The sequence below is a fragment of the Fictibacillus sp. 5RED26 genome, from assembly GCF_015903895.1.
Taxonomy (GTDB): Bacteria; Bacillota; Bacilli; order Bacillales; family Fictibacillaceae; genus Fictibacillus; species Fictibacillus phosphorivorans.
In genome coordinates this window covers 172,163-402,848 of the sequence record NZ_JACZDU010000002.1, presented here as the reverse complement: position 1 = coordinate 402,848, position 230,686 = coordinate 172,163, and the positions used below count along the sequence as shown (strand labels likewise).

At 39.3% G+C, this 230,686-nt stretch carries 230 protein-coding genes, 1 pseudogene and 2 riboswitches (2 of these 233 cut by a window edge); of the genes and pseudogenes, 48 read left to right on the top strand and 183 right to left on the bottom strand.

From position 1 onward, the window contains the following. Positions 1–1,284, bottom strand: the 5' portion of a protein-coding gene (locus tag IHV10_RS10300; RefSeq protein ID WP_197128783.1) for an ABC transporter ATP-binding protein. Its footprint begins 492 nt before the window's first position; the window shows 1,284 of its 1,776 coding nt (coding positions 1–1,284); it begins with the start codon at positions 1,282–1,284; its stop codon lies beyond the left edge, outside the window. A 257-nt stretch (positions 1,285–1,541) separates the two neighbouring features. Then, on the bottom strand, positions 1,542–2,054 hold the full coding sequence (locus IHV10_RS10295) for a hypothetical protein (protein WP_197128782.1): 513 nt from the start codon (positions 2,052–2,054) through the stop codon (positions 1,542–1,544). A gap of 153 nt (positions 2,055–2,207) precedes the next feature. On the opposite strand from IHV10_RS10295, the gene IHV10_RS10290 reads away from it, so the two are divergent. Then, positions 2,208–3,593 (top strand): DUF2225 domain-containing protein, encoded by a 1,386-nt coding sequence (locus tag IHV10_RS10290; RefSeq protein ID WP_197128781.1) that lies wholly within the window; start codon positions 2,208–2,210, stop codon positions 3,591–3,593. Between the two features lie 47 nt (positions 3,594–3,640). On the opposite strand, the gene IHV10_RS10285 is transcribed toward IHV10_RS10290, so the two are convergent. Beyond that, positions 3,641–4,165, bottom strand: coding sequence for a type 1 glutamine amidotransferase domain-containing protein (locus IHV10_RS10285; protein WP_197128780.1), 525 nt, complete (start codon positions 4,163–4,165; stop codon positions 3,641–3,643). 131 nt (positions 4,166–4,296) lie between these two features. Between IHV10_RS10285 and IHV10_RS10280 the strand changes: the two genes are divergently transcribed. Then, positions 4,297–4,524: a group-specific protein gene (locus tag IHV10_RS10280; RefSeq protein ID WP_197128779.1), complete on the top strand. Its 228-nt coding sequence runs from the start codon at positions 4,297–4,299 to the stop codon at positions 4,522–4,524. A 57-nt stretch (positions 4,525–4,581) separates the two neighbouring features. Here the strand turns inward: IHV10_RS10280 and IHV10_RS10275 are convergent, their stop codons facing one another. Beyond that, on the bottom strand, positions 4,582–5,574 hold the full coding sequence (locus IHV10_RS10275) for a DUF4179 domain-containing protein (RefSeq protein ID WP_197128778.1): 993 nt from the start codon (positions 5,572–5,574) through the stop codon (positions 4,582–4,584). An 11-nt stretch (positions 5,575–5,585) separates the two neighbouring features. Next, complete coding sequence (locus IHV10_RS10270) at positions 5,586–6,125, bottom strand: sigma-70 family RNA polymerase sigma factor (RefSeq protein WP_197128777.1); 540 nt, start codon at positions 6,123–6,125, stop codon at positions 5,586–5,588. A 315-nt stretch (positions 6,126–6,440) separates the two neighbouring features. Here IHV10_RS10270 and bglX point away from each other — a divergent pair, with 315 nt between their 5' ends. Then, positions 6,441–8,612 carry a beta-glucosidase BglX gene (gene bglX, locus IHV10_RS10265; protein ID WP_197128775.1) on the top strand — a complete coding sequence of 724 codons (2,172 nt, stop codon included), beginning with the start codon at positions 6,441–6,443 and terminating at the stop codon, positions 8,610–8,612. A gap of 259 nt (positions 8,613–8,871) precedes the next feature. On the opposite strand, the gene IHV10_RS10260 is transcribed toward bglX, so the two are convergent. The 11 genes from IHV10_RS10260 to IHV10_RS10210 all read right to left on the bottom strand — a co-directional run bounded on the left by IHV10_RS10260 (position 8,872) and on the right by IHV10_RS10210 (position 27,621). Continuing rightward, positions 8,872–11,283: a beta-galactosidase gene (locus tag IHV10_RS10260; protein ID WP_197128774.1), complete on the bottom strand. Its 2,412-nt coding sequence runs from the start codon at positions 11,281–11,283 to the stop codon at positions 8,872–8,874. Beyond that, positions 11,280–12,500 (bottom strand): glucoamylase family protein, encoded by a 1,221-nt coding sequence (locus tag IHV10_RS10255; protein ID WP_197128773.1) that lies wholly within the window; start codon positions 12,498–12,500, stop codon positions 11,280–11,282. The genes IHV10_RS10260 and IHV10_RS10255 overlap by 4 nt, the downstream gene beginning before the upstream one ends. A gap of 225 nt (positions 12,501–12,725) precedes the next feature. Continuing rightward, the gene (locus IHV10_RS10250; RefSeq protein ID WP_312035304.1) at positions 12,726–13,676 is read right to left on the bottom strand and encodes a carbohydrate ABC transporter permease; all 951 of its coding nucleotides are present in this window, start codon (positions 13,674–13,676) and stop codon (positions 12,726–12,728) included. A gap of 15 nt (positions 13,677–13,691) precedes the next feature. Next, positions 13,692–14,552, bottom strand: coding sequence for a carbohydrate ABC transporter permease (locus IHV10_RS10245; protein WP_197128772.1), 861 nt, complete (start codon positions 14,550–14,552; stop codon positions 13,692–13,694). Continuing rightward, positions 14,533–16,818: a DUF5696 domain-containing protein gene (locus IHV10_RS10240; protein ID WP_197128771.1), complete on the bottom strand. Its 2,286-nt coding sequence runs from the start codon at positions 16,816–16,818 to the stop codon at positions 14,533–14,535. Before IHV10_RS10240 ends, IHV10_RS10245 begins: the two co-directional genes overlap by 20 nt. Next, positions 16,811–18,826, bottom strand: coding sequence for a YIP1 family protein (locus IHV10_RS10235; protein WP_197128770.1), 2,016 nt, complete (start codon positions 18,824–18,826; stop codon positions 16,811–16,813). The genes IHV10_RS10240 and IHV10_RS10235 overlap by 8 nt, the downstream gene beginning before the upstream one ends. A gap of 20 nt (positions 18,827–18,846) precedes the next feature. Then, positions 18,847–19,725 carry a carbohydrate ABC transporter permease gene (locus tag IHV10_RS10230; RefSeq protein ID WP_197128769.1) on the bottom strand — a complete coding sequence of 293 codons (879 nt, stop codon included), beginning with the start codon at positions 19,723–19,725 and terminating at the stop codon, positions 18,847–18,849. A gap of 19 nt (positions 19,726–19,744) precedes the next feature. Beyond that, positions 19,745–20,641: a carbohydrate ABC transporter permease gene (locus tag IHV10_RS10225; protein ID WP_231618237.1), complete on the bottom strand. Its 897-nt coding sequence runs from the start codon at positions 20,639–20,641 to the stop codon at positions 19,745–19,747. Further along, positions 20,622–23,582: an extracellular solute-binding protein gene (locus tag IHV10_RS10220; protein WP_197128767.1), complete on the bottom strand. Its 2,961-nt coding sequence runs from the start codon at positions 23,580–23,582 to the stop codon at positions 20,622–20,624. Before IHV10_RS10220 ends, IHV10_RS10225 begins: the two co-directional genes overlap by 20 nt. A gap of 31 nt (positions 23,583–23,613) precedes the next feature. After that, positions 23,614–24,978 carry an ABC transporter substrate-binding protein gene (locus tag IHV10_RS10215; RefSeq protein WP_197128765.1) on the bottom strand — a complete coding sequence of 455 codons (1,365 nt, stop codon included), beginning with the start codon at positions 24,976–24,978 and terminating at the stop codon, positions 23,614–23,616. 252 nt (positions 24,979–25,230) lie between these two features. Beyond that, a complete protein-coding gene (locus IHV10_RS10210; protein WP_197128763.1) occupies positions 25,231–27,621 on the bottom strand; it encodes a beta-galactosidase in 2,391 nt (796 codons plus the stop codon). A 492-nt stretch (positions 27,622–28,113) separates the two neighbouring features. Here IHV10_RS10210 and IHV10_RS10205 point away from each other — a divergent pair, with 492 nt between their 5' ends. Together IHV10_RS10205 and IHV10_RS10200 are read left to right on the top strand one after the other, a co-directional pair. Then, entirely contained in the window at positions 28,114–28,491 is a 378-nt protein-coding gene (locus IHV10_RS10205; protein ID WP_197128761.1) for a hypothetical protein, read from the top strand. 81 nt (positions 28,492–28,572) lie between these two features. Next, positions 28,573–29,631 (top strand): hypothetical protein, encoded by a 1,059-nt coding sequence (locus tag IHV10_RS10200; RefSeq protein WP_197128759.1) that lies wholly within the window; start codon positions 28,573–28,575, stop codon positions 29,629–29,631. Between the two features lie 35 nt (positions 29,632–29,666). On the opposite strand, the gene IHV10_RS10195 is transcribed toward IHV10_RS10200, so the two are convergent. The 6 genes from IHV10_RS10195 to IHV10_RS10170 are packed head-to-tail and all read right to left on the bottom strand — an operon-like array spanning position 29,667 to position 35,626. After that, the gene (locus IHV10_RS10195; protein ID WP_197128757.1) at positions 29,667–30,554 is read right to left on the bottom strand and encodes an ROK family protein; all 888 of its coding nucleotides are present in this window, start codon (positions 30,552–30,554) and stop codon (positions 29,667–29,669) included. A gap of 56 nt (positions 30,555–30,610) precedes the next feature. After that, the gene (locus tag IHV10_RS10190; protein WP_197128755.1) at positions 30,611–31,672 is read right to left on the bottom strand and encodes a BtaManbiosPhlase; all 1,062 of its coding nucleotides are present in this window, start codon (positions 31,670–31,672) and stop codon (positions 30,611–30,613) included. A 13-nt stretch (positions 31,673–31,685) separates the two neighbouring features. Next, complete coding sequence (locus IHV10_RS10185; protein ID WP_197128753.1) at positions 31,686–32,609, bottom strand: MTP-1 family protein; 924 nt, start codon at positions 32,607–32,609, stop codon at positions 31,686–31,688. A 17-nt stretch (positions 32,610–32,626) separates the two neighbouring features. Further along, positions 32,627–33,454, bottom strand: a complete 828-nt coding sequence (locus tag IHV10_RS10180; protein WP_197128751.1) for a carbohydrate ABC transporter permease — start codon at positions 33,452–33,454, stop codon at positions 32,627–32,629. Continuing rightward, positions 33,441–34,313 (bottom strand): carbohydrate ABC transporter permease, encoded by an 873-nt coding sequence (locus IHV10_RS10175; protein ID WP_197128749.1) that lies wholly within the window; start codon positions 34,311–34,313, stop codon positions 33,441–33,443. Before IHV10_RS10175 ends, IHV10_RS10180 begins: the two co-directional genes overlap by 14 nt. Next, on the bottom strand, positions 34,310–35,626 hold the full coding sequence (locus IHV10_RS10170; RefSeq protein WP_197128747.1) for an ABC transporter substrate-binding protein: 1,317 nt from the start codon (positions 35,624–35,626) through the stop codon (positions 34,310–34,312). Before IHV10_RS10170 ends, IHV10_RS10175 begins: the two co-directional genes overlap by 4 nt. Before the next feature lie 308 nt (positions 35,627–35,934). Here IHV10_RS10170 and IHV10_RS10165 point away from each other — a divergent pair, with 308 nt between their 5' ends. Beyond that, a complete protein-coding gene (locus tag IHV10_RS10165) occupies positions 35,935–36,948 on the top strand; it encodes a LacI family DNA-binding transcriptional regulator (protein ID WP_197128746.1) in 1,014 nt (337 codons plus the stop codon). 264 nt (positions 36,949–37,212) lie between these two features. Here the strand turns inward: IHV10_RS10165 and manA are convergent, their stop codons facing one another. Further along, positions 37,213–38,172 carry a mannose-6-phosphate isomerase, class I gene (gene manA, locus IHV10_RS10160; protein ID WP_197129916.1) on the bottom strand — a complete coding sequence of 320 codons (960 nt, stop codon included), beginning with the start codon at positions 38,170–38,172 and terminating at the stop codon, positions 37,213–37,215. 217 nt (positions 38,173–38,389) lie between these two features. On the opposite strand from manA, the gene pxpB reads away from it, so the two are divergent. From pxpB to IHV10_RS10140, 4 genes are read left to right on the top strand one after another with little or no spacing between them, the layout of a single operon-like run. Then, positions 38,390–39,091 carry a 5-oxoprolinase subunit PxpB gene (gene pxpB / locus IHV10_RS10155; RefSeq protein ID WP_305069418.1) on the top strand — a complete coding sequence of 234 codons (702 nt, stop codon included), beginning with the start codon at positions 38,390–38,392 and terminating at the stop codon, positions 39,089–39,091. Continuing rightward, positions 39,088–40,101, top strand: coding sequence for a biotin-dependent carboxyltransferase family protein (locus IHV10_RS10150; RefSeq protein ID WP_197128744.1), 1,014 nt, complete (start codon positions 39,088–39,090; stop codon positions 40,099–40,101). Before pxpB ends, IHV10_RS10150 begins: the two co-directional genes overlap by 4 nt. Positions 40,102–40,116: 15 nt before the next feature. Beyond that, positions 40,117–41,307 carry an NRAMP family divalent metal transporter gene (locus IHV10_RS10145; RefSeq protein WP_197128741.1) on the top strand — a complete coding sequence of 397 codons (1,191 nt, stop codon included), beginning with the start codon at positions 40,117–40,119 and terminating at the stop codon, positions 41,305–41,307. Between the two features lie 27 nt (positions 41,308–41,334). Further along, entirely contained in the window at positions 41,335–42,126 is a 792-nt protein-coding gene (locus IHV10_RS10140; protein ID WP_197128739.1) for a putative hydro-lyase, read from the top strand. Between the two features lie 346 nt (positions 42,127–42,472). Here IHV10_RS10140 and IHV10_RS10135 read toward each other — a convergent pair whose 3' ends face one another. From IHV10_RS10135 to IHV10_RS10125, 3 genes are all read right to left on the bottom strand, one after another. Then, on the bottom strand, positions 42,473–43,282 hold the full coding sequence (locus tag IHV10_RS10135; RefSeq protein WP_197128737.1) for a YihY/virulence factor BrkB family protein: 810 nt from the start codon (positions 43,280–43,282) through the stop codon (positions 42,473–42,475). A gap of 425 nt (positions 43,283–43,707) precedes the next feature. Continuing rightward, a complete protein-coding gene (locus tag IHV10_RS10130) occupies positions 43,708–45,000 on the bottom strand; it encodes a hypothetical protein (RefSeq protein ID WP_197128736.1) in 1,293 nt (430 codons plus the stop codon). A 126-nt stretch (positions 45,001–45,126) separates the two neighbouring features. Further along, positions 45,127–45,318, bottom strand: coding sequence for a hypothetical protein (locus IHV10_RS10125; RefSeq protein WP_197128734.1), 192 nt, complete (start codon positions 45,316–45,318; stop codon positions 45,127–45,129). A 134-nt stretch (positions 45,319–45,452) separates the two neighbouring features. Here IHV10_RS10125 and IHV10_RS10120 point away from each other — a divergent pair, with 134 nt between their 5' ends. The 3 genes from IHV10_RS10120 (at position 45,453) to IHV10_RS10110 (ending at position 49,451) form a co-directional block, all read left to right on the top strand. Beyond that, positions 45,453–46,856: a DHA2 family efflux MFS transporter permease subunit gene (locus tag IHV10_RS10120; RefSeq protein ID WP_197128732.1), complete on the top strand. Its 1,404-nt coding sequence runs from the start codon at positions 45,453–45,455 to the stop codon at positions 46,854–46,856. A 144-nt stretch (positions 46,857–47,000) separates the two neighbouring features. Further along, on the top strand, positions 47,001–47,453 hold the full coding sequence (locus tag IHV10_RS10115) for a hypothetical protein (protein ID WP_197128730.1): 453 nt from the start codon (positions 47,001–47,003) through the stop codon (positions 47,451–47,453). Between the two features lie 456 nt (positions 47,454–47,909). Continuing rightward, entirely contained in the window at positions 47,910–49,451 is a 1,542-nt protein-coding gene (locus tag IHV10_RS10110) for a PAS domain-containing sensor histidine kinase (protein ID WP_197128728.1), read from the top strand. Between the two features lie 193 nt (positions 49,452–49,644). Here IHV10_RS10110 and IHV10_RS10105 read toward each other — a convergent pair whose 3' ends face one another. From IHV10_RS10105 to IHV10_RS10090, 4 genes are all read right to left on the bottom strand, one after another. Then, the gene (locus IHV10_RS10105; RefSeq protein WP_197128726.1) at positions 49,645–51,018 is read right to left on the bottom strand and encodes a GntP family permease; all 1,374 of its coding nucleotides are present in this window, start codon (positions 51,016–51,018) and stop codon (positions 49,645–49,647) included. 86 nt (positions 51,019–51,104) lie between these two features. Beyond that, the gene (pdxA, locus tag IHV10_RS10100; protein WP_197128724.1) at positions 51,105–52,139 is read right to left on the bottom strand and encodes a 4-hydroxythreonine-4-phosphate dehydrogenase PdxA; all 1,035 of its coding nucleotides are present in this window, start codon (positions 52,137–52,139) and stop codon (positions 51,105–51,107) included. A gap of 30 nt (positions 52,140–52,169) precedes the next feature. After that, positions 52,170–53,477, bottom strand: coding sequence for a four-carbon acid sugar kinase family protein (locus IHV10_RS10095; protein WP_197128722.1), 1,308 nt, complete (start codon positions 53,475–53,477; stop codon positions 52,170–52,172). Continuing rightward, positions 53,474–54,244 carry a DeoR/GlpR family DNA-binding transcription regulator gene (locus IHV10_RS10090; protein WP_197128721.1) on the bottom strand — a complete coding sequence of 257 codons (771 nt, stop codon included), beginning with the start codon at positions 54,242–54,244 and terminating at the stop codon, positions 53,474–53,476. Before IHV10_RS10090 ends, IHV10_RS10095 begins: the two co-directional genes overlap by 4 nt. Before the next feature lie 497 nt (positions 54,245–54,741). On the opposite strand from IHV10_RS10090, the gene IHV10_RS10085 reads away from it, so the two are divergent. Then, positions 54,742–55,872, top strand: a complete 1,131-nt coding sequence (locus IHV10_RS10085; RefSeq protein ID WP_197128720.1) for a fused response regulator/phosphatase — start codon at positions 54,742–54,744, stop codon at positions 55,870–55,872. 46 nt (positions 55,873–55,918) lie between these two features. Here IHV10_RS10085 and IHV10_RS10080 read toward each other — a convergent pair whose 3' ends face one another. The 4 genes from IHV10_RS10080 to IHV10_RS10065 all read right to left on the bottom strand — a co-directional run bounded on the left by IHV10_RS10080 (position 55,919) and on the right by IHV10_RS10065 (position 61,336). Continuing rightward, positions 55,919–56,773: a CheR family methyltransferase gene (locus IHV10_RS10080; RefSeq protein ID WP_197128719.1), complete on the bottom strand. Its 855-nt coding sequence runs from the start codon at positions 56,771–56,773 to the stop codon at positions 55,919–55,921. A gap of 13 nt (positions 56,774–56,786) precedes the next feature. Continuing rightward, positions 56,787–59,543, bottom strand: a complete 2,757-nt coding sequence (locus IHV10_RS10075; protein ID WP_197128718.1) for a CHASE3 domain-containing protein — start codon at positions 59,541–59,543, stop codon at positions 56,787–56,789. Between the two features lie 147 nt (positions 59,544–59,690). After that, complete coding sequence (locus tag IHV10_RS10070; RefSeq protein WP_197128717.1) at positions 59,691–60,293, bottom strand: hypothetical protein; 603 nt, start codon at positions 60,291–60,293, stop codon at positions 59,691–59,693. 275 nt (positions 60,294–60,568) lie between these two features. Beyond that, a complete protein-coding gene (locus IHV10_RS10065; RefSeq protein WP_197128716.1) occupies positions 60,569–61,336 on the bottom strand; it encodes a LamB/YcsF family protein in 768 nt (255 codons plus the stop codon). Between the two features lie 106 nt (positions 61,337–61,442). Between IHV10_RS10065 and IHV10_RS10060 the strand changes: the two genes are divergently transcribed. After that, complete coding sequence (locus IHV10_RS10060) at positions 61,443–61,781, top strand: hypothetical protein (RefSeq protein ID WP_197128715.1); 339 nt, start codon at positions 61,443–61,445, stop codon at positions 61,779–61,781. Positions 61,782–61,891: 110 nt separating this feature from the next. Here IHV10_RS10060 and IHV10_RS10055 read toward each other — a convergent pair whose 3' ends face one another. The 4 genes from IHV10_RS10055 to IHV10_RS10040 form a co-directional block, all read right to left on the bottom strand. Continuing rightward, positions 61,892–63,034, bottom strand: coding sequence for a glycerate kinase (locus IHV10_RS10055; RefSeq protein WP_197128713.1), 1,143 nt, complete (start codon positions 63,032–63,034; stop codon positions 61,892–61,894). 15 nt (positions 63,035–63,049) lie between these two features. Continuing rightward, entirely contained in the window at positions 63,050–64,723 is a 1,674-nt protein-coding gene (locus tag IHV10_RS10050; RefSeq protein ID WP_197128711.1) for an alpha-amylase family glycosyl hydrolase, read from the bottom strand. Next, complete coding sequence (locus IHV10_RS10045) at positions 64,723–67,389, bottom strand: glycoside hydrolase family 38 C-terminal domain-containing protein (protein WP_197128709.1); 2,667 nt, start codon at positions 67,387–67,389, stop codon at positions 64,723–64,725. The genes IHV10_RS10050 and IHV10_RS10045 overlap by 1 nt, the downstream gene beginning before the upstream one ends. 268 nt (positions 67,390–67,657) lie before the next feature. Continuing rightward, positions 67,658–69,619, bottom strand: coding sequence for a fructose-specific PTS transporter subunit EIIC (locus IHV10_RS10040; protein WP_197128707.1), 1,962 nt, complete (start codon positions 69,617–69,619; stop codon positions 67,658–67,660). Positions 69,620–69,784: 165 nt separating this feature from the next. Between IHV10_RS10040 and IHV10_RS10035 the strand changes: the two genes are divergently transcribed. From IHV10_RS10035 to IHV10_RS10015, 5 genes are all read left to right on the top strand, one after another. Then, positions 69,785–70,531: a MurR/RpiR family transcriptional regulator gene (locus tag IHV10_RS10035; RefSeq protein ID WP_197128705.1), complete on the top strand. Its 747-nt coding sequence runs from the start codon at positions 69,785–69,787 to the stop codon at positions 70,529–70,531. A 397-nt stretch (positions 70,532–70,928) separates the two neighbouring features. Next, positions 70,929–71,654: a CDP-diacylglycerol--serine O-phosphatidyltransferase gene (gene pssA / locus IHV10_RS10030; RefSeq protein WP_137790872.1), complete on the top strand. Its 726-nt coding sequence runs from the start codon at positions 70,929–70,931 to the stop codon at positions 71,652–71,654. A gap of 143 nt (positions 71,655–71,797) precedes the next feature. Further along, positions 71,798–72,154 (top strand): hypothetical protein, encoded by a 357-nt coding sequence (locus IHV10_RS10025; protein WP_197128703.1) that lies wholly within the window; start codon positions 71,798–71,800, stop codon positions 72,152–72,154. A gap of 199 nt (positions 72,155–72,353) precedes the next feature. Next, entirely contained in the window at positions 72,354–72,821 is a 468-nt protein-coding gene (locus IHV10_RS10020) for an NUDIX hydrolase (RefSeq protein ID WP_197129907.1), read from the top strand. Positions 72,822–72,857: 36 nt separating this feature from the next. Further along, complete coding sequence (locus IHV10_RS10015; protein WP_197128701.1) at positions 72,858–73,628, top strand: DUF2628 domain-containing protein; 771 nt, start codon at positions 72,858–72,860, stop codon at positions 73,626–73,628. Between the two features lie 38 nt (positions 73,629–73,666). Here IHV10_RS10015 and IHV10_RS10010 read toward each other — a convergent pair whose 3' ends face one another. Next, entirely contained in the window at positions 73,667–74,614 is a 948-nt protein-coding gene (locus IHV10_RS10010; RefSeq protein ID WP_197128700.1) for a hypothetical protein, read from the bottom strand. A 584-nt stretch (positions 74,615–75,198) separates the two neighbouring features. On the opposite strand from IHV10_RS10010, the gene IHV10_RS10005 reads away from it, so the two are divergent. Further along, complete coding sequence (locus IHV10_RS10005) at positions 75,199–75,693, top strand: hypothetical protein (RefSeq protein ID WP_197128698.1); 495 nt, start codon at positions 75,199–75,201, stop codon at positions 75,691–75,693. A 114-nt stretch (positions 75,694–75,807) separates the two neighbouring features. On the opposite strand, the gene IHV10_RS10000 is transcribed toward IHV10_RS10005, so the two are convergent. Beyond that, the gene (locus tag IHV10_RS10000; RefSeq protein ID WP_197128696.1) at positions 75,808–77,550 is read right to left on the bottom strand and encodes an ABC transporter ATP-binding protein; all 1,743 of its coding nucleotides are present in this window, start codon (positions 77,548–77,550) and stop codon (positions 75,808–75,810) included. Between the two features lie 257 nt (positions 77,551–77,807). Continuing rightward, entirely contained in the window at positions 77,808–77,966 is a 159-nt protein-coding gene (locus tag IHV10_RS09995; RefSeq protein WP_197128694.1) for a hypothetical protein, read from the bottom strand. Positions 77,967–78,189: 223 nt separating this feature from the next. On the opposite strand from IHV10_RS09995, the gene IHV10_RS09990 reads away from it, so the two are divergent. Then, on the top strand, positions 78,190–79,470 hold the full coding sequence (locus tag IHV10_RS09990; protein ID WP_197128692.1) for a helix-turn-helix transcriptional regulator: 1,281 nt from the start codon (positions 78,190–78,192) through the stop codon (positions 79,468–79,470). A 52-nt stretch (positions 79,471–79,522) separates the two neighbouring features. Here the strand turns inward: IHV10_RS09990 and IHV10_RS09985 are convergent, their stop codons facing one another. Then, positions 79,523–81,958, bottom strand: a complete 2,436-nt coding sequence (locus tag IHV10_RS09985; protein WP_197128690.1) for a bifunctional diguanylate cyclase/phosphodiesterase — start codon at positions 81,956–81,958, stop codon at positions 79,523–79,525. A gap of 373 nt (positions 81,959–82,331) precedes the next feature. On the opposite strand from IHV10_RS09985, the gene IHV10_RS09980 reads away from it, so the two are divergent. Beyond that, on the top strand, positions 82,332–82,595 hold the full coding sequence (locus IHV10_RS09980; RefSeq protein WP_197128688.1) for a hypothetical protein: 264 nt from the start codon (positions 82,332–82,334) through the stop codon (positions 82,593–82,595). 28 nt (positions 82,596–82,623) lie between these two features. Further along, positions 82,624–82,911: a YesK family protein gene (locus tag IHV10_RS09975; protein WP_197128687.1), complete on the top strand. Its 288-nt coding sequence runs from the start codon at positions 82,624–82,626 to the stop codon at positions 82,909–82,911. 42 nt (positions 82,912–82,953) lie between these two features. On the opposite strand, the gene IHV10_RS09970 is transcribed toward IHV10_RS09975, so the two are convergent. The 8 genes from IHV10_RS09970 to IHV10_RS09935 all read right to left on the bottom strand — a co-directional run bounded on the left by IHV10_RS09970 (position 82,954) and on the right by IHV10_RS09935 (position 90,084). Continuing rightward, the gene (locus IHV10_RS09970) at positions 82,954–83,247 is read right to left on the bottom strand and encodes a ferredoxin family protein (RefSeq protein WP_197128686.1); all 294 of its coding nucleotides are present in this window, start codon (positions 83,245–83,247) and stop codon (positions 82,954–82,956) included. Further along, a complete protein-coding gene (locus tag IHV10_RS09965; protein ID WP_197128685.1) occupies positions 83,248–84,543 on the bottom strand; it encodes an FAD-dependent oxidoreductase in 1,296 nt (431 codons plus the stop codon). It abuts the gene before it with no gap. After that, entirely contained in the window at positions 84,536–85,561 is a 1,026-nt protein-coding gene (locus IHV10_RS09960) for an electron transfer flavoprotein subunit alpha/FixB family protein (RefSeq protein ID WP_197128684.1), read from the bottom strand. Before IHV10_RS09960 ends, IHV10_RS09965 begins: the two co-directional genes overlap by 8 nt. Further along, on the bottom strand, positions 85,551–86,390 hold the full coding sequence (locus IHV10_RS09955) for an electron transfer flavoprotein subunit beta/FixA family protein (protein ID WP_197128683.1): 840 nt from the start codon (positions 86,388–86,390) through the stop codon (positions 85,551–85,553). Before IHV10_RS09955 ends, IHV10_RS09960 begins: the two co-directional genes overlap by 11 nt. Before the next feature lie 145 nt (positions 86,391–86,535). Further along, entirely contained in the window at positions 86,536–87,462 is a 927-nt protein-coding gene (locus IHV10_RS09950; protein ID WP_197128682.1) for a tetratricopeptide repeat protein, read from the bottom strand. An 18-nt stretch (positions 87,463–87,480) separates the two neighbouring features. Continuing rightward, complete coding sequence (locus tag IHV10_RS09945; protein WP_197128680.1) at positions 87,481–87,828, bottom strand: hypothetical protein; 348 nt, start codon at positions 87,826–87,828, stop codon at positions 87,481–87,483. A gap of 265 nt (positions 87,829–88,093) precedes the next feature. Beyond that, positions 88,094–88,570: a hypothetical protein gene (locus IHV10_RS09940; RefSeq protein ID WP_197128678.1), complete on the bottom strand. Its 477-nt coding sequence runs from the start codon at positions 88,568–88,570 to the stop codon at positions 88,094–88,096. Between the two features lie 26 nt (positions 88,571–88,596). Then, positions 88,597–90,084, bottom strand: a complete 1,488-nt coding sequence (locus IHV10_RS09935) for a ribonuclease YeeF family protein (RefSeq protein ID WP_197128676.1) — start codon at positions 90,082–90,084, stop codon at positions 88,597–88,599. A 187-nt stretch (positions 90,085–90,271) separates the two neighbouring features. On the opposite strand from IHV10_RS09935, the gene IHV10_RS09930 reads away from it, so the two are divergent. After that, on the top strand, positions 90,272–91,444 hold the full coding sequence (locus IHV10_RS09930) for an MFS transporter (protein ID WP_197128674.1): 1,173 nt from the start codon (positions 90,272–90,274) through the stop codon (positions 91,442–91,444). Between the two features lie 103 nt (positions 91,445–91,547). Then, positions 91,548–92,258 (top strand): purine-nucleoside phosphorylase, encoded by a 711-nt coding sequence (deoD, locus tag IHV10_RS09925; protein ID WP_066398387.1) that lies wholly within the window; start codon positions 91,548–91,550, stop codon positions 92,256–92,258. Positions 92,259–92,309: 51 nt separating this feature from the next. On the opposite strand, the gene IHV10_RS09920 is transcribed toward deoD, so the two are convergent. From IHV10_RS09920 to IHV10_RS09910, 3 genes are all read right to left on the bottom strand, one after another. Beyond that, complete coding sequence (locus IHV10_RS09920) at positions 92,310–92,555, bottom strand: hypothetical protein (RefSeq protein WP_197128672.1); 246 nt, start codon at positions 92,553–92,555, stop codon at positions 92,310–92,312. Between the two features lie 44 nt (positions 92,556–92,599). Beyond that, the gene (locus IHV10_RS09915; RefSeq protein WP_197128670.1) at positions 92,600–93,247 is read right to left on the bottom strand and encodes a hypothetical protein; all 648 of its coding nucleotides are present in this window, start codon (positions 93,245–93,247) and stop codon (positions 92,600–92,602) included. 132 nt (positions 93,248–93,379) lie between these two features. Further along, on the bottom strand, positions 93,380–94,138 hold the full coding sequence (locus IHV10_RS09910) for a TrmB family transcriptional regulator (protein ID WP_197128668.1): 759 nt from the start codon (positions 94,136–94,138) through the stop codon (positions 93,380–93,382). A 408-nt stretch (positions 94,139–94,546) separates the two neighbouring features. Here IHV10_RS09910 and IHV10_RS09905 point away from each other — a divergent pair, with 408 nt between their 5' ends. Both IHV10_RS09905 and IHV10_RS09900 read left to right on the top strand, forming a co-directional pair. Then, positions 94,547–95,449, top strand: coding sequence for a DUF1672 family protein (locus tag IHV10_RS09905; RefSeq protein WP_197128666.1), 903 nt, complete (start codon positions 94,547–94,549; stop codon positions 95,447–95,449). Between the two features lie 197 nt (positions 95,450–95,646). Further along, positions 95,647–96,477, top strand: a complete 831-nt coding sequence (locus IHV10_RS09900; protein WP_197128664.1) for a DUF1672 family protein — start codon at positions 95,647–95,649, stop codon at positions 96,475–96,477. A 233-nt stretch (positions 96,478–96,710) separates the two neighbouring features. Here IHV10_RS09900 and IHV10_RS09895 read toward each other — a convergent pair whose 3' ends face one another. The 15 genes from IHV10_RS09895 to IHV10_RS09825 all read right to left on the bottom strand — a co-directional run bounded on the left by IHV10_RS09895 (position 96,711) and on the right by IHV10_RS09825 (position 106,802). After that, positions 96,711–97,205 (bottom strand): Imm6 family immunity protein, encoded by a 495-nt coding sequence (locus tag IHV10_RS09895; RefSeq protein WP_197128662.1) that lies wholly within the window; start codon positions 97,203–97,205, stop codon positions 96,711–96,713. 23 nt (positions 97,206–97,228) lie between these two features. Beyond that, positions 97,229–97,732, bottom strand: coding sequence for an immunity protein YezG family protein (locus tag IHV10_RS09890; protein WP_231619497.1), 504 nt, complete (start codon positions 97,730–97,732; stop codon positions 97,229–97,231). A gap of 49 nt (positions 97,733–97,781) precedes the next feature. Then, positions 97,782–98,291, bottom strand: a complete 510-nt coding sequence (locus IHV10_RS09885; RefSeq protein ID WP_197128660.1) for an ankyrin repeat domain-containing protein — start codon at positions 98,289–98,291, stop codon at positions 97,782–97,784. A gap of 41 nt (positions 98,292–98,332) precedes the next feature. Continuing rightward, a complete protein-coding gene (locus IHV10_RS09880) occupies positions 98,333–98,752 on the bottom strand; it encodes an SMI1/KNR4 family protein (protein WP_197128658.1) in 420 nt (139 codons plus the stop codon). A 33-nt stretch (positions 98,753–98,785) separates the two neighbouring features. Further along, a complete protein-coding gene (locus IHV10_RS09875) occupies positions 98,786–99,295 on the bottom strand; it encodes an ankyrin repeat domain-containing protein (protein WP_197128656.1) in 510 nt (169 codons plus the stop codon). A 161-nt stretch (positions 99,296–99,456) separates the two neighbouring features. Further along, positions 99,457–99,939, bottom strand: a complete 483-nt coding sequence (locus tag IHV10_RS09870) for an SMI1/KNR4 family protein (protein ID WP_197128654.1) — start codon at positions 99,937–99,939, stop codon at positions 99,457–99,459. A 35-nt stretch (positions 99,940–99,974) separates the two neighbouring features. Continuing rightward, positions 99,975–100,400 (bottom strand): immunity protein YezG family protein, encoded by a 426-nt coding sequence (locus IHV10_RS09865; protein ID WP_197128652.1) that lies wholly within the window; start codon positions 100,398–100,400, stop codon positions 99,975–99,977. A 259-nt stretch (positions 100,401–100,659) separates the two neighbouring features. After that, a complete protein-coding gene (locus tag IHV10_RS09860) occupies positions 100,660–101,127 on the bottom strand; it encodes a DUF6985 domain-containing protein (protein WP_197128650.1) in 468 nt (155 codons plus the stop codon). Positions 101,128–101,350: 223 nt separating this feature from the next. Beyond that, the gene (locus IHV10_RS09855; RefSeq protein ID WP_197128648.1) at positions 101,351–101,806 is read right to left on the bottom strand and encodes an immunity protein YezG family protein; all 456 of its coding nucleotides are present in this window, start codon (positions 101,804–101,806) and stop codon (positions 101,351–101,353) included. A gap of 199 nt (positions 101,807–102,005) precedes the next feature. After that, a complete protein-coding gene (locus tag IHV10_RS09850) occupies positions 102,006–102,491 on the bottom strand; it encodes an antitoxin YezG family protein (RefSeq protein ID WP_197128646.1) in 486 nt (161 codons plus the stop codon). A 163-nt stretch (positions 102,492–102,654) separates the two neighbouring features. Further along, positions 102,655–103,209, bottom strand: coding sequence for a T6SS immunity protein Tdi1 domain-containing protein (locus IHV10_RS09845; protein ID WP_197128644.1), 555 nt, complete (start codon positions 103,207–103,209; stop codon positions 102,655–102,657). A gap of 74 nt (positions 103,210–103,283) precedes the next feature. Further along, positions 103,284–103,742, bottom strand: a complete 459-nt coding sequence (locus IHV10_RS09840) for an immunity protein YezG family protein (protein ID WP_197128642.1) — start codon at positions 103,740–103,742, stop codon at positions 103,284–103,286. Between the two features lie 47 nt (positions 103,743–103,789). Continuing rightward, complete coding sequence (locus tag IHV10_RS09835; RefSeq protein WP_197128640.1) at positions 103,790–104,239, bottom strand: SMI1/KNR4 family protein; 450 nt, start codon at positions 104,237–104,239, stop codon at positions 103,790–103,792. A 195-nt stretch (positions 104,240–104,434) separates the two neighbouring features. Next, on the bottom strand, positions 104,435–104,953 hold the full coding sequence (locus IHV10_RS09830; protein ID WP_197128638.1) for an SMI1/KNR4 family protein: 519 nt from the start codon (positions 104,951–104,953) through the stop codon (positions 104,435–104,437). Then, complete coding sequence (locus tag IHV10_RS09825) at positions 104,946–106,802, bottom strand: ribonuclease YeeF family protein (protein ID WP_197128636.1); 1,857 nt, start codon at positions 106,800–106,802, stop codon at positions 104,946–104,948. The genes IHV10_RS09830 and IHV10_RS09825 overlap by 8 nt, the downstream gene beginning before the upstream one ends. A gap of 337 nt (positions 106,803–107,139) precedes the next feature. Between IHV10_RS09825 and IHV10_RS09820 the strand changes: the two genes are divergently transcribed. After that, positions 107,140–107,655, top strand: a complete 516-nt coding sequence (locus IHV10_RS09820; RefSeq protein WP_197128635.1) for a hypothetical protein — start codon at positions 107,140–107,142, stop codon at positions 107,653–107,655. 57 nt (positions 107,656–107,712) lie between these two features. On the opposite strand, the gene IHV10_RS09815 is transcribed toward IHV10_RS09820, so the two are convergent. From IHV10_RS09815 to IHV10_RS09695, 25 genes and pseudogenes are all read right to left on the bottom strand, one after another. Then, complete coding sequence (locus IHV10_RS09815) at positions 107,713–108,243, bottom strand: hypothetical protein (protein ID WP_197128634.1); 531 nt, start codon at positions 108,241–108,243, stop codon at positions 107,713–107,715. A gap of 582 nt (positions 108,244–108,825) precedes the next feature. After that, positions 108,826–110,088 (bottom strand): O-antigen ligase family protein, encoded by a 1,263-nt coding sequence (locus IHV10_RS09810; RefSeq protein WP_197128633.1) that lies wholly within the window; start codon positions 110,086–110,088, stop codon positions 108,826–108,828. A 196-nt stretch (positions 110,089–110,284) separates the two neighbouring features. Beyond that, a complete protein-coding gene (galE, locus tag IHV10_RS09805) occupies positions 110,285–111,298 on the bottom strand; it encodes a UDP-glucose 4-epimerase GalE (RefSeq protein ID WP_197128632.1) in 1,014 nt (337 codons plus the stop codon). Positions 111,299–111,475: 177 nt separating this feature from the next. Next, positions 111,476–111,604 (bottom strand): annotated as a pseudogene (locus tag IHV10_RS09800) (excalibur calcium-binding domain-containing protein); the annotation flags it as partial. Between the two features lie 294 nt (positions 111,605–111,898). After that, on the bottom strand, positions 111,899–112,066 hold the full coding sequence (locus IHV10_RS23110) for a contact-dependent growth inhibition system immunity protein (RefSeq protein WP_370629662.1): 168 nt from the start codon (positions 112,064–112,066) through the stop codon (positions 111,899–111,901). 140 nt (positions 112,067–112,206) lie between these two features. Next, positions 112,207–112,674: a DUF2004 domain-containing protein gene (locus tag IHV10_RS09790; RefSeq protein ID WP_197128630.1), complete on the bottom strand. Its 468-nt coding sequence runs from the start codon at positions 112,672–112,674 to the stop codon at positions 112,207–112,209. A 139-nt stretch (positions 112,675–112,813) separates the two neighbouring features. Next, positions 112,814–113,164, bottom strand: coding sequence for a transposase (locus IHV10_RS09785; protein WP_197128628.1), 351 nt, complete (start codon positions 113,162–113,164; stop codon positions 112,814–112,816). 215 nt (positions 113,165–113,379) lie between these two features. Continuing rightward, positions 113,380–113,805 (bottom strand): SMI1/KNR4 family protein, encoded by a 426-nt coding sequence (locus IHV10_RS09780; RefSeq protein ID WP_197128626.1) that lies wholly within the window; start codon positions 113,803–113,805, stop codon positions 113,380–113,382. A gap of 292 nt (positions 113,806–114,097) precedes the next feature. Then, positions 114,098–114,436, bottom strand: coding sequence for a hypothetical protein (locus IHV10_RS09775; protein ID WP_197128624.1), 339 nt, complete (start codon positions 114,434–114,436; stop codon positions 114,098–114,100). Positions 114,437–114,531: 95 nt separating this feature from the next. Next, the gene (locus tag IHV10_RS09770) at positions 114,532–114,705 is read right to left on the bottom strand and encodes an SMI1/KNR4 family protein (RefSeq protein WP_231619529.1); all 174 of its coding nucleotides are present in this window, start codon (positions 114,703–114,705) and stop codon (positions 114,532–114,534) included. A gap of 13 nt (positions 114,706–114,718) precedes the next feature. Further along, positions 114,719–114,949 (bottom strand): hypothetical protein, encoded by a 231-nt coding sequence (locus tag IHV10_RS09765; protein WP_197130057.1) that lies wholly within the window; start codon positions 114,947–114,949, stop codon positions 114,719–114,721. Between the two features lie 163 nt (positions 114,950–115,112). Further along, complete coding sequence (locus IHV10_RS09760; RefSeq protein ID WP_197128622.1) at positions 115,113–115,583, bottom strand: immunity protein YezG family protein; 471 nt, start codon at positions 115,581–115,583, stop codon at positions 115,113–115,115. Positions 115,584–115,755: 172 nt separating this feature from the next. Continuing rightward, a complete protein-coding gene (locus IHV10_RS09755) occupies positions 115,756–116,112 on the bottom strand; it encodes a hypothetical protein (RefSeq protein WP_197128620.1) in 357 nt (118 codons plus the stop codon). A 120-nt stretch (positions 116,113–116,232) separates the two neighbouring features. Beyond that, a complete protein-coding gene (locus tag IHV10_RS09750; protein ID WP_197129903.1) occupies positions 116,233–116,628 on the bottom strand; it encodes an immunity 22 family protein in 396 nt (131 codons plus the stop codon). An 18-nt stretch (positions 116,629–116,646) separates the two neighbouring features. Then, positions 116,647–116,847 (bottom strand): hypothetical protein, encoded by a 201-nt coding sequence (locus IHV10_RS09745; protein WP_197128618.1) that lies wholly within the window; start codon positions 116,845–116,847, stop codon positions 116,647–116,649. 1,000 nt (positions 116,848–117,847) lie between these two features. Next, a complete protein-coding gene (locus IHV10_RS09740) occupies positions 117,848–118,237 on the bottom strand; it encodes an immunity 22 family protein (protein WP_197128616.1) in 390 nt (129 codons plus the stop codon). A 4-nt stretch (positions 118,238–118,241) separates the two neighbouring features. Further along, positions 118,242–118,514 carry a hypothetical protein gene (locus IHV10_RS09735; protein ID WP_197128614.1) on the bottom strand — a complete coding sequence of 91 codons (273 nt, stop codon included), beginning with the start codon at positions 118,512–118,514 and terminating at the stop codon, positions 118,242–118,244. 29 nt (positions 118,515–118,543) lie between these two features. Further along, positions 118,544–119,206: a hypothetical protein gene (locus IHV10_RS09730; RefSeq protein WP_197128612.1), complete on the bottom strand. Its 663-nt coding sequence runs from the start codon at positions 119,204–119,206 to the stop codon at positions 118,544–118,546. A gap of 242 nt (positions 119,207–119,448) precedes the next feature. Next, the gene (locus IHV10_RS09725) at positions 119,449–119,892 is read right to left on the bottom strand and encodes an SMI1/KNR4 family protein (RefSeq protein ID WP_197128610.1); all 444 of its coding nucleotides are present in this window, start codon (positions 119,890–119,892) and stop codon (positions 119,449–119,451) included. Between the two features lie 18 nt (positions 119,893–119,910). Next, positions 119,911–120,096 carry an immunity 22 family protein gene (locus tag IHV10_RS09720; protein WP_370629667.1) on the bottom strand — a complete coding sequence of 62 codons (186 nt, stop codon included), beginning with the start codon at positions 120,094–120,096 and terminating at the stop codon, positions 119,911–119,913. 272 nt (positions 120,097–120,368) lie between these two features. Continuing rightward, positions 120,369–120,884, bottom strand: coding sequence for an SMI1/KNR4 family protein (locus IHV10_RS09715; protein ID WP_197128608.1), 516 nt, complete (start codon positions 120,882–120,884; stop codon positions 120,369–120,371). Between the two features lie 9 nt (positions 120,885–120,893). Beyond that, positions 120,894–121,706, bottom strand: coding sequence for an Imm47 family immunity protein (gene imm47 / locus IHV10_RS09710; RefSeq protein WP_231619494.1), 813 nt, complete (start codon positions 121,704–121,706; stop codon positions 120,894–120,896). A gap of 4 nt (positions 121,707–121,710) precedes the next feature. Continuing rightward, the gene (locus IHV10_RS09705; protein ID WP_197130053.1) at positions 121,711–121,914 is read right to left on the bottom strand and encodes a hypothetical protein; all 204 of its coding nucleotides are present in this window, start codon (positions 121,912–121,914) and stop codon (positions 121,711–121,713) included. A gap of 511 nt (positions 121,915–122,425) precedes the next feature. After that, complete coding sequence (locus IHV10_RS09700; RefSeq protein ID WP_197128606.1) at positions 122,426–122,914, bottom strand: hypothetical protein; 489 nt, start codon at positions 122,912–122,914, stop codon at positions 122,426–122,428. Further along, positions 122,914–124,767 carry a T7SS effector LXG polymorphic toxin gene (locus IHV10_RS09695; protein ID WP_231619528.1) on the bottom strand — a complete coding sequence of 618 codons (1,854 nt, stop codon included), beginning with the start codon at positions 124,765–124,767 and terminating at the stop codon, positions 122,914–122,916. The genes IHV10_RS09700 and IHV10_RS09695 overlap by 1 nt, the downstream gene beginning before the upstream one ends. Positions 124,768–125,044: 277 nt before the next feature. Beyond that, positions 125,045–125,130: riboswitch (cyclic di-GMP riboswitch) on the top strand. An 82-nt stretch (positions 125,131–125,212) separates the two neighbouring features. Here IHV10_RS09695 and IHV10_RS09690 point away from each other — a divergent pair. Further along, the gene (locus IHV10_RS09690; protein ID WP_197128602.1) at positions 125,213–126,511 is read left to right on the top strand and encodes a S1C family serine protease; all 1,299 of its coding nucleotides are present in this window, start codon (positions 125,213–125,215) and stop codon (positions 126,509–126,511) included. A 56-nt stretch (positions 126,512–126,567) separates the two neighbouring features. On the opposite strand, the gene IHV10_RS09685 is transcribed toward IHV10_RS09690, so the two are convergent. From IHV10_RS09685 to IHV10_RS09505, 37 genes are all read right to left on the bottom strand, one after another. After that, positions 126,568–127,287 (bottom strand): GntR family transcriptional regulator, encoded by a 720-nt coding sequence (locus tag IHV10_RS09685; RefSeq protein ID WP_197128600.1) that lies wholly within the window; start codon positions 127,285–127,287, stop codon positions 126,568–126,570. A gap of 65 nt (positions 127,288–127,352) precedes the next feature. Further along, positions 127,353–128,690 (bottom strand): glycoside hydrolase family 30 protein, encoded by a 1,338-nt coding sequence (locus tag IHV10_RS09680; protein ID WP_197128598.1) that lies wholly within the window; start codon positions 128,688–128,690, stop codon positions 127,353–127,355. Positions 128,691–128,715: 25 nt separating this feature from the next. Beyond that, positions 128,716–130,059 carry a glycoside hydrolase family 30 protein gene (locus IHV10_RS09675; protein WP_197128596.1) on the bottom strand — a complete coding sequence of 448 codons (1,344 nt, stop codon included), beginning with the start codon at positions 130,057–130,059 and terminating at the stop codon, positions 128,716–128,718. Then, the gene (locus tag IHV10_RS09670) at positions 130,056–130,682 is read right to left on the bottom strand and encodes a YesL family protein (protein WP_197128594.1); all 627 of its coding nucleotides are present in this window, start codon (positions 130,680–130,682) and stop codon (positions 130,056–130,058) included. Before IHV10_RS09670 ends, IHV10_RS09675 begins: the two co-directional genes overlap by 4 nt. A 256-nt stretch (positions 130,683–130,938) precedes the next feature. Continuing rightward, complete coding sequence (locus IHV10_RS09665) at positions 130,939–132,543, bottom strand: sugar ABC transporter substrate-binding protein (RefSeq protein WP_197128592.1); 1,605 nt, start codon at positions 132,541–132,543, stop codon at positions 130,939–130,941. 77 nt (positions 132,544–132,620) lie between these two features. After that, positions 132,621–133,508, bottom strand: coding sequence for a carbohydrate ABC transporter permease (locus IHV10_RS09660; RefSeq protein WP_197128590.1), 888 nt, complete (start codon positions 133,506–133,508; stop codon positions 132,621–132,623). A 14-nt stretch (positions 133,509–133,522) separates the two neighbouring features. Next, the gene (locus IHV10_RS09655; RefSeq protein ID WP_197129899.1) at positions 133,523–134,485 is read right to left on the bottom strand and encodes an ABC transporter permease; all 963 of its coding nucleotides are present in this window, start codon (positions 134,483–134,485) and stop codon (positions 133,523–133,525) included. A 277-nt stretch (positions 134,486–134,762) separates the two neighbouring features. Further along, positions 134,763–135,782: a LacI family DNA-binding transcriptional regulator gene (locus IHV10_RS09650; RefSeq protein WP_197128588.1), complete on the bottom strand. Its 1,020-nt coding sequence runs from the start codon at positions 135,780–135,782 to the stop codon at positions 134,763–134,765. A gap of 279 nt (positions 135,783–136,061) precedes the next feature. Beyond that, complete coding sequence (locus IHV10_RS09645) at positions 136,062–136,835, bottom strand: endonuclease/exonuclease/phosphatase family protein (protein WP_197128586.1); 774 nt, start codon at positions 136,833–136,835, stop codon at positions 136,062–136,064. After that, a complete protein-coding gene (locus tag IHV10_RS09640) occupies positions 136,835–138,985 on the bottom strand; it encodes a glycoside hydrolase family 3 N-terminal domain-containing protein (protein WP_197128584.1) in 2,151 nt (716 codons plus the stop codon). The genes IHV10_RS09645 and IHV10_RS09640 overlap by 1 nt, the downstream gene beginning before the upstream one ends. Next, complete coding sequence (locus IHV10_RS09635) at positions 138,982–140,385, bottom strand: alpha-galactosidase (protein WP_197128582.1); 1,404 nt, start codon at positions 140,383–140,385, stop codon at positions 138,982–138,984. Before IHV10_RS09635 ends, IHV10_RS09640 begins: the two co-directional genes overlap by 4 nt. Before the next feature lie 5 nt (positions 140,386–140,390). After that, on the bottom strand, positions 140,391–141,128 hold the full coding sequence (locus tag IHV10_RS09630) for a 6-phosphogluconolactonase (protein ID WP_197128580.1): 738 nt from the start codon (positions 141,126–141,128) through the stop codon (positions 140,391–140,393). 722 nt (positions 141,129–141,850) lie between these two features. Beyond that, positions 141,851–142,489 carry a DUF4304 domain-containing protein gene (locus tag IHV10_RS09625; RefSeq protein WP_197128578.1) on the bottom strand — a complete coding sequence of 213 codons (639 nt, stop codon included), beginning with the start codon at positions 142,487–142,489 and terminating at the stop codon, positions 141,851–141,853. Positions 142,490–143,214: 725 nt separating this feature from the next. Beyond that, the gene (locus IHV10_RS09620) at positions 143,215–143,478 is read right to left on the bottom strand and encodes a hypothetical protein (RefSeq protein ID WP_197128576.1); all 264 of its coding nucleotides are present in this window, start codon (positions 143,476–143,478) and stop codon (positions 143,215–143,217) included. A 19-nt stretch (positions 143,479–143,497) separates the two neighbouring features. Beyond that, positions 143,498–143,731, bottom strand: a complete 234-nt coding sequence (locus IHV10_RS09615) for a hypothetical protein (RefSeq protein ID WP_153237203.1) — start codon at positions 143,729–143,731, stop codon at positions 143,498–143,500. A gap of 52 nt (positions 143,732–143,783) precedes the next feature. Beyond that, on the bottom strand, positions 143,784–145,865 hold the full coding sequence (locus tag IHV10_RS09610; RefSeq protein ID WP_197128574.1) for an SA1320 family protein: 2,082 nt from the start codon (positions 145,863–145,865) through the stop codon (positions 143,784–143,786). 15 nt (positions 145,866–145,880) lie between these two features. Next, positions 145,881–146,783, bottom strand: a complete 903-nt coding sequence (locus IHV10_RS09605; protein ID WP_197128572.1) for a DUF1672 family protein — start codon at positions 146,781–146,783, stop codon at positions 145,881–145,883. Between the two features lie 488 nt (positions 146,784–147,271). After that, positions 147,272–148,150, bottom strand: a complete 879-nt coding sequence (locus IHV10_RS09600; RefSeq protein WP_197128570.1) for a DUF1672 family protein — start codon at positions 148,148–148,150, stop codon at positions 147,272–147,274. A gap of 41 nt (positions 148,151–148,191) precedes the next feature. After that, on the bottom strand, positions 148,192–149,082 hold the full coding sequence (locus IHV10_RS09595; protein WP_197128568.1) for a DUF1672 family protein: 891 nt from the start codon (positions 149,080–149,082) through the stop codon (positions 148,192–148,194). 41 nt (positions 149,083–149,123) lie between these two features. After that, entirely contained in the window at positions 149,124–150,014 is an 891-nt protein-coding gene (locus IHV10_RS09590) for a DUF1672 family protein (RefSeq protein ID WP_197128566.1), read from the bottom strand. Between the two features lie 169 nt (positions 150,015–150,183). Continuing rightward, a complete protein-coding gene (locus IHV10_RS09585; RefSeq protein ID WP_197128564.1) occupies positions 150,184–150,492 on the bottom strand; it encodes a hypothetical protein in 309 nt (102 codons plus the stop codon). Between the two features lie 71 nt (positions 150,493–150,563). After that, positions 150,564–151,511, bottom strand: a complete 948-nt coding sequence (locus IHV10_RS09580) for a hypothetical protein (protein ID WP_197128562.1) — start codon at positions 151,509–151,511, stop codon at positions 150,564–150,566. A gap of 93 nt (positions 151,512–151,604) precedes the next feature. Beyond that, positions 151,605–152,990, bottom strand: a complete 1,386-nt coding sequence (locus IHV10_RS09575; protein ID WP_197128560.1) for a sugar phosphate nucleotidyltransferase — start codon at positions 152,988–152,990, stop codon at positions 151,605–151,607. A 448-nt stretch (positions 152,991–153,438) separates the two neighbouring features. Then, positions 153,439–153,588: a hypothetical protein gene (locus IHV10_RS09570; RefSeq protein ID WP_197128558.1), complete on the bottom strand. Its 150-nt coding sequence runs from the start codon at positions 153,586–153,588 to the stop codon at positions 153,439–153,441. A 20-nt stretch (positions 153,589–153,608) separates the two neighbouring features. After that, the gene (locus tag IHV10_RS09565) at positions 153,609–154,850 is read right to left on the bottom strand and encodes a glycosyltransferase family 4 protein (RefSeq protein WP_231619493.1); all 1,242 of its coding nucleotides are present in this window, start codon (positions 154,848–154,850) and stop codon (positions 153,609–153,611) included. A gap of 31 nt (positions 154,851–154,881) precedes the next feature. Beyond that, on the bottom strand, positions 154,882–156,006 hold the full coding sequence (locus IHV10_RS09560; protein WP_197128557.1) for a glycosyltransferase family 4 protein: 1,125 nt from the start codon (positions 156,004–156,006) through the stop codon (positions 154,882–154,884). A gap of 30 nt (positions 156,007–156,036) precedes the next feature. Continuing rightward, positions 156,037–156,918, bottom strand: coding sequence for a glycosyltransferase family 2 protein (locus IHV10_RS09555; protein ID WP_197128555.1), 882 nt, complete (start codon positions 156,916–156,918; stop codon positions 156,037–156,039). A 25-nt stretch (positions 156,919–156,943) separates the two neighbouring features. Further along, complete coding sequence (locus IHV10_RS09550) at positions 156,944–158,056, bottom strand: glycosyltransferase (protein WP_197128553.1); 1,113 nt, start codon at positions 158,054–158,056, stop codon at positions 156,944–156,946. Between the two features lie 124 nt (positions 158,057–158,180). Beyond that, complete coding sequence (locus tag IHV10_RS09545; protein ID WP_197128550.1) at positions 158,181–159,383, bottom strand: O-antigen ligase family protein; 1,203 nt, start codon at positions 159,381–159,383, stop codon at positions 158,181–158,183. A gap of 28 nt (positions 159,384–159,411) precedes the next feature. Then, entirely contained in the window at positions 159,412–160,743 is a 1,332-nt protein-coding gene (locus tag IHV10_RS09540; protein WP_197128548.1) for a flippase, read from the bottom strand. A gap of 48 nt (positions 160,744–160,791) precedes the next feature. Continuing rightward, on the bottom strand, positions 160,792–161,871 hold the full coding sequence (gene gmd / locus IHV10_RS09535; RefSeq protein WP_197128546.1) for a GDP-mannose 4,6-dehydratase: 1,080 nt from the start codon (positions 161,869–161,871) through the stop codon (positions 160,792–160,794). Between the two features lie 15 nt (positions 161,872–161,886). Next, positions 161,887–162,840, bottom strand: a complete 954-nt coding sequence (gene fcl / locus IHV10_RS09530) for a GDP-L-fucose synthase (RefSeq protein ID WP_197128544.1) — start codon at positions 162,838–162,840, stop codon at positions 161,887–161,889. A gap of 10 nt (positions 162,841–162,850) precedes the next feature. Next, positions 162,851–163,507 (bottom strand): sugar transferase, encoded by a 657-nt coding sequence (locus IHV10_RS09525; protein ID WP_370629666.1) that lies wholly within the window; start codon positions 163,505–163,507, stop codon positions 162,851–162,853. Positions 163,508–163,754: 247 nt separating this feature from the next. After that, positions 163,755–164,639, bottom strand: coding sequence for a UTP--glucose-1-phosphate uridylyltransferase GalU (gene galU / locus IHV10_RS09520; protein ID WP_197128540.1), 885 nt, complete (start codon positions 164,637–164,639; stop codon positions 163,755–163,757). A gap of 25 nt (positions 164,640–164,664) precedes the next feature. Beyond that, positions 164,665–165,432 carry a tyrosine-protein phosphatase gene (locus IHV10_RS09515; protein ID WP_197128538.1) on the bottom strand — a complete coding sequence of 256 codons (768 nt, stop codon included), beginning with the start codon at positions 165,430–165,432 and terminating at the stop codon, positions 164,665–164,667. A gap of 156 nt (positions 165,433–165,588) precedes the next feature. Beyond that, a complete protein-coding gene (locus IHV10_RS09510) occupies positions 165,589–166,230 on the bottom strand; it encodes a CpsD/CapB family tyrosine-protein kinase (protein ID WP_197129896.1) in 642 nt (213 codons plus the stop codon). Between the two features lie 49 nt (positions 166,231–166,279). Next, positions 166,280–167,026, bottom strand: coding sequence for a YveK family protein (locus IHV10_RS09505; protein ID WP_197128536.1), 747 nt, complete (start codon positions 167,024–167,026; stop codon positions 166,280–166,282). A 238-nt stretch (positions 167,027–167,264) separates the two neighbouring features. Between IHV10_RS09505 and IHV10_RS09500 the strand changes: the two genes are divergently transcribed. The 3 genes from IHV10_RS09500 to IHV10_RS09490 all read left to right on the top strand — a co-directional run bounded on the left by IHV10_RS09500 (position 167,265) and on the right by IHV10_RS09490 (position 170,584). After that, positions 167,265–168,164: an LCP family protein gene (locus tag IHV10_RS09500; protein ID WP_231619492.1), complete on the top strand. Its 900-nt coding sequence runs from the start codon at positions 167,265–167,267 to the stop codon at positions 168,162–168,164. 251 nt (positions 168,165–168,415) lie between these two features. Continuing rightward, positions 168,416–168,718 (top strand): DUF3846 domain-containing protein, encoded by a 303-nt coding sequence (locus IHV10_RS09495; protein ID WP_197128532.1) that lies wholly within the window; start codon positions 168,416–168,418, stop codon positions 168,716–168,718. Positions 168,719–168,910: 192 nt separating this feature from the next. Next, positions 168,911–170,584 (top strand): bifunctional metallophosphatase/5'-nucleotidase, encoded by a 1,674-nt coding sequence (locus IHV10_RS09490; protein ID WP_231619491.1) that lies wholly within the window; start codon positions 168,911–168,913, stop codon positions 170,582–170,584. A 453-nt stretch (positions 170,585–171,037) separates the two neighbouring features. Here IHV10_RS09490 and IHV10_RS09485 read toward each other — a convergent pair whose 3' ends face one another. Beyond that, positions 171,038–172,903 (bottom strand): SpoIID/LytB domain-containing protein, encoded by a 1,866-nt coding sequence (locus IHV10_RS09485; RefSeq protein WP_197128530.1) that lies wholly within the window; start codon positions 172,901–172,903, stop codon positions 171,038–171,040. Positions 172,904–172,964: 61 nt separating this feature from the next. After that, on the bottom strand, positions 172,965–173,858 hold the full coding sequence (locus tag IHV10_RS09480) for a hypothetical protein (protein WP_197128528.1): 894 nt from the start codon (positions 173,856–173,858) through the stop codon (positions 172,965–172,967). A gap of 164 nt (positions 173,859–174,022) precedes the next feature. Between IHV10_RS09480 and IHV10_RS09475 the strand changes: the two genes are divergently transcribed. Further along, positions 174,023–174,889 (top strand): SDR family oxidoreductase, encoded by an 867-nt coding sequence (locus tag IHV10_RS09475; protein ID WP_370629661.1) that lies wholly within the window; start codon positions 174,023–174,025, stop codon positions 174,887–174,889. Between the two features lie 155 nt (positions 174,890–175,044). On the opposite strand, the gene IHV10_RS09470 is transcribed toward IHV10_RS09475, so the two are convergent. From IHV10_RS09470 to IHV10_RS09440, 7 genes are all read right to left on the bottom strand, one after another. After that, a complete protein-coding gene (locus IHV10_RS09470; RefSeq protein WP_066398552.1) occupies positions 175,045–175,278 on the bottom strand; it encodes a hypothetical protein in 234 nt (77 codons plus the stop codon). Position 175,279: 1 nt separating this feature from the next. Beyond that, complete coding sequence (locus tag IHV10_RS09465) at positions 175,280–175,609, bottom strand: helix-turn-helix domain-containing protein (protein ID WP_197128524.1); 330 nt, start codon at positions 175,607–175,609, stop codon at positions 175,280–175,282. A gap of 18 nt (positions 175,610–175,627) precedes the next feature. Beyond that, positions 175,628–176,245 (bottom strand): class D sortase, encoded by a 618-nt coding sequence (locus tag IHV10_RS09460; protein WP_197128522.1) that lies wholly within the window; start codon positions 176,243–176,245, stop codon positions 175,628–175,630. Between the two features lie 3 nt (positions 176,246–176,248). Continuing rightward, on the bottom strand, positions 176,249–177,187 hold the full coding sequence (locus IHV10_RS09455) for an LPXTG cell wall anchor domain-containing protein (protein ID WP_197128520.1): 939 nt from the start codon (positions 177,185–177,187) through the stop codon (positions 176,249–176,251). A 45-nt stretch (positions 177,188–177,232) separates the two neighbouring features. Continuing rightward, positions 177,233–177,955, bottom strand: a complete 723-nt coding sequence (locus IHV10_RS09450) for a hypothetical protein (RefSeq protein ID WP_197128518.1) — start codon at positions 177,953–177,955, stop codon at positions 177,233–177,235. 81 nt (positions 177,956–178,036) lie between these two features. Beyond that, positions 178,037–178,759 carry a TasA family protein gene (locus IHV10_RS09445; protein WP_197128517.1) on the bottom strand — a complete coding sequence of 241 codons (723 nt, stop codon included), beginning with the start codon at positions 178,757–178,759 and terminating at the stop codon, positions 178,037–178,039. 106 nt (positions 178,760–178,865) lie between these two features. Next, positions 178,866–179,399: a signal peptidase I gene (locus tag IHV10_RS09440; protein ID WP_197128515.1), complete on the bottom strand. Its 534-nt coding sequence runs from the start codon at positions 179,397–179,399 to the stop codon at positions 178,866–178,868. A gap of 401 nt (positions 179,400–179,800) precedes the next feature. Here IHV10_RS09440 and IHV10_RS09435 point away from each other — a divergent pair, with 401 nt between their 5' ends. Continuing rightward, a complete protein-coding gene (locus IHV10_RS09435) occupies positions 179,801–182,224 on the top strand; it encodes an immune inhibitor A domain-containing protein (protein WP_197128513.1) in 2,424 nt (807 codons plus the stop codon). A gap of 174 nt (positions 182,225–182,398) precedes the next feature. Here IHV10_RS09435 and IHV10_RS09430 read toward each other — a convergent pair whose 3' ends face one another. From IHV10_RS09430 to IHV10_RS09410, 5 genes are all read right to left on the bottom strand, one after another. Then, complete coding sequence (locus IHV10_RS09430; protein ID WP_197128511.1) at positions 182,399–183,103, bottom strand: LPXTG cell wall anchor domain-containing protein; 705 nt, start codon at positions 183,101–183,103, stop codon at positions 182,399–182,401. A 90-nt stretch (positions 183,104–183,193) separates the two neighbouring features. Continuing rightward, a complete protein-coding gene (locus IHV10_RS09425) occupies positions 183,194–183,790 on the bottom strand; it encodes a CalY family protein (RefSeq protein ID WP_197128509.1) in 597 nt (198 codons plus the stop codon). Between the two features lie 92 nt (positions 183,791–183,882). Continuing rightward, positions 183,883–184,446 carry a signal peptidase I SipW gene (gene sipW, locus IHV10_RS09420; protein ID WP_370629665.1) on the bottom strand — a complete coding sequence of 188 codons (564 nt, stop codon included), beginning with the start codon at positions 184,444–184,446 and terminating at the stop codon, positions 183,883–183,885. 2 nt (positions 184,447–184,448) lie between these two features. After that, positions 184,449–185,231: an amyloid fiber anchoring/assembly protein TapA gene (gene tapA, locus IHV10_RS09415; protein ID WP_370629664.1), complete on the bottom strand. Its 783-nt coding sequence runs from the start codon at positions 185,229–185,231 to the stop codon at positions 184,449–184,451. 360 nt (positions 185,232–185,591) lie between these two features. After that, a complete protein-coding gene (locus IHV10_RS09410) occupies positions 185,592–187,907 on the bottom strand; it encodes a glycerophosphodiester phosphodiesterase family protein (protein ID WP_197128506.1) in 2,316 nt (771 codons plus the stop codon). A 178-nt stretch (positions 187,908–188,085) separates the two neighbouring features. Here IHV10_RS09410 and IHV10_RS09405 point away from each other — a divergent pair, with 178 nt between their 5' ends. Next, the gene (locus IHV10_RS09405; protein WP_066398579.1) at positions 188,086–188,649 is read left to right on the top strand and encodes a glycerol-3-phosphate responsive antiterminator; all 564 of its coding nucleotides are present in this window, start codon (positions 188,086–188,088) and stop codon (positions 188,647–188,649) included. Here IHV10_RS09405 and IHV10_RS09400 read toward each other — a convergent pair. The 20 genes from IHV10_RS09400 to IHV10_RS09305 all read right to left on the bottom strand — a co-directional run bounded on the left by IHV10_RS09400 (position 188,644) and on the right by IHV10_RS09305 (position 206,916). Continuing rightward, positions 188,644–189,420, bottom strand: a complete 777-nt coding sequence (locus IHV10_RS09400) for an HAD-IIA family hydrolase (protein WP_197128504.1) — start codon at positions 189,418–189,420, stop codon at positions 188,644–188,646. The two genes, IHV10_RS09405 and IHV10_RS09400, sit on opposite strands and share 6 nt — an antisense overlap. Before the next feature lie 22 nt (positions 189,421–189,442). Beyond that, complete coding sequence (locus IHV10_RS09395; RefSeq protein WP_197128502.1) at positions 189,443–191,143, bottom strand: ABC transporter permease; 1,701 nt, start codon at positions 191,141–191,143, stop codon at positions 189,443–189,445. After that, positions 191,140–192,270 (bottom strand): ABC transporter ATP-binding protein, encoded by a 1,131-nt coding sequence (locus IHV10_RS09390; RefSeq protein ID WP_197128500.1) that lies wholly within the window; start codon positions 192,268–192,270, stop codon positions 191,140–191,142. The genes IHV10_RS09395 and IHV10_RS09390 overlap by 4 nt, the downstream gene beginning before the upstream one ends. Before the next feature lie 22 nt (positions 192,271–192,292). Next, complete coding sequence (locus tag IHV10_RS09385) at positions 192,293–193,330, bottom strand: ABC transporter substrate-binding protein (RefSeq protein WP_370629660.1); 1,038 nt, start codon at positions 193,328–193,330, stop codon at positions 192,293–192,295. Positions 193,331–193,593: 263 nt separating this feature from the next. Further along, the gene (locus tag IHV10_RS09380; RefSeq protein WP_197128498.1) at positions 193,594–194,145 is read right to left on the bottom strand and encodes a hypothetical protein; all 552 of its coding nucleotides are present in this window, start codon (positions 194,143–194,145) and stop codon (positions 193,594–193,596) included. A 35-nt stretch (positions 194,146–194,180) separates the two neighbouring features. Further along, a complete protein-coding gene (locus IHV10_RS09375; protein ID WP_197128497.1) occupies positions 194,181–194,555 on the bottom strand; it encodes a DUF2750 domain-containing protein in 375 nt (124 codons plus the stop codon). 19 nt (positions 194,556–194,574) lie between these two features. Then, positions 194,575–195,108, bottom strand: coding sequence for a hypothetical protein (locus IHV10_RS09370; protein ID WP_197128495.1), 534 nt, complete (start codon positions 195,106–195,108; stop codon positions 194,575–194,577). A 4-nt stretch (positions 195,109–195,112) separates the two neighbouring features. Beyond that, positions 195,113–195,568 carry a hypothetical protein gene (locus IHV10_RS09365; RefSeq protein WP_197128493.1) on the bottom strand — a complete coding sequence of 152 codons (456 nt, stop codon included), beginning with the start codon at positions 195,566–195,568 and terminating at the stop codon, positions 195,113–195,115. Between the two features lie 20 nt (positions 195,569–195,588). After that, positions 195,589–196,044, bottom strand: coding sequence for a hypothetical protein (locus IHV10_RS09360; RefSeq protein ID WP_197128491.1), 456 nt, complete (start codon positions 196,042–196,044; stop codon positions 195,589–195,591). A gap of 137 nt (positions 196,045–196,181) precedes the next feature. Further along, entirely contained in the window at positions 196,182–196,613 is a 432-nt protein-coding gene (locus IHV10_RS09355) for a hypothetical protein (RefSeq protein WP_066398601.1), read from the bottom strand. Positions 196,614–196,746: 133 nt separating this feature from the next. Continuing rightward, on the bottom strand, positions 196,747–197,052 hold the full coding sequence (locus IHV10_RS23105; RefSeq protein ID WP_370629663.1) for a helix-turn-helix domain-containing protein: 306 nt from the start codon (positions 197,050–197,052) through the stop codon (positions 196,747–196,749). 113 nt (positions 197,053–197,165) lie between these two features. Continuing rightward, the gene (locus IHV10_RS09345) at positions 197,166–198,224 is read right to left on the bottom strand and encodes a glycosyltransferase family 4 protein (protein WP_197128487.1); all 1,059 of its coding nucleotides are present in this window, start codon (positions 198,222–198,224) and stop codon (positions 197,166–197,168) included. Further along, positions 198,221–199,471, bottom strand: a complete 1,251-nt coding sequence (locus tag IHV10_RS09340) for an O-antigen ligase family protein (RefSeq protein ID WP_197128485.1) — start codon at positions 199,469–199,471, stop codon at positions 198,221–198,223. Before IHV10_RS09340 ends, IHV10_RS09345 begins: the two co-directional genes overlap by 4 nt. Continuing rightward, complete coding sequence (locus IHV10_RS09335) at positions 199,455–200,918, bottom strand: oligosaccharide flippase family protein (RefSeq protein WP_197128483.1); 1,464 nt, start codon at positions 200,916–200,918, stop codon at positions 199,455–199,457. Before IHV10_RS09335 ends, IHV10_RS09340 begins: the two co-directional genes overlap by 17 nt. Positions 200,919–200,932: 14 nt before the next feature. Then, complete coding sequence (locus IHV10_RS09330; RefSeq protein ID WP_144697318.1) at positions 200,933–201,556, bottom strand: CpsD/CapB family tyrosine-protein kinase; 624 nt, start codon at positions 201,554–201,556, stop codon at positions 200,933–200,935. Next, positions 201,543–202,265, bottom strand: a complete 723-nt coding sequence (locus IHV10_RS09325; RefSeq protein WP_197128481.1) for a YveK family protein — start codon at positions 202,263–202,265, stop codon at positions 201,543–201,545. Before IHV10_RS09325 ends, IHV10_RS09330 begins: the two co-directional genes overlap by 14 nt. A 100-nt stretch (positions 202,266–202,365) precedes the next feature. Next, entirely contained in the window at positions 202,366–203,295 is a 930-nt protein-coding gene (locus IHV10_RS09320; RefSeq protein WP_197128479.1) for a hypothetical protein, read from the bottom strand. 47 nt (positions 203,296–203,342) lie between these two features. Continuing rightward, positions 203,343–204,191: a hypothetical protein gene (locus tag IHV10_RS09315; protein ID WP_197128478.1), complete on the bottom strand. Its 849-nt coding sequence runs from the start codon at positions 204,189–204,191 to the stop codon at positions 203,343–203,345. A 92-nt stretch (positions 204,192–204,283) separates the two neighbouring features. Next, positions 204,284–205,687: a sugar phosphate nucleotidyltransferase gene (locus IHV10_RS09310; protein WP_197128476.1), complete on the bottom strand. Its 1,404-nt coding sequence runs from the start codon at positions 205,685–205,687 to the stop codon at positions 204,284–204,286. Beyond that, a complete protein-coding gene (locus IHV10_RS09305; protein WP_197128473.1) occupies positions 205,684–206,916 on the bottom strand; it encodes a glycosyltransferase in 1,233 nt (410 codons plus the stop codon). Before IHV10_RS09305 ends, IHV10_RS09310 begins: the two co-directional genes overlap by 4 nt. 356 nt (positions 206,917–207,272) lie before the next feature. On the opposite strand from IHV10_RS09305, the gene IHV10_RS09300 reads away from it, so the two are divergent. Both IHV10_RS09300 and IHV10_RS09295 read left to right on the top strand, forming a co-directional pair. Next, a complete protein-coding gene (locus IHV10_RS09300; protein WP_197128471.1) occupies positions 207,273–207,392 on the top strand; it encodes an anti-repressor SinI family protein in 120 nt (39 codons plus the stop codon). 226 nt (positions 207,393–207,618) lie between these two features. After that, positions 207,619–208,125 (top strand): DUF2628 domain-containing protein, encoded by a 507-nt coding sequence (locus IHV10_RS09295; protein WP_197128469.1) that lies wholly within the window; start codon positions 207,619–207,621, stop codon positions 208,123–208,125. A gap of 71 nt (positions 208,126–208,196) precedes the next feature. Here IHV10_RS09295 and IHV10_RS09290 read toward each other — a convergent pair whose 3' ends face one another. Both IHV10_RS09290 and IHV10_RS09285 read right to left on the bottom strand, forming a co-directional pair. Next, positions 208,197–208,514: a hypothetical protein gene (locus IHV10_RS09290; protein ID WP_197128467.1), complete on the bottom strand. Its 318-nt coding sequence runs from the start codon at positions 208,512–208,514 to the stop codon at positions 208,197–208,199. Positions 208,515–208,631: 117 nt separating this feature from the next. Beyond that, the gene (locus tag IHV10_RS09285) at positions 208,632–209,003 is read right to left on the bottom strand and encodes a hypothetical protein (protein ID WP_197128465.1); all 372 of its coding nucleotides are present in this window, start codon (positions 209,001–209,003) and stop codon (positions 208,632–208,634) included. A gap of 344 nt (positions 209,004–209,347) precedes the next feature. On the opposite strand from IHV10_RS09285, the gene IHV10_RS09280 reads away from it, so the two are divergent. Then, positions 209,348–209,905: a sigma-70 family RNA polymerase sigma factor gene (locus IHV10_RS09280; protein WP_197128463.1), complete on the top strand. Its 558-nt coding sequence runs from the start codon at positions 209,348–209,350 to the stop codon at positions 209,903–209,905. Then, a complete protein-coding gene (locus IHV10_RS09275; RefSeq protein WP_197128461.1) occupies positions 209,905–211,173 on the top strand; it encodes a hypothetical protein in 1,269 nt (422 codons plus the stop codon). Before IHV10_RS09280 ends, IHV10_RS09275 begins: the two co-directional genes overlap by 1 nt. Before the next feature lie 77 nt (positions 211,174–211,250). Here IHV10_RS09275 and IHV10_RS09270 read toward each other — a convergent pair whose 3' ends face one another. After that, positions 211,251–212,225, bottom strand: coding sequence for an NAD(P)H-dependent flavin oxidoreductase (locus tag IHV10_RS09270; protein ID WP_313957512.1), 975 nt, complete (start codon positions 212,223–212,225; stop codon positions 211,251–211,253). A gap of 210 nt (positions 212,226–212,435) precedes the next feature. After that, positions 212,436–212,527: riboswitch (cyclic di-GMP riboswitch) on the top strand. Between the two features lie 29 nt (positions 212,528–212,556). Between IHV10_RS09270 and IHV10_RS09265 the strand changes: the two genes are divergently transcribed. The 3 genes from IHV10_RS09265 to IHV10_RS09255 all read left to right on the top strand — a co-directional run bounded on the left by IHV10_RS09265 (position 212,557) and on the right by IHV10_RS09255 (position 214,342). Continuing rightward, positions 212,557–212,700 (top strand): anti-repressor SinI family protein, encoded by a 144-nt coding sequence (locus IHV10_RS09265; protein WP_231619543.1) that lies wholly within the window; start codon positions 212,557–212,559, stop codon positions 212,698–212,700. 98 nt (positions 212,701–212,798) lie between these two features. After that, positions 212,799–213,119, top strand: coding sequence for a helix-turn-helix domain-containing protein (locus IHV10_RS09260; RefSeq protein ID WP_144703208.1), 321 nt, complete (start codon positions 212,799–212,801; stop codon positions 213,117–213,119). Between the two features lie 179 nt (positions 213,120–213,298). Next, positions 213,299–214,342, top strand: coding sequence for an STAS domain-containing protein (locus IHV10_RS09255; RefSeq protein WP_197128459.1), 1,044 nt, complete (start codon positions 213,299–213,301; stop codon positions 214,340–214,342). 515 nt (positions 214,343–214,857) lie between these two features. On the opposite strand, the gene IHV10_RS09250 is transcribed toward IHV10_RS09255, so the two are convergent. The 7 genes from IHV10_RS09250 to IHV10_RS09220 all read right to left on the bottom strand — a co-directional run bounded on the left by IHV10_RS09250 (position 214,858) and on the right by IHV10_RS09220 (position 222,352). Beyond that, positions 214,858–215,511, bottom strand: a complete 654-nt coding sequence (locus tag IHV10_RS09250) for an NlpC/P60 family protein (protein WP_197128457.1) — start codon at positions 215,509–215,511, stop codon at positions 214,858–214,860. Positions 215,512–215,685: 174 nt separating this feature from the next. Continuing rightward, positions 215,686–216,555, bottom strand: coding sequence for a DUF6843 domain-containing protein (locus IHV10_RS09245; RefSeq protein ID WP_197128455.1), 870 nt, complete (start codon positions 216,553–216,555; stop codon positions 215,686–215,688). Between the two features lie 104 nt (positions 216,556–216,659). After that, positions 216,660–217,373, bottom strand: a complete 714-nt coding sequence (locus IHV10_RS09240; protein ID WP_197128453.1) for an ABC transporter ATP-binding protein — start codon at positions 217,371–217,373, stop codon at positions 216,660–216,662. After that, positions 217,370–218,533: an ABC transporter permease gene (locus IHV10_RS09235; RefSeq protein WP_197128451.1), complete on the bottom strand. Its 1,164-nt coding sequence runs from the start codon at positions 218,531–218,533 to the stop codon at positions 217,370–217,372. The genes IHV10_RS09240 and IHV10_RS09235 overlap by 4 nt, the downstream gene beginning before the upstream one ends. Then, complete coding sequence (locus IHV10_RS09230; protein ID WP_197128449.1) at positions 218,503–219,732, bottom strand: ABC transporter permease; 1,230 nt, start codon at positions 219,730–219,732, stop codon at positions 218,503–218,505. Before IHV10_RS09230 ends, IHV10_RS09235 begins: the two co-directional genes overlap by 31 nt. Positions 219,733–220,030: 298 nt before the next feature. Further along, positions 220,031–221,656 (bottom strand): DUF6583 family protein, encoded by a 1,626-nt coding sequence (locus IHV10_RS09225; RefSeq protein ID WP_197128447.1) that lies wholly within the window; start codon positions 221,654–221,656, stop codon positions 220,031–220,033. Positions 221,657–221,851: 195 nt separating this feature from the next. Then, positions 221,852–222,352: a sigma-70 family RNA polymerase sigma factor gene (locus tag IHV10_RS09220; RefSeq protein ID WP_197128445.1), complete on the bottom strand. Its 501-nt coding sequence runs from the start codon at positions 222,350–222,352 to the stop codon at positions 221,852–221,854. A gap of 714 nt (positions 222,353–223,066) precedes the next feature. On the opposite strand from IHV10_RS09220, the gene IHV10_RS09215 reads away from it, so the two are divergent. Both IHV10_RS09215 and IHV10_RS09210 read left to right on the top strand, forming a co-directional pair. Beyond that, positions 223,067–223,285, top strand: a complete 219-nt coding sequence (locus IHV10_RS09215) for a DUF1659 domain-containing protein (protein WP_137791022.1) — start codon at positions 223,067–223,069, stop codon at positions 223,283–223,285. 41 nt (positions 223,286–223,326) lie between these two features. After that, entirely contained in the window at positions 223,327–223,542 is a 216-nt protein-coding gene (locus tag IHV10_RS09210) for a DUF2922 domain-containing protein (protein WP_066398672.1), read from the top strand. A 110-nt stretch (positions 223,543–223,652) separates the two neighbouring features. On the opposite strand, the gene IHV10_RS09205 is transcribed toward IHV10_RS09210, so the two are convergent. The 5 genes from IHV10_RS09205 to IHV10_RS09185 are packed head-to-tail and all read right to left on the bottom strand — an operon-like array spanning position 223,653 to position 227,627. Then, positions 223,653–224,054 carry a MaoC family dehydratase gene (locus tag IHV10_RS09205; RefSeq protein ID WP_231619520.1) on the bottom strand — a complete coding sequence of 134 codons (402 nt, stop codon included), beginning with the start codon at positions 224,052–224,054 and terminating at the stop codon, positions 223,653–223,655. A 2-nt stretch (positions 224,055–224,056) separates the two neighbouring features. Continuing rightward, a complete protein-coding gene (locus IHV10_RS09200; protein WP_197128441.1) occupies positions 224,057–224,434 on the bottom strand; it encodes a MaoC family dehydratase in 378 nt (125 codons plus the stop codon). After that, on the bottom strand, positions 224,431–225,537 hold the full coding sequence (locus IHV10_RS09195; RefSeq protein WP_197128439.1) for an acetyl-CoA C-acyltransferase: 1,107 nt from the start codon (positions 225,535–225,537) through the stop codon (positions 224,431–224,433). The genes IHV10_RS09200 and IHV10_RS09195 overlap by 4 nt, the downstream gene beginning before the upstream one ends. Continuing rightward, complete coding sequence (locus tag IHV10_RS09190; RefSeq protein ID WP_197128437.1) at positions 225,534–227,012, bottom strand: AMP-binding protein; 1,479 nt, start codon at positions 227,010–227,012, stop codon at positions 225,534–225,536. The genes IHV10_RS09195 and IHV10_RS09190 overlap by 4 nt, the downstream gene beginning before the upstream one ends. Before the next feature lie 42 nt (positions 227,013–227,054). Beyond that, the gene (locus tag IHV10_RS09185) at positions 227,055–227,627 is read right to left on the bottom strand and encodes a biotin transporter BioY (protein ID WP_197128435.1); all 573 of its coding nucleotides are present in this window, start codon (positions 227,625–227,627) and stop codon (positions 227,055–227,057) included. Positions 227,628–227,815: 188 nt separating this feature from the next. On the opposite strand from IHV10_RS09185, the gene IHV10_RS09180 reads away from it, so the two are divergent. Continuing rightward, positions 227,816–227,995, top strand: a complete 180-nt coding sequence (locus IHV10_RS09180) for a DUF2187 domain-containing protein (RefSeq protein ID WP_066398675.1) — start codon at positions 227,816–227,818, stop codon at positions 227,993–227,995. Positions 227,996–228,126: 131 nt separating this feature from the next. Here IHV10_RS09180 and IHV10_RS09175 read toward each other — a convergent pair whose 3' ends face one another. Continuing rightward, entirely contained in the window at positions 228,127–228,741 is a 615-nt protein-coding gene (locus IHV10_RS09175; protein WP_197128433.1) for a hypothetical protein, read from the bottom strand. Between the two features lie 164 nt (positions 228,742–228,905). Between IHV10_RS09175 and IHV10_RS09170 the strand changes: the two genes are divergently transcribed. After that, positions 228,906–229,046: a YpzI family protein gene (locus IHV10_RS09170; protein WP_082861516.1), complete on the top strand. Its 141-nt coding sequence runs from the start codon at positions 228,906–228,908 to the stop codon at positions 229,044–229,046. A gap of 276 nt (positions 229,047–229,322) precedes the next feature. Here IHV10_RS09170 and IHV10_RS09165 read toward each other — a convergent pair whose 3' ends face one another. After that, positions 229,323–229,820, bottom strand: coding sequence for a DUF1648 domain-containing protein (locus IHV10_RS09165; RefSeq protein ID WP_197128431.1), 498 nt, complete (start codon positions 229,818–229,820; stop codon positions 229,323–229,325). A 127-nt stretch (positions 229,821–229,947) separates the two neighbouring features. On the opposite strand from IHV10_RS09165, the gene IHV10_RS09160 reads away from it, so the two are divergent. Next, positions 229,948–230,319, top strand: coding sequence for a VOC family protein (locus IHV10_RS09160; protein WP_197128429.1), 372 nt, complete (start codon positions 229,948–229,950; stop codon positions 230,317–230,319). A gap of 49 nt (positions 230,320–230,368) precedes the next feature. Here IHV10_RS09160 and IHV10_RS09155 read toward each other — a convergent pair whose 3' ends face one another. Both IHV10_RS09155 and IHV10_RS09150 read right to left on the bottom strand, forming a co-directional pair. Then, positions 230,369–230,584, bottom strand: a complete 216-nt coding sequence (locus tag IHV10_RS09155; protein ID WP_197128427.1) for a carboxymuconolactone decarboxylase family protein — start codon at positions 230,582–230,584, stop codon at positions 230,369–230,371. A gap of 48 nt (positions 230,585–230,632) precedes the next feature. Next, positions 230,633–230,686: the end of a hypothetical protein gene (locus IHV10_RS09150; RefSeq protein ID WP_197128425.1), read on the bottom strand. The gene runs 126 nt beyond the window's last position; 54 of the gene's 180 nt are visible here — the last part of the coding sequence; its start codon lies off the right edge, out of view; the stop codon is at positions 230,633–230,635.

The window sequence follows — 230,686 nt, the reverse complement described above, 5'->3', positions numbered from 1 at the left end:
AAAATCTTGAAAAATGACGGATATACTTTTGCTTATCTCATTTCGCTTCATGGATTGTATATGTTTTTGGTTGATATAAACATCTCCATTGATAATGGGGTATAATCCTAAAATACATTTGATAAGGGTTGTCTTTCCAGAACCGTTTTCACCGACAATAGCAATTTTTTCACCTTTTTTAATTGTTAAGTTTATTTCGTTAAGGACATTAGGGCTTGTATCAGAATAAGAGAAGCTAACATGATTCAATGTAATAGCAGAACTAGCATCGATCCAAATAGGATGACTTTCCGTACTAGTTTCTTCTTCAGCTTCAATAAAAGTAAAATAATCATTAAGGTATAGTTGTTCTTCATATATTCGTGCAATACTAACAGCGGCAGAGTTAATAACTCCTTGGGCACCTTGTATCGCTTGACCAATAGATACAAATTCTCCAATACCTAATTTATTTGATCGTAAAAGATGAATAATAATCCAGCTACCTCCACCATAGAGCAATGCTGTCAATCCATCTAATAAAATATGGGTTCTCTTCTCTCTTTTCATCAAATGTATGGCTTTATTATTTGTATAGTGAGTTAGCCTTTCCCATTTTTTAAGTAAGTATGATGAAAGATTAAACAATCTTATTTCTTTGTTTCCTCCTTTATCCTGAAACAAGCCAGAGATAAAGTTTGCTTCTCTTGCTTCCTTAGTTAAATATTTCATCAGAAAGAATTTTTCATTGCCAAACTTGGTCTGAATAAGAAGAGTGGGAATTGCCACAAAGACACTTAATATTACTAAACTCCAATGAACCATAGACAAAAATACAACATAAGAACAAAAGCTAATTAATGCTTGAAAAAGATCTAATATATGTCGAAGAGGACTTATTACTCGACTCCCCTGATTATTCCCAATTCGCTCAAGAGTATTGAAGAATTCCGTACTCTCAAAATACTTATACGAGATGCTAGTTGTTTTCTCAGATAGCATCTTTCCCATGACAAAATCAAGTTTATATTCGATCTCCATATCCCAAACTTCATTTAAATGTTGAAGAATAGATTTCAAAATCGTAAGTATAAATTGTGCAAACAGTAGTAAAAAAATAAATCTTAAACTCGTTGTTTGATTTGAAATGAATGCTGTAACATGATTGATTAATGTCTCAGTAAGTTTTAAAACCACAAAAGGCATTAATCCTATAGTAATTCTGCTGATAAGAGATAATATTATCCATGATTTACCATGCGTAAAAATAAGTTTAAATGCTTTTATAATAGCTGCTCTAGACATAATCCCTGCCTCAATATAAAAAATTAGGACCAAGTATGACCTGGTCCCCTATACCACTGCTAAATAATATTAACAACCACAAGAATATATCGTCTTACACTTTTGTCCAGACATACTATCATAATAGTTAATAGTACGGGTACGGTCGGTATCTGTACACATTTGTGCTGTACAAGTTGATCTTCTAATGCCTGAATCACATGGTACACCCATAGGCTTAATTCCTAGTAACTTCTTTAACATATTTACACCCCCTTTCAATTATTAAATGTATGAAGTACAGATTTACTCCAAGTATCTTCTTTTAAAACATCGCCTTTTTTGTTAATTAGCATGTATGTTGGAAATTGATTAACTTCTAGTTTTTTAGCTACTTCCTTATTGATAGACAGTGTATGAACAATCTCTTCATCAAATAAGTAATTCTGCATTTTACTTTCAATATCGCACTCTACTAAATTGATTATTCGTAGCTTATTGTCATTAGCTACAATCAGTTCTTCCATTCCTGAATAACAGAATGGACAAGTACAAGAATTTATCGCAACCAAATAATGTTCTTCATTTCCTGATAGATGTAAATGTGGTAATGAGTCAAAAATATTTTTATTTGTGAAACTTTCACTTGCTGCATTAATTGTAAAAGGTGCGGGTAATAAATGGATCTCTTTCTTTAGACGTTGTAACTGACGAAAGTTAATAAAAAGTAATAGTCCAAGTATCATTAAACAAATGATAACCTGAGCTATTATTTGTAAAAATGTGACCATGGTTTAATCTCGTCATCCACTGCTACTGAGCTTTGTTGTGTAAGATTTACAGCAGTTAACATTAACATAGAAGTTATTAAACAAAGATAAATGATTTTTTTCAATTCTATTGCCTCCGTAATATTGTTATTTAAACTAACAACGAGTGTTAATATGGTTTACTTTTACATTTTATTGCATTATTTGACAATTAGTCAATACTTTTTGGAAAATTTAAATTTTTCTATTATACTAGGGAAAGTATATCGAGAAACGCGGAGGCAAAACATGAATATCAGTACACAAATTGGACTTAAGATTAAAGAGATGAGAACTCTTCAAAAAATGACACAAGAAGAGCTTTCTAAAGGAATCGTTAATCGAAGTTTTATCAGTCAGCTTGAAAAAGGTATGGTAAGTCCTTCAATTGAAACATTAGATAAATTAGCTCTTCGATTAAACTGTTCAATCTCTTATCTCATTGGTCAGAGTGAACGGAACAGCGCACATGAACAACTCAATATCAGTAGCTTATTAGATAATATTGAATCCTATTTGAATGACAGTTTAATAGATAAAGGGAAAAAGGCATTTGAAAGTCTTTCTGGAGAATGGATCGAGAGAATGAACACCTATGAGAAAGGAAAATATTTTTGGGTAAAGGCCCGATTAAAATGGTTTGAGGGTGACTATCAGGAGGCAGAAGTAACTACGCAGAAAGCGATTGACCTTTTAGAGGATCAGTACTCTAACCACTTGGGTAAACTATATAATTTTTTGGGAATGATCTCGTTTCGGCTAAAAAAAATAGAAGAATCCTTTACATCCTTTTCTACCGCCCTATACTATACGCATCAATTTCCTTCAGATTACAACTTGAAGGTAGAAACCTATTTAAATATGGGTGTTTATCATACCCACTTAAAAGAGTATCAGTCGGCTGCCTTTTATTTAAAAAAAGCATTAGAAGATGCTGAAAGTCATTCCTCCCTTTATAAATTAGGCGAAATACAAATGACCTTAGGGATTACATACAAAAATCTAAGAAGTTTTGACCTTGCCATTCAATCTTATTTACATGCAGAAGAAATTTTTAAAATAAATCATAATAATGAACAGTTGGCTGGAGTTTATTTTAATCTCGGTCTTCTTTTTAGAGAAAAGAACAATATCAAAAAATCAACTGCATATTTTACGGAGGCAAAGGAAATTTTTTGTTCTTTAGCAAATAATGAACAAGCCATCAAATGTGATGTTCAAATCATAAAGAATTATCTGTTAGAAGGTAGCCATTTAAAAGCATACGATTTATGGCTGCCTATTGAAACTGAAGTCAACAATGGCTATGACCAATTATTGTTAAAAGGAATCTTTCATTTGGATAGTTATAAAAGGAACAAAGATCACAATGAGTTACTTCAAAGTGTTGTCTTTTTTAAACAAGCGCTTCATTTCACCGATGATCTCAATCACAAACTTGATCTTCAAAAGCACGTTCATACATATTTTCTAAAAAAGGGATTGTTTGAGGAAGCAAAAGAGATACTGTCCCAACTATAAAAAACGGACCAAAAGAAGAGAATCATTCATTCTTTTGGTCCGTGTCTTTAGTTTTGTGATAAAACCGCAACAAACTCACGCATATAATCCGGTAGATCTGGTGGACGGCGGCTAGATACGAGGTGACCGTCAACAACGACAGGTTCATCGATCCACGTTGCCCCTGCGTTCTCCATGTCATCCTTGATACCTGGTGTACTTGTTACTTTCTTTCCTTCTAACACTTTTGCTGAAACAAGAACCCATCCGGCATGACAGATTTGGCCGATCGGCTTTTTGTTCTTCTCCATATGCTGAACCATTTCGATTACTTCAGGAAAACGGCGCAGCTTGTCCGGCGCCCAACCACCCGGAACTAAGATTGCATCGTAATCATCTGCGTTCACATCACCAAACGCATAATCTGCGTCAGCCGGAACACCGTACTTTCCGATGTACGTCTCTCCTGCTTTCTCTCCAACTAGTTCCACGATCGCCCCTTCTTCACGCAAGCGCAAAATCGGATACCACAGTTCTAAATCCTCAAAATCATGGTGTACGAGACTTAACACTTTTTTACCTTTTAAACGCATGTTTAACACCTCCACTATTTTTATATCCTTCATAGCGTAACATGAATCACAGGAAAGACACTATTCTTCCACTTCTGCGGAGAGTTATGATACGATTTTTTCAATAGGATACAGAGGGAGACTGATTATAGATGGGCAAATGTACGATCGACCACACGTTAGAAGATGTGAAGCAGAAGCTAGCCGAACAATCCGCTTTTATGCCGCGTGAACTCGTGATGGAGGTTGGCGACTCTTTGTCTGAAGCTGCTGATCAAACCTACTTAAATGAAGTGTTTCATCTTTTGAAAAAGTATGACCTTGCGGATGAAAGTGAAAGAGAGAAACGAAACGGTAAATTGAGTGATTTAGTGAAATAAGAGTGATGATAGTAAAAAACACTTGGCATCGTCACCAAGTGTTTTTTGCTTTTAAGCTTAGTTTATAGGAACAGATAGCTCTGGTATACGATCAGGCTGATCTGCACCAGGATTTTCTGAGTGTTCAAAAGGCACTACAACATATTTCTCCGATTCCAGATCGATCGCACTAAATCGGTTATAAGATTCTTCAGGAGAAACAGAAACTGAGTCTGGCAAGATTTCCGTTCCAGATTTACTTACAATTTTAAACGCGATGTGGTTCTCTTCGCCTGGCCAGTCATAATACAGCACGGTGGAAATTGGAGTAACGATCATTTTTTCGAGTTTTATGGAGCGTCCGTTATCGAGTTGTATGTTTTGGTCAAGCGTAATCGTTTTGCTATCCGCTGCTAACTTTTCAGTTGGGACTTCAATATCAAATACCCACGGCTGATTCATCTTCAATTCTAGATCTAAGCGATCGTACTCGATATGAAATTGGACCTTCTCCCCGATCGGTATCTCTTTTAATTGAACTTCGTTGAAAACCGTAAACATGGAATTGTTTAGTTCAATCGACTGGCCGCCTGTACTCGATGTTAAATTTTTACCGTTCATCTTCACTTTAGGCATAGGGTGCATCTTATGATGAAAGTCGATTCCATCTGCTGGTTCATAAGTCGAACTTATGAGTAATCGTCCTCCGTCAATCATCACTTCGTTCAGCGTCAACTTCCCCTTCTCGTTTTCAGCGGTTTGTCCGATCGCTGTTTTATAGGAAGAAAAATCAAGATTCTCGTTTTGATTCAAATACTTTTCGATCGTCTCGCCTACAAACGGCATATTTGCTATAGAGACGATTCCAGTACTCAGTGATATTCCTGTTGCTAAGAGCATGAGCATGGCCGCTGCTACACTCACATATTTTCTACCCTTTGACGGACTTTGTTTTTTGACTTTCTTTCGTACACGCTTTTCCCATTGCTTTTTTTCAAAATGAGAAAGGTCTTGCTCTGCGTATTGTTCCAAGTCCATATCGAGTTCATTTAATTTTTGATAGATCGTCATATCCCCACTCCTCATGCTTCGTTATTTTGAAACAAAAAGCCTTTTAGTTTTTTACGCCCTCTGGATAGCTTGTTATACACCCAAGACTCTCTCTCGTTATATTCATGAGCGATCTCACTTGATGTGTTTCCTTCTAAATAGTACTTTTGAAAAATTTTCCGTTCATTTGGAGGCAATTGTTGAAGCAACTCTTGAACAAGGCTCTCTTCTTGTGGCTTTTGCGTCGGTAGGATGGAATCATGAAATTCCGCTACTGAGAATTGCTGTTTTTGAAGAGAGATCTGTTTCCTCTGATAATCAATGGCTTTATATTTCGCAACAGCGGCAATCCATTGTTTGAACGTATTTTTCGTAGGGTCGAAGGAATGGATATTGTCCCATACCGATAGCAACACATCGTCTAAGCATTCTTCATAATCTTGTTGCTGATTGTTCACATATCGTTTGATGATCGCTGTAAGTAATCCACCGTACTGTTGGATCATAAAAGAAATGGCATTTTCATTCTTATTTATTAGTTGTTGTACAACATTGTTTTCTGTGACTTTCAATCGTACACCCCTCCTGCTGGTTATTGGTACCTACTATGTAATACGAAGTGAATGCTGGAATTCTATCACTTGTAAAAAAATTATCTATTATCTGTTAAGAAAGAAATCTTTTGGAAGTAACACTACGCTATAAATCATACCTTTATTTCTTAAGAAGTTGACTATAAAAGTATAACGACTCAAATCTAGTGAATCGTTTCGATTTTTCATTGACTCTCAAAATGAAAGCGCTTATAATTTTTATTATCAGGTTTATCGAAACGTTTCGATTTCATCACACCATACACAATAAACGATATCCAGGAGGTTTTCTTTATGCTTAAGCAAAACGTGCAACATTTAATTCAAGACATGACACTCGAAGAAAAGATCGCGCAGTTGGTTCAGTTGGCTACGCCTTTCTTTAAAGGTTCATCTGATCAAGGCTTCATCACGGGTCCTATGCAGGAGATGGGGATTACGGATGACGTGATCCGCAATACAGGATCTGTTCTTGGTGGATCAGGAGCTCGTGAAACGCGCAACATTCAAGAAGCACATTTAAAAGAAAACCGTCATGGCATTCCTTTATTGATGATGGCTGATATCGTACATGGCTTTAAGACGATCTTTCCGGTACCTCTTGCGATTGGTTGTTCATGGGATATGGATCTTGCTGAAAAAAGTGCAGAGATCGCAGCAAAAGAAGCATCTGTTTCTGGTGTTCACGTAACGTTCGCACCAATGGTCGACCTTGTTCGTGACCCGCGCTGGGGCCGTGTGATGGAATCAACAGGTGAAGATGGTTTTCTGAACAGTGAATTCGCTCGTGCGTTCGTTCGTGGTTTTCAAGGAACAGACTTAACAAATGACAAAGACCGTGTCGCGGCTTGCGTGAAGCACTTTGCGGCATACGGTGCTCCTGAAGGCGGACGCGATTACAATACGGTAAACATGTCTGAACGTCAGCTTCGCGAGTCTTACCTGCCTGCTTATAAAGCGGCGCTTGATGAAGGCTGTGAGATGGTGATGACGGCGTTCAATACAGTCGACGGTATTCCGGCAACGGCAAACAAAAAGCTGATGCGTGACCTTCTTCGTGATGAGTGGGGCTTTGACGGTGTAATCATTTCGGACTGGGGTGCTGTAAAAGAGCAGCTTCCGCACGGTGTCGCTGAAGATGAAGCTGAAGCAGCATACAAAGCACTCACAGCTGGTGTTGACATTGAGATGATGACAACGTGTTACGTGGACCATGTAAAAGAGCTTGTGGAAAGCGGCAAGTTATCGGAATCTCTCGTTGATGAATCGGTAGAACGTATCTTAACGCTGAAGCAGAAGCTCGGACTTTTTGAAGATCCTTATCGTGGAGCTGATGAGAAGCGTGCGGAAGAAGTCATTCTGTGTGACGAGCACCGTGATGTAGCACGTGAACTTGCTGCTAAGTCTTGTGTACTTTTAAAAAATGAAGGCGGCGTTCTTCCCCTTCAACCTACACAAAAAATTGCACTCATCGGCCCGTTCGCTACAAATGGCGACCTAATGGGACCTTGGTCTTGGCAAGGTGCTTATGATGACGTGGTAAAAGTGGATGCAGGTATGTTGGGTAAACTGGCTGATCCTTCACTTTTGACGGTTGCGGAAGGTTGTGAGGTTGAGTCTGTAACAGCTGAACAGTTGAAAGAAGCAGTTCGTGTTGGTAGTGATGCAGATGTGATCGTGCTCGCACTTGGAGAAGCATCATTCATGAGTGGTGAAGCGGGATGTCGTGCTGACATTCGTCTACCTGAACCTCAGCTTCAACTGATTCAAGAAATGAAAAAGTTAGGTAAGCCGATCGTGACGGTACTCTTTAACGGTCGTCCGCTTGATTTACATGGTGTAGCAGATCAAGTGGATGCTGTATTAGAAGCGTGGTATCCGGGTACTGAAGCGGGTGCTGCGATCGCTGATCTTTTATTCGGAGATGTGAATCCATCTGGTCGTCTATCCATGTCATTCCCATATTCAGTTGGTCAGGTGCCGGTTTATTACAACCACTTCAACACAGGTCGTCCACAGCCGACTCCAGAAAATAAAGAGCGCTATCTGTCTCATTATCTGGACATTCCAAACGAGCCTCTATTCCCGTTCGGTTTCGGATTGAGCTATACAGAGTTCAAATATGACGATGTGAAGTTGTCGAGTGATGTGTTGACGGAGGATGGTGTGATTACAGCTTCTGTCACTGTTACGAATACAGGCGATGTGGCTGGTGAAGAGCTAGTTCAATTGTATATCCGTGATATTGCAGGTGATGTTGTTCGTCCGGTGAAAGAGTTAAAAGGTTATAAAAAGATTGTTCTTGAGCCTGGAGCATCTGAAGAGGTAACGTTCGAGATCACAGAAGAAATGCTTCGCTATCACCACGAGAACCTTGAGTTCAAGAGTGATGCAGGTAAGTTTACGATGTTTATCGGGAAAAACAGCCATGATGTGGTGAGTGTTCCGTTTAGGTTGGTAAAGTAATATAGGTATAGGAAGGACTGCTCTGGGATTGAGCAGTCCTTTTTTTGTGTGTTTTACGGTACGTGTTTTTATATTGATTACACGTTCGCGCAGACTTGGGCTCTTTTCGCTCAATTGCCCCTTCGTTTCGCTCAGTAAACCTCTGTTTTCGCTCAAACAACAATGCGTTTCGCTCCAACGGCCTTCCTTTTCGCTCGAGCGACCAAAGGCTGACTTCTAACATAAAGAAAAGACCGCTCCCAAAGAGCAGTCTCCCTTATTAACCAACCAAAACCCGCAGCTGATCATCCACTTTTGCATGTTTCTTGCTGCGAACGAGCGTCAATTCCTCATTTTCTTCAATCACATAATCAGCACTCGGTAAAACCTTCGTTCCACGTTCAAACGCAATCACATCTTCCACCTGAGTTAGGCGGAAATCGATATAGTCTGCACTCACACCGGTAATTTCTGCTGTCGCATAAGCAATTTTCACACGTCCAACTGATAGATTCATAGGCAGCATTACACCATCTTTGCTTTGCAACAACAGCTTCCTGCCACCCAACAACGCTACCCCATCTTCATAAACATTGAATTCTTTATCAAATCCGTCTAGGTTCAACAGATGAAGGAAACGCTCACCTTCTGCATCAACCGTCGATGTCATAAAAATGCCGTGGTGTGGGCAATCATGCGTGAGTTTCACATGACTTCCTAATCGTTCAAGCGCTGTTTTAAAGAATGGCAGATCACAGCGATAGAAGCTGGCAATCACGATTGCGCGTCCATTCCCCACTTCAGACTCAAAGCCACACACATCATCCGATCCGTACACTCTGAAAATCGGCGTTACTTCTGGTCCGACTTCAAAACGTTGAACGAAACCTGAACGAATCTCCGGCTGAGCTGAAGCCCAGTTGTCTCCATAGATAGAAAGGTAGTTGCCGTGACCATCACGACTAATCCCTTTATACGTCACACCAAGTGCTTCCGCTAACAATGTACAGTCCTTCCCTTCCATATCAAAAAGAGGAACCTCACCGTATAGAAGAATCTTTCCACCATCGTTTAAATAGTTTACGAGTTTCTCCTGAATGGCACTGTCCATGTAACGAGCAGACGGTAACGCAAGGACAGGCGTTTTCGTCACATCGAGGAGTTTGTTCTGAACATCGACAGCTGTAAAACGATAACCGTTCAGCAGCATCGCACGACCCATGATCTCCCAAGCGCCCGCACCGCGATTTGCTTCAATGTTTGAAAGGATCTCGCGCATCACTTCACTCTTCGGATAACGATATTCTGTCATGTAATAGTCCGGGATGAACGCGAACGATACTTCATCTCGTTCTTCGTTCATTCGCGCGAGCTTATCACTCACTGCCATCACACTTTGGTTCACGCGTGACATGCGTGGGAACGTATAGTTGTAGTCACCTTCTGGACCGATTGGTGCCGCGAAACCGTGGCGCTCACCTGTTGAGGCGATGCGATCGTTTCCATCATCAACAAGCGTATTTAGTCTCGCATTTTTACCGCCAGCAAACAGATAATAGTTGATCAATCGGTTTCCTTGAGCAAGACACATTCTAAACTTAAAATCTGCCGCTGATGGATCGTAGCGCTCGCCTAGTGTCTCACCAAAGTTTCCGTCACCACAGTTGAACTCCACAGACGTTAACGGCTGATCTTCATTATGCACAGCTTCCATCAGACCGTTGATGATGTAGAGGTCTTGGAACGTTTTCATATCAAGATCGCCAAAGTAAATATCAGAACCAGAGATATATCCAGGTCCTTGGTTATACGTTTCATACAGCTGACTGATCCCAATCGGGTACGTGAATCCACGTCCTCCACCTGTTCCGTGGATGTTGACCACGAACGGAATGTCCCTCACTCCAAACTCTTCTGCGTACTCTCTTAAAATCGCGATGTATTTAGCGAATCGGTAGCGCATGTAATAACCAAGATCTTTTAACAGTTGAGCTGCATACTCTTCTTTCGGAGAGCGGAATGCAGTGTTTCGCTCAGCACTTTCTTCTAACGTAAACGGATAGCGGTTAGACACGTTATCACCGTATCGTTCGCTCAACCAATTTGAGAAATCGTTCAGCACGTTGTCTGTTAAGTCCGGCGTGTTGCTCACCCAAGAGAGCATGCCGATCTCGTTATCAAGCTGAAACGCGATGATTTTTCCGCCGTTCGGATAGATGCGTGGCGTAACAATCTCCATCACTTTTTCATAATACTTATGAACTTCTTGTAAAAATCCTGGCGCAAGATAATCCACAGTCGGTGTTGTTGGTTCGCTCTCGTCCCAACCAACCGGAATGATCTCAGGATGCTTCTCGTACACCCAATATGGCAGTCCTTCGTTTTTCATCTCAGCCATGATGAACGGTCCGGGACGAACGAAGAAATAAAATCCGTTTTCTGTACAAAGATCGATGAAACCGGCAAGGTCTGTTTCAGGACGCGTTTTACCCGTAAAATCAAACTGCCCTTCTACCGGCTCATGCCAAAGCCATGGCACATAAGTGGCCACGGCGTTACATCCTGTTTCTTTTAGTTTGTCTAACCGGTCTTGCCAATCGCTTTTATCAAGACGGTAGTAATGAATTTCCCCGCACGTGATCAAAACGGGCTTGCCGTCGATGATAATCTGTTTGTTCTTGATTTCAATCATTTTACCGGACTTCCTTCTGTCTTTTTCCAACCTAACAGGTCTGCACCTTGTTTCACATACTTATTTTTCATGAACAGATCCCACACGAGACCAGATTGATAGTTTTCAATCATAAGAAGCGTGATTCCCTTATCAATACCGATTACATGGTCTGAATACCAAGCTGGCGTGACATCCAGATTATAAGAATCTTGGAACCCATACTCACCCCAAAGCTGCGGGTGCTCTTCATAAAAGTACTTCATCGCTGCGATCGACTCTTCTGGTGTGAAAACGATTGATCCCGCTGCTCCCGTTGGTGCGATTGTACCTTCAAGTTCAGGCTCACACCCTTCATAATAAGGAGGAGCACCTGGGACACGGTAGCCGGTCGGACTCGCACAAGCCGTTAAGCCCCAAGCATTCTCGTGATACGTCTTGAACTCACTCGATTTTTCTTTACAAAACGCACGGTTCGCAAGAGATGCTTTTACCGAGTTTTCGTACCAGTTGATTCCGTCTCCGTCGACGATATTTCTAAAATCAATGAACGCATGCGAATATTGGTGAACGAACATCGCGTTTCCTGGCGCATGGATGTACTCGTAATCTTTGTACGTCCCTTTTCTGCGTTCGAAACCGTCATAAATTTTTGCAGGAACTGGATGTGTAGGAGATGCGACACCAAGCACATACGTCATCATCTGCTCCGCGTACATATCCCAATGGTGGAAGCCGCCCGTTTCCGGGTTGTAGCCCATGTAGAACTGGTTAACCGGCTCATCATAATACACGTTCCAGTCAATGCGAGCGTAGATTTTCTCGAACAGCTCTGCGATTTCTCCGCCAAAGTATTCAGCAGAAGTTACGGCACCACATAGGAAGATTCCCGTATCGATGATCGACGCGCAGTCGTACCACTCTTCGTTTTTCTTCGCCGTCTGCATATTTAAGAAGTGGTAAAAGAAGCCGCTCGCGTGTTCCACGTTGTTTAAGAATGTTTCGAGCGTCCCTTTCGTACGTTCGTAGCCTTCTTCTCTTGTGATCCAACCGCGCTCGATTCCGATGATGATTGCCGTTAATCCAAACCCGTTTGATGCGATACTTGCTACTTTTTTATTCGCTGACTGATCCAGGATCAACCCGTATCCCGGGCTGTTTTTATCCGTGTTTGCTTCGTTCCAAAAGAAATCAAAGCATCCTTTTGCTTCAAGGTCCAATAGTTTCTGTGTATCCATCGTTATTCCCCTCTCTTTTTGTGGGTTTTTAAGCCATTTAAAGTGAAGATCGTTTCATTCCGCTCCAGGTGCTTCGCTTTCCGCGGAGCGACCGGTGAGCCCCTTGCCGCTTTGCGCCTTTAAGGGTCTCACCTGACCGCTCGTCCCGCAGGAGTCTCACACCTTCTGCTACATTCCACTGTTTCTATGAAGAATCTCACAAAAGAATGAAAACCCAAGTCACTTTTACTCCCCAGTAATCCCCGAACGATCCACACCTTCAACAAACCAGCGCTGCGTGATAAAGTACACGATCAATAATGGAAGGATCGACAGGACGGTTCCTGCCATCTTGATTCCTTCGTTCAACTGGTTGCCTCCGCTCACTCCCATCTCAGCTGGGAACATCTGCTGATACGTCGCAACGAACTTCTGCAGCTGCAGCGGTAATGTTGTTAACGCATCGCCAAAATAGATCGCCGCGAGATACGTTTCGTTCCAATACCAAACGAACGAGAACAAAAATGAGATGATGATTGCAGGCAATGCCATCGGTAGTGCGATCGTGAAAAAGATTCGAAAATGTCCTGCTCCGTCAAGCTGAGCCGCTTCTTCCAAAGCTTTTGGTACCGCCCGAAAGAATTGATAAAAGATCAGGATAAAGATCGCGCTGTTCAATCCTTGTCCAAACGTTGCCGGTAGCAAGAACGCGCTCAAACTGCCGAGGATGTTCAGCTCATTAAAGAAGATGTATCTTGGGATGAGCGTCACTTGCGGCGGGATGATAAACGTTGCGAGCACTAGAACGAACATGATCTTTTTTCCGCGAAAATCAAAACGAGCGAGTCCGTATCCGACAACTGCTGCTACCGCAGTCTGTGCCAGTGCAGGAAGAACAGTCACATACAACGTTTCCATCAATGTTGAGAAGAAGTTCAGAACTTTGTTCGCCTGCTCATAGTTTCCGGTATAAAACTGTGTTGGAATCCAGTTCACGAGCGGGTTCAACAGATCGTCCAAACTTTTAAAGCTGTACACACCCATGTAGAGAAGCGGATACAGGTACACGAATCCGATTCCTACCAAGAGTCCGTAGATCAAGAGCTTGTAAAGAAGACCATCTGTCCCCTGCATGCCCAAAAACATGCGTTTCGTTTTTAAGTAATACTTGTTCACTTGCTGTGTTTTGGTTTGCACATTGATCACATCCTCTTAGGTGTATTTTTTCTTTCTTTTTACCGTCATCACGCCAACCGCGATTGCAAGCGCTGCGGCGATGATCAGGAAGTAGATCCAAGATAGTGCTGATGCATAGCCATAGCCTGTGTCTACTTTAAACATGTTTTTCTGAATATGTTCGATGATTGGATTCAGTGAGAATACCGAATACGTTACGATCGTGTAGATCAAGTTAACGATGATCATCGGCTTCAGACTCGGCAGAGTGATCTTCCAAAAGAACTCCCAGTTACTCGCACCATCGATCTTCGCCGCTTCAAAGATCTGCTTATCCATTTTTTGAAGTGCAGCTAAGAAAATTAAGATCTGTACGCCTGAATACCACAGGATCACAATCAGGTTTTTTATTAAATACAGTAGAATCCCGTTAAAGAAACCATCCGGGTTATCATTTAACGCTTGGTAGATCGCGTACTGTTCAATAGAAGGAATCGTCGTGATTCCTTGATCGATCAGCTCTTTGATTACTGGTCCGCTTGCAATGATTACGGGCAGGAAGAAGATCGTACGAAACAATCCACGGAACTTGATCTTTTGGTTCAACAATAGAGCGATGATCAATGAAAAGACGATGATGATCGGAACCGAGATAACCATCTCTTCTAGATATTTTAAGACGCGGTCAACGAACGTTCCATCGACCGAAAACGCATATTCATAATTTCCAAAGCTTACAAAGTTTGTTTTGATGCCATCTGTCGTGATCTTTACTTCCTGAAAGCTTAAAAAGAGTGAGTATAGAAGCGGAAACGCCGTAAAGACGAGAAAGCCGATGATCCATGGTGAAACAAACAGCAATCCTGTAAGATTTCTGTTATTGCCTAGTCGTTTCATCGCTTTCTCCTCCTTCTGTTACCGCAAAATCCTTAGGTTTCACTTCAATGCTGTTTGTTTTATAAGTCGCATTCGTGTAGTTGACGACGATCACTTTTCCGTTGGAGTATTCTACCTCAACAACACCAGTCTGAGGCACATTGCGGCTGACGATCTCTTCGCCTTCTACCTCACCAAGACTTTTTTTGATGTTTTCGTACTGATACAAAATCTTGTCTTTCCAGATGGAATATTCCGATGTGTAAACGTCACTCGATGCTGTTTTAGCAAGAAGATGTGACGCTTCCTTCGTTAAAAGAAACGACGGATACGCTCCGTACTCGATCATGCGCAGCATCTGATCTTCCGAATCTGATTGAAAGTTCGAGAACGGCGCGTAATATGGCATATAACCTTTTAGAACGATCTGCAGAAACGGCACCGTATCTGTTTCAAACACGTAGTTCGACGCGTTCATCGGAATGTCGAGATAGCGATCCGTTTGATTCCATAGATACGTGTTCGGCTCGTAGAGAGCAACATTTCCTACTTCTGTGTTCAACGTCCCAAACAACTTTTGATACGTTTTGATCGTCTGGTTTCGCTCGCTCGATTTCTTTCCGCTAAAGTCAGAGAACAACGTATACCCGCTCGTATCGATTGCTACGTTTGAAATGCCCTGTTCCTTAAATTCCTTTGCATCCTCTTTGGCGATCGCAAGAGATTTTTCTGGAGAAAGATAATATAGGGTCTTCTTATCTTCACTGTGTGAAATCGTCTCTGCACTGATTTTCTTCGCTACGTCTTTGCTGCCGGAATATCCGGAAGCTCCGTCGTACGCTTTTGTGTAATCGCTATAAAAATAAAGCGGAATGTTGTCCTTCTTAAGACTGTCGATCGTATTCTTCAAGTCGTCACTGTTTCCGAGTTCACTTTCAAATGGAAACTTCTGAGGCAGTGTGCCGGTTAAGCCGCCTTCTGACCAGCCTTTATAAACGACGAACAGATCATCGATGTCTTTTTTGAGCTCAGACGTCATACTCGGAATGTCTGTTACCTTCGTCATCGGAAGCACCGAATCCCACAACAGACCTTCCTTCACTTCGCCACCTAAAAACTCAAGTCTGACGCCGGTTTTGTCGTCTTGTTTTTCTAACTGTTTTGTATCAGAAAGATGGTTTTGATACGCTTTGGCCATCCCTACATAATCTGCGTCATCGTCTTGTAAGAACATGTATCTCAGCTTTACGCCGAACGGATTTTTCGTTTTTTGATATACGTTAAGACCCTTCATGTTTTTACTCGTCGGCTGATAATATTCTTTTCTAAAATGAAATTCAGAAGAGATCCAGTTAAAGTCGGTCGAAACGCCTGACGGATACGCTAAAATGTCACCATGACTATAGCCTTCTTCGATCACAGCAAGAAATCCGTTCTGCTTCACACCATGAACCGTTCCGAATACTGGCATTTTGATCTGCTCAACCGGCGTTACTTTTTCTTCTTCTTCCTTCTTCACTTTTGTTTTCAAAAAGGCTTCATCATCACCGTAAATGGATCCCGTAAACGGCGCATCGGCTTTTGTTCCGTTCTTTTCATAACGAATCAATGCACCAGATCCGTCTGGGATGAACATGTACCCGTTGATGTCGTTCTTGTTCACGGCACCTAAAAACGGATAAACGCGCATGGAGATGAGCTTCGTGTACTTGTTTTCCCTAATCTCATTCTCAGGAATAGAAACAACAAGATCGTTTTCTTGAAGCTCCACGTTCACTTCAAACTCTAATTTTGACTGATTCATGTAAAGAGAGGCCGTAAACCCTTTATCGTTCATCTTCACACGTGGTCTAGAATCGTTTGTCGTGATGCTCTCGGTTTTCACCTTTCCGCGACGATCCATATAATCAACGGTGATCGCAGATTGAGCCATCTGTTCCCACGTTTTGTTTAGTCGATACTGATCCGGGTTATCAAGCCCAGAGTTCCAAACGTATTTCGTTCTCTTGTTCTCGATCTTGATCGCGAGCGTTTCTTCGTTCACATAAAGAGCAAGATTTTCGTTCTCGGCTGCTTTTTCAAAGCCTTGAAACGAATTTTTCTGTTTGATCGGAGCACCATCTGTTTTCTCAGGCTTCGTAAACGATGAAGATGTATACTTCATCACATTTTGACTTTTCTCAGTCGGTACAGGAGGCTGCTCCGTACTTTTCTTATCATCTTGCGCGGCGAATACAGAAATCGGTACGAGCAAGGTAAGAAGTGCGATACTTATCTTTTTATACACGAAGAACAGCCTCCTTTATGATGGAATAAACAAAATCGTACACTTGATCGATCAACACGAACACGATGAACACAACAAGAAGCATGATCACCATACCGAACAGCGTGACGAAGATGTTTCGGATCGTGTCTGAGAACGTATAGTTGTGGATCTCTTTTAACATGATGAAAAGAATGATCAGACACCATGCGTAGATGATGCGGATTGAGAAAACATAAACAAACGCTTCATTATAAGTCAGCACGTTCGACAGAAGGGTCAGAATTGGGCTGAACACGAGAAACGGAGCGAGCGAGTAGATCGTTCCGATATAGATATCCTTGAACCTTCCTTCACCGTCGTTGATCGTACTAACAAGATAGTTCACCACAATAAACAGCGCGAGTGGTACGAGCAGTAAGAGAAGCTCGCCGACTAAGTTCGCATCGCTGCTCACCGTTTTATAGATAAACCCGGTATAGAAGCGGCTGTAAATATACTCAACGATTAAGATTATATATAGGATCGTCGCTGATAGAATCGATGCATATTGTTTCTTTTTCAGATAATAAAAACTGTCGATCGGATGACGGAAGAACTTGAACAGGAAGAGCAGTTCTCCTATCAATCTTTGTTTCTTAATCGCACCGATCCTTCTGCGCGGCTGATCCAGAATGCCTTTCTTTTTGTCGATCACTTTAACGATATAGTACAAAATGGCGAAGAAAATTAACGCGAACAACACCGTTTCCAGGTTCTCTTGCATCCATGCGTGACGAACTTCCCAGAACGAGTCGGAATAACCGTACACGTCGTTAGCAAACTCATACTCTTCTAACGCCTTATCATAGTCTTGTTGTTTGTAATAAGCAGAACCCATGGCAGAATGCGCGAGACCGAACGAAGAGTTCATCTTCAGCACTTCTTCCCAATACTTCTGACTCTCTACATAACGGCCTTCTTTAAAAAGCGCGATTCCTTCATGCACTTGTTTGGAAAAAGCAGTAGATTCAAAGACTTGGATCATGCCGCGTTCTTTGTCTGTTACATACAGTCTGCCGTCAGGATCGATCGTGATGCCTGTCGGTTGTTTGAACAACCCAAGACGGTTCGTTCCGTCGTCTTTTCCACCAAAGATGAACAGTAAATTTCCAAAGCTGTCATATTCATAGATCTCGCCGGTGCTTGATACGACGAACATGTTACCGTCATGATCGACCGCGATATCTTGCAGTGACTTCTCATCAGAAATATCCGGAAACAGCATGTTCTTTCCAGCAACGTTCAGCTTTTTGATGACTTCGTTCGTCGTTCCTTCTGTCACAGAATAGACGAGGCCTTGATCATCAAGCGCGATGTTATCTGGTGCGGGAGGTGTTTTCATGAACATATTTGCTTTTTTGCTCTCTGATGTGAGGAGCTTTTGCAAAAACGTTCCAAACGATCCTTCTGTGCTGTTTACACCATAATAGCCAAGAAATCCGCCATCTTTACTAAGCTGGATGATTCCGTTTGTTGACCCTTCACTGATCACGTAGATGCTGCCGCGACGGTCGACCGCTACTTTTTGTGGCTTAAAAGAAGAGCTTTTACCGAAAAGCGGCGAATCCGGTTTTCCATATTGCTCCTCGACCTTGCCGTCTTTTGAAAAGCGGAATATCTTCTCTTCTTCATAATCGGCTACAAAGATTCTTTCCTTTTCGTCCACATAAACGCCAGTTGGTGATTTTAGAACACCTTTTCCGATCTCGCGTACAAATTTCCCGTTTCTGTCAGCGACGAGAATTCTTTTGGTACCAGAATCCGCGATATATAGGTTTCCTTTTGAATCAGAGAAAATATCTTCCGGGTTTGTGATTTCAACGTCCGGCAGTAAGGTGCCGACCGGTGTGTAGGCAGTCTGTGTTTCGATCGTCTGACCGTCTGCTGATAACGTTTCTGTCTGATAAGGGACAGATGCAGAAGCGATAGATGAGATCGGAACGAGCAGGAATACCAATAATGCTACAAATTGGGCAATGCGCTTCATTTCTCCCCCCTCCTACTTTCTTACTTGATTCCTGAGTGGGCCATCGTGTTCATCACCTGGCTCTGCAGAATTATAAAAATGATTAGATTTGGTACGAACATGATCAAGGATGCCGCTGCTGCAAGTCCTTGTCCTGCTACGTTGTTTCCTTCAACGGTTGAAGTTAACGTCGACATATAGAACGAGAACGTCTTCAGTCCTTCATCGTTTACATAAAGAGACGAACTCTCGATGCTGTTCCAAACGAGCTGGAACGATAGAATTGCAATGGTCGCGATTGCAGGTTTGACGAGCGGTATGATGATCCGAACGAAGATCTGAAAATCAGATGCTCCGTCAAGCCTCGCTGCTTCAAGCAGTTCGTCTGGTATCTGATCGATGAACTGTTTGACAAGAAACAGACCGATCGGCATCGCTAGTAACGGAAGGATATGAACCATGAACGTGTTGATCAAGCCGAGTTCGTCGATCAATAGGTATCGGGGAATCATAACCGCCGCTGGTACGAACATGAGCGCAAGCGTGTTGATCTCAAAGATCGCTTTTTTCATCTTAAAATTTTTCTTTGATAGCGCGTAGCCTGCCATCGTGCTGATGATTACGGTCAGAACAACAACGATCAGCGTAACGACAACAGAGTTGAACAAAAAGCGCGACATCGGAACACCGGTATCGTTCGTCTTTGTAAAAAGGTCTACAAAGTTTTGAAATGTCGGATTATCTACAAAGAAACGCGGTGGATATGCGAATAGTTCGTCGATCGGTTTGAACGCATGAAAGAATATATAGACGATCGGCAAAGCCATAAAGATAGCCAGTGGTATTAAAAACGCAAGAAATTTCAGCTGACTTTTATGAAACTTTGACGGGTTCATTCTTGTCCCTTGAAAGGCTGACATGTTGATCACTCCTTTTTCGCTAGTCTTTCTCTCCAAACAGCCTCCAGGCTACTTTTGAGAACAGATATACAACGATGAGCAGCACGACCGAGATCGCTGCTGCGTAACCCATCTCATAACGGATAAATCCATAATCTTCTAAGTGGTTGACCATAAGCTGACCCGCATATTGCGGAGTCGGATTGGCACCCGATAGCGCGACCCCGATCGCACCAGCCTGAAACGTTCCAACGACTGCCATGACCGCGCCGAACAACATCTGCGGCTTCATGGACGGTATCGTAATATAGATGATCTCTTGAAAACGGTTATTGATGCCATCGATGTATCCTGCTTCATAAATCTCGGTGTTAATGTTTAGAACACCTGATAACATCGCAAGGAATCCTACACCCATAGAGCCCCAAAGCGTTACAAAAATCATGATCTTCATCAAATACTCAGGTGACTGCAACCATTGGATCGGCTCTAACAGCACGCCCATCGTTAGAAGCAAGCTGTTAAGATAACCGGTTTCATCTCCAGAGAAGATGATCGTCCAAACAACGGCCATCGCAACACCTGCTGTCATGGATGGCGAGTAGATGACCAGCGCAAGCACTGTTCGCATGCGCTTTGGCACTTGAGCGAGCGCCCAAGCGAGTATGAACGATAAGATATACCCGCCAGGGCCCACGATCAGTGCGAACGTTAACGTGTTCGGCAGGATCTTCTGCATGAACACTTCATCCTGTGTGATCAGACCGACATAGTTGCTCAACCCGATGAACGATGGTGTCTCGATCGCGTTAAAATACGTGAATGACAAAAGAATTGCCGCTGCAACAGGTATGATGATAAACGTTGTAAAAAAGATGATATACGGAGCAAGGAACATCCACGGTGAATAATCTCGTTTATTTGGTTTCTTTTTCATTCTCATCGCCTGCCCAACTTTTCACTTGTTCTATCGTAGGAATCGGATACGGCTTGACCATCTTGCCGTCCTTCACATATCCGAACTCTTCCATCTTTCGTTTGATCTCCCGGTCGATCGCAACAACGGAATCGTCAACTGCCGATCTCGGGTTCACACCGTCGAACACGATGCGGTTCCAGATGTTCGAAAGCTCACGCTCGATCATGTACGAACCTGGATTTTTCGGTACTTCGTATAGGTACTCCCATTGCTTTAAAATCGTTTTCTTATGCTGTTCTGGCCACGGAAGGTTCTTGAACGCCTCTAGGTTGGACGTGTTCCACATGTATTCTGGTCCGTACAGCATCTGAAGATTGGTCGCGAACTCGGTCTGCGTATCTTCTGACAGCCACCATTTTAAAAGTTCCCACGAATCTTCTTTGCTCTTCGTTCCTTTGAAGATCATAGCGGACTGACCGGAACCTGTTGCCCAACGTTCCACTGTTCCATCTTCTTTCTTCACACCAGGGTGCGGTGCAATATCCCACCACCCTGCGATCTCTGGAGCGGCTGCCGTAAGCTGTGTATACGTCGTAAAGTTAGCCGTCCCGATCGGTAGTGTTGAATATCGGAAATGGTTATAAAAGTTTGGTACTTGTAATGGCATGCTGTAGATCGTGTTCAGCTCTGCCATGAACTGTATACCTTTTAGCGATTCTTCTGTTCCGATTGCCGTCTTCATGCCATCTTTTCCGTATAGATCTCCATCAAACTGATACACGAACGGAGCGGTTGCTTGGAACGGCTTAAACCCTGTTGCACCAGCGATGTGTGTATAATAGTTCATTCCAAAACGCTGAAGTTCTGGTAAGATGCTCTTCACATCATCCCACGTATCTGGAACCGGAAGACCGAGTGCTTGAAGAATATCTTTTCGGTAGAACTGAACAAAGAAATCTTGCGTCTCTGGCATCGCATAGACCGAATCACCGATCATGAGCGGTAGAAAGGCTCCTGGTGAGAACTGCTTGCTGAATTTTTCAAAGTCATCGAACTGATGCAGATCAACGGCCGCACCACGAATGGATAACTCATACGGTAGCCATGAAGAGATACCAAGCGCAATGTCAGGCTGTTTGTTTGAAGCACTCGCGAGAATTAGCTTCTGCTCTTCTGGCATGATCGAGAATTTTACTTTAATTCCTGTTTCTGGCGTAAAGTTTTGATCAGATAAGTTTTGGAGAAGTTCTACGTATTGACGCGGCCGGTTCACCCAAACCTCTAACGTATCTTCTTCCGCTTCACTTGCTGAATAATTTTCAGAGAAGAACGATAAGAAGAAGCGTTGAATCGAATCGATCAACTTTTCCCAAAAACCGGCTTCTGCATCCGGCACTTCTTTTTCGTCACCATGCACGTAGAAACGGTCGACCGTTAACGGCTGTTCTGGCAACGTTACGAGCATGTTTCCGAGCAGCTGTGCCGCAGAAGACGATCCTTCTGACAGCTCTGTAAGTCGGCTTGGAATCTCATTTGGCTTTTTGCTAAGAGCTCTTAGCTTCTGAACGGCCATCTCAAGTGAGACCATATCTTTTGAATCTTCTTTTGTATTATCAAGAGTTCTGAGGTACTTCAGTTCTTGCTCTAGCTCATCTGCCCAGCCAGCCAGTTTTTTATCGATGCCTGGAATGTACTCGCTGATCTTCCAGCCACGAGATGTGTCTGTCTGATTTCCTGTAAGCTTTCGGATTTCAAGCGTCAGCTCTTCCATCTCGCGCATCACTTTGTTCGTCGTATGAAGAACGGGCTCAACAGGTGCTGCGTCCGCTTCTAGACCAATCTGATGCTTACCTTTTGATAAATAAAACAGATAATCTTTTCCTTCTTTATTTTCTAACGTGACATTATCCCAGTTTTTATTGAATGGAAACGTAACGGGTGAAGTCTCTTGAAACGGAACTTTTCCGTCGATCAACAGTTTTCTAAAAACCGGACCACCCGTCTCTTTGTTCTGCAGTACTTTAAATGTCAGCTTATAAAAGCCTTCTTTCTTCACGTTCACGTTCCAATTAACCGTCTGTCCGGAGTCTTTCCACGATTCAGAACCTAGCGTGTTTAATAGAAGATTCTTTGGAGAGCTCGGTACCGCTGATGAATCATCTGCTGCAAAAGGACGTATGTACGAGCTGTTTTTTTCATAGTCCTTCTCGGCTTCACGTGTAATCAACGTGTCCGCCACTTTTGCATCTTCATGTTTCTTTGTGTATTCTTTATAGCTTGGTAGATTGCTAGGTGATTTGACGTAAGCTTTACCTAGCAGCATCTCACCTGATAGGTTTGTAAGCTGGATCGTATTTTTTCCTTTTTTCAGTTCGTATCGAAGTGGCTCAGACTGCAACTGACTCGCATCTTCCGCTGTTAACGTGTTCCAACGCTCGATCCGCTTTTGCTTCGGAATCATATCGTTGTCGAACCGATCTTTCTCAAAGGTGTTTTTCTCGTTTTTCCAGTCGGCCGGAAACACGATTCTTCGACTTTCATAAAAAGGATAGTTACCGTTTACCTGAATAGCGCCCTCTATTGGAACAACCTCGTTGCTCAGTGGATAATAATCAAACGCTAGCTCATATAGTCCCGCTTCCTTCACATTCACTTCATAAGAAACGGAGTCTCGGTTATGCCAATAGAAAACACGATCGTTATAGCCCTTACTCTCTGATTCTGACAAAAGGTTCTTTTTGTCTTTGATCTTAAAATCAGAAGGAGAGACAGACGCTTCAAATTCTGAAGCGTCCCCTGTCCCTTTCTTCTCCCAACTGTTAAGGACGGTATGATAGTTTTCCTCCACGACTTGTTCGGCAGGCTTATTATCCTGACTGTTGCCTTCAGCAGATGCATAGGGTTGTGGAATAATGAGACACAGCGCTAAACCTAACCAAAGAAATCTTTTAAACTTCATACTATCAACCTCCCCTTAAACTTCAGGCTTTCTATTTATCTTTTAAAGCCTCACTTGCTTCTTTACTCTTTTGGTCTGCTAATTGATCAAGCTGCTTTGCGTAGTCTTCGATCTTCAGGTTTCCTTTGATCACGTTATCTAAAATAACTGCCACTTTCGCGTTCGCTTCTTCTCCAACCTTTACGCCTGTGGGTGCTTCCCAACGTGCATCCACATAGCCAGGTACAGTTTTAACCGGCTCAACGACTGCGTTGTCTAAGTTGTCATAAGCTGTTTTGATTCCAGGCACTTCATTGATCGCGAAGTACTCTTCTAAAATTTCAGGATCTGCGTTAACTGGAAGTGTGTTCAGAGCTTTTCCTTCTTTTTCAGCAATTTCCATACGCTTCATGAAACCTTCTTTACCGAATGACATCCACTTAGAGAAAAGGAATGCTTCTTCAGCGTGCTTACTCGTTTTAGAGATTCCAACAAAGTCGTTCGTTACACCCGTTCTTCCACCAGGAAGACCGATGAAATCAAAGTCAAACGTTCCTTTTTCAACAAGAGCAGGAACTCCCCAAGTGCCGTCCCATTTCACAGCAACTTGTCCGTTCATCCATACTTCTTCTGGGTTTTCCCCTTTAAAGTTAGCTTTCAAGTCGTCTGGAAGTGACTCGTACGCGTAGTTGTTCGTTGTGATTTCTTTTGCAAGATTCGCTCCTGCGATGAATTCTTTTGAGTCAAGAGAGTATTGACCGTCTTGAACCGTATACCAGCCCATGTCTGGGTTCGCTGCTGCCGGATACCAGTCTGTTACGGAGAACGCGTGGTTCGTTCCAGCTACACCTTTGTTGATGTTCGTTACTTCTTTAATGGATTTCGTGTACTCTTCTAGTGAAAAACCAAACTCAGGGTAATCCAGGTTCGCTTCGTTAAATAGATCTTTGTTTACTAAGTAACCTAAGAAATGCTGTGCGAATGGAACCGCATACACTTTATCGTTGTAAGTCGCTGATTCGCGAACTGCTTCTGGAATGTTAGCAAAATCTTTATCTTTTTCCGTCATTTTCGTGATGTCCATCAACCAATCGTTAGATAGTGATGATGGAATCTGTGGTAGAGCAAAAACGTCTGGCATCTTGCCCGCACTTGCTGCTGCAGCGAGTGTTCCGTTCCAGTCTGTTGGATTGATCGACTCGTCGATCTTAACCTTGATGTTCGGATGCTTTTTCTCGAACGCTTTGATCATAAGGCGCTCAAGGTTTTGTTCTTTTTCTGTACCAAGTGACCAGCTTGCATATGAGATGGTTACGTTTTCTTTCTTGTCGTCAGAGCTTGCTTTGTCATCTGAGCTACAAGCTGCTACTGAAAATAGCATTGCGATGATCATGAATAGTGATAATACTTTCTTCATTACCTATCAACTCCCCAATTAATTTTATTTGCTATTCGCTCTGTTGCTTTTGAAAGCTGTTGATTTCCGTTTCAGGTGCTCGCTTTCCGGGGGGCGTGCGGTGAGCCACCTCGGCACCTTGTGCCCTTAGGTGTCTCACCTGTCCCGCTGATCCCCCAGTAGTCTCGCACCCTGCACTCCAATCAACTTATTCGGAGATGATAAAAGTCCAAATACTTCAGGTGCAACAGTTAGAAATAGCCTTGTTGGTACTTATGGTTGAATAGCGTTTGCGAACGCTGGTTGAAACCGGATGGATGTTGTGTCTTCTGTTGTTGAAATTAGCACTTTGTATGTGTGCTCTTGGACTTCCTCGATTGAAACCTCTTTAGTGTCTACAGGTTTCCAGGAGGAGGAACGGAAGACGAATTCTTCTTCTTTTTGAATCATTTTTATTGTGAGTGAGATCTCGTCTTGGTGCTGTACCGTTTCATAGATTTCACCCGTTCCGTATTCGATGAACAGGTCTTCATGTAACGGTACATTGACTGGTAGCATGAGGCCGCTTCGCATCGGAATCGAAATTTCTTTTCCACCGAAAAGAGTTGTTCCGGCGTACGTGATCGTCGTTGATTTCTTAAATTCATCAAAGTTTTGAAGAAAGAAGAAGTCTCCTTTTTCTGGTGAAGATCGAACGGTAATATCAAGCTCTTCTTCAAGTGTGAAACGACTCTGTATTCCCGCTCGTTTGGCAAGCTCGACGATGATGTCGTTTTGATAATGAAAACCGTGATCCATACCGATTCCAAACATATAGAGCTGACCTTTGCCAAGCTGCTTTTCAAATGCGATCACTTCGTCAGGCTTGTCCTCGATATGCGCGAACGCGCCATCAGTCGTCTCATAGATTTCAGCTCGGTCGATCAACACGTTGTCCGCCTGGTCGATCTGACCGAACACGCGGTGCTTTGTTTCTTTTACGGATACGTTGATGTAATCTTTTAAGATCGTACACGGTACATTTTTCAGTGTTTTTGTCGGAATCGTTGGGAACAGAATCAGCTTTCCGCCATTCTCTAGATACGTAACGAGTTTTTGCTGAATGTTTTCATCCATCCACTCTGTGGTAAACATCCAAAGAGAAGGAATTTTGTTTGGATCGATCTCATCATCATCCTGCACGTTGATCGCATCATAGATGATGTTGTTCACGCGAAGCGCCTTTGCGATGCCGTTCGCCATAAAGGTTTCACGATCACGCTGAATCTGGTCGACCATGTGTTTCGTATGCTCATCATGAAACTCTGTCATGTAATAATCCGGATAAAAACCGAGATGCGTATCAACGACTGGCTTCGTTTGTAAAAGTGAACTCTCAAATGTTTGAAGCATCTTTCCGATATGTTTAATCACAGGATAGTGCGGATTCTTCTTGCCAGACTTTGTGAGTGGCGCCTGCCAATCATGACGTCTGCCGAACAAGCCAATGTTTTCATAGTTCTCGCCCGCACCAAACATGTAATAGTTCACACCGTTCATTCCGTCCGCGATACATAAGCGCGTTGTCAGATCAAACGTTGTTGGTTGAAGCTTTGGCTTATCGTGGATGCTTCCGCCCTGGAACTCTGCTGAGAAAAGCGGCTGCTCTTTCCATTGGATCGCTTTCGTGAACGCGTTCGCCAAAACGATATCCACATAGCTGTCGTATTCGATGTTGCCAATATAATAATCACCAGCCATAAGTGTGTTCTCGATTTTCGCGGTCTCAAGCAGCTGCGAAATGCCGATCGGATACATCGTTCCACGCTTTAAGATATCGATTCCATGAAAACCATGAATGTTCACGACGAACGGAACATCGATACCTTTTTCCTCTGCTGACTGTTTAAGATGCTCGATGAAACGCTTATAGTGCTGTCGTAAAAATAAGCCGAATTCATTTCGTAATGCATGAGCGTAAATCGCTTCAGGCTTTTTCGTCATGTTTTCCGCGAACGACTGAATCTCGCTAAACGGAATGCGGAATGTTTCTTGAAACGATTGTTCTGTATAGTTTGTTCTCAGATGTTGTTGAAACTCTTGCAGTGTCGAAGTGTTGAAATCGGGTTGGTTCGTCACCCAGTGAAACATCCCTACTTCGTTGTCAAGCTGAAAAAGAATGACTGGACCACCGTTTGTTACTAAAAACGGCTTAATAACAGCACATACCTTTTCATACCAAAGCTCCGTTTTTTCTAAGAATGTTGGATGACTGTAACTCACGACTCGGGTTGGATGAATCTCGCCAGCGTTCGTTTTAGCTACCGCTTCCGGGTAGTTATCGATGAACCATGTTGGCACACCATGATCCACGATTTCTGCCATCACGTATGGACCCGGACGGACTAAGCAGTACATCCCCTCTTCTTGTACGAGCTGCAGAAACGTATGTAGATCACGTTCTGGGCGAGAAGTTCCGGTAAGATCCGTAACACCCTCTTCATACTCGTGGAAAATCCACGGCACGTATGTGCTGATCATGTTCGCGCCAGCTTCTTTTACCTGCTGTATGCGCTCGCGCCAGTCTTGCTTCGGAATTCGGAAGTAGTGAAGTTCTCCTCCGAACAAGAAGACCTCCTGACCGTTCACGATCACCTTTTCATCTTGTATTGCTATGTTCTTCATAAATCACCTCTTCATCCGGAAAAAACCGGGGTACTGGAGTATAAATGGATTAAATCAAATGGTTGATGCGTGTGGGTATAGCTATTCGAAACGTTTCGATATATTACAAAAAAATAGGATTTTCGGTAAATGTAAACGTTTGAATTGTTGTTCAATACCAGAAATCCTCATTTTACCAATAGAAACGTTTCACTTTTAAATATTATAAATCAACTTGTAAACGGTTACAATATAATTTTCTAAAAATTGTGACGTGGTATAAGTGAAGTTCGTTGGTTAATTGGCATTATTGCGTTTAGTAGAAGGAGGAGTTGCTGAGGTTATAAGGTATCTATCGGTCTAGAAATTGTGGACATGGGTAAAGTCTTGATTACAGGATCAGAGAAGTTGCGTTAAACAATCATGTCTAGGGGTCTCGTAATTATAATATAGTTTGAATCTGTTGTGCTATTCTAGTAATATCTTATTCCATAATTAAGGAAAGGAATTATTATGCCTGCCAATTTAATCAGTATCATTCTAACCATTCTATTTATTTCGTTATTTTCACTTATTTTTGTAGGAATTGACGTCCCCTTTCCAACAACAATCATCATGTTATTATTATTGACTAACGCCATCTTTGCCTTTTTTTCTATCCTAGTTCAACGTGCCATCATCGAACTTTATGAACATCATACATCCAAGAATAAGCATGGGGTTCTCTCATTACTCAACAAATACACAACATTTGCTTTTTTCGGTCTGAACCATGGTGTTCAATCAACCTTAACTCGATTGCCTCTATGGATAAATAAATTATTAGCTCTTCTTTTCTTTTTTCTTCTTCTTTTCAACTGGTTGATTATATTGATTATTTTTAATGGATAGCTAAGAAAAACGAAACGGCAATCTTGTTTACTTTGGTCAAACAGAGTTTAAATTATCAGGTTATTACAAGGAGAATTGCCCATGAACGATTCAGAAAAAGTGATACTAACCTCTAAAGAACTAGCAGTTGCTTTAGTATCATGTCAATATGAAAGCTTTGCCCGTCATATCATTCTTAAAGATGATTTAGTAAGTAAGAACAAAGAGGATATTACTCTTTTTACAGAAGAAGCGGAGCAATCATTACGAGAAAAAGGGTTATGGAATGCTCGGAGAAAAACAAAGCTTTCTCAAGATCTTGAGGATCTCATCCAAGCTCTAGGAACATCTACAAAAAATGTTCATTTCACCCAAAATGAACAAGAGCTATATATCCATCAAATAAACCGTAATCACTATCTGAAGCAACATATTGTAAATAAAAAGCACACTTTTACATACCTTGATCATACAAAAAGTCTTTCAAAAGAAATGATGAGTTTCTATGACCTGGACTCATCCGCATATTTTAACGATGAGCAGCTTCAAACTATTCAAGTTTCAGACAAAGTGTACGATGCGTTACATAAACTGAAGAATGAAGAAGTAGAAAACATACTAAATAACGAAACCGAAAATGACTCGTTAAGAGAATTTATCAGTTCGTTCAACAAAAATAATAAGGTTTTTAACCAAATTAGCTTTAATACCTGCAATCACAAAACGGGAGAGAACCAAAAAGATCAAGTCGCTTTTTCTCTCCCTGGAAATCAAATGATATGGCATGTAGATTACGAGCAGATACATGATAAAAAAGTATACTTTGTCCCTGTTTCTATCCCGGAGTACTTTAAGAAGATTGAAGATACAATCGAAGAATTTTTCCTTTCAGAAGTTGTGACAGTGCCTGTTTCCAAAATTAAACGCAAAAAACAAAATAGTAAACCTTTAAAAAAGGTAGAAACCTTTTCTTTTAAGCGCGGCTTTTCATTTCTTTGGAAAGCAAACTTAGTATTACTGGGCATGGTAGGGTTTCTTATACTAAACCAAGGATCATGGGCTGAGGATGCCCAAAAATATATCATCCTGTTCATTACGATTTCGGAAGCCGTGATTCTCTTATTATCATTAGCCAGCTGTTTGCCACAAAAAAGTAAATAAGTATAGAAAAAGACAAGCTGACTCTTTTCCCAGAGTCAGCTTGTCTCTTTAATTGTATGCGCCTGTCTTGCCAGCGCTAAAGCCCCACACAATCCTGCATTGTCACCTAAACCAGGCGGTACAATATACTTATCAATTCGATTCAGTATATTTTCGTGTTGAATGTAGCCGTTTAATAGTTGGACCACCCCGTTTCGTACGAGCGGAAATAGGTGTCCTTGTTTCATTACGCCACCGCCGATCACAATTCGTTTTGGAGAGAGCACCAAAATGTAGTTTACAAGAGCTTGTGCGAGATAATAAGCTTCTAGCTCCCACACCTCTAGATCCGACGCGAGCTCTACGCCCTTCTTGCCCCAGCGTGCTTCGATCGCGGGACCTGACGCCATCCCTTCTAGACAATCACCATGAAAGGGACAGCTTCCTGCAAAATGGTCTTCAACATGTTGCCTAACGAGAATGTGGCCCATCTCTGGGTGAAGCATCCCATGTACCAGCTTCCCTTCCGAAACGGCTCCTACTCCAATTCCAGTTCCAACCGTCATATACAGACAGCTATCTAGACCTTTTGCAGCACCCCAGAGAGATTCGCCTAAAGCGGCTGCATTCACATCCGTATCAAATCCGATCGGAACCTGGAAGTGCTTCTTCAGTTCACCGACTAAATCATACTGATTCCAATGTTTTTTCGGCGTACTCGTGATGTATCCATAAGTTGCACTTGAAACATCAAGATCAACCGGCCCAAATGAACCAACTCCTAGAGCATTCACCTTTTTTCCCTTAAAATAATCAACAACGTGTCTCATCGTTTCTTCAGGGGTTGTAGTAGGGATAGAGATTCTTTCAATAACTTCTCCGTCCTCATTTCCGATTCCACACACAAACTTAGTGCCGCCCGCTTCAATTGCGCCTAATAACACTTGGCTTCACTCCGTTTTCATATTCTATTAAACAAATGTTTAATTTGTTTGCATCCTTACAAATACTTCATCGACTCTATGATTTCCTGCAGACTAAGCTCGGCACATGCCATTGATGTATCTGCAACACCATAATACATCTTAACAACATCACCTTCAACAAGCACTCCGCACGAAAACACTACATTACCAAAGAATCCGTCAACTTCATAATCCGCTTCTGGCTCTAGAATGGGTGTCTCTGATCGTGCGATGACTTTGCTTGGATTCTCTAAATCTAGTAAGACCGCCCCCATACAATATCGGTCTTCTTTTGATGCGCCATGATAGAGTTCTAGCCAGCCGTGATCTGTTTTAATCGGAACAGCTCCCCCGCCGATACGACCGTTATCCCACATATCTTCACGCAAGCCGATCAAGTGTTTGTGGTTCCCCCAGTGTAAGAGGTTGGTAGATTCTGCGATCCAGATCTCAGGTGACCCCGTACTTTTAGGAACAGGGCGATGCAAAGCATAATACAATCCGTTTATTTTTTCAGGAAAAATGAGCACGTCTTTGTTTTCTGGAAAAAAAATCATACCGTGATGCTCAACCTGCTGAAAATTCTTTGTTGATACAAGCGCCTCACCCACACCAGCCGCAGAAGCCGCACTATAATATATATAATACGTATCCCCAATTTGAGTAACGCGGGGGTCCTCAATGCCGAAAGTTTCCTGTTCATTTGACGGATAGATGAACGGCTCATCATCGATTGTAAAATTCCTGCCATCCTTACTTCGAGCTAGACGAATATAAGATAATGAAGTCAGATACGAAAAGCTCTTTCCATTTTTCTTTTCACAAATCACGCGCGGATCGGAGTAATCAAAACGCTCATCATCTAGACTCAACGAGTGAATCTCAAGCTTCTCTGTTTCATGATTGTAAACAGGTGCTTTTACTATATTAGGATCATCACTTATGGGACGCTCTGCCACACGCAAGAGCATGATAACTTCCCCTTTATACTGTGCAATGCCAGCATTAAACGCACCGATTACTTCAAAATCGTCACGATGCGGCTTTACATCCCGAGGTGTAACGAGCGGGTTTTCTTCATAACGATATACATTCATGTTGCTTATCCCCTTATCTCTCATATTGTAAGAACGGATCTTTGATAGTGATCCGATGAGCCTCAGCATCACTTATACCTGCATAAAATACTGCTGTACCGTCTTCTTTCCGCACAAGCCCACCGCTAAATACAACATCTATCAAATCTGTTCGTTTGGACGCACCTGCCAAAAAATCATCCCGGATTGCAATAAGCTGAATGTCAGTATGTTCCCCTGTTTCTGGATTCAGAGAAAATACCATCGGGTAGTAATGACGATTTCCTTCTTCATCAAAACGTGCGATGTGTCCGAGCACGCCAACTCGTCCGCTCTTCAGGAGGTGCAGTTCATTTGCCCCACCCCATTCACCTTCAGCAAACTGTCCATCTAAAAGAGGTGCGTCTTCAATAACCTCAATAGTCAACTCATTTAATGATGATATACGCACAAAACCAATCTTCCCTCGTCCGCCTTTCTCTCCTTGGGGACGGGTTAGCACCGCGATGCTTCCATCACTTAATTCAGCAAGCCGCAGATCCTTCATCCCATCAGGTCCTGTTAAAAACAAAGTCAGATCATCGATGGAAGAACCTTTGTAAAACACCGTCCTCCAGCCGAGCGCTCCTCCATTCGTAGGATGCGGGAAGGTCTCTACCCCTCCTAGAATGAGCTCACCGGATATTTTTGTTACAAAAGGGTCTTGTAGTTGAAGAACCGTTGCACCTTCTTTTGGCATCCATACACCATTTTGATTTACGAAGAAATAAACGTCTGAATGCTCGCTGTCACGCGATTCAACACGTCCTGCAATCACAAGCTCTCCATTATCTAGAAATGGGGCTGTAATGTTATATACATCACGTTCACCCACACCCGTGAACGATAACTTTTCCGGATTCTTCGGCTGCTCTTTTTCCAAATATTCTTCTACTAAAACTTCGCATTTTTTTATCATACTTATTCTCCTTCAACCTATTTAAGCGTAAACTGCATACCTTCTTTAAACTGTTTAGAAAAACATAAAAACAAGATGATGATCGGCACTGTCAGTAGTACGGATGCTGCGTACATCGGACCAGGATAACCGCCGTATGGCCCAAACATCTGTGACAGAAGGACGTTAAGCGTCAGCATGCTGTCACTGCGAACAACGATCATATCCCACAGAAGCTCTGTCCATCTTTCCATGAATAAGAAAAGGAAGACAACAGTCGTAATGGACTTTGACATCGGCATCACAATTTTATAGAGGATTTGAAAGTTTGAAGCTCCGTCCAATTTTGCCGCTTCAATAAACGTATCCGGTATCGCTCTAAAGAAGTTCGTGTACATGAAAACAGCCCACAGACTTAATGCTTTTGGCAAGATCATCGCCGTATACGTGTCATAAAGTCCCGCATTTTGAATGATCAAAAAGGTAGGGATCAGCAAGATGATTGCAGGAAAGAACATTTGAAACAATACGGCGTTATTTATAAAATCGCGACCTTTGAAGTTCATTTTTGCAAGAGCAAAAGCGACCATCGCGCCTGTTACCATCATAAGCGCCGTTGATGCGGTCGATACGATTACACTGTTAAGAAAAGCCTTTAACCATGGTCTGGCAATACCCGCTTCTCCTCCTGAAAATAGCCACTCATAAGAGCGCAGCGTGAATTCAGTCGGTATTGCCTTCTTATCCACTTGCGTCCAGTCGGCAAAAGAATTGAGGACCATATAAAGATAGGGAAAAACCATAACGATAAGTAGCGCAAATGCTATAACATAGCGAAAAGTTAACCCTTTTTTAGACCCAACCATTTCGTTTCCCCCACATCTCTAATAGTTTTCTGATCACAAAGATGGATGCGAACGTCACGACAGAAGCAATGATCGCAACAGCAGACGCGTATCCTGCACTCAAGTTTGTAAACGCTTGTTTAAAGATCTCCATCTGCCAAGTGTTTGTCGCATAGTTTGGTCCGCCTCCAGTTAGCTGGTAAACCTCGGTAAAGATACCGAACGAAACTCCGATGGAAAGGATCAACACGGTAAATAAAGCAGGATACAACAAGGGAAGCGTAATTTTCCAAAATCGCTGTGATGAAGTCACTCCGTCAATGGCAGCTGCTTCATAAACATCTTTATTGATGCCCTCGAACCCTGCCGTCAGAATGAGAGCGTAATAACCGGTAAATTTCCAAGCGATGATCGCTGCAACGACTAATAGTGCAGATAGCGGCGTGCTCAGCCAGTCGATCTCAATTCCGATATTTCGTAAGAACACATTAAAAGCACTGTTGTGTGACAATAGGCCTTTTACAATCAGGGACGATACTACCCCAGAGGCTAAATAAGGCAAGAAGAATCCGATTAAAAATAACCCTTTAAAGCGTGGCAGACCATGAATAACAAGAGCTACTGCAAGTGATGAAACGATGACCATCGGCACGAATGCCGCCATGAATTTGAACGTAACGAAGAACGCAGCTTGAACACCAGGATGTTTCACTGCCTCTATAAAATTATTAAATCCTTTAAAATAATAAACGGGGGAGATCAAATTCCAATCCGTAAATGATAGATACATAGACCATATGAGTGGGATCGCGAAAAAAACGATTCCATATAAAAGATAAGGACTGGCGAATAGCCAGCCCGTCCCGTTTGTTTTCTTCATTTCTTAAGTTCCTCCTTTATGGCTTTCTTCATCTCGTTCCAGCCTTTTTCAGGATCAACTTCTCCCTTCACGACAGGGTTCACAGCGTAACGGCCGATATGTGTTTGAAGTTCGTTGTATTTGGCGTTATCAATGGAAGGAATTGCGTTTGGAACAGCTTCTGCATATGGCTTTAATACAGGATTTTTATCAAAGAACGCTTTAAATGATTCATTAGTAGAGAGATCATCTCTTGCTGGTGGTAGTTTTGTCGTCTCTAACCATTTCAGATCGTTCTCTGGATCTGAATACACGAAATCCATAAACTCCATAGCCGCTTTTCGTTCTTCTTCAGTAGCTGAAGCATAGACGACGATTCCTTTCGTATCAGCGAACGTGTTAATGTTTTTCACCTCTGTACCGTCCGGAACAGGCGGAAGTGAAAGCCCAAAGTTTTCGTTGTACTTCATTTCAGGAAACTTTTCTTCCCAATAACTGAATGTCCAAGGACCAAGATCTGTGAAGATGCCTAATGCACTTTCAAATGGATCTGTCGCTTGTTTTGTTAAAAGAGCCTTTTCTTTTCTCAAGTCGTCCATAAATTTCAGAACCTCTACACCGGCTTTGTCTTCAGCGACGAACTTGTCACCTTCGATAAAGTTATTTCCGCTTGAGGCAGCATCATATAGCATGAAGAAGTCGAACCATCGCTTCCAAGCCGTTGGATCAGCAAGGTCCCCCTTCGCCCATAGATACTTATCAGGGTATTTTTCTTTTAATTTTTGAGTAGCATCTAGAACTTCGCTATATGTTTGTGGTATTTCGTTAACTCCGACTTCTTTTAATACATCAATCCTCCACCCAAATAACATAGGATTAGAGTAGATTGGCATTACATATTGATTGTCATCCGAAAATTTCCAGGTTTTTATCGTATCTGTCATGTTGCGATTTTTCAGCAGCTTCTCCCAACCCTCGATTTCGTTGAGCGGAACGAGCGCTTTGCTTTCAGCGAGTTGAGCTGCAAAACCACGGTTTATGTTCTCAGACATCGTTGGAGCACTCTTACCTGCGATCGCCGATTGAATACTCGCTTCAGATGTTGGGCTTTCTTTAATAGGGCTTACTTTCACGTTAATCTTTGGATTCTCTTTTTCAAACTCCTTCGCCATCTCTTTCCAATACACTTGCTGTGTTGGATTAGGAGCAGCCCAAAACTCAATAGTTGTTTCTCCATCGGCTGATTTATCCCCGTTACCCGTAGAACAACCGGCAAGTGCCGATGCACCGATACACGCTGTAAGGAAAAGAGATGCTACCTTTTTCATCTTCATTAAAATATCCCCCTTGTTAAACTGAATGGTTAACCTGCGACACACAATGAAAGCGATATCATTTCATGCTAAAAAAATATAAAAGAGCTAAAACATTACAAAAATTTAAGTGAACAATTTGTAATGCAGTTTGTAACATTACGTAAGGCGATTATCACACTTGTTTGATGATCTGTCAAATTCTTTTTTCTGACGATTCACTCTTTTTATCTCTTTATAGATGAATCTCATTTACTTCTTTAAGAATTTCCAGTATATTTAATTTGTAACGTGACAAAATCTTTTCTTAAGGAAGGTTTGTTTAAGTAATGGCTAAAAAAGTATCGATGCAAGACATTGCAGATGCCTTAAATATTTCTAAAAACTCTGTGTCACAGGCTCTGTCTGGCAAAGCTGGTGTGAGTCCTGCCACCCGGAAGAAAATACAAAAAACAGCAAATGAATTGGGATATCGCTACAAGACGATGGCTTCTCGATCCGATTCTCATCAAACAGGCAACATCGGACTGATCGCATCTGATTTCGCGTTTTCCCTTCAAAGCTTTTTTGGAGAAATCTATTTAAGTGTAGAAAAAGAGGCAACGAACAGAGGGTTGAATGTTCTTATTCAATCTATTAGCAATGAGATGAGGGATAACCTTACTCTGCCTTCTTTTATTGAGAATAAACAAGTGGACGGCGTGCTCATCCTTTCTCACATTAGTACAGACTATATGAACAAAGTGATCTCTACCGGTATACCAACTGTAACGATTGATCACCACCATCCATTGATCCAAGCAGATGCAATACTAACGAACAATCGGTTCGCAGCATATACCGCTGTCAAACACCTCATTGACCTGGGGCATGAGAAAATCGCTTTTGTCGGTGATACTCGGTTCTCTCCAAGTTACCAAGAGCGACTCGAGGGTTATTTGTTGGCATTACAAGAACACAAAATGGCTGCGGATGACAATCTTATCTTCTCCTCTGTTGAAGAAGATGAAAAATCCGTCAAGGACTTGATTACAACGGTATCGACACCGCCAACGGCATGGTTCTGTGTGAATGACGGACTCGGATTCTTCGTACAGTCCTCTCTGCAACGAAATGGAATTCATGTTCCAGAGGAGGCGTCCGTATGCAGCTTCGATAACGGACAACTATCTCGGTTAGCGAACCCCAAGATTACAACAGTGGATATTGATCTGCAGTTGTATGGAAGAAAAGCAATCGAGCAACTTGTTTGGCGGATGGCTAATGAGGATGAACCAATCACAGAATTGTTGCTGCCGGCAAAACTGTTGAAGCGTGAATCTACTATGAAAGTAAACGATTAAGAGGTAGATCTAGCTGGAAATCGGCAGGGTCGTTAGTTTATGTGGGTTTTTACGGTACATGTTTTTATATTTGTTACACGTTAGCCGATAAAAGTCGAGATTCGACCGGTAAGATGTGTTTTTCCACCTGTGATGAGCTTCTGACCACCGCTAACTATACTATGACCAACTGAAAACGACACCTTTTCACCGAAAAGCTTCTCGCGACACCTCTATCAAACAAAAAACAACCGGAATTCCAACATTCCGGTTGCTTGTTCTTCTCTATAGAGTCGGATGTGACACGATGAACCGCGCATCACCGTTCATTCCGAAGCTTTTTATTGTGGAAGGGACGATAAAGTGGTCACCTTTACTAAAAGTAGACGTCGTTCCACCATCTACTTTCAGTTCCCCTTCACCATCTAGGACGCTTACGAGCAAATAAGATGGATTTTCGACTTCCCCAACAGCACCAGCTAAATTCCAATGATAAACGGTAAAGTAGCTCTCTTTCACCAGTTTTTTGATTCTCAAGTCCTCGTTACCTGACAACACTGGTTCGAAGTCAGCGTCTTCATGTGGAATCATCGCGACTTCAATCGATTTTTCAATATGCAGTTCGCGCAGATTGCCTTCATCATCACGACGATCGTAATCGTACACACGATACGTAACATCTGAGCTTTGCTGCGTTTCAAGAATCATCGTGCCTGCACCGATCGCGTGAATCGTTCCATTCGGTACATAGACGAAATCACCTGGTTTGATCGCCACTTTACGAAGCAGCTCGTCCCAACGGTTCTCGTTTACCATCTCTTCAAACTGAAGTTTAGAACCTGCGTGATGCCCATAAACAAGCTCTGCTCCTGGCTCACAGTCGATCACATACCAACATTCTGTTTTACCGAATGCCTCGCCTTCTACTTCGCGCGCATACGAATCGTCCGGATGTACTTGAACGGACAGGTCGGTCTTTGCGTCTAAAATTTTTACAAGCAACGGAAAGTCTTCACCTTCTTGGTCAGCAAAAAGTTCTCGATGCTTATCCCATACTGAATTCAGCGTCTCTCCTTTTAATGGTCCGTTCACGACTTCACTCGGCCCGTGCGAATGGGCGGAAATTCCCCAGCACTCACCTGTAGTTTCAGTCGGAATCTTATAACCGAACTCATCGCGAAGCTTCGTACCGCCCCAGATTCGGTCCTTGAATACAGGTTTTAGAAAAATAGGTTCATTATACACGCTTTTCACATCTCCCCACATGGGTATAGTCCCTCCCATTCTAAACGTTTGTTTAAAGATAAACCACCAGATACCATAAAAAAATCGGACTAGAAATTATTACTATCGGGAATCTAAGAATGTAGGTTTGATTTTGTCACATATTCCGATATACTAGACCTTTATAAATATACAAATATTCTGATTAATTTTACATAAAAAGACAGGAGATCTGACGATGAAATTTACCATTGAGCCACTTGGCGATAACAGCATGATCATTGAACTCGGACAAGATATGAGCCATGAGATCCAGCAAAAAGTCAAAAAAGTCTCCGCTTTCTTTGAAGAGCATAGCTTTGATTGGGTGATTGAAACCGTTCCTGGTTTTACGACGGTGGCTGTTTTTTATGATCCTTTGAAAATCAAGACAACGACACTTCCTTATGATGAAGTATGCGCATTTTTGGAACCGCTTTTAGAAAAGTTAGAGATTGATGGTGACGCTGACCCTCGTGTCGTCGAGATTCCCGTCTGTTACGGCGGTGAGTTTGGTCCTGACTTAGAGGAAGTCGCAAATCACAACGGACTCAGTGTTGACGAAGTGATTGATATCCATTCGAATGGTGAATACACGGTCTATATGATCGGTTTTGCCCCTGGCTTTCCGTATATCGGTGGCATGAGTGAAAAAATCGCAGCACCGAGACGAAGTAATCCGAGACTGAAGATCCCTGCCGGTTCTGTTGGAATCGCTGGCAAACAGACAGGCGTGTATCCGATCGAAACGCCTGGCGGATGGCAGCTCATCGGTAAAACGCCGGAAAAGCTTTTCACTCCTGACGGTGATACGCCTTCCCTGCTTCAAGCGGGTGATCAGATCAAGTTTGTACCGATCTCAGAAGAAGAGTTTCAAAGAATAGAGGAGGACGCGAGATGATTAAGATTACAAAGCCTGGCCTCCTAACGAGTGTTCAAGATCTTGGCCGTTACGGGTTTCAAAAATTTGGCGTGATCACGAGTGGTGTCATGGACACGACTGCTCATCGGATAGCAAATTCTTTAGTTGGAAATGCTGAGAATGAAGCAACATTAGAACTCACGCTGCTCGGACCTGATATGGAGTTTAAAGAAGATACGCTGATCTCAATCTGCGGGGGCAATCTTTCTCCTTCTATTGACGGAAAACCTGTGAAGTTATGGCGCTCGGTCCTTGTGACGGCTGGCAGCAAGTTGAAGTTCGGCGGCTGTAAAACGGGATGTCGTGCATATCTCGCTGTTGCAGGCGGTTTCGATGTGCCAGAAGTAATGAACAGCAAATCTACATATTTACGAGCTGGAATCGGCGGACATAACGGAAAAGCTCTACAGAATGATGATGAGCTTTCTATTGGCGAACTCAGTGAGCTTTCCGGAAAGATAACTAGAGTTTTAGCAGCACAGCTTGGAGAGAATAAATTCGTGGAGATGCAATGGACGATCTCTTCTGATTTTATCGCCTCTTCTGCTTCTAAACCGCAAGTCCGGGTAATGAAAGGAAGACAATACGACTGGTTCACAACAGAAAGCCAGATGAAGCTTTTTACCGAACACTTTGAAGTCACATCACAGTCTGATCGGATGGGTTATCGTTTAAAAGGACCTGAGCTCGCTCTCGAAGAGAAACAAGAGATGCTTTCTGAAGCTGTAAGCTTCGGGACAATTCAAGTTCCCTCTGAAGGCAATCCGATCGTACTGCTCGCTGACCGTCAAACTACCGGTGGATATCCAAAGATCGGACAGATCGCAACGGTTGATCTCTCAATCATGGCGCAGCTGAAGCCTGGCGACAAAGTTCAGTTCGTCGAAGTTTCACACGAAGTGGCCCAACAACTCTACTTAGATCGCGAAAGTAAACTGCATCAGTTAAAACAAGGAATCGCACTTAAAATACGACAAGAATCGAAGTAATTTAGGAGGTACGTTATGAAGAAAGAGTCAAAAGCTAGTATTCTGCTAGGAGCAGCATTCTTGATGGCGACATCTGCCATCGGGCCAGGGTTTTTAACACAGACCACACATTTCACGTCCATACTCGCAGCGAGTTTTGGTTTTGTTATTTTAACATCCATCATTATTGATATCGGCGCACAGATGAACGTTTGGCGGATTATCGCCGTATCTGAAAAAAGAGCACAAGATATCGCGAACGCTGTACTTCCGGGCTTAGGTGTATTCCTAGCTGTATTGATAGTAATTGGAGGACTTGCATTTAACATCGGAAATATAGCCGGTGCTGGTCTTGGTTTAAACGTATTGTTTGGCGTCTCCCCTACAATGGGAGCTGTACTCAGTGGTATCGTTGCTATCTTAGTATTCGTTGTTCGTGAAGCTGGAAAAGCGATGGACCGTTTCACACAAGTTGCTGGTTTCGTCATGATCGCATTGACTGTATATGTGATGTTCACAGCCCAGCCTCCTGTTGGAGAAGCGGTTGTAAAAACGTTCGCACCTGACACGATTGATATTTTAGCGATCGTTACGCTAGTCGGTGGAACAGTCGGTGGATATATCACATTTGCCGGAGCACACAGATTGCTTGATGCAGGGATTAAAGGGAAAGAAAGCCTAGGTGAAGTAACGAAAGGTTCGATCTCGGCAATCGGAATCGCGTCTATCATGCGTATTTTCCTATTCTTAGCGGCACTTGGAGTCGTGTCTCAAGGACTCGCGCTTGATCCAAAGAACCCGCCAGCTTCTGTATTCCAGTTAGCTGCTGGAAACATTGGTTACAAAATGTTCGGTGTCGTTATGTGGGCCGCTGCCATCACATCTGTTGTTGGTGCAGCATATACATCCGTTTCGTTTATCCGTACGTTGAATGCAACACTTGAAAAATACCACAAATGGATCATCATCGGATTTATCGCTGTTTCAACCATTGTCTTCGCGCTCGTTGGAAAACCCGTTGCGATTTTGATTCTAGTTGGTGCGTTAAACGGACTCATTTTACCAATTTCACTTGGTGTGATGCTTATTGCGGCATACAAACCTAAAATAGTTGGAGACTACAAACATCCGATGTGGATGACAGTCTTTGGCGTCGTGATCGTTCTGATGATGGCCGCAATGAGTGTTTACACGATGTACACAGAAGTTCCGAAACTTTTCGCATAAATACTACTATAAAAAGGGGAGCTTGTTATGAACGCACTAGACCGTTTAACTCCAGTTGAAGCTCGTGAACTGATACGCCGCGGTGAGTGGAGAAAGCCAACAAGTGGACTCGCAAACGGCTATACACAAGGAAATCTTGTGGTTTTGCCGAAAGATCTAGCTTTTGAGTTCCTCCTTTTCTGTCAGCGAAATCCAGAGCCTTGTCCGGTGCTTGATGTAACTGAGCCAGGTTCTGCTGTTCCTGCACTTGTTGCACCTGATGCCGATCTACGTGTGGACATACCGAAGTATAACGTCTATCGTCATGGCGAACTTGTTGAAGAGTGTACCGATATTACTTCGCTATGGAATGAAGACATGGTCGGCTTTCTGCTCGGTTGCAGCTTTACGTTCGAGCATGCGCTGATGAATAACGGCATTCCTGTTCGTCATATCGAGCGAGGATGCAACGTTCCGATGTTTAAAACAAACATAGAATGCGTGAAAGCTGGACGTTTCGAAGGTCCGATGGTCGTTAGCATGCGTCCGGTTCCTGAAAAAGATGTCGTTCGAGCTGTTCAGGTAACAAGCCGCTTCCCTTCTGTTCACGGAGCTCCGGTTCATATCGGAAATCCAGAAGCGATCGGTGTGTCTGATCTATATCAGCCAGACTTCGGTGATCCTGTTCAGATTCATGACGGTGAAGTTCCTGTGTTTTGGGCATGTGGGGTAACGCCTCAAGCCGTCGCGATGCATGTAAAACCTGAAATCATGATCACTCACGCTCCCGGACACATGTTCATTACTGATGTTCGTGATGAGAAGTATGGCGTTTTGTAGTTGAAATCGTTAAATGAGGAGAGAATCTACTTTTGTAGATTCTCTTTTCTTTTTTGGGAATGGTTTTTTAGGTGTGAGGATGACAATTTGGATACGAAAGTTGTTCTGAGCGGTGGTGACGATCTTTTTTATCGGTGAAAAGGAGTGATCATTGGTGCTCAGAGCAACGTCACCGGTGCATATGTTGCGCTTACCAGTGGAAACACCCTCATTAGCAGCGAACGTGTAACAAATATTAAAATGTGTACCGTAGATGGTCGAAATTGTCTGGGGTCTGACCCGGGGTCAGACCCCAGACAATTTAAAAACTGACCCTCATGCAAGGATCAGCTTTCATTACTTACATCTATTCACTTTCCGCTGGGTATACCACCGTATTCAGCAGTCCACCTAGGATAATGATCATCGCTGACAGGTAGAACCACAGCATCAGAACGACGAGACCTGCTACTTGCCCGTACAGCGCGGAATAGTTGCTTCCACTCACGTACGTAGCGAAGCCCATCGAAACGAGTTGCCAGCCTATCGTCGCCAGAAATGCACCCGGAAGTACTTTTTTAAATCCAAGCTTGATGCTCGGAGCAAAGGAATATAGCATGATGAAAAACAATAGCAGAAACACGGTTCCTATTCCCCACTGGATTATGATCCATAGCTTTTGAAAAGCAAGATTCGAAAAGATGCCTTCCAAATACACCCGCAGGATTTTCTCAAACAACGGAACAAATACAGAGAACAGAACAGCGATCATGAACCCAACCGTTAACAACAGACTTTCTAAGATCTGTTTTAGCATGTTCTCGTTATTTCGCACTTGGTACGCATCGTTCATGATACGCTTCATACTTTGAAAACCCATCGACGAAAGCCACAATGTGACGATCAAACTGAACGACAACAGATTTCCTTCTTGTCTCATAACGGTGTAGGATAATGTCTTATCAATTAAATTGTATGTGCTCTCTGGCGCATACGGCTGGACTAGCTCTAAAATATTTTCTTCTCTCAGTGGTAAATATGTCAGCAATGAATAGATAACAAGCAAAAATGGAAAGACCGACATTAAAAAATAATAGGCCATCTGTGCCGATAAATCGTACACCCTCAATTTGAGAAATCGGTCACCTAGTTGATTTAACACTTTAACGATATTCATGTTGCAACACCTCTTTAGTTAAAGCCAGTCCATAAGTACAGTAATATAATATATACGCTAAAAGTAGTCAAATCAGATCACTTTTTTGTAAAAAAAGTTTCAATTGTTGAATTTTTCGAGTGTTGGCTTGTTTAAGCGTGTTTCATTACATTTCTAAAACGAACCGAAAAATCATCTATGAGTCGTCACGAGACTTCTATGGGTCATCATAGCCTTTCTATGGGTCGTCATGAACATCCTATGAGTCTTGAAGCGGTTTCTATGAGTCAAACCAATATTGTATGGGTCGTCGTTCACACTCTATGGGTCTTCCACATGTTTCTATGAGTCATCATTCTTACCATCAACCCTGCCCCTCAAAGTCCCATCAAACCCAAAAAAAAATGCCCCTCATCAGTATGAGAGACATTCTTCCTCGACCTATTCTATTTCACCGCTCGAGCAGCAGCTTCCACGAGATCAACTGTTTGATCCACTGTATTGCGGCGGAATTCCTTAAACTCCTCCGTCATATATACGGATTTGTCCTCTGGGTAAAATTCTTGTGCTGCTATATGCAGATGTCCACCTGGAATATCGGTCGCACCAAGACCTAAGCGAACACGATTCGAGCGGTACATGCTTTCGTTAGACAGATAGCTTCCGCCTCCACCCTCTTTCGCTTTAGAGCCCGGTGTTGGTCCATCTTCATTACAAACTGCTGGGTCTTCAAAGTTTGGCGGCAGCCATTCACATACTTTATCATTTCGGAAAACCGGCCACGGTCCCGTTTCAGCCCCAATCATCTCTTCATATGGAAGGGTGGTTTCAATAAACTCTGGAAGCGGCTTTGGCATCGGCCAATGAGCTACAGGTGGTGTGACTTCCGCTCGTTCTTCGAGCTTGTTGTCAGCCCCCGTATGATAGCGTCCGGCATATCCTTCGATCGCCATCTTACGCGGTCCGCCTTGACTGATGGTCATGATTAAGTCCACTTGTTTCGAGCCTTGCTTCAAAAATGGACCGAACGTGTTCTCAACGATTCCATCTTCAAAGTCATCCCATCGAACAGGGAAATTCGCCGCTTGTATCAAGGCTAGCCCATCACCTGTCCACACCCATCGTCCGTCGAGCTGCAGACCGCTTGCACCTGAAGGGTTGGTTCGTCTAAATTCTTGTTCAAGGCGGTACGGATCGAATCCACTCACAAGGATCCGCTTCACTTTTTTGCTTTTCGGATAATCGATCGTCGTAATGCCTCTTGATGTGTATTCTAACGATTTCATCAGCTTATCGCGTTGTTCTTTCGTCACGTTAAACGCAGGATCCCATTGTCTGAGAGCACTTGTCATATGTAATCTTGCCCAGTATAGTGGTCGATCATCATACGAATCGAGCTCGCCTAAATCTGGTCTTTTTCCTTGAGCGCGGTCAACGGCTGTTTTCCATAATGCCGTTCCATGCTTCTGTATCACTTTTTCAGCTTTTTCTGGACTTCTTGCTGAACAGAGGTCTTTTTTAAAACGCTCCACGTATGAGGTAAATTCACTTTCTCTTAATATTTGTTGCGGAATCGGTCGGCCATCCTCAATTCTCTCTTCTTCTGCTGTTAACGCTACATTTGAATCAAAGCAGCTTGTCTGATTCTTGGCTTCTGCTGTTTCACCATTTTCAAAAATAACGACTCCGAGCAACAAAGCGCATGTCATTCCTATACTTCTTCCAAATGATATCTTCACAAAAACCCTCCTTTTGTTCCTTATTGTAGAATAACGACAAAATCATTTGAATAGTATGAATTGTTTAATCCTGTATCATTTCGTCGAAAACAGCCATCCTACTACCCAGGAATAAATGAGTGTTTTTTATCTCCGGCTTACATTTATCACGATGATCAGCAAAATAAAAGCGATTCTGATCAAACGATCTTTCGCTACTATTTTAAGCAGACCCACAGAAACGATACCTAAAAGAGGTCGATCTTCTAATAATAGAATGGTAATCATATCGACGATCAACAGGACTTCATCCAGCGCGGCTAACTGCTCTTCTTCCATATCACTCACCCGCTTTTTGATTAGTGTATGTCATGAGGAAGAAGATGCTTTTCATGAAAGCAACTTTATATCAATTCCGTTTAAAATCCTGTAAGCTGTACACATCATGACATGTTAGATGGGAATGAACGATTATGGAAACCTCACAAAATTATAAACAATCGACGATCGTTGCCTTGCTGCTGGCTGGTACGTTTATTGCGATATTAAACCAAACACTCATGATCACTGCGATTCCGCCGATCATGAAAGAAATGAACATTACGGCGAACAGCGCTCAATGGCTGACAACCGTATTCATGCTCGTCAACGGGATCATGATTCCCGTTAGTGCGTTTCTGCTCGAACGGTTCACAACGCGGCAGCTTTTCATTTCAGCGATGAGTGTCTTCGCTGTTGGAACACTCGTTGCAGGACTGGCGCCAAATTTTGAGACACTCTTACTCGGAAGGGTCATCCAATCGAGTGGTGCTGGGGTGATGCTGCCTCTTATGCAGACGGTGTTTCTTATGATTTTCCCTGTGAATAAGCGCGGATCAGCGATGGGATTGGTCGGGCTCGTGATTTCATTCGCACCTGCTATCGGTCCTGCTCTTTCAGGCTGGGTAACATCACATTACTCTTGGCGGGTACTCTTTTTCATCATCTTACCGATCGCCATCATTGATATTATCGTAGCCTTTTTTGCTTTAAAAAATGTTACGGAAACTTCAAAAACAAAGGTAGATGTAACATCGATCATTCTGTCATCGTTCGGTTTTGGAGGGTTGCTGTACGGATTTACGTGCGCAGGTAATTTAGGATGGACCGCGCCAAGCACCCTGCTTTGGCTCGCGATCGGTGTCGTGGCTCTTGTTTTATTCATCACAAGACAACTGCGTTTAGCACACCCGATGCTCGAGTTCAGAGTGTTCGCAAACTCCATCTTCCCGCTTACGATCATCATCGGAATGATCACATTCTTAGGGCTGATTGGAGCGGAGACGATCATACCGCTATTCATGCAGAACATGAGAGACTTTACAGCGTTTGAAGCAGGTCTTGCACTCTTACCAGGTGCACTCATCACGGGGCTTTTGTCACCGATCACAGGAAGGCTGTTCGATAAGTTTGGTGCGCGGTGGCTGGCGATCATCGGATTAACGATCATAACAGGATCATCATTCGCGTTCGCCACTTTAAGTCCCGCTACATCTTTTACATTCTTAACCGTGATGTACGGCATACGGATGTTTGGCCTTGCGATGGTTATGATGCCTGTTGCAACTGCTGGACTCAACCGGCTTCCGAAGCGATTGATCCCGCACGGAGCTGCAATGGATAACACGATGAAGATGATCGCTGCATCAGTCGGTACTGCGATTTTAGTGACAGTCATGACCACAACTGCCGAAACCGCGGCAGAGCGCCCTGACATTACACATCCCGATATGTATGGCGCGAACATGGCCTTTATCGTCGTATCTGTATTATCTTTGATCGGTTTAGTGATCTCCTTCTTTATAAAAGAAAAACAACCAGAAACTGAGGGTAGCTGATTATTCAGCTGCCCTCTTTGTAAATTTGGTCTATAATAGCTCGATTGTTCGTGACAAGCCTATCTGATTACGTAATACTAAAGGTAAAGCTTTATTTTCTTAACATTTCAATACATATATCTTTTAAATTAGGGGGTTACCATCTTGAATCAGCTCCAACATACGTTAGCCAAAACACTCATCGATGATTCACCGACACTGGCTGAGCAAATACTCACACTACGGTTTAAGAAATATCCGATAAAAGATAAACAGCTCTTTGATCGTCAATCATCAACCGATTACATTATGAAATTAGTCCAGCTCATCGGCAGCTCGCTCGTGCTGTCGCCGTCTGCAAGAGAGGATGGTTTAAAAGTTTGGGCGATTCAAACTGCTCGCTATGCCCTTGAATACGGACAATCGTTAGATGTTGCCATGCAATCCACCATCTTTATTCGCAGTGAGATTCTTCATGTGATTGAACGCCTAGCAGAACAAGAAGAAACAAGCGTAAAAGAAGTGATATTTATCATTCAAGAGATAAATCAGATGCTCGATCTATGCTTTCAAGTGTTTACCGAAACCTACATGGAGAGTATCTTAGAAGCGATGTAATGAGCGACACTTGATCACAGTAGATCTAGTGTCTTTTTTTGTTTACCCTCATTATTTATCATAAATTCTTAGTTTCTTATATGAAAGATTGTTGCTTTTTGACACCATTTGAAAAGTTGATTGCAGTGTAAGGTGCGTGCCTACCACTTGAGAACCTTCTAAGTAAGGCATGCGACGAGGAAAAGCACCCCAGTAGCATTTACTTGTAGACGCAGGAGCAAGGAACTTTCTTAAACCAATCAGGTGAGACACCTAAGGGCACAGAGCGCCGTGTTGGCTCACCGCACTCCCCCCGGAAAGTGAGCACCTGAAACAGAAATCAACTCCCCACAAGGACAACCAAAGCATTACTAAGAAAAGTTTTATCATTCCTTTTCTTCCAATAGAAGGGATGTTTGTCGAAATGTCGAAGGTTTCAACAGATACATTCGGAAACTGTTCGAGGAGGCAAACCCCATGGAAGGTTGTAGGAAGCTAGGAACGAAAATAAAAGAAAACAGCAAACAACTTGTAGACACACTAACGCCGATCGAGAACTTAGGAACTGATTTTTCGATCTACAAAACCAAAGTATCTCACTGGATGGAAATTCTTTTTCAATACTTAGGTGAAGGCTTATCGGAAAATGTTCAAACCGCTGAAGAAAAGATCAAAAAATGGGCTGACTCATTCGGCCAACGCTCATCCGAGTTGGAAATTCCGCTCGATCACGCCCTTCATTTTATCTTCGAGTCCCGTGTTATCATCTCACAGTTGTTAAAGGAAGAATTTGGAACACGAAGCACTAACGTTAATGGTGCTATTACTGCATCCAATCGCCTGAACCTTTTGATCGATACTGCTGCTCGTTCAATCGTTACACACTATACAAAATTCATGCATAACACGAAAAAAGCTCTTCAACATACAAATCGAGATTTAGATATCTCCATCCTAGAGTTAAACAACATTCGAACGGCTCTCTTTGAAGGAACGATCTTCTCCGTTACAGACAAAGACGATCGCATCATTCAAGTGAACGATCACTTTTGTGAGTTAACGCAATATACCCGCGAAGAATTGATCGGACAGGATCACGGCAAGATTTTCTATTCAGGCGTTCATTCAGATAGCTTCATTCATCATATTAAACAAGAGATCAAAGCAGGACGCGTATGGAACGGTGAGATCTGCAACAAAGCGAAAGACGGCTCGCTCTATTGGGTGGATACGACGATCGTTCCATTTCTAGATCCAGAAGGTGTGGCTTATCAGCACATCTCAATCCAATACGATGTGACAGAGAAAAAGAAAACAGAGGAGATTCTATTGAAGTCTGAAAAGGTTTCGTTAATCGGCGATTTAGCCGCAGGAATTGCACATGAGATCCGCAATCCACTTACATCGATCGCAGGGCTCGTTCAGCTCATTAACGAATCCGATCAGGAGAAGAATACCTTCTTTAAAGACATTATTCTGACGGAGATCAATCGCATCAATTTTATCGTGAGTGAACTAATGGTCCTAGCAAAACCCCATGCTGTCTATTTCAGCTGGTTCAATATCGTTGAAAGCATCCAGAACGTCATCGATCTCATGCAGCCTGAAGCGAATTTACGCAACGTCATTATTTCATTTGAAAAAGAAAAAGACATGCCTCTCGTCTACGGTGAAAAGAACCAGCTGACACAAGTGATCATCAACATGATAAAAAACGCGATGGAAGCCCTGCCTGACGGTGGTAAGATCTCACTCTCTGCTGCTCCTGTTGAAGGCCACGTCGTTCTTACGGTCAAAGATAACGGAGTCGGCATGATAGATGAGCAACAAAAAAGAATCGGCGAGCCGTTCTACACGACAAAATGCAACGGAACGGGCCTCGGGCTGATGGTCTGTTTTAAAATCATTCACAACCATGGAGGAACGATTCTGGTAGACAGCAAACGGAACGAAGGCACCTCATTTCGGATCACATTGCCAGTTCATGCGACATCAGCCGTTGATCCTGTTCATAAATAATGCTCGATAGAGAAGAATCTACTTGATGTAGGTTCTTTTTTGGTTGGATTAAGATGGCATGGGAGGAGTTAGCTGTGGTCATGAGCTGCTTAGCGGTCGTCACAGCTTGATTACAAGCTGTAAAAGACCCCCTTCACATACAAAAGAGCCTCACCACGATTTCAACATGATGAGACTCTTTTTAAACATCTGTTTAAAAAACCAGATTCGCGACTAACAGTGACACTAATCCTACGAACCAACAGATCGTCGTCGGTACAGACCAGACCATAATCTGTTCTTTTACCTCTTTAATGCCTAACATCCGGTTAACTACCCAGAACAAGCTGTCGTTAAAGTACGAGAAGATCATCGAACCCATCGCTGCAGCTTGAGCCGCGAGTGCCATGTTCACATCTAGCTGAGAAAGGATCGGTGCTGAAATAGATGCTGCAGTTATCATCGCTACTGTTCCACTTCCTTGAACAAGGCGAACAATCGTTGCGACGAAGAACGGAATCAAGATTGCAGGAAGTGGAAGGTCTGCAATTTTTTCAGCAATAAAGTTCCCCGCTCCACTCTCACGAAGGACATTACCAAGCGCTCCACCTGCACCTGTTACTAACAAGATGATACCGGCTGTCTGTATTCCCTCTTCCATGCGGTCAAGTGATTCAGAGCGACTTAAGTTACCGGCTAAAGCGTAGATCGCTACAATGAGTCCGATACTTACGGCAATAATTGGCTTTCCTAAGAAAATCAGGATTCCGTAAAAACCAGATGTAAGTTCAAGTGCAGTTAATGTCGTGTTTAAAAAGATTAGTAGAATCGGCAGAACGATCGGTAAAAGTGAGCGTCCTAAAGAGGGTAGAGCATCCTCTCGCGCACTAGCTAGCTCGATAAACTCTTGATAAGCTGCTTGTTTAGTAGGTCGTGTGAAACCAAGCTCGGAATCATCTGGCACTTGATAGATTCGTTTACCTATCCATTTGGCGTAAAGAACACCCGCGACCATAGTCGGAATGGCAAAAAGAAGGCCAAGCCCAATCATAAGTCCGATATCTACTCCAAAGATTCCAGCTACACCTAAAGGACCAGGCGTTGGCGGTACTAAAGAGTGGGTGATCACAAGACCCACTGCTAAAGCAACACCTAATGACACGACCGACTTCCCCGTTTTCTTAGATAGAGCTTTTACGAGTGGATTTAAAATAACAAACGCTGAGTCAACAAAAATCGGAATGGAAACCACATAACCCGCAATCGCCATCGCCCATTCTTCTTTTTTCCTGCCGACTGCTTTTATCAGTGAATATGCCAGTGTTTCAGCCGCTCCGGACACTTCGAGAATCCGTCCGATCATCACACCGAGTCCGATAACGATCCCGATAGAGGCAAGCGTACTACCGAACCCAGCCGAGATGGTATCAGCGACTTTACCAGGTTCCATACCTCCGACAAGACCGGCAATTGATGCCGCGATGATCAGAGCTAGAAAAGCGTGAATCTTTGTTTTTAAAACGAGAAAAATTAATGCAATAACCCCAAGAACTAAACCAGCTACCATTTGTGCTCCTGATACTTCCATTTCATTAACCCCTTTTATGTAAGCGCTTTTATTTTATTGAAAGAATAGTGAAGGGCAATAGTACCCTTCACTTTCATGTAACTATCTTAAAGACTGTTCGCAGTAAACTTCGGCGCATATTGAGCAGCAAGTTTGATACACTCTTCCATACTCGTGCTCTCTGCAATGTTCTTACCTGCAATATCAAACGCTGTTCCGTGGTCTACCGAAGTTCTTAAGAACGGAAGTCCGTTCGTGATAGAAATGGTTCTATGAAAATCCGTCATTTTTGCTGCGATATGTCCTTGATCATGATATAGGGACAACACTGCATCATATTTTCCGTTAAGTGCTTGGAAGAATACAGAGTCTGCTGGAACCGGACCTACTGCGTTAATTCCATCTGCGACAGCTAGCTCAATACCCGGTTTGATCTGCTCGACTTCTTCCCAGCCAAACAATCCGCCTTCGCCGCTATGCGGGTTCAGTCCAGCAACAGCCCACCGTCTGTTTTCAACACCTAGACGAGCGAGCGCTCGATCACATCGTCCTAAATAATCATGCACACGTTCTTTCGTCATAGCTGCAATTGCATCTTTTAATGAAAGATGGCGTGTTAAGAAGAAAATTCTCATCCCTTTTACTTCAAACATCGTTAGAGGATCATCTGAACCTGCGAGTGCTTCAAGCATCTCGGTATGTCCGATATATGGAACATTTGCGGCTTTTAACGATTCTTTGTTGATTGGCGTTGTTGCCAGCGCTTTAACCTCACCTGCTGTAGCAAGCTCTACTGCTTTTTTGATGTATTCAAACGCTCCATGTCCGCCTTGAGCAGAAACTTCGCCATACTGGAGCTTATTCATATCAATATTGTTTAAGTTGATTACATCAACTGTTCCTAGTTCGTACTTTCCTTCTGCTGGTGATGTTACTTCATTAATCGTAAGGTCTGCACCTACGATCTCAATCGCTTTTTCAAGTACTGCAGCATCTCCGATCACGAGCGGTTTACAAACATCATAGATCTCTTTTTTTGCAAGAGACTTCATTGTTATTTCTGGTCCTATACCTGCCGGATCACCCATTGGAACCGCAATAATCGCTTTTTCTGTTGTTGTCGTTTTTGTTGTCGTTGTCATGTTTCTTCCTCCTTAAGTTGTTTTATAGATTTATTGAACTTGCTTTGTAGACGTTTGGTTTGCTAAAAGGTGCTTTACAATCGTGTGAATCGCTTTTTTGTCACCAACCATGCCGCCTTTTGTTGCGAGCGGTATACCATCAAAGTAACCTCCGATGAATTCACCGTATGCGACGAGAGGTAGCACTTCGTTTTTTAGCTTGATGCCTTCTGCTCTTCCGACGGAACAGAGTGAAGCCGTAACATCTCCTCCACTGGAAAAACAGCCGCCGATCTCATAATGCGTTGACTGAATGACAATTCGCGTAATCTTCCCTAACCCATCTGCAATTCTTTTTGCGAGTTGATCCTGACTCACATCTTGCTCTTCGGCCAATCGTTTTAGTTCTAACCGTTTTGCCTCTGGTGAATTAGTCGTGATGATCAGGATGTCTTGGTGAAGGATAGCTTCCAAGGCAGCCGTCACAGCTCTTTGAACTTCTGTTTCCCAGCTCTCTGATAGACTTGCTAATTTCTCAGCATCCACGTAGACGGGTTTCGCATCCGTTTTATCGATCAAATACGTTAGTTGCTCACCACTTAAAGACGTAACACTTCCGACGGTGACGAGAATCTTTTTACTTTGTGTATGGAGAGATGTGTAAGCCTTTGCATAATAAGCCGTTAATGGTCCAGGATCTACAGGTATGAGTTGATAATCCTCAATCAATGCCATCGCATGTGCAATATCTTCAATCTCTTCATCTGTTACCGCATCCATCACAAGAATGCGATTGCCCTCGTCTATTTTACGCTTTAACGCCTGCAGAATCGTTTTCTTTCCTTGTAAAACAGTCTCGAGCCCGATGTGTGTTACAAGATACTCACTCTGTTTACTTATAATAGAAGGAACGTACGATTCAGTAAGAGGCATGACCGGATCTTTGGCCACATCCGTCGCTTGAACAGGTACACCATCGACGAGTAAGTAACCCCCAGATGTAATTCGGGATGAATCTGGAAACGATGCAACGACAACCGCAATCGACCGTTCGCCAAGTTCATTTAAGACCATGTCGATCTCTGTTCCGATGTTTCCTCTTACGGTACTGTCGATTCGTTTACAGATAACATCTGCACCCCAACGCTGAAGGTTGTTCATGGACTTTTTAATCCGCATCTCGGACACATCTTTTCGTGCATACCTGCTATCCGTATCGATACAAACGGCGTTATAACTTCCTGAAGCTGGTTCTTGATCGTAATACACCATTGTTGCCGCTTCAAAACCTTGCTTGATCAGTTTTACCCCTGTCGCATTGGCACCTGTTAGATCATCTGCGATAACGCCGACTTTCATCCCTTTTCACCACCTTCAACGGTTACGACTTCTAAATATTCATTCAGCATTTTTTCCGTTTCATCTAAAATGTGCAGATCTGTAATCAATCCGTGTATCTGATTTAAGTCACAAACCTTTGTTAGTGATTTTTGATCAAACTTACTAGAGTCAGCCACGAGCCATGTTTTTTCTGATGCTTCAATCATCAGCTTTTTGATCGCAGCCTTCTCATAAGTCGGTGCTGTAACACCCGCTCGGCTGTGGATCGCATGAGCTCCTAAGAAAAAGAGATCTACGTGAATCCCTTTTAACATCTGCTCTGTTAATGGACCGAACAATGTTCCAATCGTATTTTGAAGTTCGCCGCCAGTAACGATTACTTTCACATCCGTATCTAGAAGCTCAGCTGCAATTTTTATATCATTTGTAACAACTGTGATCGTCGTTTTCTCTTTTAACAATTTTGCAATCTCTAACGTTGTCGTTCCTGAATCTAAAAGAATAGTAGAGTGATCCTGTATGAATTGTACAGCTCTCTCGGCGATTGCTCTCTTCCGATCGTTGAACTTTCCTTCTTTTGTTCGGAAAGATGATTCCACGACTAACGGCTTGTTAAGTATCGCTCCGCCATGCGTTCTAATAATCTGTTCCGTTTCTTCGAGAAAAGCAAGATCACGGCGGATTGTCATCGCCGAAACATTTAATTCGTTTACTAAGTCCTCAATCTCAATTTTTCCGTTCTCATTTAATTGTTGAAGAATTTGCTCTCTACGCTCTTTAGGCATTGTTTTCATCACCTTTGTTATTTTCGAACATCTTATATGTATTATAATGTTATAAACGAACAATAATGTCAACTAAAATGTTTAAAATGAACATACGGTTGAGCATTGTGTATTTTCCATAGATGATGTTATTGTGGCGATAAGTGTCGAAAATCGTTTAAATTATTTTATACGTGAAATTATTGTGGTTATCCGTGAAATTAATACGCTTATCCGTGAATATAATTTGGATTACCGTGGATATATTTCAAACAGTCTATCTGTTGTGCACAAATCGCAACAATGTCCTTATCCTGTACACAGTCTATTACGTAACACCCCCCTCTTCTGCCATAACTAGCATAATCACTCCTAATAACTGTTCCACCACCACTATCCCACTCTAAATAATCTAAAAAATAGTCCCTTTCTGTATTTACTTGTATACTAGAGTTATAGAAATGAATGATCTTAGAAGAACACACAATAAATGGTACATATAAGGGGAAGAAGTTTGAATGTCCATTCTGATCGTTGATGATAATACGGTAAATTTATTTGTAATAGAGAAAATATTGAAGAATGCAGGATACGAAGACTGTACCTCACTCTCATCGGCTCAACAGCTTTTCGATCACCTCGAAGAAAATGAAAAAGAGCTGAACAAAAAGTCGATCGACTTGATTCTCCTTGATATCATGATGCCGGAGATTGACGGGATCGAGGCTTGTCAGCGCGTACAGAAAGACGAGCGCTTCAAAGACATTCCGATCATCTTTATCACGGCGCTTGAAGACTCTACGAAGTTAGCAGAAGCGCTGGACTGCGGCGGTATGGATTATGTGACGAAGCCGATTAATAAAGTAGAACTGCTTGCTAGAATCCGAGTCGCACTTCGATTAAAATACGAAAAAGACTGGCATGCTGAACAAGAACAAAAGATTCAAAATGAGCTCGATCTTGCGATGCAAGTTCAAAAAGGCTTGTTGAACCCGCCGATCAAAGAAGACAACATTACGATTAACGTGTCTCACCTGCCTTCCTTTAAGCTCGCGGGCGATATGTATTATTGGCATAAGTTCGATGACCATCGTTATGGCATCATCTTGCTTGATATGATGGGGCACGGAATTTCCTCTTCTCTTGTCTGCATGTTCATCTCTTCTGTTATGCGGGATAGCATTAAAGAACTTAAAGATCCGGAGCTCGTGATCAAAGAATTGAACCGTTACATGGCGCTTCTGCATAACCCGAAAAATGACTACAACTACTATTTCACAGGCATCTATCTTTTGATCGATACGGAGAAAAAGACGGTCGAATACGTGAATGCCGGGCATCCAGAAGGCTATGTGCTCGTTGATAATTCGCTTCAATCCATTGAACGCAGCTGTTTTGCTGTCGGTTTCTTTGAGCAGATCGAGGTGAAGAAGTCTGTGATTAATTATGAAGATAACATTCAGATGCTGCTATTCACGGATGGTGTGCTAGAAGCTGGTGACAACGAAGAATTGATGCTAGAGAAGCTGAAGTACGTGGCTTCGGAAAAATGGAGCAACATCAGATCACCGATTCACCTAGTTATTCCAGAAGAACAGCAAAAAGGTCAGAGCGATGATATGTGTATCATGATGATTCAAGCCAAATAAAAAAAGCAGGATTGAAGAGGTTTTCACACCTCTTTTCATCCTGCTTTTATTTTTTTTTATAAATTTTCACCTGTTCGGCAAAATCCACGTACTTATCCGCACAGTCCGCAAATTGAATGGATTCTTTATCACCAAGTCCAAGGAAACCATTCGGGCTGAGGCTATCGTAAAACAGCTCATGCACTTGATTTTGCAGAGCAGCCGTAAAGTAGATCAAGACATTTCGGCAAAGAATAACGTGAAATTCATTGAACGAATGATCTGTCACAAGATTATGCTGCAGAAAACTGATCTGCTTTAACAACGAAGGTTTTAAATAAGCAAAGTGGCCGTCTGTCGTATAGTACTCAGAAAATGCTTGAGTCCCTCCAGCCGCCATATAGTTCTTCGTGTACGTCCTCATCTTGCTCAGCGGCAGAATACCTGTACGCGCTTTGTTCAGCACTGGTTCGTTCATGTCTGTCGCATAAAATTTCGTCTTATGACTTAAGCCTTCTTCTTCCATCAAAATAGCCATTGAATATACTTCTTCACCCGTGGCACATCCTGCATGCCAAATACGGATCTCTGGTAGATCTCTCAACTCGGGAATCACCTTTTGGCGAAATGCACGAAAGAACTCCGGGTTACGAAACATCTCCGTAACGTTAATCGAAAAGTCATTGAGCAGCGTCGTCATGAAAGCTGGTTCATGCAGAACTTTTTCCAGCACGCCCGTAATCGTTGGAATCTGTTCGAGCTGCATGCGGTTGTGGACACGTCTATGGATGGAGGACCGCATATACTGGCGAAAATCAAATCCAGATACGCGGTACAATCCTTCTAACAACAGATCCATCTCGAGTGTTTCCGTTATGCTATTTTCCTGGTTGTCATCGTTGTTCCATAAGAAATCATTCATCAGTGGTCGATCCTCACTTTGTCATCCAAACGTGCATTACAGAAAAGAGCTGTTCGAGCTTCAGCGGTTTGCTGATATAATCAGACGCCCCTGCTTCAAGACACTTTTCACGGTCGTTCTTCATCGCTTTTGCCGTTAACGCAATGATTGGCAAGTCCTTGTGGTCACCTGTTCCGCGAATGCGCTGCATCGTTTCATAGCCGTCCATCTCTGGCATCATGATATCCATCAAAATCAGATCTATATTCTTCTTCGCATCAAGAACGTCCAGACACTCCATGCCGTTATTTGCGATTAGAATGTTCATTCCTTTTTGTTCTAGAGCTGTTTTTAACGCAAAGATATTTCGGTTATCGTCATCTGTGATCAACACCGTTTTACCATAAAATACGTTCTCTTCATCAACAGAGATCGATGGTTGTTCTGCTTCAGGTTCTGCAGGTACAATTTTAGCTGTTATTGGTGCTTCTGCCACAGCTACCGGGTTGCTGGATTGTTCAAGTGCAGTCGCCACTTCAGCTGATGCTCCAAGGAACGTTTGAACAGAAACTTTTTCATCAGAGATACTTGGAATAAGAAGTTTAAAGGTACTTCCTTTTCCTTCTTCACTTTGCAGCTGCAGTCTTCCGCCTAAAAGCTTCGCAAACTCACTGCTGATCGATAACCCAAGACCTGTGCCGCCAAATTTGCGAATCGTTGCTCCATCCCCTTGCTGGAAAGCTTGGAAAATGAGTGCGTGTTTCTCTTTCGGTATGCCGATTCCCGTATCCTTGATCGCCACTTCTAACCAATAATCAACACCGTTGTAGATCACATCTGTCTGAACCCTTTTCACGCTAACAGATACTGATCCTTTTTCCGTAAACTTAAACGCGTTGGATAGCAGGTTCTTGACGATCTGCTGAAAACGTTTTTCGTCTGTCTGCAGAAGTGGTGGGACGTCAGGAGCCATGTTGATCGTAAAGTTAAGATTCTTTTGATCCGCGATATGCGTAAAGTTTCTCTCCAGGTTAGCCGGGAACTCACTGAGGTTCACCTCACTAAGCATGATCTCCAGTTTACCTGCTTCTACCTTCGAAAGATCTAGAATATCATTGATCAGATTCAGAAGATCTTGTCCGGATGAATGGATGACTCGTGCGAACTCTAACTCTTCGTCCGAAAGTGACTGGTTTCCATTTTCAGCAAGCATCTCGGAAAGAATCAAGATACTGTTAAGCGGGGTTCTCAGTTCATGAGACATGTTCGCCAAAAACTCTGATTTGTATTTAGATCCTGTTTCTAACTGCTTCGCCTTATCTTCAAGGTCCTTTTTCGCGATTTCAAGTGCCTTCGATTTTTCCTCAGCATCTTGTGATCGAGATTCAAGCTGTTCGTTTATCATCTGCAGTTCTTCCGATTGCATCTGCAATTCTTCAGATTGCGTTTGAAGCTCTTCAGATTGCGCCTGCAGTTCTTCTGTCATCGCTTGTGATTCAGATAGAAGTCTTGCAATCTCCATTCGGTCGATCACTCGGTTGATCGTGAGTCCGAATGTTTCAAGCACTTTTTCAATAAATGCAATGTGCTGGTTGCTGTAAGTCGTTAGGCTCGCTAGCTCGATTACGGCTACAATTTCATCTTCGTGCACGATCGGCGCAATCAAGATGCTGTTCGGTTTTGTTTCACCAAGTCCAGAAGAAATGAGCGTATAGTTTCCATCAATCTTTTCAATCACTTGAACTCGTTTTTCGAGTGCACATTGGCCGATGAGACCTTGTCCTAACTTAAAGCTAGCTCGTCCTACATCAGCATCCGTGTCCGCGAATGCTCCTTTTTTAACAAAGCGAACGTTCTCGTCTTTACCTTCTTTAATATAAAAGGCACCGTACGACGATTCCGTGATCTGTGCTGTAGCAGAAAGGAAGATCTCCGCTAGCGTTTCAAGCGATGAAACGCCTTGGTTCCTACTCACAACATCCGTGACACTTCGTTGTAGCCAGTCGCGTTCTTCAAAAGAGTTCAACAGTTCATTCGTTGCTTCTCCTAAATCTCGGATCTCATCGTTCGATTTCACATGAATACGGCTGCTCAAGTTTCCGCCTGACGTCATGGCACGAATCGTCTCGACTACTGCTTTGATCGTCTTAATGATCGAACCAGAAATAATATAAGCAAGCGTAATGGATGCGATCACAACGAATCCTAGCAAACTAAAAAGACCGATCTCTAAGTATCGATTCTGGTCGTTCAGATCATCCGCGCGTTGTTCAGTAAGTACTTTTTCTTTTGTTCGAAAAGAATCGAATTGCTGAAGCACTTGTGCTGTCTTTTCTTTCCCTGGATCTAGTCTGAAGAATTCCGTGATACCCGCCGTATCGTTCTGCTGCTTCATTTTAATAGGCGGATCTCCCGCAACTGCGATCCATTCTTTAATGTTTTCGTTAATCATTGCAGCGTTTTTTTGCTGATTCGGATTATCAGAGAGAAGTTCGTTCAGCGTGTTGAAGTCCTTCGTCCATTTTGAACGAGCTTCATCATAAGACTGAAGATAGCTCTCATCTCCTGTAATCAGATAACCCCTTTTGTTCGTCTCCATTGTTAGCAAATCTTTTTCAATCTGACTCGTAAGGTCCCTGACCGCAATATCATGCTGGATGATAAAGTTCCTCTCACTCTTCATGTTATCCAGCTGGTTGGTCACCGCAAGAATAGCAGCAATTAAACAGACAATGATGACAATGTAGCCAGTAATGATTTTCTGGCGAATACCGAATCTAAAATTATTCATCCCCTATATTCCTGCCTTTTTACAAAAAATGTTTTTATGCCTAATTATACTGTTATTTGTCGGATAAAGGTAGCTTGAAGACGCGTGGAATGTGCTGGAAAAAGAAAAAACTAGATTTCCTTGTAATGGAGTTCTAGTTTTTGACGTTTACGCTGTATGTAGTAGCTTCTTTTTATAGTGAAGGGCGGATAGTAATTTTAGTCCACCTAAGGTACTTATTTGTTTATCAAGAATAGCGAACGCCTCGTCTCTGTTGCCGTTGCGTCGATGCTCTTCAACTGTTAACCATGTCACATAATCACGGTCTTTCAATTGTTTCTTGTAATTCTCGTATTCGTCTTGTCTGTCTTCTTCCATCGCAACGATTGCAGAATAATAAAGTGTGAGATCACTTTTTTTCATAGTCTGTAGAAGCTCCTTTACATCTGCCCATCTTTCTTGCTGTGTGAAAAGCATGATCTCAGCATATTTTCTCGCCTGAGCTTGTTTGATTTTCGTGAGCTTCGTTTCAGCCTCACTTTCTTGTTCATATAAAAATGCATATAAAAAGCGGTGATACGGCTGCTTTGATTTTAGTAAGTACTTCTTTACTTGTTCAGCATCTTTTTGCCACATTAACGGATAGAGAAGAGTTAGAAAAGAGCCTGCTACAAAAAATAGTAGCAGCGTGATGAACATCCATGTTGATGCACCAAGTATTGAGAGTGTCAATGATAGAATAAAAAAGATAAGGTAAAGAATCCAAATCATAGGTGTGATGCTTCCTTTCTTTAGTAGAAGTTTCCAGATTTATTATGACATAGAGAGGGGTTTTACGGTACGTGTTTCTATATTTGTTACACGTTCGCCGGTACAGTCGGTCGTTCCACCTGTAAAGTGAGAGTTTCCACCGGTGAGCCTTCATTTTTTACCGCTCATCGTCCCTATACCACCTGAAAACCACTCCTAACCACACGAACTAACTAACCTACCACACATTAAAAAGAGCTCAAAGGTGCGTTCCTTTGAGCTTGAAGCAGTCTAATTTAAATACTTTCTCCGATTTTACGTACAGAGATCCCAGAATCCTCTAACGTTTGTCTAATTTTCTTCGCAAAACTCAGTGCATGCGCACCATCTCCGTGGATGCAAACCGTATCTGCCTTTATATCAACGTCAACATCTTGCTGCGTCATCACTTTTCCTTCTTTAGCCATACGAATCACTTGTGCGACAGCCGCATCATCATCCGTAATCACAGCATGTGGCAATTTGCGTGAAGTAAGCGTGCGATCTTGCTGATACGTACGATCGGCGAAAACTTCAGATGCTGTGCGCAGCCCAACCTTTTCACCTGCTTGAACGAGCTCACTCCCTGCAAGTCCAAATAAAATAAGCTCAGGATTCACTTTGTAAACGGCTTCGGCAATCGCTTCAGACAGTTCACGATTCACCGCCGCCATGTTATAGAGCGCACCATGCGGTTTCACGTGTTGAATCGTTCCGCCTTCAGCCTGTACAAATCCCCACAATGAACCGATCTGATAAACCACCATCTCATATGCTTCCTGTGGAGAGATATCGATGTTTCGGCGGCCGAATCCAGCCAGATCAGGCAACCCCGGATGAACACCGATTCCAACGCCATGCTCTAGCGCTAATTTTACCGTTTTCATCATCGTCGCAGGATCTCCCGCATGAAAACCACATGCGATGTTGGCTGATGTTATGTATTTTAAAATCTCTTCGTCTGTTCCGAGTTTGTAAGCGCCAAAACTCTCGCCCATATCACAGTTAATATCAATAATACTCATGAAATGACCTCCCACTTTTTAAACAGTTGTTTAATTTACACCAACTGTACGATAAGTTTTATATATTGTAAAATGTTTAGGAAGACTAATAAAGGAGGTGAGAAATGTGGAAAAAGTACTGAATGAAATTCTAGTAAAATTACTCAGCATCGATAATAAGGTTTCTGAACTGGATAATAAAGTGAGTAACTTGGATAATAAAGTGAGCAATCTAGATAATAAAGTGACCAATCTAGATAATAAGGTGACCAATCTAGATAATAAGGTGAGTAATCTAGATAATAAGGTAACGACCTTAGAAACTGGCCAACAACAGATTGTTACTAGACTGGATACATTAGAAACAGATGTAAAAGATGTTAAAGCCACTGTCAGTCGGATCGAAGTTAGCCAAAATGATGATGTGATTGGGTTATTAAAAGTGATGCAAAAACAAAAGCATTAACCTCATATCAAATCGTATAGATTACTTCAGAAAAAGTCCTCGATCGTGCATTTCTAGACATTTCATAATTCTCAAATCCTAAAAAAGGAAAGCCCCTTGAGAGCAAGGGGCTAATTTATTTTCAAATGTATCAAACGCGCAATGTTTTCCGCTGTTTTTTCCACATTAGTCGCTCCATGCAACAATGCTTTCTCTAACGTCACCACACAGTTCACCACGCTAAAAACAGCATCAATTCCGTGATCATACACCGCTTCATAATCAGGACCTATGCTGCCAGCAATCGCAACAACGGGTACACCGTCCATAACAGTCTTCGCTCGTTTCGCTACACCAACTGGCGCTTTGCCATGAATGGTTTGAGAATCGATCCGGCCTTCTCCAACAATGACGAGATCCGCATCACGAACCACATCTTCAAAATGAATTACATCAAGCACAAGATCAATTCCGCTCTGCAGCTTTCCGTCTAAAAACGCCACAACTCCTGCACCAAGGCCGCCAGCAGCGCCCGCGCCTGGTAACTCATCTACTGCAACACCAATATTTCGCTCCACTACTTCAGCGTATCGTTTTAAACTTTCATCTAAAATGCCAACCATATCTGGCGTCGCACCTTTTTGCGGTCCAAAAACTGCCGATGCCCCGTGGTGTCCCGTTAACGGATTTGTAACATCACACGCCACATCCACTTTAACCGATTGCAACCTAGCATCCAGCCCAGAAACATCAATGGTCAAAAGTTCACGAAGCGCTTCACCACCAGCAGACAATTCCTCACCGTTCACATTCAAAAACTTAACACCGAGTGCAGACGCCATGCCAGCACCGCCGTCATTTGTTGCAGATCCACCAAGACCTAGTACGATCCGTTCCACTCCTCGATTCAAAGCATCCAGAATCAGTTCACCTGTTCCGCGCGATGTTGTCACACAAGGATTTCGCTTCTCTCTCGGAACAAGATGAAGACCGGATGCGGCAGCCATCTCAATCACTGCCGTCTTCCCGTCACCAGTCACGCCGTAAAATGCATCTACTTTTTCACCGAGCGGACCTGTTGCCTGGACTTCGACCATCTCGCCGCCTGTCGCATCAACAACCGATGTAACGGTTCCTTCTCCACCGTCGCCAACAGGAACGTGCACATATTGTGCGTGAGGAAACGTACTTTTGAAACCAGCTTCCACTGCTATACAGACTTCAGCCGCTGTCATACTTTCTTTAAATGAATCAGGAGCAATGACAATCTTCATCCGTGTCCACCTACTTTATTTTTTAATCCACATAAACTGATACGGAACAAGTTCAACAGTTCTCTCAACAGAATTGCCACTCCACAAGTCTTGCCCACCGAAAGGAAGTTCCACATCGATCAGTTTGTTCGATGCGTTCATCACGAACAACACCGTGTCATCTGTTTCTTCATTTCTGCGAATTAGTGAGAATACCTGCTTCCCAAGATCTACAATCGACTGTGAAGCGAATGGCGAGAACGCCGTTTCCTGCTGACGCGTTCGAATCAACCGTTTTAACCCCGTAAACACTTTTTGACGTCGAGTAGATGTTTCCAAATCAGCTACCAACTCATCGTACTGAAACTTTTGACGATTGATCCGGCGGTTGATTCCTGACGACTCCAATCCTTCATAATCGTTTTCAGACCCTAATAATGAATGATAATAGACGGCTGGAACACCCATCACGGAGAACAAAACGGAATGTGCCGCAAGCATTTTTTGCACTTGCATATCTTCACTCGTATCTTCGTCTTTATTGATGAGCGCATCCATGTAATTGATGTTCAGCTCGTAAGGAGATTCCGTTCCGTCTGGGTTACTTTTATACGAAACACGACCGCCGTTACTCAGCACTTTTTTAGCCAATGAGGAACGCTCATCTTCTGTTAAAATTCCTTCTGTTGGACGCATGCCGATACCGTCATGACTCGCTAAAAAGTTAAAGTACGTAGCCGAATCAGACACCTTTTCAATCGACTTCGCCCAACCCGTCAGCTTACTCGCATCATGAGTCGTTAACGTGTGCAATACGAGCGGCGGCAGCGAAAATTGGTACACCATATGTGCTTCATTGTTTCCGTCACCAAAATAGCTGATATTCTCTTTATGCGGAACATTCGTCTCTGTGATCAAGAGCGTGTTTAACTTCAGCTCTTCTAAAATCTCACGCCACAACTGGATGATGGCATGTGTTTGAGGAAGATGAATACATGTCGTACCAGATTCTTTCCACATGAAACCGATCGCGTCTAGGCGAATGCTTGTCCCACCGCGGTTCGCGTAATTCAGTAAAATATCCGTCATCTCCAGCAACGCAGGAAAATGCTTAAAGTTCACATCCACCTGATCTTCAGAAAATGTTGTCCACGCTGTCTTTCCACCTTCGTACTCGTGAAATAGCGGAGAGGTGCGAGGACGCACGACGTTTGAAGCATCGAAACCTTCTTCTTTCGGGGTAAAATAGTTCGCATATTCTGCCTCACCCTTCAGATAGCCTTGAAACCACTTGCTCGACTTCGACATATGGTTCGCCACAAAATCAAACATTAAACGATAATCGCCTGAAAATCTTTCAATATCCGACCAATCCCCCAGTTCAGGGTGGATCTCACGATAATCAACGACCGAAAAACCATCGTCAGACGTATACGGAAACATCGGTAACAAATGTACATCCGTAATCTCATCTGCCGCGTATTCGTTAATGAACTTGTTCAGCGTTTTTAACGTCGGCTCCCCTTCTTCTTTTATGATGTCGCCGTACGTGATCAGATACACATTTTTTTCAGAAAGTGGAGCTGTCTCGCTCCACTTCTTCTCTTTCCACCCATCAACAAGCTTTATGATTTCATCTTTATAGGTAGATGAAAATTCTTCGCCATAGATCGTTTTTAACAAATTCTCAACTTTTTTTGGAAAACTCATTACACATTCTCCTTCATACGAAGCTTTAATGTGACATATCCTTTTGCTCGAACCGTCACTTCGTCTTTCACGTCGATCACACTTTTTTCGTTCAGTTTTGTTTGTGCAACAGATTGGATATGTTCGCTTCTTAATAAGACTGTCTGTGCTACCTCACTCGGGTTAAACAAACGTAAGACGACCGACTCATCGTCATGCGCTTTTTTCATCGTGCTTAGGAACAGGTCACCTTCTGTCTCAAACAAGCTGAATCTCGCCGGTAAGATATCCACTGGATAAGGAATCTCAAATCGGTCGAGTCTCTCTTCAAACGTGTTCAACGCTTGCTTTTGATAACTCACACTGTGTCCGCGATAATTATCTACCGTGTTAAACAACTGTTTAACATCATGACCTTCTGTAACCGTAATTGCGTACTCAAAAGACATTTTCGTCTGCATTTGAGCATCCGGTGTATGAACGACTTTGTTGTTGATACCTGACGCGCGGCCAGGTCTCCAAGCTAAGTTGTCACGACCAAGCAGCCCAACACTTCGGAACAGCGTTAAAGCGAGTTGCCCCGTTTCTTTGATCAACTCATACTCTTTGATGCCTTTCGTGATAACAGCAGAAGTTAACTCTCCGTTCGTTACACCTGCTAGATTTTCAAGCGGATAGATCGGCACTGGTGCTTCAGCGAACTTTTCTTTTTTCCAGTTCTCCATGTACGGATTAACGGTCGGGCGCTGAATCAAGCTGAAACCTTGATCACCGAACGAGTAATCTGGTGCTTCAACAGAAGTTTGCAGCAACACGCGAACGCGGTGATCTTTTACTTCGTTTTCAATGTCATGTGTAACCCGGATAAAGTCCTCACCACTGCGTAGTTCAAATCGGGTTACAATGGCTAAATTCCCAGTTGCGTCTCCAACTTTTCGTTCTTCCAAGTCTTTCGACACCTGCAACAGATGCACGACCTCCATGAATTCTACAGCTTCACTTCCCTCAACATAAACAGATTCGATCTCTCGGGAATAAATCGGAGAGTCTCCTGCAAGTGGAGAGAAATCATATGAATCGCCCGCATCCGCAACATTTTCGAACTTCACAAAATCTGAGATCGTCTTGTTCAATGCTTTCACCGTTAAATGCAGTCTGCCATCTTCCTCAAAAATGCGGAAGTTCTCATTCTGTATCGCTCGTTTATCTTCAACTTTCGGAGCTACATGTTCGATCACTTCATCTTCCACTACTTCAAATGTTTCATAGCCCATGGACGGAAGTTTCACATTCTGTAAGAGCACTTCGTTTCTGTAATAACCTGGCGCTTCTACTTCTTTCTCGCCATCCGCCGTTACGACGATCGTCTTTCCACCTGAGATATATTCCTGATTCAATACGTCGAACAAAACAGGATTTCCATCTAGGTCACGAACACCAAACCCTTTTTCTTTTGTAAAAAGAACGACTTTTTTAGAGCCTTCAAACGCTTTAGGCAGCAGATGGAACATCACAAAGATCGAATCTTTGCCTAGCTTACGGCTCACAGCTTCTGATATCTGTTTTTTTAATAGATTCAAACAGCCGTCAGCAATTCGTATAACTTTCGTAAGACGATTCACGATTTCTTGGTTCGTGTCATCAGAATTACAACCACCAATGCTGTCATGCGCGTGAACATCGAAAAGCATCTTCCACATCTCATCCAGCCATCGTTGCGGATATTTAAAACCTAGCGTACTTGCAAAACTCGCTAATGGTTCAAGTTCATAAATGACCTTTTCTTCAGCAATATCATTAAGTTTCTTGATATCATAACGCTGAGAACGAATCGTATTATGGATACGAGATTTTTGAGTCGCGATCAGCTCACCTTCGATCACGTTCTTAAAATCTCCTTCTTGCCACGTATCCTTCATGAACGTTTCATAGTCAGATAGCACATATTCGTGTTTGTCATCTTTTTCGTTCAGCTTTTTTACCGTTTCAGGAAAATGCTCACGCACGAGCACTTGGTCACCACCGGCTGGCAACAACAAGTTATCCGTGCTCGCGTTCAGATCAGCTATTTTTTCTAAAATAGGCAGCAATCGTTCTTCCATGTACTGAGGATCATCAGATAAAAATTTTCCTGGACCGTAGCCGAAGTAGATATTGTTTGCCTTCACGCTCTCGCCGTCTGGGGATTGCCACGTGAAGTTCAGATCACCGTTCAACTGATCGGTATAGATTCCACGCTGTAACACGCTGTAATCAATATCAAATTCTCTGAACATAGACGGAAGGTACGTGTTTTGACCAAAAATATCAGGCAGATAACCAACGTTCAGGGAGTGACCCATCTTTTCAGCGATTCGCGTTCCGTACATCAAGTTGCGGATCAATGACTCTCGGTTAACAAGTAGTGAATCTGCTTGTGTGTACCAAGGTCCTACGAAAATACGCTTATCGGCGATCAAACGGCTTAACCGTTCTTTTTCTTCTGGACGAATCTTTAGATACTCATCAATGATCGAGCTCTGCGCGTCAAATACATAACCCGTATACTCAGGGTCTTTATCCATAACATCCATCAACCGGTCCATGTTTTCTACGAGTAGTAGGTTTGAATCTTCTATAGTAAAGTACCACTCGCGATCCCAATGCGAATGCGGTACGACGTATACCTTTTTTTGTTTCTGTTTCATGCTGTTTCCCTCCCGAGTTGCTCACGTTTAATAGAAAGAGGGGTCACCTTTTTAACAAGATGCGCCCCTTTTCTTTTTTGTATTTTCAATGTCGCTCTCCGAAAGTAGTTGATTTCCGCTCCAGGATGCTCGCTTTCCGGGAGGCGTGCGGTGAGCCACCTAGCGCTCTGCGCTGTTAGGTGTCTCACCTGTCCCGCTTATCCCCCAGGAGTCTCGCACCTTGCGCTCCAATCACCCTTGTCAAAGAGGCACGTACTTTAAAATCTTCTTATGCTTGTCTCTCTTTTTTCTTTAAAATCGCAAAGCGGATAAAGATGTTGGAGAATGCGATGAATGCTGCGCCGACAACGAGTCCGAGCAAGTAAGCCCAAAGGTTCTCAACGAGCGGCCAGCCCCAGACTGCCGGAAGCGGAAGCCATTGAACAGCTCCAAGCAAGACAGCCGTACTTGCGCCAAGGATCGCACCGATAATGTTGATCGGTATCGTGATCAACGGGTTACGAAGCATGAACGGTATCGCACCTTCAGAAATTGCAAGGAATCCTAATAACAACGATGTATTACCTGCTACACGAAGGTCTGCTGGGAATACACGGCGACCGACAATATATTTATCAATGACAACAGCGATTCCAAGGCCGATCGGTGGAATAACGATCGCTAGAACGCGAGCTGTTAACGGATACACTTCATCAGCGGCAAGTCCGATCGCGATCGCACCAGCTGCTTTGTTGATCGGTCCACCTAAGTCAAAAGCAGTTGCAGAAGCGATGATCGATGCAAGCACAACGTCACCCGTTCCTTGTGCAGACTCGATCCAGTTGCGTAACACAACGTTCAGACCGCCAAACACAGGATCTACAATATAAAAGTTTAAGAAAAAGATCGATAGTACTGAGATCGCTGGGATGAGAAACATCGGCTTCATCGCTGCTAAATTTTTGTTCAACTGTATTTTTCGGTTCAAGAAGCGAGCGATATAACCTGCTGCAAGACCGAGGATCAATGCTCCTAAAAATCCAGACGGAATGCCTTCCGGGTTGTTCCAGAACGTGTAATGAAGTCCCCCTGCAAAAGCTCCTCCGATAAATCCGGCTACTAGACCAACGCGGTCAGCCAGTGAATACGCGACGAACGCGGCAAATATCGGATACATGAATTTGAATATGAGTGCTCCAAACTTATCGAGGTGGTGCAGAATAACGAATAGCTCGTTTGAATGTGTAGCGTACTTCGGATCAGCAAGTTCGTTTACAAGTCCGAACGGCATCGCACCGAGCTTTGCGATCCCCATCATCAATCCACCTGCAACGATAACGGGAATCATGTAAGAGATCCCTGTCATTACCGCTTGGACCATATCTTTAAAGAATCCGCCTCCGCCACTTGATTGTGAAGTAGATGATTCTTCTTCCTCTGCTTCAACAACACCATCAGGGTTATTCAGCGCTTTTTGAATCATTTCTTTCCCTTTTCGTAATGGTTCAGCTACACGCGTCTGCACATACGATTTACCTGCAAAACGGTCTTTTTGCTTTGGTGCAATATCCGTTGCAAAAATGACAGCATCCGCGTTTTTTATAACCTCTGCTGATAACTCATCTTCAATTCCACTCGCACCTTGCTTTTCAACGAGTACAGAAACACCTAGCTCACGTCCTGCTTTTTCCAGAGCTTCAGCTGCCATGTACGTATGCGCGATACCTGTTGCACAAGCTGTAACAGCAACAACAGTCTTCGTGAACTCTTTTTCAGTCGTAACTTCCGTCTTCTTTTCAACATCCAGCCTGTTTAAAAATTCCTCCGTTGTTCCCGCTGCCATCAAACCTTCCAAGTAGCCTTCACGCATCAAATTTGTGCTTAGTGTAGACAATACTTTTAAATGCGTCGTTCCGGCTTCACTTTCAGGAATAGCGATCAAGAATACGAGCTGAACTTTATTGTTCGGATCGATACTTTCCCAATCTGAGAGTGGTGTTTTGAGACGAGCTACCGCAAAGACCGCTTGTTTTACCGTTGCCGATTTTCCGTGCGGAATCGCTAACCCTTTCTCCATGCCTGTCGGAGATTGCTCCTCACGTTTTAACACCGCTTCCAATAAAGCTTCTTCAGATTCTATATAATTTTGTTTTTTAATCTTTGAAATTAGCTGCCGAATAACTTGCTCTTTATTTTGAGCATCCACATCGAACAACACTAAATTCGGATGGGTCATGTTTCTTAGTTCCATGACGTTCACTCCAATCTCCCCTAGTATGAAAGCACTTCCAACTTTCTATACTCTATTTGTAACATGAAAGTAAGCGTTATCTTTGTACAGAGTCCGTACATTTGTACAGAATGAAAAATGGGCTATACTAAAAGAAAGAATCGTACGGAAATGAGGAAGTTAACGATGGGGAAGTTTCTAGATCAGTTCAGCAGCAAGTTAGCTGAACTTACACCGACTGAAAAACAAGTACTGTATTACATAGACAACCATATAGATGAAGCAAAAACGCATTCGTTAACCGAGATCGCCAAAGTGAACAACGTGAGTACAACAACGATTGTACGCATGTCGCATAAGCTCGGACTTGAAGGCTTTTCGGAACTGAAATACATTTTAAAAATGATTGAAAATCAGCATGTCATGTTGAGGGATAATCCGGTTGAGCGCTATAAAGAGGAATTTGTCTCCGCGTTTGAAACGATTCAAAAAACGGAGCTCGAAAAATTGAGTGAGAAAATCGTGAACGCAAAACGTGTGATGGTGGTTGGTGTAGGTCTATCAAAAATGATGGCGGAGTATTTCAGTAAATTGCTCATGCAGACGAACAAGCAGACTCACTATACATACGAATCACACATGATCGACCTTTTACCGAATATGGTAGAACCGAACGACCTCGTGTTCTTTATCTCGTCAAGCGGCGAAACGAAAACACTCGTGCAAGCAGCCGAGAAGCTTTCGTATAAAGTCGTTGATACAGCAGCGATCACGAACGCATCCGACTCTACTTTAGGCAAGATGGTGAAGACAAACCTGAGCATGACCGTCGGCCGTGTAAAGTTCGCAGGCTATGATATTACAGCAAGATCAACATTGATGCTGTTGATCGACCTCTTGTTTGAGAGTTATTTGAAGAGAAGTGTGAAGTAATCTTCATGGGGTGGACTCGAATTATCATATTTTATGTGGACAAAGTTGTTTTTACGGTACGTGTTCTTATAATAATTACGCGTTCGCTCAATATGGCTTTCGTTTCACACCAACAGTCGAGCGTTTCGCTCACGATAGCTCACGTTACACCCCAATCCTCTTCTTTTTCGCTCAATCGTATACTTGTTTTGCTCAGACCAAGCACATGAACCGTACCAAGTCTCTTTCTGTACATTTTTGAACGAGTTTAGTTCATAAGCTATCACTCACTTAAACATCTCCCCTACCCCAACCACCCAAAAAATATGGTAAACTACTCACTTAACCAAAAAAACATAACTTTTTCCAATAAAATCATCTATTATATAGAGAAGAGTATTTTTTAAGGACGTGAACAATGAAAAAGCATATTCCAAACTTATTAACTTTAGGAAATCTATTCTGTGGGTTTCTTTCCATCGGTTACGTTTCAAACGGTGATATTCGAAACGCAGCTATCCTCATTTTCATCGCGATGATGCTGGATGCGGTCGACGGAAGAGCAGCTCGGATTTTAGGAGTCTCAGGAAACCTTGGAAAGGAACTCGATTCACTTGCGGATGTTGTCTCATTTGGCGTAGCACCCGCCTATTTTGTAGCGAATACCTACTTTGCTCATCTGGGGATGTGGGGCTTTCTGTTTGCAGGTCTTTTTCCACTATTCGGCGCATACCGGCTAGCACGATTTAACATTACGGCTGCAGAAGAATCGATGAAATATTTTAAAGGAATTCCGATCCCGCTTGCAGGGGGAATCGTTGTATTCTTAGTCTTTTTCGTAAAATGGATTCCACTTTGGATTTTTGTACTTCTGTTTTACGGACTCGGTCTCTTGATGGTAAGCACGATCAAGATTCCAAGCTTCAAGGATATCCCGATGCCGCGATACGGAACGATCATCTCGCTATTCTTGTTTTACATGTTTTACTTGCTTGCGAAGAACCGATTCGAAAGCGTACCGATCTTCTTTTATGTCGCACTAGCTACTTACTTCCTATTTATCGGAGTTCGTTTTATTAAGGTAAAAGAGATCAAGATCAGACGGCCGAGACGACCTCGTCGTAACAAAAGAAGACGTTTCTAACGTTCACCTACCAGATGCTAAAGATTTTTGGCATCTGGTTTTATTTTTGAATCATCTTTTCCTCTCTCCCTTCATATAATGTCACAATAAGCGAAACATGTACTTTGTGAAATGGACAAATCATGTTTGAGAGGAGAGATGGTATGAACAACTACCCAAACCTTAGGGAGTTCTATGAAAAGGTGCCTATTTTAATCGGTGAAAATGATCGGGCTGCTCTAAAGAACACAGCTCAGGAAGAAAACGCAGCACTCGAGAGCTCCACACATTGGCTCATCGCGATGGAAGGCAGTGAAAAGCAACGAAATGTTTACCACTGGAAGGTGCTCATCTATCCTTCACAAACGAAAGTGATACATTGCTATAAATCTCCTTACTATGCATCACAGCACTTTACATCCATTTATGAGGCTATTGAGTACTCTAATGAGCTAAGTCAAAAAGCCCGCGAAGATCTGCTAAGTACGATTGAAAAGCCTGCCTTACAAAGAGAAGCTTAACGAGATTCATCCTCGCTTTTCTTTTTGCAGTAGATTGTGAAACAGTGTACAAAAGACCTCAAACTCTATAAGAAACACACCAATGAAGTGGATGATAAACCAGTTCATTTTTATTATGTCTTTTTACAAAAAAATGCAGACGAACTTACATAATGAAGGTATAGTAGAAAAATAAGGAAATAGAGAAATGGGGATTCTGATGGATTACATAAAGTATGTGAGAGCAATGGTGGGTCACTCCAGGATCATTACGGTGGTCGCCGGAGCTTTTGTTTTTAATACAGAAAATGAATTACTTCTTAATAAACGGAGTGACAACGGTCAATGGGGTTTACCAGGGGGCTTTATGGAATTCGGAGAAACGGTGCAAGATACAGCCAGACGAGAAGTTTTTGAAGAAACAGGACTTACACTTGGTAAACTTGAGCTGTTTGGCGTTTATTCTGGACAACGCCTTGATAAAACCTTTTCAAATGGCGACCAAGTATCCATGGTAATGCATGTGTTTACTTGTCATGATTTTACGGGGGATCTCCTTACTTCTAATTCGGAATCAATGGATAATAAATTTTTCCCAATAGACAAGCTTCCACAAAACCTATTTACGGATCACCTTGAGATGATACAAGATTTTCTGAACGGTATTGAAAGACCTGTAGTGAAGTAACGTTTATAAAAATACTAAATATTTGAGGAGAAGGACATGAACGAAGCACACCAAGAGGAACTAAGCTTATTTGAGCAGCAACATAAAGTTGTTCAAAAAAATATACCTTACTACGACTTAAAGTGGAAATCCGTTGAGAACCCGGCAACAAAAAGCACCTGGAACTGGCTAGCCTTCTTCTTTTCAACGTTTTGGCTTGCGTACCGCAAAATGTATAAACCTTTCTTTATTATTGCAGGTCTTCAATTGGTATGGTCGGTACCTTTTTATTTTATAGACCTTTCCATTTGGCTTGACCTGCCCTTTTACGGGATAATCTCCATAATCGTCGGCTTATTCGGAAATCGCTGGTATTTTAATCATACGAATCACGTTTTGAAACAAGCTAGAGTTTTACCTGAAAACGTGCAAGAATCTTATATTCAAACAAAAGGCGGAACGCATATTGGTAGTATGATCGGTTTGCATGTTCTTTTGATTGCATTATTCTTTGCATTGGATTTCGGTTTGTCTTTCATACCCACAGAAACGAATATTAAGAATGCCGTACGAATCAGCGAAGAAGCAGATACATTAGAAGCTTACATGGACAATCCGAAGTGGAACTATATCAAACAAGATGGTCGTCACCATGTTGTAGAATTTACAGGCTATGATTACACCGAGAAAGAAGATGTTAGAATCGTCTTTTATGTTTACTTTGACAAGTACATGTATGAATGGAATCAAGTCTATATTAACGGGAAAAAACTTAACGAAGATGATTCAATTGATTATGAACTATATATTGAGGAAAGTTCTTGGTGATTTAAACACAAAAGGAGCTATAAGCAGCTCCTTTTTTCTTATACCGTTCTCCATTCACAACCCGTGTAAAGCTTTAGCTCTCCTTTGTAAAATACCATGCGTCCCGCAGTAGGATTCTTAGGTAAGCTTGATACATTTATATTAATACCGCCTTTTGCAATGACTTCTCCAGAATCTGTAATGGTCACTACATTAGAAGTTCCGTTCAGATCTGTAATGTTTAAGCTGCCGTTATCATCACGAATTGTCCATTTCCGCATTTTGTTCGGTGTGCTTAGGCTAATTTCCAAGTTATCTGTATGTGATTCAAATTTCACTTCCCCTTTACAGCCACGCTTTGTTTTAAAATGAAATTCTTTGTCAGGGTTCGCCATTCCGCCGAAACCCCAAAACCCATTTGTTTTGTTGATAGCCAGCATTGTTTCAAGTCCTCTACCATCGGCTACTTTATTACCAATGATCTTGAAATGCGCTAATTCATCGTCTGATGCGCCTTTTGAAACACCACTCGATACGCCTGCTGTATTAATTCCTTGACCCACTCCCCAAGCCACTTCACCTTTTATCCCTGTAAAATAAGTGGCTCTTCGGTTATTCGTGCTTTCTCCTTCATGCATCAGCATAAAGGCTGGGTGCCAATTTCCATTTAGCCACTGTGTATTTCCATCATTTTTGCCAGCCGTCTCATTGTGAGTCTTCGTAATGATTCTGTATTGCATACCGTCCCCGTTATACGAATCATAACGAGTGTTGATCGAATAATCATGAATCAGAATATCATGGCGTGCTGAAGAAAAATCAGGATAGGTACTTGGGATTCCACGTTTATATCCATAATCAATCTCTGGAGGTACCACGACTACTCCTCTTCCCCTGCTGTCTACATCCGCGATTGCCGCTTGGAGTGCAGCGCGGTTATGATACTGCGAGCGCATTGGGGCAGCACCATAAAAAATAACTGAGACCATTTGCGGAGAACCAAACATCTTACCACTCCTTAAAACTTTACGTTCTTTTCTAATATCCAAAACGAAGAAACTTCAACCTTCTAAATAATGGTACGATAAAGATAGAGAATCATTAGAAGAAAGTTGGGATCGAATGCGTACTATCATTAAAGAAAGTCCCTTATACATAGGTGCAGGTACCACATTTTTATTCACCATGTTTTATTTCTTCCTGAGCACAGGATTTAGCGGAGAAAATGACGGGCTTCCTTTTCTTATGCCTTATTTCATCTTTTTCGTTTATTTCATATGTTTTCTAGGAGAAGCTGTACTTTATCTTGTTCCTAATAAGAAACACTCATTTAATCTATCTCTATTATTGCTTCTATCTATCACAATTAGTATATTTTTTAGTTTACTATTTTACGGGGATATATATTTTATGATTTTAATTACACCGTTATTAACAGTTGGAAGCTGCATCTATTATCTGTCTAGTAGAATGATTAAAAAAAAGAACATAGCTTTGCTTCTATCTGCATCCCCTTTGTACGTCATAGTATTATTGTTAGGACTCATTCTATAGTAGATATCTATAAAATAAGAAAAAGGAGTATGTAAGAATGGAAGAAGCTTTTGGGAAACGCAAGATCTTCGCTACCATAATAACAAGTTTTCTTTTTTCACTAGTTTTAACAGTACTGTCTGTTTTAGACCGCGATACTGGTGAAAGTGGGTTAGAGATCATCTTGATTCCGATTTTTGCCGCATTTATAGCGGCAGGTGTCATCGTTTGTTTTGGGTTTATAACATCAGCGGTTATTGAGTATATCATTTGTAAAGTAAGTATGAATTACATCATTAGTATTCCTATGTACATTGTTTTATTTGGAACAATGGGTCTATTAATAGGGAGACTAATCTTTGGTTTCTGGGGATTATATACGTTTACAGGGGGAGTATGTGCGACAGTATTCGCAACCATTGACATGTGGTTACTATTTAGAGTCAAGAACGGGAAAGGCACCTCTGAAGAGATTCTAAAAATTTATTTATGGGTCATACTCACCGTCATTGTTGTTACGCTTTCTCTATTTTTATTTATTCAATTCTTTTAGATAAAAGGGTACGGCAAGTGCAGATGATTTACCGATCTTTTTTACAATTCGATACTTACCCTTTCTCAAATAAAAAAGCCTCTCCGTTTTATTGGAAAGACTTTTTGAAAACATCTAATATTGCACTTCAAACTGCTTATTGTAAAGTTGCGCATACGCTCCATTGTAGCTAAGCAATTCGTCATGCGTCCCTTCCTCCACAATTCCTTCGTTCGTTAGGACAATAATTCGTTCAGCATTGCGGATTGTGGAAAGGCGATGAGCGATCACAATCGTGGTACGCCCTTTTGCTAGAGACTCGAGTGATTCCTTGATTACAGCTTCTAATTCATTATCCAGTGCACTCGTCGCTTCATCCAGAATTAAAACAGACGGATTTTTCAAAAAGACACGGGCGATACTGAGCCGTTGCTTCTGACCACCAGAAAGCTTCACTCCTCGTTGACCGATGTCAGCGTGATACCCATTTGGCAAGCTCATAATAAACTCGTGAGCGTTGGCTTGCTTTGCGGCCGCCACCACTTCTTCATCAGTCGCTTCATTATTACCATAACGGATATTCTCCATCACCGTTCCCGCGAACAAATAAACGTCCTGTTGTACAACACCAATCTGATTTCTCAAATCATTTAAATCAAGCTCTTTTATGTCCACTCCATCAAGCTGCACTTCCCCTTCTGTCACTTCATAAAAGCGAGGAATGAGCGAGCAGAGTGTTGTCTTCCCCGCACCAGATGGACCTACGAGGGCAACGTACTCTCCAGGCTTTATATGAAGGTTAAGATTCGTAAACACAGGATCCAGATGCGGTTCGTAACGAAAGCTCACCTCATTAAAAACGATATCCCCTTCCACCTCGGAAAGTTTTCTCGCATCTTTTTGACTTTCGATGTCTGGTTTCAGGTTCATGATTTCCATAAACCGCTGAAAGCCTGTAATGCCTTCTTGAAACTGTGTGCTCATATGAGTCAGACGCTGAATAGGCTCCACCATATAGCCCACATATAACAAAAACGTGATCAGATCAGCTAAATCCAAATTTTGATTGACGATACTTGCGCTGCCGAACACAACAACCGTGATCGTGATGAGCTGAATCAAGATCTGTATGCTGTTATAAAAAGTTGCTTCTACTTTATACGTGTTTCTTCGACTTTCTAAGAAACGAAGATTTTCTTTATTAAACTTACGGATCTCCACTTGTTCGTTCGCAAAAGATTTTACGACCCGAATGCCTGAAAGTGTATCTTCAAGCTGAGCATTGATATCTGCAATCCGCTCTTTATTTCGCCGCAAAGCAACGTTCTCTTTCTTGTTAAAATAGAGCGAGAGAAAACCGATGATCGGTAGGAACAAAAATACCGCAAGTGTTAAAGGCACATTGATAAAAAACAGAATCACAAAGGCCCCTACAAACCTCACGAAATATTTGACGTAATCTTCTGGACCGTGATGATACAGTTCAGCAAGTAAAAATAAATCGTTTGTTACGCGAGACATGAGTTGGCCCGTCTTTTCTTTATCGTAAAAGCTAAAAGAAAGTTTTTGCAGATGTTGAAACAACTCGCTGCGAATATCACCTTCCATTCGGGCACCGACCACATGTCCTTTATAGTCAACAAAGTACGTTCCGAGATTCTGAATAACAACTAATACGAACATGATTCCGCCGATCCAGTAAACTTTATGAAGAGCAACAGACAAGTCCCCTTCTAAAACATCTTTGGTTATATACCGAACGAGCAACGGAAGGATGAGTGTGATTCCAGAAACAATAAACGCAATAATTAATACAGATAGAAATAACCCTAAATACGGTTTGTAATAGGAGAAAAAACGTTTGATTGGAAAATTCATGATTTACCCCTTTTGTGTTTTTTTGCGAGGCACACATAAGGGGACACACCGTCTATAAGTTAAGAACGTGTTCCACCCTTATATGTTTGTACGGTTTGAGTTGTCATGTTTCTCATGTTAAATTCCTCCTTAATCATTAGTAATACTATTGTAAAACGATTACAGAATATTCTGATACATCATTTTACGTGTACACCAAAAAACTCAAGTAGTGGTTATATCACTCTTGAGTCTGGTCATGTATGTATACTCCTCGATTATGGTTGGGCATTAACTTCCGATTTATGAACCAGAATAACACGTGGTATGTATGGTTCATTTACTTTTCGGATCTCAAGAAAATCTGAAGAATACACATGAAGTACTTTATGTAATTCATCTTGATAGGTTACGAGATCGCCTCTTACAATAGTCATAGCCTTCACCCTAGTTGTTAGTTTCTATAGTTAATTATACCTAATAAAATTGTTAAAAAAATTGGGAAACATGAAGGGATTTAGAGGTTAAATCGCGATAAATTACGACTAGTTTCCTCTTCCAGTTAAAGTTCAGGTATATTTATAGAAGAGAAAAAATATAACGTGAACTTATACCTAATAATTGTAAATCTATTAAGTAAACGAAGGCGGGGTAACAAATATGAACTTAGGAGAGAAGATTCGTTATTTCCGAAAAGTTAAAAACTTATCCCAGCAAGAACTGTCTGCCGGGATTTGTTCAGTTCCTTATTTGAGTAAAATTGAAAACGGAGTTACTGAACCTTCGGAGGAAATACAGCAACACTTAGCTGCAAGATTAGATATTAGGTTACATACAATAAACGAGAATGAATTAATTCAAAATTACGTAAAGCTTTTCTATTCTTTGTACCAAAGAGACTATCAAAGTGCAGAGCAACAATACCACACACTTTTACATTCACGCTCACAGTCTGTTGAGGAAGACATATTGCACAAAATATTTAAGAGTATTTATATCATGATGGCAATGGAAGATACAAAAGAAGTCTCCAGTTTATTAGATGAAGTTGCCTATATTGACAATGTGATTAAAGGAGAAAAGGCGTTTTATTATTTAATTGCCAGAGGACAATTAAGTTTTTATTTAGAAGAATTCCAAGAATGTTTTAACTATCTCACTAGAGCTGAGAAACTTTTAGAAGAACACCGTTTTCAAGAGTGGGAAAAAGGATATTTGCTCTACACCATTGGTCTTACTGCACATAAACTTTACAAAAATGTCGTTACTTTAGAATATACAAATAAAGCTTTAGAAATCTTTGAAAAAACCTACTTTTTTAAACGGTGTGCAGATTGTAGAGTTTTACTCGCCACTGTACATTTAAGGATAAAGAATTTTGAGGAATCAGCAAAACATTTACTACTTGCAGAGACGATTGCTAATTCATTTGGTGATAGCGACCATTTAAAGGGAATTATCTATCACAATTTAGGTGGCATTGCTACGCATAAAGGTGAAACAGAAGAAGCAATAAAACTCTATTCTCGCAGTTTATTAGCAAAAGAAAATGAGCCACTTTCCTTAAAAATTGTAACCTTATCCGCGTTAGTAAAAAGTTATCAAGTGTGTAACGATCGAGAAAAAGGTCTAGAACTCATCAATACTTGGATGGATCAGTTGAAAGATAATTCTCTTTTTAGAGGTTATGAACTTCATTTTCTTTACCATAAACACTTATTTACTCATGGTGAACTCAATGAGGACGCTGTTCAATTTATGATAAAAGAGCTGATTCCTTATTTTGAAAAACGAAACGAGTGGATTTTTTTATCAGAGTATTATCCGATTATTGGAAAATATTTTGAGAATAACCAGAAATATAAACAAGCAAGTGTTTATTATAGTTCTGCTATTCTTTCTATGAAGAAAATGTATGACTTTGGAGTTACATATATCTAATCAAAAAAAAAGCACTGTCAAAAGTGCTTTTTTCTTTTAATTATTTGTTAACTTAGCTCACTTCAATTACCAATCGCTCTTGTAAAATCACACCCAATTCTTCAGCTGAAATCGGTCGGCTGAAGTAATACCCTTGCGCTTCATTACATTGCTTTTGCTGCAGAAACTGAAGCTGTTCTTCCGTTTCTACCCCTTCTGCTATTACCTTCAAATCTAAGTTATGAGCCATTGCAATAATCGTTTCTACGAGTGACGCGTCTTTCGGATCGGCATAGATGTTACGCGTAAAGCTTTGGTCGATTTTTAACGTATGAATCGGGAACGTCTTCAGATAGCTTAGTGACGAATAGCCTGTTCCAAAGTCATCAATCGATAGATGAATTCCCATCTCTTTCAGCTGCTGCATCTTAGCTACAGCATATTTTGAATCTTGAATAATACTTTCCGTCAGCTCAAGCTCTAAATATTGTGGCGCAAGCTCAGTTTCATTCAAAATTCTACTCACCCGTTCAACGAGATCACTCTGCTGAAATTGACGGGATGAAATGTTGACCGCCATCCGTAATGGCGCGTATCCTTCGTCTTGCCACGCTTTATTTTGACGACAAGCCCCATGAAGCACCCATTCTCCGATCTGTAGAATCAGACCTGTTTCTTCGGCAATCGGAATAAATTCAGCTGGTGAGATCGTACCCCATTCTGGATGATGCCAGCGTAAAAGTGCTTCAACTCCGATGATGCCACCCGTTTCTACATCAATTTGAGGCTGGTATACAATCTTAAATTCGTCACGTTCCAGTGCCTTTCGAAGGCCGATCTCGAGCTTCATCTTCTTAGTAACGGCCTCATTCATCTCTGGTGTATAAAATTGAAAGTTGTTCTTCCCTTGTTCCTTCACTCGATACATCGCAGTGTCTGCATTTTTGATCAACGTTTCTATATCACGGCCATCTCCTGGATACATCGCAATTCCGATCGACGGAGTCACAAATAGCTCTTGCTCGTTGACCATAACGGAACTGCTAAACAGATCTACGATTTGCTGAGCGATTTTCGAGACTTCATCTGCCGTTGTATTTGGTATGAGTACGATAAATTCATCCCCACCTTGGCGGCAGACCGTATCGTTCTTCCCTACACATGCTTGAATCCGCTTTGCAATTTCAATCAACAGTTGATCTCCAACCGCATGTCCTAACGTATCGTTTATATACTTGAATCGATCGAGGTCGATAAACATGATGCCGATCGTCTGCTTGTTCTCATCTGCCAGTTCAAGTGCTTGAGAAAGACGGTCGTTCAACAGAAGTCGATTTGGCAGACCTGTTAAGGGATCACGGTAGACCATCTGATTAATTTTCTTCTCGTTTCTTTTTCGCTCCGTAATGTCACGAATAATGCTACTAAAATATACTTGATCATCTTCCTGCCAAGCCGCAAGGGACAGTTCAATCGGAAACTCACTTCCATCCTTTCGAAGCCCTTCTAACTCAACCGTGTTGCCGATCACTTTTGGTTCTCCAGACAACAGATAACGTTCCATACCTTGCTGATGAGCAACTTTAAACTTGTCCGGTATAATGATCTGCAAATTTTTTCCTAGTGCTTCTTTTTCGTTAAAGCCAAAGATCAGCTCTGCTCCTTTATTCCACGAGATGATGGTTCCTGTTCGATCTGACAGAATAATAGAATCGTTGGCAGACTCAATAACAGAGCGGAACTTTCTTTCTGATAGAATCGACTGATACTCAAACCTTCGATCGATGAACGTGCTGATGAACACCATCCCTAATAGAATAAGGATTACGATTCCGATCGCATAAGCTAATAGGGTGCTGTTAAACGGTGTTGCTGCTAGATCCGTGTGATGCTGATGCGTTTTGTAGGATGCAGCGGACATACCCGTATAATGCATGCCGGAAATGGCGATACCCATGAGTACCGCACTTCCTAGCTTCACGAGCCATATTTTACTGGTTTTATAGTTTTGGCTAACAAACGAAAGTAGATACAGAGCTACGACTGATGCGACAAAAGCAATGACCGCCGAAAGTGTCCATAATACTGGATTGTAGTTTATTTCAGCGTTCATTTTCATCGCTTCCATACCCGTGTAATGCATAGAAACGATACCCGTCGCCATGAAAAGAGCTCCTAACAATACCTGCTTTTTCCCCATAACAGGGCGGCTGATGATATAGAGTGCGATTCCGGAAGAAAGAATCGCTGGAATGATTGAAACAATGACGAGTGTTACATCATAAGTGACCGAGATCGATAAGTGAAAAGCAAGCATCGCCACGAAATGCATGGCCCAGATGCCCATCCCCATCGCAAAAGCTCCCGAGATCATCCAAATGTACCGTGCGTATGATTTTGTTTTTTGTACCTGTATCCCTAAATCCAGCGCAGCATAAGAAGCTATGACTGCAATAATGATTGATAGAGAAACAAGCGGAATGTGATATGTACTAGAAACGGCGTCCATTTATAGAAACTCTCCTTGTTGATAAATCGAAATTACTTTACATATTCTATATCGGTAAAATATTTACCGTATTTAGAGAGAGTAATAATAATATTTTTAAACAGTTGTTTAATTGGAAAGTAGACCCTTATGAGCGAAACAGGTGCTAGTTTGGAGTGAAACGGTGACGGTTCTGGGTGAAACAGCATTCATTCTGAGTGAAACGGCTGTAGAATTGAGCGAACGTGTAATAAAAATAAGAACACGTACCGTAAAAACAAGCTAAAATCATGTGACTATCGTTAATTAAAGAAGACTCATACAAAATAAAGGGAAATTATGTATAATGTAATTAAATGGAATTAAATCTGAATCGATTTTGAGGAGTGGTCTCATGGTGTTAAAAAGAAATGCTGGCATACTTTCAATTCTTTCTTTATTAATCGCAGGATCTCCAATCATTCTGGCTGCATATAGCCCATTCATTGCGGACAATATGTTTCCTATTTTTTTCACATTTATCGCCTTATCTTTGTTCTTGGCTTTTTACGCAAAAAAAGGATCATCCAAACGTATTGCAACAACTTTAGTTTTTGGATTCATAGGCTTGGCCGCGCTCTTGTATTTAGGCATGCATCTCTTCTGGTCTAAGCCTTAATCCACTATAATAGCAGGAGGAAATTAACATGTTTTTTGGAATGCCATTTCTTATCAGCTTAATACCAGGCATAATCGTCCTCTTTCTCACGTGGTGGCTAAGAAAAAAGAACGTCTCTTTGTTCATAAAACTTGTGCCATGTTTGTTAATCGTGATTAGCTCCTTGGTCATTTTTTATGTGAGTTTAGAGTTCATTCGTGGTTTTGAAGGAGCAGCTTACGGGATCCTCGCGTTTTTCTTACTTTGTTTTGGAGTTGCTGCCTATTTCCTTGCTATAAAAAGAATCACCGTCATTCAAACCACAAAAAGTGGATAACCTGGCTCAAACACCAGGTCATCCTCATCTTTTCCAGCCTTTTTATCCCAAACGAAACACAATCCCATGCCCGCCTTTTGGGTATTCCCACTTAATGTTTTGATGCGGACAACCGATCCGGCAGCTTCCGCACTCGTGACAGCCTTCGTACCCTACGTGCATCCTGATTTCTTCCCACTTATACACTTCTGCCGGACAGAAGATCGTGCAGATTTTATCAGGACAGTGGTTCAAACAGATATCGGCATCCATAACGGTAAGATGTGACTTCGTGTCTGCATTAAAACGAACGAGATACTGTTTTTCTTCGATGCTCTGACACTTTCTTTCGCTCATTTACTTCATCACCTTCCACGCCCGGTACGCGTCACGAGCTAGTTTGAATTTCTCTCCAGCCGTTCCTACATCACGCCAAATTTTCTTCTGTTTCTCCCATTTCGATGAACCATCTACCGTAAACATTTGGCTCGCCGCTTTGTTCACCATCGGAATGTACTTATCAAAATACTGAGGAAACTTATCAAAGTGATGCGTTGAATCTTTGTACTTTTTCATATCCTGACCGACAAAGCTGCTCATCAATCGTGTTTTATAATGGTTGAGTGTTGCTTCGGAATAATCGTCTCGTTCCTTCGCGAGGAGCACCGCTTCAGCGGCGAACTGACCGGACTTCATTGCAAGGTTCGAGCCTTCACGGTGGATCGCGTTCACGAGCTGGGCGGCGTCTCCAACAACGAGCACCCCGTTGCCCGCTACTTTTGGCATGGATTTATAGCCACCTTCTGGAATCATGTGCGCCAAATATTCCACCGGCTCACCGCCCGCGATGTACGGTCGAATCATCGGATGATTCTTCACATACTCCAAGAGCTCATATGGTTTAATCTTATGCTTGATAAGTCCAGATAGAAGTGAGCCGACACCTAAGCTCAGCGTATCTTTGTTCGTATAAAGAAAACCGGTGCCGAGAATTCCTTTTGTCGCGTCACCAAAAAGCTCTATCGTCGTACCTTGATTCTCTTCCAAATTAAACCGGTCCTCGATCGTCTTTTTGTCGAGCTTAATGATTTCCATCGTGGCGAGCGCGACTTCATCCGGCCTGAACTCTTTGTGGAAGCCCAGTGACTTTGCTAACAGGGAGTTCACACCATCAGCAAGCACGACAACGTCCGCGTACAGTTCTCCGTCCGGACGATCCGTTCGCACCCCTACTACTTTTCCGTTCTCAACGATACACTCTAAAACAACGGTCTCATTTACGAGCAGTGCTCCCTGCTCAACAGCTTTCCCCGCAAACCATTGATCAAATTTTGCCCGCAGTACCGTAAAGTTGTTGTACGGTTCCTGTCCCCATTCCATTCCTTTGTACCCGACGGTTACAGCCGATTCTTTGTCCATCATCATGAACCGTTGCTCCACGACCGGTCGTTCGAGCGGCGCTTCTTTCCAGAACTCTGGGATCACGTCTTCCATCATTTTCCGATAAAGCACACCGCCCATAACATTCTTTGAGCCAGGATACTCTCCGCGTTCGATGAGTAATACGTTTAAGCCTGCTTTCGCAAGTTCATATGAACAGGAAATGCCGGCAGGACCTGCACCAACGACGATTACATCAAACTTTTCAGACATGGTCCACCACCTCCTTGTTAAACGCTTGTTTAAACTGTTGAATCAGAAGCGGTACGATTTCAAAGGCATCCCCTACAATGCCGTAATGACTTGATTGAAAGATCGGAGCTTCCGGATCATTGTTGATCGCGATGATCAGCCCTGAGTTCTGCATTCCAACAATGTGTTGAATGGCTCCAGAAATGCCGATTGCAAAATAGATCTTCGGCGTAACGGTTAATCCTGTCTGCCCCACTTGGTGATGGTGCTCGACCCATCCGGCCTCCACAACATCACGGCTCGCCCCAACCGCTCCGCCCAATGTTTCAGAGAGATCATGAATTACCTGGAATCCTTTCTCACTGCCCAGTCCTTTACCGCCAGCAACAACAATATCCGCTTCATCGATTCGAACCTTCTGCGTCGTGAACTGCACGATCTCAAGCACCTTCGTACGAATGTCTTCTTCTTTTATAGAAGCTGTTTCTTCTATTAATTGTCCTGTTCGACCCGGTTCAGGCGTCAGTGCTTTCATCACTTTTGGCCGTACCGTCGCCATCTGTGGTCTATACTTTTTACATAGAATCGTTGCCATAATGTTACCGCCAAACGCTGGTCGGCTCGCAAGCAGCAATCCTGTGTCTTCTTCTATATCTAAAATGGTAGAGTCTGCGGTGAGTCCGGTTGGAAGGTCCGTCGCAACCGCGCTCGCCAAGTCTTTCCCGGTCGATGTTGCACCATATAAAATAACTTCAGGTTTATGCTTCTGACAGCATTCTAACAGTGCTTTCATATAGGACTCGGTTCGGTAGTTTTTAAAAATAGTGTCGTCATACACATAGACCGTATCCGCTCCGTATTCATAAAGCGTGTCAGCAAGATGTGTGACGTTTTCTCCGATCAATACGCCAGCAAGCTCGGTGCCACGTTTTTCGGCAAGCTCTTTACCAGCCCCTAACAACTCAAGCGAAACAGGAACGACCTCACCGTCTTTTACCTCAATAAACACCCAAATGCCTGAATATTCCTCAAAGCTCAACGCCGGACCCTCCCTTCACCGCAAAAAGCTCTTTTTTCTCTAACAAAAGGTTCAGCAGCTGTTCCGTCTGCTGAGTTGCATCCCCTTCTAGCATCTCGCCGCCACTCGGTTTTGTTGGTGCCCACACTTTTGAAACGATCGTCGGTGAGCCTTTCAGTCCGAGCTGTGTTCTCTCCACATCCTCTAGATCAGCGACCGCCCAGATCACCGGCTGATAGCGAGCCGCTTTCAGCATGTTCGTCATCGACGAATACGGCACTTCATTGATCTCTTTTTCCACCGACATCAAGCACGGCATCGTCGATTGGATTACTTCATATCCGTCCTCCAGCTTGCGGTGAACGATCGCATACCCTTCTTCCACGTTGATTTCTTTTACTTTGTTGACGGAAGTGAGTGGTGGCATGTCTAACCGGCGTGCGATTCCTGGCCCAACTTGTCCCGTATCACCGTCGATCGTCATCTTTCCGCAGATGATTAGATCGACCGGCTGGATTTGCGAGATTTTCTCTATTGCTTTCGTAAGTGCATAGCTCGTCGCAAGTGTATCAGCTCCGGCGAACGCTCGGTCTGAGATCATATACCCTTCGTCTGCCCCGATCTCGATACATTTTTTGATAGCTTTTACCGCTGGCGGAGGACCCATCGTCAATACCGAGACCGTCCCACCGTATCTCTTTTTCAGACGCACCGCTTCTTCCACCGCATGCGCGTCGTATGGATTGAGTATCGCAGGCGCACTCGCGCGGTCCATCGTATTCGTCTTCGGGTTCATCTTGATGATCTTCGTATCCGGCACCTGCTTGATGCAAGCCACAATATGAAGCATTCGACCCCTCCTCTAATCACAGGCATTTTTCACATAAGAAGCCACTTGTATGATGATTATTACTACTATATGGAGGGCTTGTTCAATACATGACGGATTTCTTTTGAACATAAAAAAGAGACTCTATTAAAAAGAGCCTCTCGTCTCACGAGTCTTTATATTCAGGATGTTGATGGCGTTCACAGCCGAAAAGGTAACAGTCTCTTTCTGGTGAGGGCTCTAAAATAACCGTTGGCAGAATTCCGTCCTTAATTCCCTGGAGCATGCTTTCAAACTCTTGAATTTCGTTTAAAAGCCTAATGATAATTTGCTGCTTATCCTCTTCAGTCCAGTCTTCTTCTATTTCTTCTTTTTCTGTATCTAGTATTTCTTGTTTTTTGTAGCGAAGAAATTCTTGTATCGTATTGTTTGCTTCGGTTTCTTGTTTTCTCTGTAAGAGACAATAGACATACATCCCAACCCAATTTGGCTGTAAATAATATTCGTTCCATCCTTTTTCAAACCAATAAATAGCTTCTTCGTGCAATCCAATCTCTGCATACAATTCAGCAAGGTTTATCGTACCTATAAAATCTTCGGCATTTTCATCAAAAGTTTGGGTTAAACCCAGAGCTTCACCCTTTTCTCCTAGTTCTATCAAACATTTTACCTGATTGTACAGCGTATAGTCAGACTTACCAGCTGCTAGTCCGAAATGAGTGGCTGCTTTAGCTGTTTCTCCAAGATAATAATAAGCTACACCCAAGTTATGATAAGTGATGTTAGTGGGCTGGATTGAAATGGCTTGCTGTAACATTTTTAACGCATCTTCATAACGTTTATTTTCTAATAAAAGTTCCCCACACAAACTGTATGGAAAATGAGAAATAGGGCGGAGATCAACGGCTTCTGATGCAAGTGAAAATGCACGCTCTAAGTCATCTTCTTCACGCCAAATCACCCATGCTAAGTTTGTTAGCGATTGAATATCTCTCTTTTCAAGTACAGCTTTATGAAATAGCTTCATCGCTTGATCTAAATTATTTTCCTCTAACTGCTGAATCGCTTCTTTATTCGTATTGATAGGAAACATCTACCTTTTTTCTTATAGTTAAAACGCGTATTGAAACAGACCATAATAAAGCGGCCCAATCATAATTAATGCCGTAATACCGAATACCGCTGGGCGAGCGGCTCTAGGAATCTCGTTCGCGTCTTCATTAAACTTTTTAAGTCCATACGCTAGATCCCAAATAAGGCCACCACAGAAAACAAACTTCCATACGAGCGGCGTTAACAGCTCGTTGCTTGTTACATAACCAAACAACCCAATCCACGTAATGGTCGAGATTACAAAGTCCAGTTTTGCAGAGTGTGTTTTGTAGCCACCTTTTATGAGATAACCAATTGCAAACGCCCCTAAAATCCCTAAGTATATCGTCCATAAAATATCTGACATAATCCCCATATCCCCTTTTTCTGTCTATGTCTCTATTATAATTCTTACCATTCTTACGGGGAAGGTGAAATGTTAGGTCTTGTTACAATTCGTGTACAACTTAAAAATGTTGGCAACTGATTTAACCATGCTTCAAAGCCATCTGTTTCTTTTTCGATACTAGAATCTTCATACGAATAATAATAGAAGGCTATGTTGGGAAACTCTTTTGAATGAGGTAAAAGTAGTCCCCATTCCCTATACTATATAAAATGGGATTAACCTCTTATAGCTGTGTTAAAGTTGTAATATCACAGTTATCAATTGAAAATTTTCCGAAAAAATCTAGTGCCTTTTGAGTTACGATTAACTCCCCTTTTGATGATAAACAAAAATGATGCCCTGACCAATTTTTGAAGTGTTCTCCTTCTACTTCAATTGTACCAAGTGGAATAAACCTACTAAAAGCAGGGAGTTCTCTATCTGGGTATAACTCTTTAAATTCATCAGATGTAGTAATTAGGCATTTTTCTAATTCGTAGTCTTCAAATTCACTTTTTTCAAGTGCAGCTTCTAATGTATACGATATGATAAAAGCTGGTGTTGACTCTAGAATGTCATCACCTAACCACCCTTCAAACTCATAATGCAAGAACTCCACCTTTCCATTTACACCCTTTTTCGCTATATCCTGTTCAGTTCCATAAACTGTTTTTTCACCGTGACCACCAGAAACTTCAGGTTCCAAAAAAAATAGTTTCATTAATAATCATCCTTCCTAGTTCGTTCTCACCTTTTCACTGGCGGATTAAATTTATCACCATATTTTTTATCTAACTCAATCATATATTTAATCACTTCCTCTTTTGTAGGATTAGGATGATTTCTATAAAATCGATTCCAATCTTTTCTTATTTTTGATAAATGAATATCACTATTTACTTCTTTCGGTATTCCCCTAAGATTTCTCAGAGCATGAATTTCTTCAAGCGTAAATAAATTAGGGTGTTTTTTAAGTATTTGTTGCTCAATGGCATGATGTACTACAACACTGCCTTCAAGTTCTGGATATTTATCAAAAAATGTTTTTCTATAATTTTTCACATCTTTATTTGTACTCTTAATTTTACCCAACGGCTTTCCATTCTTATCTACCCACGTACCTGTCTTCTTATCGTACACAAAGCGTTTTGCGGACACTTCTTTAATTTCTTTTTTGGAGAGCTTCTTGACAGTTGTTTTACCGCCTCTTTTTATGACCAATTTCACGGATTTCTTTAATACATCTTTCGGATGAAGCCACCCCAAGAATGCAAGCCCTGTACCATCAAAAGCTGAATCAAGTTCTTCTACGCCACCAACTCGGCTTTCTGGTACTTCATCCACTTCTTTATAAACAACTTTACCCGTTTGCGCGGGATGTTTCCAAATAATTTGGCCATTTTCGTATAAGAAATACGTTCCGTTCGTTTTGCCTTCGATCTCATCAAAGACTTCAATGGTTTTGACAACAGCCACATCTCCGGGGTTTTGCAATTCATTGTTTTTAATTTCAATTTGTGGTGCTTTTCCGTTTTCCCCTTGCTTAACAGATGTGGTAGCAGTCCCTATGGATTCAGCATGAACTTGGTAAGCTTTGCTTGTGTGATAAGCTTCTGCATCGAAATAAAGTGGTGAGATGTCCTCTCCTTGGCGAGTGGCCTCCAACAACTGTGAATATAGTGCGAAAATGTGCTGCTCTTGAGTTTGAGAACTTGCATACTCTTGTAATAACCTATTGTCTAGCTCATTTACTTTATCGACGGTTTGTACCCTTTTCTTTTCAGCTTGGTCCATATAGCTGTCGAATGCATCTTTGGAGAAGACTGTCAGAGGGACTAGATCGGCGATTCCGTTAAAAATACGCTGAAGAGCATCTTGTTGATCAGTGACTATTTCCTTTGCCATTTTCCCAGCTGGTTCAACACTATTCTCCAGAAACGGTACCTGCACGACCGTATCTTCAGAAAGGTCTACATCTGCCATATCTCCAGGTATCTCATTAAAAAATTCTACATTCATATCAATGAACAGAATCCAAGCGTCCACGACATCTATCTGTCCTTGGTAAAATCCTTTAATCGCTTCCGCACCATGGCCTCGAAACTCAGTATTATCCACAATTTTTATAAACTCTTTTTTCAATGTCTCAAATTGTTCCTTTAACCTAACATACTGTTGGGCTCGTTCTCTGGTTGCAGCTTTCAAGGTTGACGCTTCGTACACTTTACTCCCCATCTACCGTGGCCCTCTCTTTTTATTGTATTTTATTTTTCATGTATCACCTCTATTTTATTTCCTTTATTATCCAAAAATCAAACGCTTTTTTCTCATAGATGTGTGGTCAAAATTTAATGATTGATATGAGGTTCCGAATGAGTTACCATTACAGGGGTAACTTTTATTAAAAAGAAGGTAGATAGATGTGAATAAACGTGTTTACTTATTAACGATCGTTTCGTTTGTCGTCGGAATGGTCGAGTTAATTATAGGTGGAATTCTTGATCTAATTGCAGCCGATCTTGAGGTTGGCCTCGGGAAAGCAGGATTTCTCATTACGATCTTCTCGCTTGTTTTCGCCATTGCAGCACCTATTTTGCTGACGATGACCGCGCATATTGAGCGAAAACGTCTAACTCTCATCGCGCTAATTGTTTTTTTGCTAGGAAACGCACTCGTAATCGTGAGTCCAACGTACACGATGTTATTGATTGCACGGATCTTGTCCGCAGCAAGCGGATCGTTACTCGTTGTCCTATGCGTAACGATGGCATCCAATATTGTTGAAGAAAAATACCGTGCTCGCGCGATTGGCGTGGTGTTCATGGGGATCAGTGCTTCGCTTGTACTCGGCATACCGGTCGGCTTAATGCTCGGAAATGCTTTCGGATGGCGCGCACCATTCATCCTGATTACAGCACTTACCGTTTTATCCATACTCGGTGTGCATTTCTTCATGAATACGTTGGCTCCAAAACCAGCGATTCCGATCAGAGAACAGCTGCGCACGTTGAAAAACAGACGCATTTTGTTTGCTCAAATTACGTCGTTCCTGTTCTTAGCTGGTCATCTGACTTTATACGGATACCTGACTCCGTTTTTAAAAATGGCGCTTGGACTTAACGGAACATGGGTCAGCATCGTATACTTAATATTCGGTGTTGCTGCGGTCTTTGGTGGTGGAATCGGGGGTATGCTCGCTGACAAATTCGGCACAAAACCTACGATTATTGGCGTTATTATTGTTTTTGCAATCTCAATCTTTATGATTCCTTATACAACTTTTGCTTTTCCGTTATTTTTAATCGTCATGGTGATTTGGAGCATGCTCAGCTGGGCGATCACACCGGCCATGCAAAGCTATCTAATCGAGTCATCACCTGAAACGTCCGACATTCAGCAGAGTCTGAACAACTCGGCGCTTCATTTCGGAATCGCGTTCGGGTCCATGATCGGCGGAATCGTAATTGAGAACGCATCTGTCGAGAACAACGCAACGGTCGGCGGACTGCTGATCATCTTAGCACTCGGAACGGCTGTGCTATCTATGACAAAAAAAGCACGCCGCTCTCCAGAATCTGCACATACTATTAGCTAGGTTGCGAAAACTATGGCATGATGAAGGTAGAGAAATTTTTGGTAAGTTACAATCTTTTGAGGAGGTGAAACCATTACAATCGTAACGATGTAATGGTGAACAAATGAGTATTCATATCGGCGCAAAACAAGGTGAAATCGCAGAAAGCATCCTATTACCAGGGGATCCGCTTCGTGCAAAATATATTGCAGAAACATTTTTAGAAGACGTAACATGCTACAACGAAGTTCGCGGCATGCTTGGGTTCACGGGAACATACAAAGGAAAACGCGTATCTGTTCAAGGGACAGGCATGGGGATTCCATCGATCGGGATCTACACGAACGAGTTAATCCGTGAATATGGCGTAAAAAACTTGATCCGTGTTGGTACGTGTGGCGCGATCCAACAAGACGTAAAAGTACGTGACGTAATCCTTGCGATGACAGCATCAACGGATTCTCGCATGAACCACTTGACGTTTCCTAACATCGACTTCGCACCTTGCGCAAACTTCGATCTTTTAAGAAAAGCGTATGAAGCTGGAACAGCAAAAGGATTGAAGATCAAAGCTGGTAACGTATTAACAGCTGATCTTTTCTACCGAGACAGCATGGATATCGTGAAAAAACTTGCAGATAACGGTGTGCTAGCAGTTGAAATGGAAACAACAGCACTTTACACGATCGCAGCGAAATACGGTGTGAACGCGTTGTCTATCTTAACTGTAAGTGACCACATCTTCACAGGTGAAGAAACAACATCTGAAGAGCGCCAAACCACGTTCAACGACATGATAGAGATGGCTTTGGAAGTTGTGAGTACTCAAGAATAAATAATAAAGAAACTGCACTCTAAATGGATAGAGTGCAGTTTTTCTTTCCCTCTATAAGGACTTGTTTTCTTCCCTTTTTGCTTTTTCTTTCATGTAATCCTCATAAGCGTCTTTAACTTTATCTTTTTTGGGAGTAATTTTAGAAATTCTTTGGTGAAGGTCATTTAGAAGGTAGATTCCCCTAAATAAACAACCAGCAATAATCGCAAAAGCAATAACTCCCCCAATCTCTGGACCAAACATAAGTAAGAATGCACCTAACAAACCACTTAACACAATCGATAATAAAAGATACATACGAATCTTTCCTTTCAATTTTCTTTTTTAATCAATCATTCTCATCAATCTGACCAGTAAAAAAGGCTATCAAATATCTTATACTTGCCTCCAAGATCAGGAATGCAAAGTAGCGTGGGGATATCGGCTTTAAACGGAAGTTCTTGTTCTAAATATTCTTTCTCTAAAAAAGAATACCCATATTTTTTGAGGATGGCTTGAATTTCGTTAAATTCGTTATCCCAATCTCCAAAAGGTAGTTTCCCAAAGTCTTCACTTAGTTCTGCAAAAGAATGATTTTTGCTAAAAGTTTCGTAACTATATCGAGCTTTTACTGATTCATTCTTTTCTTTATAGCGTTCATCTTTTGAGAATATAACAACTGGAGCTAACCTGTTAACATATAAGACAACACCTGTATAACCTGTGGAAGTAACCCAAACATCGTCTTTTTCGTAATATTTCTTGGTTTCTTTTTGGATGATGCTGCGCCCACCTTTTTTAACACAGAAAATTTCTACGTAAGATGCATACCCACTGCCATAGTGATCAAATTCTCCAAAACATTCAACGGAATTCGATTTTTTTAGAGATTCAAACAAGTCTAGTATATGACCTTCAATTGTTTCTTCGTTTTTTGTGTCATAAGGATGAGCAACACCAACTGGTTCACCTGAAATGATTAACTTGAGTTGTTCGTTGTCAAAGCGCATTTAAGTAACACTTCCTTTTTGCTTGTAGAATACAGTGCTCTACTTATATCGGTAGAAATGATTGGCTTCACATAAAAAAATAAGGCTCAAAAGAGAATTTTAAATATCCTTTCGAGCCTACTTACTTTTTATTTAGTATCTTAACTTCATCAATACACTCTTAATCTCTTCATCATTCATCATCAGTTCGGAATGTTTCTCTGTAATCTTAGCCAACGCCACATCGTGATAAAAGAACTCAATGAAAACTTTAATAAATGGTCGAGATTTGGTCTTCAATGCTTGCCAGCTCTGACTTTCCATCCCTGCAAAGATAACTTCTGTCTCATCAACGACAACAAGACGAAAACGCTCCAACGAGTGATGCTCTTGCGCAGGAATCAACGTGTGCACATGAGAAAGTGTGGACTCCAGCTCACCAACAACAAGCACTTCCACATCCACGCCCTCCCTTTCCTTTTCCTGCAGAATCGGTAAGATCTCTTGAATATCATCCTGCCACCCAGAAACGCGAATGGATGTCTCAGCTGTTTGCAGAAGCTGCTTCGTTTGTGCGCGAATCGACGAATCCACCTTCAGACTCCAAACGTGTTCATCGTAAAATTTCCGCTTCGATGTATTATTTTTGAGCTGCTCTACGTTTTCTTGAAATTCTGTAGTCAGCTTCTCAATCACGATTGATAGGGGTAGCGCGGTATAAAGCTTCTTTTTTTCTGACACCGAATCCAGCACCATGCCTTTTTCGATCATGCGCGATAGCACTTCATATATCTTGGATTTCGGAACACCCGAGTATTTTACGATATTCGTCGCGTCCATCGGTTCCTCGCTTGACGCAAGAACCTCGAACACCTGACTTTCGTATTGTGAAAAACCGAATTTTTGTAGCATGGTTCCTCCTAAAAATAGCCTCTTATCTTCTACAGCTATCTTAAAACAATTATGGCCTTACCGCTAGTGCTTGAAACGTTTCTGTTTTAGAATAGCTTTCCGGTACGTGTATTATAATCTGTTACTCGTTCACCGGTAATACTCATAAGCAGCTAGAAATCACCTCTGACTCCAACTTCACCTAACATTTCTCACCACTACAGCCACTAAATATGCAATCTAGTTAGCCTCATTAACTCCATAAACTGTAATCTAAGTACTTTTCTTTCACAAATCTTCATAAACCAGGTTCTCTTTTTACTTTTTTTGGGTATATTTCAAGTGGTTTATAGTTTCTAATATCAGTAGAATGGTAGGGACTAACTTCTTACACAGTGGTAACAATAAAACTTTAGGGGCAGCTTGCTTATGAAGAAGAAAAACACCATACTAAAAACGGTAACTTTAAGCTCCATTCTTTTTGCGAGCGGTTGCCTTAATCTAAACAATAATAAAATTGCTGATAAAGAATCTAGCAATTTAGTAAGTGTACAAGAATATACAGGAGAAGGTTTTGATCTACCTAATGGCGAGAAGAACGATAAAATTGCTGAAGCGAAACGCGATGAGATAGATAAGGCGATGAAAAAATTCTTCATGGACACCTATAAAACAGAAGTAGAAGTACATAACATCGTAGGGAATAAAGACGGAGCTACTGTTTTTGTAGAGTCTGTTGGGGAACCTCACTTCCATACGTTTGCCATCGTTCCTATTAATGGTCAGGATCAAGTAATTACTGATGGCATTTGGACTCAAGAAGGCCAAGTGGAAGGATCCATAATGAGCGGAATTTATGCCATGATTTATGATAAAGAATTAAATGAACTCGATACCTACTTAGAAAAAATCGTATCTGAACATCCGGTTACAGGAGTTAGAGACGAAGCCATTCAAAACACCTATTCTACGGGTTTTACCACTCCTTATTATTATATAACGATATTAGATGAGGCATATGATACTTTCTATGAAGAATATCTTCAGAATCCTAAAACATCTAAAGAAGACTGGAAAAACAAAGCTAGTTCTTTAAAAATAGATCCTGAAGGTTATCTCATAACTATTCAATTATTTATGAAAGAAAAAAATCAAAAACCAGATCAAGAAATACTGGATACCATTGTGTCAGATATAGAAAGCCTGAAGACACTATCTCCAGGTAGTTATGGTATTTATCTAAATGATAATAATATTGCTACTGATTCAGCGGATGGAACAAAAGACAATACAATTGAAAAAGTATTTCCTAATGAAATAATGAAACCTTAATCGATTACCCTTAATTTGTTCCTTTCAAAAGGACTCATAAACTACCTCATAAAGTATACAAACAATAACCCTAAAAAGGTGAAAGTTTGTAAAAAATACACACAAAAAAATTTTAGGAGATAAAAAACTTCATGTTCAAAAAAACTACACTAATGACAATGAATATACTTTTAACGCTAATGGTAGGTTGCTCCAATATGTGGAGTTCAGTCGAAAAAGGTGAATCAGTTACTGAGGTCAGTGTTTTAAACTATACTGGCCAAGGGTTCAAACTAGATAATGGCGAGCAAACAGATAAGATTGCGGAAAACCACCGTGACGAAATCATTACATCAGTTGAGGATTATTTCCAAAAAGAATATAAAACAAAAGTAAAAGTACATAATGTTGTTGGCGCATCAGAAGCCGCTTCAGTGCTTGTCGAGTCCCTAGGAGAGCCTCATTTTTATACGTACGCAATTGTTCCTATTGATGTCAAAGAAGAAAAGATATTAACAGATAAAGTGTGGTCACAGGAAGGGCAAATAGAGGGTGCCATCATGGATGGTATTTATGGAATGATTCAAAAAGAAGAATTTAAAGTCCTCGATACTTTTCTAAAAGATTTCACAGATGAACATCCTGTAGTCGGCCTACGAAAAGAAGCCATTGAAAAAGCAGCTGGAAACGGATTTATGACTCCGTTTTATTATGCGACTGTTTACGATAAATCCTTTACATCTCTTTACGAACAATACATGGAAAACCCTAATACAACTAGTGAAGAGTGGGAAAATGCATTTAGTAAAACCGAACATCAACCAAAAGATTTTATTATAACCATTCATCTCTATATGAAAGAAAAAGGTGCTGAGCCTGAACAAAAAATATTTGATCAACTAAAAGCAGATATTGAAAAGATGGAAGGCTTACCAATGGGTGCCTATAGTCTCCTACTGCATGACAATACAGTCGACAAAACCAATGCCATTAATTCGAAAGATAATACGCTTGAAACGTTTGATAAGGATTATATTATAAAACAGTAAAGGGAGTTTTAATTTGACCTTGAAAGTTATGTTCTATACGTTCTCCCTATCCATTTTATTTCATAACTTCCTTTAAAATTGAGTTATAAAATAAGTTTTTTTAACATCTATCCTACCCACGGTACTCTCTGAAGCATTAGCTAAGAAACATAAAAACTCACGAAAAAAATAGTTGCTTATCCATTGAATGTATAACTAAAAATTCTATTTAATGTGTATGTATTGCAGGAAAACTACTTTACTATTTCACTAACAACTTCATTGCGTAAGTTCCTCTTAATTGAACTGTCTATTAACAAAAACATTTTCTCGATATAACTATCTGCATGCTCTACACAAGTATTAAAACACTCCAAAAAATGTTCTACTAATGTATCATTTACTAAAGAAATTGGTTCAGGATAATATTTAACACCTTCTTTTTCAAATGCCTTTCTACTAGTAAATGCAACTGCATCAATTATACAGTTCCAAGCCATAATATCTGTTTCATTATCAGCCAGCTCTAGAGAGATGGTGATACTCGTTTCTTCATTATCTAATACATCATAAAGTAAATCTCCACTAGTGCTTTTGTATTCCAACCATTCCCAGCAATTGTATAAGGCATACCGAGCTAGTTTTTGATCTTCCTTTGATGTAAATTCAGATACCACCCTTTCTGAGAGTCCCAGAAAAAACAATGTTTTACCATCATCCAATAAATTATGAAATTTTTTAATTACCAAAATGCCCTCCAATTAATTTGTAATTAAACATTCTTTTTATTGGCTACTTTTTCTTCAAAATCTCTCATTTCCTCTATCAAAATAAGGTCTAGTTTCTCTTTGTTATAATTCGCATATTTATACTCAAAATACTTAATTCTAGCCGTTGGACCAAATTTACTTTCATGCCATTTTGTATAATCAAAATGCACATTTAGTTTCCCTCTTTCATTAGATAATATCGTTACTGAAAACCAAGGCTCTTGTTCATTTTTTATAAAAACGTTTTGTAGGTCAGTCGTTAATTGAAATAATTTGTGGAGCTTTTCATTATATACTCTTTTATCTACATTAAATAATTTCGGAATATAATGTGAGAAAATATGTTGTTGCTCACCCTTAGGTGTAAAAAAGAAATATACTCCTCCTTCTCCATCTTTCACTTCACCGTTAAAACAAAAATGATTCCACCTTGTTGGTATCGTATCATTAACTTGATGTGCAATAGATGTATATAAAGCATTTAATTCCGTCTCAAAACCAATCAAATTAAATCCCCTTTTTTTGATATGTTTGTTCTATTATTCCAAAACAAAATTATTTTTCCCCGTCCATCTGCTGTCTTAAATACTCTGTAATATCTGTCTGCCCAAATTCTCTCGCATATTCATATGCATTCATATTTTTCAAACTCTCTCCCGTATATCGTTTAGAAATGTCAATTCCTGATTCCACTAAGAGCTCAACTATGTCCTGATGCCCACCATAAATTGCTCCGAACAATGGATTTCTTTTTGCAGAGCTCTCATCTAATTCTGCCCCTGAATCTATCAAATATTTTACGATTTCCAGATGCCCTGCACCTGCTGCTAAATTTAATGCTGAAGCATCAAAAGTCCCACCTTTTGTGTTAATATCGATTCCTTCTTCAACTAGATGTTTACATATTTCAAGATTCCCATGTTTGGCAGCTACATGTAGCCATGTGCCAAACGTTGTCATCGTGTTTAAGACTTCTTTATCATGACCAATTAATAGCTTAGCTTCATTGTTCTCAAAGTTTTTAATCGCATGCCTGATTTCTTTATATAGATTGACATTAACCACGGCCTTACCCCCATATGAATACGTAAGCATTTATAAGATTACTACCAATTGCTAATTGCTTCTCTAAAAGTATCCTCAAGATAATCATCAAAGTTTTGATACCTAAATGATTCTAACTTTTGAACGCTGTCCCAATAGAAAATGTGTTCTTTACTACCTGTTTCACTACACATTACAAATTCACCTAAGTCTTCTAAAACAATTAGGTCTTCTCTTAATCCTAGTTTTCTATAGTTTTCAGTAGTTGCAAGTACAGAAGCGCCCCGATCACCTTCAACCCCTAATATATTGACACCACAAATACCTCCAGAACCATACTTCTCTATAAAGCTAATATATTTTGACGGAAAACTCACACCTAAAACTTTTTCAGTATTTTTTATTTCTTCAATAGAAACAGAACCATAAAAATCATTTTCTTCTTCAAAGGAAAATATCATTTGTTGAATCGTGTTATTCAAAAGTCATACCTCCTAATCCTCTTTCATAAAGTATTATCTCAAGACACCCATCTCTTTTTTCAAATACTCAGCAATTTCTGTTTGTCCTCTTTCACGAGCAAATGAATAAGCATCCATATCTTTCATAGTTTCACTAGAATAATTTATTGATAAATCTATATTATTCCTAACGAGTAGTTTAACAATGTCCAAATGACCACCGTATATTGCAGCAAACAGAGGATTTCTATCTGGTTCAGTAGTATCCATCTCTATATTCTGGCTAATTAAGTAATCAGCAATTTCTAAATGTCCTTTAGCAGCCGCTCTTTCAAGAGCATTTGTAGAAAATGTCCCACCTTGTGCATTACTATCTAAGCCCGCTTTAATAAGGTGTTTTACGATCTCTATATGTCCATGCGCTGCTGCTACATGTAACCATGTACCAAAAGGTGTCATCCAAGTTAACATATCTATATCTTTTTGAAGCAAATCTTTTAATGTATCCAGTTCTCCATTTTTCACAGCTAATCTCATATCTTTTGCCAATTGATTCTTATGCATATTAGCTTCTCCTTTGACTGCTGCTGTAATATGACTTCATAATAGTCTCAAACCCCTTAACATATAAAATTCAAATGATTTCGTTCGTAGTTTGTACCTTTTCATGCATCATAAGTTTCTCTCCCGGAATAAGGTCTTGATTTAGTATTATGTAAGAGCTTTTACAAAATAAGACTAATAAATTCTCCAAAACTACTTGCCGTTAAGTACGTAACAGGCTCTAATTCTCCTGATTCCTCATGGCTCCAGACACAAACACTAGGGTTGTTGTTGCCCTCTCTATAGTCTAAACACACAAAGTCACCAGCAAATAACACTGCAACTGGCAGGATTTCCGCACCAATTAAATCTTCGTTGTCTGTTAGTCGATCTTCCAATTGAGTCAAAGTAACACTTAAATCGTAAACCCCTAAATGATTTTCATTGTTCTTTGGGTTTTCTAATAAACATAAAAAGCGATCTATTGCATATTCATGACCATTTTCTTTACAAGTAAACGTGCCTACCACTGGTTTCCCACCATTATTATGCTGAAGAAAGCTTTTAAAATCCTCTGGTAGTTTTAGCCTCCAGTTTTTTTCTTTTCTTTCAAACAGCTTATCTGAAGGTAAGGGGAGTATAAGAGTGCTTTTGTCTATTTCCATAAATTAAAATACCTCCTTTTATCTAGAACATCAGCCTAAAACCCAGTGTCATATGTTAAATATTCTGATTCCCATTTTTCTTGTTTTTCGACAGGACTCAATTGAGATAAATCATCATAACCATAATTAATATTCATTTTACCTGTGTTTTCTAATATGTAAGTTAGATTAGTCCATTTTTCTTGTCCTTGCTCTAAGAACTCTTCATGTAATCTTGAAATATTTTGATACAATTCGTTTTCAAGCCGATCATATTCACTCTCAACCATGTTATAAATCTCAACTATATCAAGACTATATATAGGACTCCCACCATATTCAGGATAATAATAAAAATACACTTTTTTATAACCCTCTCTAATCTCAGCGTATAATAAAACCTGTTTCCAGTCCTCTTGTATAATATTGAGTAATGTATTAGCGATTTGTTGATACGTCTGTTCCATTATTTTGCTTTCCATTTAAGATACCCTCCTGAATTACTTGTGTTTCTATTATCTAATTTTTTAGGTGCAATTATGTTTTGGGATGGGTTAGTCGAAGGGTTCAATGAAGTATATAAGTATTTCAACTCAAAGTAGCTAGATAAATATAATACAAAACCACTGCACTTAAACTGTTGCAGTGGTTCTTGATGAAATACTTTTTTGTACTCAAAATTATTTTTGCTATATGATTAGCGGTTTTAACATCATCATTCGAAGTTTTTAACTCATTTATTTAAATCGCAATATCCTGGTAACCTACTTCAATTATTTTCTCATCTAACGTACGAACTCCAAGGCTATTCTCTGTATCCCATGTACACTTAAGTGTGACTCTTATATCTCTGCCTTCACACAGATCTCCATAAGGAACAACAATACCGTCTAACTCTATCATTTTAAGTAGTTGTTCAATTGTTTCAACTTTTGGATAATGATTATTCACTTCTATATCATAACCCAATTCTTTCCTTCTTTGTTCATAATAAGTGAAGATGGACTGTAACATATCTTTTTGTACGTGTTCCCAATTTTGTATGAACGCATCATATGCTAGGTATTGTTCCTCATCAAAATTACCGTCCTCTTCCCCATCTATCATTAAAGTTATCATAGTTTCTTTTCCCCAAAATTGAATAAAAGTATCCTTAGTCCAACCATATTCATATTCAAGCTCACCGAAAACTGAATCATTCATAATCACCTTACACGCTCCTCCTTATGCCTCTAGTGTACGTTCCAATACAGAGTACATGAGGCAACTCTGCTTTTTGTTATCTTATATTAAAGGCTCTTCTAAATTTACGTGTTTAGCAGCTCTCCATAATCGCGAAAAAACACTTGCTTGCCTAAAGACAATCAAGTGTTTTCATCATACTTTATCAACTTTACTCCTTATAAAACTTAACATATAATCCCATAAAAAATTAGAGATTATTATTTTTAACTTCTTCAAACCATTCATCAGCTATATGATTAGCTGTTTTAATATCATCATTCGTATATACTAAATCATAATCGTGCTCTGCTTTAAAGTTACCACTATGTACATTATAAATTAATTTCATTTCTGTTGGCATTTCTTTATTGTATTCTTTGCATAAAGTTTCTATTTTTTCAATATTATCATTAATTATATTTAGTACCGAAAGCATTCTATTTGGACTAACATCATATTCTTCGTCTCCATCTTCCAAAGCATCATTCACTTTATTACACTTTACGTATTTGTTATTTATTAAATAAAAGAACTTACTCGAAATAATATTTCCTTCACACGATGCGTAAACGTATATTTTATCTGCTCTTTCATTGATATATTCCATACAAATAGATATCATATCCGCTTGCAACTCACTAAATCTATCTTCAAAATCTTTCATACTACCATTCACTCCTTGGTTAGTTTCTAAAGATTTATTATAATGCGTATTACTTCCAGAACAGATTATATTAATAGTGAAGTAATTCCCGAACCATATATTAAAACGAGTTCGTATGCCACTACGCCAGACATAAAAAACACTTGCTGCCCTCAAAGACAATCAAGTGCTTTAAGTTCATGTTTTATCCAACGTTATATCAAATAGGATTTGTAGAAAACTCGCGGTTATACTTTTCAATTAATTCTTTATCTTTATCATCATTTGGTACTTCACCGAAATATTTATTCTTCCAAATAATCATCTGGTCACTAAAACTGTAGTCGGTATTAAACCAATCGGTATAATCATAGTGCATACTGAATTTCCCACTACTTTCTAGAGACATTGTAAATGCATACCAAGGATCCTGTCCATTTTCTTTAAAAATACCTCTTAGTTTCTTACTCAGTGTATATAAAATATCTTCTTTTCTTTCAAACTCGTCTTCATCAATTTGAAATTGAAAAGGTATCTCTAAACTATACTTAAATTTCATATTTTCAAGTGTATTATAATAAAAGTAAGTTCCGCCTCCATTTTCCGAAATTTGAGCATAAAAATAAAATTTATTCCAATCCTCTGGGATCATCTCATTAACTGTTTCAGCTATCTCTCTGTATAATCTATTCATTTCTTTTTCCATGTTGACCCTCCTGCTCTATTTTCAATAGTTTTCTACCCTCAATTTTATAAACTACTTTATATAAATCTTGTCTTAATGAGATTCTAAGAGAGAGCGTTAAAAAAAAGCACTTTTCACCTTTAATGGGTAATCAAATGCTTTAATTCCATTATCATCTTTTTGTTTATTCAACAGGTCCCATAAATTCATTAATAATAAGAATGTGTTCCTTTAAATTAACCTTTTTAAGATAATCTACTTTTTCTTCGCCACCTACACCTAGTAAAGGAGTGTAGCCAAAGCAATATTCATATTCTGGTTCTTTATATTTTTCTATTGCTTCAGGATAAGGAGACCAGTCTAATGCCTTTTGTTTAAATGCCTCTTCCTCTAAAAACCTCAGAAACAATGAGTATTTTGAAGCTACCACTTTTGTATTACCTTTTCGATAATTAATTGTTACAATGTAGGACTCTTGATTCTCATCTTTTTCAAAAAGTATAACATCACCCATGGATGTAGTGAATATTGGGGTTGTCCCTTCACTTCTTAAATAAGAATCATTCACTATAGATTTATATTCATCTGGGTTAATAATTTTTAAATACCCATTCATTAATGTTCCATAGCCGTATGTTTTCCATGCGGCAATTAATTCTTCTGGAAGCATGTCTTTGTATTTGTTAATGGTATATTCCTCAACTTCACTTACCCTATTGAAATCTTTGAATAGATCCATACTACAGAACTCCTCTCATACAATAATTAAGAAGTATTTTAGCTAATTAGGAAAGTACGTAAGCGTTAAAATTTTCATACTCTACTACTATTAGATAATTCTTTAAACCATTCATCCGCTATATCACTTGCAGTTTTATTCTCATCATTCATATATACTAACTCATACTTGTATTCAGCAGTAAATTCGCCACTTTTCACATCATATCTAATTTTCATTTCAGTTGGCATATCTCTCTCATATTCTTTACAAGTATTTTTAATACTCTCAATATCTTCGCTTAAAATATCTAATACCATAAACTGTCGTTTAGCAGAAACGTCATATTCTTTGTCGTTATCGATTAATACGTCATTTAATTTATGAGGTTTTACATATTGATCATTAATTAAATAAAAGAATTTACTCGAAATTACAGTTTCTTCACATGAAGCATAGATGTATATTTTATCAGCCCTATCCTCTACATATTCCAGACATATAGAGACCATATCTGCTTGCAGTGCACTAAACTTATCTTCAAATTCTTTCATCCTGCTTTAGCTCCTTAGACTTATTCATGCTTAAAAGTTAGCAATCATTACTCTTCCAAACTGGCATGTAACATGCTTAAAAATTGGTTAATATCATTGGCAAGAAAGTACATATTACTCATGTCATCCGGATTCTCTGATTCTTGTTCATGATCCCAAAAATAAATATTTTCATAATAGGATTCATTCGTTCCCAAACAAATCACGTTACCTGCAGAATCGTCTGCAATAGGAATGAACCCATTCGGAAGTCTATACTCATATATATTGATGACCTTCTCTAAATTATCGTACATATCTCCGAAGCCATTAAATACATTTATAACACTATTCCCTTTTTCATCTGAAATTTTAAATGTACTAGCGGAAGGGTAACCACCATTCCACTGAAGTAAGAATTGTTTATATTTTTCGGTTAACTTTACTTCGTTTTCATTTTCAAATTGTTTAATGGTTTCTATTGAAATTTTTTCGTTATTACTTTCTAGCATTATCATTGTAATATCCTCCTCCGCTTTACTTAAATCATACCCTGCTCGCTTCCGATTTCCATGCATTAGTATTAAAAAACACTTGTTACCTTATGAGGGTAATCAAGTGTTTGTAATTAATTCTTTTATAATTTTTTCATTTACTCAACAGGTCACATGCTTCGGTGAACTATGGTTAATTATATTCACTTTACCTATTTGTTAGCTTTTTAAAGCCAAAACTTCTTCTCGATTGTAGTCTATCATTGCTAGAAAAAATTCAGCAAAATTCTCAAATCTATCTATTTCTTCTCCAGCAAACCAAAGTATCTCTCCTGGTTTAGCTGAATTTGGTAGGCTTAATACAAATAAATCCTTATCATGTTCCGTAGCAGCTATTGGCAATAGTTCACTTCTACTAACACCACTTTCTTTTAATACCTGATCATCAATAGCTGTTAATAGCATTTCAGCATATTCTTTTTTAGTGGAGTCTTTCAGTTGTTCAGTACCAAACAAGTCTACCGTTTGATAAAAACCTTTCCAACCATTTGCATGTTGTAAGAAGTCTCGATACGTTAAGTCCAGTTTATAACCCAATTCTTCTTCAAAATCTAAAAGACTTTCTTCAGTTGCTCCTACCTCTGGAAAATGATGTGGCCACATTTTCTCTACATCTTGTTTCATTAATTCTTGTTTTACTAAAATTAAAGTTGCTATCATGTCTTTCCAATTAATCATCTTTTAGTTCCTCCTCTACGAATTTAAATTCTGTAGGTTTATAACCAACAGGATATTTATTAGCCTGTCCTCCAATACTCATATTAACTTTTGGATCAAGATCTAACCAGCTATGTGGATCCGGTTTGCCCATCCAAGTTGTATCAGGAACATGACCAACATGCCCTTTATATGCTTCTCCATTGTCAGCCGCTCTTTTTCCTTCGAGCCTTGCTGCACGTGAAGCTTCTTGTCTTAGTTTACCTTTTGTTGACACTCTTCCTGTAGGAGATAATACTCCAGCTTCTAAAGCTTTATTAGAGCCTTCAACATAGGCCTTAACTTGCTCTATCTGTTCATCTGTCGCTCCTGGTGGTGCTTTTACCTCTACAGTACCGCTTAGCTCACCCGTCCCTCTAGTAACCGAAGCCTGCTGCATCAAATCCTTAACAGTCTTCGTCTCCGTGCTAATTGTCCTAATCACATGACCGGTCGGTGATATCAATGCGTGGACTTTAAATCCTACTGGAATGTGTGTGTTGCCTACGTTATGCTTTATGGTCTTAGCCATTTCTTCAGCCTGCAAAAGCTTTTGTCTCGCATATTGAGTGCTGTAAGGGAATTTCGTTTGAACAAATTTCCCCATATCTACTTTACTCAAACCATACCCTGCACCGCTTACTCCAACGATTGCAAACGCATTAAACAGACTCTGGTTACGCTGTTGTTCCGTTAATTCATTGCCAAACATGTCTTTCCCGGTGAAGTACTCCCCAAAACCGTTCGCTGACACAAGTCCATATATGCCATATTCGGCTTTTTGGAGATTCTTGAGTCCTTGCGCCGTTCGGTGGGCATCGAGCATATGATTCGCAGCGTTTGCTCCTTTTACCGTTTTGTAGATGGCCGATCCACCTTTGCCGATTCGCCCAACCCAACCGACGAACGGAACAAAGCCTGCCGCTGCCATAGCGCCAGATGTCACGCGTTCCGCATCACTCAGCTTGCGTCCTGTGACAGGATCAACGCCCGTCGCGGCTCGCTGTGTATCGTAATATCCGGTTACTTCACCTGTAAACGTACAGACAGTGTCCCACGCCTTCTCGTAAAATGGTCTGTTTTCCATTTCTTCGATTTCTTTTGCAATCCTTCGATCCTCTTTTTGCTGCTTTTTAAACGTAAGATAGTCAGAGGTATCTTTTTTCGCTTGTCCGATTGCTTTGTAGACTTCGCTATTGTGATAAGCTTCTGCGTTAAAGTTGAGAGGAGAAATGGTCTCCCCTTGCCGTGTCGCTTCCATCAGCTGTGCGAACAGCCCGTAAATATGCTGTTCTTGGTTTTGTGAAATGCTGTACTCTTCTGATAAGCGTTGGTCGAACTCGTTTACTTTCTCGACCGTATCAGAGCGTTTTTTCTCTGATTTATCCATTTGATCTTCGAAGGCATCTTTTGAAAATATTGATAAGGAGACAAGGTCATTAACTCTGTTAAAAATATGCTGCAATGCTTCTTGTTGATCAGCGACCATATCCTTCGCCTGTTTCCCCGCTCGCTCCACATTCTCTTCCAAAAAAGGAACCTGCACAAACGTGTCTCCAGAAAGATCCACGTCCTCCGTATCTCCGGGAATGCCTTTAAAAAAGCCAACATTCGTGTCGATCAACCGAATCCATGCATCGATGACATCCATCTGCCCCTGGTAGAATCCTTTAATCGAATCTGCTCCATGCCCCTTAAAGTCATGGTTCTCTACTATTTTACTAAACTCTTTTTTTAAAGTCTCAAATTGTTCTCTTAATTGCTCATAATGGTGGGCTCGTTCACTGGTTGCAGCTTTTAAGGTTGAGGCTTCGTATACTTTGCTTCCCATTTACTGTTGCCCTCTTTCTTCTGTAATGTTTATCCTTTTTCACACTTCCTTTATTATCCAATAAATAAACCATGATTTTCAATGAAACTTGTGTACCATTTTCTTTCGTAATTTTACGGTACTTGTTTTTATATTTTGTTACGCGTTCACCGGTAAAATGGCTGTTTTCACCTGAGATATGTTTGTTTTCACCGGTAACATGTTCACCACCACCTGAACTTCAACACTCACCACCGATAAACACGCAATTTCCACCTGTACAGGCCTCCCCGCAACAAAAAATACCCAGTCATAGGACAGATTTCACCTAGAATACAGTGATTGAGGGAGGTGACAGATGAATTTGGTAAAAAGATTCGCACTAGCAAGCATGCTCATGTTCATTTTCATTCTTTCTGGGTGCAGTGATGACCCAGTTCAGGAAGATCTGCTCCACTACGTGAACGAAGAGATGCCTGATTTGGCTAATAAGGAAAAAGAGGTTGTCGGAAAGTATGAAGCGGTAACAGGAGTGAACTACACAGATGATTACACCCTTTATGATGCTTTGAAATTGGAGATTATTCCGGAGTACAACGCGTTCATCCAAAAGCTTGAGGCTGTTGAGACCAAGACAGACGAACTGCGAAAGTTACACGAGGACTTTATCGAAGCAACGAATCTACAGGCGAGCGCTTTTATTCTCATCGTGACTGCGATTGAAAACCAAGATAGTAACACGATTAACGAAGCGAACGAAAAGCTCAATACTGCGCGTAAAATGATGCGGGATTATCAGAACGATGTGGAAAAGTTAGCGAAGAAACATGATGTGAAGTTGGAAAAGAAAGATAATGACCACGAGTCCCTATAATAAAAAGTTGATAGACATAAAAAAGACGATCACTTCACAAGTGATCGCCTTTTTAGATTACTTCAACGGAGTAGGTTCATAATCAATGTTGTACTTCTTCGTTAATTTTTCCATACCATCATGGTACTCTTGAATCGCTTCTTGGTATTGAAGCCCTTTTTCGTTGGATTTTTCTATTAAACTCTTGTCTTGTTTTTCTAAAGCTTCCTTCTCCAACAACAACGCTTCTTGATAGATTAAGGACGCTTTTTCCATCTTATCTGTTTGTGTTTTCAGCTCTTTTGTTTTCGGGTCAATTTCTTTTGCTCCCTTTACTACTTTATCGTAGATTGGGATGACCTGATTGACGAGCACATCATATAATTCTTTATCATTTTTAAAATTTTCACCAGAAACAGAAGCTAGAATCTGATTAGCTTCTACCTCATATTTAGAGATTTGAGCGATGTCTTCATTAATGACTTTAACGATTTCTTCTTGTTTTTCTTTGTCTGACATTTCTTTTTTAGTAGAAGTCTTACTCTCGCTGCATGCTGCAAGGATGAGAATAAGGAGTAAGGAGAATGTAATGAAGATCGGTTTACGCATAGTTAGTGTTTCCTTTCATATTTATGTATATTTCTATAATACCATTTAGGAAACTCCACCAACACAAGCTAAAGTTGCAGTAAACAAACAAAAACCCCGGCCACTTTAAGCCGAGGTTCTACAAAAAACGCTTTATAAGATTTAACCAGCCGAAGATCGATAACCACAATGGAATGCAAAAAAGAAGTGCCCAAAATAAGCCTACAAAGAAATCTCCTTCTCTTTCCATATTCCGCTCTCCTAACTATTACTAGATTTTAAATTCTAATAGTAGTTTTAACAGAATTGCTAGAGAACATACGCTTAGGATTACTAGAATAATTTCCTTAATAAGAGGAACAGGACAATCAAGACAATCCATACCGGAATAGATAATAACAGACCCCAAAGACATCCCTTTGCAAATGAAGGATTCTTGTTCATTGATAACACCTCTATGTTGATACTTGTACTTTCTTACATAATTCGTACGATATCATGATCTTATACTCATAGAGTGTATCGTCAATTATACGTTCTTGTTTTAACGTATTCGGAATGAGAGCGAAAAATACCCCTTCTCGCTATGAAGAAGGGGTAGAATTAGAGATATTCTTTTTTCTTACCGTGTTTAACCGTTAGATCTACGTTCCACTTTCTCACAAAACTTAAAATACGTGGGTGGACCAAGGTTAGACGTGCGGTGTACTTCTCCCAAGTGGCTAGTAATATGATGGCAATAAGAGCTACTTGTGGAGAATACAGGACATAATCAAAAACACCCGTCAGCAAAATAATTGGTAATGACAGCAAGAAAGTATCAAGGTGTTTTTTATTCGCTACATTAGATAGATACAGCGAAAGCATCTTGTAAACATGAATCGAGATTACAATGAGCAGCGCAACACCACCAAGTGATCCGTATTCTGTAAATATACCTATAATCATATTGTGAGCGTGCGGTATATTATCATGGTAAAGATTTATATATTCTCGGTGGAATCCAATAGGTGTGATTCCAAATAATGAATGTTCCTGCCAGAGATGAATAGATCGTTCCCAAATGACCTTCCGCATATCAGCGGATGCGAAGAGCCTAGCTTTTCTTGGCATTAGTTCTAAGATAAAGTGAATATTTATCAGCATGATTGAAGCAAGGAACAACGCATAAAAGCGATTCCATCTAAAAATAAAAAGCGTAAAGATGATAATTAATATTCCAAACCCTGCTTTTGATCCCGTTAAAAAAATTGCGTGAACCAACATGCCCACTACTATTACTTGCAGTGCTAGCTTCTTATAAGAAGCACTTTTAATACTTTTCAAACACTCTCCAAGTAAAAATGAAAGGCCGAACAATAGGAGTGCGACTGACAGGTTAGGATTGTATGAAGCCCCCATCAACCTTTCATAATCTTGTTGAATCTCAGTTTGTCCAATCAGGGCCGTACCTGTCAAATAGCTCACATACATATTTTTCATGAACAGCTTTTGAACAGGATAAAGCGCATAAAAATAAAGTCCGCCCCAAATGGTAATCCACTTAAATGATGATAAAGTCTTTTGAACGTTGTTATTTTTCATTTTCACATACAACCCCATATAAGAGAGGAGTAAAGCGGAAATCAAAAAGTAAGAATAGTCCTTATTGATTAATGCCGATCCAATGGTTGAAAGAAATAAACTTCCCAGTAAAAAAAGTCCTGGCGTAATCTGAACCCTTCTTCCCTTTTTCAAAGTAATATGCAAATGGTAACATCCGTTTATTAATACGAGTAAAATACCTAAAGGAGGAAGCAGAAAACAAAGAAAGATGCTTATTTCGAAAAAATACTTACTAGAAAAACCGATAATAGATTTAGCCATATTCAACCTCTTCATCGTATAAGTTTCATTTCAAAATCGCATTAACTCATCATACTTGAAAAAGTCTAACGATATTGCACTTTTACGGAAACCAAACGATTTCTTCACGTTAGCTATATTTTCTTAACAATCTTTAGCAATTACATTAAATAACATAAAAAAAGGAGAGAATCTACGTAGATTCTCTCCTCTTGCATTATGATTTATATCCGTTCTTATTCTTCTGCTGCCAGTTCCACGAGTCACGAAGCATATCTTCTAACCCTTTTTCTGCGACCCAGCCAAGTTCTTGTCTTGCTTTTGTTGGATCTGCATAACTGACTGCAATATCCCCTGGACGGCGGTCGATCACTTCGTATGGAATATCCACACCATTCACTTTTTCAAACGTGTGAATCATATCCATGACGCTGTAGCCCTTTCCTGTTCCTAAGTTGTACGCGTCAACTCCCGGGTTCGTCAGCACTTTATCTAAAGCTTTCAAGTGGCCGCTCGCAAGATCTTCCACATGAATATAATCACGTACGCCCGTTCCATCTTCTGTGTCATAATCTTTACCGAACACACGAAGTTTATCGAGCTTACCTACTGCGACCTGCGTGATATAAGGCGTTAAGTTGTTTGGAATATCACTCGGATCTTCCCCAATCAAGCCACTCTCATGCGCACCAACTGGGTTGAAGTAACGAAGAAGCGCAATGCTCCACTCTTCATCAGAATTGTGTAGATCTCTAAAGATCTGTTCTAACATCAACTTCGTCCAGCCATATGGATTTGTTGCGCCGAGTGGTGTATCTTCCGTCAAAGGTACCGTCTCAGCTGTACCATAAACAGTAGCAGAAGAACTAAATACAATCTTCTTCACATCGTTTTCTTTCATCACTTCACACAGAACTAGCGTGCTCGTAATGTTGTTCTGATAGTAATAAAGAGGTTTCGCAACAGACTCTCCTACTGCTTTTAATCCAGCGAAATGGATGACTGCCTCAATGTTGTTTTCAGAGAAGACGTTCTGCACCTTTTCTTTGTCTAAAAGGTCTATGTCGTAACACTTGATCTCTTTTCCTGTAATCGTATGTAGTCGATTCAATACTTCTGGATCGCTATTTAAATAATTGTCGATAATAACGACTTCAAATCCGGATTGTATGAGTTGTACAACCGTGTGGCTGCCGATGTACCCTGCACCACCTGTGACTAAAATAGCCATTCTATTCCCTCCAATATATCTTTAAAATTGGTCTCATTATGCGTAATCATGTCTTAAATTTTACTTTATCATAACGCTTCTATTATACAAAGAGAATCTATTAAACCGCTCTCAAGGTCGTCGTACAAAAAAAGTCTATCCTTGTATAGATAGACTTCGTAACGTAATGGTTTATTGTTATCGTTCACAAGCAATTAAGTCTTTATCACGATCACTTTTTTTATTAGCTTCATAAATGGCTTTTGAAACATACGGCTTATATTTTGTTTTTCCACCTTTGTTCTTAACATTAGAAGCTTTAGCTACTCTCTTGATGCTCATTAGGAAATTTTGCAGGATGCATGTTCCACCATTCATGTTCCCTTCTGAAAGTGTAATGCTGTTTTACATACTCAGAGTAGCGCCTCCATGCAAAAGAACTTAAAAGATATTTAGTCTATCAAGGTTTTTAAAATTTATTTATTTTTATTTGTTTTTACTCCTTCTTTCATTTGGTCTATTAAATTAGATAGCCATTTTAGAGGGGTTGATTTAATCGCTAGAAAGTAAACTTCGGTATTATTTTTAATAAAAGTTTCTTTCTCCTGTTTTGTTAAACTACTAATTCAATAAATTCTCGCAATCATTTATTGTGGATAGCAAACATTCTTTGCTGGCTTCCTTTATAAAATCATCTAGGGCTTGTTCTGGAGAAATGGTACCTTGATGAAATGTTCCTCCTAAAAAATCTTCTAACTGCACTAAATAATGCTCATAAGTTTCTTCCATAAACACACCTCTTTTTTAACAATTTTTTTCTTCTGATTTCTAGTAGTAACAAAAAAACACTTGTTGCCCGATTGACAATAAGTGCCTTTAAATAGTCACAATAAAACCCTCATGCTTAATTATACATACAATACTAACATTTAAATTGCGACATCCTGGTAACCTACTTTAGTTACTTTCTCATTTAATAGACGAAGTCCTAGTCCATTTTCTGTATCCCACGTACAATCAAAGGTTACCCCAATATCTCTCTCCTCATAAATATCGCCATAAGGTACTACAATTCCTACTAAAGTTATCATCTCTTCCATTTGATTAGTTGTTTCGATTGGCGGATATTTTTCATTAACTTCAATATCATATCCTAGTTCTTGACGCTCTTGTTTGTAATAATCTAATATTGATTGTAAAAAACTTTGCCGTAATTTACCCCAATTTTGTACTAATGATTTGTAAGCGATATATTGTTCTTGATCAAACTTTCCGTCTTCTACACCTTTAACCATTAATGCTATTTCGGCTTCTTTCCCACAAAATTCTATGCTTATGTATCTAATCCAACCATAATTATATTTTAACTCCCCAAATACCTGATCATTAATTATCATCTGTATGTTCTCCTTATTTATTTAGCCGCAAATCCCTTCGGCCCAGTCTATGAGCATCTGCCCATACATCTTTTGACCTGCCACGAAAGTTCCCCCTGGATTTTCACCAGATTAAAGGCGTCTATAATAATAATTTCAATTAGATGTTACTATCTCTTTCTTCTACGAATTCTAAAAACGAATCTTGCAATTCTCCTTCCGTATCAATAGAATCGAGAAGTAATTTTGGTTCTAACGAACAATCTTTTAAAGTTGAACTTCCATCAATTACTCCTAGCACGTTTGAAATAGTATTAATCATAGTTTGTTCAATTATCTTCATTAATGTATGTTTATTTTCATCAGTTAAACTATCGTAAAAACCAATAGTTATTTTCCAATAATCATCTGTACTAGAAGTAACATTCGTTGTTTCATACAAGTCTTTGTATATTCGAAGGTTCTCCTTAATGATAGATTCATAAAGTGATTTAACAAAAATATCATTCATTTTTTTATTTCCTCATTTCTGGATACATTTTTTTGTTTAATTCAATTAGTTCTTTTAAATCAGTTACAAGCAAAAGGTGAGCCAACATTTCCTTTAGCCCACCTGTGATAATTCATTTTCCCTTATATCCTCACCTATTCTTTTATCCCTGTACCGAAAACGGGTATAGTCCCAGTTTCCTTCATAAGTATCCCCTAGAATAATCTCCTTGTTTTTTACCAGTTATCAATTCCCTCTTGAAATATGTCTATTACATAGTCATTAAATGTATTATATCTTGGGTGTAGATCTGTCCTGCCCCTTTCCAAACTAAATACTCTGTCTTCATTAATATCTGCGCAATACATACATCTAGCAAATTCTCCAGAGTCCTCTAATACAATTAAGTTCATACCTAACCCTAATTTTCTCCATCTCTCTGTTGCATCAACTACAGATGCTCCAAAATTACCCTGAATACCCTCTAGTTCAACTCCACATATACCTCCTGAACCATATTTTTTTATAAAATCGCGATAAATCTGAGGAAATTTAACTCTTAGTTTTTCTTCAGCCTTATAAATATATTCTTCTGATATTTCTCCAAAAAAATCATCTACTTCACCATAATTTTCGATCATCTTAATAATTCTATCATCCATAACTTAAACTCACTCCTATTGTTCACTAGCACGCAACTTCCAATATTTACTTATAAAGTAATTATACATTTTTTCATTTCTAAAAATCTTTCTATTTTCAACCACACCGTGTTAGTGAAAAAACCCTTGAAAGTTATTTAACTTTTCAAGGGTTTAAATGGATGAATTTTTATAATTTAGGAACATCAATCAGATCTCACGGTGATTTATTGATGAAGATACGAGTGTTTTTTAAATAAATCGTCTTAAAGAAAAGGATCTTGAAAGAAATTAAGCCACTCAAGAAAACCAATTATATACCCATTTCTCTTTCCCATATCTTTTTTCCGTCAATTAACAAAACTGAACTTGGTGGATCATCTTGGAGAGAAATTTCAACAAGTGAACTTTTTTCTTCTTTCAACCATTTATATACACTACCTTCGCCAGTAGAAGGATGAGATAAAATACGATTTACTTGAAAAGCAATTGCATAGTATTCTACGTAAGCGGAATCCTCATTATCTAATCCATTGTCAGTCTCATAAAATGTATCTGTTTTACCCACAATTCTTAATCCACTGTTCCACTCTAATATGATTTCTACACCCTCATACTCTGTTAATGTTTTAAACAAAGAATTTGATAACATAGATATCCTTTCTATTTCAAGGTTTTTTTTTGGTTGTGGCGTTTTAAATCTTATCGTTTATTGAATCCTGTAATAGTTATATTCTACAAACACATCTATTCTTTTAACATACTTAGAAATTCTTCAAAGCTATCACTTACCTTATATGTCACAGGATTCAATTCTGAAGACTCTTCATGATTCCAAACGCATACAATTGGCTCTCGAACATTGTTACGATAATCTAAGCAAACAAAGTCACCTGCATATAATGCAGCTACCGGTAGCAGTTTTCATCATAAACTATTCCTTTAGTTCTTTACCGTTTATTATTGTAAATTCATCAGGGTTAGTTTCATGTAATTTTTCTGCTTCATCATAATAAGGTCCATAAATATCCTTACTCGGAGAATTATTACCCTTACCCTTATCCTCAACCTCTCTCATCTTAGTAGCCTGCAAAACCATCATTTCTTCTTCAACATTATCAAAATCTTTTACAATAATATTAAAGCCGCCTTTTACCCTAGGCATGGAATACTGGATTACATGGCAGCGTATTTCCTTTTGCTAATTAGCACTTGTTGGACAGCTAAGTTCCTCTTTTCAGATTATTTTATATTCCTTAATAAAACACTTATTATCTAATATTAGTAAGTGATTCAGTTGACAATGTATTATTCAAACTCAAGTTACCCTAAATTTTTTTGTCCTTTCTAATTAGTTCTTTATCCCTTTCAGAATTTGGCTCCAAATGTAAAACTTCATATTCCCATATTACTTGCCTTTCACTCGATGTATAAGGACAGTTCAATATATCTTCATAATTAAATTCAATTTTAAATTCCCCTGTATGATCTAGATAGAAGGTGAAATTTGTCCAAACTTCTTCGTTATTTTCTTTATATCCTATATACAAATTTGAAACATCTTTTAACAGTTCTCTTAACAACTGCTTATATATCTTTTTATCTACATTAAATATTTCAGGAATATCATGACCATATACTAGTTCTTTACTAGTTTGTGAACTAAAGTAAAAATATACTTCACTAGAATCATCTAATACTTCTCCATACATGTATATATTTTTCCAGCTATCAGGTACAATCTCATTTAATTTGTTTGCTATCGCTTCATAAATTTTTCCTATTTCACTAGTTTCCAATTGATTAGCCTCCAAATTCAAATAAGAATAAATTGAAACAAATCTGTTCTACAATTTTTCTTCATCATTCTCATTAAGTAAATTAATAAATAACTTTACTAAAACCAACTCTTAACATATGTTTTCAAAATAATAATTAGGAAGATCAATTTAAAGAAATTTTTTTTTAAAATTAAACTTCGTCAGACATAGCATCATCGTAATCCTGTAATTCATCCGTAATTTCTTTTAATCGGTCAATATTATTTATAAATTCATCGTAAGAAATTTCTTGATAGTCGAAAATCCCTTCACCATATTCATCTCTGTCAAGTATTTTTACTTCTGCACCTAACCTCAACAAGTTATCAACTAACCCTATTAATTTTTCCATATCATCAATATTATTTGCATCCGTTTCGGCAAAAAAATCTTTGTTTTCGATTTTATTTTTTATCTCTGTAATTCCTAAATTAGTGTACTTTCTTAAGGGTATTAGATATTTATTAAATGGACCGTCAGAGCTTATTTTAATTGCCACTTTACTCATCTATTATTCTCCTTTCCATTTATCGACAGTTCTACCAGGTGTATTTTCACTATGCAAAAAACACCTTTTGTCAACTAACAAAAAGTGCTTCGCGGCTATAATAATCATCATATTCAGTTACTAATCTTCATAAATAACAGACTCCATATATTTAAGGTTCCTACCATCAAGTTTCGCTTCCTCAACAAGTTCCTCATATTCAAAATCATATAACCGAATAACAATATTGTACTTTTTTTCTGAACTTTCACCATAAAAGTCCTTAAGTTTGCTTATAAGTTCGTCAGAATAAGAAGCATTCTTTAGTAATTCAGAAAAAGAAGACGTAGGATATTCATTGTAGGTACATTCAAATAAATCTTGGTTATACTCAAGGAAATCTATTTTAAAATCATTCATAAAGCTTGAAGGAATTCTGTCTCCCTTATTATCATACTTTATTTCTACATACTTTCTTAGCAAATCCTCAGTACTACAATTTCCAAACCAAAGAGAAACAGCTCCTAGGTTTTCCATCATAATCCCCATTTCTAATTATCTAAGCCCCTTAGGTAATGAATCAATTCCGTCTTTCAACCTATAATGTGCCCAATTCCTTAATTTCCTTTTAAATGTTTCATAATCAAGTGAGTGATCAATCAGATCAAGAAGCTCTCTATGAGCTTTTCCTGAACCTTCAAACCCATGTCTTCCTACTGGTTTTACAAGCTCAACATCTTTCGTTAACGTTCTCATTTCTGCTATATCTTCAGCCGTTACGCCCAACCATTTAAAAATTGGTGCTCGAGATACTAGATGTCATTCATGGTAGCCACCGGGATAACGAATCCTACTCTCAATTATAGTCCTAAATTTTGGAGTAGACTAGGCTAGTTCAAATTCATCTATGCTCAATTCATTAAACCATTTTGCTAAATCTATACTTCTTGGCATAGTTTCTGGTGTAAAAGTACTAGTCCTGGAGGTTTCATTAACAAAGTTGCCTTTTAAAAGATTATTTAATTGCTAATTTGATAATCTTTTTTCCTTCTGTTTTTTACTAGCAGAAGGTTTCTCTCTTACTCCGGGTTTTACGCTACTTGCTTTAGGTCTTGCTGGCTTAGATATACTAAATATACCCGTACCCTTAACCTCTCTCACCTTAGAAGCCTGCAAAACCATCATTTCTTCTTCAACATAGCTTCCTAAGATAGTTGCTTCATCGCACTCGGCATTCGTTCTGATCTCTTTTGCCCCACATAACCGGCTCCTGCGTTTTTAGTTTGTTTCGCATCTGAAACACTGAGCTCGTCTTATAAGCTTCTGCGTTAAAGTATAGAGGTGAGATATTCTCGCCTTGACGCGTTGCGTTTATCATCGCTGAGTACAATTCGTTCACTTGCTCTACTAGGTTCTGTAACCCAAGATATTCTTGGGTTAGCTGCTGGTCGATTGGATAAAAAAACTAACCCGAAAAGGATTAGCTAAATGAATCATATAAGTTACTTTTTATTGTTTTGCATTCTAAACAGGCAAATACGCAAGCAATTCTTCTAATCTAATACATACCCGCCTAGCGTGAGAACCGTCCCTGCGCTTCCTTTAGTTGACAATCAAGTGCTTTAAGTTCACATGTTTTCTAAGTTTTCAAGTCACTAGTCGCTTTAAGTTTGTACGTACAATTTTGATAATGAGAATATGAAATCGTTTGTATTTCATGACAAATAGTACGTTTAAACTAACGAACTTGTACGAGCTATTCGTATGGTACAGTACCAATGAATTTAATTTCTATATTTTCGGATTCATCTCCACTTTTCGCTTCATTGTATTGAAAATCATAGAGTACAATAACAAAATTAATACTATATGCTAATTTATCGCCATTTATTAACTCTTTTATTTTTGGGATAATTAGTTCGCTATAAGAAAAATCATTTAAAATATCGTCTACATTATTTTTAGGATTTTCATAAAAACAAATTTCAATGTTATCTTCATCATAATAACCAAATTCAAAGTTTGTTCCAAACTTTGAGTCTATTGAATCTCCATCTTCCGTATATTCTATATCAACATACTCCTCAAGATTTTCAAACGATTTAGAAACTCCAAACCACACTGAAGACATTCCACTATACTCCATATTATCACTCCTCATTTTTTAGAGTACCTGGTAATCCTTCTACTCCACCCTTGTATCTATAATGAGACCACATCTGTAACCTTCTTACAAATGTATCATAGTCAAGTGATGTGTCTATTATCTCTAATATTTCATTATGCGCTCGCTTAGAACCCGGCGCACGATGATGTTTCCCTGGTGGATTAATAAACTCAACATCTTTTGTTGGTGTTCTCAATTCTTTGATTTGTTTAGCACTTATCCCCCATCTTTTAAAAGTAGGTGCTCTTGCAATCATTAACCATTCATGTAATTTCCCAGGCGTTCTCAATCTTGAAGAAAATTTTTTTTAACTTCAGGATTAGCCCACGTTATCTCTAATTCATCTAAAGTTATATTGTCAAACCACCTAATAAACTCACCATCTCTTACACTAGGAATATCTTTTGGGTTATAAATATTAGTACGAGATGTAATTTTAACAAAATTATGTTGAATAACCTCCGATTTTCTTTGATTTGGAGTTTGTCTTTTTACTGTAGTTTCACCCGTACCCTTACCCTCAACCTCTCTCGCCTTAGAAGCCTGCAGAACCATCATTTCTTCTTCAACATTATCAAAATCTTTTACATCAATATTAAAGTCATCTGCAGCCAATCTCTCTTTTGAAAATAGCAGATTAAATTTCTCAAGATAAGCTGTGGATTTCTTGTTCACTACATACGTGTGTTTCTTTACTTTCCCCATGCCTTTAGCCAGATCTACTTTTGACACTTTAGAGAGCTTATCAATTCCTTTTCCGCCTAAGACGCTAACACCAAGCTGAGTGCCCATATAGGAAAAGTAGTGTGCCCGGCTGCCCGCATCTCCGTGTATAACTTCTTCATTAAATGATGTGGATAGCTGATCCCAAGCCGCACTTCCTGTTTTGATGGGGTGCGCTGCGGCATATTTTAATCCATCTAAAGTTTCTCCTGGGTTTTTCACCATATTCACAAGACCGTCTACGGTATCATCAAGAGCGCTACCTGATCCACTCTGAACGTTATCCCAAATTTCTGTGAAGAAGCCTTTTTCTTTTTTAAATGTATATAGTAGCTTGCTGTGGTTGTTGATTCATTATTTTTTTGCATACACTTAACAGTGGTTGTGTTAATAAACGAAAACCTTGAAAGGCGGTTTATAGCCAATCAAGGTAATCGAATTTATTCAAACTATCTATGTTAATATCTTTAAAAATGTATATTTAATTCTTCCCGGATTGCTTTTTCTAAATATTCCTCAAAACTCTCTGCTATAGTTTCTTTACCACCGAAATTAAAATCAAATGTAATAATTTCTTTATTCGGAGAATTAAAGCCTACTGGATTACCTGCACCGTCTATACCAATAGCAGTAAAATTCTCATACTCTTTAGGGAGTGCTTTTCTAAAATATAGAGATTTCTCAACAAATGATGGAGTCGCAACAAACTCTGCCTCTGTCAATCCCAAAATAATTGCCTCACCAACTGCTCCAGAACCATATCTCAAAAGAAATTCTTTAAAATCCTCTGGCAATTTTACTTTTAGGTCTTCTTCCGCTTGTTTTATTTCCTCAATATTAAGTGGTCCTCCAAAGGCTTCTGGGCACATTTCAAACTCTTCATCAATAGCATTTAATATTTCTATCTTCATTCTATGATCCCCTTGTAATCATTTCTTTTTCAATAAAATCCTCATCTGGATCATCCATATCAATATTAAAATCCACGAAAAATTTGAAGGGAAAGACTCTCCATCTTCATCATATGTTAAGTTGACGTACTCCTCTAAATGGCTTTGTGTATTAATATTACCTAACCATATTGAGACGATTCCTTGCTTTTCTATAGATAACACACACTCATATTTAAACCCTTCTGGCAATGCTGAAATTCCATCCTCTTATCTAGTGAGCCCAATTATTAAGTTTTCTAACAAATGTTTTATAATCATTTAATGTGCGAGTATTATAATAAAGAGTGGATTCCAAAAGGCTCCCACACCCCGTTAGAATGGTAGTATGGCAGCCTAACTATGTTTTGTTATTCTAGATTTACTATTCAGTCTATTTAAACTTTTTTGGTACTGGCGCATTGAACCTTTCTTTTACAGAAATACTCTACAAAAAATTATTCTGTTAACATACTTAGAAATTCTTCAAAACTATCACTTACCTTATATGTCACAGGATTCAATTCTGAAGACTCTTCATGATTCCAAACGCATACGATTGGCTCTTCAATATTGTTACGATAATCTAAGCAAACAAAGTCACCAGCATATAAAGCAGCTACCGGTAGCAGTTCAGTGCCTACTAAATTTTCATCATAAACTATTCTTTCATCTAATTGAGTACTAACTACTCCTATATCGTAATACTCAACATCTCTATCCCCTGTTACTTTTAATATACATAAAAACCTATCAATCATATATTCATGGTTGTTACACTTAAAATTATTCTCTATAGGAGTTCCACCACTATATTTCATAATAAAATGTTTATAAATATCTGGTAGTATTACTCTCCATTTACCTTCCTTTTCAGAAAGTAAAGAATCATCTGGTAAGGGGTAAATTATTGTTCCATCCTTAAAATCCCTATTATTTTTCCCTATCCACTTCACATATATTTTATTTTTCATAGGTTATAGTTAAAGCTTATATCCGTAAAAATATTTTTGTCCCTTTTCCCAGTTTTCCATTGAAAGTTCGTTTATATAGTCAATAAAATCTTTATAATTACTTGCACTAATAATAGTATTGTAATCCGCAGGTACTCTTTCACCAGTCCAAATTGATAGTAAAGATGGTATTAATTCCATTTTTAATTGCTCCTCATTATTAGCAGCAATCATAACTCGCTGAATCAATTTTTTAGCTAAGTCTCCAGGAAAAGCTAAATTTTGTTGAAAATAATAACTATTTGTATCCTTCTCCTGACAATACTTAAAATAAAAATTTCCAATTTCATCTATAGTTGCATCTTCACCAATATGATCTTCAAAATTAATAAAGGAATCAATAAAGTCTTTTATAATAGTAGCTCTATCACTGAAATCCTCCCACTCTTCAAGTAAAGTCAATAAATATGGAATTACTTCAAGAGAAAGTGAGGTTGTGGCTGCTGATGCAAAAGTATCTACTGTTTCCTCAGTTACCTCACTAAGAAAACGGAGATTATTTGAATCCCTTAAATCTTCATGTGTTGCAATAGATAAAAATACTCTAATGCATAAATTCAGAACCGCTTCATCTTTAGTTTGATTCATTAATTGAACTAATAGTGGTTTTTGAGTAAAATCCCCCGTTTTAAATAATTCTATTAAGTAAAATAAAACTTCCGTTTCTGTTACAGATTTTAAAATTTTTTCTTTTATTTCCGATTTAGCTAAAATTGTTTTTTCTCCAAACCATATACTATTCATAAGATTTCTCGTTTCTCGCATTAATGCACCTACTTTCATTAAATTATCTCTTTCCATTTTCTCGTTGCCATTTCAGAACTTTATTTTGAAAAACAGTAACCTCAATATGTTGTGGATTATTACCAAATACAATAATCCCTTTTTCATTTTCATGTATTTTTAGTACCTTAGCATTTTCTTTACAATAACCCATTTCATGATAAAATTCTAAATTTAATTCATCAATTTGCTCTCGACGAATATTCAATTCTGTTGACCTTTTTCGATTTCCCCTCTTCTAACCAATGCTTGATAGTCTGCTCTTGCTTCCTTTATTCTTTACCCTTTACTATTGTAGATTCATCAGGATTAGGATACCGATCAGGGTTAGTTTTGTGTAATTCTTCTGCTTCATCATGAAAGAACCAGTTGCACATTCACTTAACCTATAATATCTATAACTCACTAAAAAGCACTTGATGCCTGAAATGGCAATCAAGTGCTTTACAGCTAGCTATATGATTATTGTAAGTATTAATGAAATTAAACTTCTTCTCCTTTTAATCAGTAGTTGTCCTTAAAAATAGCCGTATATACCATAAATAAATCCTCCCTTCCTACTCTGCTGGATTAATCACCGGCATATTTTCACTATTAATGGACTTCTAAATCTTTTTACCGCTATTTTCCAAAAAGCCCCTGCATACTGGATATATAAAGAGATAACACCTAGCCTTATCAAAGCGTTCTGTACTAGATTGCTATCTTCACGATACTCATTACTCCAATTTAAAAGCGAAAATTTTTCCTTCTGGATAATCACCACTCCAGCCGCAAGGAAAAGCGCCGAGTTGATATATCTCAAACAGTTCTTCAAAAAAAGAGCTATTCTTTCCATTTATCGCTCTATTAATGGCACAATTAGTAAGATCAGCTACAACATCGTTATAAAATATACTATATTTAAATGAGCTTTTTCTCACATTATCAGCAATAACTTCCAATAACTCTTCCAATCCATTAGGCTTTTCATTTTCTGACATTGCGTAATAACTTCCCCAAACTTCACTCATTTCCAATTCTCTGATATCTTTCCAATTATATTCATCCTCGCCAAAAATCTCATCATATGCTAAATGCTCTGCTTTTTTTATATCATTAATAATAACAATTTTATTGGATAAATTATTAGTAGTGTGTTCGCTCTGGAAATTTTTCGAGAACCGAATTACCTCTTCAACTAAATGATTAAATGCACCATAGTTCATTACTTTTTATACCACCTTTCCCAAAGGTCAACTGTTGCCCCTCCTCCTCTTTTCCATACAGGAGTCGTAACCTCTTTATCCATTCTTTCTTTTTTGTATTGTTCCATTCCAATTTCCTTAATCCTTCTAAGTTCATTTTCAAGGTAGTTATCCTGCATGTATAGTGGTAATCCCTTTTCTTGAAGTAGTCTTAACTTTTGTTGCAATTCAAAAACTTGTTTTTCTATTATAGATATATCTTGTCTTATATCTATTTCATCCAATTTTCCTCTCACAAAATTACTATAAACTGCGTGATATCCTTTATGTCTAGAAGTTACACTAACATCTGCATCTGGCACCCGAAGAAAAAATCCATTTGAGGCATCGTCCATATCTATGCCTATTTTTTGTAATACAGGATGACTTCTAAACTCTTTAGGAATAATATGTTGTGCTTGATAAGGAGTTCGTTTTGTAGTTTTAGGCAAACCCATTTCTTCAAACATATTTTTCCCTAGTTTCGCAGAACTTCCCCCTGTTACTTTTCCCGGAGTTCCAGGAATAAGCCTTTTCACTTCAACCTTACCCTCAACCTCTCTCACCTTAGAAGCCTGCAAAACCATCATTTCTTCTTCAACATTATCAAAATCTTTCAAATCAATAGTAAAGCCATCTGCAGCCAATCTCTCTTTTGAAAATAGCAGATTAAATTTCTCAAGATAAGCAGTGGATTTCTTGTTCACTACATACGTGTGCTTCTTTACTTTCCCCATGCCTTTAGCCAGATCTACTTTTGACACTTTAGAGAGCTTATCAATCCCTTTTCCGCCTAAGACGCTAACACCAAGCTGAGTGCCCATATAGGAAAAGTAGTGTGCCCGGCTGCCCGCATCTCCGTGAATAACTTCTTCGTTAAATGATGTGGATAGTTGATCCCAAGCCGCACTTCCTGTTTTGATGGGGTGCGCTGCGGCATATTTTAATCCATCGAATGTTTCTCCTGGGTTTTTCACCATATTCACAAGACCGTCTACGGTATCATCAAGAGCGCTTCCTGATCCACTCTGAACGTTATCCCAAATTTCTGTGAAGAAGCCTTTTTCTTTTTTTAATGTATATACTTTAGCTTCCTGAGATAGTTGCTTCATCGCACTCGGCATTCGTTCTGATCTCTTTTGCTTCACATAACCGGCTGCCTGCGTTTTTAGTTCGCTTTGCATCTTAAACACTGTGCTCGTCTTATAAGCTTCTGCGTTAAAGTATAATGGTGAGATATTCTCGCCTTGTCGCGTTGCGTTTATCATGGCAGAGTACAATTCGTTTACTTGTTGCACTAGGTTCTGTAACCCAAGATATTCTTGGGTTAGTTGCTGGTCGATTGCGTTAACCGCTTCAACGGTTCGCGTTCGTTTCTTTTCAGCTTGATCCATCTGCTCATCAAATGGATCTTTTGAAAAGACAGTCAGTGATACAAGATCATTAATTCCATTAAAGATATTTTGTAGAGAATCCTGTTGATCAGCAACTCTGTCTTTTGCTGATTTTAATCCTTGGCTTACATTTTCCTCGAGAAACGGTACTTGAACCATTGAATTTCCGGCTAGATTAGCATCTTCAGCATAACCCGGAATGCTTTTGAAGAACTCAATGTTCACATCAATGAACCGAAGCCAAGCGTCTACGATATCACTTTGTGCTTGATAAAAGCCTTTGATCGCTTCTGCTCCATGTCCTTGAAATTGTCCGTCATCTACAATTTTACCAAACTCTTTTTTTAATCCAACAAACTGTTCTCGTAACCTCTCATAATTTTGGGCTCGCTCTTTGGTTGCAGCTTTTAAGGTTGGTGCTTCATACACTTTGCTTCCCATATTCACCGTTGCCCTCTCTAAAATTTTCATTCACAGCACAGTTACCGTTAAAATTTACCATTAAATCTTATACCCTAGTAATTGTAAAATAAACCGCACATAGTACTGTTTTTAGAGAGTTTTACCTAGTAAGACATTCCCGGTTATAGAAGACGCTAAATTCGGAGTTAAACAAATTTAATTCACCTAAGAGTCACTTAGAAAATAGTTCAATAGTAACAAAAGCATATCTTCATATTGTATATTTTTCCATTTATGATAGGATAAAAGTATGATAACCATATAAAGGCAAACTTATTGAAAAGTAAGGACGCAAAGCCACGGGTCTAAGGTGCTTCACACTACGACAGCCGGGCAGCTAAAGGTACATACTCATTCAACCTACGGCTAGTTTGTAGGTTTTTTATTTTTTTAAACACATATCTTGAAAGGTGAAAAAGACTCAATGAAAAAAATTCTCTTCCATTCGACGTTGGTCACAATTGTCCTCATTTGCGGGTTATCTCTAGCTTACTTTCTATTTACAACGATTCCACAAAATCAAGCAAAGCCTGCTGTAACTGAAGTGAAAACCACCACCATAACAAAGGAAGTTGCTGCAAAAGAAAAGCCAAGTTTAAAGTCTATAATAAAAGCTACTCAAGACAAGGTTGTGCAAATTGAAACATCCAACGGCCAAGGCTCAGGGTTTCTCTATAACAACAAAGGAGATATTGTTACGAATGCCCATGTAGTAGGTTATGAAGTTAGCGTAACGATACGCATGAGCGATCAGCAAACGTATACGGGTAAGGTGATTGGACGCAGTGATCATACAGATATCGCTCTGATTCGTGTTCAAGAGTTAGCAAATACTACTCCATTAAAGGTAAAAAAAGAGAAAGCAGAAACTGGTGACGATGTAGTAGCATTAGGCAGTCCACTCGGTTTGCAAAACACCGTAACTGTAGGAATCATCAGTGGACTAGATCGCTCCTTCCAACTAGATCGCTACTACTATGAGAATATGTATCAAATTACAGCACCGATTTCACCGGGTAACAGTGGAGGACCGATTGTAAGTGGCGTAGATGGTTCAGTGCTTGGCATTAACTCTGTCAAATACATAAAAGAAAACAATATTGGATTTAGCATTCCTTTGTATGCCGTATTGCCGACATTAGCAGAATGGTCAAAAAATCCGATGAATCTTCAGCCATATGAAGAAGATCATGATTTTGATTTCGAAATACCAGAGTATGATGGAGACCTTTCTGAAGATTATAGCGGTGAAGATTCATATTATGAGGATGATGGAACTGATGCTGACACCGGTATGAATGAAGAATACAGCGAAGAGCCTTATGAGGAATATGAGGAAGATGAATATTATGAAGATTACGATGAAGAATATGATTCTTCTTACGAAGTAACACCTGATGATGCGGTATACACTGTTCAAGAATATTATAATTATGTGAATGCCGGAGAATATGAGATGGCATACGATCTGATCGGCGGTAACTGGAAAGCTTCTTCTCCTTCATTAGAAGAGTTTGCAGAAGGATATGCTCAGACACTATACACTACGATTACGCATTCTTCCGTGAGCGATAACGGTGATGGCACATACCAAGTTGATATTACGCTAGAGGCACAAGAATATGTAAATGAAACCGAACAAACTTCTGTTTATCAGATGAGCTATGTGGTCGGAATGGAAGAGGATAGACTTAAATTATTAGGTGGAGAAATGATTGAATAATAGATTTAAAAGCTAGAAAGCCAGCATGCTTATGCTGGCTTTCTGAATTTGCTTTATTAAGTCAACTCCACCGTATACGTAAATTTATCCCCTCTAGCAACCGAAACCGTGTATTCAATGATATCCGATTGTTCGTAGGCGATCCGCTCTAATTGAAGACATGGTGTTCCTTTTTCTATGTTCAGTATTTCGGCTTCGTCTTGCCTTACACTAATTGCTTTAAAGCTTTCCGATGCTTTTGAAATATTCATGTCATACTCATTGCGGAACCATTCATACATAGACGTGTTCTCGAGGTCTTTGCTGTTTAAGTTCTTAAAACGACTGACCGGAAGATAAGACGTTTCAATCAACATCGGATCTTGATCGGCGAGCCTTAGTCTTTTAAAGATGTACACTTCGTCCTCAACAGACAGATTCATGATTCGGGCAACTTTACTGCTGCATACCGTCTTCTGAAAAGAAATGATCTGAATGGATGGTGTCTTCCCCACCTTTTTCATCTCTTCTGTAAAACTATAAATTTTTACTAGACTCTGATTGTGCACTTTCTTGGCTACAAAGGTGCCTTTACCATGAATCTTATAAATATAGCCTTCTTTTTCGAGCTCTTGTATCGTTTGTCTAACCGTTGTACGGCTCACTTGATACGTTTCGCACAGCTCTCGTTCTGAAGGCAGCTGATCCTCTTCGGCAAACTCACCAGATTTAATTTTGCCGATCAACAAATCCATCAGCTGATAATATAAAGGAAGTCGATTATCTTTTAGAATCACGTTAAGCTCCTTACGGGTACGTATGTCATTACCAGTAGTATATAGGAAGCTTTCTATTGAAACAATTAAGAAATGATACCTGTTACGATGGAACCTGCTGGCACTTCAAAATCACTCACTTTTCCTCCTAGTCGAAGAGATACTGGAACGTCTTCAGCCGAACGATTCAACAGCACAACCACAAGGGACCCATCGGGGTTTTTTAAACTAACTACATCTAGCTTGTCCGTATATTTCGTTGATGCGATGCGCTTTGCTCCTGGTTCGATGTAACGGCTGAAGTGACCAATATACGTATACGACAGCTTTTCCTGAACGATATCGTTTTCAGTGTCACACATGATTGGCGCGTCACAGAAGTTGTTCACATGGTTTGGTCCGCCCTCTTTGTTCAGCAGGATGTTCCAGTCGATAAACGCATTCATGCCGGCATTTATGTTTCCGATAATATCATACCCATACATCTGCGCGTTCTGAAGCTGACCCGCTTCGCTAAAACGACTGTACTCCACGCAGCCTTCTGTAAAAATCAACTTCTTATCAGGAAACTTCTCACGAACAAGGCTGATCGCATCAAAATGCTCGCCCGTATACCAGTGGAACGCCACACCTTGAACCATTTTATTCGTTTCTTCATCAATAATGTCACATGCGCGTTCGTACATTCTTTCTTTGTTGTGATCCCAGATCAATACATCTACATCTAACAAGTCATTATCTTTTAATGCTGGGTAAAGATAGTCTCGTAAGAATTCTTTTTCTTGTTGGGCTGTATACAGGCAAGAATCCCACGTCTGTCTCGCATTCGGTTCATTTTGAATCGTTAGCATGTCGACCAAAAAGCCTTTTTTGCGGTATTCCTTGATGTAGTGAGCGATGTATTTTCCCCAAAACTCTCGATATTCTGGCTTTAGTGAGCCACCTTCCACACGTTGCTCGTTCGTTTTCATAAATGATGGTGGTGACCATGGCGACAGCATCACACTCAGTGACTTACCAGCCGTTTCTTCAGCTCCCTCTAACATCGGAATGATATACTCTTCGTCTCTTTCTAGACTAAACGACTTGAACTCTGTATCAGTCGGATCGCTCATCGCTTCATACTGACCTACTGAAAAATCACAGCTATCGATATGCGTGCGGACAAGGTTATAACGATTTCCATCAGCTCCGAAATAAGCATCTAGAACTTTCTTTTTGTTTTCGTCACTCATTAGAGAAAAAGTATGACCTGACGCCTCTGTAATCGCACCGCCAAATCCGTCAAATGTCTGATATTCCATATCTGGATAAAGATTGACGACTTTCATTTCAACGCCTGTATCTTTGGAGAATTCTCTGCTGTCCTCAACGGTTTTCTTCGTATCACCTTGGTAGGTTGTTGTGATCCATTTTATGTGCATGTTTGTGTTCTCCTTCTGTAGAAAATCATTTTGTAAGTAGTGTCATCGCGCATTTTGAACCTAGTGTAAAGTGGAGGATTTCATCGTTATCCTGCTTAAGCTCAATGGATTGTCCTTTCTCACTATCATTAAAAAGTACAGTTACGATCGAATCATCTCTATTCTTAAAAGCGACTGTTCGGATATCTTCTGTACTGGTTGAACCGATTCTTACCGCTTGCGGCTGAACAAACTTGCTAAAGTGCGCGAGGGCATAGTAGTCGAGTGTATAGGTTAACTTTTTGGTTTTCTGTTCAACCGTTACAACACCACGGCACGTACTCTTGCCGAAGCCTGGAACAGACGGTCCGTTCTCTTCATCTAATGCCATGTTCCAGAGGACAAAGGACTTTGAATCGTTACGCATGATCTCGATTCCCGTACGCATAACGTTTGAGAACGCGGGTTCAAACGCTGGAATCCACTCTCCACCAGATCCTTCTGTAAAATGCACTTCTTTTTCCGGATAGACTTTATGTACTTGATGCTGAGCAACCGGACGACCGCCATACCAATGCCACGCGACGCCATCTACCGCATCTCCCACATCATCGATCACATGCAATGGATAATCCGGACGATCCCAGTTATGGTCATAACAAAGAATCTTTGTATCCAGCCCGTTCTCAATGAACCGCGGTTTTAGGTAGTTTTTTATAAAATCAGCCTGTCGCTCTGCGGTCATGAGCATGCCCGGATAATGCCCCGGCACAAAAAGAGGCTCGTTTTGCGGCGTGATCGCATAGATGGGAAGACCTTCTTTTCTGTACGCTTTAATATAGTTTACGAAGTAATCGGCATATACGCTGTAGCATTCTTCCTTCAGCTCGCCGCCAATCATCGAATTGCTCGTCTTCATCCAAGCAGGCGCACTCCATGGAGATGCCATTAGTTTAATCGATGGATTTAACTGCAGCGCCTTTTGAACAAGGGGAACGATGTCATCTAAGTCATGTGCGATGGAAAAGTGTGACTGTGAAAAGTCTGTATCCCCGTCTGGAAGGTCGTTATAGCTATACATCTCACGCGCATAATCGGAAGACCCCATTGGATTACGCAGCACAGAGAGTCCGATTCCTTTCTCTGGGTGAAACAGCTTTTCCATAAGATCTGATCGGTCGTTCTCATCTAAAATTTGATGAATGAGATAAGCTGCCGAATCAGTAAATGAAGCACCAAATCCGTCGATCTCTTGAAAGGTTTCTTCTGTATTCACAGTGACGGTCACCGTAGGATCTGAGGGGAGTGTATCCACACGTATGTCTTCGATTTCTTTTTGAACAAACAAATCATGTTCTCCAGTAGATTGATAGATGGTTAGTTTTTTCATGCAATCTCCTTTTCTTCCTTTATGGAAGCATAGTTGTTAAATAGTCGTTCAAGCAAAAACGATTTTACATAGGCTGATAGAGAGAATCCTAAGAACAGCCAAAGAACGATTAATTGTGGCAAAAAGATAGGGATCAGCCCTAGACACAATAGCGTGATCGCAAACAGTAGAATGGAATAAGCCATCGAATGAAAGCTTATGAAAATGGCATTCTTTACGATCTGAAAACTACGGTTCTCAAACTTAGCAAGTAGGGGGAAAACGTATAAAAACGAAAGCAACGAAACCGTGACTACAAACAGCAGTGGGAAGAGGATAGCAGAGCCTTTTCCCATTAAAAATTGAGCAGCGAATAAGAAAGTGACCGCTGTTGCGAGAAGGGCAAGCCAGATTGTCGTGCTTTGTTTAAAGTTGCGTTTGAATCCGTTCGAGAAGTCAATGGCTATGCTGGTTTCTTCGTTTTTGACCATCTTGAAGGTTGTGGTGTACATGGCTGTAAGTGCTGCGCCGATTGTGATGATGGGCAGACAGCTCATGATGAACAGCACGTTTAGTACGAGTAGGTCGAAGATTCTGGATAGCGTTGTGAAGATTTTGCCTTCTATATGAAAGATTTTTTGCATGTTTGATTCCCCCTTTTAGAGCTTTTAGAGCTAAGCTTTGCTGTCTTGAATGTGGTTGATTTCCGTTTCAGGTGCTCGCTTTCCGCGGGGCAGGCGGTGAGCCACTTGCCGCTTCGCGCCTTTAAGTGTCTCACCTGACCGCTTGTCCCGCAGGAGTCTCGCACCCTACACTCCAATCAACTTGTCAGTGATGAAAAGAAAAATTCTTTAAATCAAACTACTTCCATAGAAACGACTGTAACAAGCCCACCGTAGTTTATTTCATCCCCAACTTCTCACGGTTTTGTTCCATTTTCTTGGTCTTGATGTCTGTGATCTTATCCCAGTTGTTTTCGTCTAGGAACTTTTCGTAGCTCTTAAGCTCTTTGTCGAACTGTTTGTCACTCTTTGCTCGGACCATGCTTACGACTGTTTTTTGCCATTCGGTGTCAATGGCACTGAATGAGCGTGCTTCTGGTGTTCCTTGATCAGGGTTTGTTCCTTCTAGTACGAAGTGTGGCACGAGCTTTCCTTTGCCCCATTCTGCCATCTGTTTGGTTGCTTCGATCGTTGAGTCATCGCTCAGCAAGTTGTATTTATCATGTCCGAAGAAGAAGAATTCTCCAAAACGATATTCTTTTTTGTATTGATCAGGATTCTTCGTACGCATTTCTTTGATTTCTGGCTTGAATTCATATTTTCCGTCTGCGTTCACTGTGTAGGTTTCGCCTTCAATTCCGTACGTTACGAGTGTTTGCCCTTTCTCGCTCAACAGGTACGTGAACAACTGAGTTGCTTTTGCTGGGTCTTTACTCTTTTTCGTAATATAGTTCATCATCCAGCCTGTGATTCCGGATTGATTTAATGTTGGTGCATTACCTACTGTGCTTTCCGGTCCATCTACTGCGATGTATTCACTTCCAGGGTTGTTAGTCTTAAAGCTTTGAAGCGCGCCACCTTTTTGTGGAATTCCGCTGATCAGCATGGATGCATATTTACCTGCTTTGATTTTTTCTTCCATCGCTGTGTTGTCATCGGCAAAGCTATCATCACTGATGCCGCCTTTTTGATAAACGCCGTTAAACGTTTCTAACCACGTTAAATAGTCTTTATCTAGGTTACGGTTGTAGAACTTTCCATCCTTTGTTTCAAGCGGAACGCCGATATAGTCTTGCAGCACTTCACCAAACGCTTCACTCGGTCCAAAAGGAATCAGTTTCGGAAATTTTTCTTTGATCTTGGTCATTGCGCTCTGGAATTGTTCAGGTGTTTTCATCTCTGGCTTTCCGATCGCTTCATACACGTCTTTACGAATAACAAATGCTGTTGTTGCTGGGATTACACCTTTATCGTAGTCTGCTTGTGTGTTGGAGAAGTTAGCATAACCGTATGTTTTTCCGTCTTTCAGCTCGTGCCATTTTAACGTATCTTTTACCGCTACTTTATGAAAATACGGATCATACGTATCTGCTAATTCGTTTAATGGCAATGCCCATGTGTTCGCTTTTTTCGCGATTGGAGCATTTGCATCAAATAGGGAGATGATGTCCGGAATGTCTCCACCAGAGAATAGTGCGTTCAACTTCGTATCATCACCCGTGATGAACTTTACATCGATGTTTAAGTCTTTCTTGATTTGCTTTGTAACGAAGTCGTTACCGAAATCAGCATTCCACCAATCGGCGTTTACGTACCAAGTCAATGTAGTCGTTTCTTTTCGCTTATCTAGTTTCCAAGCTGGTGTCTCTTTATCGACTTTGTAGTCTGGCTTTTTTAGCCCTGCACTCTCCGTTTCTGAATCACTGGAACAGCCTGTTAATACCATAAACACCGCTAACAACAACACTAAGCCTTTTCCAAACATAGATTTGATGCTCTTCATTTTTACTTCCTCCTCTGATTTAAAAACTGTTAACGCTTTCAAAATGAGTTATAAGAGTCGTTAATTTTCGTTTCAATCTATTCCTTCACCGCTCCAAGCATCATTCCTGAGATGAAATGTCTCTGTAGGAGTGGATAGATAAGGATAATTGGTAAGGTCGTGATTACGATGGTGGCGAGTTGCACACCTCTTGCGGTTGTTTCGATGACTACTGAGCCGCCGATATTTTGCATCGTATTGGTTTGAGACTGAACGATGATTTCATAGATTTTCATCTGTAACGGATAGAGTGCTTGATCCGTTATGTATAATTTTGTTGTGATAAAATCGTTCCATTGACCAACCCCGTTAAAGAGAGCGATCGTCGCCAACGCTGGTTTGGACAATGGGAGGTAGATGCTCCAAAAGATTCTCCAATCGCCTGCGCCATCAATTTTGGCGGAGTCCTCTAATGACTTAGGAACATTTCTAAAAAAGTTCATTAAGATAATGACATCAAAAAAGCTGAATAATGCCGGAATGATATATACCCAAAAGCTGTTTAACAATCCTAGTGATTTAATAAGTAGATACGTCGGAATCATACCTCCGCTAAAGAACAGAGTGATGATACCGAGTGCCGAGTAAAGCTTTCGACCTCTTAAATTCTGTTTGCTGTAGGCATAAGCGACCATCGCGCAAAACAGGACATGTGTACTTGCGCCAATAACGGTCTTTGCAACAGAGATGAAGAATGCCTGCCAGATCGTCTCGTCTCTAAACACGGCTCGATAGTTTTCCATCGAGAACTCTTGCGGCCAAAACACAAATCCGCCTTCTGCTAGCGATCTTCCCGAACTGAATGAAGAAACGATAACGTTCCAGATCGGAATGATGATGATGAACGTGAAGATTAGCAACAAAGACATATTGATGAAGTTGAAAATACGGCTATCTAAATCTCCTTTAACTACTTTTCCTGCCATGAATGCCCTCCTCTCTACAGTACGGATTGTCCTTCATTTAGTCTTTTCGTGACTTTATGTGCACCGACTAAAAGGATAAGCGACACGATCGACATCCCAAGTCCTACGGCTGTTGCATAAGAGAAGTCCCCTTGCGTCATACCGATTCGATACACGTACGTACTAAGCACTTCTGCTTTTTCCTGATTCTGCGTGTTCATGAGCACTAACGTCTGATCAAAGTTCGATCCGAAGATGCCACTCACCGCCAGAATCAAGTTCAGGTTGATGATATATTTCATTGAAGGAATGGTGATGTGCCAGATCTGCTTTAAGCGGCTAGCGCCATCAATTTTTGCTGCTTCATAATAAGTAGGATCGATCTTAGACATAACAGCGAGATACAGGATCGTTCCCCAGCCGACTTCTTTCCAGATGTCAGACAGTGTGGCGATCCACCAATACTTCCCTGCGTCGAGCAAGTAGTTTTGCGGATTATCCATAAGTCCAACGGCCATTAATGTTTGATTCAATAATCCAGTCGTTGAAAACCACGTGATCAGCATTCCACCTAGTACGATCCACGATAGAAAGTGAGGCAGATACGAGATCGTCTGCATAAAGCGTTTGATCGGACCATCGTGCAGTTCATAGATCATGATCGCTAGAATGATAGGAGCGATGAATCCAATCGCAAGCTTCATTAAACTGATGGCCACCGTGTTGACCATCGCTTCCCAGAAGAACTTGTCTGTCATGATGATTTGGAAATTCTTTAACCCAACCCAAGGAGCGGTGGAAAAGGTGTCGAGCGCTGTGTATTGTTTGAATGCAATTAAAAGGCCATACATCGGAATGTAGCTGAAGATAATCATGAATATGAGACCTGGGATAATCATGGATTGCAGTTCCCATTGATTTTTAAAGTCTTTGAAAAACCGTTTGAATCTTGGTCCTAGTGGCTTTTTTTCTTTTATTTCAACGTTGTTCTTTCCCATAACCGTAACCTTCACAATTCATCTCACTCCCTTGCTCATTTTTTAATACGCTTTGTTGAACTTTGAAAGTCGTTGATTTCCGTTTCAGGTGCTCGCTTTCCGCGGGGCAGACGGTGAGCCACTTGCCGCTTCGCGCCATTAAGTGTCTCACCAGACCGCTTGTCCCGCAGGAGTCTCCCACCTTACACTCCAATCAACAATCCTTCGATGTCTTTAAAACATTTAAGAAAAGAAAAACACTGTTACAAAAAAACGTTTTTATTAGAGACTAAAAAAATTACCTTCCTACCATCTGTTCTACTTTTAGATTGCTGGAGCGTCGGACGATGATTTCGCCTTTTAGCTTTTGAATCATGCCTTTTTCTTTTTGTTGGATCAATTTCACGAGATGATCTACGGCTAGAATGCCTTGTCTTGCGATCTGGTTCTTAACTGTTGTTAGTGGTGGCGAGAAGTATTCGGCGAGATTGATATCATCGAAGCCCATTACGCTAATGTCTTCTGGAATCTGATAACCTTCTGATTTTAACGCCTTGATACAACCGATCGCACTCACGTCGTTACCGGCTAAAAATGCATCTGGTAACTTTTCAGGATGCAATTTGATAAAAGATTTTACGGCATTATATGTACCTTCTTCTTCAAAGAACCCTTGTAGGATGTAGCTTTCATCAAATGGGAGATTGTGTTCGTTGAGTGCAGCGAGATAACCTTCTCTACGCTGAACACTGTCATACATCGTGTCCACACCTGAGATGTAGGCGATTTTCTTGTGTCCTAGGCTGATTAGATATTTGGCTGCGTCATACCCCGCTGTATAAGAATCAAAAATGACGCTTCCCATTGTTTCGTTCTGCAACACGCGATCCAGAAAAACGGCTTTTACTTGTGCCTCTTCCATCACAGACACATCTTTGTCATCAATCAATAGCTCTTCAAAAATGATCACACCATCGAGACGCTGTCCTAAGATGTTGCTCAAGATCACTCGTTTATCTTTTGCGACCACGATGTTTAAGCCATATCCTAACTTTTCGCAGTGACGAGCCATCGCTTCGACCAACACATAAAAATAAGGACCGCTGACACTTGTTGTAAAGAAACCTAGCATCTTGCTCTCACTTGCTTTCAAGAGCTTACCGTTAAGGTTGGGAATATAATTCAACCGTTCCGCAACTTCTAACACATGCGCTTTCGTGGCGGGTATGAGCACATCAACGTTATTTAACGCGTTGGAAACGGTGGAGATGGATACGCCGGCTTCCCTTGCTACGTCTTTTATCGTTACTTTTCTCATTGCATTCTTCCTTCTTAAAACGTTTTTATTCTGATGAAAAAAAGAGGCTTTTACTTATCATTCTATTATGTAAGCGTTTTCTAAAGATCTCAAAAATAGTGGGAGGGTCATTGATTGGTCCTCCCTTTCGTATTTCCAGTTCTTTTCTCAGCGTTTGAAGTATAAAACCTGAAATCTGCACAGAAATATAAAAACGTTTTTATTTTATTTTAAATTACCACATCCTTTTCTAACTCACAATCTATTTTTGTTAATTTTCTGAAATTTATATATTTGTACCTATTTTTTCAGCTCTATTTCCACAGTTACTGGATAGTGATCAGAGGGGTAACCGTGTTCCATTTTTGTTCTAATAACCTTGGATTGAGAGACCTTTACGTCTTGAGATGTAAAGATAAAATCTATCGGTTCACCTTGCACATCTCCTTTAAAATCATGAAAGGTTAGTCGGTCTACCTTCTTTTCTTCCATCACCAAATAAACATTCTTCAACTCCAGCTCTTTTTCACAATACTGAAGCGTCTCACTGCTAGGAACATCATTAAAGTCTCCCATCAACAGAAACGGCAGATGTGATGTCTGGTTCAATCTATGAATCGTCTCTCCAATGAGCTTGATTCCTTGAACACGCGCCTCTTCACTCATATGATCCAGATGGGTGTTGAATACTCGGAATCTAGTATTGGGTTCTTCAATAAACGAGAACTCAGCCCACGTACACACACGTGGATAGCTCGTATTCCAGTTCATACTGCCTACCTCGTTCGGCGTTTCAGATAGCCAAAAAGTGCCTGAATCTAGTAAAGTAAATAGATCTGTCCGATAAAAGATCGGTGTCCCTTCATCACCTTTTCGGCGTGGCTCACCTGTCCAGTCATAACTTGATAGATTCTGCATCACATCACGAATCATAGACTCATTCGCTTCTTGCATGCCAACAACAACAGGCGACTCGGCGTTAATTACCTGACTGACACCGTTATACCGATCACGCCAAGCGTTCTCTTGAAGACCGGGAATATCTACTCTTATATTAAACGTCATCACTTTCATCAGCTTTTCTGCACCCCTATCGTTTCAGCTACGTAATTGAACGCACCTACAGGTTTTTGCAAATCATTGATATAAAGGTTGAATGCACCAGGCTCAATACTTGGTTGCAGATGATTATTTAAATACGTTAAGTCCTCTATCGTTAACGACAATTCCACATGTACCGTCTCGTGAGCTGGTACGTGCACCACTTTGTATTTCTTCATTTCGCGTGTTGGACGCACTACTTTTGACACTAAGTCTTCTATATACAAAATGACGATTTCTGAATACGCGTAAGCACTCTGGTTTTCCACACTGAACGAGATGGTTAGTTCTTCACCATCTTTCAATACGTTATTTGAAATCACCATATCGTTATACGTTGTGTTCGTATACGTAAGTCCATCACCAAACGAGAACAGCGGACCGACTTCACAATCCTGGTAACGGCTGCTATAGCTAGAATCATTCGCCGGACGACCTGAACTGTATTCGTTATAATGGATTGGAACTTGTGATGAGTAACGCGGAAACGACATCGTTAGTTTCCCAGATGGTGTATCTTTTCCAGTTAAAAGTTCAGCAATCGCTCTACCCGCTTGAGTTCCCGGATACCAGCACCAAAGGAGAGCTGGAATATCATCAATAATATTTTGCAGCGCTAACGGTCTACCGGAGAAACAAACGCAAACATACGGCTTGTTTAAAGATTTAATCTCTCGAATTAAGTCTTGCTGCTTTTCCTCAAGCTCTATATGAACACTGCTATGTCCCTCACCACTTAAATCCCAGCGCTCACCAACAGCCGCAATGATATAGTCAGACTGAACCAGTTCATTCTGCGGACACTTCTCTAACGTTTCATACGCTTTAATGTTCAAGGTACCATCGAGTGATTGCAGTCCTTCTGTTAGCGAGATAACATCATCAAAGCTCCCTTTGCATGGCCAGTTGCCGAGCAGCTCATTCGTTTTCGCGAACGGTCCAACGATCAAGACGTTTCTAACTGTTTTTGGAATCGGCAGCAACTCTTCATTTTTCAACAACACACAGCTCTTTTTCGCCGCTTCCTTCGAGAATTGTAAGAATTCCTCATTTAAGATAACCTGTTTCTCTTTCTCCTCAGCTACATAAGGATTCTCAAATAATCCTAGTTCATTTTTAAGCTCTAAAATCTTAAGAACCGCAGCATCAATATCTTCTAGTAGATTTGGGTTTCTCGATAAAATCTCCTGATAGTTTTCCAAATACAGTGTGGACACCATCTCAATATCAATACCAGCGGTTAGTGCTAACTCAGCCGCTTCTTTTCCGTTTGCGGCTACTCTATGATTCTGAAGCTCAGCGACAGCACCCCAATCTGAGATCACAATGTCTTCAAACTGATAGCGATCTCGCAAGATCTCTTTCATCATCTCTTCACTCGCCGTAACTGGTATTCCATTAAAGGTGTTGAACGAGCTCATCACAAACTTTGGCTTGTCTTTGAGCGCGATTTCGTACGGCTTACCGTAGTACTGAAAAAACTCTCGCATTGACATATCGACAGTGTTATAGTCCTTGCCTCCAGCCGCCGCGCCATATGCAGCAAAGTGTTTAAGGCAGGCAGCTACTCCATCACCAGATATCTTTCCGTCCCTATCTTTTTGGTAACCTTTAATCATAGCTCCACCCAGATTACCTGATAACAGATGGTCTTCACCGAACGATTCCATCACTCTTCCCCATCTAGCATCCCGAACAAGATCGACCATTGGCGAGAAGTTCACCGTAATGCCTGCAGCTCGTAATTCTGATGCCGTCTGTGCAGCAACTTTCTCTAATATCCCTTCGTCCCACGTACAAGAAAGAGCGAGTGGAATCGGAAAGATCGTCTTATAGCCATGAATGGCATCGTGCATAAAAAGAAGTGGGATTTTCAATCGCGATTTTTCCAAATAGGCAGACTGAATCATGTTCGTTGCCTTCGCACTCGACACACCGATCACACTACCCATCGTATATAACGTGTCTCCTTCTAAAAGCTGATCCCAATAACCAGGACCCGTTTCAACCATCTCATCCTCGATCTTGCCGACGTAATGCTCTCCCGTAATCTGAGTGAGCTGGCCGAGCTTCTCTTTTAACGTCATTTCATTTAGCAAATCTTCTATTCTCTCGTTATTCATTGCAACTCTTCACCTGACTTCCACTCTAATTTGGGCAGGATTTCTTTTTGAAGCTCACACATCTCATCGATCAAGGCGCACGCTTGATAATAGGTTGGTGCTTGCGGATCTAGGAGGATCGCTTGCAATAACTTTGTCTTTGATTTTTCAAGAAATGCTTCTATCAATAGCTTATGAATCGTCCCTTGAATATGAATGGTTCCGATAATCGCCGTTGGCAGTTCTACCGTCATCGGCTTTAACGAGATTCCGTTTCCGTTCACGACCGCTTGTGTTTCCACTACCATATCGTCAGGCAGTCCTTTTATCGCACCATTATTCTGCATGTTAACGGCGTTTAGCTCGATCTCGTCATCAAAGTAGATCGCTTCTATAATGGGAATCGCATACTCGTGACTTCGCTGTACATTTTCCTTTTTAAAAATATAAGCCTGTTCCGTCCACTGCTCATAAGAATCGTCTCTCGGAAACAGCTTCTTATCTAAAACGTGACCACTTGCACTGTAAACAAACTCCGGAACCCGTGAATCCTTTTCCCACAGCTTCTCTCGGATCGGGTCGTACCGGTATAAAAGAGACAACCCTGCGTAAAAGTCTTCGGCATACGATACATACTCACCAATATGATTTGTTCCCGGATACGGATAATAGCCATACGTGCGATACATCGTTCTCGATAAACCTAGATGGTCGAATTGTGCTAAGGCGTTTGCCTCTTTTTCTTTTTGGTCAAACAGTGGATACAGATTTTCGCCTGTGTTTTTATCGTAGATTTTTGTAAAAAAGCCGAAGTGATTCAGCCCTCCACCTTCTATTCCAATTTCGTTCGCGTCTCGCTCTAAAAACTCTGCTAACTGATGAATGCCCATGTCTAAGCCATGACACAAACCTACTACCTTAATCGATGTTAATTTAGAGATCGCCTCCACTAACTTTGCTTCTGGATTCGTATAGTTGATGAACCACGCTCCGGGACAAACCTTTTCCATCGTTTCCGCAATTTCAAGCATCGGCCCCATGTTTCGAAGCGTGTGGAACATCGACCCGGGACCCCCGTTCTCACCGTAGATCTGCTTGCTGCCATAACGACGCGGAATATGAAAATCCTGAGACCAGTAGTGGTAACGTTCCCTCTCAATGGCAACGATTACAAAATCAGAATCACGTAAAGCTTCTTCCAGATTTGTAGTCTGCCATATCTTTGCTGGGTTCTCAAAAGCCTGAAACATTTTTGTTGCATATGTATGTGTACGGTTCACGTTTTCTTCACTAATGTCCATGAGTGCAATCTCTAAATCGACTTCTGTTTTCAATCGTTCTGACAGAACGAGATCCTGCAATGCGCCTAACGCGAATGATATGCTGCCTGCCCCGATTAGTGATACCTTCATCTTATTCATGTAGATCATTCTCCTTTGTTAAGTGTTTCTTTATCCAACCACTTCGCCGCTTCTCGATCTAGATAAAAATCAATATGGCCATGCCCTAGCAGAACCTGAGCCGGAAGTTGAGCCTTGGGGTTCATGATGATCTCTTTTGCAATTTGAGCTTTTCTTTCACCCGTCATAACAACAATGACTCGCTTACTTTTCAAGATTTGACCTAAACCAAGCGTTATTCCCTTATCAAGTGAAGTTGTTTGATTGAAGTACTTTTGCGCCACAATCTTTGTTTCTTCTGATAGGTCGACGACATTACTATGATCTAAAACTGGACAGCCCGGCTCATTTAAACCGATATGCCCGTTCATCCCGACACCCATCAAGCTAAATGTAATAGGATTACTTTCGATAAACTGATCAATGCGATGGCACTCGTTTTGAAGATTGGACGCTGTTCCGTTAAAGAATTCAATCTGTGAATCCCGAAGTTCCAACGGAGAAAACAGATCTTTATTCAGCATCTGATAACAGCTTCCCTCAGATGTTCGATTAATGCCCACCCATTCATCTAGACTTACGATTCTTAAATCTTTAAGCCTTGAATTGTCTTTTACTTCCGTCGCAAATTGACGGTAGCTTTTTTCTGGTGTTGTGCCGGATGCTAAGCAGAACACGGGTTTTCCATCATTTAATAGATGACGTTTCATTTCTTTGGCGATTTGATTTGTTATGGCTTGCTCGTCTTCAAAGATTTTAATCATGATATTGTCACTCCAATTTGAGTACAGAGAGGTTTCAAATAGTAATGATGTCATTACCAGTTAAGGTAAGTATAACAGCTGCTTTTTAAAATGAAATACCTATTTCTAAATTTTCTAAAAATATTCCCATGCTAATGTTGCATACTGTTTAGCTACTCACAATATACAAAAGAGCCTTTCCCTCTTGGGTTGGCTCTTTCATTAAGTATTATTTTTATGATTGATTTTATCTTTCATATTCTTCGCGCTATAAATTCTATATATAATCCCAATAGCTGCAATAACCAACACAACCACAAGGGAAAAAGTCGTTTTGACATATGTGTTATAACCCATTGCGAGTATAAACGCTAAGAGAATGAATATGTTTAGCATGGATCTAACCCCTTTCTCATAAGTTTCGGGATTTTTCCGACTTTCTATCATAGATATTTAAGAACGCATCAACTACAAAAAACACGACTAAACCAACTATTAAAATTGTAAATGAATGCGTAATAAGCTCTCTATCTAGAAAAAATTCAAAGTACGAATTAATTAACAGCAACACTGCCCATACGGTAAAGGTACACCAGCAAGCAATATTAACATTCCTCCGCTTGATCTTTTCATTGTGCTTGAAGAACATTGACATTCTCCTTTCTAGTTGTACTTATAAATATCCTTTATTTGTAATATTAAACATTTGTTTAAGGTGATTCTATTTGTACAAATAAAAGGTTCTATGAGTTTGATTTGGTTATTTCAAAACCCAACCTTTCTGCAAGGTCTTTCGTCTCTTGTCTTTCTAAATCTGTTTCGCATTCTTCAAAGACTCTACTCAAACGTTCTTTTGCAGCCTCTCTATCACCGCATTCATGATAAAGAACTGCTAGTACATGTGGATTCTCATGATATCCTTGTACTTCTCTTTTCTCGAGTCCCTGTATAACATCCTGTAAACTTTGAAACTGTTGAAAATATGGGATGATTATTTTCTCAATGTCTTGTTTAATTTGTTCTGTAAGATCATCTAAATTAGTGGTTGGAGTTAGCTTGTACCAAATATCTTCATGTTGATCCGATGTACTTTTGAGCTCGGATATTCTTAGCCTCATCACAGAATCCACTTCTAATGGGAATTTTGGCGGTTCATCCTGATAGTACGTTCCATATAAGCTCTCAACCGATATACCTGTATTAATCGTGAACGCTACATCCTCACTGGTATTCAAACTAGAGGATTGAACATTGATTGTCCAAGAAAACCCGGAGAATGTACGTACAAAGTTATTGCCTTTCTTTTTAAATCTGTGCTTTTTAAACAAAGGAGCTATCGTTTCCTTCAGTATTTGTTTAAAAACGTCTTGCATCTTCACCATAACTCTCTCCCTATTTAATGAAAACCTCTCATAAACCTGGTCCTCTGGGTCTTCTTACAGATTCAATCGGCCTTTTACAATTAGCAGTCAACTTCTTTTCCACACAAAAAAGAAAGCACGTGAACTGAACCGCCTTCGTGCTTTCTCCACTAAAATATAATCCATATGGTAACTGCAATTAATATGGTAAGCAGCCATAATGGCAATGATAATAAAATTCCCCATAAGATGACCTTTGCCATCTTCTTCTTAGTCATATAAATCCCTCTATCGTTTAAGTGATACTATCTTTATATTTTCATACGCTGATTTTACTTGAAAGTTCCCTGAATTTCACTTTTTGTGTCTTATTTTTACATAAATCATTTCCTTCAACCTGCCTGTTTATCTATTGTAGAAAAGTGTTAATTGGGAAAATCGCTATGTTTGCTATTTCAACACAGAATCTGTGATTAAATTATCCATAAATCTAAACGAGGAAGAATTGATTGAACTATCTGCTTCTCTATCTTCAATTAATGATAGTAGCTTTCCAACTAAAGGTTTTTTGATACTTCCACTGACTTCTTAACTGCAAATAGCAGTAAAAAATTTATCTATTTTTTTGTGAAAACCACTTTATTTAATCCGTAAAAAAGTGAGGAAGAATGGGATAACTTCAGAAGGGTTAAAAAAAGGAAGTATGGTATTTCTCCATACTTCCTTACTTCTTATCATTTAATCATTTAATTCTTATATTTGCTTACCTTTAATGGAATCGTAACAAAATACAAATCTACAGCATAATAGGTCACCCAGATTCCTATTCCTTGTGCAGCAAGCTCTTTATTCATTTGAGATAAATGCTCATTTACTTTTCTGATCCCGAAACGGCCTGGAAACCATGAGAATATAGCTGGTACCTTGTATTTTCTATTATATAATTTTTGCAAGAAGATAAATAAGCTTAAAAACAATAAGACTATGATGATACTTATCAAATCATCCATTTACTTATTCACCTCTTTATTAACCTGTTTCCTTATATTTTCGATAGGCATAAGCACCAATAGTGACGATTAGACCAATAATGATTGAAGTAGGAACGGCTGCCATAAATCCATAAACAATTGCAAACCCTTTACCATCAGCGTCTGAAGGATCCCTCGTAGGTATACGAGATACCCAAATAAGCAAACCGGCAATTAAAAGAATAAAAGAGATGAAAGAGGCCACAAAAAAGTAGAGGACATTCTTTGCCATTATTTTAATTCTCCTAAGTTACGATTGTATATACTTAAAATACATATTGAGGTCAACCATACGTCCCGCGTTCTGTTTGCTCATGCATTACGAGCATATTGTTTTTTACATGTTCCGAAATTTCACTCAAGGCATCGATCGCGAGTCCCTTGTTATGGGTCAGTTGATAAACGATGTCTTTGAATAGCATATCCATTTCCTCAAGGATTCCGGTTGCCGCCGTATTATATAAGTAGATATTGAAATAGTTAGTTTGACTGAACAAAGCAGATTTCAGGTATGGCTTAAACTTTTGGATAAGTCCAGGAAAGAAAACAATTAGGTTATCGAGTCCACGTCGAAGACCTTCCACAGTATCAGCAAGTTCATCCAGAGGTTCGAGCGCGTCATTGACCATCGCACGTAGCTTATCGTCGAAGTCCGTGAACATACCAGCCAGTTTAACAGGTAGGCTTCCGTTTAAAATGACAAACACCGCACCTTTTATCGTATTGGATATGCCTTCTAATACGCTTTCCAACGTAGCGGCGATTCCTTCTAGACCAACGAGTAGCGGCAATAATAATTTATGCGCAAAATCTCCGAAAGCGGCAATAGCGAGCTCTAGTTGAATATCTAAAATTTTCATCCCCATTTTCAAATAAGGCGAATCTAGCATTTTGAAATCTTCACTAGAGCCAAAGTTCGGTATGATAATCGACTGAGGAACACCAGTTGAGATTCCGCTTGCCAACAGCTTGTCTCTCTCTGTAAAATTGTCAGCGGTTGCTGTAACATCAGTGCTGTAAGAATCCATGTGCTTTTTAACCGTTGTATTGTTCTTACTTAGAATCTTGTAATGAGCCATAAATTCACCAACAACGGCATCGGTAAAATGGTCGGTCCCACCTTCAAAAAGTTCAGGAATCTTTTGCGTTACCATTCTAGGAAGTGTATCGGTTAAATCTTCTACGTTTGAGCGCAGACTGTAAAGAAAGTTTCTAGCGTCTCCAAATAATGATTCTACGTTTATATTTTTGTTCATAAGAAATTCCACGAGTTCGGCAGGTGGAGAGTTCAAAAAATAATTTAACGATTGAACTTTGGATTCCGCGCTATCTAATAGTGTGATGAGATGGTAGATTTCTGTTTTGATAACGTTACCCGTTGTGGTAATTCCTGCGAACAGAGGATTTTCAGCCGCCTCCTCGAACATATCGCGGAAAGTTTGTTGCAGCGTATGAAGTCGCTCATAATAACGGCTTCCTTCGTGATCCACGATATCAGCAGAGTTCTGTAAATACGAATGAACGTATCCCATTCGGGTGCCGACATAACCTTCTAAAGACTTTGAAAGCTTGTGCATGTTCTCTGTATTCATGTCGATACGCTCGGAACTTCCGGTATGAAGGGAGTGTCCCGTCCAGATACTCGATACCACGCTTGAGTCGGCTTCATCGAAATGAATCTTCCCAAATCCAGGCTCACCAGGTTCACCAATCACATAAACCAGCTTACCCGTTTCATCCTTACCAATATATCCGGTATGATTGTTAGCAAAATGCATCATATTCGGGATTCCATGATTGATTTCAATTTGTTTTCCAGGGATACGATGACCGAGCATTAAGCCGGTTTCGAGACTCGTTAAAACGTCATATCGGCCAAAATAGTTCGTGATGTTATCATACTCTTTACCGTAATCTACGACACCTTCTGGTAACATAGCGGGGTTCAGCGTTACCGTTTTAACATCGGGATTCGCTACCCCTACCGCATTTGCGTTTCCGCCACCAAGTGAGTTACCGCACACATAGGAGATGTTTCCATACTTCTTTTCCATATCATCAAAATAATCGCGGGCTGCCTCAACTTGTGCGGGAACCATATCACTTAACAGCTGGAGGTCGGTGAGTAAATCTTTCTTATCCCCCGTGTCGGTACCCGTATAAGCGACGATCACTTCTTTGGTATCGTTTGATGCAAGAGTGATCGCGTTTAAACCATTTACTTCTGATTCTTTTACATCTAAGACGCGGTACGAATTTCCGTTGACTTCAACAACTTGGTTCACTTCGTATTCTTGGTAGGCATGAAATCCCGAAATCTCAACTAAGTCTTGATCTGTAACTGTTTTCGTTTGGGTCTTAATCATATTAACCTCCTATCGTTAAGGCTTTTTAATTTCATTCGGATAATTAAGTTCTAGCTTGTTTTCCTTTGTATTGTTGGCACTGCCTTTATTAATGGTGTTGTCGTTTAGGAACACGCTATACGAACCAGGTGAAAGATTCTCCATCTTTTCAAGATCAGCTACCATTTGATCAAAAATCTTCTGATCAGGCTTTGCACCTTTTTCTTTCATATATAACTGAATTGTGATTAAGAAGTCTTCAGGACTGGCTTGAAGATTTTTCGCTTCCGCCTGCCACTCTTTCTTCGTTTTTTGAGGATTGTTTATATACGCTTCATAAAGACCATCAAGACTTTTCCCTGCTATGGAGATATAATAATACGGTGTCGTAAACCCTGTTGAAGACGTTTTTTGTATCGCTTCTTCTTGTTTTCCGACTACCGGATGTTCTTTTACAAAGCCTTCAAGATAAGTATCAAGTGTTTTTAGCTGCTCCTCATAGATCATGGCATACAAGCCGCTCTTGATCGATAATTCGACTTGTCCTTCTTCCGTCCAAATGCCTTCAGGCCGTACTTTGTCTTTGTTATCGATTGGAATCACAGCGAACGTGTGAAAACGTGGTTCGTCGATCGATTCTACAAACACACTCGCTCCGTCTTTGTTGCCGACAATGTTATGTACTTTTACATTTGTTTTGTATGTATCTAAGAAGAATTTCTCTGTTGAAGAAACGACCTTTTCACGACTAGCCTCAGCGATTTTGTCGTTTTCTTTTCCGTTTGGCAAGTCATATCCTTCGCCAGTATATCCCTGAACACTCACAAGTGGATTGTCTTCCTTTTTCACAGTTTCTGTTGCCCCTTTCATACAACCTCCAAGTAGCATGATGCCAATAAGAGAAGCTGTAATCATTCCCGTCTTTTTTGTGTGTAACATATGTATGAACCTCCCTGGTTGGTGAGAAATATGATATCAAGTATACGTCCTATATTATTGTAAAGTTACACATTATTACCTGCCACCTAATATATACCCATAAAAAGTAAAAAAACAACATCAAATGGCTGATGTTGCTGTGAGGTTTTTACTATTTATTTTAATGATATTGGTAATTATTTTAGGATATCGAAAAATTTATTATTCTACTAAGGTTTCATCTATCATTGATTTGTATGTTCTAGATTGTTTTCCTTTGTATTGTGGGCACTGCCTTTATTAATGGAGTTATCGTTAAGTATTACGCTATAAGAACCAGATGATAGATTCTCCATCTTTCAAGATCATCTATTAATTGATTAAGCATAATTGAATCGTGATTAAGAAGTCATCTGGACTTGGTTGGAGACTATCTCCTTTAGTTGTAGCATATGTATGCCCTCCTGGATATTAACACTTACAAACTGTATCTGTTAAGTCACTTCTGGCTAATTTTTGATTATATAATTCGGATTTCTCCGCATAAGAGTATTGGCCTTTTTGCCGTATCCTTCTTCTTTGGAAATGAAATTATCATTAAGTATGATTGTATAATAACCTGGTGGTAGGTTTTCCATTTCTTCCACATCTGCTATAAGCTCATCAAATACCTTTTGATCAGGTTCTTGTTTTTCCTTCATAAATAGTTCAATAACAATTCTAAACTCTTTGGGATCAGCTGATAAAGACTGAGCTTTCGCCTCATATTCTTCTTTTACTGTTTCGGGATTTTCTAGATACTGATTGAGAAATGGTTCAAGACTATCTCCAGGAATCGTTATGTAATAATACGGAGTCGTATATCCTGTTGAGGATGTGTTTTCATACGCCTCTTCTCGCTGTCCAATTACAGGATGCTTCTTAACAAATGCTTTTAGATAATTATCCAACTTTTTAAGTTTTTCTTCATGAATTAACGCATAGATCCCGCTTTTTATACTACCTTCCACTTCACCTTCTTGTGTCCAAATTCCTTCTGGCCGCACGTTTTCTTGCGTATCAATTGGGATGACAACGAATGTGTGAAAATGAGGTTTTCCAACAGATTCCACATATACTGACGCACCGTCTTTATTCCCTACAATGTTGTTAACCTTCACTTTTGTTTTATACTTTTTAAGAAAAAACTCTTCTGTTCCTGAAATCACTTTCTCTTTGCTAGCTTCAGCAATTTTATCGTTCTTGTCACCGTTCGGCAGTCTGAATTCCTTGCCTGTGTAATCCTGAACACGAACGTATGGATTTTCTTCCTTTTTTTCTATTATGCTACAGCCTCCGAGTAGCAGGATGCCCAACAAAGCATATCCGATTTTTCTTGTAAGTATCATTCATACGATCCTCCCTGTTTCATTAGATAAAACACCATAGGTTACTTTTTAATAATATAATCAGGAATTCCACGCATAAGAGTATTGTCTTTTTGGCTGTGACCATTTTCCTTTTGTATGTAATTATCATTAAGTATTACTGTGTAAAGACCAGGAGGAAGACCCTCCATTTTTTCGATATCCGCTTCAAGCTCGTCAAAAATTTTCTGGTCAGGTTCTTTGTTTTCTTCTTTCATGAATAATTCAATGACTATACGATAATCTTCTGGATTAAAGGTTAAAGACTGAGATTTTTTCTGATACACTTCCTTTTTTGTTTTGGGGTTCCTTAAATACTGATCTCTGTATGAGTTAAGACTGTCTCCAAAGTTAATAATGTAATAATAAGGTGTTGTATAGCCTGTTGAAGAAGTATTCTTAAATGTTTCTTCTCTACGGCCGACAACAGGATGCTTCTTGATAAATTCGTTAAGATAGTTATTTAGTTTATTTAATTTCTCCTCATGAATTAAGGCGTAGATGCCACTCTCGATATCGCCTTCCACTTCACCCTCCCGTGCCCAAATCCCCTCTGGCCGCACATTTTCTTGCGTATCAATTGGGATAACAACGAATGTGTGAAAATGAGGCTCTCCAACGGATTCCACATATACAGTAGCACCGTCTTTATTCCCCACAATGTTGTTAACCTTCACTTTTGTTTTATATTTTTTAAGGAAAAAGGCTTCCGTTCCTGAAACCACTTTCTCTCTGTTTGCTTCAGCAATTTTGTCGTTCTTATCACCATTCGGCAGTCTGAATTCCTTGCCTGTGTAATCCTGAACACGAGCATATGGATTTTCTTCCTTTTTTTCTAGTAAGCTACAGCCTCCGAGTAGCAGGATGCCTAACAAAGAGAATATAGACATTCCGATTTTTCTTGTAATTATCATTTATACGATCCTCCCTGTTTCATTAGATAAAACACCATAGGTTACTCCTTAATAATATAATCAGGATTTCCGCGCATAAGAGTATTGTCTTTTTGGCTGTGACCATTTTCTTTTTGTATGTAATTATCATTAAGTATTACGGTGTAAGAACCAGGAGGAAGACCATCCATTTTTTCTATATCCGCTTCTAGCTCATCAAAAATCTTTTGATCAGGTTCTTTGTTTTCTTCTTTCATAAATAATTCAATTACAATGTTGTAATATTCCGGATCAAAAGTTAAAGACTGAGATTGTTTCTGATACGCTTCCTTTTTTGTTTCAGGGTTCCTTAAATACTGATCTTTGTAGGGAATAAGGCTGTCTCCATAAGTAATAATGTAATAATAAGGTGTTGTATACCCTGTTGAAGCAGTATTTTTAAATACTTCCTCTCTACGGCTGACAACAGGATGTTTTTTAACAAATTCTTTTAAATAATTATCCAGATTATTTATTTTCTCCTCATGAATTAAGGCGTAGATGCCACTCTCGATATCGCCTTCCACTTCACGTTCTTGGGTCCAAATACCATCTGGCCGCACGTTTTCTTGCGTATCAATTGGGATAACAGCGAATGTGTGAAAATGAGGTTCTCCAACAGATTTCACATATACAGTAGCACCGTCTTTATTCCCCACAATGTTGTTAACCTTCACTTTTGTTTTATATTTTTCAAGGAAAAACGCTTCCGTTCCTGAAATCACTTTCTCACTGTTTGCTTCAGCAATTTTGTCGTTCTTGTCACCGTTTGGTAGTCTGAATTCCTTGCCTGTGTAATCCTGAACCCGAACATATGGATTTTCTTCCTTTTTTTCTAATAAGCTGCAGCCTCCTAATAGTGTGATTCCTAGAATCGAAGCTGTAATTATTGCTATCTTTCTTGTATGTAACATTAGCTGAAACCTCCCTGATTGGCGAAACTTATAAAGTTATGTGTAAACCCTATATTATTGTAGAGTTACACAACATGGTTCGCCACCTAACATATACCCATAAAAAGTAAAAAAACAACATCGAATGGATGATGTTGTTGTGAGGTTCATACTATTTATTTTAATAGTGTTATTTAACTTTTTTATCGGTGCCTACCATCTGTACCTTATACTCATCTCCTGAGTAATCAATGGTCGCGGATATTTTGTTCTCTTTATCCCCTTTTTCATAACCGTAAATATAGATTTCCGTTCCGTTTGTTCTGGTTGTAAACTCATGCTTGTTTACGACAATTTCATAACCTAGCTTTTCTTTGAAATAGGCTTTTGCCAATTGTGTAGAACGTTGTACAATTTTATCTTCTTCTTTTTCGGAAATATCCTTACACCCTAGCAATAGGATGGATAAGAGTAATAGAATGAAAACTCGTTTTAGCAATGTATCTCTCCTACCTTTTGAATGTATCTTTCATTCAGAATACAAAAGAATCTCTAATTCTACCAGTTACATTACAATCTATAACCCATCTTCAATTTTCCTGAAGACGTATAACCAAGTGTTTGGTTCTTTAGATACTCAAAGATACGAGTGTGATCTGTGGATGATGTTTTTATAAAATGGTACATTGATTCCCACGTTGTTCGCTTAAAAGTCCCTTTTCCTGATATCAGATGTTTTCCGAATTCGTGTTCAATAGTTCTCTCTGTCTCTTCGCGAACGAGATTAAATAGATAGAACTCTTTCTTTTTTTGTTTAGCCATCCAAAGGCCAAGCAACCAATAGCGCAATAGTTCATACTTTCTATCTTTTACCGCAATGGTATAAAAACCTGCATTAAATACTTGCGTAAAAAACCAATTGTCTCCCTCCGTGTATAACTTTTCTACATCCACACGAGACGGTTTCGTGTTATTACTTGATCCTGTCTTGCATTCTATGAGAATAATAGCATTCTCTGTTTCTATTAAAAGATCTGGCTCGCTGCCTCTAGAAGGTGTTTCACCAAATGTTTTGCGCGCTTTCACAAGCAATGAATATGTATGTTGTTGCTCCCTATCATAGCACCAGTAATGAATCTTGGGATTACTTGTATTTCGAACTCCTAAAGAACCTAAATACCCCACTAATAATTGATTTCTTTCTAAATACCGAAACATATTCCACGTTACAGCGTCCTCTGAATTACTTAGTGCTATTCGATTCTCTCGCTTTTGTTTAAGGATGGTTTGTAATAACTGAAGATCTTCAGCATCTTTTGAAAGCAAGTTCGTTGTGTAGTCTCTGTATTCGAAGGTTGTGGGAGATAAAATAATGTTATGAGTTGGGCAGAGGAAAGTATCCGAGGTTATATACTTTTTCTTCTGTCTAGGTACTTGATGAGTACAGTCTTTAACAGGACACTCTACCACATCTGACGAGTGAGTGACTCTTTCTTTCAATGATATACGATTATACATTCAGTGACCTCCAAGGTACGCACTTTCTTAAAAGCCTTCAATATTAATAAAGCCAAAGAGCAATTGCTCTTTGGCTTATGTAACCATTCTTCATTAGAGAATAACTTGGGCAGTAGAATTATAGAATCCTCTCATAATGTCTTCCCACGTGTGATACAGTCTTGTAAAGTCTGTGTCTGTTACTTCTTTTCCGGTTTGGACTTCAATAAATTCAAGTTCTTTATTTGCTTTAATGGCATGTTTCCGACCGGCCGGGATATGAATGATGTCACCTGCTTTTACCCGCCTGATGTGATCGTCCAGCACAAGCTCTCCTTCACCACGGATAATCGTCCACACTTCATTTCGTAAGTTATGATAATGATAGGTGGAGTTCTTATCTCCATAGATACAAATACGTTTGGTCACCATTTCTTCATTAAAGTATTTGGCATAATCCAATACTTTCGACCAGCCCCATAGACGTTCTTCGTACATAGGCGCCTGATTAAAATCTGCGATTAAATCCTTAATTTTTGGACTTGATGCTTTGTCCGCAACAAGAATACCATCAGGACTAGCAGCAACGACAACATTAGAAACACCTAAAACCGTAACAGGAATCCCCAGTTCATTTACAAGGTGTGTGTTCATTGCATCGTTTGAAATAACACCTTTACCAATTTGAGAGGTTGCCATCTCTTCCGTCAATGTATTCCAAGTACCAAGATCCTTCCAATTTCCTTCATAAGGTACTGCAACAATATGTTCTGCCTTCTCTACAACTTCATAATCGAAGCTGATTTTAGGAAGGATGTGATACTGACGAGAAAGCTCTTCATAACTTAACGGCATACCTTTTTCTTTTAGGATATCAATGAGATAGCTGAGCTTAAACGCAAACACGCCTGTATTCCAAAGCGCATTTTGGCTGATAAGAAGCTCTGCTTTTTCTTCACTTGGTTTCTCTGTAAAACGCTCTACCTTAAAGTATTCATCAGACTCTATACACTCTTCAGGTACGATATATCCGTATTTGGATGAAGGATAAGTCGGCCTTACACCAATGAGAGCTAAATTGGCATTGGAATGATGCAACGCTAATTCTACATTCTTAACATTCTCAAAAAAGCCGTCTTCTACATACGGATCAACCGGTAAGACAACGACCGTTTCATCCAAGCTTGTCTCTTTTTCAGTAAATAAAAAAGCCGTCGCTAATGCAATGGCTGGAAAAGTATCCCGACGTTCGGGCTCTATGATGAGAGGAACATGCTCCCCTAACTGACTATGAATCATATCTGTTTGAGATTTAGAAGTAGCAATAACCGTTGAATTAGCAAGACCAACATTCTCTATTTGATTCCATACACGCTGAACCATCGATTGTTTAATACCAATGGCATTTTCAAGCACTTTTAAGAATTGCTTAGAGCGTGTGTCATTGGAAAGCGGCCATAATCTTTTACCAGAACCACCGGAAAGTAAAATTAGTTTCATCTTTTTCCTCCATTAAAAAAAGACCAATACAGATTGATCTTTAATTTACTTTATTCCAATTACAGATTTTGCTGTCACACTGCTTCTGCGAATTGTATGAAATTCGATTTGGTATTTTTCTGCTTCTCTAAGACATAACGAATTCTACTGTGTTGAAAATAAACTGGGGTCTTCATCATTTCACAAAGATATTGAGGAATATCTTTAAGCTGACTCCATTTCGTGATTATCATTGCTAAATCAACTAACTATTCTGCTATGCCTCTGCAAGGTTTCTCATATAGGTAATAATCTCTTCGATAAACGATAAATTAGCAGATACATCTGTGCTTTTCTATACTACTGCTATATAAATAACTTTAAAGTTCTTAAATTCTTCTTGATGATTAGTACAAAAAAGAGCCTGCCTCAATTAATGTTATTTAGCATTAATCTTTCTCGGCTTGGCTCATATATCATATATTGGTGATTTATCTTCTTTCATTTTTTCTACTTTGTATTGATTTATATTTATGCATGTTACCTGGTGACCTATAACAGATAAAGCAACTCCAGTTACAAACCCTACAAATCCAGTTCTCACTACTGATATTTTCATATTTCACATCCTTTATACATTTAGCTTTTCGTTACTTCATATAGTAGTTCTCTATATTTATTAATGGATATTTCGCGTTTTAAATTCTCATCTAAATAATTTCTTCCGTTCATTCCTTTACTTTTCAATTCTCCTTTATCCATATTATATAAATATTGTATCGCTTTGATAATGCCTTTGTAATCTTGTGGTTCAACCACTACTCCACTATCGCTATTATCAATCAGCATTTGAGCTTCGCTTCCTTGCTCTAAGACACCCAATATTGGTTTCCCCGCTGCCATGACTCCATAAATTTTACTAGGTACTGATACTCCCTTAATTCCTTTTTGATTCACAACTAGATGAACGTCTGCTGCATTTAAGGAATACTTTATAAAGTCCTTTGGTTGATAAGGTAAGAAATGAACATTATTAATACCTTGAACTTTCACAAAACTTTCCATCTTACTCTTAACTGCACCTTCACCAATAAATAAGAAAACTATATCTTTATTTCCCCTAAATGTTTCAGTAACTTTAATAATATTTTCCAAATCATAATATAACCCTATATTCCCTGAATACATTATAATGAATTTATTTTCTAAGTTATTGTACTCAAGAAATTGTTGGATATTGCTCTCACTTTTATCTAAAGGTAAGATTTCGTCTTCATTTGTCCAATTATTTATGACAACGTGATCAGGAACATTTTTGTTACCAAATCTCTTTTTCAGTGTTTCAGACATATCATTCCCTACTACAATAACTTTGTCAGCATAGCTACAGTTCAGCTTATCTATTTTCTTTGCTAATTTAAATATCGATTGGTTACTTGTATAACTAATTGCTGCTGCTTGTTCAGGATTAAAATCTTGAATATTGTATATGTGCTTCGTTCTTTTTAACCACTTACCAAGAGTACCAATTAAACCTCCCAGAACCGGTGGTTGAGATATGGTGTATATCAACCTAACATCTTTTTCTATTAAAGTGGCGAGTAAAGACAAAAAGAAATATGTTAGTATGTATTTCAATCTACTGAATTTAGACGTTTTATTTAATCTAGGTAGTTTCAAACGAATTATTTTAACTCCATCAATATAATCAACTTCAAAAATTTTAGAAGTTGTATTATCCTCACCTGCATAACCTGGCTGTGCCGCAATAACAGTTATATTAAAATCTTTTTGTAAATCTAGACATAATTCTGTCATTAATTGGCCTGTAGAAGCATAGTCAGGATAAAAATAATTTACAACGAATAGAACTTTTTTCAATAGCAATCCTCAATTCTTTATTTAGTTATACTTATTCTATTCTACCAATTAATTTTTCTGATATTTTTTCCCAACTAAACTTTTGAGAAATTGTGTTTGTTGCATTGTATGCTAACTTCCTTCTTAATTCTTCATCATTTAGCAGTTTTAAAGACCTTTCTGACCATGCATCTAAATCAAAATCTTTAATTTTATATCCATTTACATCATCTTCAATAAGTAAACTAGATCCACCATTTACTGACGAAATTACAGGAACCCCAAAATACATACTCTCTAATAGAACCATTCCAAAGATTTCATACTTTGTTGGAAACAAAAACAATTTTGAATTTTTATATAAATACCCTAAATATTTTTGTTCAAGTTTCTTTATATGGACTATACTGTCTATTATCCCCAGATTTTCTCCGTACTCCATATAAAGTAATACTTCTTGTTTGTTACCATCACCCACCAATATTAATATGCAATCCTTCTCTTGTTTTTTTATTCGGGCGAAGATTTCGAACAGAAAACGAATATTCCTTCTTTCTTCTAGTTTCCCAACATATAGGATTACTTTGTTTTTAGAGATTAAATCATCTAAGTTACCTAACCTATCTTTATTTTGCTCTAAAGATTGAAAGTTTTCTTTATCTAAACCTACACCTAAAGTAACAATATTAGAGAACCCCTTTTTTTCAAGGTAATCTTTTGCATTATTTGACTTAACATATACCCGTTGTAATCGTTTATTCATTGACTTAACTAATAACTTATCATAGATAATTTGCAATACTTTGTTTCTATTATCTTTATAAGGCCCATGTAATAATACTACTTTTTTACAAATTAATGCGAGAAAATAGGACATAATTTGAGTGTATTCAGTAGTAATAATCAAATTATACTTATTAAGAAACTTACCGCTTAATATTTTTAAAAATATACTGCTGTTAAATAGTTTTATACTCGGGACTTTAATTGTTCTTAATTTTGCAGAGTTATGTTTATATATAATCTCAATTTCTGTTTTTCTTGTTTTACTGTAATATACAATATCACAATCTATTCCCTTATTAACTAATGCTTTACACAGCCCAATTTCCTGTAGATTATACATATTTAAATCTACTTCATCAGGATAATTCCTTAAGTACAAAACCTTTTTCATCTTCTCCTCCTCGGATAAAACGAAAGCATTTTATAGTTTCAAGTCTCCCTGCTCCCCATATACCACACCAGTTTTTTCGCACTCATAAATCTTTGCATCTACTAAAAACCTATACCAAAATGCTTGTAAAAAGTGATAAATTAATCCTTCCTTTCCATCAAGAAATCCTAACTTTAATACATATCTATAAATAAAATAAAGTATAGATCTATAGAAAAGAGGTAGTTTATAGTAAATATTATTCTTAATCCATCTTTTTCTACTTGACTGAGGACCATTTAGATTTTCTTTTATAACATTTTGATTTTGTCTATACTTATCTATATTATGAAATTCCATTACTTCTCGGTTTGCATACCAATTATGTTTAATTATCCAGTTATCCAAATTCTTAAAATCCTTGTGAATAAAGTCTCCATTAAAAGAAATTATTTCCCCTTCATTTATTACAATATGTTCATCCATTTTCTTTTTCTCTACATGACCATAGCCATTGCGAAATATTCTAAGTAATTTAAAAGGATATAATCCTCCTTTTTTTAACCACTTACCCATGAAATAAACTCTCATATTTATCTCAATACCATTAACTAAAGAGTTATTTTTCTTATCTAAATTATTTATTATTTCCAGTTCAAGTTTGTTTGTGATTTCCTCATCTGCATCTAACCTCATTATCCAAGTGGTATTTATGTTTGTATTATCTATTGCCCAGTTAAATTGAGTCGCATAATCAACAAAATGGTTCTCATAAAACTCCACACTATTCTCCATACATATTTTTTTTGTATTATCTGTACTAAAACTATCCACAACAACAATTCTCTGAGCTACTTTTTTAACAGATGATAAACACTTACGAATGTTTTTTTCTTCATTTTTGGTTAATATAATTACTGTTAAATCAGCCATTAATGCCTCCATATAAGATTAAATATTAATTTAGAAGTGATAAATATTGTTTTATACAAACTTCTTCACTAAAATGCTCTCCTCTTTCAATACTCTTTTTTTCAAGTTCTTTTAGTGATTCAGCTTTATTTATTATGTCAAAAATTTTAAATGCAAGATCGTGAGATGAAGTATGATTGAAATATGTAGCCGCAGATCCACAAACATCACGTGCAAATTTAATATCTGAGGCAACAATTGGTTTTCCAAATTTCATTGCTTCTACAAAAGGTAGTCCGAATGATTCAGCATACGATGGAAATACATATAATGTTGTCTTTTGTAGAATTTGATAAATATTTTCATTTTCCACATTCCCTACAGATAATACACAATCCTCTAATCCCAAATGTTCAATTCTTTTAATTAAATCATGTGCTTCTTTATTTTCATTACTATCTATGGTTAAAATAAGCTTGAATTTCAATTTAAAATTCTTTTTTAAAATAAACGCTGCTTCTATTAGAAGCTCTAAGTTTTTGTGTTTTGCATATAAAGTAATACTAGAAAAAATATGTTTTGTTTCCCCAATAAATTTAGTTAGTTTAAACTCCAAATCCTTATTCTTTTTTCCAGTTTTTATATTTGAACCATTTGGAATAACTTCAATTCTTTTATCATACTTAAATTTTTTAATTACACCCTCTTTCATATAGTCAGTCTGAACTACCAATATATCGGTCCCTTTTAAAGATAGTCTAAAAACAATGTCCTCAAATAATAATTTCATTTTATTTTTAACTGAATAATTCTCATACATTTCTTTTGAAACATGCTTAGAATTATGTAACAGTAAAATTTGTTTACATCTTGCATTCACAGGTCCATAATTTGTTAAATTAATCATGTAATCAAATTTTTCTTTTTCTATGAATTTTGGAAGAGTATATTGATACCAAAAAAATCTTTGGAAATGTTTACTATAACTTTGATCTGTTTGTAATATATGAATATTTTTTTGAGGAACTTGGCTACTTTCACCAGAAGGTACTAAAACAAAATATTCATTCTCATCTGTAGGTAAATTATTTAAAAAAGAGCTAAGTATAACCTTAGCTCCTCCCATTTTTGCAGATATAGCATTAATAAGTATTTTCATTGTTAACTCCTCAAAGGGTTAGTATTTCATTTTATTAAATTTATTATTTTTTAAAACTTTGAGTTGATTTCTAAAATTTTTTCGATATACGTTACAATGGCTATGTTCATTTTCAACTAATTTCTTAAATTGTTTCTTTCAAAAATTTTCTATTAAAATAGGGTATAAGAAGGGTCCAATAGAATAGAGAAGTTAATCCGCTAGGGTTATAAAAAATATTTTCCATAGTTGAATAATACATTAGCGTTATAGTTAGTGTCGGCAAAAAAATGTTTACTGATTTAGGTTCATTTAATAATTTTAATAAGATATAACTAACTAACATGATTACTAAAAAGACACCTATCACACCCATTGTAATGAATATGTACACAAACCAATTGTCTGAACTAAGAAAGTGATACCTACCTGTTGTGTAGAAGTATCCTGGATTCGTTAAGCCTACTCCTAAAAGAAACATTTTATTATCTAATAAATAATTAATTGAATACTCCCAATTTGCGTAACGGTTTGTATAATCTAGAACCTTTTGGGTGTTTATCCCGTTAAAAGTTAAATAACACACGCACAAAAGGCTAACTAGTAATGTTGATAAAATATAACGCACTGAAGTTGACACTTTATAGATATATTTAATAAGAAAAAAGGTACAATAAAATACAAATGTACTTGTGATTGCTCCTCTTGAACCTGTACTTAACATTATTAAAAATACAAAGATATTTGTTAAGTATAATAAAATTTTACTACCTCTTTTCCTTAATACGTAGTTAGTCAAATAGAAACTGGAAACTATTGAAAGGAAACAAACGTTAGCTGCTGTATTAGGGTGTATAAATCCAAAAAAGTTTCTAACCCTATCATCTATTTTAAAAGTGTTAGAAATAACCGCAAAGTTAGTGATATTTACTGGATCCCTTACATAATTCCATATGAGAATTACAGTTGTGATTAGAAAAAATTGAAAAACAAACTGATTATATTTCTTAAAATTATTTATATATATTCCTGCTGTCCAAATATAACTAATAAATATTACAGATAAAAAGCAACTATACAAAATTTGTGTTTCATAATCAATTAAGAAACCAAGCATTGAATAATATACAAAAATTATTGTTAGACCTATAATTACGATGGCGTTTTCTTTGGTTAAACGCATATAATTAATTCTCGGTGAAATAATCCCTAAAAAGATTATAAAAATTAAAATAATATATTTTAGATTACCATAAGCAAAATCTTGTATATTAGAAGCTACATATAAATATACTAATATAATATTAGTATATTTATATAATGGCGTTCTAAATAAAGAATATCTCATATTTAACTCCTTAAAAGCCTAGTTCACCTCATCGAAATCCCTTAATGATTGATATTAATCTAAAAGGTGAGTAAATAGACTTAGTTAACATTAAAGCTGTTTTATTTAGTTTAGGAATAAAAAAACAAATTCCATGAGTTTGAAACCAGTATGAAAACAAAGAGGCTACCGTTGCCCCGACAGCACCATACTTAGGAATTAAAAAAAGATTTAAAACAATATTAATAATACAACCACTTACGGACGATATTAACTGATATTGATTCCAATTATTTGCATTTAAAAAAGATGATCGAGCAACTCCTAAATTAACAAATAGACCAATCCAAATGTATAGACAAAGCACAGGACTAGCTGCACTATATTCAGGACCATATAAAGTCTTAATTATATATGGAGCTATAAAAGTTACTGGAATTGCTATAGCATAAGCTATTAAACTCATTAGATCATAAATCTGTTGGACTTTTCTTATGAACTCTTCTTGATTACGTTCTTTATATGCTACCAAAACAGGAAACCATGAATTTATAAATATCATTGGGATAAAATACCACAACTCAGCAAGTTTAACTGCTACAGAATATACCCCAACTTCTTCATTATTGTATAGGTTACCTAACATAATTTGATCAATTCTCATATAAATAGTTATTGCAAGGCTAGAGATTATTAATGGCCAGCTATCCTTTAATAATTTCTTGGCCCAAAAAGAAGAAAATTTCCAATTGTTAATTTTTTTTTGGCTTATTTTATATATCAATATAAAGCCTATTGAGGATATTATTAACTCTGTTGCAGTAATAATAGCAAAATACATAAGATTTGCTTTATTAAGAATTAAAACTATATTAATCAATGCACATATTATCAAACTAGCAGATCGAGCATATACAGGTAGTTTAGATGCTACTTGATGTTGATACCAAAGATCTATAACATTAAAAAAAGTACCTATATTACCAAAATATATAATTAATATTAAAATTTTAGTTAATATTGCTACTTCTATAAAAGAAAGAGATATAACTAAAATAAATAAAGTTACTATAAATCCACAAATTTTTAATATAAAGGTGGTTCCTAGCAAAGTATCAGTAACTTTTTTATTGCGAACCAACTCTTTAACTACAATATTATCTAATCCTAATGATACAAAAGCAGAAAATAATGCTACATATGCTATACTGTAATTAAGTTGGCCAAATTGACTTGGTCCCAAATATCTTGCTATCCATAAACCCACAGCTATGGTAGTAACTAATTTTATTAATTTTTCTATTAACAGCCAACTTATATTAGTTATTATTTTTTTTAAAATAACTTTGTTAGATGTTTTTTTTATAAGAATCATGTCCATCCTATTATTTTTCTTTCCTTATTATTTTCTCTGCTTATAGGTATGGTTTTAATCATACATTCTTTTAACCTTTTCTTCTTTCTCAACCTTCTTCATATCACCCGTTACCATAATTCGAACTAAATCATTAAAAGGCGTTTTAGTAGGGTTCCATCCCAAAAGTGTTCTAGACTTTGCAGGATCACCTAATAATTGTTCTACTTCTGCAGGTCGGAAAAATTTCGGATCAACTTCTACAATGACCTCACCTGTAGCTTTATTTATTCCTTTTTCCTCAACGCCAGTACCTATCCATTCGATTTGAATACCAGCATGCCTAAATGCTAAATCTGCAAAATCACGAACGGAGTGCATTTCACCAGTAGCAATAACAAAATCTTCTGGCTTGTCATGCTGCAAAATCATCCACATACACTCAACATAATCTTTTGCATAGCCCCAGTCCCGTAGGGAATCGAGGTTACCCAGCATAAGTTTTTTCTGCTTACCTTGAGCGATCCGAGCAGCTGCCAACGTAATTTTACGTGTCACAAATGTTTCTCCACGACGCTCTGATTCATGGTTGAACAAGATTCCATTTACGGCGAACATGTTGTAAGACTCCCGATAGTTCTTCGTAATCCAGAAGCCATAAATCTTTGCTACACCGTAAGGGGAACGCGGATAAAAGGGTGTTGTTTCTTTTTGTGGTACTTCTTGCACTTTTCCGTATAATTCAGAAGTAGATGCCTGATAGATTCTTGTTGTTTCAGTTAGTCCAGCAATCCTTACAGCTTCTAATATATTAAGTGTTCCTTTTCCGTCTACATCTAAAGTGTAGGACGGCATATCGAATGAAACACGTACATGCGATTGAGCAGCCAAGTTGTATATTTCGTCTGGTCGGATCTGACTAATTAAACTAATGATATTAGTAGCATCGGTTACGTCTCCATAATGAAGATGAAAGTTTGAGTTATTTAGTAAAGCGTTAGCCTCTTCTTCAGTTAATAAATCTTCGAGACGCTCTTGATTATAGGATGAAGTACGCCGAATCACCCCATGTACTTCATAACCCTTTTCTAGAAGAAATTCTGCAAGAAAGGATCCGTCTTGCCCAGTTACCCCTGTAATTAATGCCTTTTTCATGTTTTCCCCCGCTAATCAAACCAAATTGGTTTGTTTTTCAGTTTCTAAGTAGTTTAAAAATCCTTTATATGCCTTTACTAAACCTTCATTTAAAGAAGTGCTTGCTCTCCATCCTAAGGAATGTAGTTTTGTCACATCTACCAGCTTTCTTGGCGTTCCATCTGGTTTGGATGTATCAAAGTGTAATTCTCCCTCATAGCCCACAACTTCTTTAATCTTGTAGGCTAGTTCTTTAATTTCTAAATCCTCACCTACTCCAATATTTACAATTTCATTTTCTTCATAATGATCCATTAAATAAACACATGCATCAGCTAAATCATCTGAATAAAGGAATTCGCGCTTCGGTGTGCCTGTTCCCCAAACTTCAACAAAGGGTTGGTTGTTTTCTTTTGCTTCATGAAATTTACGAATTAATGCTGGTAGTACATGTGAAGTATGAAGATCAAAGTTATCATTCTCACCATATAAATTAGTCGGCATTACCGAGATATATTTTGTTCCATATTGTCTGTTGTATGATTCACACATCTTAATACCGGCAATTTTTGCAATGGCGTACGGTTCGTTCGTTGGCTCTAGTAAACCAGTTAACAAGTATTCTTCTTTCAAAGGTTGCGGTGCTAGTTTTGGGTAGATACATGTGCTTCCTAGGAATAGTAGTTTCTTCACATCGTTTCGGTAAGCAGCATCGATCACATTTGTTTGGATCAGCAGGTTATCACGAATAAAGTCAGCTGGATATTCGTTGTTTGCAACGATTCCGCCGACTTTAGCTGCTGCTAAAAAGACATAGTCTATTTTTTCTTCTCTAAAGAATTGATCTACTTGAATCTTATCTGTCAAATCCATTTCACCGCTTGTTCGGTACACCAAATTGGTATAGCCTTCTTTTTCTAGTCTTCTTACTAACGCCGATCCGACTAATCCTCGGTGACCAGCCACATAAATCTTGGATTGTTTGTCCATTTCCTCACCTCTAGTAAGCATTATCTGTTCCAAACAGCACCTTAATCGTTCTAAAAATAATCTTTATATCAAAAAATACACTTCGCTCGGATATGTATTGAATGTCCAATTTCACCATTTCTTCAAAGGTCACATGATTGCGTCCACTTACTTGCCAAAGACCCGTACAACCCGGTGTGACAAGAAGTCTCTGTTTGTGATAGTTGTTGTATTCTGCTACTTCTCTCGGAAGTGGCGGTCTTGGTCCCACTAGGCTCATGTCACCTTTTAATACGTTCCATAATTGCGGCAGCTCGTCTATGCTTGTCTTGCGTATGAATTTTCCAATCTTAGTGATCCGAGGATCTTCCTTCATCTTAAACATCGCTCCTTCAATTTCATTAAACTGAAGAAGTTCGAGTAATTTTTCCTCTGCATCACTAACCATGGAACGGAACTTGAACATATGAAATTCTTTTTCATTCTTTCCAACCCGAATTTGTTTAAAGAAAACAGGTCCTTTTGAATCTTCTTTTTTGATAAGAATGGCAATGATAATGAATAAAGGTAATAAAAGTATAAGTCCAGCTAACGCTCCTGCAATATCTATCAATCTTTTCGTTGATTCGTAAAAAGGATCTTCTCTCATCGCTACAGTTGGTTGGTTTGAATTCGCAATCGTTTGCATTTGTGAATCAGACATCGTTGTTCCGTCCCTCCTTTTATGTATTTTTTTATAAAATTATGTATGTAAAAAAAATAGGGCATCTAACCCTTCCTCACACCATGCTACTGACAACAACGCGCTAAGGTGGAAAATCACCCACAGCATAGCCGAGTGCCTCCGTTGATATAGGTAAGGAGGCATCACCTTTTCGTTATTTCATTTTTATTTAATAGAGATTGAGTATTCATTAACTCAAGTACGACGCGTTCTAGTTCTTTACTTTAATCTGCTCAAGCAGCCGTTCTAATTCTGGTAATAGGCGCTTGCTGATTTCTTTATCTTTTAGTGCAAAATCAATCGTCGTCATAATAAAGCCGAGCTTTTCGCCAACGTCGTAACGTGTACCTTCAAAGTCATAAGCAAATACGCGTTGATACTGGTTCAATTTTTGAATCGCGTCTGTCAGCTGGATCTCTCCGCCTGCTCCCACTTGCTCTTCATCCAAATAGTTGAAGATTTCAGGCGTTAGAATGTAACGTCCCATAATCGCTAAGTTCGAAGGTGCGGTTCCTTGCTTCGGCTTTTCTACAAAGTTCTTAACTCCATATAGGTGGTGGAATTCACTTGATGGTTCGATGATTCCGTAACGATGTGTTTCATCTTCTGGTACCTTTTGGACACCAATGATTGAGGCTGTTGTTTCTTCGTACTTTTCGATCAATTGCTTGAGACATGGTTTGTTTGCTTGAACGATGTCATCTCCTAAAAGGACCGCAAATGGCTCATCACCGATAAATTTTTTCGCGCAATTTACCGCATGTCCTAAACCTTTTGGCTCTTTTTGCCGAATATAATGTATATCCGCTAATTTTGAAGACTGTTTGACTTTTTCTAATAACTCAAACTTTCCCTTCTCAAACAGGTTCTGCTCGAGCTCGAAGGCGTGGTCGAAATGATCCTCAATTGCTCGTTTTCCTTTACCTGTGACGATGATGATGTCTTCAATACCGGATTCAATCGCTTCTTCAACGATGTACTGAATCGTGGGTTTGTCCACAATCGGTAACATCTCTTTAGGCATGGCTTTTGTGGCGGGCAGGAAACGTGTACCCAGTCCTGCTGCCGGAATGATGGCTTTTCTAACTTTTTTCATGATCGTATGTTGACTCCTTTCAGTTTTAGAAGATGCCGAGAAACCTTTTTCTTTTTAGTAAAGAAGGAGGTTCAATTAGTATGCTTTCACCTCTTAACACGTGTGCAGCATTTTCTTGCAGATAGAATCGTGTTTCTACACCATACCGTTTTTGGATTATTCCGAAAACTTCTGACATATGAAACCCTCGATTAACTGCATGATGAGCATCTGATGCAAGGAAGTGCACCATATTTGATTGTATGAGTTCATGAGAAAAATTCATGATTTTTTTTCCAAAGTGACCGATTATGGAGGTTGCGGTGATTTGAGTATGAGTTCCAGCCATAATGCATTCATATAGAATTTCTGGGTTTTCCAAGATCTCGCTGTTCCGCTCTGGATGTACCAGAATGGGCTGGTAATGTCTCAAGCTCAGTTCAAAGAGAATGTCTGCTGCGTAGTTTGGTACATGTGAAGAAGGAAGTTCGATTAGTAAATAATTTACTTTGTTATGTAAAGGCAATAAGTGCCCTCGATCGATATCTTTTATTAAATCTTTGTACAATCGTATTTCTTGCCCAGGGATGATGTGCAATGGTATCTTTCTGTTTTTTAACTCTGCATTTAGTACTTCCACTTCTTTTATGACGAGTTCTTTCTCGTTTTCATATCTTCCATTTCGGTGATGTGGCGTGGCATAGAGGTGCGTAATTCCATCTTTCACAGCAGCTTCTGCCATTTTGACAGCATCCTCCATCGTACGAGCCCCATCATCCAGTCCCGGTAGGATATGACTATGTATATCAATCACAGAATGCGTCACTTCCTTAACAAGACTATAGAACTAGTAGTTATATTTTACTAGTTCTATTTGCTCAATCCAAATCATAACGTTATCGTAACATACATACAAAATCTGACAACGGTGTTTTTTTGTCGAAAAAAGTTGAAGGATATGAAATTACTGTTAATTAGAACCATAATAGTAATAATACTTTTCTTTTCTTGCCTCTTTTTCATTTAACACTGCACCAATAATCTTTGCGTTTGCGTTTTCTAACAGTTCCTTCGCTTTTGTTGCAGATTCTATCTCTGTCTTTCCGCTTGATACGACAAGGATTACTCCATCTACATGATGAGCAAGCAGCTGACCATCTGTTACAGCTATAAGTGGCGGTGTGTCGAATAGAACATAATCATACATACGGCTCGCTTCTTCTATTAAGTCATTCATAGATTTTGAGTTAATAAGCTCTGAAGGATTTGGTGGAATGGGTCCGCTTGGCAGTACATCTACATTTGGGATTTTACTAGATACAATCGTGTCTCTTAAAGTCGTTTGACGTGTTAGTATACTCGTCACACCATAAATATTGCTTACTTTGAACGTGTAGTGAACAGTTGGTTTACGCAGATCTGTATCAATTAAAAGTACTCGTTTTTCTTGTTGAGCGAGTACGACCGCTAAGTTTGCAACTGTAGTCGATTTCCCCTCCCCAGGCCCTGAAGATGTAATCATTAACGTTTTCAGCTCTTTATCGATGGATGAGAATTGAATATTTGTTCGTATGGTCCTGTATTGTTCAGCAATGGGGGACTTGGGATTCATGTGTGTAATCAAGCTTCTTTGGGTTAAATCTCCAATGGATTTTTTCAATTTACGACTCAAGGGTTTCACTTCCCATCCTTTTATTCGTAGCCTTTTTCACTGCAGAAGCTTTCACATCTTCAACGGAAATCTTTGGAATCGCTCCAAGAATAGGTAGCTGTAGAATGTTCTGAATGTCTTCCTCAGTCTTAATCGTGTTATCCAAATACTCTAACAAGAAAGCGATTCCCACTCCTGCCATCAAACCTACGACCAATGCGATCGCCATGTTTAATAACGGCTTCGGCTTTACAGGTGATGGGTTGTCTTTTAATACAGCCGGGGAGAGCACTTTTACGTTATCTACACTCATTATTTTAGGAACTTCCGAGCTGAACGTATTTGAAATTTCGTTGGCGAGCTTTACGGCATGAGCCGGATCTGCGTCTTCAATCGTTAAGTTAAATACTTGCGCGTTCTGCTCACTGCTTACCGAAATCTTCCCTATGAGTTGATCGGTTGTTTCGCTTAGATCAAGGTTTTGCACGACTTTATCCAATATGATCGGACTCTTAATAATGACGCTGTATGTATTAATCATCTCGACATTCGTACGTACTTGGTTCGGGTCGAGCACAGGTTCATTACTAGACTCTTGGTTTACAAGAATTTGGGTCGATGCTTGATATTGAGGTGTAAGTACAAAATAAGAAATTACACCACTAACTGCTACAGCAATTGCTGCAAGTATTAGGATTAACATAAGCCGTTTTCGCAAGGTAACAGCAATTTCTTTTAACGAAATCGTTTCTTCCATATAAATCCTCCACCTATAAATTGGTAAAATGTATAATTTCGTTGTATTATAGCATCTATTTTGTAAAATAAGGGTAAATTTTATAAATTTATGGAAGTATGTGTTTTTCATTGATATTATTCTAATATAGTGTTTTAGTACCTCTTTACTAACAAGAATTTGATTATTCTTTTAAACAAGCCCATGTTATACTGCCAATAGAGTCATTATTTTACATAAGAAAGAAGCGATGACGTACATGAAGAAATTTCTTATTGTGACAGGAGTATTAGTTGGACTCGTACTATTAGGTCTTGGGGGCTATGCCTACTACCTATATGATACGGCTAAGGATGCAGTCAATGACATGCATGAAAAAGTAGAGACTGACAAGCCAAAGCCCGTGATTACAGGAAAGAAGAAAGACCTGAAACCCATCTCCATTCTTTTATTAGGAGTAGATGAACGGGAGGGTGATCGAGGACGATCGGATACTATGATTGTCGTTGCCATCGATCCAAAGAGTGAAAAGATGCTCATGTTCAACATCCCTAGAGATACCCGAACCGAAATTATAGGAAAAGGGTATGAAGACAAAATCAACCACGCATACGCTTTCGGCGGAACACAAATGGCAATGGATACGGCAGAGCATTTCTTAGATACATCTCTTGATTATTATGTAAAAGTGAACATGGAATCTTTTCGAGATATTGTTAATGCTGTCGGCGGTGTAGAAGTCGATAACCCGAAAGCATTCGATTACGAAGGCTACTCTTTTCCAGCGGGCAAGCAAGAATTAAACGGAACTGCAGCCCTGGCCTATTCTCGTATGAGATATGAGGATAAGAAAGGCGACCTCGGAAGAAATGATCGTCAACGCCAGATTATTACATCGATTATCAATAAAGGTGCAAATGTTTCGTCCATTACAAAGTTTGATAACATTCTAGATATCCTCGGTGAAAATGTGAAAACGAACATGACGTTCGATGAGATGAAGAAAATCCAGAAGAATTATAAAGGTGCAAGACATCAAATTAACTATACGGAATTTAAGAGTACAGGTAAGATGATTGAAAACACATGGTATGGAATTGTTGATGAATCCGAACAGCTGCGTGTACAGAATTTATTAAAAGAGTATCTAAATAAATAGGATAATAGACTCAGAGCGCATTCGCTCTGAGTCTATTTATTTACTTTTCTACACTAATAAATCCTTGTCGTAAAATGCTGAAAGTTGTATAAAAGTAATGAGTTTATTGTGTATTATTTCAACTCATGTTTTTCTAATGTAATGATTTAAAAATTTTCATTTTCGACAATATCTCTCAATTTACACCTATTACCAATTTAAAAGGAATATGTTACCATTTATTTAGTAGGATAATAAAGGAGGGACAACTTTTGTCTACTATTTCCGTTTTAATGGTCGAGCCTTCTAAACGACCATCTATTATATCGATTGAAAATGATCTATCAACCTTTGAAAATATAGTGAACGGCCCCCTAGATATGCAGCCTTTTTTTCGTTCTCCTTACAAAATCGTCTGCAACGTGGATAACGGATACGAACTTACATATGGAAAACGCAAACCAAAAGACAGTTTCTTTATCGTAAAGCATGATGGAGATTTCCGAAGCATCGACCGATCAGAAGCAGAAGAAGTGAGAGATCACTTAAAAGAAAAAATGAAAAAGTGGAAATAACATAGAAGAGTCAGCCAAACGGTTGGCTTTTTTTGATGATTTAGGCGTTTAGATGCTGTTCTCTGAAAAGCAATGACCTTCCGAACTATGAATTTTACAATTTTTTATTATATTTCGACAAATTTTTTCTCCTACTTTACATTTTCTTTGATATATTTAATTCGTATGACAAATTGAAAGGATTGTGATGAGATGTCAGTTAAGAACACGTTTAAAAGATTACTAGTTAGTTCCCTTGCTGTCGGGGTTATCTCTTCCCCATTAGCAATGCCTGCTTCAGTAGATGCACACGGAAATTCGCCCAAGGATAAAACGTTCAACTTATCTATCATGCACACGAACGATTCACATGCTCGTTTAGATAATGTGGCCAAAAAGGTGACTGCTGTAAAAGAAGTTCGAGCAGCTAAGCCTGACGCATTGTTGTTAGATGCAGGTGATGTTTTCTCTGGTACGCTCTATTTCAATGAGTTCAAAGGACAAGCGGATCTTGAATTTATGAATCTTATGGACTATGACCTTATGACATTCGGTAATCACGAGTTCGATCTTGGTTCAAGCCCTGAAGGCCACCAAGCATTAGCTGACTTCGTAAAGAATGCGGAGTTTCCTTTTGTAAGTACAAACGTAAACTTTTCTCAGGATCCATTATTAAAGAAATTATATAAAGGGTATTCAATTAAGCCGAAGGACGGCAGTGTTTACTCTTCTGTGATGCAAAGAATTAACGGCGAGTATGTTGGCTTCATCGGTCTAACGACTGAAGAAACAGCAGATATCTCTAGTCCTGAAGGTGTAGTATTCGAAAATTACATTAAAGAAGCAGCAAAAGAAGTACGCTTGCTTCAGCTTTTTGGCGTAAATAAGATTGTGGCAATTACTCATCTTGGTTACGATGATAATCCAGAATATGATAACGATCTAGAATTAGCTAAATACGTTGATGGCATCGACATCATCGTTGGCGGTCACAGCCATACACAACTGGATCAGCCAGTTGTCGTGGACACGAATTATAAAGGAAAGAAAAAGAATCCAACTGTCATCGTACAAGCATATCAATACAGCGATTTCCTAGGAACACTTGATGTTCAGTTCGATAAAAAAGGTAAAGTGGTTGGACAAGCTGGTCAGTTGATCAAGATTGCTGACAAAGCAGCAGATCCAGAAGCTGCTGAACTTCTAAAGAAATACTCTAGCAAAATCGATGAGTTAAAAAACAAGCCAACAGGTGCTACAGCAGAAAAAGCACTTGAGAACCCTCGTTCTAACGATGTTGGACCAAGTGTACGCAGCAACGAAACACCACTTGGAAACTTAATCACTGATGGTATGTTAGATAAAGCGAAAGAATACAACAAAGATGTTGTGATGGCGTTCCAAAACGGTGGCGGAATTCGTGCGCCAATCGACCAAGGTGAAATCACGTACGGTGATGTATTAACGACTCTTCCGTTTGGTAACACATTAGCTACTATGAAGTTAACTGGTGCGGAAATTAAGACTGCTCTTGAGCACAGTGTAAGCCAATCTCCAAAAGAAAGCGGCGGTTTCCTACACGTGTCTGGCATGAAGTTCAAGTTTGATAGCACAAAAGCTGCTGGCAGCCGCGTAGTTTCCATGGAAGTGAAGAACGCAGATGGCACATATACAGCGATCGATACCGCTAAAGAATATGTAATTGCAACAAACGCATTTACAGCTAAAGGCGGAGACGGATACACAGTATTCGCTGACGCTTATGCGCAAGGCCGCGTAACAGACCTAGGTGCATCTGACTGGGAAAACCTTCGTGACTATGTAGCAAAATTAGTAAAAGTAGATCCACAAGTTGAAGGACGTATCGTGGATGTAGCAAAACAATAATAGTTGTGTGGAAAGCTAGCATGAAAGGTGCAGAACTCGCCTTTTATGCTGGCTTTTTTGTTTGGGGTTTCGTTTTCGGGTTGTAAGGAGTGATTTGGGGTGGAAGTTACGGTTGTTTTTTTGCTGGATTGGGTGGGTGTGAGCGAAACGAGGGCTGGTTGGAGTGAAACATGAACTAGTTGGAGTGAAACGGCGGGTTCACTGCGCGAAACTATAGTCTTTTTGAGCGTAACGGGGGCAGAATTGAGCGAACGTGTAACAAATATAAAAACACGTACCGTAAAAAGCGTAAAAACTAATCATAACTATGACTTGTGGGATTGCTTTATCTTTCTAACCTGAACGAAGCGGAGTTGGAGATAACATTTTTTTCTGGTTCCATACTTTAGCGGTGTGCACCCATTCTCTAATATAAAAAGCTCTTTAGAGATTATCCTCTAAAGAGCTTTTTCATCATTTATTAATCCACAAAACTTGCTCCGCCTTCTCCTCATAATAAGAAGGAACTAAACCAGTTTGTTTTAAGAAAGCCAGTGGTACATAGACCTTGTTGTAGTACTTTTCTGGTTTTGCCGTAAGCAAAATTTTCTTCCCGTTCACTGTTGCATACTTGCTCAAGTGAGAAGCAGCCACCTTGCGCGATCCATCGACAACTGTAAATGTAGACGATGTTGAGCTCAACTTCATCTTATAACGACTAGCTAGACCTGGCAGCGGCAAGTATAGCGTATTATTTTTGGAAACAACAGGAGAACCAAGGTAAAGAACCTGACCAGATGTAATAGGTGTAATTCCATTCTTATAAGAAATAGTTTGATCAATCGTCACATAATGCTCGTTCACGTAGCCTATCGTCGTCCCTATTTTAACTTTGAAGAACGCACCTGATTTACCGATCACGGTTACCGCTTGTCCAAGTTTTCCTGTTGTAATAACTGACCCCGTCGGTGAAGTACGTATATTTGTTCCTTCGTAATTAATCGTTCCCTTTAACTGAAGAGCGGTTGTCGGGATATTTACTGTTTTGTCGTTGGTAATCGTTGTACCAGGATAATAGAATGCTAGGATCTCTCGGAAGCCTTTTCCTTGAATAGCCATAACGTTAGCACCCGTCTGACTCATTCCAACACCGTGCCCATTTCCAACGACATCGATCTGATATTGAGATGATGAAGGGGTAAACGCTGTAACAAGCGTACTGTTTATTTCAAGCGCATACTTGAACTGAGTACTAGTTAAGGTAAGTTGTTTCCTGAATTTTTTAGCTGAACCATTTTCATCCGTTATCACTTTTCCGTTTGAATCCTTCATGATGTAATTGAAATCTACGTTAGCACTCTTAATTCTATTTCCTTTTGTCCGCTCATCGGAAATCGCGAAGAGGTTTACATCTACTACCTTCGCATCATGTTCGTTTGGCAGAAACATTCTCTTTAACTGTGAAGCAAATACTTTATTCTTCTCTTCCATTCCCCACCACTGATCGGAATCCAATACTTGAAGTCCGGTTAGTGAGAATTGTGATTTAGCAATGATTGCACGATCCTGACTTTTCATATCATATGAATCGGATTTGGCAGGAAAATAAGGCAGATCCACAGCACTTCCACCTGGCCATGCACCAGTGTTTGTTTCTGAATAGCCACCATTCGATGATGAGTATACGGCGTCAATCGTCTTTCCATTGTAGGTAAGAATTTTACCTTTTGTTTCAATCACAGCTTTAATAAAATTATGATAGTCCATGCTATATCCCACGTACCGCTGGAAAGAAGTTGTGTCAGTAATCGTTTTCTTCCCTAGCCAATGTGTGAGGTACGTTCTCGCAATAATCGCCTGAGAACGCATTGTATGAATATGGTACGATCGGTATAACTCACCAGGAAGAACACCTTGTATATATTCTTCAACTGGAACAATGTTTACAGGGCGAACGTATTTCCCTTCAACTTTAAAGTTCATCGTTCCCATGTATGATCGGTTTACTTTTCCATTTAACGTAGTCAAGTGACTAGGAGATATACCTGCTGGTTGTAATGAAAGACTTGGTTGTTTTGTAAACAATGTACTCCCATCGTATATTCCAAGCTGCCCGTTTTCTACTTTTACTGTATATGTTTTGCCTGCAACTAAATTTTTTCCGCTAGTAACCTCTTTAAACGATCCTTTTAAAGAAAAATTTAAAGAAGAACGTTGATCTACATCATGAATAAGTGAAACGGCTACCTCAGACTCTGTTGCTTCAGCAAGTTCCATGTTAATAGGAAGCACACTAAATAATAGCAACGCGACCACAAACACAATAATACCTTTTCTCATTTCGCACCAACTTATCCTAATATTTACATTTTACAAATAATAGTATATCAAATTCATTGTGTCATAGACTACTAGAATATGTATTTTCTGCGTCTATCCAGTTGTATCTTGGAACGCTAGAACCTATGATATGCTCTTTTCTTTTTTCAGCAGATAACATCGTTATTAACGTGCCATAATAATACGCCATGAAACTTGTCTTGATTTTGCGATGCTTGTATTGAAAGACAGTTGTCTTAAAAGCATGAATAACAAGGTCTGTCATGTGTTCAAGCGGCTGATATAAGTTTAGTTGTCGGTATGCCATTAACGCCTTTTCCCAAAATGTAAAAATCTCTGAAGCACGATTGAAAAAGGGTCTTACCGTTTGAATAAACGTTTGCGGCACCGTATCTGGAACGAAAGAATAATCAAGGTTTTCAAAAGAAGATGAAGATGGCGCATGTAAAGTTAAAACGTTGTCTTCCTGACGTATGTTTTTATCTTTATTTTGCAGATTTAAAAAGAGTTTTTCCGTTTCTGGGGCTTCAAAAATCTCTTCTGACTTACTCTCAGTAAAGTTTTCACTGTTGGCACGGTAAGTCATTTGTGTATTCACGGATGTGTCAATTGGTTGAAAAACAAATACATTATGTGCGAATCCACCACTTGAACGGTATGTTTTATGAACAGTAAGATAGCCTGTTCTTTTGGCTTTGCGCAGCATGCGTACAAATGTCGCACGAGACACCCCGCCTTGTCTACCTCGGCAAGCTGAAACGAGTGTCGCAATCTTCGCGTTAGCCACACCTGGGACAACCACACTGAATTGGGTTAATACTTCAAAAGCAATAAATTCTGAATGTGTAAACTGATCCGGGTAAAATTGCAAATACCTTTCTTTGTGTTCATTAAACTCCTTTACACTGCGAAACTGACTCAGGTATTTAAATTGATAAATATTTCCCGCTCTCAAATTTGTTCCTCCTCATCATTTGACTCATCCAATAAATGTCTGATCAACGATAAAAAGAGCCATCAGGAGTGAAATTTTTTTTGGGGTTAGCATGTGTGGATGTTTATTCATATGTGAGATGGGAAGAAAAGAGTTAGGAAGAAATATAAGGAGTGATAATGTCTATGTCTAATCAAGAGCATCCAAAAGGACAACCCGCACAGCATCAAAACCATCAACCAGGTGTAGAATCTGAAATGACACCTAAGCCTCAATCGGAAAGCCCAACGTATAAAGGTAGCGGAAAACTGAAAGGAAAATCCACACTGATTACGGGCGGAGACAGCGGAATTGGTAAAGCAGCCGCTATTGCATTTGCGAAAGAAGGCGCGAACGTTGCGGTCGTCTATCTAGAGGAATCAGGAGACGCTGAAGAAACGAAGACACAAATCGAGCAAGAAGGCGTGAAATGCTTGTTGATTCGGGGAGATATCGGAGACGAATCGTTCTGTGAACAAACGGTTCGCGATGTGGTTGGTTCGTTCGGCGGACTGGACGTTCTGGTGAATAACGCAGCAGAACAGCATCCACAGCAGAACTTTGAGGACATTACAGCGGAACAGCTTGAGAAAACATTCCGTACAAATATATTCAGCATGTTCCACCTGACGAAAGCTGCGCTTCCACATTTGAAGCAAGGAAGTTCGATCATTAATACGGCTTCGATTACAGCATATCAAGGTCATCCGGAGTTGATCGATTATGCGTCAACAAAAGGTGCGATCGTGTCGTTTACTCGTTCTTTGTCGAATAATCTTGTTAAAAAAGGAATCCGTGTGAACGGTATTGCGCCAGGTCCGATCTGGACACCGCTCATCCCTTCTACTTTCACCGCAGATAAAGTAGAGCAGTTCGGTAAAGACACACCGATGGGCCGACCAGGTCAGCCAGAGGAACTTGCACCTGCTTATGTGTATCTAGCGAGCGAAGATTCTTCCTATGTATCTGGGCAGATGATTCATATTAATGGTGGTAAGGTTGTAAACGGATAGTTGACAAAAATATTTCGATTAAAGCTGGCTACATAAGTGAGAACAATCAGTTAAGAGTGCCAGCTTTTTTGTGAAAAAATATAAATTTGCACCATTTACATGATAAACGAAAGAAAGGCACTGCCCGATATACCATTAGGGCAGTGCCTTCACATTCAGACTAGAGTATCGAACGAGGACTTTAGTTCTTGATACTGATAGTTAGTGATTTTAGACGTGTTCCATTTCTTTTCCATAAAATTTAATTTCTTTTTCACATAATCAAACGGTGCCCTACCTTGATACTCATCACCTAAATAGATTTCACATTCATTCTTGCCTTTATAGACAATCCTTAAAATATGACCGTTTAGATGACAGATATACAAGCCATCCGCTAACCGTATCACGTTAAACACCTTCCTTATCAGAACACTTCCATGATTCGTAAGCTAAGAAGTCTCGAATATCTTCTTTATTAAGACCTAAATCTCTGGCTTGTACGACAAGATCCACCCATTCTGGATCTAGAATACCTACTTGAATGCTCAGTAACTGCTCCACAGGAACCTCCAAAGCTTTAGCTATTTTTTGAATCATATGTGCAGATGGGTTTGTCTCATGATTTTCAATACTGCTTAAATAACTTTTCGAAATTCCAGCGATTGTCGCTAGCTTAGATAAACTCATCCGTTTTTTTAAACGATTATTTTTTATTTGTAAGCCTAGTTTCTTATTCACATCCAACAACTTCCTTTTCTATAAAACCTCCTCTTTTTTCAAAACAGCTTTCACAATATAACGATGAGTAGGATTTTTCATAGGATGACATGTAATCAAGGTGATCATGGCTTCGTTCTTTTTGTTATTTTGTAGAACGGATAGGTCAGTTGGTTTAACGAGAATTTCTTCCGTTACGGTATACGTCAATTTTTGATGAGCTGTTTCAACTTGAATGGAATCCCCCGGCCTTACTTCAGGCAGCCGGTTAAATTGTTTTCCAAAGGTGTAGCTGCGATGCGCCGCAATCGCAGCGTTCCCTGTTTTCCCAAGTGGAGAGGTGCCAGACAGATGCCCCGCTCCCACCTTCAGGTTGTTTTTCGTTGCTCCTTCTAAAATAGGAATAGATAACTGAATTTGGTTAATGGTCAATTTTCCAATTATTCCTGTCTTCGAAGAGACATGCTCCTTATGATCTTGACTTAAAAAAATATCATCCAACTGTTTGTAGCTCTGTTTAATCTTTGATTGGTCATTCGAGGATTCCCAGTCTTCAAGCAGCCTTTGTTCTTGATAAGAAAAGTACACACTTTTGGCTTTCGGGTACGCCATTGTCATGACCCCTGCAAAAATCAACAAGTATGCCAGCCATCTCATGCCTTATCCTCTTCTAATTCGTCTTGGTACAAGTAGTTTCTTTACGAATAATATGCAAAGTCCAGTCATGGATAATAAAGAACCAATTAACATCCATATCATTGGATCTTCTTCACCTGTTTGCGGTAATGATTCGGTACCTGTTGATGGTGAACGAGTCGGCTTCTGAGTGTCACCTTTTGTTGGAGGTTGTTGTGCGGGTGGCTCACTCCCATTATCTCCGTCGTCTGGGTTTCCATCTCCTGGGTCCCCGTCTCCTGGATCTCCATCGCCTGGATCACCGTCGCCTGGATCTCCATCTCCTGGGTCTCCATCGCCTGGGTCTCCATCGCCTGGGTCTCCATCTCCTGGGTCTCCATCGCCTGGATCACCGTCGCCTGAGTCTCCATCTCCTGAATCACCGTCGCCTGGGTCTCCATCGCCTGGATCACCGTCGCCTGGGTCACCGTCGCCTGGGTCTCCATCGCCTGGATCACCGTCATCCGAGTCTTCGCCTTCACCTTGAACTTGAATCTCATAAGTGGTCGCTAACCCTTGAAATTCGTTTCCAGCTTCACCAGCTAAACCTATAGAAAAAGTTAGTTTGTCATCTGTTTTGGCTGGTAAGGCTCTTGGGGTTATTGTAAGTTCACGTAATTTCCCTTTAAATAGTTCAGTATTATCTTTTTTTACGGTTACAATTAGTGCACTAAAAAGCATTTCACCTGTTTTATTTTTTGTTTTTACGTTATATTTCAATAGCTGGTTACCAGTGTTTTTTACAGTCAATGTGTAGTCCTCACTATAACCTGGCCGCATATTCTTCATCTGAAATGCGGATGGTGTAAGCTCCAGTCCATAGCTTCCATCCGTAAACGAATAAATTTTTTCCGATTGAATAGTAGCTGCACCGATAATCAATACAGCCATAACTCCATAAATGATTTGTTTTAGACTAAGCATAGCCCACACCCCCACTTCAATAGGTTTTGAACGTCATGAGTTTGTTTAAGCATCAGTTTTAACGTCCTTTTTACCTTCTTGGTCTGACTGTTCTGGTTGGGGAGCAGGAGTAGGCGTGTCAGCTTGGTCATCATCGGAATTGGTTGTGTCTGGATTTTCTTCTGGTTGTGGTGTTGGATCTGTTGGTACTTCTTCTTCAGGTGCTGGATCTTGTTGAGGTGGCTCTTCTGTTTCAGGTGTTTGAGGCTCTTCTTTTTCTACTTCTGGCTCTTTCTTACTTTCATCGTTAGTTTCCTCCTTCTTAGGCTCCACAGGCTTAATCATCTTTTCTGGACTTAATGGAACCACAATTTTTTCATCTACATATCCTTCGAATGCATACAAGTGATACATCACTTGACTCGCATCACACGAAGGATCAGTTACGTTTGTGCCACTACTAAGCGCTTCGCCAGGTTGTAACCATTTTGATTTTGATTGATTTTCTTTACTTATTAGATTTAATGAAACGGGAATTTCTATATTGGAGATATTCGTAATGGTTACACTCGTTTTTACTTTGCAGTTCTTTTGATACTGTACTTCACTAACATCAATATTTAACAAGTCGGATGTATTAGCGTTTGTTATTTTTCCCTCAGCAAAGGATTCTGCTGTAAACCATGCAAACGTATCGTATTTTGGTACGATTAAAATAGAAACATAGAAAAAGAGAATCAAACTAAGCAAGATATGTTTTTTCTTGATTGGCTTCCTTTTCGGTACCACTCATACACCTCCAGACTACAATTCGGCTTGTTACTTATAGAAAATGAGCAGCCGACAAAATCGACTGCCCGCTTGTTTCATTTATTCTGCTGTTGTTGGTGAAACCTCTGTGTTAGCAGCTGGACCAAAATCTGCTCCATCATCTGTTTGCTTCGCTTCCACTTTGAATTCACCGTTATATTTTGCTCCTTGATACTCATTTCCAGCACTATCAAGCAGTTTTACAAAGAACATGATTTCAATGTTTTGGTTATCTTTTAGCTTCCAGAAACCGTCTTTACCAAATTTAATTGTCTTCTCTTGGTTAGCAGCTTGCATTTTCATAGCGCTAGCTTCATCTGCAGATACTAATCCACCTTCTACCTCATAGCCTATTGCTTGTTTTGACTTTCCACTCGGCATAACTGGATTATCTACACCTTTTTTAAATCCTTTTTCAAAATCAGTTGCCATATCTTTCAATACTGTTTCATTCGGTCTTTCAGCATACTTAATCGCTAAGTACGCTACTTTGTACTTCTTAACAGAAGCTTTATCTACTGAATGCGTGTAGGATGCTCTTAAGATTTGATCCAAGCTACCAGTGTTTTCAATTTTTTTGAAATCACTTACTAAAACTTGCGAAGGGGCAAATTTTTCATGTGTAAATAATTGTGTATCCATTCCTAAAGTAAGTGTTCCGTTATCGATCTGACCGTTAGCTGTTTTTACATCCGTAAACCACGAATACGTTCCAAATCCTGCAGATACAACCAATGCTCCAGCTAGTGCTGTTCCTAATAACGCTTTTTTTGCTTTTTTCATTTAAATTGCCTCCAATAAATTTATTTTGTTTTTTTATATGGAACTATGTAGCTTTCCCCTATCAACCTATTGAATAGCCCCACCTCCTAAAAGGAATAAGCATTGCTCATACTGCTTTTTCTTTTCTGTTAAGAAATCTGGTGATCCAATCATGTATTTCTAAAAGCAAGTAACCAAGTAACGGTATTAATATAAGAAGTGTTATGCCAATTGGGCTGCTGACGAACTTTGATACATATCCAGCTTTCGGTATCGTGAAAGCTTGTGTACCTACAACATCTTCTGGCTTAACAATCGCTGCATCTTTTACGTTGTTGCTATCACCTTTTGTAATGAATCCTTGTTCTGATACACCTACTACTCTATGCGTGATTAATTTTCGTCCTTCCGCTTTAAAGGTTATAACATCATCTACAGCAATCTCAGCTGTTGGTTTGTCTTTTACAAAAACCATATCCCCGGCTGAAAATGCGGGTTGCATACTATTCGAGAGAACGGTAAAAGATTTAAAACCTAAAAGAGAAGGAACATCGTCTGGGTTTTTACTAGCTTGATAGCTCATATAAAGAAGTGAACAAATACTGATTAATATGCAGATAACCAATGTGATTGATCCAATTTTTAATATAGACCTGTGCATCTCAACACACCCTTTGTTCGTTATAAAGCACTTTATGACTATCAATTTACACCACACTCAACGCTCTGTCAACCTATATAAAGAACAATTCGTTCTATATTTTGTCGACAAATTCCTACAAAAACACTTTTAATTATTTCTTTCCTATAAATATTTGATAAAAGTAAGAAATTCCACGCTGTAATTTTTTAAAGAACAGTGCCAATGAACGTTCTTTATACCGTACAAAATAACTTTTTATATAAAATGAATAAATTAACTTTACAAAAGTTTACTATTTTCGTATTATTCTAATTATAGAACTATTTGTTCTATATATTGAACTTACATAAGGAGATGATGTTCCTACTTTTTTTGTTATGTACGGTTCTTAATAAAATGGAAAAACAGGAGGAGAAGAAATGGGGAAATGGAGTAAAAAGCTCGGCACTTCTTTAATGCTTACAGGGATCTCTATGAGTCTACTAGCACCGTCTGCTTTTACGGCAAGTAAAGCAATGCCACTTGAAAGTTCCTATTCAAAAGCAACAGCCATCCTAGAATCCGCACCTATTGATATGCACCTAGTCGATCAAGACCGCTTGGCACAGGCTCTTAAAGATCAAGGAATCATTGCAAAGAATGCTTCCAAAACAGAAACAGAAAAAGCTGTAAAAAGGTACATTGAACTTAAAAGTAAAAAAGGAACAGCACCTTCACCAGAAATCAAAGATCAAAAGGCAAAAGATATATCCAATCAATCAAAAGAATTCTTAAACAACCAAAAGGAAAAACTCTCTAAGAAACTAAACAAGTCACATAATTCTACATCCGGAAGCGGCTTTTTAGATGTAGATCCAGCTAAGCCAGCAAAGTATAAAGGCGGCGTTCGCGAAGATAAAGTCCTTGTACTTTTAGCTGAGTTTTCGGACTTCAAACATAATAATATTGACGAAGAAGAAGGTTACATGTATTCAGAGGACTTCAACCGAGCGCATTATCAAAAAATGCTCTTCGGCGACAAGGAATTCAAGTTACATGATGGCTCTAAAGTAAAAACATTTAAGCAATATTACGAAGAACAATCAGGTGGCAGCTATACAGTGGACGGATACGTGTCAAACTGGCTGACTGTTCCTGGAACTGCCAAAGAGTACGGCGATGACAACCCTGCAGGTGGTCACGATAACTTAAATCCTAAAGGTCCACGTAACTTTGTAGCTGACGCACTAAATGCTGCCGTTGCAAATGGAGTAAATTTATCTGATTTTGACGATCTTGATATTTATGACCTTGACGGAGACGGCAATACAAACGAACCGGATGGAATCGTTGACCACTTAATGGTTATTCATGCAGGTGTTGGTCAAGAAGCAGGCGGCGGACGCTTAGGAGCTGACGCGATCTGGTCTCACCGCTGGACGCTAGGCGGGGTGTACGGAGTTCCTGGTTCAACTGGACCATGGAGCGGTAAGATGGGAGCTTACGATTACACGATTGAGCCAGAAGACGGCGCGGTCGGCGTATTCGCTCACGAATTCGGACATGATCTTGGTCTTCCAGATGAGTACGATACACAGTACACAGGAGATGGTGAGCCAGTAGCATCTTGGTCGATCATGAGTGGCGGAAGCTGGAATGGGAAAATTGCAGGTACAGAACCTACAAGCTTCTCTCCACAAAACAAAGAATACTTCCAAAAAGTGATGGGCGGTAACTGGGCAAATATCACTGAAATTGATGTGAAGGATATTACTTCAGCTGGAAGCTTAGTGAAAATCGATCAATCGGTTACGAAATCTAAGAATCCAGGCATTGTAAAAGTAAACCTTCCACAAAAAGAAGTGCCTAGCAAAATACAGCCTGCATTTGGATCAAAGTACTACTACAGTACAAAAGGTGATAACCTGCACACTAGTATGGAGTCACCAGTATTCGATCTTACTGGGAAAACATCAGCAACATTCTCGTACAAAGCTAACTATGAAATCGAAAATGCAGGAGAATACGATAAGTTATCTGTATATGTACAAACAGAAGACGGCACAACACTTAAAGAAATCGAGAGACTTGGTTGGACAGCAACAAATGCACAAAAAGAGCTGTACACCACTGAGGGCAACTGGGTTGATAAATCTTATGACCTAAGTGAATTTGCAGGGCAAAAAGTAAAACTTGTATTTGATTATTCAACAGATGGTGGACTTGCGCCTGAAGGATTCGCTCTTGATAACGCTCAACTTACTGCTGACGGAGCAGTTGTCTTCTCAGATGACGCAGAAGGAGCAGCAAAGTTCAAACTAAATGACTTTACTGTATCAAATGGCGTTTCTTATGCAGACCACTACTATTACATCGAGTGGAGAAACACAGAAGGATCAGATAAAGCATTACAATCTAGCCGTGGTGTTAAATACAACACAGGTATGCTTGTATGGTACGGTGATGACAGCTTCAGTGACAACTGGGTTGGAGATCATCCTGGAGAAGGGTTCATCGGTGTAGTTGATTCTCATCCTCAAGCAATCGTAGGTATGAAGGATGGCAAACCAACTGTTGAAGACTCTACTCGTTATCAAATTGCAGATGCAGCATTCTCATTTGATAAAGCGCCAAGCTGGTACGTTGATTCACCTAGCCGCGGAATCTTTGATTACAAAGGCGAAAAAGGAGTTCCAGTATTTAACGACTCTGTTACGTACATTGATAACACAGATTATAACGGAAGTGAGTTAGATGGCGTAATCAACGACGCTGGTAAAGTTCTTCCTAAATACGGTCTAAAGTTCACGATCCTAGGAGAAGCATCTGATAACTCTGCTGGATTGATTAAGATCAGTAAATAACATTTAACCGACTAACCCAAAAGTGCTCTTTTGGGTTAGTTTTTTTATAAAGTGCTGACGAAAAGTTAGAGGAATATTACGTCAACAAAAATAAGCTAACGATTGGCGTATTAACTACCAACAGCTAGCTCACATCAAGTATTCATATCGTTCAATCATACCTCGAATCATGTTTTATAATCTCTTAAAAGGATTGGGTAGTATTGATTTTTTAACAAGTAACAATGCTAGACCAGCCATCGAGATAATTAGTCCAGACAAAATAATGAAAATTGGATTATCTTCCCCTGTTTGAGGCAGTGATCCAGTGTCTGTTGATGGTGGCTTATTGCTGTTATTGCCTGGCGATGTACTTCCGTTGTCTTGATTTGGCTTTTCAGTGTCTGTCGGTGGTGGTGCATTCTCGCCATCCGCATAAAGGACGAATTCAACGTCGGTATCTAGGCCTTGATACTCGTTTCCAGATACGTAAGGAAATTCAACGGTAACCGTAAGTTTTTCTTCTGAAAAAGCAGCTAAAGGACGCGGATCAAGCCCTTCAAAGTCTTTTAAATTACCTTTAAAAATTACACTAGACGAATCCTCAATTTTCAAGTGAAATACGTTGAAGAGTTTATCAGATCCAGATTTCATACGTGACTGTAAGTTATAAGTGAAGTCCTGATTGCCGTTGTTTTGGATGGTTAAAACACGTGGTGCCCAGTCACCGGGTTTAAAGTCATCTATGTCAAAGAGAACTTTTTGCGGCAGAGCATCTATTTTGATTTCTGGTGTGCTGGAGTCGGCTCCGGTGTTGCCGATTGGGATGAAGACAGTTGCGACAAGAAGTATGCATGTATAAATTAGGATTATCTTAAATTTGTTTGAGTTAAGTTTCATAGAATTTACCTCTCAATCTCCGTTCTTAGAGGTACTTTTTATCAAAAAAAGGTGGGATATCCCCACCTTCCCTTAAGGAATTAAAATAGATTATCTTTCAACCCCAGCTCCTTGCTTACCTTCAAAAGTCCACTTTAGTTCAAGCTTATCACCTTGGAATTTGTTTTGGTCTGCACCGTTTTCTATAAACTCGTATTTTACTACTAATGTATCATCCGTTCCAGCTGCTAGCTTTCCTCCTCTTTCTGCTAACCATCCACCGAAAATACTACCTTCAATTGCATCTGGAGACATTGTTTTAAGCCTCGCAAGAGTAGTAGAGTAAATAACATCATTAAGTTTATCTTTATTTACTAAAAATTTTACTTGAATATGTTCTCCAAAGTCTTCCCCTGCATTATCACCTTTAGCATCAGTTACAGTATAGCTTGTAGCCATTTTAATGGATGCAATATCAAGGTTACCAGCATTCACTAATTTAAATGATTTAAGCATCGTGTCACCAGGCTTAATCTTATCCACATTAATAATTGTTGTTGGATTAGCATTTAAATCTAGTGTTCCTGCTGCAAATGTCGCATTTGCTTCTGCCGTATCACTAAAATAAGCATAAGTTCCCCCACCTACTAAAGACAAACCTAGTGCTGCTGAAGCTACCCCAAGACCTAACTTTTTCTTTAAACTCATATCAAACTTCCTCCCTCTCACCCTTTTTTGGGTATGTACATTTTTATATTGAAACCGTAATGATTTAGAATCCTTACGGCAGTTCAACCACATTAGTTGGAAGTCGTTGTTGTGTCTTTGCTCACTTCTATCTCTTTAATCGCTTTCCATATGGTAACAGCAGAGTATAGAAGCAATAACACACCTGGTAAGATCAGAAGCAGTGCAGAGCCCATTTTGGATTGAGCAGCACTTAAGAGATATCCGATATAAGGAATGGTAAATCCGTTGTACTCACCTACTACATTAGCAGCGAGCACTGGGGTCATATCAGGTGCATCATTGTTATCGCCTTTTGTAATGTATTGCGTGTTCTCCCCGCTCCCTTTCACTTCTTGGATGCGGTGAGTAATGAGTTTTGTTTCAGACTCTTTGAAGGTAATGACGTCACCTTTTTTAAAACGTGTCACGTCTCCACCCGGTTTAATAGCAATAATGGATCCGGTTTTAATACCAGGCTCCATTGATCCTGAAAGAACCGTTTTCAGCTGATAACCCATCACGGTAGGTTCTCCACCAGACGCTTTAGAGGAGATGACGACAAAAGCAGTTGAAATCAATGTTAGAAATAATAGACAAGTGATAATATTGCTTATCCAAGTTTTCACTTTTACCATTTTCATTTTGAATCATCCTTTTGTGTTTCATTTTCCTTAACGGGCTCAGTTTCTGGTTTTGTTTCACTCTGATTTCCTTCTACATTCTCATCCGTCTGGTTTTCGTTTTGTTGATTTTCAGAAGCTGTTTCAGCAGTCTCTTGTGAGGTGTTTTCTTCAGCCTCAGGTGTAGTAGGTTCAATAGGTTCCTCTAATTCCTGGCCTGTTGATGGTTGCTGTTCTACTTCAGGCTCAGAACTGTTATGATTTTCTTTCTTTTCTTCCTCAGACTTTGATTCAGAACAGTTTACCTTCAGATCTTCACTCCAAAGTTCACCTTGTCTCGGATGTCCATCACTTTGAAAAGCTTTAAATTTATAGGTGCCCTCTTTATCCGGCCTGTGTGACAGAATTTCACTTTCCCCACTGTTTAACGCCTTAACTTCTCCTTCGCTTACCTTTAGTCCATTTTTCGGGTTTCCTGTTTCAGCCCACCATACTTCGTAACGGACAGGTCCGATCCTATTTCCGTCACCAGCATTCTTTATCGTCATATCAATAGATGTACAAAGAGCATCGCTTTTCGTATCGTTTTGTTTTGTTACAAATGTTAGGGAGCTTTTATCCCACCAAGTTCCTGCTTGGATCACTCCAGTCACACTTTCATTATCATTAAAATAAGCACTTGTATAACCTGTAAGGTAGAGAATAGAGAACGTCATAGAATAAAAGATAAGTCCAAGTTTCATACATAAGACATAAGACCAATTCTTGTTTCTGAATTTCCGAAGACGCTTAACTCTAATTTCAAGTCCCTCCTTCAGCTTGCAAGATCAGAGATACTTTTTGTTCTTTTTAAAGAACATTTATAACGTTATTATAGAACGATTTTACTAGTTTAAAAACCTTCATTTATGGTAGAAATTGTTCTTTTTAACATACAAATGTACTATTTTTTAAAGTATTTCTTTGTTTTTCGTTAATTATCGTTTTATTTAAGAATGCTTTGTTCTATTTAAAGAACTTTATTCGTTATGTATTTCTTACACGTTTGATATCTATAACTCATTAAACAAACACCAAAAAATCCCGAATAATGGACCATTCACTCAGTCCATTATCGAGATTCTTCAGATTAATGTATTCCGTCTACATTTTTGACTCTTTTATTTCACCGTTACCTCAATCGGTTCAGACACTAAACTCCACTCTTCTCCTAACATTTCAAACGTATGCTTTACAAAGACTTGTGCGTTTCCTGGTGCGATGGCTTGAATCGTATTTCCTTCTACTCGGACAGCACCCGTATTGTCTTTTACATAAAGCACCGTATCAATTCGTTCTCGGGTATCCAACCGATAACTGAGTTTCGCTTTAGCCCGTACAGTGTGAGTCTTTCCTGCTTTTATGTTCAATTTTTTCACAGGTGACTCTAAATACACCGGAGATTCTGATAGCCATTGTGAATAATCGGTAATTGGACCGATCAAGCCTTGCTTTAGTTTGTCCACGAAAGGCTCTTCGGATCGGAACGTCCAATGCATGCTCATCACTCCGCGCTGGCGCATGTATGTGATGAATTCTTCGTAGACGGTTCCATAGCTAGCGTTTAATGTCACATCGTTCAATGTTCCGTAGTCTACCATCTTTTTGGCGTTCTTCACTTTCGCTTCGTATGAAGAAGGGACAGCTGCAGAGAACAAATAGCCGATTGGCAGCTGAGGCGCGATCTCGTTCATCACCTGCATGCTGTCGAGATAAAAGCTTTGCATCACCACTTGATCCATCATTCCTTCAGCTTGAATCTCATCGATTACTTGTTGTTCGATGTCATGATCTTTCAGCTCAACGAGTAAAACGATATCTTTCTTTTTAAACGCTTGAAGAAATTCTTTGAACGTTGGTACTTTTTCTCCGGCATATTTAGGGTCATATTTAATTCCTGCATCAAGTTCTCTGATTTCCGCGAGCGTCAGTTGATCCACAGCACCGGTTCCGTTCGTTGTTCTATCTACAGTATTGTCATGCATGATAACAAGTTGTCCGTCTTTCGTTCGTTGCACATCTGTCTCGATCTGGTCGGCACCAAGATCAAATGCCATCTGGTAGCCTACCATTGTGTTTTCTGGTGCTAATGATGGAACACCACGGTGAGCCGAAACGATCGGTCGCTGAATAATCGTGTTTTCTGGATATTGCGTAAAAGCTTTTTCAGCGAGCGCTGGTTGGTTCGTCACAAGTCCATCCACCCCAAGATGAATCAGTTCATGCTGATCCGCTAACTTGTCGTCACTCACACCCCAAACCGATACCATGCGGTTGTGCAGGTAATAGACAACATCTGGCGATAGTTTTTTTTGAGGAAACAGAACCATCTTACTTCCACTGTCATGAACTTTATCTACGATCTGCTGCAGCCCTCTTTCATTTAATGGACCACGCTCATAAACAAGTCCCCCGCGAATTTTTGGGTTCAGACTTTTAATGACTTTAACAATCTCTGCGTCACTAGATATCACTTGAACGTCAGTCGTTTGCGTCTCATTCAATGCTTCAATTATGCTTTCTTCTATTCCAGCTTGTTCGATATGTAGGACTGGAATCTTCTTGTTCTTCAGTTGATTCAGCTGGTCGATTAAACGTTTGCCATTCGCATAAAGGTTGCCATCCGTTCCCCGGTCCACTTTTAACACAGCAGAAGCCGTTGCATGCTGAAGGCTGGATACTTTTGTTCCTGAGATTAAAGTAGGAGGATTAATAATGTCGGTTGGCGCTTCGGTTGGAAGCAATGCACCTGAGTTTTCAATGGGTGGAAGCTCTCCAGTAAAAGATGTCAACTTAACGTTATCGTATTGTACAGTTGATCCAACAGCTTGAAACCCAACATCGCCATTCTGCCATTTGGATGCTCCTGCTGTGTCCACCACAAGCTCACCGTTAACAAATTGTTGTACACGATTCTTGCTTGCTATTACTTTTAGACGATAACTTTTGTTGTACTGGAAGTTCTCTTTATAAAAGTTGGTTTCTGTAACATTCCATGCGTTCTTTTCTGTGCGTTCCGCAAATTCCATCCCGTTAAGAGCTGATGTCCCTCGTCTGATCGCAAACTGATAATACGGGTAGTTCTCATTTTGCACACGATACATGATAGAAGCCCAGCGCGTGTCTTCAACCGCTGATACAAACGTCATGTCTGCTTCAAACACATAGTTTCCGTTGTTATCATCCGCTAGAGGGACGACGACTCTTGCAGGTCTATTCGTTGCAGCTGATTGCAGCACAAGCTTTCCATCTTGCACCTCACCTGTTCCTTCAACCACTTTCCAGTCATTCGGCAATGTTCCGTTTTGAATACCATCAAAATTTTCGCTTACGATAACATTATCATTCGCTGTTACCATGCTTGTTCCTTGTGGAATCACTAGACTTAATGCTAAGGCAGACGTTACGACCAGTTGACGCATGAAATGAGTTTTCACGTTACTAAACACCCTCCTGAAATAATAGTTTGTGAAACACTGAGCAAAAAGACCTAGTTCACCTCCTTAAAAGACTTTAAATAAGTCATGAGTACCGTGCATTTCTTTAAACATATGGTAAACTCTTCATAGAGAAATAGTATAAATATTCAAAAAATGAATACGGGGTGAGAAGGATATGGAACTTGTTAATATGGTAGAATCACAGATTATCGCATCGATTAAAGATCAGAAAGATATTGATAAAGCGATTAAAAGTTCAGCAAACATCGCTTTTCTTTTAACAGGGGACATCTCAACTGTTGAAAATTATATTAATCAGCTTCGTGAAGCAGGTATGTATATTTTCATTCATCTCGATTTTATGGAGGGCTTGTCCAATTCTAGAAGTGCCGTTAAATACATTGCAGACGTGTTAAAACCAACCGGCATCATCACTACGAAGATCAACATGATCAAGTATGCGAAAGAAGAAGGACTGCTTACCATTCAACGGATTTTCTTAATTGATCGTGCTGCTATACAAAAAGGCATTGAGATGGTCAAATCGTGCAAGCCGGATGCTGTAGAAGTGTTGCCCGGATTGATGCCGAAAGTGATCGACCAGCTGTCGCGCCAGCTCAAGCTTCCTCTTATTGTTGGCGGTTTGATTCAAGAGAAAGAGGATATTCTCCTAGCCCTTGAAGCTGGAGCACTCGCTGTGTCGTCAGGCGATCCTCGTATGTGGAAATTTGATCTATAAGTTTACTACTTCTTTAATACTACCAAGTACATAGGATGGCTTGTATAAAGATTTTGTTAACATTTCTTGATTCGTCACACCTGTCATCACTAGGACAGACTGCAGACCATTCTCAATTCCCATTCGGATATCCGTCTCAAGCCGGTCACCGACCATATAGCATTGAGAAGGATCTAGTTTCAGAACTTGAGAGACCACGTATTCTGCCATCCATTTGGAAGGTTTTCCTGTGATCGACTCAATCCGCTGACCGGTCACACCTTCTAGGGCTCCGATCATGGCTCCACAGTCAGGAATCTCTCCACCAAGGACGGGACAGGTTCGGTCTGGATTCGTCGCAATAATCGTCGCTTTGTTGAGCCAAGCTTGAAAAGCTAGATTGATTTTTTCATAGCTAAACTGACGGTCCCAGCCGAGCACGACGAATTTTGCTTGTTTTGCGTCATACGTGATGGGAATGCCTTCGTCTTCTAGTTCTTCTAAAAGCGGCTGCTCGCCAATCACTAATGCTGCTTCTCCGGTTTCTAATGCTTCTTTTAAATATTTTGCGGTTATGAAGTTCGAGTTGATCACTTCATCCAACTCCACTTCAATACCTAGCTTACGAAGTTTTTGTACATAATCCATGCGGGTTGATATCGATTTATTCGTTAAGTAAACGACTTTATCTCCCCGCTGTTTGAGGGCGGCAATTGCCTCTGCCGCTCCCTCAATCATCACTTCGTCTAAATAAACCGTTCCATCCAAATCAAAAATAAACCCTCTAGTCAATGTTCTTCCTCCACCATCCATCTTATAGTTGATTTTTTGAAATGCGGTTCGCTATAGCTTGTAAAATTAAAACAATGACGACAAGAACGACCGACATTGCAGCAGCTGTGTAATATTCACCGCGCAGAATGTTCTGGAATATAGCTAGACTCATTGGTGCCCAGTCTGCAGGGGCTAATAATATAGATATACTCGTTTCTTTAATAACGGTGATAAAAACAAGAATGGACCCGGCCGCGATTCCTGGAAGCATTAATGGCCCGATGATCGTAATGGCTGCTGTTAACGGTGTTGCTCCTAAGTTAACCGCCGCTTCTTCAATATCTTGCTTGATTGCACGCATCGTACCCATCGTCGAACGAACCATGTACGGAAGTCTTCTGATCGTATAAGCGACAATCAACAGAAGTGCTGTTCCTGTCAGGTGAAGAGGTGCTGTGTTAAACGTTTGAATGAGTGCGATACCAAACGCGATACCTGGTACAACGAGTGGAATCGACGTCATAAAATCAAGTTTGGAAGAGTTCTGCCTAACAACAAAATACGAAACAAAAGTCGCAATAATCACACTGAGGATTAATGCTCCAAGCGCAAGGACGATTGAATTCTGGATGTTGCCCATCGAGCTTGTGAAAATGGTCTGATAGTGTGATAGCGTGTATCCGTTTGGAAGTGGATTCTTTCCCCACGTTGTCGCAAGAGATTGAAGTACAATGGATAACATCGCAAGCACCGGAATGATGACAATGGCTAGAGAATAGACAGACAACGTGCGCGTTAATCCTTTTGCATCATTCAGCTTCTGCTGTTTCGGCTTACCTGAAACAGATCCATAGTTCTTTCCTTTTGTAAAAAGATGCTGCAACCAGAAGAAGAAGGCCGCGACGATTACCATGATGACAGTCAGGATTGCAGCACCACCCCAGTTGAAAAAACCTGCGATTTCACGGTATGCCTCAACAACGAGCAAGTTCAGATCTTTAGGAGCGAGAATGATCGGTGTCCCAAAATCAGAGAACGAAACGGTGAAGATTAAGAGTGCACTTGAGATTACACCCGGAATCGCGAGCGGAAACGTGACAAAAATGAACGTGAACCAATTTCTTGCACCTAAGTTCAGCGATGCCTCCTCAAGCGAGATTTCACTCACTTTAAACGCTGCCACCATCGGCCAAAGCGCATACGGAAAAAAGAAGAAAACTTGGACGAGCACGATTCCAGCCATGGAATACGGATCGAGCAGCATCCCTTCTCCGCCAAGAGAATTATAGATATACGTCACCCAGCCGGCGCGGCCGAACATGATGATGATTGCATAGGCTGAGATAAACGTTGGAACGATTAGTGGAATCGTACATAGTGCCGCAATCGTCCTTTTGAACGGCATCGTCGTACGCGCAATACCATAAGCGATCGGTATACACATCACGATGACGATCAATGAGACGAGAATGGCGAGCTCTAAGCTATTTTGAACCGCTGAAAAGTATGTTTTGTTCGTGAAAATCTTTTCGTAGTTATCAAACGACGCTGAACTGAATTTTTCAATGGTCGATTGTAAGATGTTTGAATTGGTGATCGACCCGAGCAGATTGATAGGTTGACCTGTGAAGCTGACTAAAAATACTGAAACAAGAGGCAACAACAGAAAAACACCAAAGAAAAGATAGATCAATACTTTTACAAAGGTGAGTCCGTTAAAAGAACTGAGACGGTTCTTCATATTAACAACACCCTCTCAGGATCGATGGTTAACTGCACCCTCTCTCCTTCTGTTAAGATCGCCTCACCTGGAACAAACGTAGTATCCACGACTAGCTGGTATTCTTCTACTTGAATGTCGTAGCGAACGATCGAACCAAGATAAGTGGAAACGAGTACCGTTCCTTCAATAATGTTGGTTAATTCGTCAGAACTGATCGTCCCCGGTTTGAACGCTTTAATGTTTTCAGGACGCACGATCACGTTCACTTCTTTTTGCTGTACATGGTTTGTTGATTTGATAAGAAAGCCATGACCTTTTACAACCGAATAGCCATTCTCTTCTCCAACTACTGTTCCTTTTAAGACGTTTGATGTCCCGACAAAATTCGCGATAAACGGTGTAGAAGGCCTGCTATAGAGCTCGATCGGTGTTCCGATCTGCTTCACTTCCCCACTATCCATAACCGCAACTCTGTCCGCCATACTCATTGCTTCTTCCTGGTCATGTGTTACAAAAATCGTTGTGATTCCAAGATCCTGTTGAATGCGGCGGATCGTGTTACGCATCGAGTGACGCAGCTTTTGATCTAGGTTCGACAATGGTTCATCCATTAAAAGAACAGCCGGTTCCATAACAAGAGCTCTAGCAAGTGCCACACGCTGCTGCTGACCACCAGACAGTTCACTTGTAAGTCGAGTCGCGTGCTTATCCAGTTCCACGTATTGAAGGATTTCCATTACTTTTTGTTCGATCGGCTTCGGATAATTCCCTAATTTTCGGTTAAGCAGCCGTAAATAGATCGGAAGCTTTGCTGCCATATTGCTTGAGTTGAGTTGTTTAATGTTTAAGCTGTAGGCTACATTTTCAAATACGTTCATATGAGGGAATAGCGCATAGCTCTGGAACACCATCCCACAGTTTCGTTTGTTCGGAGGAATATGATTTACTTTTGTCTCCCCAATTTGAATAGATCCTGATGTTGGTTGTTCAAACCCTGCAATACAACGCATCATTGTCGTTTTGCCGCAACCTGATGGTCCAAGAAGAGCGAAGAACTCGCCTTCTTGGATATCTAGGTTAACGTTCTTTAGAGCATGAACACCTGAAAACTCTTTTGATAGTTGTGAAACTTTGACTGAACCCATTCTCGACCACCCCTAATGTGTATTACTGAAATTTCTCTTTCCACTCGTTTCTTACACGGTCATAGTTCTCATTCACCCAATCAATATCTAGATCTACGGCATGAGATTTTACTTTTTCAAGTGTAAGAGGTGTTTTGGATTCCACATCTGGATTGATCGGGATATGGTACCAGTTTGCTAGAATTTGTTGACCCTCTTTTGATAATAAGAAATCGATCAGCTTCTTACCGCCTTCAGGATTCGGTCCGCCTTCAACGATAGACACTGGGTTAACTAGGATTGGCGTCTTATCCGGTACGACAAAGTCCACACTCTCTCCCTTTGCTTTCTGCTCGTAAGCCATGAAATCGAATCCTACACCAATGTGTGCTTCACCCATAGAAACAGCCTTTGTTGGAGCAGAGCCTGAATCTGGCATGGAGTTCGCTTGGTCTACTAACTTCTTGAAGTAGTCCCAGCCTTCCGCTTCACCGCGCTGCATCATTTGGTTCAACACCATAAGCGTTGCCGTACCGGATGCTGCTGGATTGGAGAATTGAATCTTCCCTTTCCATTTTGGATCGAGCAGGTCATCCCAAGTCTTTGGCGCTTCTTCCGCTTTTACAAGGTCCGTGTTATAAGCAAAACCGAGTACAAACACTTCAACACCAACATACTTCCCATCTTCATGCTTCACTTTAATTCCGTCTTCCACCGTATCCCAATCTTTTGCAAAGTCAGGAATGTATTTTCCGATAATCCCTTTATCTACAGCCGCTTCAAACGGAAGGATTCCTCCCCCTCCATACCAAACATCACCTTGAGGATTATCTTTTTCCGCCATCATACGATTAACGAGTACGTTCGTACCTGCATACTGAACGTTAACTGAGCCATCATGAAGCTCTTCAAATTTCTGCCCTAGTTCCTTCGTCATATCAGGCGTCTCAGGAGAGTAGAATGTAATTTCCCCTTTTCCATCTCCTCCACCAGAATCTTGATCACCCGCACATGCCGTGAGTAAAAGAATACTCATCATCAAAAACACAGAAGTAAAAATTGAAAAAGACCTTTTCATCATTCAACCCCCTATAAGTGTATGATCGATTTTTCGGCAAAGAAAAAAAGAGAAGAAACACCAATGTAAACCCTTTCAAAAGAAAGGATTACAAATTGGGTTTCTTCTCATGGTCTCTTCCCGTCCATATTCGATTACTATCATTATACAAAATTATCTGAATTTTACAACCATTTTGAAATAAAAAATTTACAATTTCTTTACAATGGTAAGTAATTATTGATTAAAGCTTTTCTAGTGGTTTTTATTATTGGGTGATTGGAGTTTTAGATTCCTCTTATATAAGTCGTTTCCATCTCGATCTTGCTCTTTATCATCGTAATCTCGTCAATCGTTTTTGTATCTACTGGAAACTCAGTATGATGTTCTAGATAATATTTCAATTTTAAGAAGTTGCTTAACGGAAATTCATATTGAACCCACATCTCTTTATATCCTACAATTCCATATTCTAAAAGAAGCTGTTCACTTATATCAACCCATGCTTTAAGAAACTCATCATACGAATACTGAAATTTTAAATCTATCTCGCGATTCCATCTTTCATCTTCATAATGATACAATGCGATTTCCATTTGATCTTCACCTAGATACTTAAAGTTCCATTCTGTTTCTTGAGGCTCAGCATCCCATCTCGCACTAGCCCCATCTTCTAGATAACATTCTTGTGTATAAACAGGGTTAACGTTCAATAGAGCTTCAAGTATTTCGCCAAGGGCATCGGTTAAGTAACCGGGCGAGAACGTATACTTTTTATCATGTAAAGTAAAAACACATTCGGCCCATCCAGCCCCTGTTAATCGATAATCAATTTTCATGAATAGTCTCCCTTACTCTTGTTAGTCGAGTCGTATCAGTCGTTCATTTGGTCGATCATTTCTTTTATATCTTTACGCGTTTGCACCATCGTGTCTTTCTCACTCGGGAAAATAGCTGCGGCACCACCGTCTTCTTCAAGATCAACGAGTAAGTGGTCTATAAACTGAGAAAGCGGCATATTAAACGCTTTATATGATTTCTTGAGATTTGCGGCTTCCATTTCAGCAAAACTTCGACTCGGCCAAACAGGTAACAAAAACTCATAATCTCCATCGCCTTCCGTAACGAATAGATCGCCATGCTTGTTCTCCAATAGCCAAACCTGTTCATCTGTCGCCACCATACTATAAAAATAGACAAGCCGCTTTTCGGCAGGACGGTTTAACATCAGTTTTTTTATAAATTTCATTGTTATATTTCCTCCTTATTTAGAACTCTTCAACAAATAGCCCTAAATTCTGTATGGATTGAAAGATTGGATCCAATTGTATATGCGAATGAAAGCTCATCAAATAATCATAACCGATAAAAAGCTTACATTTATGTGGATAAAAAAGCGCCGAACCCAAGTCCTCTCTTAGTTGTAATCTACAATGTTTGTCTATATGCTCATAGGTTATTTTCTCGTTGTTGTTAGTTGAGAAATAATAATGCAGCAAGTCATTTGGGTACAATTCCATATAGGGATTTATTTGTGTTAGAAACTGATCATCCGGGAAACTTTTTATGATATTTCTCGCATGTAAATGTGGAAGATTTAAAAAATCCATTGTTAGATGTACAGCTTTTATGTAAGAGTCCTCTGTTTTTTTGTACATTTCTATTGTTAGTTCTTGATTTTCAAACACTTTTCCAATATCACTTATGCTCGTCCAATCATCGCGGGTAAAACGTCCTTCAGCATCCCGGTATAGTGGGTTGTATTTTGTAATTCGGTATTTGTGCATTTTGTTACCTATCATTGGATCAGACTTCAAATATTTCTTTTCTTTCTTCTTTTGTTAGCCCTGTGAAGAATTTCTTATGTATCCTTAGTTCTTTCTCTTTTTTAGGAAATACTCTTTCAAACCACGTCACAGCCATAGGAGTATGGTCGGGTTGGGCATTCACTTTTTCTAAGAACCATTCATATTCACCTATCGTTTCATCTGTAATGAGTTTCAAGTCTTTATCTCTACTTTTAAAATCGAGTTCTGCTAAATCTTTTGCTGTAATCTGACCGTTAATGGTTTTTACCACGCCAATTTCTGATGGCAGACGCTGATCATTTAATGATACAAAGTAATGCAGGTAGTTCGGTAATCGAAACAGTCCTTTCTTTGTATCTTTTCTATTTGCAATGTAAAGCCAGTCTCCTTTATTGGAGTAACAATTGAAGTCTTCGTTGTTCATTCCTATTAACATTTTTTCGTATTTCTTCATAATACACCTCGATTCTAAAACTATTTAATAGATAACGAGTTAGCAACTTTCACTAACTCGTTTCGGTTGATTTTTTTATTGCCCTTATACGTTATAAAAATTTCTTTTTCATTTTTCTTATCAATCCATGCTAATAATTGTTCATCTTTTCTTTTTTCATAAAAGAATTTTGTCTTACCTATCTTTCTGCTTTTATCCCATATCGAGTCACTTGAGGCACTTAACTTATCAGTAACAAGAATAGACATATACCGATTATTCTTTTTGTAGTGATATTTGACCTCACTACAATCGTTTCCACATCTTTTGATTGTGGCGTACTTTTTGGTGTCTTTAAATGGTATATAGTTCACTTTTGTATCTACATTTACAAGGTACTTAGGTGTACTAATGGGGTAATGAAAAAATGGAACATCAATGACTAAGATACTTAAAATCCCAAGCAGTATGACTGGTATACTAACTTTCTTTTTCATACGAAAACATCCGATCGAATTTATTAATATGTGAGGTTTTTTTATGGTTGGGTTTCAGAAGCAAATAGTCCGGTTCAGCGCACTAAAATAGCCATCTCATTCGTAAGAGAATTCGATGGCTACTTAAAACTCGTTGATTAACGGGCTGTCTTTCTAAATTTGAAAACAAATCCAATAATGAACGATACAATTGTCATGATGAATAGTGCAGTAGTGATTGTTGTCACGCCAGAATTGATATTAAGCGCGTGGTACACTTGTGCGCAGATACCAAATGGAATGGCGAAGAACAAAAATGTCATGCCGAACACGGCATTCTTCGCGTTATATAACTCTGTCTTATGTGCAAGATCCAGCACTTTTAAGCTAAGAATCCAAAAGGCACTCGTGATGGACCAGAATAGAAGTATGGAAGAAATAAATGAAGTAGAAGTTAGTCCCATAATTCGTTCAAAGAACAAATTAATGTTCCCCCATACCATCACTGTTTGATAAAGTCCCAATGCAAAAAGTCCTGCTAAGAAGATAAACGCAAATCCAAACCCTGATGTGTTATGTTTCATCTCCAAATATACTCTCCTTCCCCAATTCCGCTAAAACGAAACCTAATTTTCAAATTATTTTACAATATTTTTTAGAAAATTGGAACCCTTTATCTTAATATTTAATATTTTTCGGAGAGTTTGAGTATCTGAATTAAAGCTATCCATCTTTCTTTAAAAAGATTTTCCATGATTCGTAAGCTAAGAAAGATTTGACTTCTTCTTTACTAATTCCTATATTTTTTGCTTGGATCATTAAATTTGTCCATTCTGAATCAAGTTGGTTATCAGAATAACTAATAATAGATTCAACCGGAATTTCAAGAGCAAAGGCTAGCTTATTCAATACATGAACCGATGGACTGGTGCCATGGTTTTCAATATTACTTAAGTGCCCTTTTGAGATACCTGCCTTAGACGCTAAATTTGTTATACTAAACCGTTTCGATAACCGCAATTTTTTAATGTGCTGTCCAAGGGTTCTATCAATAATACTGCCTCCCGCCTATATTTTTCTCATACAAATATTCTATCCGTTCAATATTCATATAAAGTTGTTCTTGATTAAGAATTGTATCCTCAAAAAAAATGATACCTGCCGTATTCTTCAAATGTTTTCGTAACCATATTGTTTAAAGAGAATTCATTCATCACTTTTTGTCGTGCTCTTCGTGTAAGATTTAAACGAAGTTGTCTATTCTGTTGAAGTTCTCTTATTTTAGTACAGTACATATCTACAGAGTGTTCAGAGATTAGTATTCCTGTTTCGTTATTGATAATCGCTTCTTTTATACCACCTTTATCAATAGAAATCATAGGTGTGCCTACAGCCATCGCTTCAAGTACTACCATCGGAAATACCTCTCGTTTAGAAGTTAATACTAAAACGTCCATCTCTTTTATAAACTTCTCAGGCTCATCTATATTTCCTAACAACGTAACTCTATGCTCTAAGTTCGCCTTGATTATTTTATCTTTAATAATTTGGTAGTCTGGTCCATCTCCGGCTGCATAAAATTCAATATTTGTATGTTGTTTTAATTGATTAGCAATATCTATAAATAGCGTATGGTTTTTTTCTTCAGATAGTCTTGCTAAGATTCCGACCTTGAACACCATTTCAGAACGTTTATTTTGATATTGAAATTGATCTAAGTCCACTCCATTATAGATGGTTGTTATGTTTTGTCTATGAACGCCTAATTCAATTAAATGGTTTCTTTCATAATGACTCACGGTTATCACTTTGGTTACAAATTTATTTAAAAGAAATACAAAAAGATCGGGTACCTGTTTTTCAAGAATGGTCACATTATGCTTTGTGTATATGCATTGAAAGGATTGAAGGATGGTCAATCGAATGAAGAGCAGCAATAGCACTACTCTTAAGCTGTTAGCGTGAATGATGTCTATTTTTTTGTTGCGAATGAGTTTGCGTATTCTCCATAGGTTTAATAAATGATTGGATTTACTCAGTTCTAAAAATCGATCTTTGTGTTTAATGTGCTTGTAGAGCTCTCCTGATCCCGCTGCTGTATACACGGTAACTTTGTCTTGAGGTAAATTATTCTCAAGCTTGCAAAAATAAATTTCAGCGCCTCCTGTTGTTAACTTATCAGTCATTAAAAGGATATTCATAGACTAACACCCCCTCGTATAATATCACTCGAAAATTCGTCCTCTGCCTGCTCTTTCTGACTATTCTCCTCTTGATGAAAATAGACAGAAAGAACAGCTAAATACATAAAAAACAGATCGTTTATGATGATTGATAACGACATCATCTGCAATAAAAAACCAAAAAACGCTAAGAATAGATATGGTTTCTTCTCATATACTCTATGTTGAAATAATTGATAGATGGTTAGAAGAAGGAATATCATAAAACAAAATGCTCCTATGATTCCTGTTTCTGATAATATCTCTAAAAAGGTATTGTGCACCTGCAAAGAATCACCGAACTGAAATTGGTTGTACGGAAGAAAGTTCGATGCCCCTACTCCAATCCACGGACTACTCAAAAAATAATCCCACGCTCTTCCCCACAGTTCAAATCTGCCGCTTCCTCCATCACTTGAAAAATCTTGCATTCGAGATTGAATCACACCAAAAATATCAAAGCTAAGAAAAGTAATAGCAATATAAAAGGAAACGGCAATAGCAAGAAATGTCCCAATCAATAATCTTAGTTGCTTGATGGGGTTATTCAAAATGAGAATATACAAGAGGAAAATAGCAATAAATGCTACTAACCCTCCTCTTGAAAAAGAAAGAACACTCGTTATGATGCATAAAAGCATCCCTATACGGTTTCGAATATGGTTAAGGTTGCAAAGAAAGTAAGTGAAGAAAAGTGTGTTATAAAATACAAGGTAATTAGGATCCGCTACAAGACCGATCAAACGAGGATATTCACGATCCATGAATACACCTAGTGAATAGATTCCATCTCCCTGAAGAATAAAGTTTAACTTTTTTAACCCTAATACGTATAACAGTAAGCACCCTAAGTTAAACACGATTCCTGCATAAGAGATTGAGCGTTCAATAGAATATGTGTTTGAAGAACTGATTAAGCTTTTCATAAGAAAATAACAGAACAAGTATAAGGCAATTCCACATACAATTCGTAAACTCATTGAACTGTAGAGTGCAAATACACCAGATAAACAATAGACCATATAGAATAAAAGCATGGCACACTCGAATAATTGAAGCTTATAGAAATGTATACTCGATAGATAGATGACATAAAAGAGAACTAAAAAGATCATGTATGGCTTCAAAGCAAATCCAATATATAAACTATATTTTCCTAAGAACACAAGCAGAAATAGTAAGAACAAACTAAGTTGAAAGTTCTCTCGTTTATTTATGGAATGCATCTTCCACCCTCTCCCTCACCTTTAATTTTGAACGTACAAGGTCATACAATCCCACTAGCTTTCGCTTCATTTCTTTATCTAGAATTACTAGAAATCCAACACTCATTAGATGAATGACTGCAGCAAGATATGGATATGTAGTCATAATCAAGGAACATAGATACAAAAACAAACCAAAGTAAAGGAAATAAGGTACAAAGGACTTTAACGCTATTGTACTTTTTTGAGGAAGGAATAAATAATAACCAATAAGAGCTATCAACTCAACAGAAAGCCCAGCTAAGGCTCCTCCTGTTATTCCATAGGTGTTGCTAAAAAGGATATAGACAGCAATCCCAGTTAGAACTGAAAATAATTGAATTCCCGTTCGAAATTTCTGCAATCCCCTCGTCGTTAAACCATCAGCTAAACCGATTCCAACAGCTTGAATCAATAAAAGGAGAGACAATATCTTTAGTGCTTGAGAAGAAAGCAGCCAGCTCTCGCCGAATAAGAACAATATAATTTCATCTGATAAATAGAATAGAGGGATCGTGATAACCATTCCACATATCGCCATCAGTTTAATAAGTGTTACATTTAAATCTACATGCTGATCCATTCGCTTACTATGAAAGTGAGTAAACATAACAGGTCGATAAGCTCCTGCAACAATTAGTGGCAACTGCTGCAGTGCTTGCGGTATGCGATAAGCTACCGCAAACAGTCCTACTTCTTTTAACGTTAGTGTTTTCTCTAGAATAATAGGTCCTAATTGAGGGGTTATGATGAATAACAAACCGCTTAACATGAAAGAAGTAAAATTTTTTAAGAACCCTGGTAAAAAAGGAACATCAAGACGAAAAGGAATATGTCTCGCCACCAATACGAGTGCAAATATCCCTGCTATAAAGTAGGAGAAACCATACAATAAACAAACAATTACTGGTGTAAGAGAAAGAAACATACTCATTGCAAGGGTGCAGATCAATAACAATGCTGTAAACATCTTAATAAAACCGATGTATTGCATCTTTTGAACCAATTGAAAGAACATGGTACCTATTCCTTGGAAAGCTAACCCAACTACCATTGGAATCGATAAGTAATACGCCAACTTTGTTAACTCAGGATTATCATTGTAAAAAAAGGAAATATAACAAGCACCGCCTGCTAATGTTAGAAGGAGAAGCAGCGCCCTCACCTTAAGATAAGAAGATAAGATAGCAACTCGATCAGCCTCTGCTTTTGAACCTTCTCTTATTGCAATCTCCGTTAGACCTGCATCCGTAAAATACCCCATGACCATTGCTGAAGCTAAAACTACACTGAACATCCCATAATGAAAAGCCTCCAGATAAGAAGCTAAGTAGATAAGAACCAAAGCATTCAGAAAGCTCGCTGCAGCTGTACTATACAATAGATGAAAGATATTTTTAGATATTGAATTGGGTATCACTTCTTTCATTGCCCTACACCTTTCTACCCTGTTTGATAGATTACACCGAGTATTGGTTTTTTAGAATGATTGATTTGTTTTTTCGCTGCTACAGCGTCTTCTATTTTGGTTTTACCGGACTGAACAACAAGCAAAACCCCATCACATTGGTCGACCAAAACTTGAGCATCTGATATTTCCAAATAGCTAGGAGCATGAAATAAGACGAAATCAAACCTTTGTTTCCAGTTATTTACTACATGTTCGATCTTTTTACTAACCCATAAGTCAACTGGCGTTTCATATAGATTTCCGGCTGTAAGAATGGAGAGACCTCTTATATAATCATTTTGAGCGTGTAGAAATCCGTTCTCACCCTGCATAACTACATCAGAGAAACCTTTTGTATTTGAAATATTAAAATAAGTATGCAGCGTTGGATTTCTTAAATTTGCATCCACTAACAATACTTTCTTTCCTTGTTCTGCAAAAGAGATGGCAAGTTGAGATGAGATATAGATGTGATGAGATGGTCCTTTTGGCGAAGTAATCATCACGATTTGAGAGTGACTATCTTCCAATTGTTTTTCAATGTTACTTCTTAATATCCTAACTTCTTCTGTACTTTGGTTGTAGTTCATGACTGAATTCTTTTTACGCCTTAACACTTATCTCACCTCGTTGAACAGATTTGTGTTGAATCAAATACTTTTCTTTCTTTTTTACATGAATATGCCCTAATACTGGGAGACCGAGGGTCATTTCTACCTCTGAAGGATCATTTATGGAATGATCAAAATACTCCTTCAGCATTCCTAGACCTATTCCGATGAATAATCCTACAAACAATCCAATAGCGATGTTAGACAGAGAATTACCGACTTGTTTGACTGAGATATCAGATTCTGATTTACTTACGATTTTTAGGTTCTTTACATTCAGCAGATCATTTAATTTTTGAACGGAAACATTTCCTACGGCATATGCCATTTGTTTTGCAACTTCTGGACTCGATTCCTTAATGACAATATGAATAATTTGAGAATCCTTATTATTTTGAACCGATATATTTTCTTCAAGCTCTTTAAGACTATTTTGATTGCCTAGTTCAGCACTTACAGCATTAAGAACAATGGGGCTTTTTATTAAGTCTACGGCAGACGCCAAAATCCGAATAAGTTCTTGATTTTCCGTATAGCTATTCTCATTTTGTTCTTTACCCACAATAATATATTCCGTCGCTTCAAATGAAGGTTTCACAAAATACATTGAGACTATTACTGCAATAGCCGTAACAAACAAGGTGGTTACTATAATTGTAATAGCTCTATTTTTTAAAATTTGAAGGAATTTTTTTAGATCTATTCTCTGTTCCATCCTTAACCTCCTCAAGTGGTTGTTCTAAATAATGAACTTGATGAGTAAAAAAAATATTAGGTTTTGTGTTTTGTTCATTTTAAAGAACGGACTATCTGTATTATTCTGTATAACTATTTTGATTTCCTTTATCCATAATAGAAAATCTTTCAATGTTCATGTCTAGCATGTTATGTGCAGATTCTTGAGTAAATTGGACAACTTTATTCGGAGTATTTAACAGGTGTTGATCCCAAACCATGCCTTGAAACGTATTGTAAGATCCGCTCACTTGAATTATCGTTTGAGAAATTTTGGACAGTTGAATCTGCAATCCAGTAAACTGGTTCCCAGAACTTTCATTTGGTATGGAAACAGATGAGTCTATAACAATATAATTCACACAATCATCTAAGGTCATGTTTACAAAACGGTTTCCATTAATCCAACTCTGTCCTTTCTTGTTACCACTAGGCTCTACAACAATCTGGATGCCATTATTAAACCCTGCCACTTTATTATTTACAAAATTGACAAAGCTGATAAAGCTTTCATCGCCCGTTGCATATAGAGAGAGAGCTGACCCCTTATAAGATCCGCTAGAATTGATAATGGAAACATTCGTAACTTCTGTTCGTTCCCATGACCAAAACTTATGCTTTCCCTCTATAAAAATCACTTCCGATTTAAATTTGGGATCAATCACTTCTATGGTTCCATTAATAATAGAGGCATTTTTTTCAAGCTGTATAGCCCTAAAATTCCCATCGATTAGGATTCTAGTATTTTTTCCGAGTTCTAACGTTACACCTTCTTTAATCACTAAGCCTGAACGAATCACATATTTCTTATTGCCAGTCAACTTCACGAGCCCTTTTTTCTTCTTGAAGCTATCATTAATAGCTTGCTGAATAACTTTAGCGTCATCTTCCAGATCATCACCGTGTGTTTCTATATTGGTAGATTTGATGTAAATCTGCTGAAGAGCTAACGTCAACACAGCGGTGAGTAAAGCTGTAAGAAAGAGGTATCCGAAAACGGGTTTGGACATACATAACCCCCAATAAAAAACTCCATGTGATTGGAGTTTTAAACGATTTATTTAACGTTGAACTTTCCTTTGTCTACAATACGTGAAGTCGGGATGCTTCGAATATCTATCTTGTTATACGAACTTTGTGACATGAATTCTACTAACGTGTTATTACGAACTAGGGATAGATCCCATGCCATGCCATTGAATTCATTGTACTGACCAGAGATAGTAACCAATTTAACTGTTTTAGAAGAAGGCTGTATTTGCAAGTTTGTAAAGACGTTTCCACTACATTCATTCGGTATACTTTCGCTAGAGCTAAAAACAATACCTTGAACACAATCATCGATAGACACATTTGTAAAACGATTCGCATTCACCCAGCTATATCCTGTTGATGGCTTAATGCTCTGTAAGCGTATAGCTGTATTTAGTCCGGCAATACTGATGTTCTCAAAATTCACAAATGATATCTCGTGACCCATACCGTATGAATAAAGGTGTAACCCTGTTCCCTTATTACTGCCGCTCCAGTTTACGATATTTATATCTTTAATTAAGGTTTTATGCCACGTATTGTAGTATTTATATTTTCCATCCAAGTATATAACTGGCGAATTGAAGTTAACATCATCAATCGCAATATAAGCTCCTTCTAACGATGCATTTCTTTGAAGCTCCAAAACTCTGAAGTTACCACCTACTACAAAACGTGTGCCATAACCAAATAATAATTTCACACCTTCTTTAATTACGATTTTACCGGTTATATAGTAATCTCGATCTGAAAGCAGAACGGTTTTGAAACGATTATGTGAAAAGGCATAATCAATTGCAGATTGAACGGTTGCAGCATCATTTACCCCACTAAAATTATCCACATTGATTGTCATTAACATCATACCTTTCATAACAAGCTTTACTGCTTGTTACTCTATTAATGCATGCCTGTACCTAAGGAAAAGACAAGCTTAATAGATACTATAAGATATGAAATCAACTGTTAAAATGCCACTTTATCTCTGGATTGATTAACAATAGACTTGCCTTGAAATAAATTCTTAAGATCATCCCAATTTGTGTACACACATAATTTGTCTTCTTCCGATAATTTTGAACCGCTTTGAATCTCAATGATTTCTAAATCCGTTGTTGCTTTTATACTGTGTTTGGCTTTAGGTGGGATTTTCAGTATGTCGCCTGCGCTTACTCTTTTTATTTCTCCGTTTAGCACAAATTCCCCCTCGCCTTTTATAACGGTCCAAACTTCATGCCTATGAAAGTGAGTATGATAACTTAAATGCTTGTCCTTGTTAATCACTAACCTTTTTGTCAGGACCTCTTTTTGTTCATCAATTTTTCTATGCTCCAATACTTTATACCATCCCCACCTTCGCTCTTCATACATAGGTATTTGATGGTCAATTTGTTTTAAATTTTTTACCCTATCACTTTTTTCTTTATCCGCTACTAAAATTCCATCTGGGCTAGCTGCCACAATGAGATTCATCCCTCCAATTACTGTAATAGGAATATCCAGTTCATTGATGAGGTGAGTATTTACTGAATCATCACTTATGGTTCCTTTTCCTAATTGGATTGTATCCATTTCATCGGTTAACGTATTCCAGCTCCCTAGATCCTTCCAATATCCATCATATTTTGTAACAATAACATTCTTCTCTTTTTCAATTACTGCATAATCCATACTGTCCCTTGGTAAAAGAGAATAGTTTTCAAGCAAACTCTCATATTGAACAGGAAATTCCATCTTCCTTAACAAAGAAAGGATATAACTTAATCGGAAGGCAAAAACACCGCAATTCCATAAACCACCTTGACTTATGAACTCCTCGGCTAAGACCTGGGTTGGTTTCTCTTTAAAATGAAGTACTTTATTCCACGAACCATCACCTTCATATTTTGGGATAATATATCCGTACTTTTCAGAGGGGTACGTTGGTTGTACGCCCATTAATGCAATTTGCGTTCCTGATTGTTGAAGAGCTGATTCAAGCTCCTTAACTTTATTAAAAAATTCATTTTCAACATATGGATCGACAGGTAAAACGACAACTACTTCATTAGGATCTATATTTAATTCTGAATAAAGATAAGAGGCTGCTAAGCAAACTGCCGGAAAAGTATCTCGTCGTTCAGGCTCAACAATAATTCCATTCGTTGGATTCAACTGGTTCAAGATCAAATCTACTTGAGCCATACTTGTTGATATTAGTGTTGAATTAGCAAGATTAACCTCCTTTAATTGATTCCAAACACGCTGAATCATTGATTGGCTAACATTATTTTTATCTTTCAGTACTTTTAGAAATTGCTTAGATCGCGCATCATTAGACAGTGGCCATAATCGTTTCCCCGAGCCTCCTGATAAAAGAACCACTTTCATCCTATCACCTCAGCTTTTATTTCTTTTGGTGGTGTAGGAATCTTTTTACTAATGTGTTTACTGATAGTCATGTTGTAAAAATCAATTAATTGATGGTTTAAATGTTCCCATTTGTAGTTGGTCTCAACAAATGTTCTTGCTTCTTTTCGTACGTCATTTAACTTCATTGGATCAGAGAGGAGTTCAATTATTTTCTCGGCAAATTCTTCATCTCGATCTCTAACAATAATACTCTGATTATCTTTAGCTTTAATCGGTTCACTTACGATTGAAGTGGTAATGACAGGCGTGCCGCATGACATAGCTTCCAGTACTTTGTTTTGCAATCCTGCACCACTTTTCAACGGACAGACAAACAGCTTCGCATTCCATAGATATTTTCTTACATCATCTACTTCACCAGTTAAAACAATGTTTTTATGCTTTTCACAGAGACGTATAAGGTCTTTCGTAGGATTTCTACCTACTACATAAAAAGTAAAGTCTTCCAGCTTCTCTTTTATAAGAGGGAAAATGTGTTTAATAAAATATTTCACACCCGCTCGGTTAGGTGAGTAGCTCATATTCCCGACGAATACAATGTTGTTTTTAGTAGTTAGGTGTTTTTGGTAAGAGAAGTATTCCAGATCGACCCCATTTGCAATAGTTGTCAATGTGTCTCGATTTAAGGAAACATTATTTTTATCAATATCCGAAATGAAGATGCCTCCGTCATAACGTGAACTTGCTACCTGTTCCATATTATGTACGTTTTTAGCTTCCCAACGAGTAAGTGGATTTATTAACGATTTCTTAAGCTGTGCAGACCGTTTGAGGTTAAGAGAGATAGAATCAACAAAGTCTATTACATTTGGTACATGATTAATCGATGACTGATATGGATATAGGCGCACAAGTTGATGATGAACGATATCATATTGTTCTTTACTTGTTTCAATTCTCAAAATCTGAAGAAGTTTATTAGAATAATAGAGGGAGGTTTGTAAAGGCCATTTCTTAAACAAACCGAGGAACATGTTTCTTACTGCTGTACGTTTACTAAATGGAACAATCGTCACTTTACTACATAATTGGCGGACTTCATTCGGAATAGGTTGCTGATTTCCAAAGGAGATTAAATGGACTTCATGACCTAAAGCCTTTAACCCTTTCATCTGGTTATATGCCCTTAGTTGATCTCCTTTTTTAGGAGGATACGGAAATCTAGGTGAAACAAATAAAATCTTCATGTGATCACCCACCCTTTGTTTTTTATAAAACACTTAACGTTCTTTAAAAAGTACAATTTCTTATGATTATAGTAGGTGTTAGACTAGAACGCAAGGATTTAAGAACAAAGTATTCGTTTTTGAGAACATTTGTTATAATTGAACTGAATTTTACTAAATACAATTTATTTATAGGAAAATATACTCAATCTGTATTTACGTTTTAAATATTCCATTTTATGACAACATTTTTAATGACCTCTGTTTATAATCGAAATATATTTAGAAAATTCTTTTTTTTAGAGCATATTGATAGATATGGTTGAGAGGATATACATCAAACAATTATATGATTGTTAATATGGAGGGAAATTGCTATGAAGCAAACCTTATCTTTGGACAAAGAATGGATTGAATTAATTATTGAAGCGAAAGATCAAGGGTTAACGAAACAAGATATAAGAGATTTTTTAAAATGTACAAAAAACAGTAAATAACAGTGGGAAAAGTGTGTTACAAATTTAAGTTTACTCCCTGAAACATACTTTATCCCTCGGTACAACAGTTCAATTTAAGAAAAATAAACCCAGCCGAAATAAAATACTCGGGGGGTATTTTTTATAGTTTATATAGAAACAGTTTCGCGTTAGAAAAACAGGTTTCGCTTTTTCTAAATAATGGAATATTAAGGTGAGTTTCTTGTTTAGAGAAAGGAGATGCAGATTGGACATTCAAACAAATTACGCTAATTCAAAATTATTTGACGGCCAATTAGCAGAAAAGGAAAAGTTCGAGGCATTTGTAGGTGAAAAGAAGAAAGACTTTTACTTAAGAAAATGGCAAAAAGACAACAGTTGGAACTGGGCGGCTTGTTTATTAACTATTTTTTGGCTTGGTTACAGAAAAATGCTCAAACCTGTTGTTTATATCATTCTTGGTTTTTTAGCAATAGACATCATTATTCTTTTCATAGGTTTTGATGGCGCAGCAATCAGTAGAGGATTAGGTTATGGGCTTGCTGGAGCTCTAGGGATTACAGGTAATATGTTTTATAGGAAGCACGCTGAAAAACAAGTACAAGAGGTTAATCAGCTTTCAGTAAGCGAAGAGGAGAAGATGCATGAACTTCGCAAACGGGGTGGTACGAGTGGAAAAGGAGCTTTCTTCGCAGTCTTAATGTTTTTAGGATATTTGGCTATTACACTTGGATTGACACTTACTTTTGCATAATTCCTGTAAAAAAAGATAACTCGACTAATGAGTTATCTTTTTGCTTATATCTTTTATTTTTAGATGAAATACTAATCACCTGAACCAACTATATGCTTCTTCTTCTCCAGTGCCTCTAAACAAAATGTCTTGAACTTTGTACTAAATTTCCGTACCCTATTATGTTCCCAACTAAGTTCTTCATTATATTTTTCTATTAAGTCGTCACAAAGTAAAGTGAGTTTTTGAATTTGAGAGCTTTTAAACTCACAATACCCGTAGGGATCCAGGTTAAGAAGTATTCCGTATTTCACATTATCCTCTTCTCTATTTCGCAAATACCCGTGGATTTTCTCATCAAATAATATAACTTTCTTCTCTCCTTTTATCTTAAAAGTTATTCCAGCCATCTTATCCCCTTCATTCTTTACTCTCATTAGATTCGTCTTAGAAACTTCAAACAAGCAAACAAAAAAATCACAACGGATATTCGTTGCGATTCTTACAATACGCGAGAAACTTCAATTTCACGAAAAAATCTTTTCAGTTTTGCTTATGATTTGATTTAGGTTATTCTCTAATAATTTTGCCTTATTCGTAATTCCTTTTTCAAATTGCTCAATTGTTGTTTGATCTCCATTACTTTTAATAGGTTCAACATTAAGAATCTCTTCTAGTTGCATACGTGGTGATTGCTCTTTTTGCTTATGATCTAACCTTCTCATGTAAATAAACGTATCCATATCTCGGTAATTTAATTCTATTTCAATTTCTAGCTGCTCGTTAACGTATAAGAAGGTTGTCTTCCAACTCCCATCTGTATCGACCGGCTCAGAAAATCCATAATCTCGTATTAAATAATCAAAACTTTCTTCGGTAATCGATGAGAATAAATTCATGGTAACACCTCCATATTTATTAGCTGTAGATATTTATCATATCGTAATGAATTCCTTACAGTTTACACGGTTTCTTTACATAAAGATATTACTTATTACTTTCGCTCTCTTCTTCCCTTCTCCTCTTTTCGAGGTAAATATGGTTGGATTTTGTTTATTGGAGATACATCGGAAAGGACACAGCAAATTGCTGTGTCCTTTCCGAGTGCACATATTCAGTACTTTGTAATTGTATGGGGTCAGACCCCTAAATGGTAATATTATACTGGTATTCTAAATTTATGAAACTTGTGTTACTATATCGTCGTCTTACTATTGGAATTGCAACTTAAGGAGGACAGCTAGTGAAAAGTGAGGGATTAAGGGGTTCCATAAGTATTGATGGGATGACTAAAGATGATGCCATTGTTTACTTAATGAGATGCTACGGAGAAGAGATCAAACGTCTCGTTTATACATTCGTGAAGAATTGGCAGCAAGCTGAAGATATTACTCAAGATGTTTATATCGCATTGTATACGAAACTTGATACATTTCGTGGAGAATCTGCATTAAAGAGCTGGATTTATACAATCGCTATTAATAAGTCAAAAGACTTTTTAAAAAGTTGGAGCTATAGAAAACTTGCTTTTACAGATAAATTTACTGCAAGTTCAAATGGAAGTGTCGACTCTGCTGAAGATGGGGTCGTTTCAAACAGTGAGGATGAACTTTTGTATCAAGCCGTACTCTCTCTGCCGATAAAATATAGAGAAGTCATTTTATTACACTATTATAAGGAATTTTCTATTCGAGAGATTTGTGAGTTGTTGAAGATAAGTGAATCGACAGTCAAGACCCGTTTAAGCAGAGGTAGAAAAGTGCTACAAGAGACTTACTTTGAATTAGGAGGTGAGCGATAGTGGAGAACCAACTAAAAAACCTTAACCGTACTTTGGATAAACAAATCTCAAGCACTCCTGTTTTTACAGAAATAGATGAACAAAATATATTGCTCGCTATCCGTAATCCGTCATCTAAGAAGGATGAACAATCGAAATCAAAGAGGACCATTGTTCCAAGGCTTCTTACAGCAGCGCTTTTCGCAGGAGTTATCTTTACTTCTTATACAATTATTGATCGCTATCTAACCCCTGAAACAGCGACTGAAATTGCAGTTAATAAACCTAAAGCTCGCTACGCTCAAGAATTAACACAAGCTTCGAGTATGATTAGTTATGATGAAAACACAAATATTCTAACGGTTAAAGGTTCAGTTAAAAATACGACTGAATTTAATAGTGAAAAGTTCAAGACAAGAATTACGGTATTGAACCAAGAACTTCAAGCAACCCTTGGCTTAAAAACGTTTGAAATTGTTGATGCGCCCAAAAAAGGTTATCTAAAACCAGATGAACCATTTTCATTTACAAAAGAAATCAAACTAGAAAAAACGATATCAGATACAGACTTAGAAAATGCCCTACAAATTGAGGTCTATACAGAAACAAAGATCCTGACCTCATTTATAATTGAGAATATACAATACACTGATATAAAAGTAGAAGAACCTATTGCAGATAGTGAGCAACCTGTCGTTGAAGAAAATAAAATTGAAAATAATGAGAAAAACACATCTTCAATAACCGAAAAAGAAAAACAAGAAAAAACCACAACTGTTAATGAAGAAAATCCTACACCTGCGAGTTCCCTTGATAATTTGGAAGATCAATATGGTCAAAAGAAAACTCCATTTAACAATGTTGTTTTTGAGAAAAAAGGCGGTCATTTCTATGTAAATGGCATTACAATTGGAAATACATTAGATCAAGCTCTTCAAATCTTAGGTCCCTATGATAGGCATAGCGAACCAGCACTTCACTCACCTACTTATGCAACCTGGAATCTGAAAACATCATTGGAAGAAAATGATAATTCTGGATTTTTTGTAGAATTATCAGAGTTAGAGAAAGAAAGTGAAATAGGATACTTAGGTTACATGACAGAAGATAAAGCTTTTGTAGATAAACTGGTAGCTCAGCTTGGTGAACCTTTTAAAAAAATCCCAGCTGTAACATTTTTCTACGAGGAAAAGTCTCAGCAAATGCTCATAATTAAAGACGAAGCTAATTATTATGAGATTACTCTTCAGTTTGAACCTGACATCGACTTGTACAAGAATGAAAATTAAAATCAAAAACCAAAATCCCTCAAAACTACGTTTATACAGCGTGGTTTTGGGGGATTTAGTTCTAAAGGACTAATGTTTTAAGGGATAATACTCATAGCTTCCTTTGTTTTTAATGCTTTTTTGTATTCTTCCTTTAGGTCATCTACTACTTCCTGAATGGTAGAGATTTTCTTCACACTGCCAACACCTTGTCCTGCGGACCAGATGTCTTTCCATGCTTTTGCTTTGGATTCAGAGAACGAGAGGTCAACATCATCCTTTTTCATCAAGTTTTCCACATCAAATCCCGCTCTTTGTAAGGATGGAAGCAGGTAGTTTCCTTTTATTCCACTAATCGCATCCGTATAAACAAGATCCTCAAGAGTAGAATCTATTAACATCTGCCGGTAATCTTCGCTCGCCGAAGATTCTTGCGTCGCAATAAAGCGCGTTCCCATGTATACGAGATCGGCTCCAAGAACCTTGGCAGCTAGTATTTCTTCACCTGTAGAAATAGCCCCAGCTAGAATCGTCATCCCATCCCAGAATTCCTTTACGGCTTTTAAGAAAGCAAACGGATTTAACGTCCCACCATGGCCACCTGCTCCACTGCACACGAGTATTAATCCATCAATGCCCGTCTTAGCAGCCTTACGCGCGTGATCAAGCGAGATAACGTCAGAGAATACGAGACCACCGTACCCGTGAACGATTTTAGCAACATCGCTTGGATTACCAAGAGAAGTAATCACCACTGGCGGTTCATATTTCTTTATTAGCTCCAAATCTTCTTCAAAACGTTTATTCGTTCGGTGAACGATTAAGTTAACACCCCATGGAGCAATCTTTGCCGAAGGATCTTTTTCCCTGGCATTACTCAGCTCTTCTGAAATATGTTTCATCCAATTTTCTAATAGATCGGAGGTTCTTGCATTCAGTAATGGAAAGGTACCTATTATTCCGTTCTTACAGCTTTCAATCACCATATCAGGACTCGATACAAGAAACATTGGGGCGTTAATCACTGGTAAACTGAGTTGATTCGACAAATTCATTGGCAATTTGTTAGACAATTTATTCATCCTTTCAGCAGCTAAAATTAGTTTAATGGGTATTTATTAAGAATAATTTCAACATAACCTGCATCATTCCTTTAAATTTGTTTTATAGGGGTCTTATTACGCTTCCTTATATTACATTTTTATTACAGTCATTTTCTGACAACATTTTCTATTTAGCTTGTATATAATCAATTTGAGTTAGGGAATAGGTCCTAATTATCCTTCAGACAAGGGCAAACATTTTCGAAAGAAGTGGGCGCAAAGCCACGGGTCTAAAGCTTAACTTAAAAAGCTACGATCGCCGGGTTACCTGGATATCATTTACTTTCTGGAGGGGTTCTTAGTGGAAAATACGTTTAAGCTGGATCACGAGTGGATTGAATTGATTAAAGAAGCGAGAGATCAAGGTTTTACTAAAGAAGAGATTATTCGTTTTTTACAAAATCCCCAATTAACGTTAGAAAACTATCAATTGCAAGGAAATTAATTCATTGAAATAGTAAGCAAGTCACAGAATTTATTTACTTACCTCATACAGAAAGATATAATAAAGGCAAATTATTTCTTAAATGGGGATTGCAAATGATGATTGGTGAGCGAGTAAAAAAATACCGTACCGAAAAAGGCCTCTCCATTACAGCATTGGCTGATAAAGCAGGGGTAGCAAAATCGTATATAAGTGCCCTAGAACGAAATATTCAACAAAACCCTTCGATACAGCTTCTCGAAAAGATTGCGGATGTATTGAATATTTCTGTAGATCACTTAATCAAAGCTGAAGTTGATACAAAAAACCTAGATCAGGAATGGGCTGAATTAGTGAAAGAAGCCATGGGTTCTGGTGTAAGCAAAGAGCAATTTAAAGAGTTTCTCGAATTTAACAAATGGAAAAACAAACAAAACTAACCACCTGATTGCATCAGGTGGTTTTTACGTGGTTTTTCCCTTTGCGGGTGTCTTCGTGGAATATACATAATGAAGGTTTTGTATTTGTGTGGGGTCAGACCCCACACTAATGTTTAATGTTTATAGAATTAGGGTACGGGAAAAGGGTGTCTACTATTTTTGTCTATGGAGGATTATAAATGAAGCAGTCGCCAAATGAACTAATGGATTCTCAAAAAAGTGTAGATGTTAATGGTTCTTCTTTTCATTGGGACATAGCAAAAGGTATTTTTCAATTTGAAGGCGAAGATGTAATGTTGTTTTGGATTGATTCAGCATTCAAGGTGTTCCTAGATTCCATCGAAGAGATTACAGGAGAAGGAACTGCGGACCTTGTTTTTGAAACAGCTGGATATCGGACAGGGTTAATCGTTAGTGATTTTTACATAAGAACGATCGGAAATATTGAGATTTCCGCTGAATCATTACCTACCATTTATGCATCAGCGGGTTGGGGTAAAACATACATAGAGCTTGATGTTAAAAAGAAAGAAGCGATCATTACGATTACAAACAGCTGGGAAACGAAAGTTAAAAAAGCGCAGAACAGCGAACGCATGGGGCGATTCTTACCTGGCCATTGGGCTGGCGTTTTCACAGGACTCTTTCAAACCAACATGTGGTATGAGGTCCTAGAAAACGAAGCCGACCCTAACACGCTAAAATTAGCAATCTCAGAATCACATATAACACCAAATGATAACATCCGCGATCTCGTTCAACGGGATGAACAGCATGAAATTATGAAGCTAGAAGCTATGGTTGAAGACCGCACAAGAGAATTAACCGATCTGATTAGGGAGATTTCCTCTCCTATTATTCCGGTAACCGATCATATTGTGGTTATTCCCTTAATCGGTAAATACAATGAGCTCCGTTCTAAAGATATGTTAGAGCATACTCTGACTTCACTGCCTCAACACAAAGCAAAATTTGTTATCTTAGATCTAACCGGTATTAAGTCTATTGATTCTGAAATGGTGGATATGTTGAACAAGCTTGTTTCCTCTGCTCGATTGTTTGGAATGGAAACGTTATTGGTCGGGATTTCACCTGAATTAAGTATAGAAATAACGAAACACCAGTATTCTCTTGGAGAAAGTACATATTTTAGAAATTTGAAACACGCCATACACTTTGCCTTTGCAAAGGAAGGGATGCTCATACAAGAACCTACGAAGTAATAAAATCCACGCTGCGGTTGCAGCGTGGATTTTTTGTTAGGCACTAGTACCTGCTGTTTCCCTTGTATTTCTGGAAAGAACAAATTGAAGGGATTTGTAATTGTATGGGGTCAGACCCCCATTTCTATTAAACCCCATCATTCGTCTAAGCAACTTGTCTGCCTCTACATATGATATACAGAAACCGAAACCAATTGGAAGTCGGTATCAATTTGTGAGGTGAAACGATTAATGTGTTACAAGTGTGGAGACTACGACCACTGCAAGCATGAGAAGCACGAGAAGCATGAAAAAGTTGAGAAGTGTTACAAGAAAGTAGAATGGGTTTGTGAAGAATCTTCTTCATCATCCTCTTCATCTTCGTCCTCTTCTTCATCTTCTAGCTACGAAGTGTTGAAGTGCAAGAAGTTCAAAAAAGCTAAGAAAAAGCAACATCATTGCTGCTGCGATCCTTGGGCAAGAATCTTGTTCTAGGATAGAAAAAAGGAGTCCACCATCGGACTCCTTTTTCTTAATTATAAACGTTTTGTCCCATAATAACGCGTCTTCCAGTAGCTGTTGTTCATATCTGAAATCGTTACTCCTGTTGAAGAACCGGCATGGATGAACTTCCCATTACCAACGTAGATACCCATGTGTGAAGCTCCAGAATCTGTTGTTGAGAAGAATACAAGATCTCCAATCTCTTGACTACCAACCTTATAGCCTGTGTTTACCCACATCTCTTTTACTGTACGTGGCAGGGTAATGTTATGGGAATTTTTAAAAACATAGTTAATGTACCCTGAGCAATCAAAACCAGAGGTAGTCGTTCCGCCCCATTTATAGACCGTTCCTTGAAAACGTTTTGCATAATCAACTAGGTACGCATTGTTAACGTTATAGACTCCTAGTTTGTTAAACGTATTTCGACCTGCAATTCCATCTGCTGTTAAGCCTTTTGCACGTTGAAAACTCATAACTGCACTTTTCGTATAAGATCCAAAGTAGGTTGTATATGATCCACTATATGTAAAATAACCTTTACTGCGCAATAATGATTGCAACGTTCTCACGTCTGAATGTGTCATTGTCGGACGAAGTGTCTGATCTCCAATATTCGCAAACGCCTGTAGCGGCGACAATAATAAACTAGCACCTAAAACTGATGTAACTATCCATTTTTTCATTATTTATCCCAAACTCCTTTGATTTTCCAAGTAATCTATTATTATCCTACAATAAATAATAGGACTTGTGTTTTACGCTTCCGTTACGGAAAATAGGAATTTGGTCTTCTTGTAAAACCTTGTCGAATTTAGTATTGTGCTAAAATAATTATATGTAATAGCCGATTTTGTCCTCTAATAGCCGAAATCTCCAAATCCTTCTCGCTGTAAAATTTCTTCAACCCCAATGCTATGATCCTCTAAATATTGACTACCATACGTAGAAAAATGGTCAGTACAATTTGAGTTAATAACGGTAAACGAACTATAAAGAAAATCCCTGTCATCATTTGATGTAGATCCTGAACTGCCTATATGAATACACTTTTCCTTAATCTTTTCTTTACGCCCTTCTTCATCTATATAATAGTATTTATTATTAAATGTACCTTCTGGTTCTGGTAAAGCTGTTAGCCCATACCCTTGATCATTTATTTTTATAACATTGTAGTCTCCCACTTTGTTTGGTTGAGGCTCATCTTCAATGTCGTATATCACTGTCACTCCACCTACATAACCAGCTGGGATGAGGTAGTACTCGTTAGTTTTCTTTTCTAGTAATTCATGCATGTAAAGCGATAAATACAATGTAAGTACAGTAAATCCAACCATAAAGATACTTTTCACTATCATTGGTTTCCACTTAAAGTTTTGTTTTTTTACCTTTTGCCATTCTTCAGACAAGAAAAAGAGAGCAGCACAAATAATTGCAAAGTAATAAAATTCTTTTATGATGAAATAAGACACAAAAGCAAAGAAAATATGTAAAAAGCCTGATACAAAGAAATGAGATTTAACAATTTTGTTCGTGAATGAATCTATTAGCAGAGATACAGGTATTCCATACAAAAAGTTTCCAGCTAGTGCGAATAACAAAACGATAATTAAAGCAAAAGAACCTTCAGCTGAACCATATTCATATACAAGATATAAACCTAGTAATAAGGTAAAGAAAAAGGATGCTAAAAGAGCGGACTTTATTTTTCTCAACAGACGTTCATTCATGTTCTAACCCCTCTCTTGTGAATGTTTTCACATACATTCTATCACTTCGGCCACAGTATTGGAATATTCAGGATAAAAAAAGAAGCCTGCTCTATCAGCAGACTTCATCCAACAATCTCTCCAAGCGTTTCCGCAAAATTTTCAGATTGTGCAACGGAACCAAACTGTCGTACTTTTTGTTTTGAGCCGTAAAATATCAGCTCTCCTTCTTTTAAAATTAAAAAAGAAGTACATAATGTTTCGAGCTCTTGCGCGTCATGACTGGAATACAGGATGGTCTTTCCTTCTCTCCCCAGCTGGCGCAAATCGTTTACGATCTCTTGTTTTGCCGATATATCAATTCCGACAGTCGGTTCATCCAAAATCAATAGGTCCGGGTCATGTAGCATCGCGATCAAGATGTTCAGCTTTCTCTGGTTACCACCAGACAGATGCTTCACTTTCTTATCAAGGTGCTCAGCCAGTCGCCACTCCTCGCAGCGCTGCATCCATCTTTCTTCTGACGATCCCTTCGCCAACTTCGCAAAAAATCGTAAATTTTCACGCGTTGTTAGCTCATGATAGACGGCGATTTCTTGAGGTACGTAACCGATTTTCTGGCGAATCTTCTTTTGTTCTTTCCTCACATCAAGCCCATCGATCTGAACCGATCCGCCAGATCCTTTCATAAGGGTTGCAAGGATTCTCAAAAGCGTTGATTTACCTGCACCGTTCGGGCCAACAACGCCGACGGTTTCTCCTTTTTCAATAAAGAAGTTCATTTCTTTTAATACTTCTTTTCTACCAAACTTCTTCTTCAAATTTTCTGCTGCAATCAAGCGTTGTCACCTGCCTTTATAGTTGAAAATACATATAGAACGATGCTGAGACCCACAAATGCAAGGGGAATCACAAGAGTTTCTTGGTTTAACGATGACACGATCCAATATTGCGGTGTCCATTCTGCAGCACGTTGTAAAAAGCTTGATAGCTCGTCGCTCGGGAAGAACGTTCCGCTTAAGAGCGATGTGCACAATACGACAAAAAGAGTGATCGCTTGCCATGTGCGGTTGCTGTGTACGAAATAAGCGAACAGAAGAGATAGCGCGTTTAGGAATAAGACGTAGCCGATCAAACCGAAAATCGTAGCCACGTTCAACGTTAACTCATCTCGCCACCAGCCAAAACTAAACAATAAAACAAGCAATGTTAGCTGTAAAAGTAACACGCCTAGTGCGTTTCCGAACCAGTAAGCTGAAAATCGGCCTGCTGCGTAAGGTACTCTCGACCGCATGCCAGAATCACGGTCTTTAATCGGCCAGCTGTTATATAAAAAACTAATCAACATGAGAAGTACGAGCATTCCTGGAACATAGATCGAAGCGGCACCACCAGTATCTTTTACTGACGATTCTCTCGTAACACCAACTTTATAGTCAACGGTCATAAGAGGCTTAGGCTCCCAATGTTTGTCGCTATACGCCCAAGCATCCTTCCAGACTGTAGCCTGCTCCTTGGCATCTAGCTTCTCACTTTTTCCGTATGTTTTTAAAACCGTATTCGCGCCGTACGAATTACTTGATAACCTCTTCACTTCACTTGCAAAAATCTCGCGCACTAACCCATGAGAAATTGAACCCGACGAGAGCCACATCGTAACAAGCCCCTCTTCATCATTTTTCTGTATACTGTCCATAAATCCTTCAGCTATAAAGAAACCGATGGCGGCTTTTTGTGTCTCAATCTGATTTCGCGCCTCATCTTCATTATGAACACTTACCGAGACCGCTAGATTTTTACCAACTCTATCTATGACCATTTCCGAGTATTGCGTTTCGTCCTCGTCTACGATTACAACTGGAATCTTGGTGACATCACTTGTTTTTTCTACCGACATGTCTAAAAAAACCAGCACGAGAACCGGAACGATGAGTCCCAGCCAACTCCACGGACTTTGAAGCAGTAATTTTATACGTGTAATGGCAATTGTCCAGACCATGGCAACCTCTTCTTTATCGTGATAAGCAGCAAACTCACTGCCCAAATTGTGATTGAAAAACTAAGCAACAGTAGAACTGACATCCACGCTTCGTTCCCCACAAATAGCGTATCAATCAGTCCGCTGTGTGCCTGATGCACGATGTTTAATACACTTATGCTGCGCCACATTTCCGGAAGATAAGATAGCGGCAAAACGCTTCCGCTTGTAGCAATGAGTCCCACAGCAAGGATGATTCCACCTCCCCACTTTGCTCCGTTACGAACAAAAAGTTCCTGACAAAGCGCGAAAAGGGATGCGATGCTTAAGCAGTATGCTAAAACCAATGATGTCGCTGTGATGCTCCATGTTTTGGTTAAAGCATAAAATAGAGCAGTCAAAACAACGCTTTGGATGACGAGCAGAAGGAAAACGGATAGTACATTGCTAAAAAAGAATACGCCAGACCTTACACCTTGTAGCGATAATCTTTCGCGCAATGCGGTCTGTTCACTTCTTGCGGTCAAACTCATTCCAAACAGTCCACCAACGAGTAACAGAATCAACACACCTGATAAGCTGTAATAGTCGATCGTTGTTACTCCGCCTAACGCACTTAGTGTTTCCGTTTCGTAAATCTTATTTCGGTTCAGAGCTTGTAGCGTAAAGTCTGTGATGACCGTGTCGCGGTAAGCTCGGAATTCTTTGGAACTTAAGTCCATTTTTCGTAAATAATGAAAAGCTGCGTTCGCTCCGCTTTGTGCAGAAGAGATCAAGTTGGCGTTCGACACCATCACTTGCTGCAAGAGTTTTGCTTGAAAAGGGCGTTCAGGGTTACCGATCACCGTTACTGGGATATTTTTGCCCTTGCGTATCCCTTTGGTAAAACCATCCGGCACGATCACCATGCCCGCTATCTCGTTGCTAGCAAGCTTTTCACTCGCGCTCTCAGCATCTGTTTTTTCAAAGGTTAATACATTTTTTAGTTCTTCTGAGTTTTCATACTGCTTCATGAGCAATTTGGTTTCAAAGGTGTTATCTTCATCTACGATCGCTACGGCAAAAGGCTCTACCCACTGCTTTTCTTCAAGTAGTGGTTTTAGCCCTAGATACGTGATTCCAAGTAACAAAATTGGAAACAGCATCATAGCAATCAGAGGAAAAGGCTGCTTAAGCCAGCATTTTACAGTTAGATGGGCAATGAGTAGCGTTTGCCTCATAGTGTCGTTCCTTTCGTTTAAAAATTTGGTGAAGGTATGGAGCTGAAACGGCACAGAACCTATACCCGCAGGGGCATTGGACTGGGTGAATCCAGAAGTTTTGCCTATTTATCCACGAGTTTTGCCTGTTTATCCAGAAGTTTTAGCACTTTATCCAAAAGTTTCGGCCGTTTATCCACGAGTATACAATCCTCGACAAAACCGACGTAGCCCACATGCTTTAAATACCCTAATGGTTAGAAAAAAAGGACAAAGATCAACTTTGTTTTAAGTTATCTCTGTCCTTCTTATTATGATTCTATTGGAACATTTGAGCGTTTTCACCGATAAATTGCTCGATGTTGCGTTGAATTTCTGACATCATCGTCATCATTTCAGCGTCACTCATCTCAGCAACGTTTACTGCTTTTCCTTCTGAAAGCTCAGGGAATTTCAGTTTATCGCCGAACGTTGTTTTTGTTTTGATGTTCAATCCAACGTTAATATCGCCCATTGTAGCGTCGTTACCTTTTAGTGTTACTTTGTAATCGTGGTTTGCAAAGTCTTTATCAAGGTTTTGGTCACCCGTGTGCTCGATCTCAAGCGTCATGTCTGGAAGCTCCATTGGCGCATCGCCTGCAGGAACAAGATTAGCCGTCCATTTTGACTTCTTATCTGTGCCTTCACCTTTAATTTGGAAACCGATACCTTCTGTTGTACCGTTTTCAGTCATTTCGAACTTCGCTTTAATGTCGCGCTTCTTACCGTCTTTCCCTTTTGGTTCGCTTTCCATCTTCACATCAACTAACAATGTTTCGTTTTCAGGACCTGCGTTAAGAACCCAAGAAGAGTTCGTTACGTCGCCCTTCGTCCAGCTTTCAGACTTGTAGTTCATCGGAACCGCTTCTTCACCGTTCGCACCAATCTTCATCGTTACGTTACGGCTTACTACTTTATCATCACCATCGATGATAACCACTTGCTTCATTCCACCTGGAACTTGCAAGTCATCTTTGATCGCTTTTTTCGCATCAGCAAGAAGTGTCTTAATTTCTTTCTTCGCATCTGCTTTACTCATGTTGCCCGTTGGTGCCATCATGCCTGTTTGAAGTCCGCCTTGCAATGCTGATTGTTCAGCGATCGCATCTAGGATCTCATCGTCTTTTTCAATCTTTTCAACAAAGTTTACAAGCATTGTCTTTGTTTCTTTTTCAGAAAGAGAAACCGTTAACTCGCGAAGCTTCTCACCCTTAAAATCAACATCGTCTTTCATTTCTACGTTTTCATCTTTCACGCTGTCAGCATACACTTTTGCGAACTCTTCAAACGCTTCATCGCGAGCGTCTTCACTTAGATCGCCATCCACTGCTTTAAAGAAGTTTTCAAGCTTTTCCATACCTTGGTACGCTGGATCAAACTTACGCATCACGTCACCGAACTGACTGTTTTCAAAGTAAACGTTCTTATCGTAAGCTGCAGGTACATTTACAGCCGTTTGTTTGTTGTTTTGATAAAACTCAGCATTCATTAAGTCTGCATCATTCATTCTTAAAGCCATTCCAACAGATCCTTCTTCTTTCTTTGGATCATGCTGTGTTGTTACTTTGAATTCGCTGTTTTGAAGAACAGAGCCGATCAAAGCCGCTTCCATTCCACCTGCTCCAAACATCGCCGGGTCAACATCTACCCCAACGCTCGCTTCAGACTTATACGCTTCTTCCATCTGCTTTTCAGAAAGTGCTAGCGCATCTCCAAAGCTGTCTTCAAATGATTCGTTCAGTGCTTTAAATGTGTTCATCTCGGATTTTAAATACAATTCACGCGGAGATAGATCAACGAACATCGCATAAGCAGTTGCCCCGATTGCAAGCACTGCAATAATAGCTAGCCCAATAATTAACGGTCTTTTCTTGTTTCCAGTACTCTGATTAACTTGTGTTTCCATCGTTTAATTGTCCCCCTCTTAATAAATATATAAGCTTTGTCCTACCAACTTATTACACTGTTATTCTAAAAAAATAGCAGCTTATATCTCTATTGGCTATTATGGGTAAAAAAGGAATTTTTTCGCCCACAGTTTTCTACTATACCCTAATTCCAAAATTATATCCATCAAATCACATAGTAAGAAAGTTTGATTTTATTGGGTATTTAAAACTGTACGTAGTTTTTTTATTGCAGCCTTTCTCCATGACTTCACCGCATAAAGCGTGACCCCAAACGTTTTTGCAATCTCTGCCTCTGTGTTCATATGAAAGACTCGATGCACAACCCACCGTTGCTGATTTTCTGTTAGGTGCATCAGATAGAGATTTAAAGTTTCATCTTCCAAAAAAGGAATGTGGTCTTGATGGGAAAGGTGTTGAAACGTTAACGATTCATGAGGATCATGCGTGACCTCCGCCTCCTGCCTCTTCAGCTCGTTTCGCAACTCTTGTAAAATTCGGCCGCGAACATGGATAAAAGCAAATGACGAGAACTGCCCTTTTTCCGGGTTGTACGTTTCGTAAGCTTTCCAGAGTCCGAGTAAACCAGCTTGATAGTATTGATCGAATTGGTTCGTGAGGTGATAGCGTTTGATCTGGGATTTGATGAGTGGTTCGAACATGGCTGCAACTTCTTCAAACGGATTGTGTTTCATGGGAATCGTTCCTTTTGGAATGTGCGCACATTCGGGGAATTCCGCGGTATCTTCACTATAGATTGGAGGAGTTTTGTAAAACAAAGTGCAACTCTTGAAAAGTTGTATGGTAAACGATGCAAAACGACAAAAGTTGCCTGTTAACTTTTGAAAAGTTATCCACAATGTGTGTGCAGAATCACGAAAATTAATAGATTTTTTGTGTGAAATGCTGGATTTTGAAAGATTTCGGTTTTGATTTTGAGTAAAATTCTAAAAATTGTGGATAAGTGCTGTGGGTAGAACCATTTTTTTTGGCTTTGTCGCTTTGAGGGAGGTTGATTTCCGTTTCAGGTTGCTCGCTTTCCGCGGGGTAGGCGGTGAGCCCCTTGCCGCTTTGCGCCGTTAAGGGTCTCACCTGACCGCTCTAAGGAAGTTCCTTGCTCCTGTGTCTACAAGCAAATACTTCCGATGTAAGCTTCCTCGTCGCATGCCTTACATAGAAGTTTCTCAAGTGGTAGGCACGCACCTTCCACTCCAATCAACTTATCAGTGATGCAGAAACAAAATGTAAGCACCTCTTTTAGTAAGAATACTTCACCTTGCCCTTTCGATGATTTTCATCCACCCAAAGTAGGTTCTGAACAACACTCTAGTAATTTCAAAAATTTTGTTAGCCTCATGGCTCCTTTTCACTTCCCTCTGGAACTTATGATGTGAAAGGAGGTGAGGCACATGGCAACAGCAGCTTTGATTGATTCAGCAATGCGTTTGGAGCTTGATGGTGGTTTGGATGCAGACAACAAGCCAGTGGTGAAGTATAAGAACTTCGCTCATGTTAAGACTTCTTCTACACCAGACCAGCTTTATGCGGTAGCAAACGCATTATCAGGACTTCAAGTGTATCCCCTTGTAATGATTAAGCGAAACGATTCCTTCGCGATCCACTCTTAAGAGTAGTAGCGAGGAAAATATAGAAGAAAGGAGGGATTTCGATGGCCAAAGTGCTTGAATTGCAGTTTCTTAACCAAGAGAACAAAACGGTAACCATCCGTCTGGATGCTCCGATCGAACCGGTTGATCCTGCAGCAGTAAATGCAGCGATGGACACGGTAATCGCACAAAACATCTTTACTTCTTCGGGCGGAAACTATACGAGCAAAAAAGGTGCGCGTATTGTTGATCGTGAAGTGAGCGAGATTGAACTATAAATCATAAAATAAGTGACTTCAGCGACCGTAAAAAAACCGTGTTCTAACCAATTGGTTAGGAAACGGTTTTTTTGAACTGTGGATATTGTTGATAATGTGGATAAGTAATGCTATTTATACACATGTAGCATAATTCTACTTTTCGCTACCTGTGGATAAGTCGGGCTTGAAACAGTAATATCTATGGTAAATGACTCTTTTTCAACAGATTCGATAGTTCCTTTTATACTGATCGTTTCCCCTACTAAAACAGGTGCTTTAAATTTCATCTCATATGTTTTTACCCAATAGCCTTTATCAAGATAAGGTTCCACGATATTGGATGCGATTGCCATCGAAAGCATACCGTGTATGATTTTAGCCGAAAATCCTTTTTCTTTTGAAGCACGATCATCAAAATGAATCGGATTTAAATCACCAGACACTTCCCCATATTTCCTCACCAAATCTTCATTTACTTCTATTAGTAAAGGCTCGAGTGCATCGCCTAATTTTATGGCATGAGAAACCATTTTCACTCTGCCTCCTTTAAAAGAGTCGATTTTGCCGAAAATACCATTTTTTCGTGCACGTTTTTACCAATAAGCTCTTGATGCAAAACAAGAAATTGACGTCTTTTCTCTACGGAAATTAAGTAAACAGTACATTGAATTGTATCTCCAATCGAGATAGGATGTTCGTAATGAAACACTTGGTCTTTGTGAATAAACGATTGTTCGTGAAACCATGGCACGTTGATATATTGATAAAAAATCATCGGTAGAGCTGGAGGAACGTAATCTATAGCACTTTTTCGATTACCTGATACCTCAACGTAAGCTTTAACAAGCGCTTCTGTTATCGTTATGGCAACCGACTGCGTCACTGTCCCTTCATACTGTTTAAAATTCATAGGTGCTCACACCTTTCAAATAATGTTGCAATCCCAAGTCCACCGCCGATACCTAACGTGGCTATACCAAACCGGTCACCTGAGGTCATCTCCCTTAGCAGTGAAGTCACGAGAACCGCTCCTGAGGCACCATAAGGATGTCCAAATGCAATTGCACCACCGCCTTTGTTCAGCTTGTCCCACGATATGTTAAGTTCTTGAGCGGAAGCAACGACTTGGGATGCAAATGCCTCATTCAGTTCAAATACATCAATATCACTTATAGAAAGGTCCATCCTCTGTAAAAGCGTGTTTACAGCTGGAACTGGTCCGATTCCTGGCACGTTTGGATCAACGCCTGCCGTGACAGCGTCGATAAATAGTAGTTTTGGTGCAAGCTTAAGCTCTTTCGCTTTTTCTTCACTCATGACGAGTACGATAGATGCACCATCGTTTAAACCACATGAATTTGCGGCAGTAACTGTCCCATTTTCTTTAAATGAAGGTTTTGCACGTTTCATCAGTCTTTCGATCACAGAAAGTCGCTTGATTCCTTCATCCATTAAGGGCACATCATTATACGCAACGAGTTCATTATTAAAGCGATTTTGTTCATTAGAATCTATCGTTCTCTTATAGCTTAGAAGCGAATATTCATCCTGTATTGCACGTGTTATGCCGTATTTTTCAGCCACGTTCTCAGCTCCCACACCCATGTCAGGATCCCCTATAGAGTCTGGAGAAAAGCGAGCTCGTTGTGGAAACGTTGATGTACTAACGGATTCGGTGCCACCTGCTAAATATATGTCTCCTGCACCTGTTTGCACTAGCCGACATGCGAGATTTATCGCTTCAAGTCCAGAACCGCATTGACGATCAACTGTAAAACCTGGAACAGTCACTGGAAGACCTGCTGTTAAAGCAGATAAGCGTGCAATATTCCCACCAGGACCAACTGTATTCCCTAAAATCACATCTGACACAATATCAGGAGAAACATTATTATCTTTTAAAATCTTTTGAATGACAGCAGCCGCTAGTTTTTCTGCTCCAACACCTTTAAAGTAGCCCGCTTTCTTTCCGATCACTGTACGTTTGGCATCGATAATAACAGCTTTTTTCATGAACAGAGTACACCTTTGCTATAAATCTCTTTTATCTTTGATCTTGCAATTTTTCCGCTCGACGTATAAGGAAACTCTTTTGTAAAAATTATGTGTTTAGGTACTTTGAATGTTGAAAGATGCTCTCTACAAAAACGTTGGATATCACGAACTGTAAGGTTAGCATCTTCTTTTTGGATGATTGCTGCTGAAACCTTCTCTCCCCAATACGAATCTGGCATCCCAAAAACAACAGCTTCCTCAACTCCATCTAGTGAGTGCAATACTCTTTCGATTTCTTCAGGATAAACGTTTTGCCCTCCAGAGATTATCATGTTGTTACTGCGTCCTATAATGAATAAATCTCCGTCATCATCTAGCTTAGCCAAGTCACCTACTGTCAGCCATCCCTTGTCGTCCCAAACTTCTTTATTCGCATCTGGCCTATTAATATAGTGTGAAAACAGCATCTCACTTTTTACAAAAAGAGTACCTATTTCTCCTTTTTCTACTTCGTATCCATCTTTTCGAACAGACAGTTCTACATTATGAAAAGCGCGTCCTACCGATAACGGCTTTTGTAAGGCAGTTCGGTGATTAATAAAACTTACAAAGCTTAATTCAGATGCACCATAAAACTCGAAAAGCTCTGTTTTAGGAAACAGATTATTTATTTTCCTTTTAAGTCCAGGTTCCCATTTGGCCCCTGAAGATATTATTCTTTTTAGTCTTGGATCGCCATTCTGACAATCCATTTCTTTAGTTAGTGCAGCAAGCATAGTAGGAACAGCATAAAGAGCTGAAACTTCGTCTGACTTGATCTCTTTTAAAGTTTGGGTAGCTGAAAACTTGGGCAACAGTTTCACCTTTCCACCTAAATAAATCGTACTGATCGCTGCATACAAAAATAACGAATGAACAAGTGGTCCAGGTACGAGTACTGCGTCACTCTCAGTAAGGCCAAAGTCTGTTTTACTGCATGCAAAGCTTTTAACCCAAGAACGATGGTTGCGTACAAAACATTTCGGAACACCCGTTGAACCTGAAGTGAACCCCATATAAAACAATGAATCGTCTGCAACAGTACTTTTTATTTCTTCACTTGGGCTAAGACTTACATCATCAATAGCAGAAATTAGGGTGACCTTTCCGTATTTCATTTTGCTCTGCCATTTTTCTGTAGTAATAACCAAATCAGGCTCACATTGTTTTAGCCTTTCTTCCAGCTCGTGTTCTTTCCATTTCAAATCAAGGGGAATACAAATCCAGCCAGCAGAAATGGCTCCTAAGAAATATTGTAGAAAATTGATTCCGTTAGGCACATATAGCGCTGCTTTTCCTTGGGTTCCTTTGAAGGCCTGCTTACGAAAATATGAAGCAATTTCTTTAACATTACAGTCCAGTTCTTGATAGGTTATTTTATCTTCACCCATTTGAATTGCTGTATTCTCAGGATGTAAAAGGGCACTTTGTTGAATGGTATCGGTAATAAGCACAGAAGTCCTCCCTATAGAAAAAGACTGTCCGAAGACAATCTATTAATGGCTGATCGTATGATTTTGAGTAAGAGCAGTCTGATTCTTAAATAATCTTTGTCTTATTTTAACACCAAGTGCGGCTGCGATAGTAGCTTTTATCAAATCGCCTGGTAAGTAAGCTAAACCTGAAACGGCAGCTGTCTCCAAACTGATATCCATTACAAATGCAACAACTGGAATACCGCAAAGGTAAACAAAGACGATTCCTGCGACGAAATTGTATATGAAGACCTTCCACACTTGAAGTGGCTGTCTTGCTTTTTCGATCAATAACCCGATTAAGAAAGCTGATAATGGCCAGCTAAGTATATAACCAGCACTTGGTCCTACAAAAACACCTGCGCCACCGCGTCCACCAGCTAATCCTGGAACACCAGCTGCAATTACTAGTAAGAAAACAATCATACTTAATCCGCCTAGTCTGGCACCAAGCACCACACCTGCAAGCATTACACCAAGAGTTTGTGCTGTAATGGGAACTGGTGTAAAAGGCAAAACGATTGGGGGCAGGAATCCTAATACAATCATAATTGCTGCGAATAAAGCTACATACGTCATCTCTTTTGTTTTCATGAAAAAACACCTCATCATAGTTATGTCAACTTATATTAATTTTAAGTTAACATTAAAAGCGCTTCAATAGCAATACGTAATTGATTCAGCTATAATACTTAACAAATAGAAGTTTTTAAAAATAAAAGGAAAATTAGTCACAATTATGGTAAAATAGTACAAACATTAATTACGTTGGAGGAAAAGGCATGGAATTTAAAATCGGTGATATTATTGAAACATTCGACGGCTTAAAAGGAGAAATTACTTCATTGTTGACCAACACCGCTGTTGTGGACTTTTCCGTAACAGAAAACTATTCGGAGCATTTTGAAGATGCGAAGCAAGTTGTACGTTTGAACGATATTAGACAAATCATAAATAGCTAGATCTTATATAGAAATAAACGACTTTTAAATGGAGTGTAGCAGTTTGTTTTCGCTCCAATCCATTTTCAATGAGATTTTCAACAATACAAAAACAGCTCTCTGTGCAGCGAAACTGCGCAGAGAGCTGTTTTTTACAAGTTTTTACGATTGTTCTGTGAAGTCACGCCTACTGAAACGACGTTTGAATCATTTTCTCTTGTGTAAGTCGTTTCTTGCGCTGATCCAGTGGAATAATCGTGCAGCTTGTCATTTCCGATCGGGTTATCAGCTAGTTCGGATCCTGCTTCTTTTAATTTTGAACCGATGCTGCCAAGCTCCCCTTTTGTTTCTTTAGCTGTCGATAAAACATCACTTGAGATCTCTTTTAAGGTATTAATGTTTCCAAAAACGTCTTTATTGAGACGCTCGTATAGTGCTTGCGCGTCGTTGATCGCATCTTTTAAGGTGGTGCTAGCTGTTTTGAACTGGCTGATCATCTGATCTTTCACTTCACCTGGATTTTGTTTAACTTCCGTAATCATTTTGCTGGAACTATCCTTCAACCCTACCGCAGTGTTCTTTACTTTTGACCGTGTATTATAATCAATCAAGGCAAGTGCCCCACCAACGATACCGCCAATTACGATTCCTGTTAGTAGCTTGCTTTTTTGCGGATCTGCCACTCTCTCTCGTTGCGCTGTACCGTAAGCATCTTCAGGATACATGCCGTCTTCATATCCGTTTGTAGTGTTTACACTCTGTACCATTTTTAAGTCCTCCTCGATTAATTTTTTTCGTAGTTAGGGGATTCCCTTTTCTCTAAAAGCTAAACGTTTGGGTAGGCTGTTTCAGGATATTTTCAGCTTTTACATAAAAGTTTCAGTTAGTCCTCATACTAATGAAAATCTGATGTGATTGGAGGGTTTTCACTATGGGAAAAGACAGACAGGAAAAGAAGTTGCGTGAATCTGGTCGCGTTGAATCTGACCGTGACCAAGATTTGAAATATTCTGGTGCTACTAAGATGGAAGGTCCAGATGAAGCGCGTGCACGCAACCATCAAGATCAATAATCAAAAATGGAGCAGCTCACCAAAAGGTATGAGCTGCTTTATTATTATTTCAGTAGTTGGTATGAGTCGAAAATTCGATAAAAAAAATTTATCCGTGAAAATTAAAATGATTTACCGTGAAATTATGGAGCTTATCCGTGAAATTAATTCACATTACCGAACTATGGTAAATAACTATCCTTATACGGCGCACACATAGCTAGTATGTACTCTAGGAAAAGACACACTTCATAAAAAAGAGGACTCTACTTCTCCAAATGAAGTTCGTCCCCTTTTTTACTTCCATTTAATTGATCTTACGATGAAAAAAGCGATGGATCCTGTGATTCCTATGATAAAAATGGGGAGTACCCACACACTTAATCCTTCACTTGTTCCATTGGCGACTTCTGCACAGGCCCAAGTCATATAGACGAAAAAGATCAAGATTTCATTTTTCATTACATTGATCATCATCCGCGCATTTTTATACTGTCTTTCTACGTTTTCTTCCGTAAGATTAAAATAATTGTAGATGTGCGGAAATTTTTCTAACACGGTAAGAAGTAACCACGTCACCGCTCCCATCACGATTAAAATCCATAGGTTGTTCTTACTTCCCCAGCCATCTGGTTCTCCGGCTGCATTAAAGTGGGTTGGCACAGTGTCCGGAATAGCAGCCCACTCTGAGATCAAGCTCACTGTTCCTATTACCAATAAGGTGATTGATGCGATATCTAAAAAGTTTTCAAACCATGTTCTTTGTATTTTAAGTTTTGGTCGGCCTTCATACATATACTTTTCAACCTCCTCCTTCTATGCTATACGTTTTTTTTCGATGGAAAGTTTCGTCATGAATTGAATTGTAATCGGGGTGAAAGATATCTATAGTTAAATTATCAGATATTTTAAGGAGGATCTTATGAAACTTGGTGCTTTTTCTGTAAGTTTAAGTGTAAAAGATATCCACCGTTCAAAAGCTTTTTATGAAAACTTAGGATTTGAATCTTTAGGTGGCAACATCGAGCATAATTGGTTGATCATGAAGAATGAGGATACGGTTATCGGCTTGTTTCAAGGTATGTTTGAGCAAAACATTTTGACTTTCAACCCTGGATGGAACCAAAATGCGGAAAATCTTGAAAATTTCACTGATATTCGAGAGCTTCAGAAACAGCTGAAAGAAAAAGGGATTTCGTTAGCGACTGAAGCGGATGAAACGAGTGAGGGTCCTGCGAGTTTGACGATTGAAGATCCAGATGGAAACCTGATCCTGATCGACCAGCATAGATAATACATAAAATAACGTCCAGATCGCATGCGTGATCTGGACGTTTTATTTTTTAATCGTTTAGTATTCCCATCGCGATAATAAACCAGTTGGCTCCGTTTTTGCTTCCGATTTGGAAGAATAGCGCAATGATCTCTTCTTTTGAAAAATGTTTCGTGAGTCGGTTGTATAATTCATCTGGCAGTTGTCCGTGATAAGCCATGATGTGATCAGCGAGTTCGAGAGCTAGACTTTCACGTTCTGATAGTTCTGCGTTTCCTTGCTTCATCGCTGTTTTTCGTGAGGACTCATCCAGAGTCCCGTAGTCCATGCTTTGTCAGTAGTCGCACCCATTGTTTGAGGCCGCTCGTAAGCGGAGCATCTCCATAAG

Bases quoted from the DNA above. Each gene is read 5' to 3' on its own strand.
- IHV10_RS10295 (WP_197128782.1), bottom strand. From the start codon at position 2,054: ATGGTCACATTTTTACAAATAATAGCTCAGGTTATCATTTGTTTAATG.
- IHV10_RS10290 (WP_197128781.1), top strand. From the start codon at position 2,208: ATGGTTTACTTTTACATTTTATTGCATTATTTGACAATTAGTCAATAC.
- IHV10_RS10285 (WP_197128780.1), bottom strand. From the start codon at position 4,165: ATGCGTTTAAAAGGTAAAAAAGTGTTAAGTCTCGTACACCATGATTTT.
- IHV10_RS10280 (WP_197128779.1), top strand. From the start codon at position 4,297: ATGGGCAAATGTACGATCGACCACACGTTAGAAGATGTGAAGCAGAAG.
- IHV10_RS10275 (WP_197128778.1), bottom strand. From the start codon at position 5,574: ATGACGATCTATCAAAAATTAAATGAACTCGATATGGACTTGGAACAA.
- bglX (WP_197128775.1), top strand. From the start codon at position 6,441: ATGCTTAAGCAAAACGTGCAACATTTAATTCAAGACATGACACTCGAA.
- IHV10_RS10260 (WP_197128774.1), bottom strand. From the start codon at position 11,283: ATGATTGAAATCAAGAACAAACAGATTATCATCGACGGCAAGCCCGTT.
- IHV10_RS10255 (WP_197128773.1), bottom strand. From the start codon at position 12,500: ATGGATACACAGAAACTATTGGACCTTGAAGCAAAAGGATGCTTTGAT.
- IHV10_RS10245 (WP_197128772.1), bottom strand. From the start codon at position 14,552: ATGAAACGACTAGGCAATAACAGAAATCTTACAGGATTGCTGTTTGTT.
- IHV10_RS10235 (WP_197128770.1), bottom strand. From the start codon at position 18,826: ATGAAGCGCATTGCCCAATTTGTAGCATTATTGGTATTCCTGCTCGTT.
- IHV10_RS10230 (WP_197128769.1), bottom strand. From the start codon at position 19,725: ATGTCAGCCTTTCAAGGGACAAGAATGAACCCGTCAAAGTTTCATAAA.
- IHV10_RS10225 (WP_231618237.1), bottom strand. From the start codon at position 20,641: ATGAAAAAGAAACCAAATAAACGAGATTATTCACCGTGGATGTTCCTT.
- IHV10_RS10220 (WP_197128767.1), bottom strand. From the start codon at position 23,582: ATGAAGTTTAAAAGATTTCTTTGGTTAGGTTTAGCGCTGTGTCTCATT.
- IHV10_RS10215 (WP_197128765.1), bottom strand. From the start codon at position 24,978: ATGAAGAAAGTATTATCACTATTCATGATCATCGCAATGCTATTTTCA.
- IHV10_RS10210 (WP_197128763.1), bottom strand. From the start codon at position 27,621: ATGAAGAACATAGCAATACAAGATGAAAAGGTGATCGTGAACGGTCAG.
- IHV10_RS10205 (WP_197128761.1), top strand. From the start codon at position 28,114: ATGCCTGCCAATTTAATCAGTATCATTCTAACCATTCTATTTATTTCG.
- IHV10_RS10200 (WP_197128759.1), top strand. From the start codon at position 28,573: ATGAACGATTCAGAAAAAGTGATACTAACCTCTAAAGAACTAGCAGTT.
- IHV10_RS10190 (WP_197128755.1), bottom strand. From the start codon at position 31,672: ATGAATGTATATCGTTATGAAGAAAACCCGCTCGTTACACCTCGGGAT.
- IHV10_RS10185 (WP_197128753.1), bottom strand. From the start codon at position 32,609: ATGATAAAAAAATGCGAAGTTTTAGTAGAAGAATATTTGGAAAAAGAG.
- IHV10_RS10180 (WP_197128751.1), bottom strand. From the start codon at position 33,454: ATGGTTGGGTCTAAAAAAGGGTTAACTTTTCGCTATGTTATAGCATTT.
- IHV10_RS10175 (WP_197128749.1), bottom strand. From the start codon at position 34,313: ATGAAGAAAACAAACGGGACGGGCTGGCTATTCGCCAGTCCTTATCTT.
- IHV10_RS10170 (WP_197128747.1), bottom strand. From the start codon at position 35,626: ATGAAGATGAAAAAGGTAGCATCTCTTTTCCTTACAGCGTGTATCGGT.
- IHV10_RS10165 (WP_197128746.1), top strand. From the start codon at position 35,935: ATGGCTAAAAAAGTATCGATGCAAGACATTGCAGATGCCTTAAATATT.
- pxpB (WP_305069418.1), top strand. From the start codon at position 38,390: ATGAAATTTACCATTGAGCCACTTGGCGATAACAGCATGATCATTGAA.
- IHV10_RS10150 (WP_197128744.1), top strand. From the start codon at position 39,088: ATGATTAAGATTACAAAGCCTGGCCTCCTAACGAGTGTTCAAGATCTT.
- IHV10_RS10145 (WP_197128741.1), top strand. From the start codon at position 40,117: ATGAAGAAAGAGTCAAAAGCTAGTATTCTGCTAGGAGCAGCATTCTTG.
- IHV10_RS10140 (WP_197128739.1), top strand. From the start codon at position 41,335: ATGAACGCACTAGACCGTTTAACTCCAGTTGAAGCTCGTGAACTGATA.
- IHV10_RS10135 (WP_197128737.1), bottom strand. From the start codon at position 43,282: ATGAATATCGTTAAAGTGTTAAATCAACTAGGTGACCGATTTCTCAAA.
- IHV10_RS10125 (WP_197128734.1), bottom strand. From the start codon at position 45,318: ATGGAAGAAGAGCAGTTAGCCGCGCTGGATGAAGTCCTGTTGATCGTC.
- IHV10_RS10120 (WP_197128732.1), top strand. From the start codon at position 45,453: ATGGAAACCTCACAAAATTATAAACAATCGACGATCGTTGCCTTGCTG.
- IHV10_RS10110 (WP_197128728.1), top strand. From the start codon at position 47,910: ATGGAAGGTTGTAGGAAGCTAGGAACGAAAATAAAAGAAAACAGCAAA.
- IHV10_RS10105 (WP_197128726.1), bottom strand. From the start codon at position 51,018: ATGGAAGTATCAGGAGCACAAATGGTAGCTGGTTTAGTTCTTGGGGTT.
- pdxA (WP_197128724.1), bottom strand. From the start codon at position 52,139: ATGACAACGACAACAAAAACGACAACAACAGAAAAAGCGATTATTGCG.
- IHV10_RS10095 (WP_197128722.1), bottom strand. From the start codon at position 53,477: ATGAAAGTCGGCGTTATCGCAGATGATCTAACAGGTGCCAATGCGACA.
- IHV10_RS10090 (WP_197128721.1), bottom strand. From the start codon at position 54,244: ATGCCTAAAGAGCGTAGAGAGCAAATTCTTCAACAATTAAATGAGAAC.
- IHV10_RS10085 (WP_197128720.1), top strand. From the start codon at position 54,742: ATGTCCATTCTGATCGTTGATGATAATACGGTAAATTTATTTGTAATA.
- IHV10_RS10080 (WP_197128719.1), bottom strand. From the start codon at position 56,773: ATGAATGATTTCTTATGGAACAACGATGACAACCAGGAAAATAGCATA.
- IHV10_RS10075 (WP_197128718.1), bottom strand. From the start codon at position 59,543: ATGAATAATTTTAGATTCGGTATTCGCCAGAAAATCATTACTGGCTAC.
- IHV10_RS10070 (WP_197128717.1), bottom strand. From the start codon at position 60,293: ATGATTTGGATTCTTTACCTTATCTTTTTTATTCTATCATTGACACTC.
- IHV10_RS10065 (WP_197128716.1), bottom strand. From the start codon at position 61,336: ATGAGTATTATTGATATTAACTGTGATATGGGCGAGAGTTTTGGCGCT.
- IHV10_RS10055 (WP_197128713.1), bottom strand. From the start codon at position 63,034: ATGAAGATTGTCATTGCTCCTGATTCATTTAAAGAAAGTATGACAGCG.
- IHV10_RS10050 (WP_197128711.1), bottom strand. From the start codon at position 64,723: ATGAGTTTTCCAAAAAAAGTTGAGAATTTGTTAAAAACGATCTATGGC.
- IHV10_RS10045 (WP_197128709.1), bottom strand. From the start codon at position 67,389: ATGAAACAGAAACAAAAAAAGGTATACGTCGTACCGCATTCGCATTGG.
- IHV10_RS10040 (WP_197128707.1), bottom strand. From the start codon at position 69,619: ATGGAACTAAGAAACATGACCCATCCGAATTTAGTGTTGTTCGATGTG.
- IHV10_RS10035 (WP_197128705.1), top strand. From the start codon at position 69,785: ATGGGGAAGTTTCTAGATCAGTTCAGCAGCAAGTTAGCTGAACTTACA.
- pssA (WP_137790872.1), top strand. From the start codon at position 70,929: ATGAAAAAGCATATTCCAAACTTATTAACTTTAGGAAATCTATTCTGT.
- IHV10_RS10025 (WP_197128703.1), top strand. From the start codon at position 71,798: ATGAACAACTACCCAAACCTTAGGGAGTTCTATGAAAAGGTGCCTATT.
- IHV10_RS10020 (WP_197129907.1), top strand. From the start codon at position 72,354: ATGGATTACATAAAGTATGTGAGAGCAATGGTGGGTCACTCCAGGATC.
- IHV10_RS10015 (WP_197128701.1), top strand. From the start codon at position 72,858: ATGAACGAAGCACACCAAGAGGAACTAAGCTTATTTGAGCAGCAACAT.
- IHV10_RS10010 (WP_197128700.1), bottom strand. From the start codon at position 74,614: ATGTTTGGTTCTCCGCAAATGGTCTCAGTTATTTTTTATGGTGCTGCC.
- IHV10_RS10005 (WP_197128698.1), top strand. From the start codon at position 75,199: ATGGAAGAAGCTTTTGGGAAACGCAAGATCTTCGCTACCATAATAACA.
- IHV10_RS10000 (WP_197128696.1), bottom strand. From the start codon at position 77,550: ATGAATTTTCCAATCAAACGTTTTTTCTCCTATTACAAACCGTATTTA.
- IHV10_RS09995 (WP_197128694.1), bottom strand. From the start codon at position 77,966: ATGACTATTGTAAGAGGCGATCTCGTAACCTATCAAGATGAATTACAT.
- IHV10_RS09990 (WP_197128692.1), top strand. From the start codon at position 78,190: ATGAACTTAGGAGAGAAGATTCGTTATTTCCGAAAAGTTAAAAACTTA.
- IHV10_RS09985 (WP_197128690.1), bottom strand. From the start codon at position 81,958: ATGGACGCCGTTTCTAGTACATATCACATTCCGCTTGTTTCTCTATCA.
- IHV10_RS09980 (WP_197128688.1), top strand. From the start codon at position 82,332: ATGGTGTTAAAAAGAAATGCTGGCATACTTTCAATTCTTTCTTTATTA.
- IHV10_RS09975 (WP_197128687.1), top strand. From the start codon at position 82,624: ATGTTTTTTGGAATGCCATTTCTTATCAGCTTAATACCAGGCATAATC.
- IHV10_RS09970 (WP_197128686.1), bottom strand. From the start codon at position 83,247: ATGAGCGAAAGAAAGTGTCAGAGCATCGAAGAAAAACAGTATCTCGTT.
- IHV10_RS09965 (WP_197128685.1), bottom strand. From the start codon at position 84,543: ATGTCTGAAAAGTTTGATGTAATCGTCGTTGGTGCAGGTCCTGCCGGC.
- IHV10_RS09955 (WP_197128683.1), bottom strand. From the start codon at position 86,390: ATGCTTCATATTGTGGCTTGCATCAAGCAGGTGCCGGATACGAAGATC.
- IHV10_RS09950 (WP_197128682.1), bottom strand. From the start codon at position 87,462: ATGTTTCCTATCAATACGAATAAAGAAGCGATTCAGCAGTTAGAGGAA.
- IHV10_RS09945 (WP_197128680.1), bottom strand. From the start codon at position 87,828: ATGTCAGATATTTTATGGACGATATACTTAGGGATTTTAGGGGCGTTT.
- IHV10_RS09940 (WP_197128678.1), bottom strand. From the start codon at position 88,570: ATGAAACTATTTTTTTTGGAACCTGAAGTTTCTGGTGGTCACGGTGAA.
- IHV10_RS09935 (WP_197128676.1), bottom strand. From the start codon at position 90,084: ATGGGGAGTAAAGTGTACGAAGCGTCAACCTTGAAAGCTGCAACCAGA.
- deoD (WP_066398387.1), top strand. From the start codon at position 91,548: ATGAGTATTCATATCGGCGCAAAACAAGGTGAAATCGCAGAAAGCATC.
- IHV10_RS09920 (WP_197128672.1), bottom strand. From the start codon at position 92,555: ATGTATCTTTTATTATCGATTGTGTTAAGTGGTTTGTTAGGTGCATTC.
- IHV10_RS09915 (WP_197128670.1), bottom strand. From the start codon at position 93,247: ATGCGCTTTGACAACGAACAACTCAAGTTAATCATTTCAGGTGAACCA.
- IHV10_RS09910 (WP_197128668.1), bottom strand. From the start codon at position 94,138: ATGCTACAAAAATTCGGTTTTTCACAATACGAAAGTCAGGTGTTCGAG.
- IHV10_RS09905 (WP_197128666.1), top strand. From the start codon at position 94,547: ATGAAGAAGAAAAACACCATACTAAAAACGGTAACTTTAAGCTCCATT.
- IHV10_RS09900 (WP_197128664.1), top strand. From the start codon at position 95,647: ATGTGGAGTTCAGTCGAAAAAGGTGAATCAGTTACTGAGGTCAGTGTT.
- IHV10_RS09875 (WP_197128656.1), bottom strand. From the start codon at position 99,295: ATGCATAAGAATCAATTGGCAAAAGATATGAGATTAGCTGTGAAAAAT.
- IHV10_RS09870 (WP_197128654.1), bottom strand. From the start codon at position 99,939: ATGGAAATAGACAAAAGCACTCTTATACTCCCCTTACCTTCAGATAAG.
- IHV10_RS09865 (WP_197128652.1), bottom strand. From the start codon at position 100,400: ATGGAAAGCAAAATAATGGAACAGACGTATCAACAAATCGCTAATACA.
- IHV10_RS09855 (WP_197128648.1), bottom strand. From the start codon at position 101,806: ATGAAAGATTTTGAAGATAGATTTAGTGAGTTGCAAGCGGATATGATA.
- IHV10_RS09850 (WP_197128646.1), bottom strand. From the start codon at position 102,491: ATGGAAAAAGAAATGAATAGATTATACAGAGAGATAGCTGAAACAGTT.
- IHV10_RS09845 (WP_197128644.1), bottom strand. From the start codon at position 103,209: ATGGATCTATTCAAAGATTTCAATAGGGTAAGTGAAGTTGAGGAATAT.
- IHV10_RS09840 (WP_197128642.1), bottom strand. From the start codon at position 103,742: ATGAAAGAATTTGAAGATAAGTTTAGTGCACTGCAAGCAGATATGGTC.
- IHV10_RS09835 (WP_197128640.1), bottom strand. From the start codon at position 104,239: ATGATAATGCTAGAAAGTAATAACGAAAAAATTTCAATAGAAACCATT.
- IHV10_RS09830 (WP_197128638.1), bottom strand. From the start codon at position 104,953: ATGATTAATTGGAAAGACATGATAGCAACTTTAATTTTAGTAAAACAA.
- IHV10_RS09825 (WP_197128636.1), bottom strand. From the start codon at position 106,802: ATGGGAAGCAAAGTATACGAAGCCTCAACCTTAAAAGCTGCAACCAGT.
- IHV10_RS09820 (WP_197128635.1), top strand. From the start codon at position 107,140: ATGAATTTGGTAAAAAGATTCGCACTAGCAAGCATGCTCATGTTCATT.
- IHV10_RS09815 (WP_197128634.1), bottom strand. From the start codon at position 108,243: ATGCGTAAACCGATCTTCATTACATTCTCCTTACTCCTTATTCTCATC.
- IHV10_RS09810 (WP_197128633.1), bottom strand. From the start codon at position 110,088: ATGGCTAAATCTATTATCGGTTTTTCTAGTAAGTATTTTTTCGAAATA.
- galE (WP_197128632.1), bottom strand. From the start codon at position 111,298: ATGGCTATTTTAGTCACAGGTGGTGCAGGGTACATCGGCAGCCACACG.
- IHV10_RS23110 (WP_370629662.1), bottom strand. From the start codon at position 112,066: ATGGAAGAAACTTATGAGCATTATTTAGTGCAGTTAGAAGATTTTTTA.
- IHV10_RS09790 (WP_197128630.1), bottom strand. From the start codon at position 112,674: ATGATAATTAATGATCAGGTATTTGGGGAGTTAAAATATAATTATGGT.
- IHV10_RS09785 (WP_197128628.1), bottom strand. From the start codon at position 113,164: ATGAATGATATTTTTGTTAAATCACTTTATGAATCTATCATTAAGGAG.
- IHV10_RS09780 (WP_197128626.1), bottom strand. From the start codon at position 113,805: ATGGATGATAGAATTATTAAGATGATCGAAAATTATGGTGAAGTAGAT.
- IHV10_RS09775 (WP_197128624.1), bottom strand. From the start codon at position 114,436: ATGTTATCAAATTCTTTGTTTAAAACATTAACAGAGTATGAGGGTGTA.
- IHV10_RS09765 (WP_197130057.1), bottom strand. From the start codon at position 114,949: ATGCCTAGGGTAAAAGGCGGCTTTAATATTATTGTAAAAGATTTTGAT.
- IHV10_RS09755 (WP_197128620.1), bottom strand. From the start codon at position 116,112: ATGAGTAAAGTGGCAATTAAAATAAGCTCTGACGGTCCATTTAATAAA.
- IHV10_RS09750 (WP_197129903.1), bottom strand. From the start codon at position 116,628: ATGGAAAACCTAGGAGCTGTTTCTCTTTGGTTTGGAAATTGTAGTACT.
- IHV10_RS09745 (WP_197128618.1), bottom strand. From the start codon at position 116,847: ATGAGAACGTTAACGAAAGATGTTGAGCTTGTAAAACCAGTAGGAAGA.
- IHV10_RS09740 (WP_197128616.1), bottom strand. From the start codon at position 118,237: ATGGAGTATAGTGGAATGTCTTCAGTGTGGTTTGGAGTTTCTAAATCG.
- IHV10_RS09735 (WP_197128614.1), bottom strand. From the start codon at position 118,514: ATGATTGCAAGAGCACCTACTTTTAAAAGATGGGGGATAAGTGCTAAA.
- IHV10_RS09730 (WP_197128612.1), bottom strand. From the start codon at position 119,206: ATGGTGAAAAACCCAGGAGAAACTTTAGATGGATTAAAATATGCCGCA.
- IHV10_RS09725 (WP_197128610.1), bottom strand. From the start codon at position 119,892: ATGAAGATAGAAATATTAAATGCTATTGATGAAGAGTTTGAAATGTGC.
- IHV10_RS09715 (WP_197128608.1), bottom strand. From the start codon at position 120,884: ATGAAAAATAAAATATATGTGAAGTGGATAGGGAAAAATAATAGGGAT.
- imm47 (WP_231619494.1), bottom strand. From the start codon at position 121,706: ATGAAAGTAGGTGCATTAATGCGAGAAACGAGAAATCTTATGAATAGT.
- IHV10_RS09700 (WP_197128606.1), bottom strand. From the start codon at position 122,914: ATGAACTATGGTGCATTTAATCATTTAGTTGAAGAGGTAATTCGGTTC.
- IHV10_RS09695 (WP_231619528.1), bottom strand. From the start codon at position 124,767: ATGGGAAGCAAAGTGTATGAAGCACCAACCTTAAAAGCTGCAACCAAA.
- IHV10_RS09690 (WP_197128602.1), top strand. From the start codon at position 125,213: ATGAAAAAAATTCTCTTCCATTCGACGTTGGTCACAATTGTCCTCATT.
- IHV10_RS09680 (WP_197128598.1), bottom strand. From the start codon at position 128,690: ATGCACATAAAATGGATCACAACAACCTACCAAGGTGATACGAAGAAA.
- IHV10_RS09675 (WP_197128596.1), bottom strand. From the start codon at position 130,059: ATGAAAAAACTAACCATCTATCAATCTACTGGAGAACATGATTTGTTT.
- IHV10_RS09670 (WP_197128594.1), bottom strand. From the start codon at position 130,682: ATGCAAAAAATCTTTCATATAGAAGGCAAAATCTTCACAACGCTATCC.
- IHV10_RS09665 (WP_197128592.1), bottom strand. From the start codon at position 132,543: ATGAAGAGCATCAAATCTATGTTTGGAAAAGGCTTAGTGTTGTTGTTA.
- IHV10_RS09660 (WP_197128590.1), bottom strand. From the start codon at position 133,508: ATGGCAGGAAAAGTAGTTAAAGGAGATTTAGATAGCCGTATTTTCAAC.
- IHV10_RS09655 (WP_197129899.1), bottom strand. From the start codon at position 134,485: ATGGGAAAGAACAACGTTGAAATAAAAGAAAAAAAGCCACTAGGACCA.
- IHV10_RS09650 (WP_197128588.1), bottom strand. From the start codon at position 135,782: ATGAGAAAAGTAACGATAAAAGACGTAGCAAGGGAAGCCGGCGTATCC.
- IHV10_RS09645 (WP_197128586.1), bottom strand. From the start codon at position 136,835: ATGAAAGTGATGACGTTTAATATAAGAGTAGATATTCCCGGTCTTCAA.
- IHV10_RS09640 (WP_197128584.1), bottom strand. From the start codon at position 138,985: ATGAATAACGAGAGAATAGAAGATTTGCTAAATGAAATGACGTTAAAA.
- IHV10_RS09635 (WP_197128582.1), bottom strand. From the start codon at position 140,385: ATGAATAAGATGAAGGTATCACTAATCGGGGCAGGCAGCATATCATTC.
- IHV10_RS09630 (WP_197128580.1), bottom strand. From the start codon at position 141,128: ATGATTAAAATCTTTGAAGACGAGCAAGCCATAACAAATCAAATCGCC.
- IHV10_RS09625 (WP_197128578.1), bottom strand. From the start codon at position 142,489: ATGGTGAAGATGCAAGACGTTTTTAAACAAATACTGAAGGAAACGATA.
- IHV10_RS09620 (WP_197128576.1), bottom strand. From the start codon at position 143,478: ATGGATGATTTGATAAGTATCATCATAGTCTTATTGTTTTTAAGCTTA.
- IHV10_RS09615 (WP_153237203.1), bottom strand. From the start codon at position 143,731: ATGGCAAAGAATGTCCTCTACTTTTTTGTGGCCTCTTTCATCTCTTTT.
- IHV10_RS09610 (WP_197128574.1), bottom strand. From the start codon at position 145,865: ATGATTAAGACCCAAACGAAAACAGTTACAGATCAAGACTTAGTTGAG.
- IHV10_RS09605 (WP_197128572.1), bottom strand. From the start codon at position 146,783: ATGTTACACACAAAAAAGACGGGAATGATTACAGCTTCTCTTATTGGC.
- IHV10_RS09600 (WP_197128570.1), bottom strand. From the start codon at position 148,150: ATGATACTTACAAGAAAAATCGGATATGCTTTGTTGGGCATCCTGCTA.
- IHV10_RS09595 (WP_197128568.1), bottom strand. From the start codon at position 149,082: ATGATAATTACAAGAAAAATCGGAATGTCTATATTCTCTTTGTTAGGC.
- IHV10_RS09590 (WP_197128566.1), bottom strand. From the start codon at position 150,014: ATGTTACATACAAGAAAGATAGCAATAATTACAGCTTCGATTCTAGGA.
- IHV10_RS09580 (WP_197128562.1), bottom strand. From the start codon at position 151,511: ATGTATAATCGTATATCATTGAAAGAAAGAGTCACTCACTCGTCAGAT.
- IHV10_RS09575 (WP_197128560.1), bottom strand. From the start codon at position 152,990: ATGAAACTAATTTTACTTTCCGGTGGTTCTGGTAAAAGATTATGGCCG.
- IHV10_RS09570 (WP_197128558.1), bottom strand. From the start codon at position 153,588: ATGAAAATATCAGTAGTGAGAACTGGATTTGTAGGGTTTGTAACTGGA.
- IHV10_RS09560 (WP_197128557.1), bottom strand. From the start codon at position 156,006: ATGAAAAAGGTTTTGTACTTAAGGAATTATCCTGATGAAGTAGATTTA.
- IHV10_RS09555 (WP_197128555.1), bottom strand. From the start codon at position 156,918: ATGGCTGATTTAACAGTAATTATATTAACCAAAAATGAAGAAAAAAAC.
- IHV10_RS09550 (WP_197128553.1), bottom strand. From the start codon at position 158,056: ATGAAAATACTTATTAATGCTATATCTGCAAAAATGGGAGGAGCTAAG.
- IHV10_RS09545 (WP_197128550.1), bottom strand. From the start codon at position 159,383: ATGAGATATTCTTTATTTAGAACGCCATTATATAAATATACTAATATT.
- IHV10_RS09540 (WP_197128548.1), bottom strand. From the start codon at position 160,743: ATGGACATGATTCTTATAAAAAAAACATCTAACAAAGTTATTTTAAAA.
- gmd (WP_197128546.1), bottom strand. From the start codon at position 161,871: ATGAAAAAGGCATTAATTACAGGGGTAACTGGGCAAGACGGATCCTTT.
- fcl (WP_197128544.1), bottom strand. From the start codon at position 162,840: ATGGACAAACAATCCAAGATTTATGTGGCTGGTCACCGAGGATTAGTC.
- IHV10_RS09525 (WP_370629666.1), bottom strand. From the start codon at position 163,507: ATGCAAACGATTGCGAATTCAAACCAACCAACTGTAGCGATGAGAGAA.
- galU (WP_197128540.1), bottom strand. From the start codon at position 164,639: ATGAAAAAAGTTAGAAAAGCCATCATTCCGGCAGCAGGACTGGGTACA.
- IHV10_RS09510 (WP_197129896.1), bottom strand. From the start codon at position 166,230: ATGAATCCCAAGTCCCCCATTGCTGAACAATACAGGACCATACGAACA.
- IHV10_RS09505 (WP_197128536.1), bottom strand. From the start codon at position 167,026: ATGGAAGAAACGATTTCGTTAAAAGAAATTGCTGTTACCTTGCGAAAA.
- IHV10_RS09500 (WP_231619492.1), top strand. From the start codon at position 167,265: ATGAAGAAATTTCTTATTGTGACAGGAGTATTAGTTGGACTCGTACTA.
- IHV10_RS09490 (WP_231619491.1), top strand. From the start codon at position 168,911: ATGTCAGTTAAGAACACGTTTAAAAGATTACTAGTTAGTTCCCTTGCT.
- IHV10_RS09485 (WP_197128530.1), bottom strand. From the start codon at position 172,903: ATGAGAAAAGGTATTATTGTGTTTGTGGTCGCGTTGCTATTATTTAGT.
- IHV10_RS09475 (WP_370629661.1), top strand. From the start codon at position 174,023: ATGTCTAATCAAGAGCATCCAAAAGGACAACCCGCACAGCATCAAAAC.
- IHV10_RS09460 (WP_197128522.1), bottom strand. From the start codon at position 176,245: ATGAGATGGCTGGCATACTTGTTGATTTTTGCAGGGGTCATGACAATG.
- IHV10_RS09455 (WP_197128520.1), bottom strand. From the start codon at position 177,187: ATGCTTAGTCTAAAACAAATCATTTATGGAGTTATGGCTGTATTGATT.
- IHV10_RS09445 (WP_197128517.1), bottom strand. From the start codon at position 178,759: ATGAAAAAAGCAAAAAAAGCGTTATTAGGAACAGCACTAGCTGGAGCA.
- IHV10_RS09440 (WP_197128515.1), bottom strand. From the start codon at position 179,399: ATGCACAGGTCTATATTAAAAATTGGATCAATCACATTGGTTATCTGC.
- IHV10_RS09435 (WP_197128513.1), top strand. From the start codon at position 179,801: ATGGGGAAATGGAGTAAAAAGCTCGGCACTTCTTTAATGCTTACAGGG.
- IHV10_RS09430 (WP_197128511.1), bottom strand. From the start codon at position 183,103: ATGAAACTTAACTCAAACAAATTTAAGATAATCCTAATTTATACATGC.
- IHV10_RS09425 (WP_197128509.1), bottom strand. From the start codon at position 183,790: ATGAGTTTAAAGAAAAAGTTAGGTCTTGGGGTAGCTTCAGCAGCACTA.
- sipW (WP_370629665.1), bottom strand. From the start codon at position 184,446: ATGGTAAAAGTGAAAACTTGGATAAGCAATATTATCACTTGTCTATTA.
- IHV10_RS09405 (WP_066398579.1), top strand. From the start codon at position 188,086: ATGGAACTTGTTAATATGGTAGAATCACAGATTATCGCATCGATTAAA.
- IHV10_RS09395 (WP_197128502.1), bottom strand. From the start codon at position 191,143: ATGAAGAACCGTCTCAGTTCTTTTAACGGACTCACCTTTGTAAAAGTA.
- IHV10_RS09390 (WP_197128500.1), bottom strand. From the start codon at position 192,270: ATGGGTTCAGTCAAAGTTTCACAACTATCAAAAGAGTTTTCAGGTGTT.
- IHV10_RS09385 (WP_370629660.1), bottom strand. From the start codon at position 193,330: ATGATGAAAAGGTCTTTTTCAATTTTTACTTCTGTGTTTTTGATGATG.
- IHV10_RS09380 (WP_197128498.1), bottom strand. From the start codon at position 194,145: ATGAAAATTGATTATCGATTAACAGGGGCTGGATGGGCCGAATGTGTT.
- IHV10_RS09375 (WP_197128497.1), bottom strand. From the start codon at position 194,555: ATGAAATTTATAAAAAAACTGATGTTAAACCGTCCTGCCGAAAAGCGG.
- IHV10_RS09370 (WP_197128495.1), bottom strand. From the start codon at position 195,108: ATGATAGGTAACAAAATGCACAAATACCGAATTACAAAATACAACCCA.
- IHV10_RS09365 (WP_197128493.1), bottom strand. From the start codon at position 195,568: ATGAAGAAATACGAAAAAATGTTAATAGGAATGAACAACGAAGACTTC.
- IHV10_RS09360 (WP_197128491.1), bottom strand. From the start codon at position 196,044: ATGAAAAAGAAAGTTAGTATACCAGTCATACTGCTTGGGATTTTAAGT.
- IHV10_RS09345 (WP_197128487.1), bottom strand. From the start codon at position 198,224: ATGAATATCCTTTTAATGACTGATAAGTTAACAACAGGAGGCGCTGAA.
- IHV10_RS09340 (WP_197128485.1), bottom strand. From the start codon at position 199,471: ATGCATTCCATAAATAAACGAGAGAACTTTCAACTTAGTTTGTTCTTA.
- IHV10_RS09335 (WP_197128483.1), bottom strand. From the start codon at position 200,918: ATGAAAGAAGTGATACCCAATTCAATATCTAAAAATATCTTTCATCTA.
- IHV10_RS09325 (WP_197128481.1), bottom strand. From the start codon at position 202,265: ATGGAACAGAGAATAGATCTAAAAAAATTCCTTCAAATTTTAAAAAAT.
- IHV10_RS09320 (WP_197128479.1), bottom strand. From the start codon at position 203,295: ATGTCCAAACCCGTTTTCGGATACCTCTTTCTTACAGCTTTACTCACC.
- IHV10_RS09315 (WP_197128478.1), bottom strand. From the start codon at position 204,191: ATGAAAGGTATGATGTTAATGACAATCAATGTGGATAATTTTAGTGGG.
- IHV10_RS09310 (WP_197128476.1), bottom strand. From the start codon at position 205,687: ATGAAAGTGGTTCTTTTATCAGGAGGCTCGGGGAAACGATTATGGCCA.
- IHV10_RS09305 (WP_197128473.1), bottom strand. From the start codon at position 206,916: ATGAAGATTTTATTTGTTTCACCTAGATTTCCGTATCCTCCTAAAAAA.
- IHV10_RS09300 (WP_197128471.1), top strand. From the start codon at position 207,273: ATGAAGCAAACCTTATCTTTGGACAAAGAATGGATTGAATTAATTATT.
- IHV10_RS09290 (WP_197128467.1), bottom strand. From the start codon at position 208,514: ATGGCTGGAATAACTTTTAAGATAAAAGGAGAGAAGAAAGTTATATTA.
- IHV10_RS09285 (WP_197128465.1), bottom strand. From the start codon at position 209,003: ATGAATTTATTCTCATCGATTACCGAAGAAAGTTTTGATTATTTAATA.
- IHV10_RS09260 (WP_144703208.1), top strand. From the start codon at position 212,799: ATGATTGGTGAGCGAGTAAAAAAATACCGTACCGAAAAAGGCCTCTCC.
- IHV10_RS09255 (WP_197128459.1), top strand. From the start codon at position 213,299: ATGAAGCAGTCGCCAAATGAACTAATGGATTCTCAAAAAAGTGTAGAT.
- IHV10_RS09250 (WP_197128457.1), bottom strand. From the start codon at position 215,511: ATGAAAAAATGGATAGTTACATCAGTTTTAGGTGCTAGTTTATTATTG.
- IHV10_RS09245 (WP_197128455.1), bottom strand. From the start codon at position 216,555: ATGAATGAACGTCTGTTGAGAAAAATAAAGTCCGCTCTTTTAGCATCC.
- IHV10_RS09235 (WP_197128451.1), bottom strand. From the start codon at position 218,533: ATGGTCTGGACAATTGCCATTACACGTATAAAATTACTGCTTCAAAGT.
- IHV10_RS09230 (WP_197128449.1), bottom strand. From the start codon at position 219,732: ATGAGGCAAACGCTACTCATTGCCCATCTAACTGTAAAATGCTGGCTT.
- IHV10_RS09225 (WP_197128447.1), bottom strand. From the start codon at position 221,656: ATGGAAACACAAGTTAATCAGAGTACTGGAAACAAGAAAAGACCGTTA.
- IHV10_RS09220 (WP_197128445.1), bottom strand. From the start codon at position 222,352: ATGAAACACAATCCGTTTGAAGAAGTTGCAGCCATGTTCGAACCACTC.
- IHV10_RS09215 (WP_137791022.1), top strand. From the start codon at position 223,067: ATGGCAACAGCAGCTTTGATTGATTCAGCAATGCGTTTGGAGCTTGAT.
- IHV10_RS09210 (WP_066398672.1), top strand. From the start codon at position 223,327: ATGGCCAAAGTGCTTGAATTGCAGTTTCTTAACCAAGAGAACAAAACG.
- IHV10_RS09205 (WP_231619520.1), bottom strand. From the start codon at position 224,054: ATGGTTTCTCATGCCATAAAATTAGGCGATGCACTCGAGCCTTTACTA.
- IHV10_RS09200 (WP_197128441.1), bottom strand. From the start codon at position 224,434: ATGAATTTTAAACAGTATGAAGGGACAGTGACGCAGTCGGTTGCCATA.
- IHV10_RS09195 (WP_197128439.1), bottom strand. From the start codon at position 225,537: ATGAAAAAAGCTGTTATTATCGATGCCAAACGTACAGTGATCGGAAAG.
- IHV10_RS09185 (WP_197128435.1), bottom strand. From the start codon at position 227,627: ATGAAAACAAAAGAGATGACGTATGTAGCTTTATTCGCAGCAATTATG.
- IHV10_RS09180 (WP_066398675.1), top strand. From the start codon at position 227,816: ATGGAATTTAAAATCGGTGATATTATTGAAACATTCGACGGCTTAAAA.
- IHV10_RS09175 (WP_197128433.1), bottom strand. From the start codon at position 228,741: ATGGTACAGAGTGTAAACACTACAAACGGATATGAAGACGGCATGTAT.
- IHV10_RS09170 (WP_082861516.1), top strand. From the start codon at position 228,906: ATGGGAAAAGACAGACAGGAAAAGAAGTTGCGTGAATCTGGTCGCGTT.
- IHV10_RS09165 (WP_197128431.1), bottom strand. From the start codon at position 229,820: ATGTATGAAGGCCGACCAAAACTTAAAATACAAAGAACATGGTTTGAA.
- IHV10_RS09160 (WP_197128429.1), top strand. From the start codon at position 229,948: ATGAAACTTGGTGCTTTTTCTGTAAGTTTAAGTGTAAAAGATATCCAC.
- IHV10_RS09155 (WP_197128427.1), bottom strand. From the start codon at position 230,584: ATGAAGCAAGGAAACGCAGAACTATCAGAACGTGAAAGTCTAGCTCTC.